The sequence below is a fragment of the Amnibacterium kyonggiense genome, assembly GCF_004364555.1.
GTDB lineage: Bacteria > Actinomycetota > Actinomycetes > Actinomycetales > Microbacteriaceae > Amnibacterium > Amnibacterium kyonggiense.
The window spans coordinates 504,622-730,729 of the sequence record NZ_SOAM01000002.1; the positions used below are offsets into that span (position 1 = coordinate 504,622).

A 226,108-nucleotide genomic window follows, 5' to 3' on the forward strand; every position below is an offset into this window, starting at 1 on the left:
CCGCCGACAAGGCGTGCCTGACCGTCCTCGACTTCATCGGCGGCCAGTCCGCGCAGTTCCGGTTCGACGAGCGCTTCCGCGCGCTCACCGGGACATCGCGCAAGGAGCTCACCGGACAGGTCGAGGCGGACTTCCCCACCCTGCCCGCGGGCTGCCACATCCAGCTCGACCGCGTCGCGAAACGAGTCGTCCTGGACAACATCAAGTCGGCGCTGCGGCTCCCCACGAACAGGCTCGCGCAGGAACTGCGGCGGATCGGAGACGTCTCCTTGGCCGAGTTCCTCGACGCCGCGCAGGTCGAATTGGAGGACGTCTACCGCTCGACCAACGGCGGCTGGACGAAGCTTCGGAGAGAAGCAGGGTTCGACGACACTCCTGCCACCGACCAGGACCAGGCGCTCGGCCGGCGCATCGGGCGGATGCTGCACGTGGACGACCCTCGACGACTGGCCACACTCAAGCGTCTGGTGGGCACCGCCTCGACCCTGCAGCCCGAGTCGACGCTCGAGCGGCGCCTGCGCTCCATCGTCGCCACCGATCTCTTCGGACCGGATGCGATTCCGGAGAGCGATCTGGAGATCCGTGCTCGGCTCGCGGTACTGCCGTCCCGACGCAGTGAACTCGAGAGCGTGATCCCGCTCCTGAAAGCGCGTCAGTCACGAGTCACGACGCCTGTCGCCAGCACGCGCGTGCCGTTGCGGGTGCACGCGCGGTACAGCCGAGACGAAGCACTCGCTGCGTTCGGCATGGGGAAGCCGAACAGCGTCCGCGAGGGCGTGAAGTGGTTGGAGGACGAGCGGGCGGACGTCTTTTTCGTCACGCTCACGAAGGTGGAGGGCCACTACTCCCCCACCACGATGTACGCCGACCGCGCCATCTCACCCGTCCGTTTCCAGTGGGAGTCGCAGAACCGGACGAGCGTCTCCTCCGAGACCGGGCAGCGGTACATCAACCATCGACAGCTCGGGTCGAGCGTGCACCTCTTCCTCCGCGAGACGAAGAGCCCCGACGGCGATCTCGGCACGCCGCCGTACTTCTACGCGGGGACGATGCAGTACGAGAGTCACAGCGGCGACCGTCCGATCCGGATCATGTGGCGTCTCGATGAACCGCTGTCGATCGACGTGTTCCAGTCGGCGAGGCTTGCGAGTTGATGGCGGATCATCAGCTCTTCGCCTGCAGGGAGGAGCACTTGCAAGGGGGCATCACGCCTCGATGACTGAACCTGACTAGGAGCGGACCCGTCGGTCAGCCGATAAACCGATTGCCCTTGCCTAAGTTGCACGGCGCGCAAAGAGTTTGAAGATTGTCAGCGACAGTTCGCCCGTCCCTACTCACGGGAATGATGTGGTCGATGTGGAGTTCCGCACCATCTGATCCTGCTGCGCCACACATCTTGCAGCGGTAGCCGTCTCGCCGAAGGATGTCCGCGCGCAGGGACATCGTCATGAAGCTGCGTTCGCGAGCGCGCAGGGCGGCGGTGGTCGACTGGCGCGCCCGAGCAGCTTGACCCGCACGGAGTCCCTCATGGAGAGCCTCGAAATCCCACGTCAAGTCGCGTGAGTACGAGTTCTGACCTTTCGGACTCGTATATGTCACCCGTGCAGCCACCCTCACAGCGGGCACGGGGCGAGGAAGAATCGTCCGATTGAACACCTTCCGTTCGATGGCGACGAACTGCTCCCGCTTGACCTTGGGATGACTGCTGGTCGCGAGCATGCTCTCGCACTCCCGCTGAATCGTGGTCCGGTACGCCGAATAAAGCTCGAGGGCCCGGACTCGAACAGACACCTCGCGCTCGAACCACGACTCGTTCTCTAGGACGGAGACGCCGAGAAAGCGCCCGAGGTCGAATCGGTCGTACTTTCCTTTCGACTCTGCGCGGTAGCGGTAGATCATGTTGATGGATGAATGACTTACGATGTGCGGCCCGCTCCGCGCGTTCAAATCGATGAGGCGCTTCATTGCGACGCTCGCCTCGACGACCAACGTCCGGCGATGAGCGGCCCGAATCGCAAGTGCGAGTACGGCGACACAGCCGATAACGACGAGACAGAGAACGAAGAAGCCGGAGCCAGAAGCAGAAGAATCTGCCGGCGCGCTCGAGAAGTGCTCAGCAGCGTCATACACAACGTAGAGCGCGGGAGTCAAGCTCGTCAAAATCTGTACGCCCCCATCGAAATCCTTTCAGGCTCGACGCAGGGTAGTTGCAAACATTCCAGGATCGACATCCCCAGATTAGGCGCCCCGGGAATCGGGCAGAGCACCGGGCTCGAGGACGTCGATGGCGTCAGCGAGTCGTTCCTCCACGCCCCCCTCGATCCACGGCACTGGCTGCGCCTTGAGCACCTCTCGGAACCGCTCGTACATCCCGTGGCGGATGTGCTCGCCGTTCCGCAACCCGTCATGCACGAACGGGATCTCATCCCGGGTCGACCTGCACCCACAGCGCTCCGAGGCGCCGTACGAGCTCGGCGCTGCACTCGTTGCTCGTGAACGCCGCATCGATCGGCTTCGGCAGCAGGCGCTCGATCGCGCGCATGTGCTCGTCCCAGGCGGTCGGCGAGTCGAAGTCGACCTCCGAGTCGTCGACACCCGCGACGATGTTCGCGTTCGGGTGCTCCTGCTGCAGCCAAGTGAGCCGCGTCTTGAGCGGGTTCGTCTCGGCCGAGTTCACGAGCAGCTGCACAGTGACCTCGTCGCACTGCCGGAGGGCCTTGCGGATCAAGTTCGAGTAACCGGCGTGCAGCGGGTAGAACTTGCCGAGTGCGAGGCCGTGGCGGAAGGGCTTGCTCATCAGCGCAAGTTGGTCGGGGTGGTCTTGAGGCTCGCTTTGCTCGCGCGACGACCAGCGGGGACTGTGGCGCCCGTCGCAGGGCGTAACGGCGCCCGTCGCGGTAGCCGCCGATGCAGAGCGCGACGAAGAACAGGTAGAGCGATCCCGTGATCCAGAGCCCCTTCACGGCGTCGACCCCGACCTAGACGAGACGAACTAGTTCTCGATCCACGGGCGGTCCAGCATGTACTGCCCGACCAGGCTCATGGAGATGGTCGAGGCGTCGGCGAGCTGCGTCGTCGGGTCGGTGAAGCTCGTGAGTACCCACGTCAGCACGACGGTGCCGAGCACCGCGGCGGCGACGAGCAGCACGATCGCGCGAACCGACGTGCGGGAGGCGAATCCCTCCACGATCTCCGGCCCCGGCGAGACCACGCGACCCAGCTCAGGACCCCGAGCACGTGGCAGACGACCCGCGGGCCGGCGTCTGCGTAACGCGCGGCGCCGATGAACAGCACGATGAGGATGAGCTCGTTCGCGACGCCGATCCGGAGTTCCAACTGATCCGCCGAGCGGCGAGGAACACGCCGAGGGCGAAGCCCCGCGACTTGGTCCAGTCAGCAGCGACACAGGTGAACACCGCGTGTCAGCTTGGTCGGTGTTGCCCCGGCGGCAGCGGGAACGAGTCGGCGAGGCGCCCTGATCCTCCCGCCCCCGTGAGCGCCACCCGTCCCTCCAACTCGGGGTGCGACCAGTCGTCGTCGAGGGAGGGCAGGCGATCCGGCCCGCAGTGCTCGAGGAGCGCCGCGAACCAGAACCGGTACGCGGGGTCCGGGTGCTGAGCCGCGTCGAGACCCTCCAGCCGCTCGAGACGGTCCGCGAGCGCCGAGGAGGGCACGGGTTCGCCACGGCCGTCCGACAGCACGTCCCACCCGGCGGCGTTCGAATACCGGAGTAGATCGCGCTGCGCGCCACCGGCATCGACCGACAGCACGCAGCGCCAGTAGCCCGCGCCGCCGAACACGAAACGTGCGCGCAGCGCCTCGTAGCCGCGGTCGTGCAGGATCCGGACGGCTTCGAGCAGGCCCCGCTCCGGCGTCGGCGCGACGCGCCCGAGCGAAGCGGCCGCAGCAGCCACGGCCAGGGCCGTGAGGTCGTCGGACCGGAGACCCGGCCAGCCGTGCACCTCCAGCGTCCACCGGGCCGGGAACGCGGACGCGCCGTGGACGGCGCCGATCAGTCCCCCGGCGATCGCGGCGACCGTGTCCGTGTCTCCGCCGCCGCGCACGGCCCGCTCGAGCACGTCGACCGGCCTGGAGCCGTTCGTGATCGCCGACCACGCCGCCTGCAGCGCGCCGACGACCCAGCCCGACTGCTGGATGTCGCGCGGCTGCATGCGCTTCGCAGCCGCGATCCAGTCGGACCAGATGGAGCGACGCGGCTCGCGCACGTGCCGCAGCCCGCGCCGGAGGTCGAGCTCCCCGGTCAGCACCGCGTGCCGGATGGCGCAGCACCACAGGACGCAGGCGTCACCGGCGTCCGGGTCCGCGTGCGTCAGCTCGCTGACCCGGCGCGCGGCGACGACGAGCTCGCCCTCGTCGTGGAGGAACGCCAGCGCCAGCGGCGCAGTCCGCATGAGCGAGCCGTTACCGCCCGACCGCCCGGTCCTGCGGGCCTGCTCCCGTGCCGCGGAGCGCAGCGCCTCCGCGGTGCCGACCTGCCGAGCGGCGTCGAGGGCCGCCCGGGTCTGGTTGCCGACGTCTTTCGCGTCGACGCTCCACTCGAGCCATCGCCCCGCGACGACGTCGAGGTCCTGGTCGTTGAACACGCCCCCGCGGGCGGCGACCTCGAGCAGCGGGATCGCCATCGACGTGTCGTCGGTCCACTCCCCCGGCTCCCAGTCGAACGGCCCGCCGCCGATCATCGACACCTCGGTGCCGTCGGGCAGGGCGGGACCGAACTCGTAGCCGGCGCCGAGGGCGTCGCCGGCGGCCGTGCCGAGGACCGCGCCGGCGGCTCGGTCGTCGATCGCTGCGCTCATGCGTCGTCCTCCAGTGCGCCGAGGGCGCGTCGCGCGTGGGCGTACTTCTCGGCGAGCCGATCGCGGGTATCGGGATCGAGCAGCGCGGTGCGCTCGGGATCGGTGTTGTCGGCGATGTCCGCGAGCTTCACCTCGCGGGCCAGCGGGTCCGCGGCGATGCGTGCGGAGTAGTCCACGTCGTCGCCGGTGCGGCTCAGGAGGTCGACGACGCGGATGACGTCCTCGTCGACGCCGGCGATGCGAAGGTCCTCCGATGTCACATTGGTGTCCTCGAGCACGTCGTGCAGCCACGCGACCGCCTGTGCTTGCAGGTCGGTGAGCCGCGCCGCCACCCGCTGCGGGTGGGCGATGTAGGGACGCCCGGCCTTGTCGGTCTGGCCGGCGTGCGCTCGGGTCGCGATCTGCCTGGCGAGCTCGACCTGCTCGAGGAGGTGACGGAGCGCCGGCACGGTGGTCGGGTCGACCGCGTCGAACTGCTCCGGTCCGCGTTCGGTCACGACCGCGAAGTCTCGCGCCTTCAGCTGGTCAGCGTCGCCCTCGACCCGGAACAAGTCCGCGTCACCGAGCGAGCGGAGCAGCTCGAGCTGGCATCCGCGGCGGACCTCGGCGTACGCGCCGACGTACTCGGGTCGCTCGTCGCGGCTCGAGGCCATGAACAGCCGGACCACCGCGTGTCCCCAGTGCTCGCTCATCCTCGACTCCTTTCGCGCGTCTGCGCTCTAATCGACAAGTTAGCGCGATCGCGCTCGAACTGCAATACAGTCGGTGCATGGTCTTCACCGACTCGTCCGGCCGAGCGCTGACGGACTACCCGCGCCCGTCCGTCGCGGTCGACACGGCCGTCCTCACCGTCGCGGACCGCCGGCTGCAGGTGGTGCTGGTCGAGTCGGACGGCGAGTTGCGACTCCCGGGCACCTTCCTCCACGAGGGCGAGGTCCTGGCGGACGCGGTGACGCGATCGCTCGACGAGAAGGCGGGCATCACCGGCATCGACCCGGTCCAGCTGCACGTCTTCGACGCGCTCGGCCGCGACGACCGGGGCTGGGTCCTCTCCGTCGCCCACGTCGCCGTCGTCCCGATGACCGCGCTCGACCCGCTCCCCCACCTGACCCCCGTCGACCAGGCGGTCGGCCTCCGGTACGACCACGACCGGATCGTCCGGCTGGCCGTCGACTGGCTTCGCGACCGCTACCGGGCCACTCCGGACCCGGACGGGCTCCTGCGCGAGGAGTTCACCCTCCGCGATCTGCAGGTGCTGCACGAGGCGGTCCTCGGCGAACCCGTGATGAAGGACGCGTTCCGACGCGGCATGGTCGACGGCCTCGTCGAGACCGGACGGATGTCGACCGGGACCGTCGGGAAGCCCGCGCGCCTGTGGCGCCACCGTGATTCGCCCCGGTGACGCCTCGCACCTGGACCGGCCTCACCTTCGGGGCGTTCACTGCCCTCATGGACGCGAGCGGTCAGTAGGAGGTCGAGGTGCCGACGCCCGTCGGGCGGCTGCGCTTCGAGGTGCGCATCGGTGACGACGGCAGTGTCGAGGCGAGCTACCACGGCCGTCGCATCCCCGTGCCCGAGATGCGCACGACTCCGGAGGGCGACGGCCTGCGCGTGGGCTGGACGCAGCAGCTCACCTTCCCCTTCCCTGTCGGCATCACGGTGGACGCGCTCGTCGTCGGCGACCGTCTCACCGGGACCGCGACCGCCGGCGGCTTCCCGCCCGTGCAGCTGGAGGGCCACCGGGTCGGCTGAGTTCCGATCCGGTCCTTGCACCTGCTCGCGGCAGGCTGGTGCGGTGCACGACCCCGCCGGCCACCTCCTCGTCCACTTCATCGAGGCCTCAGAGGGGCACGGCGAGCAGGTCTTCTTCTCGCTGAGCGACGGACCCGACCCGACCCGATGGACGCGGGCGAACGGCAGTCGGCCGGTGCTCGAGTCGCGGATGGGCACGACCGGCGCCCGCGACCCGTTCGTCGTGCGTGGCGAGGACGGATTCGTGATCCTCGCCACCGACCTGCGCGTGTGGGGCGGCGGGCCGCACCGCTGGGAGGAGTGGACGCGGACCGGCAGCCGCTCGCTCCTCGTCTGGCGCTCCCCCGACCTCGTGACCTGGACCGGGCCCGAACTCGTGGAGGTCGCGCCGCCGACCGCCGGCATGGCATGGGCGCCGGAGGCGCGCTGGTCGCCGGAGGACGGCGAGTACCGGGTGTCGTGGTCCTCCGCGCTCTACGCCGAGGACGATCCCGAGCACCGCGGGCCCGGCTACAGCCGCATTCTCGAGGCACGGACCCGCGACTTCCGCACCTTCACCGATCCGGTCGTCGCGCTCGACCACGGCCGACCCGTGATCGACGCGCGCGTCTACGACATCGGCGGCCGTCGGGTGCGGTTCGCGAAGGAGGAGCCCGGACCCGGCTCGATCTGCGTGTTCCAGGAGGTCGAGACCGCGGACGGTTGGACGCTCGTCGCCTCCCGCATCGGCACGGACCGGTACGAGCACGTGGAGGGCGCGATGCTCGTCCAGGACCCGCTCCGCCACCGCTGGCTGCTCTGGCTCGACCAGTACGACCGGATGCCGCAGGGCTTCGTCGCCCACGCCTCCGAGGACCCGCTCTCCGGCGTCTGGCTCCCGCTCGACGACACCGAGTTCCAGGTGCCGCCGAACACCAAGCACGGCTCGGTGCTGCCGCTGAGCGGAGCCGAGTGGGAGCGGGTGCGGCGCGCATTTCCGTGAACGTTTGACCGCTGACCTGACCTGCGACGGGCTCGCGGAGACCGTGCGGGGTCGATCGGCACCGACGAGATTCCTCTTATTCGAACCTGTCTCTCGTCGGGCCGACGCGAGCGACCACGACGGGGCGCGCGACGGAATGAACACAGACGTCGTCACCATCGGCGAGCCGAACTCGAACCGAAGCAAAGCCGTCGATGTCGACCAGATTCGTGGGCACGGGATGCTCAGCTCCGCGGCCATCTCTTGTCGGGCAGACCAATCATCGCCTATGGTCTGCCCGATCTCCTTCGCCGACAGGGCATCAGCATCGCGGCCAGGTGAGGTCCAATACCTGAAAGAGATCAATGCCCAAGCATCTTGCGGGCGCCATCGCGGCCGCCTCGTTGACCATCGCGCTCGTCACCGGCACTGCCCTGTCCGCCGAAGCGGCCGTACCCCGCTCCTAGCGGAACGCGCTCGCTCAGGCGAAGTCCTACGTCCGCGTCCTGAACATCAGCAAGGCGGACCTTTACGACCAGTTGCACAGTCGATACGGCGGCCGCTTCTCCGCGAAAGCCGCCCACTACGGCGCGGATCACGTGAAGGCGAATTGGAGCCGCGAGGCGCTCGGTGCCGCTCGGTCCTACGTCCGGGCCCTGAACATCAGCAAGGCCGGCCTGTCCCGCCAGCTCACCAGCAAGTACGGATCGCAGTTCACGAAGAAGCAGGCGGCCTACGCACTGCGCCATGTGAAGGTGGATTACAACAAGGAGGCCCTGGCGGCGGCGAAGGCGTACGAGAAGGAGTTCCACATGTCCGACGCGGAGCTTTTCGACCAGCTGACGAGCGAGTACGGATCCGAATTCACCGCTTCACAGGCCGAGTACGCCATCAAGCACCTCTGACGATCGATCCGGAGGAGTCGGGCCCGGACATCATCTGCACCGCCGTCGGTGCGGTAGCCGTTCGACCGGAGCCCGGTCCCCCGTACGGTCATCAGGTGACCATCCCCTCGGAAGACGCGTTCGCCCGCATCGAGCACGAGCGGGACCGCAGCTCCTCCCGTCCCCTCGGCGACCTCAGGCGAGCCGAGGGCGAGCGCCGTCTCGAAGGCTTCGAGGTCTGGCTGACGGCAGGCGAGACGCTCGCCGAGAAGGCGATCGCGGCGATCGACACCGGTGACGAGGAGCGGGCTGAGCGACTGGCGCGCCGGATCATCGCGCTGCCGGTCATCGACGAGAGCACGCCGTCCGGCTTGATGGCCGTCAGCGTCCTGCTCATGAACGAAATCGTCGACCCGTCGTTCGAGGGCGGCGAGGGACGCGGGTTCCTCGACCTTCCGCTCCGACTGCTGCCGACGCTCGACGAGCCGGCCGCCGACGCACTCCGTTACGCACTCGCCGCGATCACCGCCTACGAGCTGCCGGCGGCGGTGCGGGACCGGATCCGGGCCGTCACCTTGCCCGAGCGCCGGTTCGACCCGCCGTTCGCCGGCGTATCGGATGAGCAGCTGCCGGCAGCGGTGATCGCCGCCCTTCGGCTCGTCCTGCGCCTGCGCGCGGAGGACTGAGACCAGCCCGCCGGGCGGACCGCCGCTGGGTCGTCTGCGCCCTCAGCCGTACCGGACGTCGAGCCCGGAGTCCGGGATAGAACCGGCTCCCTGCACGACGAGCCCACTCCACTCGCCCGCGATCGGCGTCGACGCGCTGCCATCGCCGTTCAGGTCCCCGCCGACCGAGTCGTCGGCGACCGTCGTCATGATCGCCGGCTCGGAGTCGGTCCCGGTCGTCGCGACGGCACCTCGGACGAAGACGTGCTCGATGTCGTCCGAGTGCACGCTCCGCTCCACCTTGAGCACGGATCCGGCCGGCAGGGACAAGGTGTGCCCGGCAGTCACTGTGAGCGCCGTGTCCGGATCGGTGCTGGGGCCCGGATCAGCCACGTCAGAGAACGGCCAGAACGCGGACGACAGGACGTAGTGCCAGGAGTCCGAGGGCAGCGTCCAGTCCTCCTGCAGCGACCCGCCGATGGCGAACGCCCGCTGCCCCGCGCCGGACATCGAGTTGCCGGTGAGGAAGGAGGGGCGCAGAGCCGCATCCCAGATCTGGATCGCGTAGGTCGGCTCGACCCCGGCGGTATGCGGCACGAGATCACCGACCTCGTTGTCCTCCACCACGATCGGGGTGCTCGCGGGGTCCGCATTCTCGGAGAGGACGACGAGCGGACCGCCGGTGATCACGTCGTGCCGCACGACCAGTCGAGCTGTCGGATCGTCCTGCGCCGACGAACGATGCACCGAGAGACCGCCCTCGAGCGTGGACCGCTCGATGTCCGCGGACCCGCGCCGGACGGAGTCCGAGTACTCGGAATGCAGCAGCTGCGAGTCGGTGACGTCGGCTGTGCCCTCGAACGCGCTCAGGTCGAGCTGCGCGTAGTCGATCCGGGCCCAGGAGAGCTCGACCACCCCGCCGAAGCGTGCCGTCACCCCGACCCAGCTCCCCGTGGACGGAACGTCCCCGACACTCGTCGGGAGTCCTGCCGAATCGTCGTCCGCCGACGTGAGGACCGCCGGCGCAGAGGGCGTCCCCGTGACCGCGAGGTCTCCGGACACCCACAATGCGGCGCGATCCGCCATCTTCAGCGTCGCCCCCGCCGGAACGCGAAGACGCACTCCAGGAGCGACCTCGAGCATCCCGCCGCCGCAGCATTCGCCATCGATCACGAACTGCGGACCGGTCGTGGGGACCGTCCAGTCCTCGACGAGCGTCCCGCTCAGGGCGATCGCGTTCACGCTGTCGCCGACGATCTCGTTCCCGGTGAGGTTCGACGGTCGCAGAGCCTGATCCACGATGAGCATCGGGTAGACCGTGCCGGACTCCGTCGAATGCTGCAGGGGTCCCGGGCTGTCCACGTCGCTGATCCGGTTGCCCTCGACGACGACGGGTGGCGCCGTCGAGGAAGTGTTCCGCGACGACACGAAGAGGGGCCCGCCGGTCAGCACGTCGTTCGTGATGATGAGCGGGTCTCCATCAGTGCTCGGTGCGTCGGGTCGCCATGCCTCCACGCCGCCGTCGACTGCCGACCGCTCGAGTGTGAAGCCCCCCTGGCGGATGCGCAGACCGTCGGCAGAGCGGCGCATGGTCGAGTCCCTGATCGAGATCGAGTCCGCCGCTCCAGCGGTGCTGACGGCTCGCGTCGTGTCCGACACCTCGGTGTGCTGCAGCGAGATGGTCGCGCCGGCCAGCGCCACGAGACCGGCCCAGTCTCCGGCGGCCGGGACCGGTGCGGACGACTCGATGGTCACCGGGGCGCTCGCGGTGCCGAGTGCCTGCAAGCTGCCCGCGACCTGGATCGTGGAGCCGGGGTCGACCAGGATCCGGGTGCCTGGCGCGAGCGACAACGTGCCGACCGTCACGACACCCGAGAGGCGGTACTCGTCGGCGTCGGCGGGCGACCAGGCGCCGCTGACCGTTCCGCCGTCGAAGGTCTGCACCGCCGACGCCGCTCCGACGACGGGGGTCGGTGCGGCCGTCCGGGTCGTCGTCACTCGACCGGCCCGCGACGCGCGCACCGAGGCGGTGATGCGACTGCCGAGCTGAGCGGCTCCCACCACAAGCGTGTCGTCGGCGGCTCCCGCGATCTGCCGCCCGTCCGCGAACCAGCGGTACTCGAGCCTCGCCGCCGGGGACCACGCTGTCGCATTCGTCAGCGACAGCGTGCCGCCGACCGCTGCCCGACCTCGGAGCGCAGGCGCGGAGACCGAGTCGAACGGCTGCAGGATCGAAGCCGTGCGGACGCTCGTCCGCGTGACGGCAGCGAACCCGGCACGGTGGCCGGACACCGCGACGGTGAGCCGCTTTCCGGCATCGCGACGCGCGAGCCGGTACCGGCTCCCGGTCGCCCCTGCGATCACGGTGCCGTTCCTCCGCCACTGGAACGTCCATGAGCTCGGAGTGGGCGCCCACCGCGCCGGTCGCGCGGTCAGCACCGCTCCGACGGTGGTCGTCCCGGTGATCACGGGCCGATCCGCGTGCCCGAAGGTGCGGCTGTGCCCGGCCGCGAACGCGCTGGTCGGGCCGAGCAGCAGCACAACGGCCACGGCCGCGGCGAGGGCCGAGAGGATCACGCCGCGATCGCGACCACGCCTCGTGGTGCGCTCCATCCCAGCTCCTCCGCATCAGCGCGACGCCTGGCCGCCCATCGGATCGTGTCACTCGGGCCGCCATCCACCGCCGAGGTCTCGGGTCGTGTTCATGCACGGCGGATGACCGCGTCGGGGTCGCAGGCGGGCCCCCGCACCGCTGGCTTCGTCCGTGCGGGCGGGCGACGGGCGGGTCGCTCCATGCGGCCGGACCGCTCGAACCGGCGCGCGCTTGCCGCGATCCTGGACGCCACCGACGCGTACGAGGTTCGTATTCGTGTTCGAACCTCTGTCGGTGGCAGGTGGTGGGATGCTCGCATGTCGGAACCCACTGACGACGGCGGAAACCCACCGCCCGAGAACCCCTACGCGGCGCTCGACGATCGCGAACAGCTCTTCACGGCGTCGCTGCAGCACGCGAACCGGCTCGTGAACACGGCAGCCGCGGTGCGACTGCAGGTCATGCTCGCCGGGCTCGAGGCGATGCTGCTCGAGGAGCAGGAGCAGACCCGGAGGATGCCGTCACCGGACGACCCGGTCGTGACGTGCTTCCTGATGCATCAGGCGAACGAGCTGCGCGTGACCCGCTTCGGCGTGCAGCGGCGGCTGGAAGCCGCACGGATCCTCCGCGACCACATGCCCAGGACCTGGGCGGTGTTCCTGGACGGCCTCGCCTCCGAGGACGCCGTCGTGGTCGCGGGAACCCAGGCGATCGGGCTGCCAGCGCAGCACTTCGACGCCTTCGACGAACGCGCCGCCGAACTGGTGCAGACCGAACGCGCGACCGCGGTCGAGCGCCTCCTCAGCGATCTGCGGGACGAGCTCGATCCGGAGCTGACGACCGAGCAGCACAAGGAGGCGACCAACCGGCGGACCGTGCGGGCACGCGCGACCAAGGACGGCCAGGGGGTGCTGGAGATCCACTCCACCGCCGCAGACATCGCCGCCGCGTACGACCGGATCCGCAAGCACGCCGTGGCCGCGCACGGGCGGGAGGGCGAATGCCGCACCCTCGGCGCGCTGATGGCCGACTGCGCCGTCGACGCCGTCCTCACCGGGAGCATGCGGGGCCCTGCCGACGGCGGCCCGTCCTATCCCTTCGAGCGGCTCGGTGAGACGGAGGAGTCCGGGGACGTGACCCGGAAGCTGATCGACGCGACGATCACCGTGGTCATCCCCGCCGACACGGCCACCGGCGCCGGCGACGCACCGGCCCGGATCTCCGGGATGGGCACGATCGACGCGGAGACCGCGCGCACGCTCGTCGCGCACACCGCGACCTGGACCCGCGCGGTGGTCGATCCCGTCGACGACGTGATCCTGCGGTTCGACTCGCACGAGCGGTACATCCCCGCCGGGTTGAAGCGGTTGCTGCACCTGCGGCAACCGACCTGCGGGTGCGGATGCGGACTCCCCGCCCATCGGGCGGACATCGACCACATCCAGCCGTTCGAGCACGACGGCCGCACCCGCCAGGAGAACCTCCACGTCCTCTGCCGCAGGAGTCATCTGGCGAGGCATTCCGGGTTCGCCGACGTCACCATCGACGAGGACGGCACCCCGCTCTGGCGCAACAAGTGGGGTGGCGTGCAGCGGATGAAGACCGGCCTGCGCATCCGCAGCGTCGACGAGACGGAGGTCACCCCGTTCTGACTCGAAGACGACTCGGGAGATCAGGTCTCAGCGCCTCAGGCGCCGCCCCGTGACGCGCGAAGCTGCGCCATGAAGGCGTCCATGTTCTGCAGTGCCCGCTGCAGCTCGGGCGAGTCCTTCGCCTTCTGCTCGAGCCGCCGGCGCTCGGACTCCGCCTTGCTGCGACGGACGGCGGTCCTCGACCTCCACACGGCCTGGCGCACCGCCTCGTAGGAGGCGGTTTCGCGCACACCGAGACGCCGATCGATCCACTGCGCCAGCTGCCATGCGAGATCAGCACGGACGACGCGGTCCCGCAGATCGCTCCCGTGCCACCGGGGCTCATCGAGGAAGAACGGAAGGAAGTCGAGGACGGCCCGCGGTGCGACCGATGCGGCCGCCGCATCCTGCCGATGCGGGCGGTCCGACGTCTGGGCTCGCGCCGCGGCTCCCGGATCGACCTCGGCCAGGTGGTCGGCGATGCAGGCCAGCAGATCCGCATGCGCACGCTCGACGCGATCAAGTCGCTTGCCGGTCAGCGTTGGCCCGGTGTTGAGAAAGAAGTGGATGAGCATGCCGTCCGCCATCGGACGGAGCGGGATCACGGGGGCCACGCGGTCACTGTTCCGCCGACCTCTGACAGCCCGAGACGGCGGCAGCTCGCGCTCGGTGCCGCCGATGAGCACTCGGCGCGAGCCGGGGCTCGACGCCGACGCGCCGACGAGGTCACCACTTCGGGGGGTTGTCCGCCATCCTGGCGGGGTGCAGCCTTCGCGGGACCGGACCACCCGATCCGGTCTCCGCCTCCCCCAAGGCCTCTTCATGACCCCCTCCCCAGTCCTGACGCTCGTCGACCCCGCTTCGCAGCGCCGAGCGCACCTCCGCCAGCGCGCCCTCTCGATCGCCGTCGGCGCGGTGATCGCCGGTGTGAGCGCCGTGCCGCTCGCCCTCGCACTCGGCCACTGACCCCCGGCGTAGCGTGGCTCGCATGAGCACGACGGACGTGGCGCCCTGGACCGAGGTCGACACCCTGGACGCGCTCGTCGCGCTGATCGGTGAGCCCGGCGAGCGCGCGAAGAGCAAGAGCCGCCCCGCACTGGTCGACGTCGACCGGGCGTGGCTCGCGGCGTCGCCGTTCTGCATGATGGCGACCGCCGACGCCGAGGGGCGGTGCGACGCCTCCCCCAAGGGCGACCCGGCCGGGCAGCTCGCGCACGTCATCGACGACCGGACCATCGCCATCGCGGAGCGGCCCGGCAACAAGCGGGCCGACGGGTACCGGAACATCCTCGCGAACCCGCACGTCGGGCTGACCTTCTTCATCCCCGGCCGCGGCGACACGCTCCGGATCAACGGCCGCGCGCGGCTCGTGTCGGACGCCCCGTTCTTCGACGAGCTGATCGTGAAGGGGCACCGGCCGCTGCTCGCGGTCGTCGTCGACATCGAGGACGTGTTCTTCCACTGCGCGAAGGCGTTCATGCGGTCGGGCCTCTGGAACCCGGAGACCTGGGACCCCAACGGCCTCGTCCCGCGCCGCGCGGTGCTCGCGAAGCAGGTCGAACCCGACGAGCGCACGGTCGAGCAGCTCGACGAGTACTACCGGCCCGAGAACTACGGCGCCGGTCTGTACGCCTGAGCGCCTGGCCGTCCCCGAGCCTGGTCCGGCGCCACCGGGCTACTCGGCGAGCACCGCGTCCGGCTCGTCGGCCGGCCGCGAGGACAGCAGCGCGTTCGCCCTCCGGGTCGGCGCTCCCAGGGCCCAGAACAGCACGCCCACGCCGATGAACACGAGGACGGGGATCAGCTCCGTGGCGAGGTACAGGCCGGCCTCGCTCGCCTTCCAGCCGTCGGGCCGGTAGTCGGCGCCGAACCAGGCGAACGGCGCGCCCGGCGCGATGAGCTGCAGGACCGTGAAGGCGAGCAGGACCATCAGGAGGACGGTCAGCGGCCGGTGGAACGGCATCCGGTACGGGCGCTGCGCATCCGGCATCGTCCGGCGCAGCTTCCACAGCGCGGGATAGATGAGCAGATAGCTGATCAGGGTCGTCGAGATCGTGACGCCGAGCACCGCGCCGAAGAACTTCGCCGCGCTGCCCTGCGTGATCACCTGGGCGAGCACGAGGACGAGCGTCGAGACGATGCCGCTGAACACGTTCACCCGCACCGGGGTGCCGAGGCGCGCATTCAGCACGCCGAGGAAGCGGGGCGCGGCGCCGTCGTAGCCGGAGACCGCGAGCGCCCGGTCGGAGCCCATGATCCAGGTGACGCCGGAGGTGAGCACGCAGAGCACGAACAGCACCGCGCCGAGGTCGCCGAGCAGCTGCCCGAGGCCGGTGAGCGTGGCGGTGCCGTCGGCGGTGACGGAGCCGCCGTAGACCGTGAACACGCTCTTCATCGCGTCCACGAGGCCACCGAAGTTCGTCACCTTGTCCGCCGGCAGCACGAGGAGGATCCCGAGGATCGGCACCGCGTAGAGGAGGAACGAGGCGATCGCGGAGCGGAGGATCGCGAACGGCACATCGCGCTTCGGGTCCCGCATCTCCTCCCCCGCCGCGGACGGCAGCTCGAAGCCGACGTAGTTGAACAGCAGCACGCCGACGAGGGCGACGAACCCGCCCATCGTGGGCGCGAAGGACGACGCGCCGAGGCCGTGGAAGCCGTGCTCGGCGGCGTAGAGGACGACGGAGACCGTGAACAGGCCGAGCAGGAGGAACCGGGCGAACGCGCCGACGGTGGTGATCCACTTGCCGATCCGGAACGACAGGACCGCGGCGAGCACCGCGATCCAGATGAACACGATCGAGATCACGAGCACGGCGGGCGTGCTGAACGCGTCGCCGCCGTTGAAGAACACCTGCAGGGCCGCAACCGCGCTGATCGCGAGCGTCCCGCCGAGCCACACCGGGTTCGTCACCCAGTAGAGGAAGTTGTTGATCGCGCCCGCGAGGTGGCCGAAGGCCATGCGCGTCCACAGGTAGGGGCCGCCCTCCTGGGGGAAGGCGCTCCCGAGCTCCGCGAAGAGCAGGGCCTGCGGCACGAAGAAGACGACGGCCAGCACGACCATCCAGGTGAACGCCTCGCCGCCGGCTCCGGCGACGGAGGCGATCGTGTCGACGCCGACGATCGTGCAGATGAGGAAGAACAGGATGTCGAAGCGGCCGAAGTGCCGCTGCAGCTTCGCGGACTCCTCAGCGGCGGGCGCGACGCCCGGCTCGATCGCAGCGGTCACCGTGGTCGTCTCCTTCCGGCGCGACGCGCCTGGCGGGATGGTCCTCCCACCGCGTTTCGGCGGTGTTACCGAACCGCGTGTCGGGCCGCGAGCGCTGCGGACCAGGCCTCCCGATTGGCCTCGGTGGCGGTCCGGGGGTCGTCGACGGGCGGCCGGCCGACGTCGAGCGCGTCGAGCCACCGTCGGTCGCGGTGCAGGCGGTCGAGGGCGTCCGCACCGGGTGCGCCGTGTCCCGGCACCACGAGCGCGGCCCGCGCCGCCAACGGCTCGATCGCGTCGAGTCCCCTGCGGTAGGCGGCGCCGAGCGGGTCGTCGTCCGCGAGCAGCGGGACCTCGACGTCGCTGAGCAGGTCGCCGGCCACGAGCACCCGGCCGCGCGGGATCCACAGCGACGCGTGCCCCGAGGCATGCGCATCGGTGACGACCACGTGCACCGCGGGACCGGTCCACGGAATGCGGCTCCGGACTGGGGTGATCGGCGGCGCCGTACGGAACGTGACCGGGGCGAATCCCGGGCCGAGCTCGTCGAGCATCGCGACCCGATCCGCGGAGGCGGTGGGCGCGGACGCCCATCGCCGCGCGGCGCCGAACGAGGGGTGCCAGAGCAGGTGGTCGTAGTGGGCGTGGGTCGCGACGACGCCCTCCACGGTCAGCCCGAGGGCAGCGAGGTCGGCGGCGAGCGCATCGAGCTCGTCCGGCGTCCACCCGGGGTCGACGAGCAGCGCACGGCGTCCCAGGCCGATCAGGACGACGCTGCTCTGCCGGTCGCGTCGACTCGTCGCGACGAGCACGTCCGGCGCCGCGGGCCGCAGGCGGCGGAGGATCCCGGAGGCGCGCATCGCCCGATGCTGGCACGCGCTCGAGCACTCCCGGCAGCGGTGTCGCCGCGCGCCAATACACTCGCGGGCGTGGCCGACCACACCACCCCGGCGGACCTCGAGCGCGAGCTCGGCATCGACCAGAAGCGCATCCGCCACTACCTGCGCCAGCGCTACGGCAACCTGCCCGCCTACACCGACAACTGGCACCTGAACCAGCGGGCCGCGGAGGACGTGCGGCTGCACTTCCACGCGGAGTCGGAGGCGCTCCGCGCGTCCGGCGCCGTCCTGCCCGCGATGACGGAGCCCGACCCGGGGCCGACGCTCTTCCGCGACGCGACCGGGAGCACGACCTACGACGCTGCCGGCAACCTCGTCTACCTCCCGAGCGCCGAGGAGCTCCGGCATCGCCCTGCCGGCGACTGATCTCGGCCTCCGGAGCTCGGGTGCCGCCGATCCGGCGCTGCGGGTCGCCTGGCACGACGCGGACACGGTCGTGCTGCGGCAGGGCGCGTCGACGCACTTCGAGGCGCCGTTCCTGTTCCTCCTGCTCGGGCGGGAACGGGCGCTGCTGCTCGACACCGGTGCGACCGCGGATCCGGAGGTCCTCCCGCTTCGGGCGACGATCGACCACCTGCTCGCGACGTGGGTCGAACGGAACGGTGTCGAGGGGTCGTACCCGCTCGTCGTCGCGCATTCCCACGCGCACGACGACCACGTCGCGGGCGACGGGCAGTTCGCGGATCGGTCGGACACGACGGTGCTCGGGCACGACGCGGCGGCGGTGGCGGGGTTCTTCGGGTTCGACGACGGACGGGCCGCGTTCGAGCTCGGCGGGCGGACGCTCGAGGTGCTCGCGACGCCCGGGCACGAGGCCGCCGCCATCACGGTCTTCGATCCGATGACGGGGTGGCTGCTGACCGGCGACATCGTGTACCCGGGACGGCTGTACATCGAGGACGACGTCGCGTTCGCGCGGTCGCTCGACGTGCTCGTCGAGTTCGCGCGCACCCGTCCGGTGACGGCGGTGCTCGGCTGCCATGTCGAGATGTCGACGGCGACCGGCGTCGACTTCCCGGCCGGCACGATCGAGCAGCCGGACGAGCTGCCGCTCGCGCTCGCACCGGAGCGACTCGAGGCGATCCGCGGAGCGGCGCACCAGGCGATCGGTCGCCCGGGCCGGCACGTGCTCGACGACGTCGTGCTCGTCAACCGCGTCTAGCCCGGCAGCCGCTGCTCCGCGACGCCGTTCCCGCCGTCGACGACGATCGTCTGGCCCGTGACGTAGGAGGCGCCCGGCGAGCAGAGCCAGGCGATGACGGAGGCGACCTCCTCCGCGGTCCCGCTGCGGCCGGCGGGCACGAGGCGGCCCTCGGCGGCCTCCGACTCCAGCTGCGAGCCCGTTGCGATCCAGCCGGGCGCGACCGCGTTCGCGGTGATGCCGCGCGGCGCCTCGTCCACCGCGAGCGCGCGGACCAGGCCCGCCATGCCGGCCTTCGCGGCGGCGTAGGTCACATCGGCGCGCGACGCCATGACGGGGCCGGTGACGCTGCTCACCATGACCACCCGACCCCACCCGGCCCGGCGCATGCCCGGGACGGCGGCGCGGGTCAGGAGGAAGGCGCTCGTCAGGTTCTGCCGGAGGCCCGCCTCCCACAGCGCCGGGTCGACGGTGACGTCGCCGCTCGGCATGTCCTCGCCCGTCGCCACCATCCCGGCGTTGTTGACGAGGATCGCGGGTGCCGTCGACCAGGAGTCCGCGAACGCCGCGACGGCGTCCGCGTCGTCGAGCCGGACCACGGCGCCCTCCGCCTCGACGCGTGCCGCGCGGAGCTCGGCGACCCGGTCGTGGATCCGGTCCGTCGTCGCGGTGACGAGCACACGGGCACCGAGCCGCCCGAGCGCGAGCGCGGACGCGAAGCCGATGCCGGTCGGGCTGCCCGCACCGGACACGACCGCGGTACGGCCGGAGAGGTCGAGCGCACTGGGAAGCGGGAGGACGGCAGCCACGACGGGCACGCTAGCCGCGCTCCGCCGGGTCCCATCCTGAGCAAGCGCCGCCAGCCGGTCGGCGCGCCTGGCGCGGCGTCGGCGGCCACCCCTAGGTTCGGGCGCGTTGGCAACGGAGCCGACCCACCCCACGTCCGTCGGCTCCTTCACCTCGATGAGGAGGATCCGATGAACACGCCCGCTCCCCCGCCGAAGCCCTTTTGGCGACGCCGGCGCGCGCGAGCCGCGGTGGCCGCGGCAGCCGTGCTCGCCGCCGGGGCGCTCACGACGTCGCTCGTGCTGCCCGCGACGGCCTCGCCCGACCGCCCGAGGAGCAGCGCGACGCCCGTGCTCGCGAACCTCTTCGAGTGGAACTGGCCGTCCGTCGCGAAGGAGTGCACGACCCAGCTCGGGCCCGCCGGCTACAAGGGCGTGCAGGTCGCGCCGCCCCAGGACTCGACGAAGCGCACGGCGACCGGCAACGGCGCCGACGTGCTCCACCCGTGGTGGGAGGTCTACCAGCCCGCCGACTACGCGCTCACGAGCCGGATGGGCACCGAGTCCCAGTTCAAGGCGATGGTGAAGACGTGCCGCGCCGCCGGCGTGAAGGTCTACGTCGACGCGGTCATCAACCACATGACCGGGCAGGGCACCACCTCATACGGCGGCGCGACCTTCACGAAGTACTCCTACCCGGGCATCTACGGGCCGAGCGACTTCCACAGCTACCCGGGGAACTGCCCGGTGCCGCCCGCGGCCGGGTCGAGCGACCGCGAGGGCAGCATCCGCGACTTCAACGACTACCGGCAGGTGTTCGACTGCGAGCTGGTGGGCCTCTCCGACCTGAACACGGGGTCGTCGAAGGTGCGGAACACGCTCGCGGCGTACCTGAACAAGCTGCTCTCCTACGGCGTCTCCGGGTTCCGGGTCGACGCCGCGAAGCACATCGGGCAGACGGACCTGACCGCGATCGAGTCGAGGCTGCACCGGACGGTGGACGGCACCCGCCCGTACGTCGCCCTCGAGGTCGGCGCGGGCAGCCCGGGCCGTCTGAGTGCCGCGGCGTTCACCGGGCAAGGGCAGGTGCTCGGCTTCGACTACGCCTCCGCGCTGCAGAGCGCGTTCCAGTCGTACGACGACGGCACCAGGCCGCGCAACGACGGCGACGTCGGGTCACTGAAGGTGTTCGGCGAGGCGTCCGGCCTGCTGCCGAGCGCCGACGAGCTCGTGTTCGTGCAGAACCACGACACCGAGCGCAACGGCTCGACGCTCAACTACAAGGCCCCGAACAACCTGATCGCGACGCAGTTCATGCTCGCGTACCCGTACGGGACGCCGCAGGTCTACGCCGGCTTCACGTTCGGCTCGGACACGAACCAGTCGCCGCCCTCGAACGCCGACGGGTTCATCACGGACACGGACTGCAGCAGCACCGCCTGGAACTGCACGGACCGGCAGCTCGGGGTGAAGGGCATGGTCGGCTTCCACAACCGGGTCGGGCAGGCGCCGGTACGGAACTGGACGGACGACGGGGTGAACTTCGCGGCGTTCAGCCGCGGGAACCTCGGCTTCTTCGCGATGAACAACGAGACGACCTCGGTCACGAGGACGGTGCGGACCGGACTGCCGGCCGGCCGGTACTGCGACGTGATCCACGGCGTCACGCACCGCGGAACCTGCTCGGGCCCGACGGTGCGGGTCAACGGGCGGGGGCTCGCGACGATCACGGTCGGCTCGTACGACGCGGTCGCCTTCACGCGGAGCGATCGCCTCTGACCCTCCTGCAGTGATCCCCGACCAGCGCGCCCGGATCCGGGCCGCACTGGTCGGGGATCGCCGCATGAAGCCCGGCTACGGTGCCGGGATGCCGACCGAGGACGCCCACTGGTTCGTGGTGGACGGCCGACGCTGGCGGAGGACCGACCCGGCGCTGCCGGAGGACGTCGCCGCCGCCCTGCGGTCGCACCTCGGCTCCGCGCGGGCGACCGTCGGTGCCGCGTCGCGCCGCGGGGACGACGACGCGGTCGCTGCCGCGCGTCGCCGGGTCGGCATCGCGAAGCACGGCCTCGGCGAGCGCGGGCCGAAGTGGTGGGAGGAGCCGGTCGAGGCGCGCGTGCAGCGGGCGCGGGAGGCGCTGACGGAGTTGGAGGACTGACCTCAGCCCTTCGGCGTGCTCCCGGCCGTCGGTGCCGTCGAGGTCGTCGGCGGTACCGCGATGACCGTGGTGGACGGCGAAGGCGACGGCGCCGTTGCGGGCGGCACCGGCGGTACGGGCGGGGTCGACTGCCGCACGCGGGCGAGCTCCTGCGTCCCGCGATTGGCGAGCCCGGCGGCCAGCGCACCGGACAGCCCGGCGACGACGAGCGCGGACTTCGCGAACCCGATCCGGTTGCCGAGCCCGCGCCAGACGGCGATGCCGACGAACAGGCCGGCCGTGTTCCCGGCGGCGGCCGCGGCGCCGAGCAGGCCGACGCCCCGGCCGGCCGTGCGCGCCGAGGCCACGGCCTCGCGGCGGGCGTTCCCGAGCTCCTCCCGCAGCAACGCCGACACGTTCTGCCCGACGCCCCCGACCGCGCCGCCGATCGCCGCGGCAGCCGCCCGCTGGGCGAGGTGCGCGGGGTTGCCGTCGCCCGCGCTGCGCGCCGCCCCGATCTCCTGCCGTACACGATCGCCCACCTCGTGGCCGACGCCTTGCACCAGCCCGCGGAGCAGGGAGGGGCGCTTCTCGGCGTCGGATCCGGTGTCGCTGTCGGCCATCCGCCAACGATGGAGCATCCGCCGGGGAGCGGCGTGAGAGCGCCGGGGTCAGCGGCGGAGGTTCGCGAAGGGCAGGACGCCGTAGCGGTCGACGAAGTCGCCGAGCATGCGCGACTCCACGACGCCCGGGTCCTCATCGGTGACGTTCCAAGCGACCAGGAGGTCGTCGCGGTCGGCCAGCTGCCAGACGTAGCGGCCGCCCCAGTGCTTCGCGGCACCCCCGGCGCCGTGCACGACGTACTCGTCGAGCCGCTTCTGCAGGCCGCGCTTGCCGCCAGAGCGCTGCGTCGCCTTGCCGATGTAGACGACCTCCGGGCCCGGCACCCACTTCTTCGCGAGGACCTCCGCGGACACGGCGGCCGCGGTGCCGTTCCGCGGGCCGGCCGCGCTCTCGGCGAGGAACTCGGGCTCGCCGTGGGCCGTCCGCAGGACCACGTAGACGCCCGGTGCGGCGGGGACGTCGGCGGTCCGGAGGGCGGCGAACGGCACGAAGCCGCGGAACCCGCCCTCCTCGAGGGCCTGTCGGGACCAGGGCTGCGCGTCGGACATGGGTGCTCCTCGGGGCTCAGGGCCGGAGGACGGCGGCGGCCGCATCCGGCCGCGATGACGTTCGGCGACCGACAGGCCGCCTGCAGCACAGTCTCCGGTGCGGCCCCCGTCCGAGGGGTACGACACGCAGCGCTCGCGCGAGGTGCCGCGCACCCGCGCCGACGCGCCACCTCCTAGGCTCCCGCCGTGGCGCTGTTCAAGTCCCAGGAGGAACGCGAGGAGGACGCCCGCCGCCGGGCCGAGGAGGAGCGGCAGGAGGCGGCGCGCCTCGAGGAGCGCCGCCGCGCGGCGGCCGAGGCGGCGTTCGCGCACACGCCGATCGGCCGGGCGCGGACCGCGTTCCGTCGCGGCGACCGCTACTTCCAGGCGGAGCTCGAGGTCAGCTCGCTCACCGGCGAGGCCTCCATGTTCGGGTCGTCCGAGAACGAGATCACCCGGCGCGACGAGGAGCCCGACCTGCTCGGCCGCATCGAGGACGAGGGCTGGCGCCTCGAGCACGCCGGCTACGTGTTCGTCGAGACCGGCTCCACGTCGACCGACCGCGTGTTCCTCAGCGGCCAGGGCACGGTGACTCGCGGCGTCGTGACGGGCGTGTACCTGTTCCGCCGCGCGGAGCCGGCCGGAGGCGCCGAGGTCAGTCCGTCGCCGGGTCGGTGAGGAACGCCGCGAGGTCCTCCGTGATCGCCGTGCGCACGGCGGCATCACCGATCGTGGGCGTGCCGTCGCCCGGCTGCTTCCCGTAGTCGCCGAACTGCGCGTGCACGGCGCCGTCGATGGTGTCGAGGCGCGCGTCCGCGGGCAGGAGGTGCCGCGCCGCGGCGATCTTGGTCGGCGTGCTCAGCCCGTCGCGGCTCCCCGCGATGCTGAGGACGGGGATCCGCCGCTGCGACAGGTCCGCGGCACAGTAGGAGCCGAGCAGCACGAGGCCGTCCGCCTGCCCGTCGGCGGCGTACTGGCACGCGCGCACCCCGCCGAGCGAGTGCCCGCCCACGAGCCACCGCTGGACGGCGGGGTCGTACCGCTCGAAGTCGCGGAGCGGCCGTTCCTCCAGGATCGCGAAGTTGAGCCGGGGTCGGACGATCACGATCCCGACGCCGCGGTCCGCGATGCCGGAGAGCTTCCAGGCGTACGCCGCGGCGTCGACGCGCGCGCCGGCGAGGAACACGAGGCCGATCCCCGTCGGGCGCTCCGGCGTCAGGACGACGGCGTCGCCGCGGTCGCGGTAGTGGACGGCCGGATCCGCCTCGACGGCCGCGAGCGGTCCGGGCTCGGCCTCCATCGGGTGCTCCGCCCACACGACGGCGCCGATCGTGGCGATCACACCGGCGGCCAGCGCGAGAACGCCGACCCGGCGGACGACGCGGCGCGTGCGCATCAGTACCGGTGACCGTGCAGGAGGCGCTTCCCGGCGGCGAGCTCGGCCGCCGTGCAGTACCCGCCGTAGCCGAGGTACCCGCCCGGGTTCACGGCCTGCGCGCCGCAGTCCGCCGCGTGCTCGACGGGCGTGATCCGCGCGTCCGGGCTCTCGAGCGGATACGGCGTCGCGGTATCGGCCGGCGCCGTCCAGTCGGCGAAGCGGGTCGCCGCGGCGGCCTCCATGCGCTGCCAGCCCGCGGAGGTGCCGCCGTAGTTCAGCCACTGCCGCTCGTGGGAGCACTCGTGCAGGGCGACGGCGCGGACGTCGATCGGCCGGTAGCCGCGGACGGCGCCGTCGATGCGGAGCAGGAGCGCGCCGGTGCTGAAGTCGCCGGCCTTCGACGCGAGCGAGCCGACGTGCACGGCGGTCGCCGGGCAGTACGGCCGCACGGTCGTCCAGATCGACTTCGCCAAGCCGGTGTAGCGGCGCTGGTTCTCGACGACGACGTGCACGACGCGGCTGACGGAGGAGCCGCTGACCGTGCCGGCGGCGGTCGAGTACGGCGCGGAGCGGAGCCGGTAGGCGACCGTGCGCTTCGTCGCCTTCGTGGAGAAGGCCGGGGTGCGGACGACGAGCCCGTGGTCGGTCACGGACACCGTCGCGGTCGTGGTCGTCCAGCGGCCCGAGCCGATGCGGCGCTGCAGGGTGAGCCGCGGCTTCGCGCGCTCGCCCGTCCAGCGGACGGAGAACGAGCCGGTCAGCACGAGGCGGCCGCCGTTGCCGACGGTCGACGTCGTGCGGTTCCCGCCGCCGTCGAACGCGAGCGCGCCGAGCCGGTACTGCGTCACGCCGGCGGCGGGCGCCGCGGTCGCGGAGCGGAGCGCCGGGGCGGCCTCCGCGCCCGTCGCGACGCCGACCGCACCGACCAGCGCGCAGACGAGCGTCACGATCGCGGCGAACCGCGCGCGGCGTCGGGCGTGCGGGCGGCGGAGCTCGGGCATCGGTCGATCCCACCCGACGGGGGCACCCGGACGACAGCCCGCGTTCGAGTGCCGTGGACGCCGGAGGACCGGCCGGTGCCGACCGCGATCAGTGCCGGCGCATCGCCTCGCGCTCCTGGCGGAGCATCCACACCGCGTGCTCGACGGTGGCCTCGACGGTCCAGACCGCGGCGCCGGCCTCCGGCCCGCGCAGCTCCGGCAGCCGCGCGATGCCGTACGCGAGCGGTTCGGCGAGGCGGATGCGCAGCACCCGGTCCTCGTACTCGAGGCCCTGCCACTGCGACTCCTCGAGGAACAGCGGGAGGAGCAGCAGCACCGCGTCCGCCTGCGCGACGCGCGCGGCGGCGTGCTCCGCGTCGAACTGCCGCTCGAGCGCGAGGAGGGCGAGCTCCTGCTCGGTCAGGACGAGGGAGGCGTGCTCGTCGAGGCAGGCGAGCAGGTCCCGCTCGGCGTGCTCGAGCCGTTCCAGGCGGCGACCGGTGACGCCGCGGCGCTCGCCCGCGAAGAAGCGCCGGATCACCTCGTCCGACCTCGGCACGCCCCGCACACCCGGCATGGGTCGAGTCTCGCTCACCCCTCCGACGACGTCACCCAGGGTGCACGGACAGCCGCGTGCTCAGGCCGGCGCGCCTGCCGGCAGGCCGAGCGCGGGCAGCACGACGCCGTCGATGAGGCTGATCAGGTACTCCCGGTCGACCGGCTTGCGCTGCACGAGCGTGCGGTAGGCGACCATCGACGGGCTGATGTGCGCGACCGTGTCGACGTCGACGCGCGGCGAGACCTCGCCGCGTGCGATGGCACGCTCGATGAGCGCCCGGTTCAGCCGCGCACGGGGCTCGGTGATCGCCTCGTTCACCGCGTCCGCGAGGCCGGGGTCGCGCGACAGCATCGAGACGACGGCGCCCATGACGCGCATCTTCCGCTCCGCCTCCTCCATCGAGTGCGGGCGGATGAGTGCGACGAGGTCGCCGCGGAGGGTGCCGGTGTCGGGCAGGTCCTCGATGCGCGACTGCGCCTGCTTCATGCAGGTCACGGCGTCGATGACGAGGTCGGCCTTCGACGGCCAACGGCGGTACAGCGTCGCCTTCCCGGCCTTGGCGCGGGCGGCGACCAGGTCCATCGACATCGCGTCGTAGCCGGTCTCCGCGAGCACGTCGAGCGCCGCGTCGAGGATCTCGGGGTCGCGCGTGTGGTCGCGCTTGCGGCCGAGGCGGTGGCCTCCGTCGTCCTCGGTCTGCTCGGAGAGCGGGACGGTGTCGAGCTGCGTCATCGCGGCTGGTCCTCCTGTTCGCCTCGGAGTGTACGCCCGATCCGACACGGGCGAGTTCTGGAACTCACCATATCCGGAACTGATGGGTTCCGTATATGCTCCTCATCCATGACCTCCCTCCCCCAGGCCGCGACAGCGGAACCGCCCTCCTCGAAGCGCTGGTGGACGCTCGCCGTCGTCGCGCTCGCGCAGCTGATGGTCGTGCTCGACGCGACCGTCGTGAACATCGCGCTGCCGTCGGCCCAGGCCGACCTCGGCTTCTCGAACGCGGACCGCCAGTGGGTGGTGACCGCGTACTCGCTCGCGTTCGGCAGCCTCCTGCTGCTCGGCGGCCGCCTCGGCGACCTCGTCGGCCGCAAGCGGATGTTCGTCATCGGGCTCGTCGGCTTCGCGCTCGCGTCCGCGCTCGGCGGCGCCGCGCCGACGTTCGGCGTGCTCATCGCCGCCCGCGCCCTGCAGGGCGTCTTCGGCGCGATGCTCGCCCCGACCGCCCTCGCCGTCCTCACGACCACGTTCACGATCCCGAAGGAGCGCGCCCGCGCGTTCGGCGTCTTCGGCGCCCTCGCGGGTGCCGGCGGCGCGATCGGGCTGCTGCTCGGCGGCCTCCTGACGCAGAGCCTCGACTGGCGCTGGAACCTCTACATCAACGACGTGATCGCGGTCGTCGCCGTGATCGGCGCCGTGTTCCTCGTCCCGAACCTGCAGCGCCAGGGGCCGCGGCCGAAGCTCGACGTGCCCGGCACGCTGCTCGTCTCCGCCGGCCTGTTCAGCCTGGTCTTCGGGTTCTCCAACGCGGAGTCCGACGGGTGGGACTCCCCCGCCAGCTGGGCCTTCCTCGCCGCGGCCGGCGTGCTGCTGATCGTGTTCGTGGTCTGGCAGACGCGGGCCTCGCACCCGCTGCTGCCCCTCGCGATCCTCCGGGACCGCAACCGCGCCGCCGCGTACTCGTCGGTCATGATCGCCGGAGCCGGCATGTTCGGCGTCTTCCTGTTCGTCACCTACTACGTCCAGGCGACGCTGCACTACTCGCCGATCCAGACCGGGGTCGCGTTCCTGCCGATGATCGGCATGCTCGTGCTCGCCGCGCAGCTCGGCACGAACCTGTTCGTCCCGCGCTTCGGCCCGAAGGTCATGGTCCCGATCGGGATGCTGCTCGCGATGACGGCGATGCTGTTCTTCACACGGCTCGACGTGCACACGGCGTACGCACCCGGGCTGCTCGTGCCGCTCATGCTGATGGGCGCCGGGATGGGCTCGATCATGCCCGCCTCGATGCAGACCGCGACGCTCGGCGTCGATCGGCAGTACGCCGGCGTGGCGGGCGCGCTCGTGAACACGAGCCAGCAGGTCGGCGGCTCGATCAGCACCGCCCTGCTGAACACGCTCGCGGCGACCGCGGTGACCGACTGGGTCACGTCCCACGCGCCCGCCACCGCGGCGACCGCCGCGGAGGCCGCCGTGCACGGCTACGCCACCGCGTACTGGTGGTGCGCGGCGTTCTTCGCGGGCGGAGCGGTCCTCGCCGCGGTCGTGTTCCGCCGCCGCAACCAGGGCCTCGCGCTCCACACGGCGCACCAGCACGCCGCGCCGGCCGCCGACGCGCGACCGGTCCCGGAGGCCGTCGGCGCCTGAGCGCACCTCCCGGAGGGCCTCCTCCGCCCGGTCAGCGGACCGAGCGGAGGAGGCCCTCGGCCGTGGAGGCGACGCTCGGCGACCAGCCGAGCTCCTCCTTCGCCCGCGCGGTCGCCATCGGGATGCTCGAGCGCCGGAGCGCGTCGACGTACGGCAGCGCCCGGAACACCGTGTCCGGCACGCGGAGCGGCGCGGGAGCGCCGACGGCCCGCGCCGCGGCGTCGAAGAAGTCGTTCCAGCCCGTCGCGCGGTCGTCGCCCACGTTGTAGGACCTGCCCGGCCTGCCGCGCTCGAGGGCGGCGACGGTCGCGGCCGCCGCGTCGGGCACGAAGACGTAGGAGTGCACGCCTCCCCCGCTCCGCGGCACCGGCAGCGCCCGGCGGTGCAGCAGCCGCGCGAGCGGTCCGATCGAGTCCGGGCCGTAGAACAGCCCGTACCGGAGCGCGACGCCCTCGATGCCGGGCGTCGATCGGGTCAGGCGCTCCGCCGCCTTCAGCGCCTCGATGATCGGCCGGAGCCGCGGCTCGGTGCGGCCCGGCACCGCGAAGGGCGCGCCCTCCGCGATCGGCTCCGGCCCGCGCGGGACGAAGCCGTAGCCGCCGAGGAACGACTGCGTCACCATCCGCGTCGCGCCGACGGCCTCCGCGAGGCGCAGGAGGTGCGACGTGCCGACCGTCCGCAGCCGGTTCGTCGCGTCGAGGTCGCGGTACCGCAGCGGGATCCCGCGGATGGCGGTCAGCTCGTGGATCACCGCATCCGCGCGGACGCCCTTCGCGGCGGCGAGGAGCGCGTCGTGGTCGAGGACGTCCGCGACGACCGCGCCGGACCAGCCGAGGCCCTCCACGGGTCGGCGGCTGATGCCGATCACCTCGTGCCCGCGCGCGAGCAGCTGCTCGACGAGCGGCCGGCCCACGGTGCCGGTCGCGCCGGCGACGATGACCCGCATCGCTCGACTCTGCCACCGCCGAACCGCTCGTTGCACGGATCAGGACGGATCGGCCGACACGCCGTTCGCTGAGGTCCCCGCTACGGCGTGTCGGCCCGTTCGTCCTGATCCGTGAAATCTCAGCGGGAGGGGAGGGCGGCGACGACCTCGTCCCGGGCCACGGTCAGCGCCTCGGGCGGGGCGCCCGCCGCCTCGAGGGCGAGCAGGGCGGCCCCGACGACGGGCGGCTCGACGACCCAGGTCGGACGGGCGAGCGGCGCACGCTCGGCGAGCCCCGCGACGACGCCGGCGACCAGCCGCGGCGACCGGCCCGCGAGCACGCTGCCGCCGAGCACGACCGGCAGCGGGGTGGACTGGAGGTCCAGGCGGCGCAGGAGGACGTCGGCCATCACGACGACCTCCTCGGCCTGCCGGTCCACGACCGACGCGGCGACCGCGTCCCCGGCCTCCGCGGCCGCGAACAGGGCGGGCGTCAGGTCGTTGAGCGCCTCCCGCGGGATGCGGCCGAAGTGGAGCCCCTCGACCACCGCGCGGACGGTCGCCGTGCCGAACGCGCCCGTCACCACCTCGCGGAGGGCGGTCGCCGGGCCGCGGCCGTCCTCCGCGCGGATCGCGTGCCACAGCGCGGCGGGGCCGAGGCCGGAGCCGCCACCCCAGTCGCCGGAGATCTCGCCGAGCGCCGGGAAGCGCGCGGAGGCGCCGTCGGCGCGGACGCCGATCGCGTTGATGCCGGTCCCGCAGACGACGGCGACCGCGTCCTTCGCCGCGGTGCCCGCGCGCAGCAGGGCGAAGAGGTCGTTCTCCGCGGTCAGCGGGGCGAGCGCCGTCCAGTGCTGGAGCCGCCGCCGGGCCTCGGCGAGCTCCTCCTGCAGGTCGAGGCCGGCCAGGTAGACGTGCTGGAGGAGCACGGTCCGGTCGGACGCCGCCGCGAGCACCGCGGCCCGCAGCCGGTCGAGCTCCTCGCGCACCGGCGGCCAGCCGGCCACCTGCGGGTTCCCGCCGCGGCCGCGCTCGTGGGCGAGCACGCGGCCGTCGAGGCCGATCGCGAGCACGTCCGTCTTCGACCCGCCCCCGTCGGCGGCGAGCACGACGGGCGCGGCGGCGCTCACGCCCACGCGAGGTGCCGCGCGTTCGCCGCGAGCAGCAGGTCGGTCAGGCGCTCGGCCCGGTCGAAGTCCCGGACGAGCGGGTGCGCCCACATCGCGTGCAGCACGCGGTCCCGCCCACCGTGCTTCGCGGCGTCGAGCGCGAGCCGCTCGTACCCGGCGACGTCCGCGATCAGCGATCGGACGTCGTCGGCGAGCGGCGCCACCGGCAGCGGCACCGCACCGTCCGCGGTGACCCGGCTCGGCACCTCGATCACGTGGTCGTCCGGCAGGAACGGGAGGATCCCGTCGTTCCGCACGTCGAGCACCTGCACGTCGCCGCGGTCGGTCGTGAGCGAGACGAGCAGGTCGATCGCCGCCTCCGAGTAGAAGGCGCCGCCGCGGCGCTCGAGCTCCTCCGGCTTCGTGTCGATCGCCGGGTCCCCGTACTTGGCGAGCAGCGCGCGCTCCACCTCCTGCACCACCTGCGCCCGGGTCGGCTCGCGGAGCTGCTCGCGGAGCACCTCCTCGTGCGCGTAGTAGTAGCGGAGGTAGTAGGAGGGCACCGCCTGCTGGAGGGTGAGCAGCGGCGCGGGCAGCTCGACCTCCTCGGCGAGGTCGGTCAGGTCCTCGGCGAGCAGCTCCGGCAGCACGTCGCCGCGGCCGTCGACGTGGACGCCGAGCTCCCACGTGAGGTGGTTGAGGCCGACGTGGTCGAGCCGCACGGCCGACGGTGCGACGTCGAACCGCGCGGCGAAGCGGCGCTGGAAGCCGATCGCGACGTTGCAGAGCCCGACGGCGCGGTGGCCCTCCGACAGCAGGGCCCGGGTCACGATGCCGACCGGGTTCGTGAAGTCGACGATCCACGCGCCGGGCTTCGCGTAGCGCCGCACGGCCTCCGCCGCCTCGAGCACCACCGGCACGGTCCGCAGCGCCTTCGCGAACCCGCCCGGGCCCGTGGTCTCCTGCCCGATGACGCCCGCCTCGTGGGGCCAGGTCTCGTCCCCGTGCCGCGCGTCCTGCCCGCCGACCCGCAGCTGGAACAGCACCGCGTCGGCGCCCGCGACGCCGGCGACGAGGTCGTCGGTCGCGTGGACCGTGCCCGGATGGCCGCCGCGGGCGAACATCCGCTGCGCCATGCCGCCGACGAGGCGGCGGCGCTCCTCCGACGGGTCGACGAGCCACAGCTCGTCCAACGGCAGCACGTCGCGGTGGCGGAGGAAGCCGTCGATCAGCTCCGGTGTGTACGTCGACCCGCCGCCGACGATCGCGAGCTTCATGCCAGTGGTCATCCCTTCACCCCGGTGAGCGCGATGCCTTCGACGAAGGCCTTCTGCGCGAAGAAGAAGATGACGACGACCGGGATCGTGATGATCACCGTCATCGCCATCGTGATGCTCCAGTCCGTGCCGTGCACGCCGCGGAACGTGGCGAGCCCGTAGGCGATCGGCCAGGAGGCGCTGTTCTCGCTCGTGTACAGCAGCGGGCCGTAGTAGTCGTTCCACGAGTTGAAGAACAGGAAGATCGCGGCCGCCGCGATGCCCGGCCGCGCCATGGGCAGCACGACGCGCCACAGCACGCCCCACTCCCCGCACCCGTCGACCCGGGCGGCGTCCGCGAACTCCGCCGGCAGGGTCAGGAAGAACTGGCGCATCAGGAAGATCGAGAACGCGTCGCCGAGCAGGTTCGGCAGGATGAGCGGCCACAGCGTGCCCGTGAGGTGGAGCTGCGACCAGAAGACGTACACCGGCACCGCGGTCACCTGCGGCGGCAGCAGCATCGCGACGACGATCGCCGTGAACAGGAGGCCCGCGCCGCGGAACCGCACCGTGGCGAGCGCGTACGCGGCCGGCACGGACGACACGAGCATGAACACCGTCGAGAGCACGGCGTAGAGCGCGGAGTTCCCGAACCACTGCGCCAGCGGCACGGTCCGGAACACGCGGACGTAGTTCCCCCAGTCCCACACCTTCGGGATGATCGACGCGGTCAGCGCCTGCTGGCTCGTCATCAGCGACGTCAGCACGACGAACACGACCGGCGCGAGCGCGAGGACCGCGAGCGCGACGAGCGCCGCGTGCTCCGCGATCCAGACGAGCGCGCGCCTCCCCCGCCCCGACGCCGGCTGCACGCGCGGCCGGGCGGTCACGACGGCGGTCACGACGCCATCCGGAACACACTGATGCGACGCATCGTGAGCCCGAGCAGCACGGCTGAGATCACGAACAGCACGACGGCCATCGCGGACGCGTAGCCGAGCTGGTACTCAGCGAAGCCGTGCGCGTAGAGGTACTCGGTGTAGGTCAGGAGCGACTGGTTCGGGTAGCCGAGCCCGGTCGCCGTGCCCTGGCCGACCGTCGCCTTGCCGCTCGCGACGCCGGAGGCGACGGCCGCCTCCGTGAAGTACTGCAGCGCGGCGATCACCCCGGTCACGACGGCGAAGCCGATGACCGGCGCGATCGTCGGGAGGGTGATGAACCGCACCTTCTGCACGCCGCTCGCGCCGTCGAGGCCCGCGGCCTCGTAGAGGTCGCGCGGCACGTCGAGCATCGCGGCGAGGAAGACGATCATCAGGTCGCCGGTCACCCAGACGCCCAGGATCACGAGCGACGGCTTGGCGAGCGCCGGGTCGTTGAACCAGAGCGGGCTCTGGATGCCGAACGCCTGCAGCACGGTCGCGACCGGGCCGGTGCCGGGGTTGAACAGGAAGACGAACGCGACGACGGAGGCGACCGGCGGCACGAGCGCGGGCAGGTAGAGCAGCGTGCGCCAGACGCCGGAGCCGCGCCGGACGCGGGCGAGCAGCCCGGCGACGAGCATCGCGCACACCGTCCGCACCGGGACCAGGATCACGACGAACCAGAGCGTGTTCAGCGCCGCCGTGCCGACGTCCGGGTCCTGCGTGAAGAGGTACGTGTAGTTCAGCAGTCCGACGAACTGCGGCGCGGAGAGCAGGTCGAAGCGGGTGAAGGACAGCAGCACGCTGACGACCAGCGGAAGGCCGAAGAAGAGCACCAGGCCCGCGATCGCCGGAGCGAGCATCACGAGCGCGGTCCGCCGACGGCGCCCCTCGAGGGAGCGCCGCCGCGGCCGCCGGACGGCGGCGACGGTCACGGTCACGGCCCGCTCAGCGCGTTCGCGTCGTCGATGGTCGAGTCGAGCTTCTTCAGGATCGCGTCCAGGTCGCCGCCGTGGGTCTGGTAGTCGTCCCACGACTCCTCGAAGTCGTTCAGGTACGCGGCGCCGTTCTTGCTCGCGGGCGACGTGATCGTCCTCGGGTTCTTCGCCGCGTCGACGAAGGTCTTGTACTGGTCGCCCACCTGCAGGTCGGACGAGTTCAGGGCGGAGGTCAGGGTCGGCACGTTCTTCAGCCCGTTGCCGAGCAGCACCTGCGTCCTGGTGTCGAGCGCGAGGTACTTCAGCAGCGCCCACGCGGCCTCGGGGTTCGTGGCGCCCTTGCCGATGCCCGCGATGTTGCCGGTGATGTAGGTCGCCCCGTACATGTCGGTGTGGTTCGACGCGGTCGGGAACGGCGCGGTCGCGTACTGCACGTCCGCCTTGTCGGAGGCGATGAAGGCGGTGCGCCACTCGCCGTCGAGCACCATGGCGATCCGCCCCTTCTCGAACGGGGTGTCGGCGGCGAACTCCTGGCCGAGGCCGGCGGTGAAGCGCTGCAGCTTGGCGTAGCCGATCCTGTCGACGAAGCCCTTCTGCCACTGCATCAGGGCCTTCCAGTCGGCCGACTTCCCGATGACCGAGTCCTCCTTCGCGTCGAGGAACTTCCCGTCGATGATCGCCGAGAAGTGCTGCGGGGTGTTCTCCTGGAAGCCCATGAGCGGGTTGAAGCCGAGGGTCTTGATCGAGCCGTCCGGGTTGTAGGTCGTCAGCTTCAGCGCGTCCGCCTCGAGCTCGTCGAGCGTCTTCGGCGGCGTGCTGATGCCCGCCTTCTGCAGCAGGTCCGTGTTCATGTAGAGCGCGGTCGCGTCGGAGAGCACCGGCAGCACGCACCGCTTGCCCTTGTACTGCGTGTAGGAGCGGACCGCTGCGGGCAGCGAGCCGAGGTCCACGCGGTCGCGCGCGATGTACGGCTTCAGATCGCGGAACGCCCCGGTCGAGCAGAACGTGCCGACGATGTCCGTCGAGTACGACAGCCCGAGGTCGATCGGCTGGCCGGCGCTGATCGCCTTCTGCAGCTTCTCGTCGTCCTGCCCGTCGTGGATGACGACGTGGACCTTCGGGTTCGCCTTCTCGAACGCCGTGACCGCCGTCTTCAGCACGCCCGCCTCGCGGCCGGTGAAGAAGTGCCAGAAGGAGACGGTGCCCTGCACGGTCGTCGGCGCCTTCGAGGCGATGGCGTCGCCGCCTCCCGTGCTGCAGCCGGCGAGGAGGAGGACGGCGGCGGCCGCGACCGCGGCGGCTGCTCGGATGCGGGTCACTGCTGGGCCTCGATTCGGGAGGGGGCGGGGGTGTCCAGGCGGCCGACGGCCGCCTGCATCGTGCTGAGGACGTGGGCGCGGAGCCGGTGGCGGACGCCCTCGAGGACGGGCGCGACGACGACCTGCGGCGGCACGACCGCGGCGACCCAGCGCGTCCGGTCCCTGAGCCAGCGCGCGGTCGCGGCCGCGAGCGGGGCGCCGCCCGCGATGCCCGTCGGCCCGTGGAGGACCACGAGGGCCGGATCCGCGACGGCGAGCGCCGGGAGCAGCGCGGTGCCGACGCGCGCCGCGAGCGCGCGGTGGAAGGGGTGGTCCGCGTCGACGGTCGCGGGGTCGGCGACGTCGTGCTCGCGCTGCAGGTCCTCGACCGCGCCGCGGGAGACGAGGTCGCCGATCTCCGCGCCGTCGGCCTGCAGGTAGCCGATCTCGCCGGCGGCTCCGGAGGCGCCGGTGTGCACGACGCCGCCGAAGTCGAGCGCGAGGCCGACGCCGTCGGCGAGCTGGAGGAGGGCGAAGCTGCCGGCCTCCCGGCCCGCGCCGGTCGCCCGCTCCGCGACGGCAGCGAGGTTCGCGTCGTTCTCGAGCAGCACGGGCACCCCGAGCCGCTCGCCGAGGGTCGCGGCGACCGCGTGCCGCGGCCAGCCCGGCATGTCCTCGATGAAGGTGAGCGAGTCGCTCGCATGGTCGACCGCGGCCTGCAGGCCGACGCCGATCGCCACGATCGCGTCCTCGTCCACCCCGGCGGCCGAGCAGGCGCGGGCGACGGCGGCCTGCAGCATCTCGTCGGCGGGCGCGAGCACCTCCGCCTCCGTCATGATGTGCAGCGCGACGGGGAAGGCCGGACCCGCGACGTCGACGACGACCGAGCGGACCGTGCGGCCCTCGATGTCGACGGCGACCGAGCGGAAGCGGTCGGTGGTGAGCTCGTGGACGGTCGCGTTCGGGCCGCGGTTACCGGTCCGCTCCCCCGCCTCCCGCAGCAGCCCGGCGGCCTCGAGGCGGCGGAGCATCTCGGCCGCGGTCGGCTTGCTGAGGCCGGACGCGCGCGCGAGCTCGTTGCGGCTCATCGGCCCGTGCTCGAGCAGCAGCGCGACGGCCGCCTGGTCGTTGAGGACGCGGAGGGAGCCGGGCGTCCCGGGCATCGGGGCGCTCAACGGACCACCGGGTCCGTCAGGATCGCCCAGGGGTCGCCGTACGTGTGCCAGCGCAGCGGCGGGCGCAGGCCCCAGTCGTGCGCGGCGAGGAACACCGCCTGCTCGTCGTCGACGCGGCTCGTGTCGGAGTGCGCCTCCTCGGTCCGCATGATCGTCTTCCGGTGCTCGAGGAACACGTGGAGGAAGTGCTGCTCGCTGCCGCCGGCGAGCGGCGTCCTCGCGTGCCGCTGCACCCAGGCGCGCATGCCGCCGAACGACAGCGGGTCGTCGCCCGGGCCGTGCATGACCATCGCGTCGTAGTAGACGAACTGCCCGAGCGTGGAGAGGCCGTCCCGCTTCGCCGCGCGCACGGCCGGGTCGAAGTAGACGCGGTCGCGTTCGTCGTCCTGCGCCCGCTGGAACCGCGGGTCGGCCGCCGCGCGGTGCCATGCCGCGACGAAGGCGTCGCCGAGCCCCGCATGCGAGTCGGTGCCGTTCACCCGCTCGAGCGCGGGGATGAAGCGGGCCAGCGGGTTGGCGGGCTCGGCCGCCGTGTACGCGCGGACGACCTCGAGCATGTCGCCGGTCCCGCTGCAGAAGCCGATGATGCCGCCGGTGTAGCCGCGGCCGTCCCCGATGTCCTCGATGTAGGTGAACTGCGCCCGCCAGTCCAGCGAGGAGTTCTCCGCGCTGGAGACGAGCTCCATCGCGATCTCCTTCTCGACCGGCGCGGTCAGGCCGGGGCCGCGGGCGCCGGCGTGGAGGTGGACCGGTGTGCAGGCGAGCGCCATGGAGGGCACGGCGACGAGGACGGCGACGGTCGTCAGCACTGCGGCGACGATGCGGCGATGCGGCATGGCGGCGACCGTAACAGCCAACCGTCCTTCCGGTAAGACTGTTTACAGAAGCGAAACATCCGCCCGCGCAACAGCGCGAACTTGCCACTTGTCGACCCCGGCAGCGGCGTGTCGGGGCCGAGAAGTGGCAAGTCCGCGCTGGGGCGGCCGCTGCGGTCAGGCCGCGGGGGTCGCCTCCGGCCGCCGCGCCTCGCTCGGCGCCCCGCCGCCGCGGCGACCGACCTGCTTCGGCAGGGTGAAGACGAGGAGGAACGCGACCACGGCGAACGCGGCGCTGACCAGCAGCGCGGAGGCCGCGCTCGTGCCGAAGGCGTTCGCGACGTCCGTCGAGGTCGGGCGGCGGCCGGCCGGGAAGGAGAGCGTCCCGAAGAACACGCTGCCGATCACCGCGATGCCGATCGCGGAGCCGATCCGCTGCATCGTCGAGATGACGCCGCTCGCGGCGCCCGCCTCCGATGGGTCGACGGTCGCGACGATGAACTGCACGTTCGGCGCGATGAAGAAGCCGCTGCCGACGCCGGCCACGAGCAGCGGACCGAGCAGGTCCCAGTTCGTGAGGTCCGGCGCGGGGACGAGCAGCAGCACGAGCCACACGCCGAGGAGGCCGAGCGCGACCATCCCGGCCCCGAGCACGAGCACCCGGCGGCCGATCGCCGCCGCGAGGCGCGTGCTCTGCGAGGCGCCGATGATGCTGCCGATCGCGAACGGGATCGAGACCAGGCCGGACTCGAGGGCGGTGTGGCCCAGCCCCGACTGCCAGAGCAGCGAGATCGAGAAGAAGATGCTGACGAAGGCGGCGAAGTAGACGAGCGCGAGCAGCGTGCCGCCGGTGAACGCGGGGTGCGAGAAGAGGTGGGGCGGCACGAGCGCGGTGCGACCGCGTGCGACGACGCGCCGCTCCCAGAGGGCGAACAGGACGAGCAGCACCAGGCCGCCCGCGATCGAGAGGTACGTCCAGAGCGGCCACTTCAGGTCCTGGCCCTCGATGAGCGGCACGAGGATCGCGGACAGCGCCGCGGTGACGAGCAGCAGCCCGACGAGGTCGACGCCCGCCGACGCGGAGGCCTGCTTCGGGCTGTTCGGAACCAGCGCCGCGGTCGCGATCAGCGCGACGATGCCGATCGGGAGGTTCACGAAGAAGACGTAGCGCCAGCCCTCGTCCCGACCGAAGGCCTCGATGAGCAGGCCGCCCAGCACCGGACCGATCGCCGACGAGACGCCGAGCACGGCGCCGAACACCGCGAACGCCTTGCCGCGGACGCGACCCGAGAACAGCAGCTGGATGTACGCGGAGACCGCGGGCAGGTAGAGGCCGCCGGCGAGGCCCTGCACGACGCGGGAGACGACGAGCTGCGCGTCGGTCTGCGAGAGCCCGCAGGCGACGCTCGCCGCGACGAACAGCACGAGACCGCTGAAGAAGACCCACTTGTGGCCGAAGCGGTCGCCGAGCCGTCCGGCCGGGATCAGCGCGAGGCCGAACGCGAGCGAGTAGCCGGAGATGATCCACGACAGCGTCGCCTCGGAGGCGTCGATGCTCGTGCGGATCGAGGGCAGGGCGACGTTCACGATGGTGGCGTCGATGAGGGACATCACGGCGCCGAGGAGGATCACGGCGAACGCGATCCAGGCGCGGCGGGGCGCGACCTGGATCGTGCCCATGGCGGGGGCGGAAGCGGACATGTCAGTCGGGCTCTCTGGTGTGTTCGGCCCGCACGATGGCGGGGAGGTCGGCGAGCAGGGAGTCGAGCCAGTCGAGCTCGGCCTGCAGTCGGTAGGTCTGGTGCGCCATCACGTGGCGCTCGGTGAGGTTGAGGTACTGGTCGACGTGCTCGAGGCGCGCCGCGTGCTGCTCGGCGGCGGCCGCGACGGTCGCCCGTCGGGAGCGCAGCAGGTCCGGCAGCTCGCCCGCGAGGTCCTTGCCGACCCGCGCGAGGACCAGGTCGAACGGGTCCGGCCGCAGCGAGAACTCCGACAGCATCTCGAGGCGGAGGTGGTCGAGCGCGATGCGCCCCGCCTCCGTGATCCCGACGACCTGCCGCTCCGGCCGGGCGCCCTCGCGCTCGGTGCGGACGGGCTCGACGAGCTCCTCCGCGAGCATGCGGTTCAGCGCGCCGTAGATGCCGCCGACCCGGAAGTCGGTCCACATGTGCACGTGCTCCTTCTCGGCGAGGAGCCGGAGCTGGTGCCCGTGCATCGGTCCCCGCTCGGCGAGCGCGCCGAGGATGAAGACGCGGATGGAGGACATGCGATCAGTCTCGCATGACTAATCCTGTGAGATCGAGGCGAACGTCCCCGTCAGCGGGTCGGGCGGCGGCGCCTCCGCAGCGCGAGCACGATGAGCACGATCCCGACGATGGCGACGACGAGGCCGATCGCGAGCCAGGTGCGGTCCCCCGTCATGAAGCTGCCGGGGATCAGGTTCAGCCCCTGACCGGTCCAGACCGCGCCGGTCACCAGCGCGATCAGCCCGAGGACGAGGAACGCGATGCGGGCGGGGCGGCTCATGGGCGTCACGGTAGCGGCGGGCGCTGCGCGGCGCCCTGTCAGGCGCGCCGCCGCCCGACCCCCGCATCGAGGGGCGGCAGCATCGCCGCGGTCACCGGCGCTCGCGACGGCCGGCGTGCTCGTGGCCGGCGGCCGCCGCTGACCCCGGTCAGAGGCGGACGAGCATCTTCCCGACGTTGCCGCCCCGCATGAGGTCGAGGAACGCGTCGACGGCGTGGTCGAGCCCGTCGCGGACCGTCTCGTCCGACACGATGCGTCCGTCCCGCACCCAGGGCCCGACCTCGGCGACGAAGTCGGGCCAGCGGTGGAGGTGGTTCGGGGTCGTCCAGCCGCGCAGCGTCAGCCCGCGGGTGATGATGGTGAACAGGTTGTCCGGACCGGGGGCGCGGTGCTCGTCGTTGTACGTGGCGATCGACCCGCACAGCGCCGCGCGACCGCCGTCGTTGAAGACCTCCAGCGCCGCCTCGAGGTGGTCGCCGCCCACGTTGTCGAAGTAGACGTCGATGCCCTCGCCCTGCTCGGTGCCGGTCGCGGCCACGAGCTGCTGCCGGATCGGGGCGGCCCGGTAGTCGAGCGCCGTGTCGAAGCCGTACCGCTCGGTCAGGAGGCGCGCCTTCTCCGGCCCGCCCGCGGACCCGATCGTGCGCGAGGCGCCCTTGAGCTTCGCGATCTGCCCGGCGGCGGAGCCGACCGCGCCGGCGGCGCCCGACACGAACACCACGTCGCCCTCGTGCACCGAAGCGATGTCGGTGAGCCCGAGCCAGGCGGCGAAGCCCGTCCCGCCGAGCACGCCCAAGTACGCGGAGGCGGGGACGCCCTCCTGCTCCGTCACGCGCCGGAAGCTCCGCGCCGGCGCCTGCGCGACGTCCCGCCAGCCGAGGTCGTGCTGCACGAGGTCGCCCTCCGCGAACCCGTCCGCGCGGGACGCGACGACCCGGCCCAGCGCCGCGCCGGTCAGCGCCTCCCCGAGCTCGAACGGCGGCACGTAGCTGCGGCCCGCGTTCATCCGCCCGCGCATGTACGGGTCGACCGACATCAGCTCGTTCGCGACGCGCACCTCGCCGTCCTGCAGCTCGGGCAGCGGGACCACGACGGTGCGGAAGTCGTCGTGGCCGGGCCACCCGGTCGGACGGCGGGCGAGGTGGATCTGCGTGCTGTCGGTCACGCCGCGACGCTACGCCGCCCCTACCTCGCGAGACGCCAGAGCCCGTCCGCGGACGGCGCGAGCCGGCCCTCCTCCCGCAGATGCGCGGCGATCCGGCGGAGGTCGTGCTGCCACGTCACCTCGAGGTCGCCCGCGCGGCGGAGCTCGTCGCCGTGCAGCCGCTGGACGTCCCGGGCGACCTGGACCGGCGACGCCGAACCGGCGTGCACGCGGAGCGACTCGAGCAGCCACGCGGTGAGCGCGGGCCGGCCCGCGGTGCGGTCGCGCGAACGCGCGGGCGCGGTCGCGGACGCCCGGCGACCGGTCCGCTCCGGCGCGACGAGGTGGTCGACGAGTGCCGCCCAGTCCGCGACGGCGGGGTCGCCGAGGCGCACCCGTTCGCCCGGGAAGCCGTCCGCGTCCTGCGCTCCGCGGCCGTCCTGGCCGCCGTCGACGAGGAGGGCGTCCCGCGGCAGCACCGCCCGATCGGCGAGCACGAGGCGCCGGTGGGCGGGGTTCGGCCTGCCGGCGTCGTCGGCCTCGAGGGCGCCGAAGTGGAGGGCGACCCAGTCGAGCCGCTGCTGCCACGCCGACGACCCGGGCCACGGCGGGGGTGCGAGGAGGCGCGCGTCGTAGACCTCCGCGAGCCGGGCGAACCCCGCGATCGCGCCGGGGAGCGGGTCGGCGAGGCCGATGATCCCCGGCGTCTCGTCGGGCCGGCCGACCTGCGCGGAGGCGGGCAGCCGCCGGACGCCGGACGCGAGGTCGATCACGGCGGTGTCGAGGTCGACGAGCAGCAGCCGCTTCGGGGGCTCGGCGGCGAAGGCCTCGCCGATGCGCAGCACCGCCTCCTCGAGGAACGGCGCCGGGGCGGCGTCGGGCAGCGCGGCAGCGACGTCCTCCAGCGCCCGGGAGGGCGCGACGCCGCGGTGGACCGCGGCGTACAGGGCGCCGACGGCCGGCGTGCGGCTGCGGCCCTCCGCGCCGTGCACGAGCACCCGCCGGCCCTCCGCGCGCAGCGCCGCGATCGTGTCCACGGCGTCCTGAAGCACCAGGTCGAGGTTCGGGTTCCGGCCCGGCTGGTCGACGAGCCAGAACGCGACCCGCTCGCGATCGGTCTGCCGCCGGCCGATCCGGCACAGCGCGACGACCGCGTCGACGTCGGGCGGGAGGTCGTCGAGCGCCGCGAGCGAGCCGAGCAGCACGCCGTCGTCGTGCGGGTGCGGCACGAGCACGCCTGGCCCGACGGGGCGGACGCGGTCCACGGCGGGCCAGCCCGTGCCGTCGCCGAGGCCGCCGTTCGCCGCGAGCACCGCGGCGCGGGTCAGGTCCTCGGCGCTCAGGCCGGGCCACCCGTGCAGCGCGCGGCGCCAGGCGGCCGGGACGGCGGACGCGCCCCAGCGGGCGCCGAGGAGGGACCCCGCGAGCGCGGCGACGGACGGCCCGAGCGGCGCGGCGGCCTCGAGCGCCGCCCGGAGGTGCGCCCCGGGCCGCTCGTCCGGCACCGGCGTCGACCGCACGACCGACCACGCCGCCTGCAGCAGCCCGACCGCGCCGTGCTCGGGCTCGTCGCCCGCCTCCGCCGCGTCGACGCGCGCCGACCAGATCGCGCGGCGGTCCTCCGGCAGCACACCGAGGCCGCCGCGGAGGTCGAGCTCCCCCGCGCGGACGGCCAGGTGGATCGCGGCCGACCACAGGGCGCACGCCTCGCCGACCTCCGGATCCGGCTGCGTCAGCGCGGCGATGCGCGCCGCGCTGCGGGCGAGGCCGCTCGCGGTCGGCGACGGGAGGAAGCCGAGCGCGACCGGCGCGGTCCGCAGCAGCGCGCCGCCGTCGTCCGCGCCCGTGACGATGCGGGCGGCGCCCCGGGCCGCGGCCGCGGTCGGCTCCCGGAGGGATCGGAGGACGGCGGTCGTCGGTGCGCCGAGGTCCTCCCCGTCCTCGACGAGGTCCGCCCAGGCGGCGACGACCCGGTCCTGGGTCGACTCGTCCGTCAGGGACTCGCCCGCAGCGACGGCGGTCAGGACGGGGACCGCCGCAGCCGTCGCCGCGCCCCAGCCGCTCCCACCGCGGCCGAGCGCATCGCCGACCGCCAGGCCCAGCACCGCGCCCGCGGCGCGGTCGTCCGTCGTGCTGCTCATCGGCGCTCCGCCACACCCCGACTCTGGCGTGTCGCGCGCACCCGCGGGGCAGCGGGCCCGGCGCGCCGCCCAGGCGACGCACGGCAGGATGTCGGCATGCGCGCAGTCGTGTACGAGCAGTACGGCGGGCCCGAGGTCCTCGAGATCACGGAGGTCGACGAGCCGCACGCGCGACCCGGCACGGTCCGCATCGCGGTGCACGCCGGCGGCGTCAACGCGGCGGACTGGAAGATCCGGTCCGGCGCATTCAGCGGCGGCAAGCCTCTCGCCGCCCCGGCGATCGTCGGGCTCGACGCGGCCGGTGTCGTCGACGAGGTCGGCGAGGGCGTCACCGGCGTCGAGGTCGGCGACCGGGTGTTCGGCTCCGGACGCGGCACCTTCGCCGAGCACGCCGTCCTGACCGACTGGGCTCCGCTGCCCCGCCACGTGTCGTTCGCGGAGGGCGCCGCGACGCCGGTCCCGATGGACACCGCGGTCCGCGTGCTCGAGGCCGTCCACGCGAGCGCCGGCGACACGCTCGTGATCTCGGGCGCGGCCGGCGGCGTCGGCACCGTGCTCATCCAGCTCGCCCGCGCGGACGGGCTCATCGTCATCGGCACCGCGAGCGCCGCGAACCTCGAGTACGTCGAGGCGCTCGGCGCCCTCGCCACGACCTACGACGAGGGCTGGGTCGAGCGCGTGCGCGAGCTCGCGGTGGCCGAGGTCAACGTCGCAGCCGACCTCGCCGGCGCCGGCGTCCTCCCGCAGCTCATCGAGCTCACCGGCGACCCGAGCCGCGTGGTGACCATCGCCGACGGCCGGGCGGCCGAGCTCGGCGTGCGGTTCACCTCCGGCGGCGGCGACAAGAGCGCCGCGCTGCAGCAGGCGTCCCGGCTGCTCGACTCCGGGGACCTCCGCGTGATCGTCGAGCAGACCTTCCCGCTCGCCCAGACGCCGGAGGCGCAGCGCCTCAGCGAGCTCGGCCACGTCCGCGGCCGCGCGGTGGTCGAGATCGACCGATGACCTGGACCGAGCAGGAGCTCGCCGACGTCGGCGCCGCGGACGAGCTGCGGATCGCGGCCCGGCGGGAGGACGGCACGCTGCGTCCCGCGGTGACGATCTGGGCGGTCCGCGCGGGCGACGCGCTCTACGTCCGGTCCGCGTACGGCCGCGGCAACGGCTGGTTCCGGCGCGCGCTCGCCACGCACGAGGGCCGCGTCGACGCGGGCGGCGTGAGGAAGGACGTGCGCTTCGAGGAGGTGCCGGCCGACGAGCACGAGGCGGTGGACGCCGCGTACCACGCGAAGTACGACCACTACCCGAAGCAGTACGTCGACCCGGTCGTCTCCCCCGAGTCGTGGGCGGCCACGCTGCGGCTGCTCGCCTGACGCTTGCCCGTGTCGGCGCCGGTTCCTACTGTGGGCGGGTGCCGACGACGGAGAGGGGCTGAGCCGTGCTCGGACGGGTGCTCGTGCGCTTCCTCCGGCCGTACTGGACGCTGATCGCCGGCGTCGTCGTCTTCCAGGCCGGCCAGTCGATCGCCTCGCTCGCGCTGCCGAGCCTCAACGCGACGATCATCGACGAGGGCGTCGCGAAGGGCGACACCGGCACGATCCTCCGGGTCGGCCTCGTCATGCTCGTGGTCACCGTCGCGCAGATCGCGTGCTCCGTCGTCGCGGTGTGGTTCGGCTCGCGCGCCGCGATGGCGTTCGGGCGGGACGTGCGGCTCGCGGTGTTCGACCGGGTCGGTGCGTTCTCGGAGCGGGAGGTCGCCCGGTTCGGCGCCCCGTCGCTCATCACCCGCACCACGAACGACGTGCAGCAGGTGCAGATGCTCGTGCTGATGACGTGCACCATGCTCGTCGCGACGCCGATCCTCGCCGTCGGCGGCATCGTCTTCGCACTGCGGGAGGACGTCGGGCTCTCCTGGATCGTCGTCGTCGCGGTGCCGGTCCTGCTGCTCGGGGTGGGGCTCGTCATCTCCCGGATGTCGCCGCAGTTCGAGCTGATGCAGGTGCGGATCGACGGCGTGAACCGCGTCCTCCGCGAGCAGCTCACCGGCATCCGCGTCATCCGCGCCTTCGTGCGCGAGCCCGTCGAGACGGCGCGGTTCGAGGAGGCGAACCGCGCGGTCACCGAGACCGCGGTCCGCGCCGGCCGCTGGTTCGCGGTGATGTTCCCGTTCGTGATGCTCGTGCTCAACGTCTCGAGCGTCGCCGTCATCTGGTTCGGCGCCTTCCGCATCGACGACGGCAGCCTCCAGGTCGGCCAGCTGACGGCGTTCCTCAGCTACCTCGTCCAGATCCTCATGGCGGTGATGCTCGCCACGTTCCTCGCGGTGATCCTGCCCCGGGCGAACGTGTCCGCGAAGCGGATCGGGGAGGTGCTGGAGACCGTCTCGAGCGTGCTCGCGCCCGAGGCGCCGCAGCCGATCGCCGCGGCTGACGGCACGGTCGAGCTGCTCGCGGCGGCCTTCGCCTACCCCGGCGCCGAGCAGCCGGTCCTGCACGAGGTCTCGCTGCACGCCCGTCCCGGCGAGACCGTCGCCATCATCGGCAGCACCGGCGCGGGCAAGACGACGCTCGTGAACCTGCTCCCCCGCCTCTTCGACGCCACCGGCGGCACGGTGGTCGTCGACGGCACCGACGTCCGGCAGCTCGACCCCGAGCTGCTGTGGTCCCGCATCGGGCTCGTCCCGCAGCGCGCGTTCCTGTTCAGCGGCACGGTCGCGTCGAACCTCCGCTACGGCGACCCGGACGCGACCGACGAGCAGCTCTGGGCGGCGCTGGCCACGGCGCAGGCGGAGGACTTCGTGCGCGCCATGCCGGAGGGGCTCGAGGCGCCGATCGCCCAGGGCGGCACGAACGTGTCCGGCGGCCAGCGGCAGCGGCTCGCGATCGCGCGGGCGCTCGTGAAGCGGCCGCCGATCCTCGTCTTCGACGACGCGTTCTCCGCGCTCGACACCGGGACGGACGCGCGCCTCCGCGCCGCCCTCGACCGGGACTTCGCCGACGCGACGCGGATCGTCGTCGCGCAGCGCATCTCCACGATCACGGGCGCCGACCGCATCGTGGTCCTCGAGGCGGGCCGGGTCGTCGCGACCGGCACGCACGAGGAGCTGCTGCGCACCTCCCCCGAGTACGCGGAGATCGTCACGAGCCAGCTCGCCGCGCAGGAGGCGTCCGCATGAGCGGCACGCGCCCGCAGCCCGCCGTCGCGGCCCGCAGCGCGGCACCGCCCGGTGCCCGGCGCGGCGGGCCCGGCGGCATGGGGATGGGCATGCCCGCCGAGAAGGCCATGCGGTTCGGTCCGTCCGCCCGGCGGCTGCTCGGCCGCCTCGCGCCCGAACGGGTCGGCGTCGCCGTCGTCCTCGTGCTCGGCGTGATCAGCGTGGTGCTGACGGTGCTCGGGCCGCGCCTGCTCGGCGAGGCGACGAACCTCGTGTTCGCCGGCGTGCTCTCGAAGGACCTGCCGCCGGGCACGACGAAGGCGGAGGTCCTCGCGCAGCTCGAGCGGCAGGGCGAGGGCGCGCGCGCCGACCTCCTCCGGCCGCTCCCCATCGACCCGGGGCACGGCATCGACTTCCGCGCCCTCGGCATGCTGCTCATGCTCGTCCTCGGGCTCTACCTCGTCGCCTCGCTGTTCTCGTTCCTCCAGGGCTTCCTGCTGAACGCGATCACGCAGCGGACCGTGTTCGGCCTGCGGGCGGACGCGGAGGCGAAGCTGCACCGGCTGCCGCTCGCCTACTTCGACCGCGTGCCGCGCGGCGAGCTGCTGAGCCGCGTCACGAACGACCTCGACAACGTGCAGCAGTCGCTGCAGCAGACGCTGAGCCAGGCCGTGAACTCGGTACTCACCGTGATCGGCGTGCTGGTCATGATGTTCGTGATCTCGCCGGTGCTCGCGGTCGTCGCGCTGATCACCGTGCCGCTGACGGTGTTCGTCACGACGCGGATCGCGAAGCGGTCGCAGCCGCTGTTCGTGCAGCAGTGGACGAGCACCGGCGCGCTGAACGCGCAGATCGAGGAGGCGTACAGCGGCCACGCGCTCGTGAAGGTCTTCGGCCGGCAGCGCGAGGTCGCGGAGCACTTCCAGGCGAAGAACGAGGAGCTGTACCGCGCCTCCTTCGGCGCCCAGTTCGTCAGCGGCCTGATCATGCCGGCGACGATGTTCATCGGGAACCTCGTCTACGTCGTCGTCGCGGTCGTCGGCGGGGTGCTCGTCGCGGGCGGGTCGCTGTCCCTCGGCGGCGTGCAGGCGTTCATCCAGTACTCGCGGCAGTTCACGCAGCCGCTCAGCCAGCTCGGGTCGATGGCGAACCTGCTGCAGTCCGGCGTCGCATCCGCGGAGCGGGTGTTCGACCTGCTCGACGCGGACGAGCAGTCGCCGGACCCGTCGCCCGCGATCGTGCCGGAGCACCCGGCCGGCCGGCTCGCGTTCGAGCACGTCGCGTTCTCCTACGACCCGGAGAAGCCGCTCATCCGGGACCTGTCGCTCGTCGCCGAACCGGGCAGCACGATCGCGATCGTCGGCCCGACGGGCGCGGGCAAGACGACGCTCGTCGGGCTGATGGAGCGGTTCTACGAGGTCGACGGCGGCCGGATCACCCTCGACGGCGTCGACGTCGCGGACATGGCGCGCTCGGCCCTCCGGTCGCGGATGGGCATGGTGCTGCAGGACACGTGGCTGTTCGCGGGCACGATCCGCGACAACATCGCGTACGGGCGCCCCGGCGCGACGGGGGACGAGATCCAGGCGGCCGCCCGCGCGGCGTACGTCGACCGCTTCGTGCACGCGCTGCCCGACGGGTACGACACCCTGCTCGACGACGAGGGCGGGAACGTGTCGGCGGGCGAGAAGCAGCTGATCACGATCGCCCGCGCCTTCCTCGCGCGGCCGTCGGTGCTGATCCTCGACGAGGCGACGAGCTCGGTCGACACGAGGACCGAGCTGCTCGTGCAGCAGGCGATGAGCGCCCTCCGACGCGACCGGACGAGCTTCGTCATCGCGCACCGGCTCTCCACGATCCGCGACGCGGACCTGATCCTCGTCATGGAGCACGGCGACATCGTCGAGCAGGGCACGCACGAGGAACTGCTCGCCGCGACCGGCGCCTACGCACGCCTCTACGAGGCCCAGTTCGCAGCCGCGATCGAGGACTGACGCCCTCGGCTCGACCGCCAGACCCACGGTGGTCGAGGTGCGAGCGAAGCCGGCCTCCAGACCACCGGCGGCGGGGATCAGGGCTCCCAGCGGCGGCCGTACTCCTGGAGCGGCTGGAGGGACGCGAGGAGGTCGCGGCCGCGCGCGGAGAGGCGGTACCGCACGGTCACGGGCGTGGTCGGCTCGACGAGCCGGTCGATGAGGCCGCCGTGCTCGAGCTCCTTGAGGCGCACCGCGAGCATCCGGTCCGACAGCCCGTCGACGGTCGCGACGATCTCGCTGAAGCGGGTGGCGCCGCGGGACAGCGCGAGCATGATCCCGCTGCTCCACCGCCGCCCGACGAGCTCCACGATCGACGTCGCCCGGCGGCACTGCTCGTCGTCGACGGTCTCCCAGCCGGTCAGGGTCCGATCCGCTCCAGTCACTTCTCCATCGTAAGCGACTTACGCCGTCGTTGACGCATCGCGAACCCCTGCCGATGCTGGCGGGCATGGTCGACTACGGGCACCCCCTCCGGTTCGGTTCCTTCATCACGCCGTCGGCGACGGCGCCGCAGCGGGTCGTCGACCTCGCGGTGCGGAGCGAGGAGGTCGGGCTCGACCTCGTGACGTTCCAGGACCACCCGTACCAGCCGGCCTTCCTCGACACGTGGACGCTGCTGTCCTGGGTCGCCGCGCGCACGGAGCGCATCCACCTCTCGGGCAACGTGCTCAACCTGCCGCTGCGCATCCCGTCCGTGCTCGCGAGCTCGGCCGCGAGCCTCGACCTGCTCTCGGGCGGTCGGGTCGAGCTCGGCCTCGGCGCGGGCGGCTTCTGGGACGCGATCGCGGCGATGGGCGTGCCGAAGCTGACGCCCGGCGAGAGCGTCAGCGCGCTGTCGGAGGCGATCGACGTGATCCGCGGCCGCTGGGACGCCGCCGACCGGTCGGTGCTGCGCGCGGGCGGCGACCTCCACCGGGTCGACGGCGCGAAGCGCGGGCCCGCGCCCGCCCACGCGATCCCGATCTGGGTCGGTGCGCGCGGCCCCCGGATGCTGCGCCTCATCGGGACGAAGGGCGACGGCTGGCTCCCCTCGCTCCCCTGGCTGCAGCCCGGCGACCTCGCCCGCGGCCAGGCGATCATCGACGGGGCCGCGCAGGCCGCAGGCCGCGATCCGCGCGAGGTCGTCCGGCTCCTCAACATCGACGCGGACACGGGCGCCGACGAGCTCGTCGCCCTCGCGCTCGAGGACGGCATCAGCACGTTCATCCTCCCGACGGATGACACGGCGGCCCTCGAGCGCTTCGCGACGGAGGTCGTGCCCGCGGTCCGCGAGCAGGTCGGCGCCGTACGCGCCGAGCGCGGCACGACGGCGGGCCGCGCCCGCGGCGCGGTCGCGCTCGCGAAGCGGCGGCCGGGCATCGAGTACGACGGCCTGCCCGCCGCGCTCGCCGAGACGGCGGTGGAGCCCGGCGACCAGGGGTACGCGCGGTACACGTCGAGCTACCTGCGCGGCGGTGCACCCGGCCTGATCCTCCGGCCCCGCACGGTGGAGGAGGTGCAGGAGGCGGTGCGCTTCGCGGGCCGCCACCGACACCTCCCGCTCGGAATCTTCAGCGCGGGCCACGGGCTGTCCGGCCGGTCCTTGAATCGGGACGGCCTGGTCGTCGACGTCGGCACGCTCCGCTCGATCGAGGTGCTCGACGCGGCAGCCGGGCTCGTGCGCATCGAGCCCGGCGCCCTCTGGGTGGAGGTCGCGGAGGCGCTCGAGCCGCTCGGGCTGGCGATCACGAGCGGCGACTACGGCGGGGTGGGCGTCGGCGGGCTCGCGACCGCCGGCGGGGTCGGCTGGTTCGCCCGCGAGCACGGGTTGACGATCGACCGCATCCGCGCCGTCGAGGTGGTGCTCGCCGACGGCTCGTTCGTCCGCGCGACCGCGACGGAGCATCCCGATCTCTTCTGGGCGATGCGCGGGGCGGGCGCGAACTTCGGCGTGGCCGTCGCGTTCGAGTTCGAGGCGGCGCGGGTCGGCACGATCGCCTTCGCGCAGCTCGCCTTCGACGTGGCGGACACCGCCGCGTTCCTCGAGGGCTGGGGCGCAGCGATGGAGGCCGCGGACCGCAGCGTGACCGGCGAGATCATCATCGGCCGCGGCGGCCGCAGCGCCCAGGCGATGCTCGTGGTCGACCACGACGACCCGGACACCGTCCTCGAGGGGCTGCAGCCATTCGCGGCGATCGCGCCGCTCGTCGACTCGTCCGTCGCGCTCACCTCCTACGCCGGGCTGATGCGGGCGATGGTGAGCGACGCCCCGCAGCAGGGGCGGGGCGAGCCCCGGTCGCACTCCGGCAACGTCCCGCACCTCACCCCGGCCGTCAGTCGCGCGCTCGCGGCGCTCATCGACTCGGGCTCGTCGTACTTCTTCTCGCTGCGCGCCCTCGGCGGCGCGGTGGCCGACGTCCCCGCGGCGGCGACGGCCTTCGCGGGCCGCGACGCGAACTTCACCGTCGCCGCGTTCGGCAGCCCGGACACCGAGTTCGACGCGCGCTGGCGCGAGCTGCTGCCCGTCCTGGACGGCATGTACCTGAGCTTCGAGTCCGACACCGGTCCGGAGGTCGTCGCCCGCGCCTTCCCGCCGGCGCACCTCGCGCGCCTCCGGGCGCTCAAGGCGACGTACGACCCGGCCGCGCTGTTCCGCGACAACTTCTTCATCGCGCCCGAGGAGCGGGAGGAGTCCGCGGTCGCCTGATCCGCTGGCGGCGACGGTGCCCGCCGCTAGCCTCGCGGAGTGACGGATCGGCCGCTGGTTCGGGTGCTCGGCTCCGTGCGCGCGACCGACCGGTCGGGCGGCGACAGCGCGCCCGCCGGCGCGATGCCCCGCCGGCTCCTCCTCGCGCTGGCGCTCGCCGGCGCGGAAGGGCGGAGCGTCGGCGCGCTGACGGACGACCTGTGGCCGGACGACCCGCCGCGCAACCCGCGGGCCGCGATCCAGATGCTCGTCTCACGCGTCCGCGCGACCGCGGCGGACGGACTTCTCGAGTCCACCGTCACCGGTTACCGCGTCATCGCCTCGGACCTCGCGCTCGCGGAGCGGGCCGGCGCCGCTGGAGCCGAGGAGGCCCTGGCCCTCTGGAGGGGTGAGCCGGGCGCCGACCTCGATCAGGACGCGCTGGCCGACGAGCTCCTCGAGCGGGCGACTCGGGCGCGGGTGCGCCTGCTCCGCCTCGCCGGGCAGCGGCTGCTCGACGAGGGCCGACCCGCCGCCGCGGTGCCGCTGCTCGAGCGCCTCGTCGAAGCGCTGCCGCTCGACGGCCCGGCGACCGCGCTGCTCATGCGCGCCGCCGCGGACGACGGCCGCGTCGACGCGGCGCTCGGCGCCTTCGCCGCCCACCGCGAGCGCGTCGCCGACGCCCTCGGGGCCGACCCCGACCCGGACCTCGTCCGCCTGAACACCGCGCTGCTCCGGACGCAGGCATCGCCCACGTCCGCCGAGCTCGTGGGCGTCCGCGCGGCGACGACGCCGCTCCTCGGCCGCGAGCCGGACCTGGTGCTCCTCGGGACGACCGTGCCCGCGCACCGGCTCACGTCGATCGTCGGTACCGGCGGCCTCGGCAAGACGCGGCTCGCGCACGAGACCGCACTCCGCCTCGCGGACCGGTACGAGCGCATCGTCTTCGCCGAGCTCGCGGGCGCGCAGGAGGATGCCGACGTCGAGCTCGTGGTCGGCGCCGCCGTCGGCGCCCGGCCGGTCCAGCGCGCCCGGCGCCTGGCGGAGGTGCTGCCGCCCGACCTGCCGACCCGCACCCGGGAGGCGCTCGCGGCGCGTCGGACGCTGCTCGTGCTCGACAACTGCGAGCACGTCGTCGACGCGGCGGCGTCCCTCACCGCCGACCTGCTCGGCGCCGTGCCGGGGCTCACCGTGCTCACCACGAGCCGGGTGCCCCTCCTGCTCCCGGGTGAGGCGGTCGTCGCTCCGCGGCCGCTCGACGCGGATACGGACGCGGCAGCGCTCTTCATCGCCCGGGCGACAGCGGCGCGGCCGGGCGTCTCGCTCGACCTCGCCCTCGTCGAGCGGGTCTGCTCCCGCCTCGACGGGCTGCCGCTCGCCATCGAACTCGCGGCGGCGCGCCTCCGGTCGATGGCGCTGCCCGAGCTGGACGCGCGGCTGGCCGACCGCTTCGCGGTGCTCGTGGGCGGGGACCGCACCGCGCCCGACCGCCACCGCACCCTCCTCGCGGTCATCGAGTGGAGCCGTCGGCTCCTCTCCCCCGCCGCCGCCGACGCCCTGACCGCGCTCGCGGTCTTCCCGGACGGCTTCACCGCCTCGGCGGCCGATGCGCTGCTCGGCACCGACGCCGCCGAGCTCCTCACCGAGCTCGTGGACCAGTCGCTGCTCACCGTCGGCGAGGCACGGCCGGGTCGGAGCCGGTACCGCATGCTCGAGACCGTCCGCGAGTACGGGCTGCGGGAGCTGCGGGACACGGGTCGACTCACCGACGCCCTCGCCCGGTTCGACGCCTGGGCCGTCCGCTTCGCGCGGGCGACCTCGCCCGGCCTGCTCGCCGGCCTCGACCCGAGGGCCGCGGGCGCGGTCGCCGAGGAGGAGGAGACGCTGCTCGCGATCGTCCGGCGGGACGCGCGCACCGAGGCGGCCGTCGCTGCGCTCGCCCTGCTCACCGAGTCGTGGCTGTACCGCGGCGAGTTCGAGCCGATCGCCGGGGTGCTCCCCGCCCTGCTCGAGGCCGGCCGGGTCCCGCCGGCGTCGCCCGACGCGGTGGCCGAGACGGTTCGAGCCCTCGCCATCGGCACCTCGGTCGCGCTCATCGCCTCGAGCCCCGAGGCGCTCCGCGCGCTCGCGCTCCTCCGCCGCGTGGTGCGCCGCGCGGACGTGTCGCCCGGGTTCTGGACGGTCTTCGCGCGCGAGCTCCTGCTCAGCCCGGACTTCACCGCGGGCGTCGGCGCGCTCGACGCCCTCTCCGCCGACCCGGACCCGCTCGTCGCCGCGTTCGCGCTCATGATGCGCTCGCAGCTCGCCGAGAACGCGGGCCGGCTCGACGCGGCGCTGGACGACCTGACCGCTGCCGACGCGATCACGACGCGGCACGGCTACACGTGGCTCCGTCACCTCGGCCGGATCAACATCGCCTCGCTCCGCAGCCAGCGCGGGGAGGCCGCCGCCGCGCTCGCGGTCGCCCTCCGGACGCAGCGGGAGATCGAGGAGCTCGGCGTGGAGACCGACGTGCGGCAGCTCGAGTGGCTGGTCGCCGCCTGCCGCCTGTCGATCGGCGAGGTGGACGAGGCCGAGCGCGGCTTCGAGCGCCTCGCCGAGTCCCGCGGCCGGGGCGGCGCGGAGGACGAGGCGGACAACCGCGTGCTGGCGGCCGCGGGGCTCGCGGAGGTCGCGACGGTGCGGCGGGACGTGCCCCTCGCGCTCGCCCGTTGGGACGAGGTGCTGGCGATCCAGGCGCGATCCGGCTCCCCCTGGCGGCTGCTCGCCGCTGGCGGGGCGCTCGCGGCCCGGGTGGAGCTCGGCGTCCCGGTCGCCGACCTCGCCGTGCCGTACCGCCGGCTGCGCACGCGGCTCATCGCGGTCGCCCGGCTGCAGAGCGCCCGCATCGACGCGCCCGTCACGGGCTCAGGGCTCGTCGGCCTCGCGGCCGCCCTCCGTCCCGTCGACCCGGAGGCGGCGCGGGGGCTGCTCCGGCTCGGCGTCGCACTCGCCGCGCGGCGGGACCTGCCCTCAGTCGCGCGCGCCCTGGCCGGGGTCGCGCCCGCCGAGCCGCCCGGGCCGGGCGCCGCAGCGCGGGTGATCGCGCTGCTGCGATCACCCGCGGTGCGACGCGGACCGGGCGGCTGAGGGGCCGGGCTCAGGCCTTGCGCATGTAGGCCCGCACGGTGAGCGGCGCGAAGACCGCGACGACCACTGCGGCGCCGAGCAGCGACAGCCACACGTCGCCCGTCACCTGCTGCTCGTTCACCATCGTCCGCACGGCGGTGATGAGGTGCGAGACGGGGTTGATCTCCGCGAAGACCTTGAGCGGCTCGGGCAGCGTCCCCGTCGGCACGAAGGCGTTCGAGAGGAACGTGAGCGGGAACAGCACGAGGAACGAGATGCCCTGCACGGAGCCCGCGGTGCGGGCGAGCATGCCGAAGAGCGCGAAGATCCAGCTGAGCGACCAGGCGACGACGATCACGAGCAGGCCCGCCGCGACGGTCCACCCGAGGTGGTCGAACACCTGGTGATAGCCCATGGTCCCGCCGACCACGAAGGTGATCGTCGTCGCGATGGCGTAGCGGACGGTGTCGGCGAGCAGGGCGCCGGCGAGCGGGGCGATCCGGGCGATCGGGAGGGACCGGAACCGGTCGAACACGCCCTTGTCCATGTCCTCCCGCAGCTGCACCCCGGTGACGACGGAGCCGGTGATGACCGTCTGCACGAGGATGCCCGGGATCAGCGTGGGCAGGTACTTCGTGACATCGCCGGAGATCGCGCCGCCGAAGATGTAGGCGAACATCACCGTGAAGATGATCGGCTGGAGCGTCACGTCGAAGAGCTGCTCAGGGGTGCGCCGCACCTTGAGCAGGCCGCGGTAGGCCATCGTCAGCGACTGGCCGACGATGCGGGTGATGCCGTTCCGCGGCTGCGCCGCGGCGATGGATGCGACGGCGGTCATGCCATCACCTCGTCCTTCTCGGCCGTCTCGGCCGCGTCGTCCTGGTCGGCCCCGTGGCCGGTGATGGCGAGGAAGACCTCGTCGAGCGTGGGCTTCTGCACGCCGAACTCGGCGAGCCGGATGCCCGCGTCCCGCAGGTCCACGAGCAGATCGGTGACCCGGTCCGGGTCCTGGAGCGGCACGGTGAGCCAGGCGCGCTCGGCGCTCGCCACGGGCTGCACGCCGACGCGAGCACGGATGCGCGCCTCGGCGACCGCGAGGTCGGCCGGCTCCACGAGCCGGAGCTGCAGGGAGGCGGTGCCGACGGACGCCTTGAGGTCGTCGGAGGTGCCCTCCGCGACGACCCGACCGCGGTCGATGACGGCGATCCGGTCGGCGAGCTGGTCGGCCTCGTCGAGGTACTGCGTGGTGAGCAGGACCGTCGAGCCGGTCTGCACGAGCTCCCGGATCGTGTCCCACATCTGCGCCCGTGTGCGGGGGTCGAGCCCCGTGGTCGGCTCGTCGAGGAAGATCAGGGGCGGCTGGGCGATGAGACTCGCCGCGAGGTCGAGCCGGCGCCGCATGCCGCCGGAGAACTTCTTCAGCGGGCGCTTCGCCGCCTCGGTGAGGGAGAACCGGTCGAGCAGGTCGACGGCCTTCGCCCTGGCCTGCTTGCCGGAGAGGCCGAGCAGCCGCCCGAACACGACGAGGTTCTCGGTGGCGGACAGCGTCTCGTCGACCGAGGCGTACTGCCCCGTCACGCCGATCAGGCCGCGCACGGTGGCGGCCTCCTTGACGACGTCGTGGCCGAGCACGCGGGCCGACCCGCCGTCCGGCTTCAGCAGGGTGGCGAGCATGGAGATGGTGGTGGTCTTCCCGGCGCCGTTCGGGCCGAGGACGCCGTAGACGCTGCCCGGCTGCACGACGAGGTCGACGCCGTCGACGGCGCGGTTGTCGCCGAAGACCTTGACGAGGCCGACCGCCTCGATGGCGGGTGCGGTGGTTGAGGTGGACATGGGAGGAACTGTGCCGACAGTCGCTCACACGGCGCTCACACCCCGCTCACACGCCCCGTGGGCGCGCTCGACCGGCGTCCAGTCCCGCCGACGCTCCTCCCCAGGTCCTGATCCGACCGCTGTCGGTGGCCGCGCCTACGGTGCTCGGATGTTCCTCTCCGGCGGCGTCGCGGTGCTGTCGGCCACCGATCTCACGAACGCGACCGTCTGCGAGTGGTCCGTGCTCCGTCGCCTCGACGCGCGGCTCGGCCGCGTCGAGGCCGTGCCGGATCCGGTCGACGCCCTCCGAGACCGGGCCGCGCGGCTCGGCGACGCGCACGAGGAGCGCCAGCTCGCTGCCTACCGCGCGCAGCACGGCGACGCGGTCGTCGAGATCGAGCGCCCGGCGGACTCCCGCGACGTCGATGCCCTGCGGGCGGCGCAGGACCGCACGCTCGAGGCGATCCGCGGCGGCGCGGCGGTCGTGTTCCAGGCGACGCTGTTCGACGCGTCGAGCACCGCAGGACATCGCGGCGCCTTCCTCGGGTACGCCGACTTCCTCGTCCGCGAGGGCGACCGCTGGGAGGTCTACGACACCAAGCTCGCGCGGCGGGCGAAGGTGACCGCGCTCATGCAGCTCGCCGCCTACGCGGACCGGTTGCAGGCGCTCGGCGTCCCGGTCGGCGACCGCGTGCACCTGCTGCTCGGCGACGGCACCACCTCGACCCATCGCCTCGACGACGTCGCCCCGGTGTACGAGGAGCGGATGGCCCGCCTGCGGATGCTCGTCGACGAGCGGATCGCGGCGGCCGAGCCGATCGCCTGGGGCGCGGAGGGCGTCACGGCGTGCGGACGCTGCGCCGAGTGCGCCGCGCAGGTCGACGCGACGCGGGACGTCCTGCTCGTCGGTCGGCTCACCGTCCGCCAGCGCGACCGGCTGCGGACGGTCGGGATCGTGACCATCGACGGGCTCGCGGCGAGCGACGGGCCGGTGGAGGGCATCGGCGCGGGGCCGCTCCAGCGCCTCCGGCTCCAGGCCCGCCTGCAGCTCGGCGCCGAGCGGGGCGGCCCGATGCGCGCCGAGGTCATCGACGCCGAGGGGCTCGCGGCGCTGCCCGCGCCCGACCCGGGTGACGTGTTCTTCGACTTCGAGGGCGACCCGCTGTGGTCGGACGACGGGCGCACGTGGGGGCTCGAGTACCTGTTCGGCGTCGTCGAGCTCGACGGCGACCGCGAGGTGTTCCGGCCGTTCTGGGCGCACGACCGGGAGCAGGAGAAGCGGGCGCTCGTCGACTTCCTCCGGTACGTCCGAGAGCGACGACGGGCGCATCCCGGCATGCACGTCTACCACTACGCCGACTACGAGCGGAGCCACCTCCAGCAGCTCTGCGCCCGCCACGGGGTCGGCGAGGCGGAGCTCGACGAGCTGCTCCGCGAGCACGTGCTCGTCGACCTCTACCCGGTCGTGCTCCGCTCCGTCCGGATCTCGGAGCGCTCGTACTCGCTGAAGAAGCTGGAGCCGCTCTACATGGGCGCCCGGCTCCGCGAGAGCGACGTGACGACGGGCGCCGACTCCGTCGACGCGTACGTGACGTACACGCGGCTCGTCGAGACGGGCCGCACCGAGGAGGCGACCGCGCAGCTCGCCGAGATCGCGGACTACAACGAGTACGACTGCGCCTCCACCCGCGGGCTGCGGGACTGGCTGCTCGGCCTCGCGGACGAGCGGGGCGTGAGCCGCCGCCCGGTGCCGCCCGACGACCCGGAGACCGACGCCGCGATCGCCCGGCGGGAGGACGAGGTGCGCGACGCACTGCTCGCCCGCATCGCCGACGTCCCGCGGAGGGAGCGCACGCCGGCGCAGACCGCGATCGCGCTCGCGGCCGCCGCGATCGAGTACCACCGCCGCGAGGACAAGTCCTTCTGGTGGGAGCACTTCGACCGCGAGATCGCACCCGTCGACGACTGGGCGGACCAGAAGGACGTCCTCGTCGCGGACGAGGTCGCGGTCGTCGAGGGATGGCACCGCGAGCCGCGGCAGCGCGCGGACCGACGGGTGCTGCGCCTGACCGGGCAGCTCGCGGCCGGAAGCGGGCTGCGCCGAGGGCTCCGCACGTACCTCATGTACGACGGTCCGGGCCCGGCGGGCTGCGACCCGGTCCCGCTCGGGCAGCGCGGCGAGAACGAGCTCGGCGAGGTCGTCGAGGTGGAGGCCCTCCCCGACGGGCGCACGGCCGTGACGGTCGAGGAGCGGACGGGGTCCCGCGACGGCACGGCGTGCGAGCCCTGGCCCGACCTGCCGATGGCCCTCACGCCGGGCAAGCCGCTCGCGACACCGACGCAGCGGTCCGCGATCCTCGAGTGGGGCGAGCGCCTCGCGCTCGAGCCGACGCGCCGCGACGCCGTCCTCGACCTGCTCCGCCGCGAGCCGCCGGTGCTCCGGCCCGGCGCGGTCCTCGCGGCGCCCGAGCGCCCCACGGCCGCGACCGTCGTCGACGACCTGCTGCGGCTCGACGGCTCCTACCTCGCCGTGCAGGGCCCGCCCGGCACGGGGAAGACGCGGCTCGGGGCGGAGGTGATCGCGACGCTGCTCCGCGACCACCACTGGCGGGTCGGCGTGGTCGCCCAGTCCCACGCGGTCGTCGAGAACCTGCTCGACCGGGTCGTGGCCGCGGGCGCCGACCCGGAGCTCGTGAAGAAGCGGCTGAGCTCGGCCGGGACGGTCGGCGACTGGACCCGCTTCCAGCCGGAGACGACGGCGGGCGTGCTCCTGTTCGTCATGCAGCGCCGCACGAGCGGCGCCGTCGTCGGCGGGACGGCGTGGACGTTCAGCAACGCCCGGCAGGTGCCGCGCCGCGAGCTGGACCTGCTCGTCATCGACGAGGCGGGGCAGTTCTCCATCGCGAACACGGTCGCGGTCGGCGTCGCGGCGCGGAACCTGCTGCTGCTCGGCGACCCGCAGCAGCTGCCGCAGGTGAGCCAGGGCCTCCATCCGGAGCCGGTGGACGCGTCCGCGCTCGGCTGGCTGTCCGCCGGGCACGACGTGCTGCCGCCCGAGTTCGGCGTGTTCCTGCCGGAGACCTGGCGGATGCACCCGGATCTCACCGCCGCGGTGTCGGACCTGTCGTACGAGGGCCGGCTGCGCGCCCGGCTGCCGGAGACGACGGACCGGTCGCTGACCGGCACCGCCCCCGGGCTGCACCCCGTGCCGATCGACCACCCGGGCGACACCGTCGAGTCGCCGGCGGAGGCCGAAGCGGTGCTCCGCCTCGTCCGCGAGCACCTCGGCCGCGCGTGGACGGACCCGTCGCGCGGTCGGGTCGCCGACCCGCTCGGTCAGGACGACGTGATCGTCGTCGCGCCGTTCAACGCGCAGGTGGCGCTGCTGCGCGCGGCGCTCGACGCGGCATCGCTGCCGCGGGTCCGCGTCGGCACCGTCGACCGCTTCCAGGGGCAGGAGGCCGTCGTCGCGATCGTCTCCCTGACCGCGTCGTCACCCGCCGACGTGCCGCGCGGGATCGGGTTCGTGCTCTCCCGCAACCGGCTCGACGTCGCGATCTCGCGCGCGCAGTGGGCCGCCTACCTCGTGCACTCCCCCGCTCTCGCCGAGGCGGTGCCGCACGATGCGCAGGGCGTCGCGGAGCTGAGCGGGTTCCTCCGGCTGACGCGCTGAGGTCAGTGGTCGCAGGCGTCCGTGCAGACGAGGAGGAAGCGGGCGGGACCGGCGTCCGATGCGCGCGCCGCGTGCGGCACGCCGGTGTCGATCACCTTGGAGCCGCCCGCCCGGACGAGCTCGTCCGGGCGACCGAGCGCGGACGCGACGACCTCGCCCTCGACGACGACGAGCAGCTCCTCGCCGCGGTGCGAGCCGAAGCCGCCGTCGCCCTCGCCGGCACGGAGGTCGAACAGGTAGGTCTGGGTCGGGTTGCCCGGTCCCCCGCCGATGACCTGAGCGGTCGTCGAGTCCGGACCGTCGAGGACGGGCAGGTGCACGTCGACGCGGGGACGGTCCAGCGGCGACGGGAGGAGCTCCCCCGGCGCGACGTCGAGCCCCGCGGCCACGCGGTAGAGGAGCCCGATGGTCGGGAGGCGGAGGCCGCCCTCGATGGCGTGCACGACGGCCGGAGCCACGCCCACGCGGAGCGCGAGGTCGGTCACGGTGCTCCCGTGCGCCTCGCGGAGCTCGCCGACGCGCGCACCGATGCGCGCAGCGGTGATGTCGCCCTCGGTCACGGGGCGCGTAGCCGCAAGTCGTCTCGTCATGACGAAATGGAATCGTATTCGAGCGAATACATGCAGTCCCCACTAGGTGGTCTGCAAGAAGTGCACGACGAGGACGGATTCGTGCAGCGATCGGCCTTCGCACTGCCGCCCCGGTTTTCCCGGGCAGACAGGGGCACAGCATCCCGCAGCCGTGCGGATCGCGATTCGAAATCGCATTCTGCGCACGGATCATCCCATCGTCGTTCGGTCGCGGTGCCGCATGCGGATCTGCCCCTGAATCCCGGGACAGGTGGGGTGGGATTCCCGGCGGCCGATCGACCAGTGCGCGCACGGCGGACTCCGGCAGCTGGCGTGCCGACCGACGGGGCGGCCACCGGTTCGGCATGATCTCCGGGTGCGGCGGCGACTCCGGATCCAGGTGATCCTCCTGGGCGCGATCGCCGTGCTCGCGGGCGTCGTCGGGGTGCAGCTCGCGATCGCAGCCCCGGAAGCCGCTCGGCCGCGCCCGACGCCGACGGCGATCGACTGGGACGCCGTCCGTCCGGGCGCCGACGCGTCGTGGCCCTCCTGCACCCCGCCGCACGGCGCCACCCGCACCATGCCGCTCGCCGACCGGCCCGCCTTCGTCGTGGTCGGCGTCAACGACGGCCTCCCCGGGACGACGAGCGCCTGCATCGAGCGGGAGCTCGCCTGGGCCGACGCGACCACGGGCGGCTCCTCGCAGCCGCGCCTCGCCTACTACGTCATGGCAGCCGACCCGTGGACGGCGCCGGAGCGGAAGTGGGTCCCGCACCCGTTCTGGCCCGCCTCGAACGCCGTCGGCGGCGTCGCGGTCGCGGTCCCCGCCGCGTTCGCGTCCGACGCCCACGGCACCACCTGCGTCGGCGGCCACGCTGAGCGGGCCTGCGCGTACGTGTACGGCTGGGCGATGGCGCAGCACGCGGCGTCGATCCCCGGCCTCCGCTCCCCCGCCCGGCACCGGTTCTGGGTCGACGTCGAGGCCGAGCGCACGTGGAGCGACGACCAGCGGTTCAACCAGGCGGTCGTGGAGGGCATGGTGGCCGCGTTCACGACGCCCGTCGACCGTGGCGGTGTCGGCACGACCACCGGCGTCTACTCCGACCACGGGGAGTGGTCGAGGATCATCGGCCGACTGCGGAACGGCAGTCCGCTCGACGGACTCGACGAGTGGATCGCGATCGGCCGCACGACGAAGGCGAAGGCCGTGGACGCGCTGCTGCACGACTGGCCCCTCACCGCGAACGGGCGGATCCGGATGGTGCAGTGGCTGGACGGCCGGATCGACCGCGACATCGCGCTCCCGGCGGGAGCCGAGGCCGCGACGCCGTAGCCGCCGCGGCGCCCGCGGATCAGTCCGCGACGACCAGCCGCTCCCGCAGGAACGCGACGACGCGCTCCCGGGCGGCGAGCGCCGGGTGGCCCTCCCGCTCCCGGACCTCGCCGGTCAGCACGGAGTGCGCGGTCCGCGAGAACCCGCCCGGGTTGCCGGGCGACGAGTCGAGCTCGACGACCTCGAAGGCGGCGCCGAGCCGGCGTCGCAGCCCGTCGAACCGCTGCCGGGGTACCGACCGGTCCTCGCTGAACCGGAGCCCCATCGCGCAGACCTCGCCGCGCGCCGCCCGGCCGGTGACGGCGTCGAGCTCGGCCGTCGACAGCGGCACCGCCGCTGCTCGCCGGCGGCCGACCGGGAACGGGGTCGCCGGCTGGCTCAGCACGGCGGCGAGCACCGAGCCGTCGACGGCCGCGGCGAGGGCGAACCCGCCCGTGAAGCACATGCCGATCACCCCGACGCCCGGACCGGGCGTGCGGTCCGCGAGGTCCGCGGCCAGCGCGCGGAGCCAGTCGCTGAAGGGGCGCCGCGCATCGGTCGCGAACGCCCGGAACTCGCTCGCGACGCAGAGCCGCGGCAGCACCCGGAGGATCGCGCCGACCGTCGCGGGGGCGCCCGGCTCGCCGAACGGCGAGGGGACGGCGACCTCGAACCCGGCGTCGACGAGGTGCTCGGCGAGGCCCAGCACCTCCGGCGTCATCCCCGGCACCTCGGGGATCAGCACCACGCCGGGTCCGCTCCCCCGCCGGTGCACGTCGTGGGTGATGCCGTCGGCGGTGAACGGCGCGGCCGTCCATCCCGCGAGCGTGCCGACCGGTGCGCGATCCGTCATGCCCGCAGTCTGCCCGGCCGTACGGTGGTCCCGTGCCCGCCGAGTTCCTCGTCCGCGCCCTGCTGTTCGACATGGACGGGACGCTCATCGACTCGACGCCGGCGGTCGACCGCTCCTGGGCGACCTGGGAGCAGCGCTGGAACGTCCGGCTCGGCGTGCGCGCCTCGGCGCTCGGGATGCCCGCGCGCGACATCGTCGCGGCGCGCGTCGCACCGGAGGACGCGGAGGCCGCGTTCCTCGACATCGAGCGGCTCGAGGTCGCGGACACCGACGGCATCGTCGTGCTGCCGGGCGTCCGGGAGCTGCTCGCGGCGATCCCCGAGGGGCGCTGGGCGGTCGCGACCTCCTGCAGCGCACCGCTCGCCGCGGCCCGGCTCGCCGCCGCGGGCATCGAGCCGCCGGTGCTCGTCACCGCCTCCGACACGGCGCTCGGCAAGCCGAACCCCGACCCCTACCTCGCCGCCGCCGAGCGGCTCGGCGTGCCGCCGGAGCAGTGCCTCGTGATCGAGGACGCGGTGGCCGGCGTCGCGGCGGGCAGGTCGGCGGGCGCCCGGACGCTCGGCGTGCTGGGCTCGGTCCCCGCGGATCTGCTCGGCGCCGACGCGGTCGCGGCCGACCTCGCCGGCGTGCGGGTCGAGGCGGACGGGAACCTGATCCGCGTCGTCGTCGATCAGGTCGTCGAGGATCCCGACCGGAAGATGTCGCGCACCTGACTCAGGAGCTCGACGAGGCGGGCCTCCTCGCCGGGCGGGATGGTGTCGAGCAGCGCGTCGAGGTCGGCACGCACACCGCCGACGATGTCCTCCAGCCGCTGCGACGCGCTGTCCGTGAGCGCCAGCCGCCGCACGCGGGCGTCGGAGGGGTGCGGGACCCGGTGCACGAGCCCGGCGCCGGTGAGGCGGTGCACGATCTCCGTCGCGCTGCCCGAGCTGACGCCGAACCGCGCGGCGATGTCGCCGACGCGGGCGCTGCCACCGCGGCGCTGCACCCGGTCGAGGTACTGCAGCACGGCGAAGTCGGTGTTGTTCACCCCGAGCGTGAGCCGGACGTGCTGGTCGAGGGCCTTCTCGGCGTCCTCGACCGCGTCGACCGCCGAGACGAGCGCGTGCGCCGATCCGCTCGCGATCTCGTGCGGCGTCCGCTCGTCGTGCATGCGCGCTCCCTGGCGCCCCCGGTCCGTCGCAGCCGAGGCGGCCTGACGGAACGATGGACCGATCACGCAGACCGTACTCCTTGCGCGCTGCGGATGCACCGCGCGCACCCCGGATCACCGTGCACGCAGGGCCGCGTCGCGCGTGCACGCACCGGCGATCACTCGAAGCGGGGGTCGCCGCCGCAGCCGCTCGTCCGAGAAGCTGAGAACGACATGAGAGCGACGAGCAGGGAGCCGCGCCGGTGACCGCGACCGGGACGACGGGGCGGCCGAAGGTCTGGGACCTCGCCGACGCGTCCGTCGAGCGCTCCGTCCGGCGTCGCGGCACGGACCCGGGCGGGCCCGTCGCGGCGGCGCTCGGCGTCGTCGCGTTCGCGGCCGCCGCGGCACCCGGCGTCGCCGATCCCACGCGGTGGAGCGTCGTCGCCGCGGCCGGCTCGATCGCCGTCCTCGTCGGCTTCTCGGCGATGCGCCGGCGACAGGCGGTGCTGTCGCTCCTGCTCGCGCTCGCCGGGCTCGTGCTCCCCGTGGTCGCCGGCGTGGTGACGATCGCCGACGCGGTCCGCGCACCGGCGGCGGTGCACAGCACGGTCGCCGCTCACGAGCTGCGGGACCCGCCCGGCGGCCTGCAGCCCTCCGCGGCCTTCGCGTCGCTGTCCGGCCGGCAGCAGTCCGACGCGTCCGCCTTCGCGACGACCCTGGTGGAGCGGATCCGGACCCTGCACGGCTCGTTCGGCCCCTACCCGACGTCACTCTCGCTCTCGCACGGGTCCGTCGTCGAGGGGTCGGGCCGTCTCGGCGGGATGTCGCTCGGCGTCGTCCCGGCGGAGGCGCGACTCCTCTACACGGTGTCCCGGTCCGGGGACGCCTTCCGTGTGACCGTCGTCTCCCGCAGCGACGAGGACGCGACGGTCACGGCGACTAGCTCGCTCGTCACCGCCCTGCCCTGACCCGACCGCAGCGGAGGCGGTTCAGCCGTACGGCTGCCAGGACCGCCACGCGGCCCTGACCTCGGGCCGCGGGTCCTCCTCCAGCCGGTCCTCGCGGTCGAACACGAGCGTCCTCCGCCGCTCGCCGTCGAACGGCGGCCACCACGCCGGCGGCGCACCGGCCCGGGCGAACGCGAGCCAGGCGCCCGACATCCGCCCGGTGAGCGCGCGGGCCTCGCGGTCCCAGCCGAGCAGCGTCGCGAGGCGCCGCGTCGGTCCGCCGGGCCGGGCCATCACGTGGTCGAGCTCCGAGCCGTGGGCCGCGCCGAGCCCGATCGCCCGCATCGCGGGCGGTGCGAAGTCGAAGCGGTACATCCACACCGGTGCGACCGTCGCGTGGCCGGCGGCGACCTCGACGGCCGGCGCCCAGAACATCAGGTCCGTGACGAAGCGCTCGAGGTCCTTGCCGCGCCGCGCGCGGCCGTACTCGGCCAGCACGAGCGCCTTCGCATCCGGAGCGGTCGCGTCGAAGAGCCGGTCCATGCGGACCGGGGTCGCCCGCAGGCCGCGCATCCGCTGGAACAGCGTGCCCTCGTCGGCGTTCGTGCCGATCACGAGCGGCAGCGGCAGGCCCTCCCCGCGGCGGAGTACCTCGTGGGGGTAGCCGGGGACGAGGTCGCCGTCGACCACGGGCCCGAGCACGCGGGCGGCCGGCTGCCGGTCCGAGACCGCGAGGTCGAGCCGGGTGGTCGCCGCGACGAGCTCCTGCGCGTCGGCGGTCCGCAGCGCCGCGGCGCCGCCGGGCAGGTCCTCGACGAGCTCCGCGGCCCACCCCTGCGACCGGGCGCTGCCGTGGACGGCGGCGATGGTCGGGCTCTCCGCGATCGCCCGCGCGAACAGCCCCGTTGCGGCGGGGATCGACAGGAGGGTGAGCACGCTCGTCGCCCCGGCGGACTCCCCGAAGAGCGTCACGTCGTCGGGGTCGCCTCCGAACGCGGCGATGTTGTCGCGGACCCAGGCGAGCGCGGCGAGCTGGTCGCGCAGGCCGACGTTCGTCTCGACCGGTTCCTCGGGCGTCCCGTAGGCGGACAGGTCGAGCCAGCCGAGCGCGCTCACGCGGTAGTTGAAGCCGACGAACACCACGTCGCCCGCCGCGGCGAGCGTCTCACCGCGGTACTGCCCGGCGATCGCACCACCGATGCCGAACGCGCCGCCGTAGATGAAGACCATGACGGGCTTCCGCTCCGCGCCGCCGGTGCGGCGGGCCACGGTCAGGGTCAGGCAGTCCTCGGACATCGGCGTCCGCAGCCCGGCGCCGGTGAGGGTCGACGTGCGGGGCTGGGGCGGCAGCGGACCGTCCGTCGTCGCGTCGCGCACGCCCTCCCACGGCTCGGGCGGCTGCGGCGCGCGGAAGCGGAGCGGCCCGACGGGCGGCGCCGCGTACGGCACGCCCCGCCAGACGGTGAGGCCCGCCTCGCGCCGGCCGCGGACCCGCCCGGCAGTGGTGCGCACGACGGTGCTGACGGCTCCCCCACCCATGCCAGCAGGTCTAGACCCCCCGGACTGGGGAGATGCCGGAGGGGGACAGACCGGGCAGTCTGTCCTCACCCCCAGAACCACCGTTCCCCACCCCGGGAACGTCTCCCACCCAAGGAGATCGTCCGCATGGACACCACCACGCTTCCCGCCGGCTGGTACACCGACGCCGCCGACCCCGCCTTCCTGCGCTACTGGACCGGCACCGCCTGGTCCTCGCACCGCAAGTCGCGCCCGGGCCTGCCGACCTCGTATCAGCAGGAGCAGTCCCGCCGCCGCTTCGCGCGCTCCCGCCGCATCGGCTGACGCAGCACCTCGGCCGGCGGGCCGGGCCCCCGACCCTCCCGCCGACCGAGCCCTCCGCGCCCGCTCATCCGCGACATGCCGCGGCCGGTCCGCCGCACCCCCCGGACGGGGGACGAACCTGCTGCCGTGCGACTCGCGAAGCCCCTCCTCGTCGCCGCGCTCGTGGCCGCGGCCCTGCCACTGACCGGGTGTGCGCCCGCCGCGGCGCCGCCCGGCCGGGTCGTCATCCGCGTCGAGCCGTCCGCGAGACCCGAGGCCTACGAGGTGCACCTCGCCCAGGCCGACGCGGGCTTCCGCTCGACCTTCCGCCTCCGCTCCGGGCAGACGCGAAGCGTCACCGTGCCGAAGGGCTGGATCACCGTCCGCGTGGCCGGCCTGTGCGTCCTCCCGGCGCCCACGACCGGCACCACCACGGTCGAGGTGCGGCCGAACGACTGCCGGGTGGTCTGAGCCCGCTCAGCCGAGACCGGCGAGCAGCGCCGCGTCGGACTCGGCGGGCGCGGTCGGCACGACCACGACCGGGCGGTACTGCCGGTGCGCGAGGCGGAGGGCCACGGAGCCCGTGAACGCGTGGCGCAGCGCCCCACGGAACCCGCCCGGCCGCGCGCCCACGACGATCATCAGGGCGTCCTCCTGCTCGGCCACCTCCATCAGCGCGTCCGCGGCGAGGCCGACCAGCTCGCGCATCGACCACGGCACGCCGCTCGGGGCGAGGACGGTCCGGATCTCCTCGAGCCGGTCCTCGCTGAACATGGGGCCCACGGAGGCCAGGTCGGGATCGATCGGCGCGGTGAGCAAGGAGCCGTCGGGCAGCTCCTGGTACGCGTACCGGGTCGCGTCCGCGGCGACGCAGACCAGCTCCGCGTCGAACGCCCGCGCGTAGTCCGCCGCCACCTGCACCACCCACAGGGGCTGGTCCGGAAGGATCCCGACCACGATCGTGCGGCGGGATGCGGTGCTGTCGTCGCTCAACAGAGACCTCCTCGTCCTCCTCGGATCCTGGACCTCCCGCCCTGCCGGAACCTGGGACCGCGGCGCGCCTTGCCAGGGTCGCCGCAGCACCCCATGCCAATCTGACCCTGAGGATCGGCGCCGCCCCGGCCGTGATCGCGCGGAGCGCGCGCTGACCGAACCCCCTGTGCACCCCGCCCGTCAGGTCCGCGTGAAGGAGACGCCGCCCCGTGTCCGTCGAGTTGGTCGTGCTGCTGGCCCTCGCGGTCGCGGCCGTCACCGGGATCGTCGCCGGGGTGGTCGCCCTCTTGCGCCGGGCCGCCGAGCGCGCGTCCCGGCTCGAGGCGGACCCGACGACGCCTCGGGTGGCGGCGGAGGTCCACGCCGGCGAGGAGCAGGTGCTGATCCACCTCGCGCGGGCGCTCGAGCTCCCCTCCGACCGCGACGACGTCGCCTACGGCCAGATCTACATCGTGGGCTCGGCGGGGATGACGCTGAAGCTCGCGTCCCGATCGGAGATCGGTCGGGGCCTCGACGCGGAGGTTCGGGTGCAGCGCACGCGCCGCGCCTCCCTCGCCGAGTACTACGTGCTCCGGCTCCCGGGCGACGAATCGCTGCACGACGACATCGTGGACCTCGACGGCCGCATCGCCGCTGCGCTCCACACGCTCGACCCCGAGGCCCACGTGCGGCGGGCGGGCCGCGCCGCGGTCGGCTGACCCGTCAGGACTCGCGGGAGAAGAGCGCGCGCCGCACCGCGCGGCGCAGGTCCACCTCGTGCCCGACGAGCTGCGCGAGGTCGGCGAGCGTCGCCGTCTCCTCGATGCCGAACTCGCGGGGCAGCGCGTCGCAGACGGCGAGCACGCCGATGCGCGCGCCGGTCGCGTCGAGGATCGGCTGCACGGCCATCGACCGCACCGGGGCGAGCTGCACCGCGCCCGCAGTCCGCGCGTCGTCGCGGACGTCCGCGACCGACCACCCGTCGCTGCGGTCCACGACGAGCGCCTTCGTCGCGAGCGCGACGAGTTCCCCGCGGTGCGCCTCCGGCACGAACGCGGACGCCTCCTCCCGCGGATCGCCGAGCACGACGAACGCGGCCGGCGTCCGCAGCAGCCGCGCGGCGATGCCCGTGATCCGCGCGAACTCGCGGTCGGGCGGCACGTCCGCGATGACGGGCGCGGGTGCCGCCGCCGGCGCCGCGGGGGCGGGCTGCTCCGTCGCCACGTCGCTCGAGATCTGCTCGGCGAGCGAGCGCTCGAACTGCGAGCGCGCCTCCTCGAGCTGCAGCCGCTCCGACGGCGACCGCCGGGTCATGCCGACGAGCACGGCGGCGAGGCGGGGCGGGATCGAGTCGGGGATCTCCGGATCCCGGCTCAGCCGCGCGAACGCGGACTCGATCACGGTGCCGGGGAAGGAGACGCGACCCGTCGCCGCCTGGAGGAGCACGAGGCCGAGCGAGTAGACGTCGGAGGCGCTCGCGAGTACGCCGCCCTCCACCTGCTCCGGGCTCAGGTACGCCGCGGTGCCGACCGTGAACTCGCCGTCGTCCGCCGGGCTGCCGAGCACGGTGGCGATGCCGAAGTCGGAGAGCTTGCCCCGCAGCCGGCGATCGCTCCACCGGCCGGAGAGCAGGACGTTCGCCGGCTTGATGTCGCGGTGCAGCCAGCCGCGCTCGTGCACGTAGAGGAGGGCGTCGCAGAGGTCGAGCCCGAGGTAGGCGACCTGCATCGGGGTGAGCGCCCCGCTCCGGAGCGCCTGCCCGAGGTCCGGGCCGTCGACCCGCTCCATCACGAGGTAGATGTGCGGCTGGTCCGGGTCCGTGTCGTCCACCCCGGCGTCGAACAGCGTGACGAGCGCGTGGTGGCTGAGCCCGGCGAGCATCTGCGCCTCGTGCTGCTGCTCCCGCAGCACCCGCGCGGAGTCGGTCGGGGCGGTGAAGACCTTGATCGCGACGGGGCGGTTCAGCAGCGTGTCGTGGGCGGCGTAGACGACGGCGGTGCCGCCCCTGCCGATGACGTGCTCGACGCGATAGCGCTCCGGGAGGACGACGCGCGCACCTCCGCGCTCGGGGATCGGCGAGCTCATCGGGCGGGCGGCTCCGACGGTCGCGTCACGGGGTCGAGCGTACCGGTCGGCTCGCTCCCTCCGAATGCCGCAGCTGGTCGATCCAGATGCTCTCGGGATGCACGTCGTCCGCCGCGAGCACGTCCGCCGCGGTGCGGATCCGGGCCACGCGGAGCAGCAGCAGCCCGAAGAGCACCTTCGCGACGATGTCCGCGCCCGACATGAGCAGGTGCTCGGTGACGGTCAGCGCGCCCGAGCTCGCGACGCCCTGCAGTCCGTAGGCGATCGGGTAGACGAACCACACGACGAGGAGCACGACCATCGCCGAGACCATCGGCCCGCGTGCCGCCGCCGGCAGCACGGGCAGGGACTTCAGCACCACGCCGATGACGACCGCGTAGACGATCACGAAGCAGACCGACGAGGCGATCCCGAGGCCGAGCAGCGCGCCGAAGTCGGCCCCGTTCCCGACGACGACCGCGCCGAGGAAGCCGAGCGTCACCATCGCCACCGCCGCGGCCCCGCCGAGCACCTTGGCGCGCATCGCCGCCCGGCCCACGACCGCGGACACGGCGACCACCTCGACGACGAGCAGGGGGACGCTCACCGTCCAGTCCATGTACCGCGCGGTCCACGTGCCCATCGCCGTGCCCGTCGGCACCCACAGATCGCCGGATCGGCGGTAGCCGCTGTGCATCTCGAACGCGAGGAGGAGGTAGGACAGGAAGGCGACCGTGCAGACCGCGACGCTCGCGTGGACGGCGGGGCGGTAGCGGTCCCCGACCTCACGGCGCGCGGACCACATCCGGGTGAGCATCGCGGCGAGGCAGAACGCTGCGACGGCGATGCCGTACTCGATGAGGGCGTGCTCGCCGTCGGTCAGGGACACCGTCCAGGGCGGGACGACATCCGTGTTACGCACGTTACAAGCGTCCCACGGAATCCGAGCGGAATTCCCGAGAGTCGGGTGCGGCAGGATCGGGACGTGGGATCCCCGTGGCGCATGCCGGCCGAGACCGAGCCGCACGAGCGGCTCTGGATGGCCTTCCCCCGGCCGAACGAGACGTTCGGGCCGGGTCAGCCGGAGGAGGAGTCGGCGGCGTGGGCCGCCGTCGCGAACGCCGCCGTCGCGTTCGAGCCCCTCACGATGCTCGTCGACCCCGTCGCGCTGCCGACGGCCCGCCGACTGCTCGACCCGGCCGTCGAGCTGGTCGAGCAGGAGCTCGACGACGCGTGGCTCCGCGACTCCGGACCGACGTTCGTCACCGACGGCGAGGGGCGGCTCGGCGCGGTCGACTGGTCCTTCAACGGGTGGGGCGACCACCCGTGGTCCGCGTGGGCGAAGGACCGCCTCGTCGGCGCCGCCGTGGGCGCGGCCGCCGGGGCGGCCGTGCTGCCCTCCCTGCTCGTGAACGAGGGCGGCGGCATCCACGTCGACGGCGAGGGCACGGTGCTCCTGACCGAGACGGTGCAGCTCGACCCGCGTCGCAACCCCTACGCGGACCGCGCCCGCGTGGAGGCGGAGCTCGCCCGGACCATCGGCGCCACGACCGCCGTGTGGCTGCCGCGCGGCCTCACCCGCGACTACGAGCGCTACGGGACGAGCGGCCACGTCGACATCTGCGCGACCATCCCGTCGCCGGGCCGCGTGCTGCTCCACGACCAGCGCGACCCCGGGCATCCGGACCATGCCGTCACGGCGCTCCTGCGGCGGACGCTCGAGGAGGCGGTCGACGCGGCCGGGCGCTCCTTCGAGATCGTTCATCTTCCGGCGCCCGAGACCCTCCGCGACGCCGAGGGCTTCGTCGACTGGTCCTACGTCAACCACGTCGTCGTGAACGGCGGGGTGATCGCCTGCGGCTTCGGCGAGCCCCGCGCCGATGCGGCGGCCCGGGAGGCGCTGGCCGAGGCGTACCCCGGCCGACGCGTCGTCACGATCGACGCCCGGGCGATCTTCGCGTGCGGCGGCGGCATCCACTGCATCACCCAGCAGCAGCCCGCCACGCCGACGAGCAGCGGAATCGTTGCCTCCCGGGGCTGACGTCCACGTTCGGGTCGGGGAGAATGGTGCGGTGCCCGCCCAGCCCCGCTCCCGCCGTCGTGGCTGAGCGCGAGCCCGGTCCGGGCGACGTCCTCGCCGGGCGCTACGAGCTCCTCGCGGAGCTCGGTCGCGGCGGCATGGCGACGGTCTTCAGCGGGATGGACCTCCGGCTGCAGCGCCGCGTCGCGATCAAGGTGTTCCGCGGCGGCTTCGCGGAGGCGGTCGACCCGCAGCGCACGACGCAGGAGATGCGGCTGCTCGCCGCGGTGAACCACCCCTCGGTCGTCGCGGTGCTGGACGCCTCGAACGGCGACGGGGTGTTCGGCGCCTTCCTCGTGATGGAGCTCGTCGTCGGCGACGACCTCGGCGCGCTCCTCCACCGGGCCCGCGGTCCCCTCGCCGCGGACTTCGCCCGACGCATCGTCGCCGACGTCGCGAGCGCCCTCGCCGCGCTCCACGAGCGGGGCGTCGTGCACCGCGACGTGAAGCCGGCCAACATCCTCGTCCCCCGCGCGGCCTCCTCCGGCGCCAGCGGTGTGGCCGCGAAGCTCACCGACTTCGGCATCGCCCAGCTCGTCGACGGCGCGCGGCTCACCGCGCCCGACTCGATCCTCGGCACGGCCGCCTACCTCAGCCCGGAGCAGGTGAAGGGCGCCCCGCCGCGCCCCGCGAGCGACGTGTACTCGCTCGGCCTCGTGCTGCTCGAGGCGCTGACCGGGAAGCGCGCGTTCCCCGGTCCCGCGGCGGAGGCCGCGATGGCGCGCCTGCAGCGCCCGCCCGCTCTGCCGGAGGACGCCTCCCCCGCCCTCGCCGACCTGCTCTCGCGGATGACGGCGCTCGACCCCGCGCACCGTCCGCCGGCCGCCGACGTCGCGGCCGCGCTGCGCGAGCTGCTCGTCGGCCGCGTCACGGCCCCCGACGCGACGCAGACCGCACCCACGCCCGTCGCGGGCATGGCGGCGTTCGCCGCGCCGCGCGCGTCGGATGCGACGCAGCTGCACGAGCCGCTGTTCACGCCGAGCCGCGGGATGCCGATCAGCGGCCCGGTCGCGGTCGCGCGCCCGGCGCGGCGGCGCTTCCCCGCGGTGCTCGCGGTCGCGGCCGCCGCCCTCGCCGCCGCGGTCACCGGTGTCGCGATCTCGGCGGCGTCGAACGTCAGCACCACGAACACCGCCGAGCAGCAGCGGTCGACGGCCTCCAGCGCGCCGAAGGACGCCGGTGCGCGGGCGCAGCAGCAGGTCGCCGCGGGCGCGGACGAGGACGCCGGCGTCGTCAAGGCCGTCCCGAAGCCGGTCTCCAAGCCGACGACCCCGAAGCCGAGCCCGAGCGCGACCACCCCGACGCCGACGCCGACGGGCGGCGCGACGTCCACGACGCCGGTCGAGCCGAGCGGGACACCGACCTCGTCGACGCCGTCCTCGCCGCCGCCGACGGAGGTCGCGCCGGTGCCGAGCGACACCCCGACGACCGGCGAGGGCGCGAGCAGCGACCCGACGCCGCCGGACGGCCAGCCGATCGTGCAGCTGCCGCTCGCCGACGGCGCCGAGAACTAGAGCCGACCGACTCCCCCGCAGCCCTGCCGCCTGGCCCCGTCGGCCGAGGGTCAGCCGGTGCCGTCGCTCGTCTGGATCGCGACCGACGAGCCCGCCGGGAGCTGGCTCCCGGCCGCCGGGTCGGTGCCCGCGACCGTGCCGGCCGGCTGCGAGGACGCGGTCGTACCGTTCAAGGTCCACTTGTAGCCGGCGGCGACGAGCGCCGCCTCGGCCGCCTCCGGGGACTGGCCCGCGACGTCCGGGACGGTGCCGGTCTGCGTGGCCTGGTCGGGCTGCTGCTGGACCGCACCGCCGGAGAGGTACTGCGGCTCCGGCGCCGTCCACGAGGTCGCGCCGCCGTAGTCCTTGTTCACCGCGGTCTGGATGTCCTTCCAGACGCAGTGCCGGGCGTCCGACGCGAGGCCCTGGCCGCTCGAGTAGCAGGGCGTCGTCCCCGGGAACACCACCTTCCGGAGGTTCTGCCTGGCGCCGTTCACCGAGCCGTTGTTGCCGATCCAGACCGAGGTGGCCGCCTTGGAGGTCGTGCCCGTCATCCAGGTGTCGTACGCGCTGTCCGTCGTGCCGGTCTTGCCGAACTCGTAGAGCCCGTCCGGCGTGTTGTCGCCGCCGGCGGTGCCGCCCTGGAAGACGCCGCGCAGGGCGTACACCGCGGCGTTCGCGACGGCCGGGTCGACGACCTGCTTGCAGGTGCTCCCCGGGACGGCCAGCTCCGATCCGTCGGTCTTCACGACCTTCTCGATCGCGATCGGGGAGCAGTACTTCCCCTCGTTCGCGATGCCGGCGTACGCGGCCGCGATCGATACCGGGGAGACCGTGTACGCGCCGCCGATGACGAACGACGCGTACTGCGTCGGGTCGCTGTTGCCAACGATCGGCGTGACGCCGAAGTCGTCCGCGATGCCCTTGATGTCGCAGAGATCGAGCTGCTGCGCCATGTGGACGAACGTGCCGTTGATCGACTTCGCCGTGCCGGTCAGGACCGACTGGTACCCGCCCTCGTCGGACGTGTCGTTGCCGTAGGTGTACGGGATGCCCGCGTAGGGCTTCCCGCAGGCGGTGAAGTCGCTGACGGTCCCGGGGTTCGAGTCGACCACGGTGTTCAGCGTGTGCCCGGTCTTCAGCCAGTCGAGCAGCGTGAACACCTTGAAGGTGGAGCCGGGCTGCCACCCGCCGCTCTGGCCGAGCGCGTAGTTCGCGGTGTAGTTCACCGCCGAGCTCGTGCCGCCCTTCGTGTAGCTGAAGTCCTTGTTCGTGACCATCGTGAGGATCCGGCCGGTGCCGACCTCGACGGTGACCGCGGCGCCGCCGATGTTGTACGACGTCGTCTTCTTCGGCACGTAGGCCGTCATCGCCTTCTTCGCGGCGCGCTCGGCCTTCAGGTCGAGGGTCGTGTAGATCTTCCAGCCCGAGCGCTGCAGGTTCGCCTCGCGCTCGTTCTTCGTCTTGCCGAACGCCGAGTCGTTGAGGACGGTCCGGTACACGTAGTCGCAGAAGAACCCGGCGACGCCGGCGGCCTCGCAGCCGGTCTGCGTCGTGGTGATCTTCGTCGCGATCGGCGTCGCGACGGCCTCGTCGTACTGCGCCTTCGTGATCATCCTGTTCTTCAGCTCGACGCCGAGGATGTAGTCGCGGCGCTCCTTGTTCCGCGCCCAGTTGTCCTTCACGTCGAGCCGCAGGTACTGCGGGTTGTTCACGATCGCGATGAGGCTCGCGGCCTGCGCCACGGTCAGCTTCTCGGCGGTGGAGTCGAAGTAGTACTCGGCCGCCGACTCGATGCCGTAGACGCGGCCGCCGAAGCCGGCGATGTTGAGGTACCCGAGCAGGATCTGATCCTTCGAGTACTTCTTCTCGAGCGCGATCGCGTACCGCGCCTCCTTCAGCTTGCGTCCGACGGAGGCGTCGGTGCACACGTCGTAGGCCGCCGTGACCTGCTTCTGCGTCGGCTGGTTCTCGGCCTCCTGCACGCAGACGTTCTTCACGTACTGCTGCGTGATCGTCGAGGCGCCCTGCAGGTCCGAGCCGGCGAGGTTGCCGACGGCCGCGCGGACGATGCCGAGCGGGTCGATGCCGCCGTGATCGTAGTAGCGGACGTCCTCCCCCGCGACGGCCGCGTTCTTCGCGACCTGGGAGATCTCGTCCCACTTCACGACCTGGCGGTTCTGTGCGAAGAAGGACGCGATGAGGACGTCCTTGTCGCCGTCCTTCGCGTAGATCTCCGTCTTCTGGTCGAGCGCGGAGATCTTCAGGTCGCTCGGCAGCTCCTCGAACGCGCTGATGCCGCTCTTCGCCGTCGTGCCCGTGAGGGCGATCGCGGGCGTCACCGCGACCGCGACCATGACCCCCGCGACGACGGCGATGGCGAGCATGCCGAAGAAGGCGGAGACGGCCGATCCGGTGCGGGGGCGGGAGGGCATCCGAGGATCGTACGGAGGCACGGCGCTCCCGGTGGTCGTGACAGGCGGTCTGGGTCGATCCGATGGGGACTTCACAGGCGGGGGCGGTGCCCCGCCGGATCAGACCTCGGCGAGGAGCTGCTCCACCTCGGGCAGGCGCTCCTTCGGCAGGAGCACCTGGCGCGGCAGCGAGCCGGTGGCGGGGCCGACGAAGTGCTGCTGCTCGAGATCGGAGAGCAGCCGGCGCGCCCGCGAGTACGGGAGGTCGAGGTCGCGCTGCAGGCGCGCCGCGGAGGCGTACTGCGTCGAGACGACGAGCCGGGCGGCGCGCGCGAAGTCGCGGTAGTCGTCGCCGAGGTCCGCCTTCAGCTGCTCGAGGTCCGCACGGACGGCACCGGCCAGCGGCTCGGCCACGACCGGCTCCTCCTCGGCGACGGCGTCGGCGCCGGGTTCGGCGCTCGGCTCGGCGACACGGGCGGCGGGCGCCGCCTCGACCGGGGCGGGCTGCTGCTCGGGGACCACGATGATGTCGTTCGCGGCGGTCACGACCTCGCGGACCTCCACCGAGTCCGGGTCGTCGTCCGAGGTGAAGTAGAGGACGTCGGGCTGCACGTCGAGCGCGCGCACGGCGGGCACGGCGATCCGGGCGGCCTTCGCCGGAGCCGGAGCCGGCTCGTCGACCGACGGGGCCGCGTCGACGGGCTCCGCCGCCGTGGCGGGCTCAGCCGGGGCGATGCCGAGCGTCGCCGCGAGCTCGACGTCCACCGGGTGCCGGCGCTCCGAGACCTGCATGCGCGAACCGATCGCCAGCACGGCCCCCGCGCCGAGCGCCACGCCGACCGCGACGCCCGCCGGCCAGTACGCGTAGAGGACCGCGGCGGTCACGCCGACGGCCGCGAGCAGCAGCAGGGCGACGACGACGGGACGGGCGACGGACAGGGGTGAGGGCATGGGTGTTCCTCGATTCGGGCGCGCTCGACGTCGGGGTCCGGGCACGGGGCGCATCCCACGCGTCGAGAGGGCGACGTCTTCGGCGTGGGCGGACGACGGGGCGTCGTCACAACGATGTCATTCTCCACGATGGAGCCTGCTCGGAACCGGGGTTCAGGGCTCTCTTGGGAAGCGGACGGCGCGTCGTTACCGGACCGATACGAAGGTGCCCCCGAAGATCGGGGGCACCTCTGGGGACCCTGTCAGAGCCGCATCAGACGGTCCAGCTCGGGCGCCCGATCGCGCGCGAGCCGCACCACGCGGGGACGCGTGCCGCGGGACGGCCCGACGAAGCCCTCGCGCTCCAGCTGGCCCATCAGGTGCTGCGCCGTCGCGGTGCTGACCCGCAGCTCGCGCTGGAGACCGGCGACGGAGGCCCACTGCGCGTGCGTCACCTGCAGGGCGGCGCGTCGGAACACCGGCCAGTCGTCGCCCAGGCGCACGCGGAGCCGGCGGAACTCCGCACGGAGCTCCTCCTCCCCCGCCAGCTCGTGCAGGCCGTCGGCCGGCTCGGCGAACGCGGAGGCCGTCATCGCGCGGCCGACGTGCAGCACCGCGAGCGTGCCGACCACGAGCCCGAGGACGACGCCGGCGGGCCACCACGCCCAGAACGCGATGAGCACCATCCCGAAGCCGACCGCGCCGCCGACCGCGGCGTAGCGGGCGTTCCGCTCGTCGAGCTCGTCCAGCACCGGCGGCAGCGCACGCCGCTCGTCCGTGATCGTCACCACTTCGGTCCCCCGTCCGTCCTGCTCGATCAGGATGGTCGGGCGAGGCCGTCGCGACGCGGAGGGGCGTGCCCCCAGACCGGGTGCGGTGGGGATCAGCCGCGGCGGACGCGGCGGATGCGGATCGGGCCCTTCGCGGTCGACGGGTCGACGACGGAGCCGTGCTGGAGGATCTCGACCTCCCCCGCCGCGACGAGCCGGCGGGCCGCCCGGCGCACCGGTTCCATGAGCGGGCGCCAGTCCTCCGCAGCGGCGCGGGCGACGTCGGAGGGGCAGATCGTGGCCGTCGCCGCTCTGGTCTCGAGCAGGGCGAGGATGTCGCGCTCGAGCGCCCAGTCGGACTCGTGGAGGCCGGCGCGGCGGCACGCGTCGCTGCAGTAGCGGACGTGCTCCCAGTCCCGGGCCCACTTCGCGCGCCACTCGATCCGCCGGCCGCAGACCGCGCAGGTCTTCTCGGCGGGCGGCTCGGGAGCGGCGCGATCGCGGCCCATGATGCGCTCCGCGGTCAGGCGGAGACCGGCTCCGTCGCGGCCGACAGCTGCTCGAGGTCCTGGGGCGTCAGCCGCACCTGTGCCGCGGCGAGGAGGTCGGCCACCTGCTCGGGTGTGCGGGCGCTCGCGATCGGTGCCGCGACCGTGCGCTGGGCGGCGAGCCACGCCAGCGCCACCGCGGTGACGGAGGTGCCGCGGTCCGCTGCGACGTCGTCGAGCACCGCGAGCAGGTCGATGTTGCGCGGGTCCTCGAGGTAGCGACCGGCGTTGCCCGCGCGCGCGGACTCGGTGGTCGTGCCCGGACGGTACTTGCCGGTCAGGAAGCCGCTCGCGAGCGACGAGTAGGGGATCTCGACGACGCCGAGCTGCTCGAGCGCCGGGACGAGCTCGACCTCGATGCCGCGCTCGACGAGACTCCACTTGTCCTGCGCGACCGTGAACGGCGTCAGCCCCTCGGCCTCCGCGATCGCCGCAGCCGACCCCAGGCGCTCCGCGCTGAAGTTCGACGCGCCGATCTCCCGCACCTTGCCGGCCCGGATCAGGCGGTCGAAGGCCGCGAGCGTCTCCTCCTGCGGAGCGTCTGGGTCGTCCCGGTGCGCGAAGTAGAGGTCGATGCGATCGGTCTGCAGCCGCCGCAGGGAGTCCTCGACCGCCGCCTCGATGTTCGCGGCGGACAACCCCTTGCGCGTCTCGAGCGCCCCCACCTTCGTCACGATGACGAGGTCGTCCCGGTCGCTGCGCCGCGCGAGCCACTCACCGATGATCGTCTCCGACTCACCGCCGGCGTTCCCGGGCAGCCACGCGACGTAGACGTCGGCCGTGTCGATGGCCCGGCCGCCCCCGTCCACGAACGCGTCGAGGACCCGGAAGCCCTCCGCGCGGTCCGCTGTCCAGCCGAAGACGTTGCCGCCCAGCACGATGGGTCCGAAGTCGAGTGCGGTCACGGCTCCGATCATGCTCCGCGGGCAGGATGGGGCCTGTGAGTGTGTCGAGAGCGATCGAGGTCGAGCGCAAGTACGCCGTGCCGGACGGCGTCGCGCTGCCGTCGTTCGAGCGGGTCCCGGGCGTCGTGTCCGTCGAGCGCCGCGCGGGCGTGCACCTCGACGCCGTGTACGTCGACACCGAGGACCGCGCGCTGCTCGGCGCCGGCATCGTGGTGCGCCGCCGCACCGGCGGCCACGACGAGGGCTGGCACATGAAGCTGCGCGGCACGACGGGCCGCGTCGAGCTCCACGCCCCGATCGATCCGGCGGCCACCGACCGCCTGCCGGACGCCTTCGCCGCCGCGCTGCGGAGCCGCGTCCGCGGGCGCCCGCTCGCGCCGATCGCGCTGATCCGGACCGAGCGGCGCGCCGTCGTGCTCGTCGACCGGGACGGCGACGGCGTGGAGGTCGTCGACGACCTCGTCTCCGCGACCGACGTGGCCGCGGGCGTGCTGCGGACCTGGCGGGAGTGGGAGGCCGAGCAGGCCGAGGACACGCCGGTCTGCGAGGCCCTCCTCGACCGCGTCGACGGAACCCTGCGCACCGCGGGCGCGACCGACTCCGCCAGCCCGGCCAAGATCGCCCAGGCCCTCGGCCTCGTGGGCAGCCGCCGGTCCGAGGCGCCGCCCCGCACGGCGGGCGCCGTCGTGGTCGCGCTCGTCGCCGGGCATGTGGAGGAGCTGCACCGCGGCCTCCAGTCGCTCGTCCTCGACGACGACCCGGACGGCACGACGGTCCACGGGCTGCGCAAGACGGTGCGCCGGGCGCGGTCCGTGCTCGCGATCGAGGGCGTCACGGGGCCGGCCGGGCGGGCGCTCCGCCAGCGGCTGGGCGACCTGGGCCGTCTGCTCGGCGAGCTCCGGGACCCGCTGATCGCGGCCCGCACGGCCGCCGGGCTGCTGGACGAGCTGCCCGCCGGAACCCCGGGGCTCGACGCCGCCCGCGCGCTCCTCGTCGACGAGCCGGCGGCCGGGCTCGACGACCGCACGGCCGCGCTCGTCGACCGGCTGGCCGGCGAGGACGTCCTCGACCTGCTCGCGGACCTCGAGCGCTTCGACCCCGACGGGCCGCTCGTGGACGAGCGGCCCAAGGCGCTGCGGCCCTTCGCGGAGGCGGCGGTGCGCCGTGCGCGGAAGCGCTCCCGGCGCGGCGTCCGAGGGGACCTCGACGCCCTCCACCGCGCGCGGAAGGCGGCGAAGCGGGCCCGCTTCACGGTCGAGGAGCTCGTCGCCGCCGGCGTCGTGCCGGGGAAGTCGACGCTCGTGCGGTCGGCGAAGCGCGACGAGCGGGCGCAGGACGTCCTCGGCGAGCACCGCGACCTCGCCCTGCTCCTCGACGCGCTGCCGGCGGCGTCGGAGCGGCTCACCGCGGCCGGGGACAACGCCTTCGCGCTGGGCCTGATCGCCGCCGCGGGGCAGCGACGGCTCGCACGCCTGCACCGCGCGGCCGAACGGGCCGTCCGCCGGCTGGACCGGCCCTAGGGCTGATCGGCGTCCGCGGCGACGCCGCCGCGGATGCCGGCGAAGGCGACCGCCCCACCGAGCACCATGAGCACGGCCGAGACCACGGCGACCCGGCCGAGGCCCGGCGTGCTCACGGCGCCGCCGAGGATCAGCCCGACCGCGGAGGTCGTGACGAGCCCCGCGACCCGCGCGACGGCGTTGTTCACCGCGGAACCGATGCCGCTCTCCGCCTCCGGAACCGCGCCGAGGACGGCGGAGGTGAGCGGCGCGACCGTGATCGCCATGCCGAGCCCGACGACCACCGTGCCCGCGGCGACGAACCAGACCTGGCCGACGCCGAGCCCGGTGAGGAGCCAGAGCAGCATCCCCGCGGCCGCGACGAGCGGTCCGGCGGTCATGAAGCGTCGCGGCCCGAGGCGGCCGGCGAGCGCGCCGAACCGCCCCGAGAGCACGATGAGCAGGATCGTGGCCGGCAGCCCGACGAGGGCGGCCAGCGTCGCCGGCAGCCGCAGCACCTGCTGGAGGTAGAGCGCCGGCACGAGGAACGCGATGCCGCCGGCGCCGTAGACGAACAGGGTCGTGGCGTTGCCGGCGCTGAAGTTGCGCGCCGCGAACAGCGCGGGCGGCACGAGCGGATTCGGTGCGCGGCGGTCCCGGAGGAGGAAGCCGACCAGCACCGCGATCCCGACGACGACCAGCGCGCCCGCCACGCCGGCCGGCAGCACGGCGTGCGAGCCGCCGCCGACCTCGATGAGGCCGACCGTGAGGAGACCGAGGCCGACCGCGGCGAGCACGGCGGAGACCACGTCGATGCGGGGCCGCGGGCCCCGCCTCGGCGCGTCCCGCACCCGTCCGAGCAGGACCATCGCGCCCGCAGCCGGCACCAGGCCGATGACGAACACGCTGCGCCAGCCGAGCGCGTCCACGAGGACGCCGCCGAGCACCGGGCCGAACAGCTGGGACACGCTCGTCCACGCCGTCCAGCGCCCGATCGCCTTCGCCTGCGCCTTCCCGGAGAACGTCGCGATGATCAGGCCGAGCGAGCCGGGCACGAGCAGCGCGCCCGCGACGCCCTGGAGGAGCCGAGCGGCGATCAGGACCTCCGCCGTCGGTGCCGCGGCGCAGAGCAGGGAGGTCGCCGCGAACGCGATCAGCGCGATGCGCAGCACCCGCAGCCGCCCGAACGCGTCGGACACCGCGCCCGACAGCAGGATGAAGGCCGAAAGGGTGAGCAGGTAGCCGTCGACGACCCACTGCTGCGTGACCACGCCGCCGCCGAGGTCGCGCTGGATCGCCGGCAGGGCGATGTTCGTGATCGACCCGTCGAGGAACGAGACGAAGGAGGCGAGCACCGCCGCCGCGAGCAGGCGACCCGCGACCCGGGGTGAGGCGTCGATCGTCACGCTCGCAGTATCCCGTCCCGCAGCGGGACGCGGTCGCCCGGATCGGGGGCACCGTCGGCGCGTCGCGCCGTCGTACACTTGCGCGTCCCCGGAACCGCGGGCCCTGAAGAAGGACGGATGACCGAGCAGGCTTCGACCGCCGCACCCGACCCCTCGGACGCGGCGACCGGTGACACCGGCGCGATCGACCTCAAGTCCTGGGCAGCCGGCGCGGACGGGCTCCCGGACCAGCGGGAGGTCCCGGACGCGTGCGCGCCGCAGCGCCGCACCCGACAGGGCGGCCTCCGCCGATGGGCGATGCAGGGCGCGGACACCGCCGGCTCCCGGCAGGGCTACCACGGCGCCTCCGCCGAGAAGACGCACCACTGGCTCCGCGTCATGTGCCTCACGGGCGTCGACTACTTCTCCAGCCTCGGCTACCAGCCGGCGATCGCGGCCATCGCGGCGGGCTTCATCTCGCCGATCGCGACGCTCGTGCTCGTCGCGCTGACCCTCTTCGGCGCGCTGCCGGTCTACCGCCGCGTGGCGAGCGAGAGCTTCCGCGGCGAGGGCTCGATCGCGATGCTCGAGCGCCTGCTCCCCTGGTGGGCGGGCAAGCTCTTCGTGCTCGTGCTCCTCGGCTTCGCGGGCACCGCCTTCATCATCACGATCACGCTGTCCGCGGCGGACGCGGCGGCGCACGCGGTCGAGAACCCGCTGATGCCCGCGGCCCTCCACGGCGCGAACCTGCCGATCACCCTGCTGCTCATCGTGCTGCTCGGCGCGGTCTTCCTCCGCGGGTTCCAGGAGGCGATCGGCATCGCCGTCGTGCTCGTGGCGGTCTTCCTCTCGTTGAACGCGGTCGTGATCGTCAACTCGTTCATCCTCGTCGCGGGCGACCCGTCGCTGCTGTCGAACTGGGGCTCCGCGATGCTCCGGCAGGGCGGCGGCAGCCCGATCGGCGTGATCGCGCTGGCGCTCGTCGTGTTCCCGCAGCTCGCGCTCGGCCTCTCGGGGTTCGAGACGGGCGTCACGGTCATCCCGCAGATCCACGGCGGCGGCGAGACGCCGGGCGGCAAGCCGCTCCGCCGCATCGCCGGCGCGAAGAAGCTGCTGACGACCGCCGCGATCACGATGAGCGTCTTCCTGCTCACCTCGAGCTTCGTGACGACCCTGCTGATCCCGCAGAAGGAGTTCCAGCCGGGCGGCGGGGCGAACGGCCGCGCCCTCGCCTACCTCGCGCACGAGCACCTCGGGCCGGTCTTCGGCACCGCCTACGACGTCTCGACGATCGCGATCCTCTGGTTCGCCGGTGCGTCCGCGATGGCGGGCCTCCTGAACATCGTGCCGCGCTACCTGCCGCGCTACGGCATGGCGCCGGCGTGGGCCCGGGCGATCCGGCCGCTCGTGATCGTGTTCACGCTCATCGCGATCCTGGTGACGTTCGTGTTCGGCGCCTCGGTCGACGAGCAGAACGGCGCGTACGCGACCGGCGTACTCGCGCTCATCAGCTCGGCCGCCGTCGCCGTGACGCTGTCCGCGCGGCGGAAGCGGCAGTGGAAGCGGACCGCCTTCTTCGGCGTCGTCGCGCTGATCCTCCTGTACACGCTGGTCGTGAACGTCGTCGAGCGCCCCGACGGCATCCGGATCGCGCTGCTGTTCGTGCTCGGGATCCTCGTCGTGTCGCTCGCCTCGCGCGTGCGCCGGTCGTTCGAGATCCGCGCGACGAGCGTGACCTTCGACGAGACCGCCCTCGAGTTCCTGCGCGAGGCGGAGGACTTCGGCGAGATCCACCTCGTGGCGAACGAGCCGGGCGCCCGCGACGCGCTCGAGTACAGGATCAAGGCGAAGGAGGAGCGGCGGGACTCGAACATCCCGGGCCGCGCCTCGATCATCTTCCTCGAGGTCGAGAAGACCGACTCGTCGGACTTCGAGGAGGACCTCGTGGTCCGCGGCATCGTCCGCCACGGCTTCCGCGTGCTCGAGGTGGCGTCCGGCAACGTGCCGAACACGATCGCGATCGTCCTCCTGCAGATCCGGAACCTCACCGGCGTCGTGCCGCACGTCTACTTCGAGTGGACGGAGGGGAACCCGGTGTCGAACATGTTCCGGTTCCTCGTGTCCGGCGAGGGCGAGGTCGCCCCGGTGACGCGGGAGGTCCTCCGCGAGACGGAGCCGGACGTGCGCCGCCGCCCGATGGTCCACGTCTCCTGATCCGCCCCGTCGGGCCGCGCCGCCTGCTCCCCGGGCGATTCACGACGAGACGGGCGCCCCTGTACGCCCGAGTCGTCGCGGAGCGCCCGCTCAGCGCCGAGGCACGCCCGCCGCGACGAGCTGACGCGCCAGCGCTCCCCCGGTCAGCAGGGTCCGCCAGATCCAGCGGCTGACAGCCGGTTCGGTCGCCGTCGCCCGGAGGCGGTCCTCCCGCACCTTCTCCTCCGCGACGACGTCGCCCGGCGACCGCCCGGCGAGCAGCTGCGCCTCCTTGTACTTCTTCAGGCCGTCGAACTCCCCGATCCGGTTCGCGCCCGGCCACCAAAAGTCCACGAGTCCGATCAGGCCGTCGGGGTCGAGGAAGGGCTCCTGCAGCATCGGCGCGACGAGGCCCGCTTCGTCGATCTGCACCCTCGACCACGACTCCCCCGCCGACCCGGAGCGGGCGTCGGCGAAGGCGAGGACGGCCTCGATCCGGCGTCGGCCCCGCACGGGATTCCACTCCTCGAGCACCTCGTGCAGCCGAGACTCCGTCACGTGCTTCAGCACGTGGTCGAGCGCGACGACGGCCTCGGCGAAGGACTCGGTGGCGGCGAGGTCCAGGGCCGTGCGCTCGATCGTCGTGCAGGTGATGCCGTCGACGACCGCGAGGTGCTGGTCGATGTCCCGCACCGCGTGCTTCCGCACGCCGTGCTCGGTCCGGGACCCGGCGGCCGCGGTCACCCGGGCGTCCACGACGCCGTCGTGCCGGTGCAGGGACGGGATCCTCCAGAGCGCACCCGCCGTCCGATGGGAGGCGCGGTACGAGGCGTGCTGCTCGGTCATCGCCGCGGCTTCGAGCCGTCGGCGGTCCTCCGCGCGGAGGGTCGCCCAGACGGCCCTGGCGACGTAGGCGCCGCTCCGGAGCCGCGTCAGCTCGCCCGATGCCGCACGTCGCTGCAGCGCACGAGGGTCCGACGCGGTTCGGTTCCGATGACGCAGGACGAGGAGCGAGTCGGCTCCGACGACGGGAGGCATCCGCGCAGCATGGCGCTTCGAGGCGGCCTACCACGGGCTCGCCCGGCTGAGCGCCGGGATCACACGCTGTGGAGGACTCGATTCCGCCCCGCCGCGAGGACCGCAGCCCGACGCGGGCGCTTCGCGACAGGACGGGCGTTCGGGCACGCCCGTCCTGTCGCGGAGCGCCCCGTCTCGGATCAGCGGGTCGCGTCGGACGCGGCGGGCGGCGCGGGCTCCGGGGAACTCGGGCACGTGGTGGGCGGACCAGTGCGCGCGCCGCTCGGCAGTGACGGGCCACTCCGTCCACGGACGCCTCTGCTGCTGCGTGAACGGGAGCCCGGGCAGCAGGCGGGGCCGCCGCCGCACCGCTGCGCCCGCCACAGCCGGAGCCCGGGCGCGGAGGGTCTTCGGGCGTGTCACGAGCCGAGCGGTGCGAGGCTCGCCCCGTGGCGGAGAAGGATCTGGGACCGGAGGACCTCGGCATCGACGTGGCGCGCAGCCCGGAGCAGCGGTACCGGTGGTTCCTCGCCTCCCTCCTGCTCGGCCGCAACATCCGGCAGGCCCAGGCGGCGCACACCTACCGCGCGCTGATCGAGCACGGCATGACGAGTCCGGAGCGCTTCGCGGGGCTGGAGCACGAGCAGCTGCGCGCGATCCTCGACGAGGGCGGCTACGACCGCTTCGACCACCTCATGGCCCGCGAGCTGCAGGAGGTCATGGCGGGCGTCGCGCGCGACTGGGGTTCGGTGAACCACCTGCTCACGTCCTCCGCCGACCGGCAGGAGGCACACGACCGCGTCGTCGCCTATCGCGGCATCGGCGAGACCACCGCTCGGATCCTCCTCGACGCCGTGCCGCCCGCCCTCTACGGCACCGCCTGAGCGCGCCCCCGTCCGCTGGACGACGGGTCGACCCCAGGGTCCGCCCTGGTTGGATCGGCGGCGATGAGCATCACTGAGACCACCATCGAGCAGACCGGCGACCAGGGGGTCTCCGCGGAGCGGGCTGCGGAGATCGCCGCGGCGGCGAAGGCCGTCTTCGGCTGGGACCCGCTGCGGCCGGGCATCGAGCGGGCGGTCTCGTCCGTGCTCGACGGCCGGGACGTCCTGGCCGTGATGCCGACCGGCTACGGCAAGTCCGCCGTCTACCAGCTCGCCGGCGCGCTCCGCCCCGGGCTCGTGGTCGTCGTGTCCCCGCTGATCGCGCTGCAGGCCGACCAGGTCGCCTCCCTCCGGGACAGACCCGACGCCGGGCCGGCGGCGCTCGTGAACTCGAGCGTCGGCGAGAAGGCGATCCGGGAGGCGTGGGAGGCCGTCGACGACGGGTCGCTGCGCTACCTGTTCGTCGCGCCCGAGCGCTTCGCCGACGAGGAGGTCGTGGAGCGCCTCACCGCGGCCCGGCCGGCGCTGTTCGTGGTCGACGAGGCGCACTGCGTCTCCAGCTGGGGGCACGACTTCCGGCCCGACTACCTCCGGCTCGGCGAGGTCGTCGAGCGGCTGGGCCGCCCACCCGTGCTCGCGCTGACGGCGACGGGGTCGCGGCCGGTGCGGGAGGAGATCCTCGACCGGCTGGGGATGGGCGACGCCCGGGTGCTCACCCACGGGTTCGACCGGCCGAACATCCACCTCGCCGTCCGGCGCCACGAGTCGGAGGACGCGAAGGCCGCCGCCGTCATCGACGACGTCGCGGAGCTCAGCAAGCCGGGCCTGCTCTACGTCGCGACCAGGAAGGCGACCGAGGTGTTCGCCGAGCAGCTCCGCGCCAGGGGCGTCAGGGCCGAGCCGTACCACGGCGGGCTGCCCGCGAAGCGGCGCCGCGGGCTGTCCGCCGACTTCCACGAGGGCCGCATCGACGTCGTCGTGGCCACGAGCGCGTTCGGCATGGGCATCGACAAGGCCGACGTCCGCTTCGTCGTGCACGCCGCGATCACGGAGTCGCTCGACGAGTACTACCAGGAGGTCGGCCGCGCCGGCCGGGACGGCGAGCCGGCCGCCGCGAAGCTGCACTACCGCGAGGAGGACCTGGGGCTGCGGAAGTTCTTCGGCGCCACCGCGCCGAAGAAGGGCGAGCTGCGCCGCTTCGCCGCCGCGCTGGTGGCGGAGCAGGACCTGAAGGCCGTCGCGGGATCGCTCGGGATCAGCGGCCGTCGGGCCACCTCGCTCGCGCACCTGCTCGCGGACGCCGGTGCCGTGGAGCTGGAGGGCGACGGCGTGCGGCTCCTCGAGCGCGACCCCGAGCGGGCGGCCGCCGCGGCGCTCGAGGCCGCGGAGGGCCGCCAGCGCATCGACGAGTCCCGGCTCGCGATGATGCGCGAGTACGCCGAGACGCGCGCGTGCCGGCGGCAGGCCGTCCTCGGCTACTTCGGCGATGCGACGGCGGGCCCGTGCGGGAACTGCGACACCTGCGACAGCGGCTCGGCGTACCGCATCGCGGAGACGCGGGACGTGGTGGACGACGCGGCCGTGCCGTTCCCGGTCGACGCGACGGTGCGGCACAGCGAGTGGGGCGACGGCCGCGTGATGAAGGTCGAGGAGGACCGGATCACGGTCTTCTTCGAGAGCGAGGGGTACCGCACGCTCTCGCTCGCGGTGGTGGAGGAGCACTCCCTGCTCACTCGCACCGACCGCCCAGACGGCGGCGCATAGCGTCGACGGCATGAGCGACTCGAGGGACGAGGCCGACGGCGTCGGCGCGGCGGATCCGATCACGGGCGTCGCGGCCGGCGGGGACGACCTCGCGTCGGACACGCGGTTGCCGGACGAGGCGGACGCGCGGGAGTGGGACGAGGTCCAGGCGGAGGCGAACATCGTCGCGACCAACGACGCCGTCGCCGGTGAGACCGTGCTGCCGGGGTCGGGCGATGGGAACGACGGCCCGACGGGCGGCGCGCCGACCGAGATCACGCCCGAGGAGCCGGCGAACGACCTGCAGCGCGACGGCATCGACCTCGACGACCAGGACGAGCGCGCCTACTAGCCCTCGCGCTTGTGCGGCAGGCCGAGCCGGAGCGCCGGCCTGATGGGCTTCGGCATGTCCCGCCGGTAGGAGCGCTTGAGCGCCGTCTCGATCGAGTCGAAGTCGCCGAGCACCGCGTCGATGACGCTGTCCTCGTAGCGGCCCTCGCGCTGCGCGTCGAGCACGGCCTTCCGCTCGCTGTCGAGCATCAGCAGCCGCAGCCGCGAGTAGGCGTCGGGCTGGGCGAGCATGCCCTGCTCGTCCGTCGTCCCGATGAGGACGCGGTACTCCGCGTAGCGGCGGAGGCTGGACACGAGCTCGGCCGGGTCGTCCTCCGTCGCCTCCTGCTCGAGCCGCGCGATGGCCGCGGTCTGCGCCTCGGCGACGAGGGACCGGACCTGCACGCGGTCCTGCTCCGGGTTCGGCAGGGGCAGCTTCAGCGCCCGGACGAGCGGGCCCGTACCGAGCCCCTGCAGCAGGCTGAGGACCACGATGACGAAGGCGGCGAGCTGCAGGAAGCCGAGCGCCGGGGTGTCCTCCGGCAGCAGGAACACCGCGGCGAGCGTGACGACGCCTCGGACGCCGGCGAAGGAGATCGCGAACGCGGTCCGCCAGTCCCACCGCCGCTCCCGCAGCAGCTCCGGGCCGTACCGGTAGAGCACGGTCGCGGCGAAGACGTAGACGAAGCGGGCGAGCACCATCGCGAGGTAGATGCCGGCGATGATCAGGACGCCGGCGCCGAAGCCGATCCTCGAGCTCGCGGCGGTCTCGACGATGCTCTTCAGCTGGAGGCCGATCAGCAGGAAGACGCCGTTCTCCAGCACGAAGGAGACCGTGCGCCAGTTGATGCGCTCCGCGACGCGCGACTCCGCGGACTGGAACGAGGGCGCCCGGTAGCCGAGCCAGATGCCCGTCAGGACGACCGCGAGGAAGCCGGACCCGCCGATGGCCGCCGCGGGCAGGTAGGCGACGTACGGCGCGGACAGGGAGATGGAGGTGTCGAGCACCGGGGCCCGCAGCTTCCGGCGCACGCGCACGATGATCCACGCGACCACCACGCCGACCGCGATGCCGCCGACGACCGCGCGCACGAAGTCGACGGCCGCGTTGCCGAGCCCGGTGCTCGGCGCCGCGATCGCCGTGATCGCCGTGTTCAGCGACACCAGCGCGGTCGCGTCGTTGAGCAGCCCCTCCCCCTCGAGCAGGGAGGCGAGCCGCCGCGGGACCTTCCCCGTGCCGGCGAGCGCGTTGACGCTCACCGCGTCGGTCGGCGCGAGGATCGCCCCGAACGCGAGCCCGACGGCGACGGTGACCCCGGACACGACCGCGCCGAGGAGCCAGTACGTGACGAACCCGATCACGACGACGGAGAAGAGGACGAGACCCACGGAGAGCGTGAGGATCGAGTCGCCACGGGCGCGCACCTCGAGGAACGAGGTCTGCAGCGCCGCGGCGAACAGCAGCGCCGGCAGCACGACGATCAGCACCACGTCCGGCGACAGCCGCACGTCCGGGGTGAACGGCAGGTAGGACGCCGCGACGCCGACCGCGACGAGCACCAGCGGAGCCGACCAGCCGACCCGGCGCGAGAGACCGGTGACCGCCACGACGAGCAGCAGCCCGCCGACGACCCAGCCGACCGCTGCATAGAACGCGAACAGCGACTCGTCCACGAGGAAAGCCTAGGGCGCCCCCCGTTGTGGTCCGGACGCGCCGATCCGTGCACGGCGCGGAATGGTCTTCGTGCAGGCGTCTTCCTCGCCGCGGCGGGACTTTCCTACTGTCGGCCTCGCGCTTCGGGGGGAGCGCCACGACGGACTTCTGGGGGGAAGCACGTGATCATCAGGAACTGGAAGCGCGCCGGGATCGGCGCCTGCACGGCGGCCGCGCTGGTCGTCGGCGCGGGCCTCGCCTTCGGCCCCGCAGCGACCGCGGCGCCCGGGACGAACCCGCTCGGCTCGACCACGGGCCTCGTGAACGGCGCGCTGGGCAGCACGACGACCGCGGTGAACGGCGTCCTCGGCGGCACGACGACCGCGGTGAACGGCGTCCTCGGCGGCACGACCTCGGGCAGCACGACCGCCCCGATCATCACGACGACCGGCAGCGGCATCGACGTGAACCTCGGCGGCACCACCGTCGGCGTCACGACCGGCAACGGCCTCGGCGCCGGTGTGACCACCGGAGGCGCGCCGGTCGTCGGCGTCCAGCTGGGCGGCACGACGAACGGCGCCACCGGCACCGTGGAGGTCGGTGACGGCGGCACCGGCGGGAACGGCGGCACCGGCGGCACCGGCGGGAACGGCGGCACCGGCGGGAACGGCACGAACGGCATGAACGGCACGCCCGCTCCTGGCGGCGGGGCGTCCGGCTCGACGCCGTCGGCACCGGTCGTGCTGACGGCGCTGTCGGTCGTGTCGCAGTACTCGACGGTGTACCCGGCCAAGGACGGCTACCGCGACACCACCTCGTTCACCCTGAACGGCACGACGACCGACGGTCAGCAGCACGCCGCGAGCGGCACGCTGTCGCTGAAGTTCGGCTCCTCGGTCGTCGCGACCTGGCCGATCACGGCGACGAACCAGGTCATCGTCTGGAACGGGCTGAAGGGCGGCAGGATCGTGCCCGGCGCCTACTCGGTCACCGCGACGATCGGGGACGCCGACGGCCACCAGGTCTCCGGCACAGACCGACTCGTCGTGTCGACGAAGCGGCTCGCCGCCACCTCGCAGCTGCTGACGAGCAAGTCGGTCTCCGGCACGCACAGGATGGCCCCGAGGCCGCTGGCCGGCCTGCAGCACGGCAAGGTGACCTTCAAGGTCCTCTCGGTCGCGTCGAAGGTCAAGGGCAAGCAGTACCTCGTCTTCAAGCACGGCTCCAAGCGCATCAAGGTCCGGATCCTCAACGGGAAGCACACCTCGAAGGCCGTGACCCTCCCGAAGTCCTTCACCTCCTACACGATCTCGCACACGTGGAAGAAGGGGACGGTCAAGATCAAGTCCCTGAAGTACAAGTACGCGTTCAAGGCGCTCAAGTAGCCGCCTGAACGACGCCAGGGCCCGGACGCGACGCGTCCGGGCCCTCCGCCGTTCCTGCGGTGGTCAGGCGCTCTCGGCGCCGTCCCCCGCGAGCGGCGCGGGCGGTCGCCCCTCGCCGGCCCGCTCCGCGTACTCGGCGATGGTCATGCCGTAGCGCGCCTTGAACGCGCGGGTGAGTTGGTCGCGGGCCGCGAAGCCGCTCCGCTCGGCGAGCGCGCCGATGCGCGGGAACCGCCGGTCCGACTGGAGGGTCGCCGCGACCATGTCGAGGCGGCGCTCGCGGATGTGCCGGGCCACGGAGGCGCCGTCCACGTTGAAGACGTGGTGCACCCAGCGCAGGCTGATCCCGAACGCGGCGGCGATCGACTGCGGGCCGAGGTCGGGATCGGCGAGGTGACGCTCGATGTGGTCGAGGATCTGGCTGCGGAGGTCGTGCTCGGCCGCCTCGGGCACCGAGTCCTCCAGCGCGGCGACCGCGAGCGCCCGGACGGCGCGGGCGGCGGGCGAGCTCGCCCCGCCGAACATTGGGTCGAGCACCTGCTCCACCAGCGAGGTGAGGCCGGAGGTGACGCGGGTGACCGGCACCTGGCCGACGCTCCCCGAGGTCGCCGCGCGCACCTCCTGCGGCAGGAACGCGGCCGGGACGGTCACCCGGATCATCCGCGACGGCTCCGGCACCGCGAAGCGGATCTGGTCCGCCGCGGACAGGAGGTGGAGCGTCCCGGTGCGGGCGTCGACGGCGCGGCCGTCGGACCAGTACCGCATCGAGCCCTCGGCGACGTGGACGAGCATGACGGCGGCCGCGTCCCGCCGCGGCCGCTGCGCCCCCGAGATCGGGGAGGTGGACCACTCGCCGATCTGCACGCCGTCGACCACGAGGCCGCGCCAGGTGGAGCGGAAGCGCCTCGCGTCCGGCACCGCGAACCGGCCCGCGAGTCCGAAGCGCTCGAAGCCCGCCGGGCCCTCCCACTCCGTCGTGGGCACGCTGTTGTCGGTGCTCGCTCGCATCGGCTCCGGTCTCCTCCTCGGTCCGTCCCCACCAGCGTGACCGATGGTGCGACGCGTGGCCTGATGAAACGACCCCGGACCCGGAAAGTGCAGCACAAATCGGTCCCCGTGTGCACTCGGAGGCGCTGAGCCCGTCGAGGAGTCGGATGCAGAAATGGTTTGCGTCGTTCCTTTCCGGGCGCGTCTCCCGCGGCGACCGGCGAGGCGGACTTGTCCCGAATCGAAGACGTGTTCGATACTGGGCGCGTGCCCGCTGCAGCCCGATCGGAGACGGTCGCCTCCCTGCAGGCGCGCATCGCCGCGATGCAGTCGCGCTCGCTCGGCACCCGGTCCCTTCCGACCGCGGCGGCGGTCGCTCCCCTCCTGCCCGGCAGGGCACTGCGCTCCGGCGTCGCGTACGCGGCGCCGGGATCGTTGGCGCTCGCCATGCTGCTGCTCGCCGGCCCCTCGGCGGCGGGTGCGTGGTGCGGCGTCGTCGGGATCCCCGAGTTCGGCGCGGAGGCCGCCGCCGAGCTCGGCGTGGTGCTCGACCGGCTCGTGCTCGTGCCCGATCCGGGCGAGCACTGGCTGGCCGTGACCGCCCAGCTGACCGAGGTCCTGCCGATCGTGCTCGTGCGACCGCCGGCGAAGGGCGCCTCCCCCGCGGAGACGGCCCGGCTCGCCTCCCGGCTCCGCCAGCGCGACGCGACGCTGCTCGTCGCCGGCCCGTGGTCCGGGGCGGAGGCGACGCTCGAGACCACCGGCGGCACCTGGACGGGGATCGGCGCCGGCTGGGGGTACCTCGCGGGCCGGGAGCTCGACGTCGCCGTGACCGCGCGGGAGATCCGCTCGCGGCACCGGCTGCGCATCGAGACCGGGTTCCGGCTCCCCGCCGCGCCGGCGGCCGCTGCAGGACCTCGGCTGGTCGCCGGATGACCGAGCGCTGCCTGGTCCTCTGGTGCCCGGACTGGCCGGTCCGCGCCGCGGCGGAGGAGGCGGGGATCGACGAGGACCTGCCGATCGCGCTCGTGGAGCACGGTGCGGTGCACGCGTGCTCACCTGCGGCCCGCGCGGCCGGCGTGCAGCGCGGCCTGAAGGTGCGGGAGGCGCAGTCGCGCTGCGCGGCCCTCGTCGTGCTGCCGCTCGAGCCCGCGGTGGACGCGCGGCGGTTCGAGCCGGTGCTCGCGGCGCTGGAGGAGGGCATCCCGTCCGTGCAGGTCGTCCGGCCGGGGCTCGTCGTCATCCGCGCCGCGGGACCCGCGCGGTTCTTCGGCGGCGAGGAGTCGGCGGCGGGCGAGGCCCTCCACCTGCTCGCGCAGGCGGGAGCGCCGGGCGCCAGGGCCGGGATCGCGGACGGCCCGTTCACCGCCGAGCAGGCGGCGCGGGCGGCCGACCCGATCCTCGTCGTGCCGCCCGGGCGCAGCGCCGACTTCCTCGCCCCGCTGCCGGTGACGGTGCTGGGGCTGCCGACGCTGGCGGGGCTGCTCGCGCGGCTCGGGGTGCGGACCCTCGGCGGCCTCGCCGCGCTGCCCGAGGGCTCCGTCCGCGACCGGTTCGGCCCCGAGGGCGAGATCGCGCACCGCGTCGCGGCCGGCCTGGACCCGCGCCGCGTCCTGCCGCGCTCGGTGCCGGACGACCGGGACCGGCGGCAGGCGTTCGAGCCGCCGCTGGAGCGCATCGACGAGATCGCCTTCACGCTGAAGCGGACGGCGGAGGCGTTCATCGCCGACCTCGCCGGGGACCTCCTCGTCTGCACGGCGCTCACGGTCGAGCTGACCGCGGACGACCCGTCGAGCGCCTCGGGACAGCGCGGCCGGCGGCACCGCCGGACCTGGCTGCACCCCCGCTCCTTCACCCCGCTCGACGTGATCGACCGGGTGCGCTGGCAGCTCGCCGCGGCGGAGCTGCGCGCCCCGGTCGTCGAGGTCCTGCTGCACCCGGAGGCGGTCGACGAGGCCGCGAACCACGAGCAGGGGCTGTGGGGCGGCGGACCGGGCGAGCGGATCCACCACGCGCTCTCCCGCGTGCAGAGCCTCCTCGGGCACGAGGCGGTCGTGACGCCGATCCTCAGCGGCGGACGCCTCGTCGCCGACCGGACGGCGTTCGCGCCCTGGGGCGAGCAGCGGCGGCCGCAGCGCGCGCCCGGGGCGCCCTGGCCGGGGCGCCTCCCCGGCTTCTCCCCCACCGCGGTGCTCGGCGAGCGCCCGCGGGTGGTCGTGCAGGATCCGGCGGGACGCGACGTCGCGGTCGACGAACGCGGCGCGATCAGCGGGCCGCCCGCGATCCTCGTCACCCCCGGCCGCGCGGCGACCCGGGTGGAGGCGTGGGCGGGACCGTGGCCGATCGAGGAGCGGTGGTGGGACGCCGCCGCCGCGGTGCGGCTGCAGCGGATGCAGGTCGCCTGCAGCGACGGCACGGCCTGGCTCCTCGCCCACGACGACTCGGGCTGGTGGGCCGAGGCGAAGTACGACTGAGGGTCAGCCCGCGGCGGCCGCGGCCGTCCGGAGGTCGGCGACGAGGGCGGCGTAGGCGTCGTCGTAGCCGGGCTCGCCCTGCATCCGGAGGACCGCGGAGGGGTGCGCGGTCAGCAGCGCCTTCGCGGGCGAGTCCGGGATCGCGCCCTCGAGCACCGTCCCGCGCTCCGCGCCGATCCGGACCGGTCGCCCGAACACGGACCGGCCCGCGGTCGCACCGAGCGCCACGACGATGCCGGGCGACAGCTGCCCGAACTCCGCGTGCAGCCACGGGTGGCACGCCGTGATGTGGTGCACCTCCGGCGTCTTGTGGATCCGCCGCGTGCCTCGCTGCTCGAACCGGAAGTGCTTCACCGCGTTGGTCCGGTAGACGGCGGCCGGGTCGATGCCGGCGTCGCGGATCGCCCGGACGAGCAGCTGACCGGCCGGCCCGACGAACGGCAGCCCGCGCCGGTCCTCCTGGTCCCCCGGCTGCTCGCCGACGAGCACGATGGAGGCCGACGGCGGTCCCGCGGAGAACACGACCTGGGACGCCGGCTCCCAGAGCTCGCAGCCGCGGCAGCCCGCGGCGGCGGCCCGGAGCGCGTCGATCGGCGCGCCCTCCGGGACGAACGGGGCGGCACCGGCGTCGTCGCTCACCCGCCGGACGCTACCGCCCCTCCCTCCGACCCGACTCTTCGTTCTGGAGGACGACACGTCCTCCAGAACGAGGAGTCGCGGTTGCGGGAGTCGAACAGGTGTTCGATGATGAGGGAGTGGGATACAGCAACCCGCCGATCCCGTGGTCGGAGTTCGAGCGCCGGCTCAGCGACGCGCGACGCCCGGGCGGCCCCGAGGCGGACGGCGACGGCGGCGACTCCCCCGCCTGGTCCCACAAGCGGCACCCCTACCGGCCCCCGGTCCCGGCGCCGCCGAAGGAGCCGGATCCGGACGCGGTGCCGTACGCGGAGCTGCACGCGCACTCGAACTTCAGCTTCCTCGACGGCGCCTCCGGCCCCGAGGAGCTGCTCGAGGAGGCGGCCTCCCTCGGCCTCCACGCCCTCGCGATCACCGACCACGACGGCTTCTACGGCTCGGTGCGCATGGCGGAGGCCGCCGACCAGCACCCCGTCCACACCGTCTTCGGCGCCGAGCTCTCGCTCGGGCTCGGCGCTCCGCAGCAGGGCGTGCCGGACCCGGAGGGCTCCCACCTCCTGCTCCTCGCCCGCGGCTCGGACGGCTACCACGCGATATCGGGCCTGATCACCGAGGCGCAGCTCGCTGCGCAGGCGGAGAAGGGGCGACCGGAGTACGACGAGGCGCAGATCGCGGAGCGGCTCGCCGGGCGCGTGATCGCACTCACGGGGTGCCGCAAGGGTCGCGTCCGGCAGGCGCTGCTCACGCCGACCGGGCTCGACGAGGCCGCGGCGGCCCGGGAGCTCGACCGGCTCGTCGACGTCTTCGGGCGCGACGGCACGGTGGTGGAGCTGTTCGACACCGGTGACCCGCTCGACGGCCCCGCGAACGACGCGCTGCACGCCCTCGCGCAGCACCGGCGCCTCCGCGTCGTCGCGACGTCGAACGCGCACGCCGCCTCCCCCGACCGCCGCCGCCTGGCGACCGCGCTCGCGGCCGTGCGGGCCAGGCGGAGCCTCGACGAGATGGACGGCTGGCTCCCCGCGTCCGTCAGCCACCTGCGGAGCGGCGCCGAGCAGCGCGACCGCTTCGCCCGCTGGCCGGGTGCCGTCGAGACGACCGTCGAGATCGCGGACGAGACGCGGTTCGTCCTCCGCAGCCTGAAGCCCGGCCTGCCGAAGCTGCAGGTGCCGGAGGGGCACACCCCGATGACGTGGCTGCGGCGGCTCGTCCACGACGCGATCCCGGTGAAGTACCCGAAGGCGACCGCCGCACACCTCGCGCGCATCGAGCGGGAGCTCGCGGTGATCGAGGAGAAGGACTTCCCCGGCTACTTCCTCATCGTGCACGGGATCGTCTCGTACGCGAAGTCGCAGGGCATCCTCTGCCAGGGCCGCGGCTCGGCCGCGAACTCCGCCGTCTGCTACCTGCTCGGCATCACCGCGATCGACTCGATCTTCTTCGACCTGCCGTTCGAGCGCTTCCTCTCCGCCCTCCGCGACGAGGAGCCGGACATCGACGTCGACTTCGACTCCGACCGGCGGGAGGAGGTGATCCAGCACGTCTACCGGCTGTACGGGCGGCGGAACGCGGCGCAGGTCGCGAACGTGATCACCTACCGGCCGAAGAACGCGGTGCGCGACATGGCGAAGGCGCTCGGCGCCTCCACCGGGCAGCAGGACGCGTGGAGCCGGCAGGTCGAGCGCTGGGGCGCGGTCACCGAGAGCACCGACCACGACATCCCCGGCCCGGTCGTCGACCTCGCGGAGCAGCTGCTGAAGGCGCCGCGGCACCTCGGCATCCACTCGGGCGGGATGGTGCTGACCGACCGGCCCGTCGGCGAGGTCGTGCCGATCGAGCACGCGCGGATGGAGGACCGCACGGTCCTCCAGTGGGACAAGGACGACTGCGCCTACATGGGGCTCGTGAAGTTCGACCTGCTCGGGCTCGGCATGCTCGCCGCGCTGCAGTACGCGTTCGACCTCGCCGCGGAGCACACCGGCGAGCGGTGGACGCTCGAGACGATCCCGAAGGAGGAGCAGGGCGTCTACGACCAGCTCTGCCGCGCCGACGCGATCGGGGTGTTCCAGGTCGAGTCGCGGGCGCAGCTCGGGCTGCTGCCCCGGTTCCTGCCGCGGCGGTTCTACGATCTCGCGATCGAGGTCGCGCTGATCCGCCCCGGGCCGATCCAGGGCGGCGCGGTGCACCCGATCGTCCGGCGGCGCCGCGGGGACGAGCCGGTCTCCTACCTCCACCCGCTGCTCGAGCCGGTGCTCTCCCGCACGCTCGGGGTGCCGATCTTCCAGGAGCAGCTGATGCAGATCGCGATGGCGGTCGGCGGCTGCTCCGGCGAGGACGCGGACCTGCTGCGCCGGGCGATGGGATCGAAGCGCGGGATCGAGAAGATCGAGTCGCTGAAGGGGAAGCTCTACGCCGGGATGACCGGCAACGGGATCACCGGCGCGGTCGCGGACGAGATCTACACGAAGATCCAGGCGTTCGCGAGCTTCGGCTTCGCGGAGAGCCACTCGCTGTCGTTCGCGCTGCTCGTCTACGCGTCCTCGTGGATGCGGCTGCACTACCCGGGCGTGTTCCTCGCGTCGCTGCTGCGGGCGCAGCCGATGGGGTTCTACTCCCCCGCCTCCCTCACCGCCGACGCCAGGCGGCACGGCGTGGTCGTGCGGCGGCCGGACATCAACCGCTCCGGTGTCGACGCCGGGATGGAGCCGATCCGCGGCACGACCCCCGGCGGCATGCGGAGCTGCCTCGACCCGGAGCAGCCGCCGGTCGAGCCGGACTTCGACCACGTCGCGCCCGCGCGGGACGCCGAGCACCGGCGCGACGGCGCGCTCGCCGTGCGGCTCGGGCTCGCCGGCATCACCGGGATCGGGGCGAAGCTGGCGCAGCGGATCGTCGCCGAGCGGACCGCGCACGGCGAGTACCGGGACCAGCGCGACCTGGCGAGGCGGGTCGGGCTGTCGGCGCAGCAGCTCGAGGCGCTCGCGACCGCCGGCGTCTTCGAGGGGTTCGGGATGACGGTGCGGGAGGCGCTCTGGGCGGCGGGCGCCGCCGCGGAGGAGCGGCCGGACACCCTCCCGCACACCTCGATCGTCGTGCAGCCGCCGCTGCTGCCGGAGACGAGCGGGATGGACCGGGTCGCCGCGGACCTGTGGGCGACGGGGATCTCGGTCGACGACCATCCCGTCGCGCACGTCCGCGCCGAGCTCGCGGAGCGGGGCGTGCTGAGCTCCGCGGCGCTGCACCGCGCGGAGTCGGGCAGACGCGTCGAGATCGGCGGGGTCGTCACCCACCGCCAGCGGCCCGCGACCGCATCCGGGATCACGTTCCTCAACCTCGAGGACGAGACCGGGATGGTGAACGTGATCGCCTCCGTCGGCGTCTGGCAGCGGTACCGGCGCGTGGCGCGGGAGGCGCCGGCGATGATCGTGCGCGGCATCCTCGAGCGGTCGGCGGAGGGCGTGGTCAACGTCGTCGCGGACCGCTTCGAGCGCCTCCCGATCGGCGCGAAGCACGTCAGCCGCGACTTCCGGTAGGCATGGCGGATGGAGATCCGGGAGGCGACGCCCGCCGACGCCGAGGCGATCGGTCGCATGCACTGGGCGTCCTGGCGCGAGGCCTACGCGCCGCTGCTGCCGGAGGGGTTCTTCACCCCGGAGGGGGAGGCGAGGCGCGTCGAGCAGTGGCGGCGCATCCTCGCGGGGCCCGCCTCCCCCGACGTCGTGCTGCGGATCGCCGAGCGGGACGGCTCGGTGGTGGGGCACGCCTCCGCGGGCCCGGCCCGGCCGAACGACACCGCGGGCGCTCCCGTCCGCGAGCGCGAGCTGTGGTCGATCTACGTGCTTGCCTCCGAGTACGGCACCGGTCTCGCCGACCGCCTGCTCACCGCGGTCCTCCCGGACGACGTGCCGGCCGAGCTCTGGGTGTTCGAGGCGAACCCGCGCGCGATCGCCTTCTACGCGAAGCACGGCTTCCGACCGGACGGCGCCCGGCACGTCTTCGGCCCGGAACTGAACGGCCAGCCCGAGATCCGCCTCGTCCGCTGACGCACTCGTCGTCTTGCAGGAGTCCGACTCCTACGAAACGAAGCGTGCGTCAGCCGGCGATCGCGTCGAGCCGCGCGACCTCCTCCGCGGGGAGCTCGAGACCCGCGCCCGCCACGTTCTCACGGAGGTGCGCGACCGAGGACGTGCCCGGGATGAGCAGCAGGTTCGGCGAGCGCTGCAGCAGCCACGCCTGCGCGACCTGCATCGGGGTGGCGCCCAGCCGGGCGGCGACCGCGTCGAGCGTCCCGGACTGCAGGGGGCTGAAGCCGCCGAGCGGGAAGTACGGCACGTAGGCGATGCCGTCGTCGGTGAGCCGGCGGATCAGGTCGTCGTCGCCGCGGTTGGCGAGGTTGTAGAAGTTCTGCACCTCCACGATCTCGGTGATCGACCGCGCCTCCGCGACCTGCTGCGCGTCGACGGTGCTCACGCCCACGTGGCGCACGAGGCCCTGCTGCTGCAGCTCGGCGACCGCCTCCACCTCCGGCGCGATGGTGCCCGGCACCGCGCTGTGCGCGTCCTCGCCGCCGCCGACCCGCACGTTCACGACGTCGAGCACGTCGACCCCGAGGGTCCGGAGATCGTCGTGCACCTGGGCCTGCAGGTCCTCCGGCTCGCGCCGCGGGATCCAGGCGCCGCGGTCGTCGCGCCGCGACCCGACCTTCGTCACGATCACGAGGTCGTCCGGGTACGGCGCGAGCGCCTCCCGGATCAGCTCGTTGGCGACGTACGGGCCGTAGAAGCCGGCCGTGTCGATGTGGCGGATCCCGAGCTCGACCGCGGTGCGCAGGACGGCGATCGCCTCGTCGTGATCCCGCGGCGGCCCGAAGACGCCGCGGCCGGGCAGCTGCATGGCCCCGAATCCCACGCGCGGCACCTCGCGGTCGCCGAGCCGGTAGGTGCCGCCGGGAAGAGTGTTCGTCATCGTCATGCCCCCACCCTGCGCCTCGCACGCCGGGGGCGGCAGCACCCCCGCGTCCCTGGGACCGCGGGGACCAGGATGCGGCGGCGGGTCCGGCCCTACCGTGGCGGCATGAGCGATCCGCGCCTCCTCGGCGACTACCTCCGCGCCCGCCGCGCGCAGGTGCGGCCGGAGGACGCTGGCGTCGTCGTGACCGGCGTCCGCCGCACTCCGGGTCTTCGACGGGAGGAGGTCGCGACGCTGGCGGGGATCAGCGCCGACTACTACCTCCGCCTCGAGCAGGGCCGCGATCGCAACCCGAGCGCGCAGGTGCTCGACGCGCTCGCCCGCGTGCTGCGACTGGACGCGACCGCGCGGGCGCACCTCCACGAGCTCGCGGCAGGCCCGGCGCCCGCCCGTGCGCGGCTGCGGCGCGAGACCGTGCCGACCGGCGTCGCGATGCTGCTCACCTCGATCGGGCTGCCGGCCTTCGTCGAGAACCGGCGCTTCGACGTGCTGGTGGCGAACCCGCTCGCCGAAGCGCTGTCGACGGGGATGCGCCCGGGCGCGAACCGGCTGCGCTCCTTCGTGCTCGACGAGCGGGAGCACGCGCTCTGGACGGACTGGGAGGCGGCCCTCGAGGGCCTGGTTGCCGGGTTCCGCACGTCGATCGGAGCGGGCGAGGGCGACCCGGCGGTGGCCCGGCTGGTCGGCGAGCTCTCGCTCGCCAGCGAGCCCTTCAGGCGCGCGTGGGCCCGGCACGACGTGCGGCCGCTCGCCGGCGCCGCGAGCCGCCTGCGCCATCCGCAGGTCGGCGACCTCGAGCTGCGGCGCGAGAAGCTCCCGCTCGCCGACACGGACGGCCAGATCCTCGTCGTGTACCACGCGGAGCCCGGGTCGACGAGCGCCGAGCGGCTGGGCCTGCTCGGCTCGCTCGTCGCCGCGGATCAGATCCCGGAGGCGTTGAACAGGAGTCCGAGGAGGTAGGTCACCGCGGCGGCGCCCCAGCCGATCGCGAGCTGCCGGAGGGCGCGCAGCAGCATCGGCGCGCCGGAGAGCAGCCCCACGACGGCGCCGGAGGCGAGGAGGGCGAGGCCGACCAGCCCGGCGGCGAGCACGACGGCGAGCAGCCCGGTCGCGCCGAAGAGGTAGGGCAGGATCGGCACGACGGCGCCCGCCGCGAAGAACCCGAAGCTCGAGAGCGCGACGCCGAACGGCGTGCCGACCGTCTCGACGTCCACGTCGTTCGCGGGCAGCCGCGGCGCCTCCCGCTCCCGGAGCAGCGCGTGCGCCGCGCGGGCCGCCTCCGCCTCGTCCATGCCGCGCGCCCGGAAGACGAGCGCGACCTCGTTCTCGTCGAAGTCGATGCGCGTGAGCGCGGCCGCGGACTCCTTCGACGGCGTCGACGCGGCGAGCAGCTCGCGCTGCGACGACACCGAGACGTACTCCCCGGCGCCCATCGACAGGGCGCCGGCGAGCAGGCCGGCGATGCCCGTCGCGAGCACGAGCGCGGGCTGCGCGCCCGCCGCACCGACGCCGAGCACGAGCGCGAGGTTCGAGACGAGGCCGTCGTTCGCGCCGAACACCGCCGCGCGGAAGGTGCCGGAGATGCGCGCGCGCCCGCGCATCGCGAGCGACCGGACGACCTCCTCGTGGATCCGCTCGTCCGCCGCCATCTGCGGCGTCGCGTCGGCCTCGGCCTCGTACGGCGAGCGCCCCTCCGCCCGCTGCAGCAGCGCGAGCACGAACACCGAGCCGAACCGCCGTGCGAGCAGGCCGAGGAACCGGGTGCGGAGGCTGACCGGCGTCGGCCGCTCCCCCGCCTCGCCCAGGAGCTCGAGCCAGTGCTGCTCGTGGCGCCCCTCGGCCTCCGCGAGCTCGAGCAGGATCTCCCGGTCGGGTCCCTTCCGGCGCGACGCGAGGTCGCGGTACACGGCGGCCTCGGCGCGCTCGTCGGCGAGGTAGCCGCGCCAGCGGCGCACCTGCTCGCGGGATCGGGTGGGGGCGGTCGTCATGCGTCCTCCGCATCGCCGAGCAGGGTCTCGAGCGGCGTCACGAGCCGCACGTGGAAGAAGCGGCGCGGGTTCTGCAGCACCGCGGGCACCGGCAGCGACCCGCGCTCGAGGTTCCCCTCGAAGCGCACGCCGACCGCGGTGTACTCCACGTCGTGGACGGTCGCGGGCGCGGCGCCGCCCGTGACCACCGCGAGGTGGAGGAGGTCGGGCTCCTCCGCGGAGAGCACCCCGACGACGACGCCGGTCACGAGCTCGTCCTCGAACGCCCTCAGCTGCTGCCGCCAGGCGGGCGTCACGCGGCCGCGGGCGTCGACGGCCGGGAGGCCGAGCAGTTCGTAGGTGCGCCACGGCTCGAGCGCCTCGACCCGGAGCACCCAGACGCCGTGCTCGAGGGTCGGCTCGGCCGGGGCCTCGCCGCCGGGCCAGACGTAGTCCAGGCCCTCCGGCGTCCCCGGGAACAGCGTCCGGTAGACGTCCGGGTCCTTCGCGATGAGCTTCGACCGGTGGCTCTCGTGCAGCAGCGGGTCGCCGACCCACGACGGCAGGAGGCCCTGCTGGGCGAGCCACCGCTCGGAGCGGCCCTCGACCTCGGGCGCGAACTCGAGCAGCTGGGGCGCGACCGCGTCCGCAAAGCCGCGCGCGGTCCACTCGCGGACCATCGCGAGCCCGTAGGCCGTCAGGGCGGGCACGTGGCCCCGCCACATGGCGACCGCGGGATGCCGCTGCCAGCCGTAGGTCGGGACGACCAGGGCCCGGAGGATCTGCAGGGTCTCGACGCGCTGCTTGCCGAGCCGCGGACCGTCGAGCACGTGCGCGCTGGCCTCGAACGACGGATACGGCAGGAACGTCTGCATCGCCCTCGAGCCTACGGGTTCGGGCTACTGCCCCTCGGCGCGTCCGGCCCGCCAGTAGCCCATGAAGGCGACGGAGCGGCGGTCGACGCCGAGCTCGCCGACGAGCATCCGCCGCAGCCCCTTGATCACCCCGGCCTCGCCCGCGAGCCACGCGTAGAACGGTCCCTCCGCCGCGGGGATCGCGCCGTCGCCGGGGACCTCCCAGAGCAGGCCGCCGTCGACGTCGACGTCCTCCGGGTCCTGGCCCGCGCGGACCGTGAGCAGCGCCTCGGCCGCCCGCCGGACGGCCGCGGTGAGCCGTTCGCCGTGCGGGCCGTCGCCGCGCTCGACCACCTCGACGGCGACGCCCGGGTGGGCGGGCAGCTGCGCGGCGTCCTCGCGGCGCGGCACCTCGACGACCGCCGCGCCGCGCACGGCGTCCGGGAGGTCCTGCAGGATCCGCACGATCGCCGGGAGGGCGGTCTCGTCGCCCGCGATCAGGACGCGGTCGCTCGTCGCGGGTCGACGGAAGTCGATGCCGCCGCCGGCGGAGGCCGCGTCGCGGTTCGGTCCGAGCAGCACCACCTCGTCGCCCTCGCGGCAGTCCACGGCGAAGCGGCCGGCCGGTCCGCAGGGCTCGTGGACGACGAGGTCGACGTCGACCTCCCGCGCCGCCTGCCGCACCGCGCGCGTCGTGTACGTGCGGATCACGGGGCGGCGGTCGTTCGGCAGCGCGCGCCAGGCGCCGTACCAGTCCGCCGAGAACAGGGCGTCGTCGACCGACCCGTCCGGCGCGGGCAGGATCAGCTTGATCCGCTGGTCGAGGCCGGGGTCGGCGAAGCGGTCGAGGGTCGGCCCGGTGAAGGTGATGCGGACGAAGCAGTCCGACAGCCGCTGCCGCCCCGCGACGCGGACGCGGTGCAGCAGGAACGGCGCGTCGACGGGCTGCTGGTCGGGCGCGGCGGTCCGGGTCGGCACGAAGGGCAGCCTAACCTCGGGTCCCGGGCCGCTTCGGGGCGGCGGTCAGCGTCCGATGCGCTTGCGGAGCAGCTCGATGCGCGCCTGCAGCTGCTCCGACGTCGCCTGCGCGACCGCCGGGCCGCCGCAGCTGCGCCGCAGCTCCGAGTGGATCGCGCCGTGCGGCGTGTTCGTCCGGTGCGACCAGAGCCCGACGAGGTCCTGCAGCTGCTGCCGCTGCTCCTTGAGGCGCTTGTGCATCGGGATGTCCGCGAGCCGCTGCTCCGCGGGCGTCGGCGCCGAGGGCGGCGCGGCCTTCTTCCCCCGCCGCTGCTGCTTCGCCTGGCGGTGGAGCAGCAGGTTGCGCACCTCCTCCGGTTCGAGCAGGCCGGGCAGCCCGAGGAAGTCGAGCTCCTCCTCGCTGCCGACCTCCGCCTCGAAGCCGAACTCGCCCCCGTCGTACAGCACGCGATCGAATGCCGCGTCGCTCGCGAGCGCCTGGAACGAGCCGTCGAGCGTCAGGTCCTTCGACGCCTTCTCGAGCCGGTTCGCCTCGTCCAGTGCGGCGTCGTCGAGGCCGCCCATGGGGTCGTCGCCCTCGCGCTCGTCCCGGTCGAGGGCGTGGTCGCGCTCCAGCTCGAGCTGCTCCGCGAGCTTCAGCAGGATCGGCACGTTCGGGAGGAACACGGAGGCGCTCTCGCCGCGCTTCCGCGCCCGCACGAAGCGGCCGATCGCCTGCGCGAAGAACAGCGGTGTGGAGGCGTTCGTCGCGTAGACGCCGACCGAGAGCCGAGGGACGTCGACGCCCTCCGAGACCATGCGGACGGCGACGAGCCAGCGGTCCGTGCCGGCGGAGAACTCGGAGATCCGGTCGCTCGACTCCTTCTCGTCCGACAGCACGACCGTCACCTTCTCGCCGGTGAGGGCCTTCAGCTGCTGGGCGTAGGCGCGGGCAGCGGTCTTGTTCGTGGCGATGACGAGGCCGCCGGCGTCCGGCACGCCCCGCCGCACCTCGGTGAGGCGCTGGTCGGCGGCGCGGAGGACGGCCGGGATCCACTCGCCCTCGGGCGCGAGCGCGGTCCGCCACGCCTGCGCCGTGATGTCCTTCGTGGTCGCCTCGCCGAGGCGGGCGCTCATCTCCTCCCCCGCGCTGGTGCGCCAGTGCATCGCGCCGGAGTAGACCATGAACAGCACCGGCCGGACGACGCCGTCCTCGAGCGCGCGGCGGTAGCCGTAGGAGAAGTCGGTGATCGAGGTGCGGATGCCGTGCTGATCCGGCGCGTACTCGACGAACGGGATCGGCGCGGTGTCGCTGCGGAACGGGGTGCCCGACAGGGAGAGCCGCCGGGTCGCGCCCGCGAACGCCTCCCGCATGCCGTCGCCCCAGGAGAGCGCGTCGCCGCCGTGGTGCACCTCGTCGAGGATGACGAGCGTGCGCGCGGACTCGGTCATCTTCTTGTGGACGGCGGGGTCCATGCCGATCTGCGCGTAGGAGAGCGCGGCGCCGTGCCAGTGCCGGCCGAGCCAGCCGTCGGCGTTCTTGAACAGCGGGTTCAGGTGGATGGCGACCCGCTCGGCCGCCTCCGCCCATTGGCGCTTCAGGTGGTCGGTCGGCGCGACGACCGTGACCTTGTCGACGGTGCCGCGGGCGAGCAGCTCCTTCGCGAGGCGCAGGGCGAACGTCGTCTTGCCGGCGCCCGGGGTCGCGGCGACGAGGAAGTCGCGGGGCTCGCGCTCGAAGTACGCGGCGAGCGCCTCCTCCTGCCAGCGCCGCAGGCGCGGACCGGTGCCCCACGGCGTCCGGTCGGGGAAGGCCGGGGGCAGCTGGGCGGCCTGGTGCGCACCGGGCGCGGCGTCGAAGAGGTGACCCGCATCCGGCGTCTGTGCGGGAGTGCTCATCGGGTGGACCACGCTAATCCGCCATCGGGCGACGCGCCGACGGCGCCCCGGCTCCGGGCGTTTCGCGACGGGCATGCGGCGCCGTGGGCCGGGAGCAGGATGGAGTGATGACGTTCCAGCGCTTCGTCGCGATCGGCGACTCGTTCACGGAGGGCTTCGGCGACCCGGATCCGCGCAGCCCCGGCGGGCTGCGGGGCTGGGCGGACCGGACCGCGGAGGTGCTCGCGACCCGGACCGACGACTTCGCCTACGCGAACCTCGCGATCCGCGGCCGGCTGCTCGGCAGGATCGTCGACGAGCAGATCGACCCGGCGGTCGCGCTGCAGCCGGACCTGATCACGATCTCCGCGGGCGGGAACGACGTGATCCGGCCCGGGACCGAGCCGGACGCGATCGCGGCCCGGCTCGACCCGGCGCTCGGCCGACTCGCCGCGACCGGGGCGACCGTCGTCCTCTTCACGGGCGTCGACGTCGCCTTCTCGCCGGTGTTCCGGCGGATCCGGGGCAAGGTCGCGATCTACAACGAGCTGCTGCGCGGCCTCGCTGCGAAGCACGGCGCGCTCGTCGCCGACCAGTGGTCGCTGAAGGCGATCCAGCGCGCCGACTTCTGGAGCGAGGACCGCCTGCATCTCAACGCCTTCGGTCACCACGAGGTCGCGCGGATGGTGCTCGACGTGCTGGGCGTCCCGAACGACCTGGCGCCGAGCAGTCCCGAGCCGCTCCCGCCGCGGTCCTGGCGCGAGGCGCGGGTGGAGGACCTCCACTGGACCCGCGAGCACCTGATCCCGTGGATCGGCCGCCGCATCCGGGGCGTCTCCTCGGGCGACACGATCGCGGCGAAGCGCCCCGGCTTCGATCGCGGTTAGCGGAGGGGGTGGGTCAGCCGCCACCACACGGGCGCGGCGAGCACGTCCCGGTCGAGCACGAGCGGGATCTCCACCCGCTGGCCGTCGACCGTGTAGACGACCTTCCCCACCTGCTCGCCCTTCTGGCCGCCGGTGATGTCCCGGACGCTCGCGGTCCGCACGACCTGCGCGCGGCTCCAGACCACGCGGCTGACCTCCTTGGCGGCGACGGCCCTCCCCACGCCGCCCCACCGGGTCTCATAGGTCGCGAACACCTGGCCCGGCTTCGCGAGCTCGAGGTCGTGGAACCCCGCGACGACGCTGTCGATCACCGCCGGCACGCGAGCGTCGAGGGTCGGGTGATCGACCGCCCCCAGGACGACGCCGACGATCCGCACGCTCCGGTCGCCGATGGTCCGCGTGGCGCTGAACAGCAGATTCGCGCCGGTGTCGTACGTGCCGGTCTTCAGGCCGTCGATGCCGTCGGTGCCGAGCAGCTCGTTCGTGTTCTGCAGCTCGCCGACGTTCGGTTCGTCCGCCGTCGCCATCCGCACCGTTGCGGCGAGCACGGGATTCGCGAGGGCGAGCCGGCCCAGGTCGACGAGGTCGGTCGGCGTGCTGCGGTCCTGCGAGGACAGCCCGTTGGTGTCGACGATCGTGGTGTCGTCGAGGTGGTGCTCCTCGAGGAAGGCGCGCGCCGCGGTGAGGAAGGCGGGGACGGAGCCGTATGCCCACACCGCGAGGGACTCCGCGTAGTTGTTCGCGGACGGGATCATCGTCGTCTCGATGGCGGCCCGCTGACTCAGCTTCCAGCCCGGCTGCACCGGCTGCCACGACCCGTTGTCCGCGATCACCTGGTTCAGGTAGCCGACGTCGCGCTGCCCGAGCGTGATCGTCGGGCCGTCCTCGCCGACCGCGAGCGGCTTCTTCTCGAGCACGACGAGCATCGTGATGACCTTCGTGATGCTCGCCATCTGCCGAGGCGCCTGCGGGCCCCGCTTCGCGAGCACGCCGGACATGCCGACGACCCCGACCGCGGAGGAGCCGAACGAGGGCAGCCGGATGGCGGCCGCACCGGTGTCCTGCTGGATCTGCTGAGCGACCTCCGCCCGCGCCTGCGGCACCGGAGCGACGATCGAGACCGGCACGCCGACCCCGATGAGGAGGATCAACGTCGCCGAGACGGCCGCGACGAACCGGCGGAGGCCGTAGCTGGGGCTCTCCTGTCGCGGCACCCCGCGAGTGTAGGAGTCGGCCGGCGCGCCCCTCGGACAGGGGGTGCGGGTGTCGGCGGATCGGTCCGCGTCAGCGCGGGCGGACCGCCCACACGGCGAGCGCGGCCGCTGCGGCCACGTTCAGGGAGTCGACGCCATGGGCCATCGGGATGCGCACGTGGCGGTCCGCCGAGGCGAGCGCCGCCCGGCTGAGCCCGTCGCCCTCCGTCCCGAGCACGAGCGCGAGCCGCTCCGGCGGATCGGCGGCGAGCACGTCGAGGTCCTCCGCGCGGTCCGAGAGCGCCAGCGCCGCGATCGTGAACCCCGCGTCGTGGAGCAGCGGCGCCGCCGCCCGCCACTCCGGGAGCCGCGTCCACGGCACCTGCAGGACCGTGCCCATGCTGACCCGCACGCTGCGGCGGTAGAGCGGGTCCGCGCACCGCGGGGTGACGAGCACGGCGTCCACCCCGAGGCCGGCCGCGCTGCGGAAGATCGCGCCGACGTTCGTGTGGTCGACGACGTCTTCGACGATGACCACCCGCCTCGCGTCCCGCAGCAGGTCGGCGGGGTCCGGCAGGTCCGGCCGGTGCATCGAGGCGAGGGCTCCGCGGTGCAGGTGGAACCCGGTCAGCTCCTCGAGCACCGCGTCGTCCCCGACGTGCACCGGCACGTCTGGGAACGGCTCGAGCAGCGGCTCCAGCTGCGGCAGCCACTCGGCCCGCGTCAGCACGGCCCGCGGCCGGTGCCCGGCGCGGATCGCCCGCTCGATGACCTTCGTGGACTCGGCGAGGTAGAGGCCGCCCTCCGGCTCGAGCAGCCGCCGCAGCGCGACGTCCGTGAGGCGCGTGAAGTCGCGCAGCGTCGGGTCCGCGAGGCCGTCCGCGGACAGCGGAAGGATCCGCATCGCCGTCCTCCCGTCCCCGATTACGCTTCCAGGCTATGGGTGGGGCGGCGGTCGGGGTCGCGGACGAGCCCGTCGCCGACCTGGTCGACCGGGCCGCGGAGCTGCTCACCGGCACCGTCGCGGTGCTCACCGGCGCCGGGATCAGCACGGACTCGGGCATCCCGGACTACCGCGGGGACGGGGCGCCGAAGCGCACGCCGATGACGATCCAGCAGTTCCTCGCCGGCGAGTCCTTCCGGCAGCGGTACTGGGCGGGCAGCTACCTCGGGTGGACGCGCTTCGTCGCGGCGCAGCCGAACGACGGCCATGCCGCGCTCGCCGACCTCGAGGCCGCCGGGCGCGTGCCCGGGGTCGTGACGCAGAACGTCGACGGCCTGCACGGCAAGGCCGGCTCCCGCCACGTGGTCGAGGTGCACGGCTCGGTGGACCGCGTCGTCTGCCTCGTCTGCGGCCAGCTGTTCGCCCGCTCCGCGATCGCGGAGCGCATCGAGGCGGACAACGCCTGGTTCGTCGGCGGCGACACCGCAGCGCTGAACCCGGACGGCGACGCGGACGTGGGCGACGTGTCGGCATTCGTCGTGCCCGACTGCACGGTCTGCGGCGGGACGCTGAAGCCGGAGGTCGTGTTCTTCGGCGAGTTCGTGCCGCGCGAGCGGTTCCAGGAGGCCGCCGCGCTGGTCCGCCGCGCGGACGCGCTCCTCGTCGTCGGTTCGTCCCTCGCGGTGAACAGCGGCATCCGCCTGCTCGAGCAGGCGCGCCGCCGCCACGTCCCGATCGTGATCCTGAACCGCGGCGCCACGAAGGGCGACCGCGTCGCGACGCTGAAGATCGACGCGGGCACGAGCGAGACCCTCACCGCACTCCGGGACCGCCTCCTCGCCTGAGGGCGGGCCCTTGCTCCCGCCCACCTCTCCCCCGCGCAGTGGTTTCGGCGTGGGCGCAGAGCGCCCGGCTCAACCACTGATTTCGGTGGTTGAGGTGCGAGCGTAGGGAGCCTCGAAACCACCCCGCACCCTCGGTACCGACCCGCACCGCCGCGCCTTCCGCAGAACGGAAAACACCTGACCCGAAACCGGTTGCAATGTCAGTGCCCCGTGCTCGAATACCCCCATGACCCGGACGGCGGAGGCACTCCTCGAGCAGGCGGACGCCTACGCCCGCCTCGCCGACGACGCCCTCCGGTTCGTCTCCGATCAGGCGCTGCTGGACCGGCTGTCCGCGGTCGCGACGCTCCGCCGGCTGGTCCAGGCGGAGGAGACCACGCTGGCCGGGGAGGTCGCCCGCCGTAGTGAGAACCGGGAGGAGTCCCTCGCCCGGAAGCAGGGTGCCTCCACCGCCGCCAACCTCGTGTCCCAGGTCACCGGGATGCCGCGCTCGACCGCGGCCACCGTGGTCGCATCGGGTGAAGCGTTCCGTGCGCGGGAGGCCATGACCGGCGAGACACTGCCGGCGACCTGCCCGCAGATCGCCGACGCCTTCGCCGCCGGTCTGCTCGACCCCGAGATCGCAGCGGCGATGCGGCGCACCCTCGCCGAATGCGCACCCGGCCTGGCCCCGTGGGAACTCGACGACCTCGAGCGCAAGCTCCTCGACACCGCCGCCGAAGGCTGGGCACCCAACGACCTGCTCCGCTGGCTCAAGCGCGTCCCCGAGCACGCCAACCCCGACGGCGGACGCCCCGACCGGGGCGAACCGACCCCGATTCCGACGGTGAAGCGGCGGGACCTGCGCAACGGGCTGGTCCGGTGGACCCTCGACCTCGACACCCTCACCGACGGATTCCTCAAGACCGCGGTCGAGGCCAACAGCCCCACCCGGCGCCCGATCCTCGTCACCCCGGACCAGGATCAGGCCGACCTGGCCACCGCGGACCGGCGGCCGGTGGAACAGCAGTGGGTCGACGGGATCCGCCTCCTCGCGAAGAAAGCGATCCAGGTCGACGACGGCCAGATCGCCGGCACCGCCGTCACCCTCCTCGTCACCATGACCGAAGAAGCCCTCCGCACCGGACTCGGCACCGCCGAACTGCCCGACTGCGGCACCCAGATCTCTGCCTCGGTCGCACGGATGCTCGCCGCGGACGCGGAGATCATCCCGGTCGTCCTCGGCGGGAAATCGCAGCCCCTGGACCTCGGGACCGGGCGCAGGTTCTTCACCGAAGCCCAACGGCGGGCGATGGCGGTCCGGGACGGCGGCTGCGCGGGTCCGGGCTGCGACGCCCCACCGTCCTGGTGCAACGGCGCGCACATCCGACCCGCCGGATACGGATCGACCTCGATCGACAACGGGGTACTGCTGTGTTGGCGGTGCCATGTGCTGCACGACGTACACGGGTGGCAGATCGACCGGGACGGTGACGACGGCAGGTGGTGGTGGACACCACCACCATGGGTCGACCCCACCGGACGACGGCGACCCGGCGGACGGATACCGCCGGTCGCGACATGACGTCTTCTAGGCTCGGTCTCGAGGCTCGCTCCGCTCGCACCTCGACCGGCGGAAGGCGGGGCAGTCGCCGGACGTTGCTACATTCCTCGGCACGATGGACGTGATCGAGGACGGGAGCGGGAGCTCATGAGCGACGAGATCGTCGTCGATCCCGCCTCCCCCGTCCCGCCGTTCGAGCAGGTGCGGGCGCAGCTCGCCGCGTCGATCCGCAGCGGCGACCTCGCGGCCGGCGAGCGCCTCCCGACCGTCCGCCGCCTCGCCGACGACCTCGGCCTCGCGGTCAACACCGTCGCGCGCGCCATCAAGGAGCTGGAGGCGGAGGGACTCGTCGAGACCCGCGGCCGCAACGGCACGGTCGTCAGCTGGTCCCCCGACGTCGACACCGCGGCGCTCGAGCAGGCCGCGGCGGCCTTCGCGGCCCGAGCCCGGAGCCTCGGCGTCGCGCCGCTCGACGCGCGTCGCCTCATCGATCGCGCGCTGGGCCTGCAGGCCTGAACCGGCCTCGACAGCGGCCCCAATAGGCTCGAGGATCATGACCGACCTCGTCCTCGTGCGCCACGGCGAGACCGAATGGAACCGCCTCGGCAAGGTGCAGGGCCGGACCGACATCCCGCTGAACGACACCGGCCGGGAGCAGGCGCGGGCGACAGCCGAGCGGCTGCAGGGGCAGGAGTTCGACGCCGTCGCCGCGAGCCCGCTCTCCCGCGCCGCGGAGACCGCGCAGATCATCGCCGACGGGCTCGGCATCGGGCCGGTCGAGCTCGTGGACGCCCTCGTCGAGCGGAACTACGGCGAGGCGGAGGGGATGACGGGGGCGGACATCGACGCGCGCTTCGGCGGCCGCCTCGAAGCCCAGGAGACGCGCGAGGAGACGGTCGAGCGGGCCAAGCCCGCCCTCATCGCCCTCGCCGACCGGCACCCGGGCCAGCGCGTGCTCGTCGTCTCCCACGGCGGCGTCATCGGCTCCCTCATCCGCGACGCGACCCGGTGGGTCTGGCCGGAGCGCGGCGAGCAGATCACGAACGGCTCGGACCACCGGTTCCGGGTCGTCGACGGCGAGCTCGAGCTGGTCGAGTTCGCCGGGCGTCCCTGGTCGGCGGACCTCCTGCCGCCGGAGGACGCGACCGTCCCGCGCGACTAGCGGTGCTCCGCCGCCACGCGCTCCAGCACCGGCAGGAGCCGCGCGGCGGACGCGTCCCAGCTGTACGTCGCGGCCTGCCGGAGCGAGGCGGCCGAGCGGGCGGCCCACTCCCCCGGCTCCTCGAGTCGGCGGACGGCGGCGGCGAACGCTGCGGCGTCGCCGGCCGGGGCGTAGAGCGCTGCGGCGCCGCCGACCTCGCGGAAGATCGGCACATCCGTCAGGACCACCGGCACCCCGCGCTGCATCGCCTCGACGACGGGCAGCCCGAAGCCCTCGTCCCGCGATGCGGTCACGAGCGCGGTCGCGCGGTCGAGCAACCGCGCGTACTCCGCATCGTCCACGCCGTCGTGGAAGACGAGCGTCGCGCCCGCGGCGACGCGTTCGAGCCGCTGCCGCTCCTCGGGCCGGATCCGGCTCGCGAGGTGCAGCGTCCAGCCGGGCAGCAGCGCCGCCGCGCGGACCAGCGTCGCCACGTCCTTGTAGCCGATGAACGCGCCCATGTAGACGATCGACCGCTCGCGCGGGCCGGGTGCCGCGGCGGCGAGGGGTTCGCCGTCGGCCGCGTTCGGCACGACCGTGACGCGACGCCGGGTGAGCCGGTGCTCCGCGATCTCGCCGGCGACGGTCTCCGAGACCGTGACGACCTCGTCCGCCCGGTTCAGCAGCAGCCGCTGCGGCAGGTAGCTCGCGTAGAGCAGCCGCCAGCCGAACCGCACCCACCAGGCGAACTCCGCGGGCGGCGTGCGGTGCCGGTAGTAGATGAGGTCGTGCAGCGTCAGCACGAGCCCGTAGCGGCGCCCGAGGGATCCGGAGGTCTGCAGCGGGCAGAACACGACGTCCGGCCGCAGGCGGTTCACCACGCGCGGGATGAGCGGCTCGAGCAGCGAGGTGGGCGGCCGAGTCCGCGCCCACGGCAGGTCGGGCAGCAGCTCGAGCTGGCGCTCGTCGTCGATCAGCATCGTGAGCGGGACGAGGCGCCCGAGACCGCCGGTGATGCCGGCGGTGTACCGGCTGATCCCGTCGTGCCGGCCGTCGCGCCGCACGTACCGGCAGTCGACGACGAGCCGCATGCCCTGGGGCGCCGGCGGGGTCACGCGACCCGGACGCCGGTGACGGAGGCGATCTGCTCCGCCGCCTCCCTCGGCTTCTCGTAGTGCACGAGGTGACCGACCTCGCGGAGCACCGCGAGCGTCGCGTCCGGCAGCAGGTCGGCGAGCTTCCGCACGTCGGCGAGCGTCGTGATGTCGTCGTGCTCGGCGGCGACGAGGTGCACCGGCAGGGTCAGCCGGTCCGCCCACTCGGTGATGTCGTGGTCGACGGAGGCGTGGAACGCCTCGACGACGACCCGGCGGTTCGCGTAGCCGGAGAAGTAGCGGTCGTGCTGGTTGTGGATCCACCGCCGCAGCGCCGGGTCCTTCGTCTTCGCGAGGAACGCGCCCGCCCCGCGGGTGATGACGCGGCTCTGCAGCAGGGCGTTCCCGACCCGCTCCGGCAGCGCGGCTCCGAGCCCGAAGTACAGGGAGGACAGCCGGGTGCCGAGCGCGTTCGGCCCCTCGAGCGCCGGCGACGCGATGGGGTTCAGGAGGACCGCGCGCGCGGCCGGGAAGCCGTCTGCGAGCGCCTTCGACGCGACGATCGTGCCGAACGAGTGCCCGACGACCACGACGTCGGACGGCAGTCCGACGGCCTCCGCGAACCGGCGGAGCCAGGCCGCGTACCCGTCGATCGAGTGCGGGCCGGGCAGCGGCGCGGAGGCCCCGAAGCCGGGCAGGTCGGGTGCGACGACGTGGACGCCGGGGAGGAAGGAGATCACCGGCTCGAGGCCGTGGTGGTCGCCGCGGAAGCCGTGGACGAGCAGCAGGGTGGGCCCGGATCCGGCCTCGCCGTACTCCCACCACGCGGCGGGCAGGCCGTCGACCTCCGTGTCGTGGCGGACGACCGGGGTCCGCGCGAGACCGGCGGCGTACGGGGAGGGCACGATTTGCATCGGGATGGAGTCTAGGAAGGTCGCCCAGGCCCGGCTCAATAGGATCGCGGCACCGCTCCCGCGCGCCGACCGAGAGGACCCCTCTTCGTGAGCTTCACCGCACCGATCCAGCTGCCCGGCCTGACCCGGGACCCCACCTGGTACAAGCGGGCGGTCTTCTACGAGGTGATGGTCCGGAGCTTCGTCGACAGCAACGGGGACGGCACGGGCGACATCGCGGGGCTCGCTTCGCGGCTCGACTACCTGCAGTGGCTCGGCATCGACTCGCTGTGGCTGCCGCCGTTCTACCAGTCGCCCCTCCGCGACGGCGGGTACGACATCTCCGACTTCAAGGCCGTGCTGCCGGAGTTCGGCACGATCGACGAGTTCCGCGACCTCGTGCGCCGGGCGCACGAGCGGAACATGCGGATCGTCATGGACTTCCCGCTCAACCACACGAGCGACGCGCACGAGTGGTTCCAGCAGTCCCGCAGCGATCCCGAGGGGCCGTACGGCGACTTCTACGTCTGGAGCGACACCGACGAGAAGTACAAGAACATCCGCGTGATCTTCGTGGACACGGAGGAGTCGAACTGGACGTTCGACCCGGTCCGGCGGCAGTTCTTCTTCCACCGCTTCTTCAGCCACCAGCCGGACCTGAACTTCGAGAACCCGAAGGTGCAGGAGGCGATCTTCGACATCGTCAAGTTCTGGCTCGACCTCGGCGTGGACGGACTCCGGCTCGACGCGATCCCCTACCTCTTCGAGAGCGAGGAGGGCAACGGCGAGGGCGAGCCGAAGACGCACGAGTTCATCAAGCGGCTCCGCGAGTACGTGGACCGCGAGTACCCCGGCCGCATCCTGCTCGCGGAGGCGAACCAGTGGCCGCGCGAGGTCGCCGCGTTCTTCGGCACGGAGGACGAGCCGGAGTGCCACATGGCCTTCGACTTCCCGGTCATGCCGCGGATCTACTACTCGCTGCGCGCGCAGACGGCGACGGAGCTCGTGAAGATCCTCTCCGAGCAGACGCACATCCCCGAGACCGCCGCCTGGGGCGTCTTCCTCCGCAACCACGACGAGCTCACGCTCGAGATGGTCGACGAGGAGTACCGGCAGGCGATGTACGGCTGGTACGCCTACGACCCGCGGATGCGCTCGAACATCGGCATCCGGCGGCGCCTCGCGCCCCTCGTCGACAACTCGCGGGCGGAGCTCGAGCTCGCCCACGCCCTCCTCTTCTCCCTGCCGGGCAGCCCGTTCCTCTACTACGGCGACGAGATCGGGATGGGCGACAACATCTGGCTGAACGACCGGGACGCGTCCCGCACGCCGATGCAGTGGACGCCCGACCGCAACGCCGGCTTCTCGACCGCTGACCCCGGCAAGCTCTACCTGCCGGTGGTCCAGTCGCTCGTGTACCACTACTCGCTCGTCAACGTGGAGTCGCAGCTCGCGCAGTCGCGCTCGATGCTCCACTGGGTCAGGAACGTGGTGCACACCCGCAAGGCGCACCCGGTGTTCGGCATGGGCGACCTGACGGTGCTCGAGACCGACCACGAGTCGGCGCTCGCCTTCCTCCGCAACTACGCGGGATCGGAGGGCTCCATCGGCGACCAGGCGGAGGCCGTGCTCTGCGTGTTCTCGTTCCTCCACAACCCGGTCTCGTTCACGATCACCGCGCCGGAGCTCGCGAACCACAGCCTCACCGACCTGTTCGGCGGCAGCCGGTTCCCCTCCTTCGACGACGAGGGCAGGGTGACGATCACCCTCGGCACCCAGAGCTTCTACTGGCTGCGCGTCGCGCAGCCGGTGCCGGACGAGGTGCCCGTCACGACGACCGCGATCCCGATCGTCTCGCCGGATCCGCGGGTCTGAGCGACCCGTGCCCGGGCTGCGCGACGTCGTCGTGCCCGTCGTGATCGGCGGCGGACTGGGCCTCGCGCTGCGCGCCGCGAGGGCGGTGTCGGAGCGGCGCCGTACCGTCGAGCGCGTGCAGGACACGCCGACGCTGCTCTTCGACCTCGAGGCGCCCGCCGAGCCCGCGGAGCCCGCGGAGCCCGCCGTCGTGTCGACGTGGCGCCCGCCGGCACCCGAGCCGGCCGCGGTTCCCGTGCCGCTCCTGCTGCTCGAGGACGCGACGCCCGACCCCGCGCCTCAGCCCGAGCCGCAGGCAGGGGCGGAGGCCTCCGCGCCGCCGGTGCCGGAGCGCCCGCTGCCGGCGTGGGCCTCGGCGCTCGGCGTCTTCGACCTCGAGACGACCGGCATCGACACGTCGACCGCCCGCATCGTGACCGCCCACGTCGGCGTGATCGACGAGACGGGGGCCGTCGTCGAGCGCAAGGACTGGATCGTGAACCCCGGGGTCCCGATCCCGGAGGGCGCCGCCGCCGTCCACGGGATCACCGACGACCGAGCGCAGCGCTTCGGCCGGCCACCCGGCGAGGTGGTCGCGGAGATCCTCGCGGCGATCCGGAGCGTGTTCCTCCGCGGTTTCCCGCTCGTCGTCTACAACGCGCCCTACGACCTGACGCTGCTCGCCGCGGAGGCCGAGCGGCATCGCCTGTGGCCGCTCGAGGTCACCGCCCCGATCGTGGACCCCTTCGTGCTGGACAAGGAGGTCGACCGCTTCCGCAAGGGCAAGCGCACGCTGACGGCCGCGGCGGCGGAGTACGGCGTCGACCTCACCGACGCGCACGACGCCGGCGCGGACGCGATCGCTGCGGGCCGGCTCGCGCAGGCCATCGCCCGGCGCCACCCCGACGCACTGGCGATGGAGGCGCAGGAGCTCCACGACGCGCAGGTGGCGTGGTGCGCCGACCAGGCGGAGCGCTTCCAGGCCTACATGCGGGAGAAGCGGGATCCGGGGTTCACGGCGAGCGGCGGCTGGCCGCGGCGCTGAGCCGCAGGGGTCATCCGACCCAGGCCGCCCGCTCCCAGATGCGAGTAATCGGCGTGAGCCGCCCCGTGCAGACGCGGACGGGCGCGCCCGTCTCCTGCGACACCACCCGGTCCGCGTCGGGCAGCCGGGTGACCGTCTCGCACTGCGCGAAGTCCTGCCGCAGCCAGCCCATGGAGTAGCCGACGGCGACCACGACGTCCGTGGTCGCGGGCGGCGGTGCCGCGTCGTGCATGGCGTTGTGGCCGCTGAAGGTGCGGCCGGCGAGGGACGGGGCGTAGCGCTCGATCGCACCGGCCTCCCCGTAGTTCCGGGTGAGCACCACGGCGTCCGTGCCGTGCGCGGCGTCGACCGCGTCCACCCGATGCGCGAGCGCCGGCCAGCCGAGCTGGTCGCGGGCGGCCTGGTTCCAGGCGGGCACGACCGTGCCGGCGAGCGCCGACGCCGGGACCACGGGCAGCGCGAGCAGCGCCGCGGCCGCCGCGTTCACGGCGACCGCCGCGACGAGCATGGCCCGGCGGCCTCGCGTCCGGGCCCACTCGACCGCGGGCACGCATCCGACCGCGAACACCGCGGTGAGCACGCCGAGGTCGTAGTAGAGCTGCGCGCCCATCAGCACGACGAGCGCAACGATCGCGACGAGCGCGACGGGCAGCCACCGCAGATCGCGCCACCGGCCCCGCCGGAACGGCGCGAGGAAGCCCGCCACGCAGACGGGCACCAGCGTCGGCCCGAGCAGCGCGACCAGGAAGGGCACGACGAACGGGCGGACGGCAGCGGCGTTCTGCGCGGAGAGGGCGGCGCCGATCCGCAGCTGGGGCAGCCCGTGCGTCGCCTGCCACACGAGGTTCGGCGCGCCGACGACGAGCACGATCAGGGCGCCCGCCGCGGCCCACCCCCACACCGCGGCCCGGCGGGGACCCGCCGCGGCGAGACCGATCGCGATCGCGAGCAGCAGCGCCAGCACGAGCAGCTTGTTGTAGAGGCTCGCGCCCGCGACGAGGCCGGCGAGCAGGAACCAGGCGCCCTGCCGCCGCAGGACCGCGCGGATCACGAGCAGGAGGACGAGGGGCCAGACGACGAGGTCGAAGGTGGCCGTGAACAGCACGTGCCCGAGGAGCAGCGGGTAGTAGCCGAAGCCGGCGCCCCATGCGGCGAGCGCCTGCGCGCCGCGGCCGCCGCCGACCTCCGCCGTGATCGCGGCGACGACGAGGACGGCGACCGCGGCGACGAGCGCCGCCACGAGGCGGAGCGCCCAGGCCTCGTCGACGACCCCGGCGACGACGCGCGCGACGAGCGGCGTGAACGGCGGCTGGTCGATGTACCCCCACGCGGGCGGCAGCATCCGGAAGTACAGCTCGTCGCGGTGGTACCCGTACCCGCCGGCCGTCGCGGTGAGGACGACGAGGAGCGCGAGCGCGGGCGGCAGGACCGCGCGGAGGTCGAGTCGCGCCCGCAGCGCTGCGGGTTCCCGACGGAGGTGCGCGGCCGCCGGCTCGAGGAGGACGGCGGTCGATGGCACCGGGCGACGCTACCGGGGTGGAACGGAAGAGGCCGCCCCCCTTGCGGAGAGCGGCCTCTGGCGGCTGGCCCGGGTGGGCTACTTGCCGAAGTTCTTGAAGCGCTGGTTGAACTTCTCGACGCGGCCGGCGGAGTCGAGGATGCGCTGCTTGCCCGTGTAGAAGGGGTGCGAAGCGGAGGAGATCTCGACGTCGATGACCGGGTAGGTCTCGCCGTCCAGCTCGATCGTCTTGTCGCTGGTCGTCGTGGACCGCGTGAGGAACGTCTCGCCGGAGGCCAGGTCGCGGAAGACGATCGGGCGGTACTCGGGGTGGATGCCGGACTTCATGACGGATGGACCTCTTCGGATCGAGATGCGGAACGACAGCGTGTCGAGGGCCGGCCCCGGGGGGCGGCGGGGCTGCGCGGAGCAGCCGACCGACGATGGTACCAGAGCGGCGGTGCGCCGGGGTCAGGCGCCGGCGGTCGCGCGGGCGGCGAACCGGCCGTCGCGCTCGGTGATCTCGACCTCCAGGCCGAACGTCGCACCGATGGCGTCGGAGGTGATCGTCTCGGCGATCGGACCGGCTGCGACCACCGCGCCCTGCTTCAGCAGCAGCGCGTGGGTGAAGCCGACAGGGATCTCCTCCACGTGGTGGGTCACCATTACCATGCCGGGCGCACTCGGGGCGCTCGCGTATCCGCCGAGCAGCTGCAGCAGCTCCTCGCGCGCGCCGAGGTCGAGGCTCGCGGCCGGCTCGTCGAGCAGCAGGAGCTCCGGGTCGGTCATCACCGAGCGGGCGATCTGCACGCGCTTCTGCTCGCCGTCGGAGAGGTCGCCGAAGCGGCGGTCGGCGAGGTGGTCGAGGCGCCATTCGGCGAGCACGCGGTTCGCGCGGCGCACGTCGATGTCCTCGTACTGCTCGTTCCAGCGCCCCGTCACGGAGTAGGCCGCGGTGAGGACGACGTCGAGCACGGCCTCCGTCGGCGGGATCCGCTTCGCCATCGCGCTCGAGGCGAAGCCGATGCGCGGCCGCACCTCGAAGAGGTCCGCCTTGCCGAGCTGCGCGTCGAGCACCGTGACGGCGCCGCGCGTCGGGTGCAGCATCGCGGCAGCGAGCTGGAGGAGCGTCGTCTTGCCGGCGCCGTTCGGTCCGAGGACCACCCACCGCTCGGCGCTGTCGACCTCCCACGACACGTGATCGAGGATCGTGGTGGTGCCCCGGGTCAGCACGACGTCCGAGAACTGCAGCACCACAGGCATGGGTCCAACCCTACGGGCAGCCCGGCCCGGAAGTCCTCATACGAGCGACGCGTAGACCTCGATCGTCTGCGCGGCGATCGCGTCCCAGTCGAAGACGGCCCGCGCCCGCTCGCGGCCGGCGGCCCCGAAGCGCTCGGCGACCTGCCGGTCCGAGACCGCGGCGCCGAGGACGCGCCCGAGGTCCGCGACGAACCGGTCCGGGTCGATCGGGGTGCCGGTGCCGTCCTGCACCTGCTCGATCGGCACGAGCCAGCCGGTCTCGCCGTCGACGACGACCTCCGGGATGCCGCCCGTGGCCGTGCCGACGACCGCGGTGCCGCACGCCATGGCCTCGAGGTTGACGATGCCGAGGGGCTCGTAGACGGAGGGGCAGACGAACACGTCGGCCGCGGTGAGCAGCGCGGTCAGCTCCGGGCGCGGCAGGATCCGCTCGATCCACACGACGCCGCTGCGCTGCTGCTGCAGCTCCCGGACGAGGCCCTCGACCTCGGCCATGATCTCCTTCGTGTCCGGCGCACCGGCGCAGAGCACGAGCTGCACCTCCGGCGGCAGCGATGCCGCAGCGCGGAGCAGGTACGGCAGCCCCTTCTGCCGGGTGATGCGGCCGACGAAGATCACCGTCGGCCGGTCGGGGTCGACGCCCAGCGAACGCACGAGGTCCGCGTCGCGGTTCGGCTTCCAGGCGTCGAGGTCGATGCCGTTGTAGACGACGTGCAGGCGGGCCGGATCGACGCCCGGGTACGAGCGGAGGATGTCGTCGCCCATCCCGCGGCTGACGGCGATCACGGCGTCGGCCGCCTCGTAGGCGGTGCGCTCGATCTCGGAGGAGATGCGGTACCCGCCGCCGAGCTGCTCGGCCTTCCACGGCCGCAGCGGCTCGAGGCTGTGCGCGGTGACGACGTGCGGCACCCCGTGCAGGAGCTTCGCGAGGTGCCCGCCCGCGTTGGCGTACCAGGTGTGCGAGTGCACGAGGTCCGTCCCCGCGGCGCCCTGCGCCATCTGCAGGTCGACGCCGAGGGTCGAGAGCGACCCGTTCGCGCCCTCGAGCTCGGCGGGCGGCCGGTACGCGGTCACGTCCGCTTCGTCGCGCGGCGCGCCGAAGCAGCGGACCCGCACCTCGATGCGCGATCGCAGCGCGCGGGTCAGCTCGGCGACGTGCACCCCCGCTCCCCCGTAGATCTCCGGCGGGTACTCCTTCGTCAGCAGATCGACGCGCACGGGCGCCACCATAGACCCCCGGCCGCCGAGTCGGCGGATACCCCCAATACGCCCGCTGATCGGGAATTTTCAGGGTGGCCGAATGTCGCTTGGGAGTACGGTGAGCGCCATGCCATCGAAGAAGATATTCGGCATCGTGCTCGCCGGCGGCGAGGGCAAACGGCTCATGCCGCTGACCGAGGACCGCGCCAAGCCGGCCGTGCCGTTCGGTGGCGTGTACCGCTTGATCGACTTCGCCCTGTCGAACCTGCTGAACTCCGGTCTGACCCAGATCGTCGTGCTGACGCAGTACAAGTCGCACAGCCTCGACCGCCACGTCGCGGAGACGTGGCGGCTGTCGGGGCTGCTCAACTCCTACGTCGCCTCGGTGCCGGCGCAGCAGCGGCTCGGCAAGCGCTGGTACCTCGGCAGCGCCGACGCGATCTACCAGAGCCTGAACCTGATCGGCGACGAGCAGCCCGACATCGTGGTCGTGGTCGGCGCCGACCACGTGTACCGCATGGACTTCGCGCAGATGATCGAGGCGCACATCGCCTCGGGCAAGAAGGCGACCGTCGCCGCGATCCGCCAGCCGATCGAGCTCGCGAGCGCGTTCGGCGTGATCGACGTCGACCAGAAGGACCCGACGGCGATCAACGAGTTCCTCGAGAAGCCGAGCGACCCGCGCGGCCTGCCGGACTCCCCCGGCGAGGTGCTCGCCTCGATGGGCAACTACGTCTTCGACACGGACGCGCTGATCGCGGCCCTCGAGGAGGACGCGGAGCGGCCCGGCTCGAAGCACGACATGGGCGGCGACATCATCCCCGCGTTCGTCGCGGCGGGCGAGGCGGGCGTCTACGACCTGAACCGCAACGAGGTGCCCGGCTCGACGGATCGCGACCGCTTCTACTGGCGGGACGTGGGCTCGATCGAATCGTTCTACGAGGCGCACATGGACCTCGTGTCCCCGGTGCCGGTGTTCAACCTGTACAACCGGCGGTGGCCGATCTACACCCAGACGCTGAACTCGCCGCCCGCGAAGTTCAACCGGGACGGGTACGGCAACAACACGGTCGTCCACGACTCGATCGTCTCGCCGGGCTCGCTCTTCTCCGGCTCGCGCATCCAGAACAGCGTCCTGGGCCCGTGGGCGACCGTGGAGTCGGGCGCGTCCGTCACCGACTCGGTGCTGTTCGACCGGGTCCGCATCGGTGCCGGGGCGGTCGTGCAGCGCGCGATCCTCGACAAGAACGCGGTGATCGCCGAGGGCGCGCGCGTCGGTGTGGAGCACGAGCGCGACCGCGAGCGCGGGCTGACCGTCACGGACAGCGGCATCGTCGTCGTCGGCAAGGGCGTCCACGTCGACCCCTGATCCTCCCGGTCTGCCAGGCTGAGCGGGTGCCGCGCCTCCTCGTCGTCCTCGACGTCGACTCGACGCTGATCGGCGAGGAGGTCGTCGACCTCCTCGCCGATGCGGCGGGCGCGGGCGCGGAGGTCGCCGCGATCACCGAGTCGGCGATGCGCGGCGAGCTCGACTTCGCCGCCAGCCTCACGCGGCGCGTGGCGCTGCTCGCGGGGCTGCCGGAGTCGGCGCTGGTCGCCGTGCGCGACCGCATCACGGTCACCGACGGCGTGCCCGAGCTGATCGCGGCCGTGCACGCGCGGGGCGGCGCGGTCGGTGCGGTCTCCGGCGGCTTCGCGCAGGTGCTCGACCCGCTCGCGGACGCGCTCGGGCTCGACCGCCGGCACGCGAACGAGCTGGAGGTCCGGGACGGGCGTCTCACGGGCCGCGTGTCCGGGCGGATCGTCGACGCGACGGTGAAGCGCGAGCGGCTGCTCGCCTGGGCGGCGGAGCTCGACGCCGACCGGACGATCGCGATCGGCGACGGCGCGAACGACCTGCTGATGATGGGGGCCGCCGACCTGTCGATCGCGTTCGACGCCAAGCCCGCGGTGCGGGCGGCGGCCGACCTCAGCCTCCCCGGCCGCTCGCTGCGACCCGTCGTCGGCCTGCTCCGAGCCTGAGCGCGTGCTGATCCGAGCCTGAACCGACCGCGCCCGGCGGGCGCCTCCGCGCGCTCGGCGACGGGCGGGGTGCCACAGTCGGGCCGTGCTCGACGACCTCCTCCTGATCGCCGCCGGCGCCGCGGGGCTCGCGGCCGTGCTCCTCGCGATCCGCGCCGGCCGGCGATCCGGGCGCGACCGCATGCTCGCCGGGGTCGGCGCGACGGTCGTGCTCGGCGTCGCGCTGGGCGGCGCCGGGCTCGTCGCGCTCCGGCCGGGCCCGACCGCGACGGCGGCGGCGTCGACCCCCGAGGCGTCGGCGACGGTGGAGCCGATGCCCGTCGCGACCTGGCGGCCGGTCGTCCTCCGCAAGGGCCCGGGCTACGCGCGCATCACCCGCTGGCGCCTCGCCGACTTCCCCGCGGCGCTCCGCACCGATCCGCGCCGCCCGGCGCAGGCGATGCCGAAGCACGGGGAGGTGGCCTCCGTCGTGATCCCCGCGACGCGGTCGCACTTCGCGGCGCGGCCAGCGATCGTCTACCTGCCGCCGGCCGCGCTGGTCGCGCAGCCCCGGCTGCTGCCGGTGATCATCGCGTTCTCCGGGCAGAGCCGGGGCGCCGGTCCCCGGGACCTCGTCTGGAGCGCGGACCTGCGCGGGTTGATGGACCGGATCGCCGCACGCCACCACGGCGTCGCGCCGATCGTCGTGGTGCCGGACCAGCTCGGTCCGGCCTCGGGGAACCCCATGTGCGTCGACTCGCGGCTCGGGAACTCCGCGACGTACGTCATGACGGACGTCCGCGGCTGGATCCTCGCCCACCTGCCGGTGCAGACGGCCCGGCGTGAGTGGACCGTCGCCGGGTTCTCGCAGGGGGGCACCTGCTCGATCCAGTTCGCCGCGGGGTTCCCGTCCGCGTTCGGCGCGGTCGTAGACGTCTCCGGCGAGGAGACCCCGTTCGTCCGATCCGAGGCGGCCACGATCGACCTCGGGTTCCACGGCAGCCGCACGGCGTGGATCCACGCGTCGCCGCGCTGGCTCCTCGCGCACCACCGCTACCGCGACCTGCAGGCGTGGTTCTCCGCCGGCGCCCGCGACCGGACCTACGGTCCGATCACGCCGCGCGTGGCCGGCTGGGCTCGGGCAGCGGGCATGACGACCCACGTCACGCGGTGGCCGGGCCTCGGCCACAGCTGGGTGACCGGGGCGTCCGGGCTCTCGTGGGGCTTCGATCATCTGGCGGGCTGGTGGGGCCTCGACCGGATCGCCGAGGGCGTCGCCTGAGGACGACCGGCCGTCAGTGCCCCATGCCGAGGCCGCCGTCGACCGGGATGACCGCGCCCGAGATGTAGGCGGCGTCGTCGGAGGCGAGCCACACGACCGCCTTCGCGACGTCGTCGCCCGAGCCGAAGCGCCCGACGGGGATGCGGCCCAGGTACTCCTGCTGCTGCTCGTCCGGCAGCGCGGCGGTCATGTCGGACTCGATGAACCCGGGCGCGACGACGTTCGCCGTGATGCCGCGACCGCCGAGCTCGCGGGTGAGGGAACGGGCGAAGCCGATCAGCGCCGACTTGGACGACGCGTAGTTCACCTGGCCGGCCGAGCCGAGCATGCCGACGACGCTCGAGATGAGGATCACCCGTCCGAACCGGGCCCGCAGCATCCCCTTCGACGCGCGCTTGACCACGCGGAACGCGCCGCCGAGATTGGTCGCGACGACGGAGTCGAAGTCCTCCTCGGACATCCGGAGCAGGAGCGTGTCCTTCGTGATGCCGGCGTTCGCCACGACGACCTCCACCGGTCCGAGATCCGCCTCGACGGCCCGGAACGCGGCGTCGAGCGAGGCCGCGTCGGTGACGTCCGCCTGGACGGCGAGCACGCCCTCCGGACCGGACCCGGTGCGGGAGGTGACCGCGACGCGGTGGCCCTCCGCCGCGAAGGCGAGAGCGATGGCGCGGCCGATGCCGCGGTTGCCGCCGGTCACGAGGACGGTGCGCTGGGTCAAAGGGGGCGTCTCCTTCCGCGAGGACTCCGAGAGCCTAGTGAGCGGAGCCGGAAGTCCCGGAGCCCGGCGTAGGTTGAACCCACTGTGACTCATGACGTCGTGCAGTCCGCCACTGCCCTCCCCGCCGCTCCGGTCGACGACCGCAAGCGGCGGATGCGCGCCTACTCCACGGCCATGTCGATCCGCATGGTCTGCCTCGTCCTCGTGTTCGTCGTGCCGGGCTGGTGGAAGCTCGTGTTCGGCATCGGCGCCGTCGCCCTGCCCTACGTCGCGGTCGTGCTCGCGAACGCGGGCTCGCGCATCGGCACCGTCGCGGTGACCCCCGGGCCCGCGCCGGTGCGCGCGATCGAGCCGCAGCGCCCCGAGTGACGACCGCGCCCGAGCGGCACACGTGCTCGCGGGCCGGCTGCCGGTCGGAGGCCACCACGGCGATCGAGTGGCGGAACCCGCGCATCCACACCGGCGACCGCGTGAAGACCTGGCTGGCGTGCGACGAGCACGTCGAGGTGCTGCGCGACTTCCTCGCCGCGCGCGCCTTCCCGTTGCGGCTGCGGCCACTGGGGGCTCCGGCCGACCCGGTACCCTGAAGCCCTCGTGGGACAGTTCAGCCGCATCCTCAAGGCGCTCGTCGCCGACGGCCGCTGGCACCGCTACCTGGCGCTGGCGATCGCCTTCGCGATCGGGTGCGCCCTCCTGTCCTGGTGGCAGTTCTCCCGGCGGGCGGACACGGCCGAGGCGAACGCGCTGATCACGGCGAACGCCTCCGCGGGGCCGGTGCCGCTCGACGACCTGCTCCCCTCCCGCACCGCGTACCGGGCGAGCCTGCAGTGGCGCACCGTCGAGGTGCGCGGGCAGTACCTCACCGACGACCAGCTGCTCGTCCGCAACCGGGTCGATCCGAACGGGAACCCGGGCTTCGAGGTCCTGACGCCGTTCCGGCTCGAGGACGGCGACGTGTTCGTGCTCGACCGCGGCTGGGTGTCCATCGGGACGAAGCAGGACCGCCCGGATCTCGTGCCGGCGCCGCCGACCGGCACCGTCACCGTGCTGGCGCGACTGCAGGCCGACGAGGGACCGCTCCCCGGTCGGACCGCGCCCACCGGGGAGATCCCGTCGATCGACCTGAAGCAGGTCGCCCACGACGTCGGGGCGCCGACCTACACGGGCGCCTACGGCCAGGTGCGGTCGGAGTCGCCCGCGGTCGCGACCACGCCCGAGCGCATCGAGCCGCAGCCGGCCGACACGGGCGTCGACGAGGGCACGCACCTCTCCTACGCGATCCAGTGGATCATCTTCGCCCTGCTCGGCTTCGTCGCCCTCGGCTGGTCGATCCGCCGCGACCTGCTCGACGCCGGCGACGAGGTCGTGACGGCGGCGGAGGAGCGCGCCGTCGCACGCCGCGCCCGCCGGGCACCCTCCGACGAGGCCGTGGAGGACGAGCTCACCGACGCCCGCTGAGCTCGCGGATCCGCAGAACCGTCGCGGATCCGCAGAAACTGCTCGACACGCCGCGGCGCACGGGCGCAGGCACGGCGTGTCGAGCCAGAACTGCGGATCCGCGAAGAGGTCTGGTCAGCTCACGCTGATGAGTTCGGCGTACTCCGGGGTCCAGAGGTCCTCGGTGCCGTCCGGCATGATCAGGACCCGCTCGGGGTTCAGCGCCTCCACCGCGCCCTCGTCGTGGCTGACGAGCACGACGGCGCCCGTGTAGTTCGCGAGCGCGCCGAGGATCTCCTCGCGGCTCGCCGGGTCGAGGTTGTTCGTCGGCTCGTCGAGCAGCAGCACGTTCGCCGCGGAGACGACGAGCATCGCGAGCGCGAGCCGCGTCTTCTCCCCGCCGGACAGCACGCCCGCCGGCTTGTCGCCGTCGTCGCCCGTGAACAGGAACGAACCGAGCACGCGGCGGGCTTCCGTCGCCGTGAGGTTCGGCGCGGCGGACACCATGTTCTCGAGCACGGAGCGCTTGACGTCGATCGTCTCGTGCTCCTGCGCGTAGTACCCGATGCGCAGGCCGTACCCCGGCTCGAGCTGGCCGGTGTCCGGCTGGTCGACGCCCGCGAGGATGCGCAGCAGGGTCGTCTTTCCGGCGCCGTTCAGGCCGAGGATGACGACCTTCGAGCCGCGGTCGATCGCGAGGTCGACGGCGGAGAAGATCTCGAGCGAGCCGTAGGACTTCGACAGGTCGGACGCCATGAGCGGCGTCTTGCCGGAGGGCGCCGGGTCCGGGAACCGCAGCTTCGCGACGCGCTCGACCTGACGGACCTCCTCGAGCCCCGACAGCAGCCGCTCGGCGCGGCGGACCATGTTCTGCGCCGCGACCGCCTTGGTCGCCTTCGCGCCCATCTTCGCGGCCTGCAGCTGCAGGGCGGACGCCTTCTTCTCGGCGTTCTGCCGCTCGCGCTTGCGGCGCTGCTCGTCGGTCTCCCGCTGCTTGAGGTACTGCCGCCAGCCCATGTTGTAGACGTCGAGCACCTGGCGGTTCGCGTCGAGGTAGAACACGCGGTTCACGACCTCGCCGACGAGGTCGACGTCGTGGCTGATGATGATCGCGCCGCCCTTGTAGGTCTTCAGGAACTCGCGCAGCCAGATGATCGAGTCCGCATCGAGGTGGTTCGTCGGCTCGTCGAGGATCAGCGTGTCCGCGTCGCTGAAGAGGATGCGGGCGAGCTCGATGCGGCGGCGCTGACCGCCGGAGAGCGTCTTCAGCGGCTGGTCGAGGATGCGGTCCGGCAGCGCGAGGTTCGACGAGATGGAGGCCGCCTCGGCCTCGGCCGCGTACCCGCCCTTCGCGGTGAACTCCTCCTCGAGCCGCGCGTAGCGGTTGATCGCCTTCTCGGCGACCTTCGGGTCGGCCGACCCCATGCGCTCCGTCGCCTCCGCCATCTGCAGCTGCAGCGTGCCGAGGCCGCGGGCGTCGAGGATGCGGGTACGGGCGAGCTGCTCGGGGTCGCCGGCACGCGGGTCCTGCGGCAGGTAGCCGATCTCGCCGGAACGCTCGACGCGGCCGTCGGCGGCCTGCGCCTCCCCCGCGAGCACCTTCGTCAGGGTCGTCTTGCCGGCACCGTTGCGCCCCACCAGACCGACCTTGTCCCCGTCGGAGACGCGGAACTCGACGTCCGCCATGAGCCGGCGGGCGCCCACGGTGATCTCGAGGCCGTGCACAGCGAGCATGCGGAACCTCCTTGACGAGATCGACGGCGAACGGGCCCTGCGGTTGTGCGTTCCGCACAGAAGCGCGCTTCGGGCAGCGTCCTAGTGTAGTTCGGGCCGGCAGGTCGCCGGTCGCCCCCAAGGAGCCGCCCGGTGTCGCTGTCCCTCGCCCCGTCCCGCCCCGTCCTCGCGGACCGCGTCCTGCCCGCCGCCCTGAGGCTCTCGAAGGGGCGCTCGCTCGCAACGGACGCCGCCCTGGTCGTCGGCGGCGCGGCGCTCACGGCCGCGCTCGCCCAGCTCTACATCCCGATGTGGCCGATCCCCATGACGGGCCAGACCTTCGCGGTGCTGCTCGTCGGCACGGTCCTCGGCTCGCTGCGGGGCTCGCTGTCGATGGCCCTGTACCTGGTGGCAGGCGTCCTCGGCGCGCCGGTCTTCGCCGAGCACACCTCGGGCAGCCTGTTCGCCCTGACCTCCGGCGGGTTCATCATCGGCTTCATCGCGGCGGCGGCGCTCGTCGGCTGGCTGGCGCAGCGCGAGTGGGACCGCCGGGTCGTGGGCACGGTCGTGTCCTTCGCCGCCGGGACCGTCGTCATGTACGCCTTCGGCCTGCCCTGGCTCGCGGTCTCGCTCGGCGACCTCGGCCCCGCCGTCTGGCACGACTTCCTCCACTTCGACTCGCTCGGCGCAGCGGTCTGGGGTGCCGGCGTCGCCCCGTTCCTCGTCGGCGACGTCGTGAAGGCCGTCGTCGCGGGCCTCCTGCTCCCCGCGGCCTGGAAGGGCGTCTCGCACCTCCGGAGCCGCTGAGCCCGGTCCAGCTGCCCCGAAGGGCCGCCTCCCGCTGCGGGGGCGGCCCTTCGACGTCACAGGACGGGGGCGAACGCCTCCTGCACCGGGTGGTGCGCCCCCATCCCGCGCCACGCCTCCGCGAGCAGCCCCACCGCCGCGGCGGTCGGCCCCGGGGCGCCGCCGATCGGGATCCGGAGGTTGCGCTCGAACGCGCCGTCGACGCCGAAGCGCGGCCCCGCGACGATCCGGACCCCGACGGCCGCGGCGGCCGGGACGAGCAGCGAGCTGCGCGGCTCCGGCAGCCCGGCCCAGATCGACAGCCCGCCTGCGGGCACGGGTGCGCGCCAGTCCGGCAGGTCCACCCCGAGGCGCTCGAGCACGGCGGCGCGGGTCGCTCGCAGCTGGACGGCCCGGTCGGCGAGCACCCGCCGCACGTCGGGCAGCAGCGCCGCGACGACGAGCTGGTCGAGCACGGGGGTGCCGAGGTCGCGCGCAGGCCGGGCGGCGGCGATCGCGGCCACCGTTCTCGGGTCGGCCCGGATCCACCCGATGCGGAGGCCGTGCCAGACGGTCTTGCCGACCGACCCGACCGTCACGACGTGCGCGCCCGTGCCGACCGCGAGCGCGGCGAACGGCGGGTGCGGCTCCCCCGGGTCGATCGCGAGCTCCGCGGTCGTCTCGTCGACGATGAGGACGGTGCCGGCGGCGGCCGCCGCGCGGAGGATCCGGCGCCGTTCCTCCTCGTCGAGCGTGGACCCCGTCGGATTGTGGAAGTCGGGCATGAGGTAGGCGAACTCGGGCCGGGTCCGCGCGAGGACCCGCTCCCACTCGTCCACGTCCGGCCGCGCGTCCGGCATCGCGAGCGGCACGATCCGGGCGCCCGCGGCCCGGCACGCGTCGAGCGCGTGCGGGTAGCTCGGGACGTCGACCACGAGCCGGTCGGCGCGCCGCAGCAGGGCGTGGAGGACGAGCCCGATGCCGTGCTGGGCGCCGCTCGTCACGAGGATCCGGTCGGGCCCGGTGGGCAGGCCGCGGTCCGTGTATCGCGCAGCCAGGCCCTCGCGCAGCTCGAGCAGGCCCTGGTAGTCGAGCCGCGCCGCGTCGAGCACCTCCGGCAGCCGGGCCGCGGCGGCGGCGACGTAGCCGGGCAGGGCCGGCCACGCCGGCGGGATGGCGTTCGAGAGGTCCGCCACCGCCGGGGCGCTGCCGCTCGAACCCCGAGGCGCGTCCGGCAGCGCCAGGGCACTCCCGGAGCCCTGCACGCTCACGAGCCGCCCCCGCTCGCGGAGCAGGCCGTAGGCGGCGGTGACCGTCGTGCGGCTCACGCCGAGCTCGGCGGCGAGCACGCGCTCGGCGGGCAGCCGTCGTCCGGCGGCGAGCCGGCCGTCCTCGAGGAGCACGCCGATGCGCTCCGCGAGCGCACGGGCGGAGGTGCCCTCGCCGCGCCAGCCGGTGAGCAGCCGGGCGAGCTGCGGTGCGGAGGGACCGGGCGCGGTGGGCATGAGAGCCACTTTCCTCCGATTGGCCCGCGTGCACGAGGGCCGATTCCGCTGAAGTGGCCCTCATGGTCCTCGATCCCACGCTCGCCGTGACCGCCGCCGTCGGCGCGGTCGTCCTCCTCGCCGGGGCGGTCCGTCGCGAGGCCGTCCGGGACGGTTTCGGGCTCCGCCCGGGTCCGCGCTCCCACGATGCGGCGGTGCCCGCGGCCCGGCCCCTCGCCCTCCCGCAGCCAGCGGCGCTCCTCCGCGGCGGCCAGCTGGTCGTCGGCCTGCTCCTCTACGGCGCCTCGCTCGCCCTGATGCTGCGCGCGCAGCTCGGCGTCGGCCCCTGGGACGTGCTCGCGCAGGGCGTCGCCCGGGTCACGGGCGTCCCCTTCGGCCTGGTGACGAACGGGATCGGGGCGCTCCTGCTGCTGCTCTGGGTCCCGCTGCGCCAGCGACCCGGGATCGGCACGCTGCTCAACGTGCTGCTCGTCGGCACGGCCGCGCAGGTGGTGCTGGACCTGATCGCGGTGCCGGAGGGGCTCCTCCCCCGCATCGCCCTGCTGGTCGGCGGGATGCTGCTGCTCGCGGTCGCGACAGCGGTCTACGTCGGAGCGGGCCTCGGTGCCGGTCCTCGCGACGGCCTCATGCTCGGCCTGCATCGGCGCTTCGGCTGGCCGGTCTGGCTCGCTCGTGCGGTGGTGGAGGGCTCGGCGCTCCTGCTCGGCTGGCTGCTCGGCGGGAACGTCGGCATCGGGACGATCGCGTTCGCCCTCGGGATCGGCCCGCTCTGCGGCGTCGCGATCCGCCTCCTCGCTCCGTCCCAGCTCCGCCGCCACTGAGCGCTCGGGATGATCTCGAGGACGACGAAGGACCGCCCCGCGAGGAGCGGAGCGGCCCTTCGAGAGGGATCCCGGGCGCAAAGCGCCCCGGCGCCTCATGGCGCCGAAGGCGTGCCGGAGCGAAGCGGAGGCACAGCGAGCGCGGCGGGGCCGGCGAAGCCGGTCGCGACGCGCTCGCTCCGAATCAAATCTGGAAGCCGATCGCGCGCATCATGTCCTTGCCGTCGTCGGTCATGCGCTCCGGGCCCCAGGGCGGCATCCACACCCAGTTGATCCGGAAGCGCTCGACGTGGCCGTCGAGGGCCTGCGCGGTCTCGTCCTCGATCACGTCGGTGAGCGGGCAGCCGGCCGAGGTGAGCGTCATGTTGATGACGAGGGCGTCGTTCTCGTCGTCCCAGTTCAGGTCGTAGATCAGGCCGAGGTCGACCACATTGACGCCGAGCTCGGGGTCGACGACGTCCTTCAGCGCCTCGGAGATCTCGTCGAAGCGCTCCGGCGCGAGCTCGACCGTCATCAGGCGGAGGCCGCCGCGGCGGCGACGTAGCGGTCGTAGCCCTCGTCCTCGAGACGGTCGGCCAGCTCGGGACCGCCCTCCTCGGCGACGCGGCCCGCGACGAAGACGTGCACGAAGTCCGGCTTGATGTAGCGGAGGATCCGCGTGTAGTGCGTGATGAGCAGGACGCCGAGGTCGGAGGAGCCCTTCGCCCGGTTCACGCCCTCCGAGACGATCTTCAGCGCGTCGACGTCGAGGCCGGAGTCGGTCTCGTCGAGCACCGCGAACTTCGGCTTCAGCAGCTCGAGCTGGAGGATCTCGTGGCGCTTCTTCTCGCCGCCGGAGAAGCCCTCGTTCACGTTGCGCTCGGCGAACGCGCTGTCCATGCGGAGGTTCTCCATGGACTGGCGGACGTCCTTCACCCAGCCGCGGATGGCGGGCGACTTGCCGTCGATCGCCGTCTTCGCGGTGCGGAGGAAGTTCGACACGGTGACGCCGGGGATCTCGACCGGGTACTGCATGGCGAGGAAGAGACCGGCGCGGGCGCGCTCGTCGACGCTCATCGCGAGGACGTCCTCGCCGTCGAGCGTGATCGAGCCCGAGTCGACGGTGTAGCGCGGGTGCCCGGCGATCGTGTAGGCGAGCGTCGACTTGCCGGAGCCGTTGGGGCCCATCACGGCGTGGGTCTCGCCGCTCGAGATGTCGAGGTCGACGCCGCGCAGGATCGGCTTCGTGCCCTGGTCGGTCTCGATGGAGACGTGGAGGTCGCGGATCGCGAGGGTGGACATGCGGATTCCTTCGTTACGCGGGCAGTTCGGATGCGGGGACCGGGGTCGGGTCGACGAGCACGTCGTCGCCCTCCACGGTCACCCGGAAGACGGGCACCGGCTGGTAGGCCGGCAGGGTGAGCGGCTTGCCGCTCGTGAGGGAGAACTTCGAGCCGTGCGCCCAGCACTCCAGCGTCGGTGTTCCACTTCCTGGCGTCTCGACGAACCCCTCCGCCAGGGAGATGTCGCCGTGGGTGCAGGTGTCGCCGATGGCGAAGACGTCGCCGTTCGCGTCCTTCACGACGGCCACGGGCGTGCCGCCGACGACGACCCGGAGCGCGGAGTCCTGCTCGAGCTCGGCGAAGGAGCAGACGCGCTCGGGGGCGCTCATCGGGCCTCTCCAGCGAGCTCGGCCTCGATCGCCTGCTGCAGGCGCTCCTCCAGCTCGGGGACGCCGATCTTCTGCACGATCGACGACAGGAAGCCGCGGACGACGAGGCGGCGGGCGACCTCCTCCGGGATGCCGCGAGCCTGGAGGTAGAACAGCTGCTCGTCGTCGAAGCGGCCGGTCGCGGAGGCGTGGCCGGCCCCGGCGATGTCGCCGGTCTCGATCTCGAGGTTCGGCACGGAGTCGGCGCGCGTGCCGTCCGTGAGCACGAGGTTGCGGTTCTGCTCGTACGAGTCGGTGCCGGTCGCGTCCGGGCCGATCAGCACGTCGCCGATCCAGACCGTGTGCGCGCCCTCGCCCTGCAGGGCCCCGCGGTACTCGACGCGGCCCTTCGTGTGGTCCGCCTTGTGGAAGAGGAAGACCTGGCTCTCGAGGTGCTGCGCCGCGTCGGCGAAGTAGACGCCGAGCAGGTCGCCGTCCGCGCCGGAGCCGGCGAGCGTGACGGAGGGGTTCACCCGCACGACGGCGCCGCCGAACGAGACGACGACGTGCTTCAGGTGCGCGTCGCGGCCGACCTGCGCGAAGTGGTTGGCGACGTGCTTCGCGTCGTCGTCCCAGTCCTGGACCGAGACGACGGTGATGTCCGCGCCGTCGCCGACGAGGATCTCGACGTTCTCGGCGAGGTGGGCGGTGCCGCGGTTGTCCAGCACCACGACCGCCTTCGCGAACGGCGCGGCGTCGACGATCGTATGGGCGGCGCGGGCGGCGCTCCCGAGCTCGGTGCGCACCACCGTCGCGGTGGAGGCCTCCTCGCCCGTCACGCGGACGACGAGCGCCTCCTGGAAGGACGACCACGCGTTCGCAGCGGCCCGGTCCTCCGGGATGCCGGCCGTACCGATGCGCTCGTCCTCGCGACCGACCCAGACGACCTGCGCGCCACCGGTCGCGGTCGTGTCGACAGGGTATCGGGAGCCGTCGAGCCCACCCTCGATCAGGGCCTTCAGCTCCCCGATCGGCGTGAGCTTCCACGTGGCCTCGCGACCCGTGACGGGCGGGAACGCCGCGACGTCGGTCGACGCGAAGCGCTCGTTCCGGGTCTGCACGGGGACGTCGCCGTGGCCGGTGGTGGCGTCGCCGATGATCGCCGGCCGCGTGCCGGTGCCGGTCACGACCGGGGTCGTGGTCCCCTGCGCCGGGTGCTCCGGATCCGTGGAGAGTGTCTGGACCTCCTCAGCCACCTAGCCGACGCTCCCTTCCATGCCCATCTCGATCAGCTTGTTCAGCTCGAGGGCGTACTCCATCGGCAGCTCGCGCGCGATGGGCTCGATGAAGCCGCGCACGATCATCGCCATCGCGTCGTCCTCCGGCATGCCGCGGCTCATCAGGTAGAAGAGCTGCTCCTCGGACACCTTCGAGACGGTCGCCTCGTGGCCGAGCTGCACGTCGTCGACGCGGATGTCGATCGCCGGGTAGGTGTCGGAGCGGCTGATCGTGTCCACGAGCAGCGCGTCGCAGCGGACGGTGTTGGCGGAGTGGTGCGCGTTCGGGTCGACGCGGACCTCGCCGCGGTAGCCGGCCCGGCCGCCGCCGCGCGCGATCGACTTCGAGACGATCGACGACTGCGTGTACGGCGCCATGTGGATCATCTTCGCGCCGGCGTCCTGGTGCTGCCCGGGCCCGGCGAACGCCACCGACAGGGTCTCGCCCTTGGCGTGCTCGCCGACCAGGTAGATCGACGGGTACTTCATCGTCACCTTGGAGCCGATGTTGCCGTCGATCCACTCCATCGTCGCGCCCTCGTGGGCGATGGCCCGCTTGGTGACGAGGTTGTAGACGTTGTTCGACCAGTTCTGGATGGTCGTGTACCGAACGCGGGCGTTCTTCTTCACGACGATCTCGACGACCGCGGAGTGCAGCGAGTCGCTCTTGTAGATCGGCGCCGTGCAGCCCTCGATGTAGTGCACGTACGAGCCCTCGTCGGCGATGATCAGCGTCCGCTCGAACTGGCCCATGTTCTCGGTGTTGATCCGGAAGTACGCCTGCAGCGGGATGTCGACGTGCACGCCCTTCGGGACGTAGACGAAAGAGCCGCCCGACCAGACGGCCGTGTTCAGCGCCGCGAACTTGTTGTCGCCCGCGGGGATGACGGTGCCGAAGTACTCCTCGAAGAACTCGGGGTGCTCCTTCAGGGCGGTGTCCGTGTCCATGAAGATCACCCCCTTCTCCTCCAGCTCCTCCTGGATCTGGTGGTAGACGACCTCCGACTCGTACTGCGCGGCGACGCCGCCGACGAGGCGCTGGCGCTCCGCCTCCGGGATCCCGAGCTTCTCGTAGGTGGTGCGGATGTCCTCGGGGAGGTCCTCCCACGTCTGCGCCTGGCGCTCGGTGGACTTCACGAAGTACTTGATGTTGTCGAAGTCGATGCCGGTCAGGTCGGCGCCCCACGTCGGCATCGGCTTGCGGCCGAACATGGAGAGGCCCTTGAGCCGGTTCTTCAGCATCCACTCCGGCTCGCTCTTGCGAGCGGAGATGTCCTCGACGACAGCTGCGGAGAGCCCTCGTTTCGCGGACGCTCCGGCCGTGTCGGAGTCGGCCCAGCCGAACTCGTACACGCCGAGCCCTTCGAGCTCCGGGCGGTCGATCAGCACGTCTGACATGACGGGTGCTCCTCTCCTTGCCGGTACCGAACCTGTCGGCGGTGTGCCGCATTCCGTCGCGCGCGGCGACCTCGTGGAGGTGGTGTGCGCGACACGGTCCGAGGCCGCTGCTCGCGGACCCCGGGCCGCGGTGCCGATGATCTGCCGGGTCCCGATGGGGCTCCGACCGGACGTCGATCCTACTGCCGTGCGGTCCTCGGACGGTGTGCCGGACGGAAGGGTGCGGGCGGGCTCAGCGACCGGGGGCGGCGACCGGCTCGCGCACCTCGGTTTCGTGCACCGGGACGACGCGGCCGAACAGCGCCGGGTGGGTGTCGAGGAGCACTCGGAGCACGCCGACCCAGACCAGTGCGGCCCCGAGGAGGTGCAGGACGACGAAGGCGCCCGGCAGCCCGGTGAGCGCCTGGACGATCCCGATGACGGCCTGCGCGGCGAGGACGGCGAGCAGCACGGCGACACGACGGGCGGCGAGCACCGCGCCCTCGCGCCGCAGCTGGACGAGCAGCACCGCCGCGAGCGCGATGACGACGAGCGCCGATGCGCCGTGCACGACGGTGACGGCCGTCCAGCTCACGCCGATCCGGTGGACCTCCGCGGAGTCCCCGGAGTGCGGGCCCGCGCCGGTCACGATCGTCCCGAGCACGACGAGCAGCGCCGCGACCCCCGTGAGCGCCCACGACGTCCGGCCGGCGGTGGCGCTGACCGGCTTCGCGGCGGCGGACTGCCGCGATCGGTGCCAGGCGAGGGTGGTGGTGGTCAGGAGGGCGATCGCGAGCACGAAGTGGAGCGCGACGACGTAGGGGTTCAGCTTGACCAGGACCGTGATGCCGCCCGCGACCGCGTTGATCACGACGAGCCAGAACTCGGACCAGGTGAGCCGCGCGAGGGTGCGCTGCCAGCGGCGCTGCAGCGCCGCGGCGATGATCGCCCAGCCGACCGCGACGATCAGCACGGACGTGAGCGCGCGGTTGCCGAACTCGATCACCCCGTGGACGCCGAGCGCCGGCGTCGTCGTGAGCGACCCCGCCTCGCACTGCGGCCAGGTCGGGCAGCCGAGGCCCGAGCCGGTGATCCGCACGACCCCGCCGGTGACGATGATGAGGATGCTGACGACGAGCGCGGCGGTGGTCCCCCACCGCAGGGCGCGGGGCCCGAGCGCGACGCGGTCCGCCAGCCACGCGAACGGGGTCCGCGGGCGGGGCCGGTCCGTGCCGGGGGCGCTCATCGGAACAGGAGAGCGTCGACGGCGATGCCGAGGAAGACGAGCGAGAGCGAGCCGATGGAGGCGTGGAAGACGCGCATCGGCGCGATCTCCTCGCCGGCGAGGGCCCGGGCGTAGAGGCGGTGCGTCTCGAGCACGAACCAGCCGCCCGCGCCGAGGGCGACGAGCGCGTAGACGGGCCCCATGCCGGCGACCGGGATCAGGAGGAGCGAGCACGCGAGCGTCGCCCACGCGTAGAGGACGGTCTGCAGCCCGACGCTCGCCGGACCGCGGACGGCGCCGAGCATCGGCACGCCGACGGACGAGTAGTCGTCCCGGTACCGCATGGACAGGGGCCAGTAGTGCGGCGGGGTCCACAGGAAGATCAGCGCGAACAGCACCCAGGCCGCCGGCGCGAGCGTGCCGGTGACCGCGGCCCAGCCGATCAGCACCGGGAAGCACCCGGCGATCCCGCCCCAGATGATGTTCTGGCTCGTCCGCCGCTTGAGCCACATCGTGTAGATGAAGACGTAGAAGCCGATCGCCGCGAGCGACAGCGCCGCGGCGAGCCACGTCGTCAGCAGCCCGAGGACGAGCGTCGACACGACGGTCAGCAGCAGCGCGAAGACCAGGGCCTGGCGGGGCGTCAGATCGCCCGTCACGAGCGGGCGGTGCCGCGTGCGGTGCATGACGCGGTCGATGTCGCGGTCGATCACCATGTTGAACGCGTTGGCGGCCCCGGCGGACAGCGTCCCGCCGACGAGCGTGGCCGCGACGACGAGCAGATCGGGCACGCCGCGGACGGCGAGGATCATCACCGGGATCGTCGTCACGAGCAGCAGCTCGACGACCCGCAGCTTCATCAGCGCGACGTAGCCGCGCACCTGCCTGCCGAATGGGACGCGGTCCCGACGGGAGGGCTGGGCCCGCCCGCTCTCCGCCCTGACCGTGGTGCTCACTGCTGAGGATTCTAGGTGAATCGGACGCCGCTCGAAGCGGGCGCCCATCGGGACGCGGGAGCATCGACCGGGCGTACGACGGGTGTTCTGCCTTCCGTAGACTGCCCTGCGGCCGTCGTACAGCCATCGCTTATGAACTCCACCGACGGAAGGATCGTCGTGACCGACCTCAAGACCCGCACCGGAACCGAGCTCGAGTGGACGGAGCTCGACCAGAAGGCGGTCGACACGACCCGCGCGCTCGCCGCCGACGCCGTGCAGAAGGCGGGGAACGGACACCCCGGCACCGCCATCAGCCTGGCCCCGCTCGCCTACCTGCTCTTCCAGAAGGTGATGCGGCGCGACCCGTCCGACTCCACCTGGCTCGGCCGGGACCGCTTCATCCTCTCGAACGGCCACTCGTCGCTCACGCAGTACCTCCAGTTCTTCCTCGGCGGCTACGGCCTCGAGATCGAGGACCTCGAGCAGCTGCGGCAGTACGGCTCGAAGACTCCGGGCCACCCGGAGTACGGCCACACCGACGGCATCGAGATCACGACCGGCCCGCTCGGGTCCGGCCTCGCCGCCTCGGTCGGCTTCGCCTACGCCTCCCGTTTCGAGCGCGGCCTCTTCGACCCGGACGCCGCGGCCGGCGACAGCCCCTTCGACCACTACATCTACTGCGTCGCCGGCGACGGCGACATCGAGGAGGGCGTGACCAACGAGGCGTCCTCCCTCGCCGGCACGCAGCAGCTCGGCAACCTGATCGTCTTCTACGACGACAACCAGATCTCCATCGAGGACGACACGAACATCGCCCTCTCGGAGGACGTCGCGAAGCGCTACGAGGCGCTCGGCTGGCATGTCCAGACGGTCGACTGGAAGAGCGGCGCGGACTACCACGAGGACGTCCCGGCGCTCTACGCCGCGATCCTCGAGGCGCAGCGCGTCACCGACAAGCCGTCGTTCATCGTTCTGAAGACGATCATCGGCTGGCCCTCCCCCACCCTCCGCAACACCGGCAAGATCCACGGCTCCGCCATGGGCGAGGCCGAGATCAAGGGCCTGAAGGAGGCGCTCGAGCTCGACCCCGAGAAGACTTTCTTCGTCGAGCCCGAGGTGCTCGCCCACACCCGTCGGGCCGTGGGCCGCGGCCAGGCGCAGCACGCCGAGTGGAACCAGGGCTTCGACGCCTGGGCCGAGGCGAACCCGGAGCGCAAGGCGCTCCTCGACCGCGTGCTCGCCGGCGACCTGCCCGAGGACGCCTTCGCGGACGTGCCGGAGTTCCCGGCCGGCAAGGCCGTGTCGACCCGCGTCGCGTCCGGCAAGGTCATCAACGGGCTCGCCAAGCGCTTCCCGGAGTTCTGGGGCGGCTCGGCCGACCTCGCCGAGTCGAACAACACGACCATCGAGGGCGTCGGCAGCTTCCTCCCGCCGGAGCGCGCGACCGCGATGTGGAAGGCGAACCCCTACGGGCGCGTGCTCCACTTCGGCATCCGCGAGCACGCGATGGGCAACATCCTGAACGGCATCGTGCTGCACGGGAACACCCGCGTGTTCGGTGCGACGTTCCTGATCTTCAGCGACTACATGCGCCCCGCCGTGCGGCTCGCCGCGCTGATGAAGGCGCCGACGATCTACGTCTGGACGCACGACTCGGTCGCCCTCGGCGGCGACGGCCCGACCCACCAGCCGGTGGAGACCCTGTGGGCGCTGCGCCTCATCCCGCAGCTCGACATCATCCGGCCCGCCGACGCGAACGAGACCGCCGCGGCGTGGAAGCAGATCATGTCGCGCCGCATGGGCCCCGCGGGTCTCGCGCTCAGCCGGCAGAACCTGCCGGTGTTCGAGCGCGGCGAGGGCGAGGCGTCCGGCGACGTCTTCGCGTCGACGGACGGCGTCGCGAAGGGCGCCTACGTGCTCGCCGCCGCGAAGAAGGACGTGCCGGACGTGATCCTCATCGCGACGGGCTCGGAGGTGCAGGTCGCCGTCGCCGCGCGCGAGGCGCTCGCCTCGGAGGGCATCGACGCGTCCGTCGTCTCCGCGCCGTGCCTCGAGTGGTTCGACGAGCAGAGCGCCGAGTACAAGGAGTCGGTGCTCCCCGCCGCCGTCAAGGCGCGGGTGTCCGTCGAGGCCGGCGCCACGCTCGGCTGGGCGAAGTACATCGGCGACCAGGGCCGGGCGGTCGGCATCGACCACTTCGGCGCGAGCGCCGACGGCGACTTCCTGCTGCAGGAGTTCGGCATCACCCACGAGCACGTGGTCGCCGCCGCCAAGGAATCACTGGGCCGCTGAGGCGGTTCACCCCTACGCAACCGAGGAGCAGACATGAGCATCACCACCGAGCCCACCACCGGGTCGAACACCGAAGCGCTCTCGAAGGCGGGCGTCAGCATCTGGCTCGACGACCTCTCGCGCGAGCGGATCGTGACGAAGAACCTGCAGCAGCTGATCGATGAGAAGAACGTCGTGGGCGTCACGACGAACCCGACGATCTTCGCGTCGGCGCTGGCCAAGGGCGAGACCTACGACGAGCAGGTCCGCGAGCTGAAGGCGAAGGGCGCCGACACGGCGCAGGCGATCTTCGAGATCACGACGAAGGACGTCTCCGACGCCGCCGACGTGTTCCGCGGCGTGTACGACGCCACGCACGGCTACGACGGCCGCGTCTCGATCGAGGTGTCCCCCGAGCTCGCTCACGACACCGAGGCGACCATCGCCGAGGCGAAGCGGCTCTGGAGCACCATCGAGAAGCCGAACGTCATGATCAAGATCCCGGCGACCGTCGAGGGCCTGCCCGCGATCACCGCCGCGATCGCCGCCGGCATCAGCGTCAACGTCACGCTGATCTTCTCGCTCGAGCGCTACAAGGCGGTCATCGCCGCCTACCTCGAGGGGCTGAAGCAGGCGAAGGACGCCGGCATCGACCTGTCCACGATCCACTCGGTCGCCTCGTTCTTCGTGTCCCGCGTGGACACCGAGATCGACAAGCGGCTCGACGCGATCGGCACGGACGATGCGAAGGCGCTCAAGGGCAGGTCGGCCGTCGCGAACGCGCGCCTCGCGTACGAGGTCTTCGTCGACGCGTTCGGCGCCGAGGACGCGATCGAGCTGCAGGAGGCCGGCGCGAACCGCCAGCGCCCGCTGTGGGCCTCGACCGGCGTGAAGGACCCGTCGCTCCCGGACACGTTCTACGTCGTCGACCTCGTCACCCACGGCGTCGTCAACACCATGCCGGAGAAGACGCTCGACGCCGTCGCCGACCACGGCGACGTGCAGGGCGACACCATCGTCGGCAAGTACGACGAGGCCCGCGAGGACCTCGAGAAGCTGAAGGCCGTCGGCGTCGACCTCGACGAGGTCACCGACCTGCTCGAGCGGGAGGGCGTCGACAAGTTCATCGTCTCCTGGCACGAGCTGACGGACACCGTCGCGAAGGCGCTCGAGTCCGCCTGACGACCACTGCAGACCGGCCGGCGCCTTCGGGCGCCGGCCGTCTCCATGAGAAGGAGGAGCCGGTGAACTCGCCGCTCGTGAGCCCCGGCTCGAACCCGTTGCGCGTCCCGACGGACCGGCGGCTGAACCGCATCGCCGGCCCGTCGGCGCTCGTGATCTTCGGCATCACCGGGGACCTGGCGCGCAAGAAGCTGATGCCCGCCGTCTACGACCTCGCGAACCGCGGGCTGCTCCCGCCGGGGTTCGCGCTCGTCGGCTTCGCCCGCCGCGACTGGACGGACGAGCAGTTCGTCGAGGTCGTCCGCGAGTCGGTGCGCGCGTCCGCGCGCACCCCGTTCCGCGAGGACGTGTGGGCGCAGCTCGCGCGCGGCATCCGGTTCGTGCAGGGCACGTTCGACGACGCCGCCGGGTACGACCGGCTGCGGGAGACCCTCGACCGGCTCGAGGCCGAGCGGGGCACTCTCGGCAACGCCGCGTTCTACCTGTCGATCCCGCCGAAGGACTTCCCGCAGGTCACCGAGCACCTGTCCGCCGCCGGGCTGTCCTCCACCGACGCCGCGAAGCAGCGTGACGGCCAGTGGCGCCGGGTCGTCATCGAGAAGCCGTTCGGCTCCGACCTGCAGACCGCCCGCGAGCTGAACGCGGTCGTCGAGCGCGTCTTCCCGGCCGACGCGGTGTTCCGCATCGACCACTACCTCGGCAAGGAGACCGTCCAGAACATCCTGGCGCTCCGGTTCGCGAACATGCTCTTCGAGCCGATCTGGAACGCGAACTTCGTCGACCACGTGCAGATCACGATGGCCGAGGACATCGGCGTGAGCGGCCGCGCCGGCTACTACGACGGCATCGGCGCCGCGCGCGACGTCATCCAGAACCACCTCCTGCAGCTCCTCGCGCTGACCGCGATGGAGGAGCCCGTGTCCTTCGACGCGAAGGACCTCCGCGCGGAGAAGGAGAAGGTGCTGTCCGCCGTCCGGCTGCCGGACCTCGCCCTCGCGACGGCTCGCGGCCAGTACTCCTCCGGCTGGCAGGGCGGCGAGCGCGTCGTCGGCTTCCTCGAGGAGGACGGGATGAACCCCGCCTCCACGACCGAGACCTACGCCGCGCTGAAGCTCGACATCGGCACGCGGCGCTGGGCGGGAGCGCCGTTCTACCTGCGCGCCGGCAAGCGGCTCGGGCGCCGCGTCACCGAGATCGCGGTGGTGTTCAAGCGGGCCCCGCACCAGCTCTTCGCGGAGAGCCAGACGTCGCTGCTCGGTCAGAACGCGCTCGTCATCCGGGTGCAGCCCGACGAGGGCGTCACCATCCGCTTCGGCTCCAAGGTGCCGGGCGCCGGCATGCAGGTGCGCGACGTCACCATGGACTTCGGGTACGGGCACGCCTTCACCGAGGCGAGCCCGGAGGCCTACGAGCGCCTCATCCTCGACGTGCTCCTCGGCGACCCGCCGCTGTTCCCACGCCACGAGGAGGTCGAGCTGTCCTGGATGATCCTCGACCCCGTCGAGCGGTTCTGGGAGGGCGCCGGCCAGCCGGAGCAGTACCGTCCCGGGACCTGGGGTCCCTCGTCCGCCGATGCGCTGCTGGCCCGTGACGGCCGGATCTGGAGGCGTCCGTGATCGTCGATCTGCCGGAGACCACCGTCGCGAAGGTGAGCCGCGCGCTCGTCACGCTGCGGGAGGAGGGCGGCGCCGTCGCCCTCGGACGGGTGCTCACCCTCGTGATCAGCACCGTGAGCGGCGCGGCCGAGGAGGCGGTCCAGGCCGCGAACGACGCCTCGCGCGAGCACCCGATGCGGGTGATCGTCGTCGTCCACGAGCCCGGCGGGCTCGAGGCCGAGCCTCGGCTCGACGCGCAGATCCGCGTCGGCGGGGACGCCGGTGCGAGCGAGGTCGTGCTGCTCCACGTGTGGGGTCCCGCCGGTGCGGACGAGGAGGGCCTCGTGACCGGCCTCCTGCTGCCCGACGCGCCCGTCGTCGCATGGTGGCCGGGGCGCGAGGTGCCCGACGTCGTCGCCGAGTCGCCGCTCGGCCGGATCGCGCAGCGGCGCATCACCGACGCGTCGGCGCAGGCCGACCCGCAGCGGGCGATCGACCACCTCGCCGCCACGTACCGGCCCGGCGACAGCGACTTCGCGTGGACGCGCCTGACCCTCTGGCGCGCCGTGCTCGCCGCCGCGCTCGACCAGCCCCCCTACGAGGCCGTCGAGGCCGTCGAGGTGTCCGGCGCGGCCGACTCCCCCTCCACCGAGCTGCTGGCCGCGTGGCTGCGCTCCGCCCTCGACGTGCCCGTCACCGTGGTGCTCTCCGACCGGTCCACCGGCTCGAGCGGCATCCACGGCGTCCGGCTGCTGCGGCCGTCCGGCGCGATCGAGCTCGAGCGGAACGTGCCGGACGTCGCGACCCTGTCGCAGCCCGACCAGCCGACGCAGGACGTCTCCCTGCCCAGGCGCAGTCTGCGAGACTGCCTCGCGGAGGAGCTGCGGCGCCTCGACCCGGACGACCTCTTCGGGCAGGTGCTCACGGAGGGACTCGCCGGGCTGGACCGCGGTCTCGCCGCGACCGCGACTGGAGGACTGTGACCAACGAACGCCGAGTGCTCGTCCACCCCGATGTGGAGGGCCTCATCGCCGCCGTCGCGGCCCGCTTCCTCACGAAGCTGACCGATCTCATGGACGAGTACCGCGACGTGAACGTGGTGCTCACCGGCGGCACGGCGGGCGGCCAGGGCGTCCAGCACGCGATCGCCACCTCGCCCATGCGCGGCGCGATCGACTGGAGCCGCGTCCACTTCTGGTGGGGCGACGAGCGCTTCCTCCCCGCCGGTCACGAGGACCGGAACGAGACCCAGGCGCACGAGGCGCTCCTCGACCACATCCCGGTGCCGCCGCAGAACGTCCACCCGTTCCCCGACTCCGACGCCGTGCCGGACATCGAGGAGGCGGCGCGGGTGTACGCCGCCGAGCTCGCGGCGCACGCGGACCCGGCGCTGCGCCTGACGGTGCCGCGCTTCGACATCACGTTCCTCGGCGTCGGCCCCGACGGGCACATCGCGTCGCTCTTCCCGGAGCACGACGTCCGCGTCGACGACGACCGGCTCGTCATCGCCGACCGGAACTCGCCGAAGCCGCCGCCCGAGCGCCTCAGCCTGACACTGCCGGTGATCAACAGCTCGCAGCGCATCTGGATGGTGCTCTCCGGCGCGGAGAAGGCGTCGGCGCTCGGTCTCGCGCTAGCCGGCGCCTCCCCCATCGAGGTCCCGGCCGCCGGCGCGCAGGGCCGCCGCCGCACGGTGTTCTTCGTCGACCAGGAGGCTGCGCAGGACGTGCCGCAGAACCTGATCGCCTCCAGCTACTGACCCGAGCACGACGAAGGCCCGGACCGTTCGGTCCGGGCCTTCGTCGTCAGGTCTGCTGATCAGCTGTCGGCGCTGATCTTCCCGCGACGGATGCGGAGCTGCTTCAGCGCGTCCTCGAGCAGGACGGCCGCCTCCTCGTCGGTGCGGCGCTCTTTCACGTACGCGAGGTGCGTCTTGTAGGGCTCGTTCTTCTGCACCGACGGCGGGTTCGCCTTGTCGCGACCGGCCGGGAGACCGCTCGACGGGGAGTCGATCGTGGCCGGGATCTCGTCCGCCGGCAGGTTCGCCGCGAAGTACCGGACCGTCTCGTTGCCGAGCGCGTCCCAGTAGGAGATCGCCACGCGCTCTGCGTGGTGCCCGTGGTCCTGCTCGCCCATCGGTCCCGCGCCGACGCGGGAGCCGCGGATCGCACTGCCGCCAGAAGCCATGTGTTCTCAGTTCCTTGTCGTCAAGCGCCGTTGAAGCGGGTGATGAGGCCGAGGACGACGATGCACGCGAACCACACCAGGCCGAGCACGACCGTGATGCGGTTGAGGTTCCGCTCCGCCACTCCCGATGCACCGAGGCTCGAGGTGACGCCGCCGCCGAACATGTCCGACAGCCCGCCTCCGCGACCCTTGTGCAGCAGGATCAGCAGCGTGAGCAGGATGCTCGTGATCGCCAGGACCACGAGCAGGACGGCCTGCAGGATCTGCATCCGGATCTCCTCCTGTCGTCGCAGCCGACTTTCAGCCGCGATGAGTATAACCGCCGGTTCCGCGATGGGCCGGGCGGCGGGGTGTCCCGCCTGTCGCGTCAGGTGCCGACGTGGTCCGGGAAGCGCGCGATGGCCGCGAACTCCGTCGGGTCGAGGCTCGCGCCGCCGACGAGCGCGCCGTCGACGTCCGGCTGCCGCAGGAAGCCCGCGATGTTGCCGCTCTTCACGGAGCCGCCGTAGAGGATCCGCGTCGCGGCCGCGTCGTCGGCCGACAGCGCCTCGGCGACGGCGGCGCGGATGGCCGCGCCGACCTCCTGCGCCGTCTCCGGCGTCGCGACCTTGCCGGTGCCGATCGCCCAGACCGGCTCGTACGCCACGACGACGGGTGTGCCGACCGGGACGCCAGCCAGTGCGGCCTTCGTCTGCGCGACCGGGACGGCGCTGGTGCCGTGCTCCTCGAGCTCCGCCTCCGTCTCGCCGACGCAGATCACGGGCACGAGCCCGTGCTTCACCGCGGCGAGCACCTTCGCGTTGACGACCTCGTCCGTCTCGCCGTGCAGCTGACGCCGCTCGGAGTGGCCGACGATCACGTAGGTGCAGCTGAGCGCCTTGAGGAACGCGCCGGAGATGTCGCCCGTGTAGGCGCCGGAGTCGTGCGGGGACAGGTCCTGCGCCCCGAACGCGAGCGTGAACCGCTCCGCGTCGATGAGCGTCTGCACGCTGCGCAGGTCGGTGAACGGCGGGAAGACCGCGACCTCGACGGACGTGCCGTCGAACTTCGCGTCCTTCAGCGTCCACGCCAGCTTCTGCACGAGGGCGATGCTCTGGAGATGATCCATGTTCATCTTCCAGTTGCCCGCGATCAGTGGTCGTCGCGCGTCGATCCTGGTCATGCGTCCGCCTCCCAGCCGAGCACCTCGAGGCCCGGCAGCCGCTTGCCCTCGAGGAACTCGAGGCTGGCCCCGCCGCCGGTCGAGATGTGCCCGAACCGGTCGTCCGCGAACCCGAGTGTCCGGACCGCCGCGGCCGAGTCACCGCCGCCCACGACGGACAGCCCCTCGACCTCGGTCAGCGCCTGCGCCACGCGCTTCGTGCCGTCCGCGAAGGCCGGGAACTCGAACACGCCCATCGGGCCGTTCCAGAACACGGTCCGCGACGCCGCGATCGCCGTCGCGAACGCCGCCGCCGTGTCCGGACCGATGTCGAGCCCGATGCCGTCGGCGCCGAAGGAGGACGACTCGATCGCGTCCGCCGGCACGGTCTCGTGGTCCGCGTCCGGCGCGAACGCCGCCGCGACGACCACGTCGGTCGGGACGAGCAGGGTCACCCCGAGCTCGTCCGCGCGCCGCAGGTACTCCTGCACGGTCGGGATCTGGTCCTGCTCGAGCAGGCTCTTCCCGACCGCGTGGCCCTGCGCGGCGAGGAACGTGAAGAGCATGCCGCCGCCGATGAGGAGCGAGTCCACGCGGGGCAGCAGGTGGTCGATGACGCCGAGCTTGTCGCTGACCTTCGAGCCGCCGAGGACGACCGCATAGGGCTTCTCCGGGCGCTCCGTCAGGCGCTCGAGCACGGAGAGCTCGTTCGCGATGAGGAGGCCGGCCGCGCTCGGCAGCACCTGCGCGAGCTCGAAGACGCTCGCCTGCTTGCGATGCACGACGCCGAAGCCGTCGGACACGAACGCCGAGCCGTGCTGCGCGAGCGCCTCCGCGAAGGCGCGCCGCTCCCCCGCGTCCTTGCTCGTCTCACGCGGGTCGAATCGGAGGTTCTCCAGCACGGTCACCGCGCCGGTGCCGGGCGCCGCGTCCGCGGGGCTGCCGGGGACGAAGGTCGCCTCGCGATCGAGCAGCTCGCCGAGGCGCTGCGCCACCGGCGCGAGGCTGTACTTCGGGTTCGGCTCGCCGTCCGGGCGGCCGAGGTGGGAGATCACCGTCACCGAGGCGCTCGCGTCGAGCAGGCGGGTGAGGGTCGGGAGGCTCGCGCGCACGCGGCCGTCGTCCGTGATCGCGCCGTCCTTCAGGGGGACGTTGAGATCGCAGCGGACGACGACCCGCGTGCCGGCGAGGTCCCCGAAGGAATCGAGGGTGCGCAGCGACATGGGGCCCAGAGGAATCCGGTTACAGCCGGGCGGCCACGTAGTCGGTCAGGTCGACGAGGCGGCTGGAGTAGCCCCACTCGTTGTCGTACCAGCTCGAGAGCTTGACCTGGTTGCCGATCACCCGGGTGAGCTCCGCGTCGAAGAGCGACGAGTGCGGGTCGCCGACGACGTCCGCGGACACGATCGGGTCCTCGACGTACTTGAGGACGCCCTTGAGCGGGCCCTCGGCGGCCTCCTTGTAGACGGCCTTGATCTCGTCGACGGTCGCGGACTTCGTCGCGGTGACGGTGAGGTCCGTGATCGAACCGACGGGCACCGGCACGCGGAGGGCGAAGCCGTCGAGCTTGCCCTTCAGCTCCGGCAGCACGAGGCCGATGGCCTTCGCGGCGCCGGTCGAGGTGGGGATGATCGAGAGCGCGGCGGCGCGGGCGCGACGGAGGTCGCTGTGCGGGCCGTCCTGCAGGTTCTGGTCGGCGGTGTACGCGTGCACCGTCGTCATCAGGCCGTTCTCGATGCCGAAGGCGTCGTTGAAGACCTTGGCGAGCGGCGCGAGGCAATTCGTGGTGCACGACGCGTTCGACAGGATGTGCATCGTGTCGGGGTCGTAGGTGCCCTCGTTGACGCCCATGACGAAGGTGCCGTCCTCACCCGACGCGGGGGCGGAGATGATGACCTTCTTGGCGCCGGCCTGGATGTGCTTGCGGGCGTCGTCCGCCTTCGTGAAGCGGCCGGTCGACTCGATGACGATGTCGACGCCGAGGTCGCCCCAGCCGAGCTGGGCCGGGTCGCGCTGCTCGAGGACCTGGACCGGCTTGCCGTCGACGACGATGCGGTCGCCGTCGAGCTCGACGGACTCCTTGAGGATGCCCGCGGTCGAGTCGTACTTGAGCAGGTGCGCGAGGGCCTTGTTGTCGGTCAGGTCGTTGACCGCGACGATCTCGATGTCGCTGCCCTTGGCCAGCGCGGCCCTGAAGTAGTTGCGACCGATCCGGCCGAAGCCGTTGATGCCGACGCGAGTCGTCACTGTTCCTCCGTGATCAGGCACGCCCGAAGGGCGCGCGAGGGGGTGCGGGGGCCCGCCGCCAGGTCGGCGGCGGGCGCCGCGCTCACGGTACCAGGAGGCCCGAGGTCTGCTTCTGGGCCGTGGTGAAGCGCTGCTCCACGTTCGCCCAGTTCACGATGTTCCAGAACGCCTTCACGTAGTCGGCGCGCACGTTCGCGTAGTCGAGGTAGTAGGCGTGCTCCCACACGTCGAGCAGGAGCAGGGGCACCGTGCCCACCGGGAAGTCCTGCTGCTGGTCGTGGAACTGCACGATGATCGGCCGCTGCCCGATCGAGTCGTAGACGAGCGCCGCCCAGCCGGAGCCCTGCACGCCCATCGCAGCGGCGGTGAAGTGCGCCTGGAACTTCTCGAACCCGCCGAACAGGTCGTCGATCGCGGACGCGATCTCGCCGGTCGGCCGGTCGCCGCCGTCCGGCGACATGTTCGTCCAGAAGACGGAGTGGTTGACGTGGCCCGCGAGGTTGAACGCGAGGTCCTTCGTCAGCTTGTTGACGTTCGCGAGGTTCCCGCTCTCGCGCGCCTCGGCCAGCTGGTCCAGCGCCGTGTTCGCGCCGGTCACGTACGCCTGGTGGTGCTTGCCGTGGTGCAGCTCCATGATCCGGGCGCTGATGCTCGGTTCGAGGGCCGCGTAGTCGTACGGCAGCTCGGGCAGGGTGTAGACGGGCATGATGCCTCCTCCTTGACGTTCGCTCAGGAGCCTATGACCGGCGGTCGCAGGCCCGCTGGGACTTCCACGAGGAGGAACCGGAGGCGGCCCGGAGCATTCCCGGACGCTCGGGAGGACGTCAGTCCGCGATCTCCGCGGGGACGGCTGCCTCGGTGTTCGGGATGCCCTCCTCGGCGGCGCGCTTGTCGGCGAGCGCGAGCAGGCGGCGGATGCGGCCGGCGACGGCGTCCTTCGTCATGGGCGGGTCGGCGTGGTGCCCGAGCTCGTCGAGGCTCGCGTCGCGGTGGTCGAGCCGCAGCTGACCGGCGTAGCGGAGGTGCTCCGGGATGGTCGGGCCGAGGATCTCGAGCGCGCGCTCCACCCGGGCGCAGGCGGCGACCGCGGCCTGCGCGCTGCGGCGGAGGTTCGCGTCATCGAAGTTGACGAGGCGGTTGGTGTTCGCCCGCACCTCGCGGCGCTGGCGGAGCTCCTCCCAGTTCCGCACGCTGCGACGGGCGCCCATGTGGCCGAGCATCTCGCTGATCGCCTCGCCGTCGCGGATCACGACGCGGTGCACGCCGCGGACCTCCCGCGCCTTGGCCTGCACCTGCAGGCGGCCGGCGGCCCCGACGAGCGCCATCGCGGTCTCGTTGCCCGGGCAGGTCACCTCGAGCGCGGCGGAGCGACCCGGATCGGTGAGCGAGCCGTGCGCGAGGAAGGCCCCGCGCCACACGGCCTCGATCTCGTCCGGCGAGCCGGTCGTGAGCCGGTTCGGCAGACCCCGGATCGGCCGACGCCGCGCGTCGAGCAGGCCCGTCTGCCGGGCGAGCGTCTCACCGCCGTCCACGACCCGCACGAGGTAGTGGTTGTTGCGCCGCACCCCGGACGCCGAGAGGACGGTCATCTCGCTGCGGACGCCGTAGAGCTCGCTCAGGTCGCGCCGAACCCGGCGTGCGAGCTGCGGGGTGTCGAGCTCCGACTCCACCGCGATCCGCCCCGAGATGAGGTGGAGTCCGCCGGAGAACCGGAGGATCGTCGCCAGTTCCGCTGCCCGGACGGACGTCTTCCCGACGTCGACCTGGGTCAGCTCGTCCTTCACCTCAGCGGTCAGTGCCAATGCTCGCGACTCCCCGTCTCTCCCCCGGCGTCACCCCAGCTGCGCTGCTGCTTCCCTGCCCGGCGCCGGATGGGTGACGGCGTTCGGACCAGTGTCGCACCCGTTGCGCCTCGGCGCCTATTCAGCGGACGCTCAGCGGAATCTGCTGCTGGAAGGGCCTCACTCGCGACCGAGGTCGCGGTGCTTCACGTTCACGACGACGCCCGGCTGAGCGCCGATCAGCCCCGCGATGCGCTCGACGACGGCCACGGAGCGGTGCTTCCCGCCGGTGCAGCCGATCGCGATCGTGGCGTGGCTCTTGTTCTCCCGCTGGTAGCCGGCCAGGACCGGACGGAGCGCCTCCGCGTACCGCTCGACGAACTCGAGCGCGCCCGGCTGCCGCAGGACGTAGTCCCGCACGTCCGCGTCCTTGCCCGTATGCGCACGCAGCTCCGGCACCCAGAACGGGTTCGGGAGGAAGCGGGCGTCGGCGACCATGTCGGCGTCCGTCGGGACGCCGTACTTGAACCCGAAGCTCGTGATGGTCACCCGCACGCCCGGGGCGTCGTCGTCCGCGAACAGCTCGTTGATCGCGTTCGCGAGCTGATGGATGTTCAGCTCGGAGGTGTCGATGATGATGTCGCTCTGCTCGCGCACGGCGGCGGTCATCGCGCGCTCCGCGGTGATGCCGTCGAGGATCGTGCCGCTGCCCTGCAGCGGGTGCGGACGGCGGACCGCCTCGAACCGGCGCACGAGCGCGGCGTCGTTCGCCTCGAGGAACAGCAGGCGGACCTGCGGCCCGTCGACCGCGCCGGCGTCCTTCAGCTCCGAGAGGAGCTGGCCGCCGCGCACGTCGACGACGACCGCGATGCGGGCCAGCCGGTCGTCCGAGTGCCCGGCGAGGTCGAGCAGCGGTCGCAGCATCTGCGGCGGGAGGTTGTCGACGACGTACCAGCCGAGGTCCTCGAGGGCGTTGCTCACCGTCGATCGACCGGCACCGGCCATGCCGGTGACGACGAGCACGGAGCGGGCCGTGGGTTCGGCGGCCGGCGCGGGTGCCTCGGACGTGGCGTCCGTCATGACGAGGGGTTCCTCCGTGCGTTCGAGCGGCGTTCGAGCACCAGCCTATCCGGCGGCCCGGCCGGGGAGCGCCGCGGTCACCGACTCCGCCGGGGCGTCCTCCGCCTCCTGCGTACCAGGATCCTGCTCCCCCTCGTGCAGCCGCTCGACGACCGCGGCCGCGAGCACCGGCCCGAATCCCGGCACGTCCGCCACGTCCTCCGCGGTCGCCGCGCGCAGGCGGGCGACCGAGCCGAAGTGACGGAGCAGCTGCTTCACCCGCGCCTCCCCCAGTCCCGGAACGGTTGCCAGCTGGGAGCCGATGTCCCGCTTGCGCCGCGTGCGCTGGTGGGTGATGGCGAACCGGTGGGCCTCGTCGCGCAGGCGCTGCACGAGGAAGAGCGCGTCGCTGTTGCGCGGGAGGATCACCGGGAAGTCGCTGTCGGGCTGCCAGAGCTCCTCGAGCCGCTTCGCGATGCCGGCGAGCGCCACGCCGGTGACCCCGGCGTCGTCGAGCGCGCGCTTGGCCGCCGCGACCTGCGGCTGCCCGCCGTCGACGAGCAGCAGGTTCGGCCGGTACGCGAACCGTGTCGCGCCCTGCTCCGACGGCGCGGGCTCCTCGTCGTCGAGGTGCGCGACCCGGCGACTCAGCACCTGGTAGATCGAGTCCGTGTCGTCCGTCGTCGACGCGACGTTGAACCGCCGGTACTGGTCCTTGCGCGGCAGACCGTCCTCGAAGACCACCATCGACGCGACGACGTTCGTGCCGGACAGGTGCGAGACGTCGAAGCACTCGATGCGCAGCGGCGCCTCGTCGAGTCCGAGCGCCTCCTGCAGGTCCGAGATCGCCTGCGACCGCGCGGTGAAGTCCGCGCTGCGCCGCGTCTTGTAGAGCATCAGCGCCTGGGCGGCGTTCCGCGCGGCGGTCTCGGCGAGCTGTGCCTTCTCGCCGCGCTCGGCGACGTGGATGCGCGTGCGGCCGCTCCCCCGCAGGCCCTCGTTCTCCCGGCCGACCGCGCGGCGCTGGGACAGCCAGGTGGCGAGCTCGTCCGCGTCGTCGGGTAGCTCGGGCACGAGCACCTCGCGCGGCGGGTACACGTCCTCGTCGTAGGCGTTCCGGAGCACGGTCTCGACCAGCTCGCCGAGCGGGAGGTCGAGCTCCTTGTCGACGACCCAGCTGCGGGTGCCCCGGATGCGGCCGCCCCGCACGATGAACTGCTGCACCGCCGCGGCGAGCTCGTCGTCGGCGATGCCGAAGACGTCCGTGTCGACGTCGTCGCGCAGCACCACCGCCGTCTTCGACAGCGCCGCGTCCATCGCGCCGATGGCGTCGCGGAGCCGGGCCGCCTCCTCGAAGTTCAGCGCGGCCGAGGCCTCCTGCATGCGCCGGGTCAGGTCGCCGCGGAAGCGCTGGTCCCCGCCGCCCATGAAGGACGCGAGGTCGCCGGCGAGGTCGCGGTGCGCCTCCTTCGGGATGCGCCCGACGCACGGCGCCGCGCACTTGCCGATGTCGCCGAGCAGGCACGGCCGGCCGGTCTGCTCGGCGCGCTTGTACGTCGTCTCGGAGCAGCTGCGCACCGGGAAGACCTTGAGCATCAGGTCGAGCGTCTCCCGGATCGCCCACACCTTCGTGTACGGCCCGAAGTACCTCGCACCCTTCAGCTTCCGGTTCCGCGTGATGAGCACGCGGGGCACCTCGTCGCCCATCGTGATCGCGAGGTACGGGTAGGACTTGTCGTCGCGGAACTGGACGTTGAACGGCGGCGAGAACTCCTTGATCCAGCTGTACTCGAGCTGCAGCGCCTCGAACTCCGTGCCGACGACGGTCCACTCGACGCTCGCCGCCGTGAGGACCATCCGCCGCGTGCGGTCGTGCAGGGCGCGGAGCGGCTGGAAGTAGTTCGAGAGCCGGGCGCGGAGGTTCTTCGCCTTGCCGACGTAGAGCACGCGGCCGCGCGGGTCGCGGAAGCGGTACACGCCCGGCGAGACGGGGATCTCCCCCGTCCTCGGCCGCCAGGAGACGGTCTCGGCCATCAGGCCCGCGTCCCGGTCAAGCGCTGACGGCCAGCGCCGGCTGCGGCAGCAGCTCGGCGAGGAAGCGACCGGTGTGACTGGCCGGGGTCTCCGCGACGCGCTCGGGGGTCCCTTCGACGATCACGGTGCCTCCGCCGGCGCCGCCCTCCGGGCCCATGTCGACGATCCAGTCCGCCGACTTGATCACGTCGAGGTTGTGCTCGATCACGACCACGGTGTTCCCCTTGTCGACGAGGCCGTTCAGCACCTGCAGCAGCTTGTGCACGTCCTCGAAGTGGAGACCGGTCGTCGGCTCGTCGAGCACGTAGACGCTGCGCCCGTTGGTGCGGCGCTGCAGCTCGGTCGCGAGCTTCACGCGCTGCGCCTCTCCGCCGGAGAGCGTCGTCGCGCTCTGCCCGAGCCGGACGTAGCCGAGGCCCACGTCGACCAGCGTCTTCAGGAACCGGTGGATCGCGGTGATCGGCTCGAAGAACTCGGCCGCCTCGGCGATCGGCATGTCGAGCACCTCGGCGATGTTCTTGCCCTTGTAGTGCACCTGGAGGGTGTCCCGGTTGTAGCGGGCGCCGTGGCAGACCTCGCACTGCACGTACACGTCGGGCAGGAAGTTCATCTCGATCTTGATCGTGCCGTCGCCCTGGCAGTGCTCGCAGCGGCCGCCCTTGACGTTGAAGCTGAACCGGCCGGGCAGGTAGCCGCGCGCCTTCGCCTCCACCGTCTCGCTGAACAGCGTGCGGATGCGGTCGAAGACGCCGGTGTAGGTCGCCGGGTTGGACCGGGGCGTGCGGCCGATCGGCGCCTGGTCCACGTGCACGACCTTGTCGAGGTCCTCGGTGCCGGTCACCCGCTTGTGCCTGCCCGGCACCTTGCGCGCCCCGTTCAACCGGTTGGCGAGCACGCGGTACAGGATGTCGTTGACGAGCGAGCTCTTGCCCGAGCCGCTGACGCCGGTGACGGCCGTCATGACGCCGAGCGGGAAGTCGACCGTGACGTCCTTGAGGTTGTTCGCGGACGCGCCGACGACCTGGATGCGCCGCCGCCGGTCGACGGGCCGGCGCTCCTGCGGGACCTCGATCGACCGCCGCCCCGCGAGGTAGTCGCCGGTGATGGACGCCCGCTCCTCGAGCAGCGCCTCGTAGCCGCCGGAGTGCACGACCGATCCGCCGTTGACACCGGCGCCCGGCCCGATGTCGACGATCCAGTCCGCGGTGCGGATCGTGTCCTCGTCGTGCTCGACGACGATCAGGGTGTTGCCCAGGTCGCGCAGCTTCACGAGCGTGTCGATGAGCCGCCGGTTGTCCCGCTGGTGCAGGCCGATCGAGGGCTCGTCGAGCACGTAGAGCACGCCGGTGAGCCCAGAGCCGATCTGCGTCGCCAGTCGGATGCGCTGGGCCTCGCCGCCGGAGAGGGTGCCCGCGCCACGGGACAGGCTGAGGTAGGTGAGGCCGACCTCGAGCAAGAACTCGAGCCGCGCCTTGATCTCGCGCAGCACCTGGGCGGCGATGCGGGCCTCGCGGTCCGACAGCACGACCGTGTCCATGAACACCGCGGCGTCGGCGATGGACAGCTCGGCGACGTCGGCGATGCTGCGCCCGTCGACGAGGACCGCGAGCACCTCCGGCTTCAGCCGCTTGCCGTGGCAGACCGCGCACGGGACCTCGCGGAGGTACTCGGCCCACCGCGACCGCTGCACGTCGGTCTCCGCCTGCAGCCAGTTGCGCTCGAGGTACGGGATCACGCCCTCGAAGCCCTGCGTGTAGGACATCTCGCGCCCGTAGCGGTTCTTCCACTTGACGCGGACCTCGAAGTTGTTGCCGTTCAGGACGGCGTCGCGCACGTCGTCCGGCAGCGCCTCCCACGGGCTGTCCAGCGAGAAGCCGAGGTCGCGCGCCAGGCCGCCGAGCATCCGCTCGTAGTAGTTGTAGAGCTGCTTGCCCTGGTTGCTCCACGGCACGATCACGCCCTCGCGGATCGACAGCGCGGGGTCGCCGAGCAGCAGGTCCGCGTCGACGGCCATCCGCGTGCCGAGGCCGGAGCACTCCGGGCACGCGCCGAACGGGGCGTTGAACGAGAACGTCCGCGGCTCGATCTCGGTGAGCTGGATCGGGTGGTTGTTCGGGCAGGACAGCTTCTCGGAGAACGTCTGCCACGCCGCGTCGCCCTCGAGGTCGACGTAGTTCACCTGCACGAGGCCGTCGGTGAGGCCGAGCGCGGTCTCGAGCGAGTCCGTGAGCCGGGTCAGGCCGTCGGGGCTCGCGACGAGGCGGTCGACGACGACCGCGATGTCGTGCTTGTACGACTTCTTCAGCGGCCTCGCGTCGGCGAGCTGCACGGTCTCGCCGTCGACGACGGCGCGGCTGTACCCCTTCGCCTGCAGCTCCTTGAAGAGGTCGACGAACTCGCCCTTCTTCTGCTGCACGACGGGGCTGACGACCTGGAACCGCGTGCCCTCCTCGAGCTCCATCAGGCGGTCGGCGATCTGCTGCACCGTCTGGCTCTCGATCCGCTCGTGGCAGATCGGGCAGTGGGGCACGCCGATGCGCGCCCAGAGCAGGCGCATGTAGTCCCAGACCTCGGTGATCGTGCCGACGGTCGAGCGCGGGTTGCGGTTCGTCGACTTCTGGTCGATCGACACCGCCGGCGAGAGGCCCTCGATGAAGTCGACGTCGGGGCGGTCGACCTGCCCGAGGAACTGGCGCGCGTAGGCGGACAGCGATTCGACGTAGCGGCGCTGCCCCTCCGCGAAGATCGTGTCGAACGCCAGCGAGGATTTCCCGCTGCCGGACAGGCCCGTGAACACCACGAGCGAGTCCCTCGGGATCTCCACGTCGACGTCGCGGAGGTTGTGGACGCGGGCCCCCTTGACACTGAGCTTGGCGTTGCCAGCGACTCTCGAGATCGGCACCGCAGAAGCTTACGAACCCCCTCGGACATCCCCGTGCGCGTTCGCCGAGCGCGCGCTCAGGTGCCGGTCGCCCCCGCGGCGACGAGCGCCGCGCGCAGCCGGTCGCGCTCGGCGACGAGCTCGCCGCAGACCGCGACGAACCGCTCCGCCGACCGGTCGGGCCAGTACGGCGAGAGGTAGTAGGCGACGAGCTCCTCGAGCACCGCGCGGCCGCCCTCGTCCGCGAGCTCGGCGGCGAGGACCGCCGGCGCGTCCGCGGCCTCGTCGGGCACGAGCCGGCGCACGCGGGCGAGCATGCCGGAGTCGGCGCTCACCGAGGCGCCGCCGGCCGGCGCGGTCACGACGAGCGGACGCAGCGACGGCATCCACGCGGTGGCGACCGCGGAGACGTCGCAGACCAGCACGTCGGCGCGGGCGAAGCTCGCCTCGAGGGGCTCGTCGGTCGCCGCGAGGACCCGGTGGTCCTGGCCGGCCTGCTCCACGGCGGTGCGGATCGCCGCGTTCGCGCCCGCGTAGTCGCCGGAGGTGACGCCGGTGAGCGGGTGCGGCCGGTACAGCACGCGGTAGCGGCCGTCCGCGAGCAGCGCCTCCACGAGCCGCGGGCCGTGCGTGAGGACGGAGCTGTAGGCGACGGAGGGCTGCGCGCCCTCCCACGTCGGCGCGTAGAGGACCGTCGTCCGGCCGCCCGGGGACGGTGCCGCCTGCGGCGGGGCGGAGAGCGTGGTCGGCTGCCCGACGACGATGCAGCGGCGCTCGGCGTCGAAGCGCATCAGGCGGGCGACGATCCGGTCGACGGCGGCCTGCCCCGGCGCGAGCACGGCGTCGTAGGCCTTCAGCTGGTTCGACGCCGAGACGCCCTTGTCGCTGTCCCCGTGCCCGATGTAGGCGTGGAGCAGCGAGGCGAACCGCAGGCACTCGAAGTTCGCCGAGGCGTGGCCGACGTAGAGCGCGAGCGCGACGTCGCTGCGGCCGATGACGCCGTCGAGCGCGCCGTAGCGCGCGAAGGTCACCACCTGCACCGTCGTGCGCTCGCGGATCGCCTCCGCGACCCGGGAGTCCTGGCAGACGACGGCCACGCCGAGGGCGGCGTCGACCGCCTCGAGCGTCGGCAGCCACGGCAGCAGCTGGTACAGCTGGTCGGGCGGACCGGGGAAGAAGACGATGACGCGGGCGTCGAGCCGCCGGTCGGCGTAGGCGGCGTCGTCGCCGAGGCGGTCGATCATCGACTGCGGGAAGAACCGCGATCGGCGCACCGCCAGGATCGCCCGGCTCTGGGCGCGGCGCCGCAGGCCGTGGAGGGTCGGTCGCATCGGGCCGAGTGTATCGACGGGCGGGCGTTGCCCGCCGTCCCGCTGCCTAAGCTTGCGGGGATGGCTGGAGCACCCGACCGCGACGAGGTGGACGGCGACGCCTGGACCGTCGTGCAGGACGTGATCGGGCCGCTGGACGGCGGCGTCGACGGCGATGCGCTCTATGCGACCGGTGCCCGCTTCGGCGCGCCCGTCCCCACGGGGTCCGGCGTGCGCGCCCGCCTGCTCGTCCCCGCCGGCGGCACCGCGTCCTTCGGCGCGTACTTCAACGCCTTCCCGGCCGCGGTGTGGCGGAGCGCCACCGCCGCCACCGCCGTGCGCCTCCGGCTCCGGCTGAGCGGGCCGGCCGCGGTGACGCTCCTGCGCTCGGACGCGCGGGGCGCGACGGCGCTCCGCGAGGAGCACGCGGTCGGCGACGACGGGCTGCTCGCGGTGACGACGCCGCTCGGCGGCGCGACGGGCGGGTTCGTGTGGTTCGAGATCGCGGCCGCCGAGGAGGTCGAGGTCCTCGAGGGCTCGTGGGCCGTCGATGCCGTGCCGCTGCGCGGCGGCCGCGCGGTGCTCGGCATGCCGACGATGGACCGCGGCCCCTTCGTCGCCGCGAACCTCCGGCGGCTCGCCTCCGCCCCCGAGCTCCTCCGCCGCGTCCGGCGGATCGTGGTCGTCGACCAGGGCGGCTCCCCCGTCGCCGACGACCCGGCGGTCGCCGCGGCCGCAGACGACCTCGGTGACGTCGTTCGCCTCCTCCGGCAGGCGAACCTCGGGGGCTCCGGCGGGTACTCGCGGATCCTGCAGGAGGCGCTCGCCGAGCAGGGCGCCGACGTCGCGGTGTTCCTCGACGACGACATCCAGATCGAGCCCGCGTCGCTGCTGCGGTCCATCGCTTTCGGGCGGCTCACGGGCCGGCCGACGATCGTCGGCGGGCAGATGCTCGACCTCGGCGAGCCCGGCACGGTCCAGGCCGCGGCGGAGCGGGTGGTGCGGAGCACCTTCTGGTGGGCCGCCGCCGACGAGCGCACCTCGACCCACGACCACGTCGCGACCCCGCTGCCGTCCGCACCGTGGGTGCACGAGCGCCGCGACGCCGACTACAACGGCTGGTGGATGTGCCAGTTCCCGCTCGAGACCGTGCGGCGGATCGGCCTCGTGCTGCCGCTGTTCCTGAAGTGGGACGACGCCGAGTACAGCCTCCGCGCCGCGGGGATCGGCGTGCCGACCGTGAGCCTCCCCGGCGCGGCGGTGTGGCACGTGGCGTTCCGGACGAAGGACGACTCGATCGAGTGGCAGGCGTTCTTCCACGCCCGCAACCGCGTCGTCGTGGCGATGCTGCACGGCGGCCGGGCGGCGGCGGTCGCCGGGTACAGCCTCGCGCTCGACGTGAAGCAGCTGCTGGCGAAGCAGTACCCGGCCGCGCGGCTGCGGCACGCGGGCATCCGCGCCGCGCTCGACGGACCGGACGCGCTGGAGCGGCGGGACGACCTGGCCCGCGCCCGGGCGATCGCGGCGGCCGAGCCGGCTCTGCCGCGCCTCCCCCGCGAGGCGTGCGACGGCGTCCGCGCGGTGCGCCCTCGGCTCCGGGCGCCGAGTGGCGCCGACCTGGGGACGTGGGCCGCTCGGACCGCACTGCAGCAGCTGCTCCGCGGAGCGTCGGGCCCGATCGTGCGCGTGCCCCGCGCGGACTGGTGGGTGCTCGCCCGCTTCGGGCGTGTGCTCGCGCCGACCGCGGACGGCGAGGCACTGCTGCGCTTCGACACGGATCGGCGCGCGCTGGCCGCCGGTCTGCTCGAGTCCTTCGCGCTGCACCTCCGGCTGGTGCTGCAGTGGGACCGGACCGCCGCCGCCTACCGGCGCGCGGCGGTCGACCTCGCGTCGCCGGAGGCCTGGCGCCGCCGCTTCACCGCCTGAGCGCCCACGGGCCGGCCGATCGCGGTGGTCACACCAGGTGGCCCGCCTTCGACATCTGGCGGAGCTCGCCCTTCAGCTCGGAGAGCTCGTCGCGGAGGCGGCCGGCGAGCTCGAACTTCAGCTCGCTCGCGGCCTGGAGCATCTGCGTGTTGAGGTCGGCGATGATCGCCTCCAGCTCCGCCGCGCCGTTGGCGGCGAGGCCCTCGCGGCGGAGGTTCGGCACCGGCGTCTTTTTGCCGCCCTTGCTGTTCGACAGCATCTGGGCGGTGTCCGCCGCCTCGCGGGCGAGCTGGTCCGTGATGTCCGCGATCTTCTTCCGGAGCGGCTGCGGGTCGATCCCGTGGTCGAGGTTGTACTGGACCTGCTTCTCGCGGCGGCGGTTCGTCTCGTCGATCGCGCGGGCCATCGAGTCGGTGATCGTGTCCGCGTACATGTGGACCTCGCCCGACACGTTGCGGGCGGCGCGGCCGATCGTCTGGATCAGTGACGTCGACGAGCGGAGGAAGCCCTCCTTGTCGGCGTCGAGGATCGCGACGAGCGACACCTCCGGCAGGTCGAGGCCCTCGCGCAGCAGGTTGATGCCGATCAGCACGTCGTAGACGCCCTGGCGCAGCTCGGTCAGCAGCTCGACGCGGCGGAGGGTGTCGACGTCCGCGTGCAGGTAGCGGACGCGGACGCCGGCCTCGCCGAGGAAGTCCGTGAGGTCCTCCGCGCTCTTCTTCGTCAGCGTGGTGACGAGCACGCGCTCGTTCTTCTCCGCGCGCTTGCGGATCTCCTCGAGCAGGTCGTCGACGCGCCCCTTCGAGGGCTTGATGACGATCTCCGGGTCGACGAGGCCGGTCGGGCGGATGATCTGCTCCACGACGCCGTCGGCCATGCCGAGCTCGTAGCGGCCCGGGGTCGCGGAGAGGTACACGGTCTGGCCGACCCGGTCGGAGAACTCCTCCCACGTCAGCGGCCGGTTGTCGAGCGCGGACGGCAGGCGGAAGCCGTGCTCCACGAGCACGCGCTTGCGGGACGCGTCGCCCTCGTACATCGCGCCGATCTGCGGGACGGTCACGTGCGACTCGTCGATGACGGTCAGGAAGTCGTCCGGGAAGTAGTCGAGCAGGCAGTGCGGCGCCTCGCCGGGCTGGCGGCCGTCGATGTGGCGCGAGTAGTTCTCGATCCCGTTGCAGAACCCGATCTGCTCCATCATCTCGAGGTCGAAGCCGGTGCGCATGCGGAGGCGCTGCTCCTCGAGCAGCTTGCTCTCGCGCTTCAGCACGCCGAGCCGGTCGTCGAGCTCCTCGCGGATCGTCCCCATGGCGCGCTGCATCGTCGCCGGGCTCGCGGCGTAGTGCGTCGCGGGGAAGATCGAGACCGCGTCGAGCTTCGCCAGCACCTCGCCGGTGAGGGGGTGGAGGGAGTACAGCGCCTCGACCTCGTCCCCGAACATCTCGACGCGGACCGCGTGCTCCTCGTACACCGGGATGATCTCGATCGTGTCGCCGCGCACGCGGAACCGACCGCGGGAGAAGTCGAAGTCGTTCCGCTGGTACTGCATGCCGATGAAGCCGCGGATGAGCGCGTCGCGGCTGATCCGCTGGCCCACCTGCAGCGCGACCATCGCCTCCAGGTACTCCTCCGCCGCGCCGAGGCCGTAGATGCAGGACACGGTCGACACGACGACGACGTCACGGCGGCTGAGCAGCGAGTTCGTGGTCGAGTGCCGGAGGCGCTCGACCTCCGCGTTGATCGACGAGTCCTTCTCGATGAAGGTGTCCGTCTGCGGGACGTACGCCTCGGGCTGGTAGTAGTCGTAGTACGAGACGAAGTACTCGACCGCGTTGTTCGGGAGCAGCTCGCGGAACTCGTTCGCGAGCTGCGCGGCGAGGGTCTTGTTGTGCGCGAGGACCAGCGTCGGGCGCTGCACCTGCTCGATGAGCCACGCGGTGGTCGCGGACTTGCCGGTGCCCGTCGCGCCGAGCAGCACGATGTCCGGCTCACCGGCCTTGACCCGGCGCGCGAGGTCGGCGATGGCCGTGGGCTGGTCGCCGCTCGGGGTGTACTCGCTGATCACCTCGAAGGGGCGGACGGCACGCGTGGGTCGCATGCCATAACGCTACGTCCGGGGTCCGACAGCGCGGCGCGCTTACGCTGCAGGCGTGCAGACGGGGAGGACGCCGCCCCGCCCGGGTCGCGAGGGCGCCGGTCCCGTCGCCGCCGTGGCGTTCAGCGCCTCCTCCGTCCAGGCCGGCGCCGCGTTCGGCGCGACCCTCTTCCCGCTGATCGGCCCGTTCGGCGTGACGGGCATGCGCCAGCTCGTGTCCGCGGTCGCGCTGCTGGCGATCGCCCGGCCGCCGCTGCTGCGACTGGGGCTCCGGCGGCTGCTGCCCGCCGTGCTGCTCGGGGTCGTGCTCGTCGGGATGAACTTCACGCTCTACTCGGCCGTGCAGCGCATCGGCCTCGGGCTCGGCGTCACCGTCGAGTTCCTCGGTCCCCTCGGGGTCGCGCTGCTCGGCGCCCGCGGCGGCGGGGCGCGGGCGGCCGCCGCGCGGGCCGGGTGCGGTGCGCTCGCGCTGATCGGCGTCGTGCTCATCACCGATCCGCTGACGGGCGCGCGGGTGGACGTGATCGGACTCGCGTTCGGCGCCGCCGCCGCGATCCTCTGGGCGGCCTACATCCTGCTCAGCGAGCGGGCGGGCGCCCTGCCCGGCGTCACCGGCACGGCCGTCGCCGGGCTCACGGGCACCGTGCTGACCCTGCCGGTGCTCGTGCTCCTCCTGCTCGCGGTGCCGCGGGAGGCCCTGCCGCACGTCCTGCTGATCGGCGCGATCACCGGGGTGCTGTCGAGCGCCCTGCCGTACTCGATCGACCTGATCGTGCTCCGGCGGATGCCGCGATCGCTGTTCGGGATGCTGCAGAGCCTGCACCCCGTCGCCGCAGCCGTGTTCGGCCTGGTCGTCCTGCACCAGCTGCTCGGCCCGGTCCAGGTCGGCGGGATCGCCGCGGTCTGCGCCGCGAACGTGCTGGCGGTGCTCGTCGCCCGCCGCGCGCGCTGAGCGCTCAGGGGCGCAGGCGGGACCAGAGGGCGTCGGTCTGCGCCAGCGTCCGCTCGAGCGAGCCGCTCGTGTCGACGAGGTCCGTGGCGAGGGCGCGGCGGTCCTCGTCGGAGAGCTGCGCGGCGACGCGCGCGCGGGCGTCCTCCTCCGTCATGCCCCGCAGCCCGACCAGCCGCTCGATCCGCACGTCGGCCGGCGCGTCCGCGACCACGATGCGGTCGAACTCGCCCACGCCGCGGGCGTCGATGAGCGGCACGTCGTAGACGACGACCGCGCCCCGGTCCCGCTTGAAGGCGGCGTCGAAGGCGGCGTGCGAGCGGTGCAGGACGGCCGGGTGGACGATGCCGTTCAGGACGTGGCGGCGCTGCGGGTCGCTGAAGACGATCCGGCCGAGCGCCGCCCGGTCGAGGGAGCCGTCCTCGCGGAGGACCGCGTCGCCGAAGGCGTCCTGGATCGCCCGGAGCGCAGGCTCGCCCGGTTCCACGACCTCCCTGGCCAGGGCGTCCGCGTCGACGACGGCGGCGCCGAGCTCGGCGAGGCGGGCGGCGATCGTGGACTTGCCGGACGCGATGCCGCCGGTGAGCGCGATCAGGGGCACGGTTCGAGCGTAGGGGTCCGGCCTCGTCGACGGCGACCGTGGGCGAGGCCGAGCACCCGGACGCCCCATCCTGCGGGACCCGCGCGACAGGCCGGGCCTTCCGCGTGGGATGCTTTCTACGGCTCGTAGTCGCTCGTGACCGCACGCGTGCGAGAGCAGTCCTCGGGAGGTCGCATGGAGTCGCTCGGTGAGCTCGAGCGCACGGCGCTGGAGCAGCTCTGGGACGCCGCCGCGCCGCTGACCCCGGGCGAGCTGCGCGACCGGCTCGCGACCGGCGATCAGCGCGGCCTCGCGCTGACGACGGTGATGACCGTGCTCAGCCGGCTCGAGAAGAAGGGCTTCGTCGCCCGCGACCGCACCGTCCGGCCGGCGACGTACGCCCCGGTCTCCGCCCGCGAGGAGTACGTCGCCGAGCTGATGCACGACGCGCTCGGCGCCGCGGGCGACCGCACCGAGGCGTTGGCCCGCTTCGTCGGCCGCGCCAGCGCCGACGAGACCGCGGCGCTGCGGCGCCTCCTCGGACTCGGTTGACCCGAACCCGCCGATGATCCTCGCGGCGTCGCTGCTCGCCGTCCTGGCGGTGCTGCTCGCCTGGCCGGTGCCGCTCGCGGTCGCGCGGAGCACCTGGCCCGACCGGGCGCCCGGCACCGCCCTGCTGCTCTGGCAGGCGATCGCGCTGGCCGGCGTCCTGTCCCTGCTCGGATCGCTGCTCGTCGCGGGCCTCGCGCCGTACGGGCCGCACCCGATCGCGGCCCTGCGGGTGCTCACGTCCGACGTCGGGCACGGCGAGATCCCACCGGCGACCTCCTACGCCTCCGCGCTGGCGCTGGCCGCCGCGGTGCTGCTCGGCGTGCACCTCGTCCTCAACCTCGTGGCGACGGTGATCCGGACGGAGCGGCAGCGCGCGCGCCACCGCAGCCTGCTGCTCATGCTGAGCGCGCCGATGCCGGAGGCGCCGCGGACGAGGCTGCTCGACGCGACCGCGCCGATCGCCTACTGCCTGCCGGGCACCGCGAGGAGCCTGACCGTGCTCTCGGCGGGGCTGCTCGACCTGCTCACGGAGCAGGAGGTGCTCGGCGTCGTCGAGCACGAGCGGGCGCACCTCCGCCAGCATCACGCGCTCGTGCTCGTGGCGTTCCGGGCCTGGCGCATCGCGCTGCCGTGGTTCCCGGTCGCGCGGCGCGCGCAGCACGCGGTGGGCCTGCTCACCGAGATGCTGGCCGACGACCAGGCGCGCCGGTCGGTGCCCGACCCGGTCCTGGCCCGCGCGATCGTGGTGACGTCCGGCGGCACGGGCGGCGAGCCCGTCGAGGACGGGCCGGCGTCGGATCCGGTCTCCGTGGAGCGCCGCGTCCGGCGGCTCGTCTCCCCCGCGCCGATCCCTGCGGGTGTCCGGATCGCGGTTCCGGTCGCGGCGCTGGCGCTGGTGGTCGTCCCCCCGCTGCTGCTCGCGCTCCCGGCCTTCGCCGGCTGAGCCGCAGCACCTCGGCGCGAACGAGGCGGATCGCGCTGGAACGCCGGAAGGCGGGCCCTCCGTGAGGAGGACCCGCCTTCCGGGTGCGATCGGACGATCAGCGGCTGGCGAGCCGCTCGCGGAGCGCGGCGAGCGCCTCGTCGTCGGCCAGCACGCCGCCGGAGGACGACTCGCTCGAGAAGGTGTTCTCCGCAGCGGCGGTCGCCTCGTCGGCGAGCTGCTTCTGGATCTGCGCCTTGTGCGCCTCCCAGCGGGCCTGCGCCGCGGCGTACTCCTGCTCCCACTTGTCGCGCTGCTCCTCGAAGCCCTCGCGCCACTCGTTGGTCTCCGGGTCGAAGCCCTCGGGGTACTTGTAGTTCCCCTGCTCGTCGTACTCGGTGAGCATGCCGTAGAGCGCCGGGTCGAACTCGGTGCCCTCGGGGTCCACGTCCTCGTTCGCCTGCTTCAGCGAGAGCGAGATGCGGCGACGCTCGAGGTCGATGTCGATGATCTTGACGAAGACCTCCTCGTTGACCGACACGACCTGCTCCGCGAGCTCGACGTGGCGGCTGGACAGCTCGGAGATGTGGACGAGGCCCTCGATGCCGTCCGCGACGCGGACGAACGCGCCGAACGGCACGAGCTTCGTGACCTTGCCCGGCGCGACCTGACCGATCGCGTGGGTGCGGGCGAAGACCTGCCACGGGTCCTCCTGCGTCGCCTTCAGCGACAGGGAGACGCGCTCGCGCTCGAGGTCGACCTCGAGCACCTCGACGGTGACCTCCTGGCCGACCTCGACGACCTCGCTCGCGTGCTCGATGTGCTTCCACGAGAGCTCGGAGACGTGCACGAGCCCGTCCACGCCGCCCAGGTCGACGAACGCGCCGAAGTTGACGATCGAGGAGACCGTGCCCTTGCGGACCTGGCCCTTGTGCAGGTTGTTGAGGAACGTGGTGCGGGACTCGGACTGCGTCTGCTCGAGCAGGGCGCGGCGGGAGAGGACCACGTTGTTGCGGTTCTTGTCGAGCTCGAGGATCTTCGCCTCGAGGCTCTGGCCGAGGTACGGCGTGAGGTCGCGGACGCGGCGCAGCTCGATGAGCGAGGCCGGCAGGAAGCCGCGGAGGCCGATGTCGACGATGAGGCCGCCCTTGACGACCTCGATGACGGTGCCGGTGACGACGCCGTCCTCCTCCTTGATGCGCTCGACGTCGCCCCAGGCGCGCTCGTACTGCGCGCGCTTCTTGGAGAGGATCAGGCGGCCTTCCTTGTCCTCCTTCTGGAGGACGAGGGCCTCGACGTTGTCGCCGACGGCGACGACCTCGTTGGGGTCGACGTCGTGCTTGATCGAGAGCTCGCGCGAGGGGATGACGCCCTCGGTCTTGTAGCCGACGTCGAGGAGGACCTCGTCGCGGTCGATCTTCACGACCGTGCCCTCGATGAGGTCGCCGTCGTTGAAGAACTTCAGGGTCTTCTCGACCGCGGCCAGGAAGTCCTCTGCAGAGCCGATGTCGTTGATCGCGACCTGCTTGGGGGCCGATGCGGTCGGTGTGAGAGTCATGGAGTTGATGAGGTGGTTTCGTGTCGGGCCGCGACGTGCCGGATGGCCGCCGCAGCGGAATGCGGATGGAGTTGTGGCGGGTGGGGCGGACCGCGGTCCGACCGGCACCCGACGGTCGGCCGGCGGTGATCACCGCCGCCGGACCTGACGCCGCACGACGGAAGTCGCGGACGCGATCCGTCAGTCTACCCGCATTCCCCCGAGCGCGGGACGGTCGTCCGCCGCTTGCGCACCCGCCGTCAGCCCAGCACGGCGGTGCGGAGGGTGTCCATCCCCATGCCGCCCATCAGCAGGACCCGGCGGTGCCACGCCCGCACGTCGAAGGCGGCGCCGGCCCGCCCGGCGGACTCCGCCCGGAGCTCCTCCCAGAGCCGCTGGCCCACCTTGTAGGACGGGGCCTGACCCGGCCAGCCGCAGTACCGGTCGACCTCGAACCGGAGGAACGCGTCGTCCATGTGCACGTGGCGCCGCAGCAGGTCGAGCGCGGCGCCCCTGGTCCAGACGTCCCCCGCCGGGTCGCGCTTGCCGAGGTGGAGGCCGATGTCGACGACGACGCGCGCCGCGCGCATCCGCTGCCCGTCGAGCATGCCGAGCCGGTCCGGGTCCGCGTCGAGGTGGCCGAGCTCGGCCATCAGCCGCTCCGCGTAGAGCGCCCAGCCCTCCCAGTACCCGGAGGTGCCGGCGGTGCGGCGCCACGTGTTGAGGGACCGGTTCGTCATCGCGGTCGCGATCTGCAGGTGATGACCGGGGACGCCCTCGTGGTAGACGGTCGAGGTCTCCCGCCAGGTCGTGAACCGCTCGACGCCGGCGGGCACGGACCACCACATGGCGCCGGGCCGCGAGAAGTCGTCGGACGGCGGCGTGTAGTAGATGACGCCGGAGCGGGTCGGCGCGATGCGGCACTCGAGGGTGCGCACGGGACCCTCGATCGCGAAGTGGGTCGCGCCGAGCGACTCGATCGCGGCGTCGGAGAGGCGCTGCATCCACGCCTGCAGCGCTGCGGTGCCGTCGAGCCGCTGGGCCGGGTCGGCGTCGAGCGCGGCGATGGCGTCCTCGACGGAGCCGCCCGGGACGATGCGGGAGGCGACCTCCTCCTGCTCCTCGGCCATCCGGGCCAGCTCGGCGAGGCCCCACTCGTAGGTCTCGTCCAGATCGATCGCGGCGCCGAGGAACCGGCGCGACTGCAGCGCGTACAGCTCGCGGCCGATCGCGTCCTCCGGCGTCGCCGCCGGGGCGATCTCCTGCTCGAGCGCGGTGCCGAGGCCGCCGTACGCCGCCGCGGCGGCGATCGCGGCCGACTCGATCGCGGCCGTCAGCGAGGCCGGGACCGCGTCGTGGGCCCCGGCCCGGGCCGCGAGACCCGCGAAGAACCCGTCCGCCGCGGCGAACTCCGCCGCCTGCGCGGCGGCGAGCCCGACCTGCCGGACGGCGGGCACGACGCCCTCCCGGACGCCTGCACGCAGTCGCTCGAGGTAGCCGTCGAGCGCGGGGGCGACGCCGCGGAGCCGCCGCTCGATCGCGGCCCAGTCCTCCGCCGTCGCGGTCGGCTCGAGGTCGAAGACGTCGCGCACCGCCTGCACGGGCGACTCGATGGTGTTCACGTCGCGGAGCGGGAGGCCCGCGTCGCGGCTCTCGATCGACAGCTCGAGCTCGCGCGTCAGGTCCGCCTTCGTGACCCGGTCCACCTCGTCGGCCGGGGTCGCGGCGGCGAGGCGGCGCAGCACCGACCGCTCGGCCGCGTCGTCGGCGGCGAGGCCGTCGGGCGAGTAGTCGCCGTACCGGCCCTCCTGCCCGGGGCGGCCGAGGACCACCGCGAGCTCCGGGTGCAGCGCCACGGAGGCGTCCACCCAGTCCTCCGCGATGCGGTCGATCTCGGTCGGGACGCGCTCGTCGGTCACGGGCGCGACGGTAGCGCGGGCCGCCGATGCGTGCACATGACCTCCCGTGTCGTGCAGCGGCGCGTGTTCACACGCCTGGAACACGGGCGGGCGTAGCGTGGAGGCATAGCCCGCCGGCGTCAAGGGTGTCGCTGGACGACATACCGACGTGCGCTGGAGGAGACATGTGCCGATTGCTCGGTGCGGCCTCGCCCGCGCCGGCCACGGTCGAGGCCGTGCTCGGCGCCGGGCAGCGACAGGTGTTCGCCGACATGGCGCACCTGCACCGCGACGGCTGGGGAACGGCCTGGCGGGACCCGGAGGGCGTTGTGCGGCGCCACGTCCGCCACACGAGCGGCGTCGGTGACGCCGAGCTCGAGCAGACCCTCGCGTCGGGGCCGGCGTCCGCGCGGATCGTGCACCTGCGGCTCGCCACCATGGGCCTCGCCTGCACCCGGGAGAACACCCACCCGTTCGTCGCCGACGGCATGGCCTTCGCGCACAACGGCTCGCTCGAGCCGACCGGCCCGGTGGAGCGTCTGATCGGTCCCGAGCAGCGCGCCTCGCTGACCGGGACGACGGACAGCGAGCGCTACTTCGCGGCCGTCCGCACCGTCGTGGCGAGCGGCGCCTCCGTGTTCGACGCCCTCGTGGACACCGTCGCCGTGCTGCGCGGCGCCTACCCGGACCGCAGCCTGAACGCGCTGCTCCTCACGCCGACCGAGCTGTTCGCGGTGCATGCGAGCGAGGGCGTGCCGATCCCGCACGGCGTCTTCGCGGCCTCCGGCATCCCGACCGACCTGCTGCCGCGGCACCACGTCGACGCCTACTACCAGATGCGCACGCGCCGGGGCGAGGACGGCTCGATCCTCTTCGCGTCGAGCGGGCTGGACGTCGCCGGCTGGGACGCGGTCCCCGCCGAGACCGTGACCCGCGTCGACCTCGCCACCCTGACGACGGAGACCGTGCCGCTCAGCGCGGCGACGCCGACCCGCCTCGTCGCCTGACCCGCTTCCCCGGCACGACGAAGGGCCCCGCGGACGCCCGCGGGGCCCTTCGTCGTGCCGGTGTCGGCTACTCCTTGTCGAGGTCCGTCGACAGCAGCTCGACGAGCGAGTCGAGCGCCGCGTCGGCGCCGTCGCCCTCGGCCTTGAGGGTGACCTCCTCGCCGTGGCCGATCCCGAGGGACAGGATCCCGAGGATGCTGGCGGCGTTGACGCTCTTCCCCGCCTTGGTGGTCAGCGTGACGGGCACGCCGGCCTTCGCCGCCGCCTGGCTGAACAGGGACGCGGGCCGGGCGTGGAGGCCGACGCTCGACGCGATGGAAACGGTGCGTTCAGGCATGGTGCTCCTTCAGTTCGGTGACCGGGCGCGCGCCCGGGGTCAGTCCTCGTCCTCGTCGGGCGCCAGCAGGGCGTAGACCTGCTCGGCGCTCGTGGCGGTGCGCAGCTGCTCCGCCTTCTCGGGGTCGAGCAGGATCTCGGCCAGCTGGGACAGGAGGGCGATGTGCCCGCCGCCCGCTGCGGCGATGCCGACGCAGACGGAGACGGTGTTGCCCTCCCAGTCGACGCCGTCGGGGAAGCGCAGCACGACGAGCGCGTCGTGCTTGACCGCCTCCTTGCCGGCCAGGGTGCCGTGCGGGATCGCGACGCCCTCTCCGACGAAGGTGGAGACGGTCTCCTCGCGCTGGATCATCGCGTCGACGTAGGACTCGTCGACGGCGCCGGCGGCGACGAGGGCGGCGCCGCACTGGCGGACCGCGTCGAACCGGTCGGTGGCGGTGCGGTCGAGCAGGATCGACCGCTCGGCGAGCAGGGACGTGAGCGCGGAGTCGGCCATGGGTCAGACCTCGACGGTCGAGCCGTCCTGGATCGCCTTGACGATCTTCGCGACCTTCGGGTCGCCCAGGAACAGCTGGAAGGGGACGACGGGCACGTCGGGCACGACGCCGCGGGCGCGGTCCGCGAGCCCGGCCTGCGTGACGACGACGTCGGCGTCCTGCGGGATGTGCGCGACCGGCGAGTGCTCGACGGTGACGCCGTTCTTCTTCAACTGCTTCTTCAGCTGCCCGGCCAGCATCACGCTGCTGCCCATGCCGGCGTCGCACGCGACGATCAGCTTCTTGATGCTCGAACCGTCGATGGTCGTCATCTGGTGGTGTGCTCCTTCGATCCCGGGTCGTCGCCGACCCTACTTCACGCTTGTCTAACGCACTCAGGGCGGGGGCAATGCCCCCGCCCTGAGTGTTCGTACCGGTCTGTCAGGCGCCGGCGACGGCGGTCTTGCGACCCTTGTTCGCGGCGTTCTGCGCGTTGGCCTCGTCGAGGTCCATCGCGACCTTCTCGTTGCGGCCGAAGCCGAGCAGGAGGGAGCCGACGATGAACGAGACGCCCGCCGAGATGATCACGCCGATGAGGTTCGGCAGGAGCGTGGCGGGGGCCGACGAGATGATGTAGGCGATGATCGAGCCCGGCGAGGCGACGGCGACGAGGCCGCCGCCGAAGAGCACGAAGCTCAGCACGCCGATGCCGCCGCCGACGATCGTCGCGATGACGAGGATCGGCTTCATGAGCACGTACGGGAAGTAGATCTCGTGGATGCCGCCGAGGAAGTGGACGATCATCGCGGACGGCACCGTCGGGCGGACGGCGCGCGGGCCGAAGAGCCACATCGCGACGAGGATGCCGAGGCCCGGGCCGGGGTTCGACTCGATCATGAACAGGATCGAGGTGTGGCTCGCCGCCGTGGAGGCCTGCTGCGTCGCGAGCGGCACGAGCACGCCGTTGCCGATCGCGTTGTTGAGGAACAGGACCTTCGCCGGCTCGACGATGATCGAGATCAGTGGCAGCAGGCTCGCGCTCGTGAGCACGTCTACCAGCCATCCGAGCAGTGACGCGATGAAGTTCACGATCGGGCCGAGGATGTAGATGCCGAAGATCGCCATCGCGCCGCCGATGATGCCGGCGGAGAAGTTGTCGACGAGCATCTCGAAGCCGGAGGCGAGCTTGCCGTCGACGAGGCGGTCCCAGAGCTTCAGGATCAGCGCCGTCAGCGGGCCGATGATCAGCGCGCCGAGGAAGTTCGGGCTCAGGTCCGCGATCGAGGCCGGGGGCTTGAGGGCGGTCTGGTCGGCCGAGAAGGCGATCGGCGCGTACTGCAGGGCGACCGGGGCGACGACGACGCCGACCGTGGCGATCGCGCCGACGACGGCGCCGCGCTGGCCGTGGACCTGGCGGCCACCGGTGTAGCCGATGAGGATCGGCAGCAGGAACACGATGATCGGCCCGACGACCACGCTCACCGTCGAGGCGAAGGCGACGGAGCTGGTGGCCGTGTTCGGGATGGCTCCGGTCGCGCGAGCGATCAGGTTGATCCACCCGTTGGGGATGGTCAGCGCGGTGATGAGGCCCCAGGCGATGAACGCGCCGAGGTTCGGCATGATCATGCCGGCGAGGAAGGCGCCGAAGCGCTGGACCGCCGCGCGCGGGCCTGTGCCCGTGACGGTCGGCGAGTATGCGGACATTGTCCTTGTTACCCCTTTGTAGCGAGTCCGAGTGTCGGATGCAGCGTGTGCAGCGGTGGCCCTGCCATCAGGACCGACTGCATCCAAGCCTCTAACGTTGATGGTGTCAACCACGGCAGCGTCGGACTCGCTCCGCACCCCCACTCCGGGGCGGGACGGGGGCGTCGATCAGTGCGCGGCGGCGTCCCAGTCGTGCCCGGTGCCGACCTGGACCTCGAGCGGCACGCGGAGCGTCGCGGCGTCGCGCATGCGCCGCTCGACGATCTCCTCGAGCACCTCCTGCTCCCCCTCCGCCACCTCGAGCACGAGCTCGTCGTGGACCTGGAGCAGCAGCCGCGAGCGCAGCTCACGCTCCGCCATGTCCCGGCCGACGCCGATCATCGCGATCTTCATGATGTCGGCCGCGGTCCCCTGGATCGGCGCGTTGAGCGCGGCGCGCTCCGCGTTCCCGCGGAGCACCCGGTTCGGGCTGTTCAGGTCCGGGAACGGGCGGCGGCGGCCGAAGATCGTCTCGGTGTACCCGTCGACGCGGGCCTGCTCGACGACGTTCCGCAGGTAGTCGCGGACGCCGCCGAAGCGCTCGAAGTAGCCCTGCATCAGGTCCTCCGCCTCGCGGCGGTCGATGCGCAGCTGCTGCGAGAGGCCGAAGGCGGAGAGCCCGTAGGCGAGCCCGTACGACATCGCCTTCACCTTCGTCCGCATGAACGGCGTGACCTCCGCGGGCTCGACCCCGAAGACGCGGGAGCCGACGAAGCGGTGCAGGTCCTCGCCCGAGTGGAACGCCTCGATCAGGCCGGCGTCCTCCGAGAGGTGCGCCATGATCCGCATCTCGATCTGCGAGTAGTCGGCGGTGAGCAGCGTCGGGTACCCCTCCCCCGCCACGAAGGCGGCGCGGATGCGCCGGCCCTCCTCCGCCCGGATCGGGATGTTCTGCAGGTTCGGGTCGTTCGAGGAGATCCGGCCCGTGGTCGTGCCCGTCTGCACGTACGTGGTGTGGATGCGGCCGTCCGCCGCGATCCCGCGCTGCAGCGTCTCGATGATCTGCCGCAGCTTCGACGCGTCGCGGTGCTGCAGCAGCACGTCGAGGAACGGGTGCGGGTTCGTCGCCTGCAGGTCGGCGAGCGAGTCGGCATCCGTCGAGTAGCCGGTCTTCGTGCGACGCGTGCCCTTCATTCCGAGCTCGCCGAAGAGGACCTCCTGGAGCTGCTTCGGCGAACCGAGGTTCAGCTCGTGGCCGACGATCGAGTACGCCTCGTCCGCGAGCTCCGCGATCCGCGTGGAGAGCTCGGTGTTCAGCGCGTCGAGCGCGAGCGCGTCGATCGCGACGCCGTTCGCCTCCATCCGCGCGAGGACCTCGAGCACCGGCAGCTCGAGGTCGACGAGCACCTGGAGGGTGCGCTCGTCGAGGCCCTCCCGCAGCACGTGCGCCGAGCGGAGGACGTACCAGGCGTGGGTCGGCGCCGGGCTGCCGCCGGCCACGTCGGGCACGAGCTGGTTGGGGTCCGCCTCGGGCAGGCGCTCCTGCAGGTAGCGGTCGACGACCTGCGCCAGCGTCTTCTCCTGGCCGCTCGGCCGCAGCAGCCAGCCGGCGAGGAGCGTGTCGAAGGCGACGCCGCGGAGCAGCAGGCCGCTGGCGGTCAGCGCCTTGAGCTGCGTCTTCGCGTCGTGCAGCAGCTTGGGCGCCTCCGCGTCCGCGAGCCAGCGCTCGAGGGGGGCGTAGTCCGGGCGGCCGGGCTGCCAGGGCAGGTCGAGCGTCTCCTCCGTGCCGGCCACGCCGATCGACACGACGCGGCCGTCCATCGACTCGACCTGGAGGCCGAGGCCGGCGGGGTTCGCCGCCCGCTGGCGGTCGAGCCAGCCCTGCAGCTCCTCGTCGAGCAGCTGCTGCGGCGCGGGCGCCGGCGGGGCCGCGTCCGCGTCGGCCTCCGCCTCGGGCGCGGAACCGGACACCCCGCCGCCCTCGAGCTTGAGCACGCGGTCGAGCAGGGTGCGGAACTCGAGCCGCTTGAAGACCGCGCGGACCGCCTCCTCGTCGATCGGACGACGGGCGAGGTCGCCCGGTGCGACCGGCAGCTCGACGTCGGTGTGCAGGCGGTTGAGCCGGCGGTTGCGGGCGGCGTTCTCCCACTGCTCGCGGAGCTTGTCGCCGACGACGCCCTTCACCTCGTCGCGGTGCTCGAGCAGGTTCTCGAGCGAGCCGTACTGCTTGATCCACTTGACGGCGGTCTTCTCGCCGACCTTGTCGATGCCCGGCAGGTTGTCGCTCGTCTCGCCGACCAGCGCGGCGATCTCCGGGTACTGGTACGGCTCGATGCCGTAGCGCTCGTTCACCTTCGCGACGTCGTAGCGGGTCAGCTCGCTGACGCCGCGGACCGACGGGTAGAGCAGCGTCACGTCCTCGTTGACGAGCTGGATCGAGTCGCGGTCGCCCGAGACGACGAGCACCTCGTAGCCCTGCTCGCGCCCCTGCACGGAGAGCGTCGCGAGGATGTCGTCCGCCTCGAAGTCCTCCTTCGTGACGGTCGGGACGTTCATGGCCGCGAGGGCCTCCTGCAGCAGCGGCACCTGCCCCTTGAACTCGGGCGGCGTCTCGGAGCGGGTGCCCTTGTACTCCGGGTACTCGCGGGTGCGGAAGGAGAAGCGCGAGATGTCGAACGCGACCGCGAGGTGGCTCGGCCGCTCCTTCTGCAGGAGCAGCAGCAGCATCGACAGGAACCCGTGGATGGCGTTCGTGTGCTGGCCGTCGGAGGTCGTGAAGCTGTCGACGGGGAGCGCGTAGAAGGCGCGGAACGCGAGCGAGTGCCCGTCGACCACGAGCAGCGTCGGTTTCGACGATTCGGGCATGATTCGAGCGTAGTGAGCGCAGCCGACGCTCCCCCGAGCGCCAGGAGGCAGCATGCGGATCCCCGACGGACTCGATCCCGAGCTGGTCGCCCGACTCGTCGAGACGGAGGGCGGCGAGCTCGCGAGGAAGATGGGCATCGAGCTGCTCGAGCTGTCCGCGTCGCACTCCGTGGCGCGGATGCCCGTCGAGGGGAACCGCCAGGTGGTCGGGCTGCTCCACGGCGGTGCCCACGTCGTGCTCGGCGAGAGCCTCGGCAGCCTCTCCTCCGCGATCCACGCCGGGCCGGGACGCTATGCGGTCGGGATCGAGATCAACGCGACGCACAGCCGCTCCGCGACGGAGGGCTTCGTCACCGCGACGTGCGAGGCCCTCGTACTGGGCCGCACCCTCTGCACGCACGAGATCGTGATGCGCGACGACGCGGGCTCGCGCCTGAGCACCGTCCGCATGACGAACATGCTCCGCGACGCGCGCTGAGGCGTTCGCGTCGCGATCCGTGCCGCATCCGCGCGCTGAATGCGGCACGGATCGCGACGCGGATCGCCTGTGGAGGATCCACGACGCGTCCGCCGCGACCTCGGCACGATGTGTGGGCATGGCTGAGCGCATCCCCATGCCGGACTCCCTCACCGGATCCGGGTTCACGAGAGCCCAGGCGGCGGAGGCCGGCATCACGCAGGGGCGCCTCCGACGGAAGGACGTGACACGGCCCTTCCACGGCGTCCAGGCGACGGCGGTCCCGGAGACGACGCTCGCGCGGTGTCACGCGTACGCCGTGCGGCTGAAGCCGGGGCAGTTCTTCACCCACCAGACGGCGGCGCGACTCCACCGGCACACGCTGCCGTCGGACGACGACGCGTCCGTGCTCCACGTCGGCGCGGTGCGACCGGCCGACGCGCCGCACAGCCGCCGCGTCCGCGGCCACCGACTCCTGACCCGCGGCGAGGCGTGGGAGGTGGAGGGGCTCCCGGTCCCGGATCCGCCCGAGGTGTTCTGCCAGCTGGGCGCCGACCTCGCCCACGAGGACCTCATCGTCATCGCGGACGAGCTGCTGAACCGGACGGCGCTCGACGAGCAGGCGGCGCGCGACCGACTGCTGCAGGTCGTCGCCCGGATCCGGCGGGTGGGTGCCGCCGCGCTCGTCCGGGCCGTCCGCTCCTCCCGCCGCGGCAGCCGCTCCCCCGCCGAGACGAGGATCCGGCTCGTCCTCGACGCGGCCGGGATCCCGCCCGCCGAGCTGAACGCGCCGATCACCGAGTCCGTCACCGCTCGGTACCTGGGCGCGCCCGACTTCGTCTGGCGAGCGCAGCGCGTGGTGCTCGAGTACGAAGGCGATCAGCACCGGACGGACCAGTGGCAGTTCCGGACCGACATCGTCCGCTACGACGACCTGATGGCGGACGGCTGGCGGGTGATCCGCGCGACGGGCGACCACCTCTCCGCCGCGGGTCGCGCCGACCTCGTCCGACGCGTGCGCCGAGCGCTCGAGCAGGCGCGCTGACACGGCTTCGCGTCGCGATCCGTGCCGCGTCCTCGCGGACGAGGCGGCACGAGTCGCGACGCGAACGGGGTGGGGCTACTTCTTGGGGGCGGAGAGCTGCTCAATGACGGCCTGCGCGACGTCGTGCATCGTCAGGCGGCGGTCCATGGAGGCCTTCTGGATCCAGCGGAACGCCTCGGGCTCCGACAGGCCCATCTTCTCGTTGAGGAGGCCCTTCGCGCGGTCGACCAGCTTGCGCGTCTCGAAGCGCTCGACCATGTCGGCGACCTCGGTCTCGAGCGCCACGATCTGGGCGTAGCGGGCGAGCGCGATCTCGATCGCGGGCAGCAGGTCCGCCGGCGTGAACGGCTTGACGACGTACGCCAGCGCGCCGGCCTCGGTCGCCTGCTCGACGAGCTCCTTCTGGCTGAACGCGGTGAGGAGCACGACGGGCGCGATGTGGTCCTTCGTGAGCCGCTCGGCCGCCTTGATGCCGTCGAGCTGCGGCATGCGGACGTCCATCACGACGAGGTCCGGACGGAGCTCCGTCGCGAGCTGGACAGCGGTCTCGCCGTCGCCCGCCTCGCCCACGACGTCGAATCCGTTGTCCCGCAGGATCTCGACGATGTCGAGACGGATCAGGGATTCGTCCTCCGCGACGACGACGCGGCGAGGAGCGTTGGATGCGTTCTCGGCCACGCCGCAACCCTAGGGCACACGGCGCGGCGGAGCGGCGCGCCCGGACGCACGTGCACGCCCGGTGCAGCCCTAGGGTGGACCCGTCACGAGCCGGTGTGGCGGAACGGCAGACGCGGCGCACTCAAAATGCGCTGTCCGAGAGGGCATGTGGGTTCGAGTCCCACCACCGGTACTGGGTCGTGGTCTCGAGTCCCTCGGCCGGGAACACCGGCCGTGGGGCCCATCGCTGCGCTCGCACCTCGACCGGCGGGGTGCAGCGGGAGCGGGCGGGCGCTCAGCGGAGGCGCGTGACCGGGGCGCCCTGCGCGATCGCCCTCGGGATCTCCGCGACCGCCTCCACGCGGTCCAGGAGGACCGCCACGTCGGCGTCCGGCGCGGCCGCGTCGACCTCCGCGGTCCAGGTGACGCCCGTCGACGCCCAGGTCGCCGGGTCGAAGCCGCCCGCGACCGCGACGCGCACGCCGAGCACGTCCAGACCGAGGTCCTCCGCCTCGCGGTAGACGTCGTTCAGCACGCAGCCGCCCACCGCGACGTGCAGCAGGTGCGCGCCGGTGAAGGCGCCGACCACGGACACGCCGCCCTCGGTCCACCGGTGCGGACTCGTGAACAGCGCCCCGTCGTCGCGCAGCGTTCCCGCCGAGACGGTCACGGGGAACGTCTCGGCCACGCGCTCACGCCAGCCGGGCGTAGGCGGGCGCGGCGCCGCCGATCGCATCGCCCATCACGTGGACGCGCATGTCGTTCGTGGAGCCGGTGATGCCGGGAGGGCTCCCGGCGATCACGACGACCTTCTCGCCCCGGGCGATCCGGTCGATGCCGAGCAGCACGTCGTCGACCTGGTGCATGAGCTCGTCCGTCGTCGTCACGCGCGGCACGAGGAACGTCTCGACGCCCCAGGACAGGGCGAGGCGCGAGCGGATGCCGGGCTCCGGCGTGAAGGCGAGCACGGGGATCTTCGAGCGGAGGCGCACCATGCGGCGGACGGAGTCGCCGGACTCCGTGAAGACGCAGAGGAACTTCGCGCCGACGAAGTCCGCGACCTCGGCGGCCGCGAGGGTGATCGCGCCGCCCTGCGTGCGGGGCTTCGTGCCGAGCGGCTTGATGCGCTCCAGGCCGTGGTCCTCGGTCGAGGTGACGATGCGCGCCATCGTGGACACGGTGACGACGGGGTACTCCCCCACGCTCGTCTCGCCCGAGAGCATGACCGCGTCCGCGCCGTCGAGCACCGCGTTCGCGACGTCGGACGTCTCGGCGCGCGTCGGCACCGGGGAGGAGATCATCGACTCGAGCATCTGCGTCGCGACGATCACGGGCTTCGCGAGGCGGCGGGCGATCTCGCACGCCTGCTTCTGCACGATCGGCACCTGCTCGAGCGGCAGCTCCACACCGAGGTCGCCGCGGGCGACCATGACGCCGTCGAAGCTGTCGATGATCGCCTCGAGGTGCTCGACGGCCTGCGGCTTCTCGATCTTCGCGATGACCGGCACGCGGCGGCCGACCTCGTCCATGATCTCGTGGACGCGCGTCAGGTCCTCCGGGCTCCGCACGAACGAGAGCGCGATCAGGTCGGCGCCGAGCTGCAGGCCCCAGCGGAGGTCCGCCTCGTCCTTGTCGGAGAGCGCGGGCACGTTCACCGCGACGCCCGGCAGGTTGATGCCCTTGTTGTTCGAGACGGTGCCGGCGACGACGACGCGGGTGCGCACGCGGACGCCGTCCGTGTCGAGCACCTGGACGCGGACCTTGCCGTCGTCGATCAGGAGGAAGTCGCCCGCCCGCACGTCCTGGGGCAGCCCCTTGAACGTCGTGCCGACGAGCTCCTTCGTGCCGAGGACGTCCTCGGTCGTGATCGTGAAGACGTCGCCCTCGGCGAGCTCGTGCGGTCCGTCGGCGAAGCGGCCGAGGCGGATCTTCGGGCCCTGCAGGTCGACGAGCACCGCGACGGCGCGGCCGGACGCGTCGGAGGCCTCGCGCACGTTGCGGTAGACGCCCTCGTGGACCTCGTAGCTGCCGTGGCTGAGGTTCATGCGGCACACGTCGACGCCCGCGTCGATGACGGCCCGGATGTTCTCGAGGCTCGAGGTGGCGGGGCCGAGCGTGGCGACGATCTTGGCGCGTCTCATGCGGTGGGGATCCAGCTTTCGTGGCGGTGACGGGTGGGCCGGGTCGAGGCTAGCCGCATGACGCGGACGGCGACGAACCGGCAGCGCGTCAGATGGAGATGGCCCGGTCGGTGGGGCGGACGGGCGCCGGGAGCTCCGTCCGGCCCTCGAGGTAGGCGTCCACCTCGGCGGCGACGCTGCGCCCCTCGGCGATCGCCCACACGATGAGCGACTGCCCGCGTCCCGCGTCGCCGGCGACGAACACGCCGGGCTCCGAGGTCTCGAAGCGGCCGTCGCGGGCGACGTTCCCGCGCTCGTCGAAGGGCAGGCCGAGCTGGTCGGCCAGCTCGTCCTGCTCGGGGCCGGAGAAGCCCATCGCGAGGAGCACGAGGTCGGCGGGGATGAGCCGCTCGGTGCCGGCGCGCGGCACCCGCTTGCCGTCGACGTACTCCGTCTCGGCCACGCGCAGCTGCTTCACACGGCCGGCGCCGTCCGAGAGGAACTCGACGGTCGACGCGAGGTACTCGCGGCGGCCGCCCTCCTCGTGGGCGCTCGAGACCTCGAACACGGTCGGCATCATCGGCCACGGCTGCGAATCGCTGCGGGTCGCGGGCGGCTGCTTCCCGATCGCGAGGTTCGTGACGCTCGCGGCGCCCTGCCGGTGCGCGGTGCCGATGCAGTCGGCGCCGGTGTCGCCGCCGCCGATGACGACGACGTGGCGGTCCTCGGCGGTGATCTGCGCGGGGACGTCGTCACCGGCGACCGCCTTGTTCGACTGGGTGAGGTACTCCATCGCGTAGTGGACGCCCTCGAGGTCGCGGCCCGGCACGGGGAGGTCGCGCGGCACGGGCGCGCCGGTCGCGACGACGACCGCGTCGTACCGGCGGCGCAGCTCGTCCCAGGCGATGTCCCGGCCGATCTCGACGCCCGCGCGGAAGCGCGTGCCCTCCGCGATCATCTGGTTCAGCCGCTGGTCGAGGCGGTGCTTCTCCATCTTGAACTCGGGGATGCCGTAGCGGATCAGGCCGCCGATCCGGTCGTCGCGCTCGTAGACGGCGACGGTGTGGCCGGCCCGCGTCAGCTGCTGCGCGGCGGCGAGCCCCGCGGGGCCGGAGCCGACGACCGCGACGGTCTTGCCGGTCAGCCGCTGCGGCGGGTGCGGCTGCACCCAGCCGTTCTCGAAGGCCTGATCGATGATCGAGATCTCGACCTGCTTGATCGTCACCGCGGGCTGGTTGATCCCGAGGACGCACGAGGACTCGCACGGCGCCGGGCACAGCGTGCCGGTGAACTCCGGGAAGTTGTTCGTGGCGTGGAGGCGCTCGATCGCGAGGCGGCCCTCGCCGCGGTGGATGAGGTCGTTCCACTCCGGGATGAGGTTCCCGAGCGGGCAGCCCTGGTGGCAGAACGGGATGCCGCACTGCATGCAGCGGCCGGCCTGACGGCGCAGCTCGCCGGACTCCTGCTGCTCGTAGACCTCCTTCCAGTCCATGAGCCGGAGGGAGACCGGACGCCGCGGCGGGAGCTCGCGCTCCCGCGTCTTGAGGAACCCCTTGGGGTCAGCCATGGGAGATGCCGTTCTTGCTCAGGATGGTCACTGCGAGAGCCTCAGTACAGCGCTCGAGGCTCGCTGCGCTCGCACCTCGACCAGCGGGAAGTGAGTGAGTGGACACCGGGCGCGAAGCGCCCCGGCGGCTCATGCCGCCGAAACGCGGAGGCGCGCCAGCGCCGAAGCAGCGCGCCGCGGCGGGGCCGGCGAAGCCGGTCGCGACGGGGACGCTCCGCGGGCGGAGCCCGCTATCCATTCGTCACCTCCAGGATGCGCTTCCAGACGACGTCGCCGTCCGGGTCGAGGCCCTCCCCCTCGGCCTCCGCGCGGGTCGCGAGGACCGCGGCGTAGTTGCGCGGGAGGACCTTCACGAACTCGCCGACCACGGTGTCGAAGTCGGCGAGCATGCGCGTCGCGAGCGCGGAGTCCGTCGTCTCGACGTGCCGCTGGAGGAGGTCGCGGAGGATCTCCGCGTCCGCGCTGTCCATGGGCACGAGGTCGAGCTCGCCGGCGAGGGCGTCGATGTTCACCTGCTCCGGGGTCAGCGCGTGCACGTACGCGGTCCCCCCGGACATCCCGGCGCCGAGGTTGCGGCCGGTCGCGCCGAGGATCACCGCGAGGCCGCCCGTCATGTACTCGAGCGCGTGGTCGCCCACGCCCTCGACGACGGCGGTGGCGCCGGAGTTGCGGACGAGGAACCGCTCGCCGACGGTGCCGGAGAGGAACATCGTCCCCTGCGTCGCGCCGTAGCCGATGACGTTGCCGGCGATCACGTTCTCCTCCGCGGCGAACACGGCGTCCGGATGCGGCCGCAGCACGATCTCGCCGCCGGAGAGGCCCTTGCCGACGTAGTCGTTGCTGTCGCCGATCAGGCGCAGCGTGATGCCGGCGGGCAGGAACGCGCCGAACGACTGGCCCGCGGACCCGGTGAGCGTCACCTCGATGGAGCCGGAGGGCAGGCCGTGCTCGCCGTGCCGCTTCGTCAGCTCGTGGCCGAGCATCGTGCCGACCGCGCGCTCGGTGTTCCGGATCGGCAGCTCGATGGTCGTCGTGCCGCCGTTCGCCAGCACCTCCGCGGCCCGCTGGATCAGCAGGTTGTCGAAGTGCTCGTCGAGCTCGTGGTCCTGGCCGACCCGCCGCGTGCGCGGCTCGTCGTCGGCGAAGGTCGGGCCGACGAGGATCGGCTCGAGGTCGAGGCCGTCGGCCTTCCAGTGCTCGATCGCGCCGTCGACGTCGAGCAGCTCCTTGCGGCCGATGACCTCCTCGATGCTCCGGTAGCCGAGCTCCGCGAGCAGCTCGCGCACCTCCTGCGCGATGAACTCGAAGAAGTTGACGACGAACTCCGGCTTGCCGGAGAACCGCGCGCGCAGCTCGGGGTTCTGCGTCGCGACGCCGACCGGGCAGGTGTCGAGGTGGCAGACGCGCATCATGACGCAGCCCTCGACGATCAGCGGGGCGGTCGCGAAGCCGAACTCCTCGGCGCCGAGCAGCGCGGCCACGACGACGTCGCGGCCCGTCTTCATCTGCCCGTCCACCTGCACGGTGACGCGGTCGCGCAGCCCGTTCAGCATCAGCGTCTGCTGCGCCTCCGCGAGCCCGAGCTCCCACGGGGTGCCCGCGTGCTTCAGCGAGTTGAGCGGGGACGCGCCCGTGCCGCCGTCGTGGCCGGAGACGAGGACGACGTCCGCCTTCGCCTTCGTGACGCCCGCCGCGACCGCGCCGATGCCCGACTGGCTGACGAGCTTGACGTGCACGCGTGCCGACGGGTTCGCGCGCTTGAGGTCGAAGATCAGCTGCTTCAGGTCCTCGATCGAGTAGATGTCGTGGTGCGGCGGCGGCGAGATGAGGCCGACGCCGGCCGTCGAGTGCCGCGTCCGCGCGATCCAGGGGTACATCTTCGCCGGGGGCAGCTGGCCGCCCTCGCCCGGCTTCGCGCCCTGCGCCATCTTGATCTGGATGTCGTCGGCGTGCGTCAGGTACATGCTCGTGACGCCGAAGCGGCCCGAGGCGACCTGCTTGATCCGGCTGCGGCGCTCGGGGTCGAGCAGCCGCTCGACGTCCTCGCCGCCCTCGCCCGTGTTCGACCGGCCGCCGAGGCGGTTCATCGCGATCGCGAGCGTCTCGTGCGCCTCCCGCGAGATCGACCCGTACGACATCGCGCCGGTGTTGAAGCGCTTGACGATCGACTCGATGGACTCGACCTCGTCGAGCGGCACCGGCGGGCGGTGCACCGACGAGAAGCGGAACAGTCCGCGCAGCGTCATCAGGTCGGCCGACTGGTCGTCGACGAGCTTCGTGTACTCCTTGAACACGTCGTACCGCCGCGCCCGCGTCGCGTGCTGCAGGCGGAAGACCGTCTCCGGGTTGAACAGGTGCGGGGGGCCGCCGCGGCGCCACTGGTACTCGCCGCCGGTGGCGAGGCCGACGTGCGTCAGCGCGGCGTCCTCCTCCGGGAACGCCGCCTGGTGGCGGGCCGCGGACTCCGCCGCGATCTCGGGCATGCCGATGCCGCCGAGCTTCGTCGTCGTGCCGGTGAAGTACTCCGCCACGAACTCGGCGGAGAGGCCGACCGCCTCGAACGCCTGCGCCGCGGCGTAGGAGGACACCGTGGAGATGCCCATCTTCGACATGATCTTCAGCACGCCCTTGCCGAGCGCCTTGATGAGGTTCCGGACCGCCTTCTCCGGCGTGATCCCGATCAGCGTGCCGGAGCGGACGAGCTGCTCGACCGTCTCCATCGCGAGGTACGGGTTCACCGCGGACGCGCCGTAGCCGATCAGCAGCGCGACGTGGTGGACCTCGCGGACGTCGCCGGCCTCGACGATCAGGCCGACCTTCATCCGGTTCTGCTTCCGGATGAGGTGGTGGTGGATCGCCGAGATCATGAGGAGGCTCGGGACGGGCGCGAGCTCGCGGCTCGAATCCCGGTCGGACAGCACGATGAACTCCGCGCCGCGCTCGATCGCGCGGTCGACCTCGTCGCGCATCGCCGCGATGCGGTCCTCGAGGGCGCGCTCGCCGTCCTCGACGCGGTAGAGCCCGCGGACGACGGTCGTCATCGCGGAGCCCGGCGTGCTGTCGATGTGCTGCAGCTTCGCGAGCTCGTCGTTGTCGATCACCGGGAAGTCGAGCACGACCTGGCGGGCGTGCTCCGGCGTCTCCGCCAGCAGGTTCCGCTCCGGTCCGAGGCCGAGCCCCAGGGAGGTGACGACCTCCTCCCGGATCGAGTCGAGCGGCGGGTTCGTCACCTGCGCGAACTGCTGCACGAAGTAGTCGAAGAGCAGCCGCGGCCGCTTCGAGAGGATCGCGATCGGGGTGTCGGAGCCCATCGCGCCGAGCGGCTCGGCGCCCTTCTCCCCCATCGGAGCGAGGAGGATCCGCACCTCCTCGTCCGTGTAGCCGAAGGTGCGCTGCCGGCGCTGCACGGAGGCGGGGGTGTGGACGATGTGCTCGCGCTCGGGGAGGTCCGCGAGGCGGATCCGGCCCTGCTCGATGTACTCGGCCCACGGCTTCGACGCGGCGAGCTCGCCCTTGATCTCGTCGTCGGAGATGACGCGACCGGCGACGGTGTCGACGAGGAACATCTTCCCGGGACGGAGGCGCCCGCGGCGGGCGACGCGACCCGGTGCGACGTCGAGGACGCCGGTCTCGGACGCGAGCACGATGAGGCCGTCGGTGGTCTCGAGCCAGCGGCCCGGGCGGAGGCCGTTGCGGTCGAGCGTCGCGCCGACGAGCGAGCCGTCGCTGAAGACGATCGCCGCGGGGCCGTCCCACGGCTCCATGAGGCCCGAGTGGTACTCGTAGAACGCGCGGCGGGCGGGGTCGAGGTCGGGCTGGTTCTCCCACGCCTCCGGCACCATCATCATCACCGCGTGCGGCAGGCTGCGGCCGCCGAGGCTCAGCAGCTCCACGACCTCGTCGAAGGAGGCGGAGTCGCTGACGCCCGGCGTGCAGATCGGGAGCAGCGGTGCGACGTCGCCGATGAGCTCGCTCGACAGCTGCGACTGGCGCGCGCGCATCCAGTTGCGGTTGCCCTGCACCGTGTTGATCTCGCCGTTGTGCGCGATCATGCGGAACGGCTGGGCGAGCGGCCACGACGGGAACGTGTTCGTCGAGTAGCGCGAGTGCACGAGGGCGAGCGTCGACGCGAAGCGCTCGTCGGAGAGGTCCGGGTAGAACGGCTCCAGCTGGAGCGTCGTGACCATGCCCTTGTAGACGATCGTGCGGCTCGACAGCGACGCGAAGTAGGCCTGCAGCTCGCGCTCCGCGCGCTTCCGGAGGCGCATCGCCAGCCGGTCGAGCTCGATGCCGCTGCGCCGGGAGGAGCCCGCCGCTGCGACGAAGAGCTGCTCGATGACGGGCATCGCGGCGCGCGCGAGGGTGCCGATCGTCTCGGGCCGCGTCGGGACCTGGCGCCAGCCGAGGACCTCGAGGCCCTCCTCGGTCGCGATCTCCGCGACGGCGGCCTTCTGGGCGTTCCGCTCCCGTGCGTCCGTCGGCAGGAACCCGAGGCCGACGGCGTACTCCCCCGCGCCCGGCAGCGCGAACGGCGCGACGGCGGCGAGGAACTCGTGCGGGACCTGCGTGACGATGCCGGCGCCGTCGCCCGTGCCGGCGTCGGAGCCGACCGCCCCGCGGTGCTCGAGGTGCCGGAGCGCGTCGAGGGCGTGGTCGATGATGTCGTGCCCGGGCGTGCCACGCAGCGTCGCGACCATCGCCAGACCGCAGGCGTCCTTCTCGTCGCGCGGGTCGTAGAGACCGGTCGCGGCCGGCACGGCGCTGAACGGCATCGCGGTGCCCGTGCGGGGTGGGGTGTCGACCATGGCGTCCTCCAGGGGGCCCGGGATCGGGATCGGTGTGTTCCGAGCGGGACGCCTTCGGCCCTCGGGATGTCCGGACTGCTGCGGTGAAACCGATCGGCGCCGCGCTCAGCTCACCGCCGGGCCGGGGCTCCGCTTGTGGCGGGCACCTCGGCCTGATCCGCGTCGGGATCGTCCACGAAGTCCGCTGCGGTGTAGCGCGATACTACCGGCGCGTCGGGCACCCACTCGCGCCCCGGCCGGTACACGCCGACCTCGACGCCCGGGTGGCGCCGTCGCGACCAGACGATGACCGCGATGCCGACGAGGATCGCGAGGAACGCGCCCCAGATGTTCACGCGGAGCCCGAAGTAGACGGTGGTCGGGTCGATGCGGATGGCCTCGAACACGCTGCGGCCGATGCCGTACCAGATCAGGTAGAGCCCGAGCGCGCGGCCCCAGCGGAGCGCGACGCGGCGCTCGATCACGAGGATCAGGATCGCGCCGGCGAAGTTCCAGATCAACTCGTAGAGGAACGTCGGGTGGAACAGCGTCCCGGGGGCGAGGCCGGCCGGGAACGAGGCGTTGTCGGACGGGACCTGCAGGCCCCACGGCAGCGTGGTGGGGAGCCCGTAGAGCTCGGTGTTGAACCAGTTGCCGAGCCGACCGAGCCCCTGCGCGAAGAGCATGCCCGGCGCGACCGCGTCCGCGAACGAGAGGAACCGCACGCCGGTCCAGCGGCTGGCGATCCAGGCGCCGACGGCGCCGCCGACGATCGCGCCGAAGATCGCGTTGCCGCCGTTCCAGATCGCGATCGCGTTGCCCCACGTCGTGATGTCGGTCAGCGGGTGGGCGGGCCCGAAGTAGTCGCCGATGTGCGTGAGCACGTGCCACGCCCGCGCGCCGATGAGGGCGAGCGGCACGGCGACGATCGCGAAGTCGACCACGACGCCCGGCTGGCCGCCGCGCTGCGTGAGCCGGCGGGACGTGAGCACGACGGCGACGATGATGCCGGCGAGGATGCACAGCGCGTAGCTGTGGATCGTGAAGATGCCGATCGAGAACGACGCCCAGGACGCCGGCGGGCTCGGGATGGACGCCGTGATCACGGCGCAGACGATACCGGGCGCCGGGGACGCCGCCGATCGCCGCGGCCGGATCGTGACCGGCGGGAGGCGCCCCTATCCGTGGACGACGGGGCGCTTGCCCTCGGCGAGCTCGTCGGCCGCGTCGGCGAGGGCGGACAGGCCCTGCCCGAGCGCCGTGACGAGGCGGCTGCCGACGATCGCGCCGTCCGCGTACGTGAGGACCTCCGCCACCTGCGCGCCCGTCGAGATGCCGATGCCGACCGCGAGGGGCCGCTCCGTCACCGCGCGGAGGCGCTCGACGAGCGTCCGCGCGGCGCTGTCGACGTCCGCGCGGGCCCCGGTGATGCCCATCGTCGACACGACGTAGGTGAAGCCGCGCGAGACCTCGGTGGCGGCCCGCAGGCGCGCCTCAGGCGACGTCGGGGCGGCGAGGAACACGCGGTCGAGGCCGTGCGCGTCGCTGGCGGCGACCCACTCCCCCGCCTCCTCGGGCACGAGGTCGGGCGTGATCAGCCCGGCGCCGCCCGCGGCGGCGAGGTCCGCCGCGAAGCGGTCCACGCCGTACGAGAGCACCGGGTTGTAGTACGTCATGCAGAGCGCGGGCGCCGCGGACGCCCGGGAGATCTCCCGCACGGCCTCGAACGCGTGCCGCAGGCGGAACCCGTTCTCGAGCGCGACCGTCGTCGCCGCCTGGATGGTCGGGCCGTCGATCACCGGATCCGAGTACGGGATGCCGAGCTCGAGCACGTCGACGCCGTGCTGCGTCAGCGTGATCGCGGCCTCGATGCTCGTCGCGAGATCCGGGTAGCCGATCGGGAGGTAGCCGACGAGCGGGCCGGAGCCGGCGTCGGAGGCCGCGGCGAACGCGGCCTCGACCTTCGAGGGGGTCACTCCTGGACCGCGCCGCGGTCGACGAGGTCGAACCAGCGCGCCACCGTGGTGGTGTCCTTGTCGCCGCGGCCGGAGAGGTTCACGAGGATGCTCGCGTCGGGGCCGAGCTCGCGGCCGACCTCGAGCACGCCGGCGAGCGCGTGCGCCGACTCGATCGCGGGGATGATCCCCTCCGTGCGGCTGAGGAGGCGCAGCGCGTCCATCGCGGCCGCATCGGTCACCGCGCGGTAGGTCGCGCGGCCGATGTCCGCGAGGTACGCGTGCTCGGGGCCGACGCCCGGGTAGTCGAGCCCGGCGGAGATCGAGTGGGACTCGACCGTCTGGCCGTCCTCGTCCTGCAGCACGTAGCTCCGCGCGCCGTGCAGCACGCCGGGGCGGCCGACGGAGATCGTCGCGGCGGTGCGCGGGGTGTCCGCGCCGTCGCCGCCCGCCTCGAAGCCCCACAGCGCGACGCCGGGGTCGTCGAGGAACGCGGTGAAGATGCCGATCGCGTTCGACCCGCCGCCCACGCACGCCGCGACCGCATCGGGGAGCGACCCGGTGCGCTCGAGCAGCTGCGCCCGCGCCTCGTCGCCGATGATCCGCTGGAGGTCGCGCACCATCGCCGGGAAGGGGTGCGGGCCGGCCGCGGTGCCGAAGATGTACGTCGTCGTGGCGACGTTCGTCACCCAGTCGCGCATCGCCTCGTTGATCGCGTCCTTCAGGGTGCGCGAGCCGGAGGTGACCGGGATCACCTCGGCGCCGAGGAGGCGCATGCGGGCGACGTTGAGCGCCTGCCGGTCCGTGTCGACCTCGCCCATGTAGATCGTGCAGTCGAGGCCGAACAGGGCCGCGGCGGTCGCGGTCGCGACGCCGTGCTGCCCCGCCCCGGTCTCCGCGATGACCCGCTTCTTGCCGATCTTCCGCGTGAGCAGCGCCTGCCCGAGCACGTTGTTGATCTTGTGCGAGCCCGTGTGGTTCAGGTCCTCGCGCTTCAGGAACACGCGGGCGCCGCCGGCGTGCGCGGCGAACCGCGGCACCTCGGTCAGCGGTGAGGGCCGACCGGTGTAGTCGCGGTGGAGGGCCGCGAGCTCCTCCTGGAACGACGGGTCGACGCGGAGCGCCTCCCAGGCCGTCGAGAGCTCGTCGAGCGCCGCGACGAGCGGCTCCGGCACCCAGCGGCCGCCGTACGCGCCGAAGTAGGGGCCGGGCCCGGACGGGCTCGTCGCGACAGCCGTGTCGGTCATGCGTGGGCCTCCCTGAAGGCTCGGATCAGCTCGGCGGGGTCGCCCGTGACGAGGGCCTCCCCCACCAGCACCACGTCGGCGCCCGCCGCGCGGTACGCGGCCACGTCGTCCGGGGTGCGGACCGCGGACTCGGCGACCTTGACGACGCCCTCGGGGATCCGGTGGGCGACGCGGCCGAACAGGTCGCGGTCGAGCTCGAAGGTGTCGAGGTCGCGCGCGTTCACGCCGACGAGGCGGGCGCCCGCCGCGAGCGCGCGCTCGACCTCCTGCTCGTCGTGCGTCTCGACGAGCGCGGTCATCCGGAGATCGGTGACGAGGGCGTGCAGCGTGCGGAGCTCCTCGTCGGTCAGCGCCGCGACGATCAGCAGCACGAGGTCGGCGCCCGCGGCGCGCGCCTCGAGCACCTGGTAGGCGGAGGAGACGAAGTCCTTCCGCAGGACGGGCACGTCGACGGCGGCGCGGACGGCCTCCAGGTCGGCGAGCGAGCCGTGGAAGCGCCGCTCCTCCGTCAGCACGCTGATCGCGCTCGCGCCGGCGGCCGCGTAGGCGGCCGCGAGCCCGGCCGGGTCGGCGATGGGCGCGATGGCGCCACGGGAGGGGCTGGCGCGCTTCACCTCGGCGATCACCTTGACGGCGTCCGGTTCCGCGGCGAGCGCCGCGAGGGCGTCGATCGGCGGGGCGGCCGCGAGCGCCGCCCGCTCGACGTCGAGGAGCGGGCGCGATGCCTCACGGGTCCTGGCGTCCTCCGCCGATCCCGCCGTCAGCTCCCGGAGGAGCCCCCTGAGGGTCGGCGCGCCGTCGGTGCTGGTCAGTGCGAGCCCCCGGACCGGTGGCCGCCGACGCCGAGGCCCACGGCCTTCAGCACGCCGCCGACGATGAGCCCGATCGGGACGAGCGCGGCGCCCAGCCAGACGAGCGGGATGACGTCCAGGAAGAGGAACGCCGTCGCGATGGCGATGCCGATCAGCATGATGACCACGGCGGTCCAGGCCGCCGGCGAGGATCCGTGGCCGGGCTCGTCGCTGATGTTCGTCATGGTCCCGGATCCTACCGGTCCGGGTCGGCCGGGTCGCCCGCGTCCGTGGGGTCGGCGCCCCGCGAGAGCGCGTCCCACTCGGAGATCGGATCGGTCGAGGCGACCACCGCGGCGTCCGACCGGAACCGGCGGCCGCCGGTGCTCCAGCGGGCGCCGCGGACGAGCACGACGAGCCCGAGGAGGACGGCGAGCGCGCCCGCCACGACCCCGAGCACCGGCCAGGCCGTGCCGGCACGCGCCAGGACGAACGGCGCCACGTCGGTCACGCCGATCGCCGAGACCACCGCGTCCTTCGTGCCCGCCGCGTCGTCCAGCACGTTCGGGAGCGCGGAGGCGACGACGCCGGCCCCGATCAGCACGAGGACCGCCCCGAGGACGACCCGGGCGGCCCGGCCGGCGATCGTCAGCGCGATGCCGAGCGCGAGCGCCACGATGCCGAGCGGCGCGAGCGCGGGCGCGGCGGCGCTGCCCGCCACGACGACCGGCGCGCGGGCGCCGGCCAGGGTGGCGGTCGCGAAGGTCTGCGTGGAGGCGAGGACGGCGAGCGCGCCCGCGAGGAGGATCCCGAGGACGACCACGAGCCGCTCGCGCGCGGCCGTCACGACGAGCCGACCTGCCGCATGGCCGCGGCGACGGCGACGGCCTTGAGCGGCGCGGTCGCCTTGTTCCAGCTCTCCGCCCACTCGAGCTCCGGCACCGAGTCGGCCACGAGGCCGCCGCCCGCCTGGACCCGCGCGACGCCGTCGGCGATCACCGCGGTGCGGATCGCGATCGCGAGGTCGAGGTCGCCGGCGAAGTCGAAGTAGCCGACGACCCCGCCGTACACGCCGCGGCGGGCGGGCTCGAGCGCGTCGATGATCTCGAGCGCGCGCGGCTTCGGCGCGCCCGAGAGCGTCCCGGCCGGGAACGTCGCGCGGAGGACGTCGACGGGGCCGACGCCGGGCCCCGACTCCCCCTCGACGCTGGAGGTGATGTGCATGATGTGGCTGAACCGCTCGATGCGCATGAACTCGGTGACCTCGACGGTGCCGGGCACGCACACCTTCGCGAGGTCGTTCCGCGCGAGGTCGACGAGCATGAGGTGCTCGGCGCGCTCCTTCTCGTCGACGCGGAGCTCCGCCGCGAACGCCTCGTCGGCCTCCGGCGTCGCACCGCGCGGCCGGGAGCCGGCGATCGGGTGGCTGAAGACGCGGCCGTCCTCGACCTTGACGAGCGCCTCCGGCGAGGAGCCGACCACCGCGACGGGCGACCCGTCCGGGCGCTCGTGCGCGATGAGGTACATGTACGGCGAGGGGTTGAGCTGCCGCAGGACCCGGTAGACGTCGAGCGGGCTCGCCGACGTCGGCAGGTCGAAGCGCTGCGCGATCACGACCTGGAAGACGTCCCCGTCGCGGATGTGCTCCTTCGCCGTCACCACCGACGCGAGGTAGTCCTCGCGCGGCGTGCGCGGCGTCGGCTCGGGCGCGAGGTCGAAGTCGACCTCGGCGAGGGAGGCCTCCGTGGGCGCGGCCAGCCGGCGCTCGAGCGCGTCGAGCCGCCGCTGGGCGTCGGCCCACGCCGCGTCGACGGGCTCGGGGGCGGCGTCGTCGTTCAGCACGGTGACGATCAGCGAGACCGTGCCCTTGAGGTGGTCGATCGCGACGACCTCCGAGGCGAACACCATCCCGAGCTCCGGCACGGCGTAGTCGGACGGCGGCGCGTCGGGCAGGTGCTCGAGGATGCGCACCGCGTCCCAGCCGATGTAGCCGACGAGCCCGCCGGTGAGCGGCGGCAGGCCGGGCACCCGCGGCGACGCCCAGTGGGAGTGGAGGTCGTCGAGCGCCTCCAGGTAGTCGCCGGTGATGCCGCCGCTGCCGAAGGCGCGCGAGGCGGGCAGCCCCCAGTCCTGCCAGACCGGGTGGCCCTTCTGCTCCGTGAGGGCGCCGAACGCGGCGACGCCGATGAAGGAGTAGCGGGACCAGATGCCGCCCTGCTCCGCGGACTCGAGGAGGAAGGCACCGGGGCGCATCCGCCCGCCCGCGCGCACCGCGAGCTTGCGGAAGATCCCGAGGGGCGTCTCGCTGTCCGCGAAGAGCACCCGCGCGACCGGCACGACCCGGCGGCCGGGCAGCAGGGACTCGAAGGCCTCGCGGGTGGTGGTGCCGGGCATGCCGCTCATGCGGGCGCTCCCGTCGTGTCGTCGAGGGTGTGGGCGTGGACGGGGTGCGTGTCGAAGCAGGCGTGGGCGCCGGTGTGGCAGGCCGGGCCGACCTGGTCGACGGTGACGAGCAGCGCGTCGGCGTCGCAGTCGAGCGCGGCGCCGCGCACGTACTGGACGTGACCGGAGGTGTCGCCCTTGCGCCAGTACTCCCGACGGGAGCGCGACCAGAACACGACGCGGCCCTCCGTGAGCGTGCGGCGCAGCGCCTCCCGGTCCATCCACCCGACCATGAGGACCTGCCGGGTGGACTCCTCCTGGATCACCGCGGCGAGCAGGCCCGTGTCGTCGAACCGGGCGAGGGCGAGCGCCTCGTCCGTGTCGAGCACCGTCCCATCGGTCATCGACCCGCCTCCTGCCGCACGGTGACGCCCGCGTCGGCGAGCGCCGCCTTCACCTCGCCGATCGTGAGCACGCCGCGGTGGAAGACGCTCGCCGCGAGCACCGCGTCGGCCCCCGCCTCGACGGCCGGGGCGAAGTGCTCGACGCCGCCGGCGCCGCCCGAGGCGATGACGGGCACGCTGCTCACCGCGCGCACCGCCTCGATGAGGCGGAGGTCGTAGCCCGCCTTCGTGCCGTCCGCGTCGATCGAGTTGAGCAGCAGCTCACCCGCGCCGAGCGCGATGGCCCGCTCGGTCCACTCGAGCGCGTCGATGCCGGTGTCGGTGCGGCCGCCGTGGGTCGTGACGACCCAGCCGGACGGCGTGAGCGGATCGTGCTGCACGTCGAGGCTGAGCACGCAGACCTGGGCGCCGAACCGGTCCGCGATCTCCGCGATGAGCTCGGGGCGGGCGATCGCCGCCGAGTTGACGCCGATCTTGTCCGCGCCGGAGCGCAGCAGCGCGTCGACGTCCGCGACGCTCCGCACGCCGCCGCCGACGGTGAGCGGCACGAAGACCTGCTCGGCCGTGCGGCGGACGGTGTCGAGGAGCGTGCCCCGCGCCTCCACGGTCGCGGTGACGTCGAGGAAGGTGATCTCGTCCGCGCCGGCCGCCGCGTACCGGGCGGCGAGCTCGACGGGGTCGCCGGCGTCCTCCAGGCCCTGGAAGCGCACGCCCTTGACGACGCGGCCGGCGGCGACGTCGAGGCACGGGATGACGCGGGTCGCCAGCGCCATCAGAGCCTCGCGGCGTGGATCGGCGTGACGAAGATCGCCCGGGCGCCGAGCGCGTACAGGCGGTCCATGATCAGGTTCATCTCGGTCCGCTTCACGAGCACGCGCACCGCCGCCCACTGCGGGTCGTGCAGCGGCGTGACCGTCGGCGACTCGTAGCCGGGCGCGAGCGCCGCGGCCTCGTCGAGCAGGTCGCGCGGGATGTCGTAGTCGACCATCACCCAGCGGCGGGCGACGAGCACGCCGTTGAGGCGGCGCTCGAGCACGTCCATCCCGTCGGCGCGCGCCGCGCCGGAGATGAGGACGGCCGTCGACTCGAGGATGACGGGGCCGAAGATCTCGAGGCCCTGCGCCTTCAGCGTCGTGCCCGTCTCCACGACGTCGGCGACGGCGTCAGCGACGCCGAGGCGGACCGCGGTCTCCACGGCGCCGTCGAGGTGGACGAGGGTCGTGTCGACGCCCTCCCGCTCGAGGAACGCGCCGACGAGCCCGGTGTAGCTCGTCGCGACGCGCAGACCGCGGAGGTCCTCGAGGCTCGAGAAGCGACCGGCCGGGCCCGCGAACCGGAACGTCGAGGACGCGAAGTCGAGCGCCGCGACCTCGACCGCGGCCGAGCCGGAGTCGAGCAGCAGGTCCCGACCCGTGATCCCGACATCGAGCGCGCCGGACCCGACGTACGTCGCGATGTCGCGGGGCCGGAGGTAGAAGAACTCCGCGTCGTTGCGCGGGTCGGAGACCGTGAGCTCCTTGGGGTCACGGCGGAGGCGGTAGCCGGCCTCGCCGAGCATCTGCGCGGCGGTCTCGGCGAGCGCGCCCTTGTTGGGCACGGCGATTCTCAGCATCTGGATTCCTGTCGAGGGTGTCGGGCGGGGTCTCGTCAGAGATGTCGCCAGACGTCCTCGAGCGTCATGCCCTTCGCGAGCAGGAGGACCTGCACGTGGTACAGCAGCTGCGACGCCTCCTCCGCGAGGCGCTCGTCGCTCTCGAACTCGGCGGCCATCCAGACCTCGGCCGCCTCCTCCACGATCTTCTTGCCGATGCCGTGGACGCCGGAGTCGAGCTCCGCCACCGTCCGCGACCCGGCCGGGCGCTCGACCGCCTTCGCCGACAGCTCGGCGAACAGCCCCTCGAACGTCTTCACGCCAGCCAGGGTATCGGGCGCCCGCTGGTCCCCGGATCCCGATCGTCCGCCCGGGTCCTGGCCGCGCGACGTCGGTTCCGGCACATCCGGTCGGTTCCGGCACATCCGGTCGGTTCCGGCAGCAGGATGTGCCCGGATGCGCTGCCGGAGCCGACCGACGCTGTCGGAACCGACCAGCGCGCGGCGGACCGGCACGGATCCGGAGCGACTTCGCCTGTCGCCCGAGCGGCGGCCAGGTCGCGGGTCAGGCGCGGGAGGCGAGGGCGCGGAGGCGCTGGACGGCCGCGTCCGGGTCGTCCTGGCCGAAGACCGCGCTGCCCGCCACGAACGTGTCCGCACCCGCCGCGGCGGCGGCGGCGATCGTGTCCGCGCCGATGCCGCCGTCGACCTGCAGCCAGACGTCGCGGTCGCCGATCGCGGATCGCACCTCGCGGACCTTCGCCGTCAGCTCGGCCATGAAGGACTGCCCGCCGAACCCGGGCTCGACCGTCATCACGAGGACCTGGTCGAACTCGTCGATCGCCGCGAGGAACGGCGCCGCGTCGGTCGTCGGCTTCAGCGCGATGCCCGCACGGGCACCGGCCGCGCGGATCGCCCGCGCGGTCGCGATGGGCGAGGTCGCCGCCTCCGCGTGGAAGGTCACGGTGTGGGCGCCGGCCTCCGCGTAGCCCGGCGCCCAGCGGTCCGGGTCGTCGATCATCAGGTGCACGTCGAGCGGCAGCGCGCTCACCTGCGCGAGCCGCCGCACCATCGGCAGGCCGAACGTGAGGTTCGGCACGAAGTGCCCGTCCATCACGTCGCAGTGCACGAGGTCCGCGGAGGGGATCCGCGCGATCTCGCTCGCGAAGGACGCGAAGTCGGCGGACAGGATGCTCGGCTCGATGCGGACGGCCACCGGAGGACCCTACGGGACGCTCGGAGCACGCCGCTCGGACGCCTCTACGCTGAACCGACCGGAGGCGCGGATGGCGGGCAGCAGCATCGTGCGGGGCGACCCGCGCGCGTGGGCGGACGCCGTCCGTGCGGTGCAGCAGGGCGCGGACGCCGACGAGACCGCGGACGCGCTGCTCGCCCTCCTGCGCGACCGCGAGCTGCTCGGCCTGCTCGACGGCGACGCGCCCGGGTGGCTGCTGCCGTTCATCCCCGTCCTGCAGCCGCGCCGGCCCTTCACCGCCGGGGCGATCCCGCGGCTCGGCATGCCCGGCCTCCGCTTCACCGACGGCGCGCGCGGCGTCGTGCTCGGTCGCGCCACGGCGTTCCCCGTCGCGATCGCGCGCGCGGCCGCCTGGGACCCCGGGCTCGAGGAGCGCGTCGGCGTCGCGATCGGGCTGGAGGCGCGGGCGAGCGGCGCGAACTACGCCGCCTCGGTGTGCGTGAACCTGCTGCGGCACCCGGCGTGGGGCCGCGCGCAGGAGTGCTACGGCGAGGACCCGGTGCTCACGGGCGTGCTCGGGTCCGCGGCGGTCCGGGGCCTCCGTCGCAACGTGATGGCGTGCGTGAAGCACTTCGCCCTGAACTCGATGGAGGACGCGCGGTTCGAGGTCGACGTCGTCGTCGACGAGCACGCGCTCCACGAGGTGTACCTGCCGCAGTTCCGCGCGACGATCGACGCGGGCGCGGACTCCCTGATGACCTCCTACAACCGCATCCGCGGCCTGCACGCCGACGTGAACGCGCCGCTGCTCACCGGCGTGCTGCGGGAGGAGTGGGGGTTCCGCGGCTTCACCACGAGCGACTGGGTGTTCGGCACCCATGCCGCCGTCGGCAGCCTCGCCGCCGGCCTCGACGTGGAGATGCCGCTGCGGCTCGTCCGGGCCCGGCGCCTGGCGAGCGCGGCGCGGTCGGGCCGGCTGAAGCGCTCACTGGCGGAGGAGGCCGGCCGCCGGATCCTCCGCACCTCGCTGCTGCACGCCGCGCAGCGCGACCCGGCGGAGCCCGCCGGGGCCGTCGTCGCGTCGCCCGCGCACCGCGCGCTCGCGAAGGAGGCGGCGGTCGCCGCGGCCGTGCTGCTGCGCAACGAGCCGGTCGACGGCCGGCCGCTGCTGCCGCTCGACGGAGGTCTCGGATCCGTGGCCGTGATCGGCGCGGCGGCGGCCCGCCCGAACCTCGGGGACCACGGCTCGTCCCGGGTGCGGCCGCCCACGGCGGACACGCCGCTCGACGCCCTCCGCGCCGCGCTCCCGGCCGCGGAGGTGCGGTGGGAAGCCGGCCGCGACCGCGCGGCGGCCGCCGCGCTCGCGCGGGACGCGGACGCAGCGGTGGTCGTCGTCGGCTACGACCAGGACGACGAGGGCGAGTCCGTCGTGACCGGCCGCGTCGACCCCGGCGTGCTCGGGAGCGTGTTCCGGCGCGGGCCGCTCCGCACGGTCGTCACCGGGGTCGCGCACCTGGCCGAGCGCTTCGTGCGCGGCGGGGACCGGGTCCGGCTCACCCTCCGCCCGCACGACGAGGCGCTCGTGCGCGCCGTGGCGGCGGCGAACCCCCGCACCGTCGTCGTGCTGATCGGCGGCAGCGCGATCCTGACCGAGTCGTGGCGGCAGCGCGTGCCCGCGGTCCTCCTCGCCTGGTACGGCGGGATGGCCGGCGGCGCCGCGATCGCGGACGTGCTCACCGGCGCGGCCGAACCGGGCGGGCGCCTGCCGTTCGCGGTCCCGACCGACGCCGCGCACCTCCCGCCGTTCCAGCGGCTCGCACGCCGGGTCGTCTACGACGACCGGTGGGGCCAGCGCCGGCTCGACGCGGACGGCCACCGCGCCGCGTACCCGTTCGGCTGGGGGCTCGGCTACACGGACTTCGCCCTGACGTGCGAGGGGCACCGCTTCGACGACGGGGGCGGCGAGGCGCGGGTCCGCGTGGAGAACACCGGCTCCCGGCCGGGGTCGACGGTCGTGCAGGTCTTCGCGGCGGACGCGTCCCGCGAGCGGCCCGTCGGGCAGCTGCTCGGCTTCGCGAAGGTGCGGCTCGCACCCGGTGCGTCGGCGACCGTGCCCGTCGCCCTCGACGCCCGGCCGACGCTCGAGCGCGACCCGGACACGCGCACCTGGGGCCCGCGGCCCGGCGACTGGCGGGTGCTCGCGGCGCAGCACGCGCCGTCGGACTGGGGCGGGGCGGTCCCGCTCCGCTGATCCGGCTGCGCGGATCCGCAGAGATCGGCCGACACGCCGCGTTCCGCTCCCCCGCCGCGGCGTGTCGCCGAGGACCTGCGGATCCGCGAGACGGGCGCGACGGGTCAGACGCGGAGCGCGCGGTCCTCCGCGGCTAGGCCCTGCACCTCCACGGCGAGCTCCTCGCCCTCGCGCACGACGGCGCGGACGAGCCGGTGCGCCTCCCATCCGGCGCGGAACGGGTTGCGCTCCCGCCGCAGCCGGAGCCCGCCGCCGGAAACGCCGAAGTGCTCCCGGAGGTCGTCGAGCTGCTCCGCCCGGATGAGCGCGATCGTGCTCCCGGTCGCCGCCTCGGTGAGCCGGGCGAGCGACGTCCTGCCCGTCAGGTCCGTCGCGACGACGCGGCGCTCGCTCGCCTGGAGGATCGTGCGCTGCGCCGCCCGCGTGACGACGAGCGGCCGCTCGGGGCCGTCGAGCAGGCCGTCGAGGACGTCCCGCGCCGCCCCCGGCCGACCGGTCGCCGCCGCCGCCGCGCGCATCGCCGCAAGCCGGCCCGGCGTGCGCAGCACCTCGTCGATCTTCCAGCCGATCGTCTGCACCGTGTTGCAGCGGATCGCCGCGCCCTGCTCCATGAGGTAGTCGCCGTTGCGGACCTCCTGGCCGGGGATCGGGTTCACGAGGACCATCGGCAGCCCCGCCGCCATGCACTCGGACGCGGAGAGGCCGCCGGGCTTCCCGACGAACAGGTCCGCCTCGGCGAGCAGTCGCGGCATCGCGTCGGTGAACCCGAGCACCTCGTAGCGGTCGCCCAGCGGGGCGACGAGCTGCTCGATCCGCCGCCGCAGCTCCTCGTTGCGACCGCAGACGACGGTGATCCGGCACGGGGTGCGGATGTGCATCGTCTGGCGGACCACGGCGACGGCGTAGTCGCCGCCCGCCGCGCCGGCCGAGACGAGGATGCGCGGCGGGACCGCCGGGGCGCGGTGCAGCGCGACCTCGGCGCGGCGGATCGGGATGCCGGTCGCGACGACGCGGTCCGCCGGCAGGCCGAGCGCGGTGAGCTGCACGAGGCCCTCCTCCCGCGCCACCGAGAAGGCGTGGAACGCGCTCGTCAGCCAGAGCCCCTGGAAGTCGTAGTCGGTCGTGACGACCGCGGTGCGGGCGTCGATCCGGCCGCCGAGCAGCAGGGCGGCGACGAGCTGCGCCGGGAGGAAGTGGGTGCACACGATCGCCGTCGGCCGGAACCGGGTGATCGCGCGGATCGTCGGCAGCGCGTTCGCGCGCGTCCACGGGTCGATCGGGCCGCGGCGGCGGAACGGGCGGTCCGTGACGTCGTACCCGAACTCCACGAGCCAGGGCGCGCTGTCGACGAGGGTGAAGTACCCCTTGCCGAGCAGGTCCCGGTACAGCGCCGTGCTCGAGTCGAGGAGGTCGAGCAGCTGCACCTCTTCGACGTCGGTGCGCCCGGCCGCCGCCGCGCGGACCGCTTCGCCGGCGCTGTTGTGCCCGGCGCCGACGCCGGCGGAGAGGATCAGGACGCGATGCTCCGCCGGGGCCGCCATGCTCGGAACGCTAGGCCATGGCGGCGACCGGCCGGATGATCAGAGCAGCGACTTGGCGATCGAGTGGAGGGTGACCGCGCCGATCGCCGTGAACGGGTGCAGCGGGTCCGGGTCGGCGGAGCCGGTCGGCCCGCCCAGCTTCGAGTGGCCGGCCGCGGAGAGCAGCGCGTACGCGTCGCCCTTCGTGAAGCCGTGCTCGTCCACGAGGAACGCGAAGAGGTCCTCGTAGCCGCGGCGGATCGACTCCTGCACCGGGTCGCCGAGGCCGACGAAGACCCACTCGTCCGGCGTCTCGATCCGCGGCGCGCGCAGCCGCAGCCCCGGCACGACGTCGACGGAGACGACCGCGACGCCCTCCGCCTCGATCGCGACGAAGGAGGACTCCCCCTCCGCCATCACCGCGTGGATGTCGCCGATCGAGAGCAGCGCGCCCTCCACCGCGACGGGGAGGTACACGGTCGAGCCGGGTCGGGCCTCCGTCACGTCCATGTTCCCGCCGAGCGCGTGCGCGGGCATGACCGTCGAGTTCGTCCCCGCCTCCGGCGCGACGCCGATGCAGCCGATCATCGGCTGCGGCGCCAGCACGTGGCGGTCGGTGACGTGCACGCCGTCGGCGTCGATCGGGACGCGGCGGGTGAAGACCTCGTCGCCCATCGGGCCGGCGAGCGCACCCGTGCCGGGCAGGCTGACCGACCAGCCGCGGTCGAGCAGGCGGATCTCGTGGATCGTCACCGCGAGGGCGTCGCCCGGGTGCGCGCCCTCGACGAACACCGGCCCGGTGACGGGGTTGATCGGGGCCGAGAGGCCCGCGAGGTCCTTCGTCTCGTGCAGCTCGGCGTACACGGCCTCGTCGGTCTCGAAGGCGATCCGGTCGCCCGACCCGGCGACGACGCGGAGCACGGGCGGCACGGCCGCCGAGAAGCCCGGCCGGCCGAGCGCCTTGCCCAGGAAGTGCTCGCTCATCGTGCGCCCTCCCCCTGCACCGGCTCGTCCTCGCGGATCGACAGCTCCGGCTTCCGGCCGCGCAGGACGTTGATCCCGAACACGATCGCACCGATCGCGAGCCAGATCAGGCCGCCGATCTTCGCGTTCAGGTCCGCGTTGACGAGCACGTACCCGATGATCAGGAACCCGAGGACCGGGACGACCGCGTGCAGGAGCCGGTTCTTCGAGCGCTGCTTGACCGTGTAGTGCCAGAAGACGGACACGTGCAGCAGGCAGAAGCCGAACAGCGCACCGAAGTTCACGAGCGACGAGATCAGGCCGATCTGCCCGACGAAGAACAGCACGAGCACGATCGTCAGCGCGGTCACCACGAGCACGGCGACGAGCGGGACCTGGCGCGAGCTGATGCGCGAGAGCGCCTTCGGCAGCTGCCGGTCGCGGCTCATCGAGTAGAGCAGGCGGCTCGTCGCGGCCTGCGCCGCCATCGCGTTCGCGATGCCGACGGCGAGCACGTTGACGACGAAGAACGCGTTCTGCCAGCCGGTGCCCGCCGCGGCCTGCACGAGCGTGAAGAAGGCGTTGCCGGCCTCGCTGTCCGAGAAGGAGGCGCGCCCGCCCGCGAGGAGGCTCGCCAGCCAGGTCTGCGTGATGAAGAGCGCGGCGACGATGAAGAGGGCGATGATCATCGCCCGGCCGGCGGCGTTCTTCCGCCCCGTCGACTCCTCGGCCAGCGTCGAGATGCCGTCGAAGCCGAGGAACGAGAGCACGGCGATCGAGAGCGCGGACGCGAGCAGTGGCCCGTTCACCTCGCCCGGCGTCCAGATCGGGTCCGTGCTCCACTCGGCGCCCGGGATCGTGCCGCCGTTGATCGCGGTCACCGCGATGATGACGAAGATCGCGACGAACACGACCTCGATCGCCAGGAACACCCGGTTCGCGAGCTTCAGCGAGCTGATGCCGAGCAGGTTCACCGCGGTGTTGATCGCGACGAAGACGAGCGCCCACATCCAGCGTGCGGTGCCGGGGAAGATGCCGACCATGCTCTCCGCCGCGAAGACGTACAGCAGCGTCGGGATGAGCAGGTAGTCGAGCAGGATCGCCCAGCCCGCGAAGAAGCCGGCGGCGGGGTGGATGCCGCGGCCGACGTACGAGAACACGGAGCCGGCGAGCGGGAACGACTTCGCCATCTGCGCGTACGCGAGCGCGGTGAAGATCATCGCGACGAGGCCGATGAGGTAGACGAGCGGGACCATGCCCGCGGCGCTGTTGTAGACGGTGCCGAAGATCGCCCACGGTGCGATCGGCACCATGAAGATCAGGCCGTAGATGAGGAGGTCGACGGTCGAGACGGACCGCTTCAGCTCCTGCTTGTAGCCGAAGGACTCGAGGGTGCGCTGGTTCTCCGCGGTGGCGGACACGGATGCTCCTTGCTGGACGGGTGGTGCGCGGCGGCGGACGGGCGGTGCGGGAGGTGCGGGAGGTGCGGGATCAGGAGGGCTCGAACGCCTCGGCGTCCGCGTCGTGCTCGGCGAGGAACGCCGCGACGACGGCGCGGAACGCCTCCGGCTGCTCGAGGTGGGTGCAGTGGCTGGCGCCCGGGAAGACGTGGCTGCGCACGTCCGGGATGCGGTCGACGAAGGGCTCCCAGGTCGACGGGGTCGCCTCGTCGAACTCGCCCGCGACCACGAGGGTCGGCGCGGTGATGCCGGCGACCTCCTCGACGACCGTCCAGTCCTTCAGGGTGCCGGTCACGAAGAACTCGTTGACGCCGTTCATCGTGTGGTAGACGGTCGGCTCGGCGAGCATCTGCGCCTCGGTGTCGAGGAAGTCCTGCGGCGTCGGCTGCACCCGGCAGACGTGCCGGTCGTAGAAGACCTGCGTCGCGGCGACGTACTCGGGGTCGTCGATCGTGCCGTCCGCCTCGTGCGCGTCGAGGGCGGCGCGGACGTCCTCCGGCAGCTCGGCCCGGAGCGCGTTCGCCCCCTCGACCCAGAGCCGCATGGAGGCGGGCGAGTTGCAGATCGCGAGGGACGCGAGGCCCTCGGGGCGGGTGATCGCGATCTCGGCGCCGAGCATGCCGCCCCAGGACTGGCCGAGCACGTGGTAGCGCTCGAGGCCGAGCGCCTCGACCACGTTGCGGAACTCGTCGACGAACAGCGCCGGGGTCCAGAAGTCCTCCGGCGCATCCGGCCGGTGACTGCTGCGGCCGCAGCCGACCTGGTCGTAGTGGACGACCGTGCGGCCGGTCTCGTCGGCGAGGGCGGCGAGGTTCTTCACGTAGTCGTGCGCCATGCCGGGGCCGCCGTGCAGGACGACGAGCGGGAGCGCGCCGGGCACGGGCGCCTCGGGCTCGGTGACCTGCACCCAGGTCTCGAGGTCGCGGAAGGGGATGCGGCGGGTGGTGACGGGCACGGGCTCAGCCTGACGCAGCAAAGGTCCCGTGTGGAGACCTTTCGATGGGATTTAACGTGGTCGAAACGGACGGAGGCGCGATGACCGGATCCCTGGCCGCAGCGGCCGTCGGACCCGCGACCGGGCGCTCGCGCGTCGACGACGTGACCGACCGGCTCATCACCGCGGTCGCGGTCGGCGAGTACCTGCCCGGGTCGCGGCTGCCGCCCGAGCGCGACCTCGCCGCCTCGCTCGGCGCCGGGCGGATGACCGTCCGCGCGGCGATCGCCCGCCTCGTGGAGCGCGGGCTCCTCGAGACGCAGCGCGGGCGCGCGGGGGGCTCGTTCGTCGTCGAGCAGTGGACGCCCGCGTCCGCCGAGGCGGTCCGCCGCACGCTCGACGAGCGGTGGGAGGACCTCCGCGACCGGTGCGAGGCGATCGCCCGGCTGCACGGCGCCCTCTGCCGCGCCGCGGCGGAGCGCCGGTCCGAGCACGACGCGGGGGTGATGGCCGCGCGCCTGGAGGCCTACCGCGCGGCCGCGTCGGGACTCGCGAAGCAGCAGGCGGACAGCCGGCTGCACCTCGCGATCATCGACGCCGCGCACAACCGGACGCTCGCGCGGGTGCTCCGCGACGAGGAGGCCGCGCTGTCGATCGGCGCACCGGCGCACCTGTGGGGTCCGCCGGAGGGCATGCCGGCGATGGAGGCGCGGGCGCTCCGCGAGCACGAGGCGCTCGTCGCCGCGATCGTCGGGCGCAGCGCGGACGACGCGGAGGCGATCGCCCGGGCGCACGTCGGCATCGACCTCGAGCTGCTCGAGGCCGCGCGGCTCCGGGCGGACGGGCTCGGCGCCGGCGCCTGACGCGCCGGATCAGCCGCGCGCGCCCTGCAGCACGCGGTGCGTGAGCGGCACCCCGGGCCGGTAGGCGAGGTGGGCCGCGGAGGGCGCGTCGAGCACGTGGAGGTCCGCCGGGCCGCCCACCCGGATCGCGCCGCGATCGTCGACACCGAGCACCGCCGCACCGCCGCGCGTGGCGGCCCAGAGCGCCTCCGCGACGCTCAGCCGCTGCTGCAGCACGGCCGTCGCGACGCAGAACGCCATCGAGGTGGTGAAGCTCGACCCCGGGTTGCAGTTCGTCGCGATCGCGAGCGGGACGCCCGCGTCGGCGAGCCGGCGGGCGGGCGCGAGCGGCTCCCGGGTGCTGAGGTCGGCGGCGGGCAGGAGGACGGCGGTCACGCGGGCGCCCGCGAGGGCGTCGACGTCCGCCGCCGAGACGTGGTTGACGTGGTCGACGCTCGCGGCCCCGAGCTCCGCGGCGAGCGCGACGCCGCCGGACTCCCCCAGCTGGCCGCCGTGGACGCGGAGGCGGAGGCCCGCGGCGCGGCCGGCGAGGAGGACCTCCCTGGCCTCGTCGACCGTGAACGCGCCGGTCTCGCAGAAGACGTCGATCGCGTCGACGAGTGGGCGGACGGCGTCGAGCATCGGCCCGACCACGAGGTCGAGGTAGGCGCGGCGGTCGACGCCGGGCGGGACGAGGTGGGCGCCGAGGAAGGTGACCGAGTCCGCGACCTCCCGGCCGATGCGGGCGAGGCGGACCTCCGCATGGACGTCGAGCCCGTAGCCGGTCTTCGTCTCGAGCGTGGTCGTGCCGCCCGCGAGCGCCTCCGCCCGCAAGCGCGCCGCCGCCGCGCGGAGCTCCTCGTCGGATGCCGCGCGGGTCGCCTCGACGGTCGTCGCGATGCCACCCGCGGCGTAGGGGCGGCCGTCGAGCCGCGCGGCGAACTCCGCCGCGCGATCGCCCGCGAACACGAGGTGGGTGTGGCAGTCGACCCAGCCGGGCAGCACCGCGCGGCCGCCGAGGTCCGTCCGCACGTCGGCGGCCGGGGCGGTCGATGCGGGCCCGAGCCACGCGACGCGGCCGTCCTCGACGACGACGGCCGCGTCGGTGAGCCGCGTCGACTCGGCCGGGGTCGGGCCGTCGTGCGTCGTCAGCTCGGCGATGCCGGTCAGCAGCTCGCTCATGCGCGGTGCACCTCTCTGCCCGCCACGACCGTGGTGCGGACGTCGGACGCGGTGGCGGTCAGGACGAGCTGGGCCGGCACGGCGCCGCGGGTGCGGGGCGAGTCGGGGTCGAGCTCGACGAGGTCCGCCGGGTCGCCGACCCGGAACCGCGTCGGTGGGAGACCCAGGCTCGTCGCGCCGTGCTCGGTCGCCGCGGCGAGGAGCTCCCGCGGGGTAAAGCGGCCCCGGCGGCCGGACGCGAGCCGCTCCCCCGCCTCGAGCCCGCGCATCTCCAGCAGCGGGTCGATCACGGACTGTCCGTCGGAGCCGAGCGCGATCCGCGCGCCGGCATCCGCGAGCGCGCGGGCGGGGCCGATGCCGTCGCCGAGGTCCGCCTCGGTCGTGGGGCAGAGCGCGACCGTCGCGCCGGCGCCGCCGATCCGGGCGACGTCCTCCGGCGACAGGTGCGTGCCGTGCACGAGCGTCGTCCTCGGGCCGAGCACGCCGAGGCGGTCGAGCGCCGCGACCGGGGTCTCGCCGTGCCGGGCGAGGAAGTCGGCGGTCTCGCGGGGCTGCTCGGCGACGTGGACGTGGAGCGGGACGTCCGGCGGCAGCGCGGCGGCGATGCGCGCGATCGCGGGCAGCGGCACGGCGCGAACGGAGTGGATCGCCGCACCGATCGTCACGAGCGGGTCGTCCCCGATCGCGCTGCGGAGCGCCTGCCGGCGCGCGAGCCAGCCGTCCGCGTCGCCGTCGCCGAACCGCCGCTGCCGGGGCTCGAGCGCGCGGCCGTCGACGTCCGCGGTCAGGTAGCAGGTGTCGAGCAGCACGAGCCGGATGCCGACCTCGCGGGCCGCTGCAGCGAGCGCGAGCTCCATCGCGTGCGGCGGGTCGTAGGGGCGGCCGTCCGGCCGGTGGTGGACGTAGTGGAACTCCCCCACCGCGGTCCAGCCCGCCTCGACCATCTCGCGGAACACGGCGCTGGCGAGGTCGCCGTACGACTCCGGGGTGAGCTCGGCCGCGGCCCGGTACATCGCCTCGCGCCAGCGCCAGAAGTCGCCGCCGTCGTCGTGCGTCCGACCGCGCAGCACGCGGTGGAACGCGTGGGAGTGCGCGTTCACGAACCCGGGCACGACGAGGCGGAGGCGGCGGTCGCCCTCCTGCGGCGCCACGCCCTCCTCGACCGCGGCGATGCGCCCGTCCGCGACGACGAGCCGGACCCGCTCGCGCACCCCCTCGGGCGCGACCAACGTCTCCGCCCAGATTCCGTTTCGAAGGAGGTTCTGCGCCTCCGACGCAGGATCTCCTTCAGAACGGATTCCGTCGGGCTGAGTCATGACGCGAGGTGGCGGAGGACGCGCTCGAGGGCGTCCACGCCCGCGTCGACGTCGGCGTCGTCCGCGTGCTCCTCCGGCGCGTGCGAGACGCCGGTCGGGTTGCGGACGAAGAGCATCGCCGTCGGCACGTGCGCCGCGAGGACGGCCGCGTCGTGCCCGGCGCCCGTCGGCAGCGCCGGAACGCCGCCGAGCACGCCGTCCAGCTCCGAGCGGAGGGCGTCGTCGAACACGACCTCGTCGCTCCAGCTCGTGCGCTCGATCGCGAAGTCGCACCCGTTCCGCGCCGCTTCCAGGGCGCCGGCCTCCTCGATCGCGGCGACGAGCGCGCGCACCGCGCCGCCGTCGCCGGCGCGGACGTCGAGCGGCAGCTCGACCCGGGAGGCGATGACGTTCGTGCCGCCGGGGACCGCCTCGATCCGGCCGACCGTCGCGCGGGCGCCGTCGACGGCGAGCGCGGCCGACTCCACGGCGAGCACCACGCGGGCGGCCGCGACGACGGGGTCCGAGCGGTCCTGCATCCGCGTCGAGCCCGCGTGGTCGCCGCGGCCGGTGATCGTCATCCGCCAGCGGCCGTGGGCGAGCACCCCCGTCGCGAGGCCGATCGGCGCGTCGAGGTCCGCGAGCCCGCGCCCCTGCTCGACGTGCAGCTCGACGAAGCGCCCGATCCGGGCGAGCGCCGCGTCGTCGCCACCGGCGTGCGGGAGGCCCGCCTCGGCCGGCAGCGCGGTCGGGTCCATCGCCCCGGTGAGGAGGCGCGAGCCGAGGCAGGCGACGCCGAACCGCGACCCCTCCTCCTCCGCGAACACGACGACCGCGATCGGCCGCGTCGGCCGGAACCCGGCCTCGCGGAGGCGCCGGACCGCGACGAGCGCGGACACGACGCCGAGCGGCCCGTCGAACCGGCCGCCGCCGGGCACGGAGTCGAGGTGGCTGCCCGTCACCACCGCGTCCGGACCCGGCTCGCCCCACCACGCCCAGACGTTGCCGTTCGCGTCCGGGTGGACGGCGAGGCCGGCGGCCTCGGCCTGTGCGGCGAACCAGGCCCTCAGCTCGTCGGCGACCGGTCCGAACCCGGGCCGGGACCAGCCGCCGCGCGGATCGCGGCCGACGTCGTCGATCTCGGCGAGGAGCGCCAGCGCGTCGCTCATTCGGCGCGCCGGTCCAGCGCCGGCACCGACGGCACCCAGAGGCCGCGCTCGGCGGCGACCTCGTGCGCGCGGTCGTAGCCGGCGTCGACGTGCCGCATGACCCCGGTGCCGGGGTCGTTCGTGAGCACGCGGGCGATCTTCTCCGCGGCGAGCTCGGTGCCGTCCGCGACGACGACCTGGCCGGCGTGGATCGAGCGCCCGATGCCGACGCCGCCGCCGTGGTGGATCGACACCCAGGTCGCGCCGGAGGCCGTGTTCAGCAGCGCGTTGAGCAGCGGCCAGTCGGCGATCGCGTCCGAGCCGTCCGCCATCGCCTCGGTCTCCCGATACGGGGAGGCGACGGAGCCCGAGTCGAGGTGGTCGCGGCCGATCACGATCGGCGCGGAGAGCTCGCCCGAGGCGACCATCTCGTTGAACTTCAGGCCCGCGACGTGGCGCTCCCGGTAGCCGAGCCAGCAGATGCGCGCCGGGAGGCCCTCGAACTCGACCTTCTCGCCCGCGGCCTCGATCCAGCGGCGCAGCTTCGCGTCCTCCGGGAACAGCTCGAGGATCGCCCGGTCCGTCGCGGCGATGTCGGCCGGGTCGCCGGAGAGCGCGACCCAGCGGAACGGGCCCTTCCCCTCGGCGAACAGCGGGCGGATGTACGCGGGCACGAAGCCGGGGAAGGCGAACGCGTCCTGGTAGCCGCCGAGCCGCGCCTCCGCGCGGATGGAGTTGCCGTAGTCGAACACCTTCGCGCCGCGGCGCTGGAACCCGACCATCGCCTCGACGTGCGCGGCCATGGACGCGCGGGCCGCCGCCGTGAAGCCGTCCGGGTCCGCGGTCGCGCGGTCCGCCCACGCGGCGAACGGGACGCCGGCCGGCAGGTACTTCAGCGGGTCGTGCGCGCTCGTCTGGTCGGTGACCACGTCGACGGCGACGCCGCGGCGGAGCAGCTCGGGCAGCACCTCGGCCTGGTTCCCCTCGAGGCCGACCGAGAGCGCTCTCCGCTCCGCCTTCGCGGCGAGCACGCGGGCGAGCGCGTCGTCGAGGTCGTCCGCGACCTCGTCGAGGTAGAGCCGGTCGCGGCGCCGCTCGAGCCGGCTCCGGTCGACGTCGACGACGAGCACCGCGCCGCCGTTCAGCGTCACCGCGAGCGGCTGCGCGCCGCCCATGCCCCCGGCGCCCGCGGTGACCGTCAGCGTGCCGGCGAGGGAGCCGTCGCCGCCCTCCGCCCGCAGCTGCTCGCCGACCGCCGCGAACGTCTCGTACGTGCCCTGCAGGATCCCCTGCGTGCCGATGTAGATCCAGGACCCGGCGGTCATCTGGCCGTACATCGTGAGCCCCAGCGACTCGAGGCGCCGGAACTCGGGCCAGGTCGCCCAGTCGGGAACGAGGTTCGAGTTCGCGATGAGCACCCGCGGCGCCCACTCGTGCGTGCGGAAGACGCCGACGGGCTTGCCGGACTGGACGAGCAGCGTCTCGTCCGGCGCGAGCTCGCGCAGGGTGCGGACGATCGCGTCGAACGCGGCCCACGACCTCGCGGCCTTCCCCGTCCCCCCGTAGACGACGAGGTCCTCCGGGTGCTCCGCGACGTCGGGGTCGAGGTTGTTCATCAGCATGCGGAGGGGCGCCTCCGTCTGCCAGGACCGGGCGGTCAGCTCGGTGCCGCGCGCGGCGCGGACCTCGGTCGTCTCCATGTCGGTTCCTCTCAGTGCAGCGGGCCGGTCGCGGACTCGGCGGCGGCGCGGACCGCACCGTCGCGGACGAGGGCCGTCGCGACCTCGATCTCGGGGGCCAGGAAGCGGTCGGGGCCGGGCCCGGCGACCTGCTCGCGGAGGCGCGCGACGACGGCCGCGGTGGCGGGCGCCGGCGCGAGCGGCGCGCGCAGGTCGAGCGCGCGGGCCGCGGACAGGACCTCGACGCCGAGCACGGCGGCGAGCGCGTCGATGCCGCGGCGGAGCTTGCGGGCCGCGTGCCAGCCCATCGACACGTGATCCTCCTGCATCGCCGACGACGGGATCGAGTCGACGGAGGCGGGCACCGCGAGCCGCTTCAGCTCGCTGACGAGACCGGCCGCCGTGTACTGGGCGATCATCAGGCCGGAGTCGACGCCGGCGTCGTCCGCGAGGAACGCGGGGAGGCCGTGGCTGCGCTTCGGGTCGAGGAGGCGGTCGGTGCGGCGCTCCGACATGCTCGCCACGTCGGCGACGGCGATCGCGAGGAAGTCGAGCACGTAGCCGACCGGGGCGCCGTGGAAGTTGCCGTTCGACTCGACGCGGCCGTCCGCGGTCACGACCGGGTTGTCGATCGCCGCGGCGAGCTCGCGCTCGGCGACCTGCGCCGCGTGCGACCACGTGTCGCGCGCCGCGCCGTGCACCTGCGGGGCGCAGCGGAGGGAGTAGGCGTCCTGGACGACGGTGTGCTCGGGGCCGCGATGGCTCTCGCGGATCGTCGACCCCGCCATCGTCGCGACGAGGTTCGCCGCGGCAGCCTGCTGCCCGGCCTGCGGGCGGAGGGCGACGAGGTCCGCCGCCCAGGCCGCGTCGGTGCCGAGCAGCGCCTCGGTGGACATCGCCGCGGCGACGTCCGCCGTCGCGAGCAGCGTCGCGAGGTCGTGCAGGGCGAGCGCGAGCATCCCGAGCATGCCGTCGGTGCCGTTGACGAGGGCGAGGCCCTCCTTCTCCGCCAGCTCGACGGGCGCGATGCCCGCCGCGGCGAGCGCGTCGGCGGCCTCGCGCGGCTCGCCGTCGGCGTCGCGGACGCGCCCCTCCCCCATCAGCACGAGCGCGCAGTGCGCGAGCGGTGCGAGGTCGCCGGAGCAGCCGAGCGATCCGTACTCGTGCACGACCGGCGTGATCCCCGCGTTCAGCACGGCGAGGTAGGCGTCGAGCGTCGACTCGCGGACGCCGGTGCGACCGGTCGCGAGCGTCTGGATCCGGAGCAGCATGAGCGCGCGGACGACCTCCCGCTCGACCTCGGGGCCGGTGCCCGCGGCGTGGCTGCGGATGAGGCTGCGCTGCAGGCGCGTGCGCTCGTCGGGCGCGATGAACGTCGTGGCGAGCGCGCCGAACCCGGTCGAGACGCCGTAGTGCGGCTGCGGGTCGACGGCGAGCGCGTCGATCACGGTCCGGGAGGCGACGACCCGGTCGCGCGCCGCCGCGTCCAGCACCACCCGGGCCCCGCCGCGGGCGACCCGCACCACCTCGTCCACCCCGAGCGGCGCCCGGCCCACCGACACGACCTGCATGGCTCCATCGTTCGCCCGCGCCCGATGCGGCGCGAGCGCCTCCTCGCCATCCGCGTCTCACCCGTGAGACACTCGCGCATGCCCTCCGCCGCGCCCGCCGCCCGCGGCGCGCTGCGGATCCTCGCCCAGCTCGGGGCGTCCCGCGGGCCCGTGGCCGCCGGGCAGCTCGCCGCCGCGACGGGACTGCCGCGCGCCTCGGTGTACCGGCTGCTCGGGGTGCTCGAGGAGGAGGGCTTCGTCCTCCGGTTCCCGGAGGACCACCGCTGGGGCATCGGCATCGCGGCGTTCGAGCTCGCGGGCGGCTACAACCGGCAGGAGCCGCTCACCCGGCTCGGCCGCCCGATCGTCGCGGCCCTTGTCGACCGGGTCGGCGAGAACGCGCACCTCGCCGCGCTCCACGGCCGCGACGTGATCTACCTGATCGAGGAGCGCGCGGCCCGCCGCCCCGCGCTCGTGACGGACGTCGGCGTGCGCCTGCCCGCGCACGTCACCGCGAGCGGCCTCGCGCAGCTCGCCGCGCTGCCGAAGGCGCAGGTGCGCGCGCTGTACCCGGACCGCGCCGCCTTCGCGCAGCGCGGTGACGTCGGGGTGGGGTCGTACGGCGCGCTGCGCCGGGTCCTCGACGCGGCGACCGCCCGCGGGTGGGCCGTCGAGGACGGGGAGGTCACGCCCGGCACCGCCTCGGTCGCCGTGCCCGTGCGCGACCACGCGGGCTGGCCGGTCGCGGCGCTCGCGGTGACGTTCGTGCGGGGCGAGGTCCGCCCCGAGGACCGGGCCGATCTCGCCGCGGTCGTCGCGGAGCAGGCCGCCCTGTTCGCCCGGCGCCTCGCCCGGTGAGCGCCGACGACCGGCTGCGCTCGTGGGGCGCCGAGCCGACCGGCGAGCGGTGGTCGACGCCGTCCTCCGACCTCACCGCGGGCGTGCTGGCCGGCGAGCCCGTGATCCTGAAGATCGCCCGGATCGAGGAGGAGCGCCGCGGCGGTCGACTGATGGCCTGGTGGAGCGCGCACGGCGGCCTGCCCGTCCTCGCCGCGGACGACGACGCGATCCTGATGCGGCGCGCCACGGGCGGTCGCTCGCTCCTCGCGATGTCCGCGGCGGGGCTCGACGACGAGGCGGAGGAGGTCCTGCTCGACACCGTCCTCGCGCTGCACGCCGCGCCGGTGCCGCCCGCCGCCGTCGGCCTCCTCCCGCTCCGCACCTGGTTCCGCGACCTGGTCGACGAGCCGCAGACCGACCCGCTGCTCGACCGCGCGGCCTCGGTGGCCCGCGACCTGCTCGCCGAGGACGGGCCGACGGTCGCGCTGCACGGCGACGTCCACCACGGCAACGTCCTCGACCTCGGCGACCGCTGGGCCGCGATCGACCCGAAGGGCCTCGTCGGGCACCCGGCGTTCGACGTCGCCAACCTCTGCTGCAACCCGACGGAACGGACCGCCGTCGAGCGGCTGGACCGCAGGCTCGACCGCTCCGCCGAGCGGCTGAGGCTCGACCGGGCGGTGCTGGAGGCCTGGGTCGTCGCGTGGTGCGGCCTGTCGCTGGCCTGGTCGGGCGCCGCCGACTCCTGGCACGCGACCACGGCCCGGCGGATCCTCGAGCGGCTCGTCGCCCGGCGCTGACGCTCGCGGATCCGCACTGCTCGGCCGACACGCCGGAGCGCGGCGCACCCCGGCCGGCGTGTCGCTCGATTTCTGCGGATCCGCGGAGGATCTGCGGATCCGCGAGGCTCACCAGCCGGTGGCGAGGACCTCGTCGAGCTGCGCGACGAAGAAGTCCGCCGCGTCCTCGGGGAGGACGAGCGGCGGCTTGATCTTCAGCACGTTCTTGTGATCGCCCGTCGGCTGCACGACCACGCCGCGCGTGAGGAGGCGGTCGCAGATCGCCGCGGCCTCGACCGTCGCCGGCGTGCGCGTCGCGCGGTCCCGCACGAGCTCGACGCCGAGGTAGAGCCCCGCACCGTGGACGGCGCCGATGATCCCGTGCCGCGCGGCGAGCCCCTCGAGCGCCGTCCTGAGCCGGTCCCCGACGACGCGGGCGCGCTCCTGCAGCCCCTCCTCGCGGAGCACCCGGAGGACCGTCGAGGCGGCGACCGACGAGACGGGGCTGCCGCCGGTCGACGAGAAGAACGAGCCCTCGGAGCCGAACCGCCGGGCGACGTCCGCGGTCGTGATCACGGCGCCGACCGGGAAGCCGTTGCCGAGGGACTTCGCGACCGTCACAACGTCCGGGACGACGCCCTGCTGCTCGAAGCCCCAGAACCACCGCCCGAGGCGGCCGAGGCCGACCTGCACCTCGTCGGCGATCGCGAGGCCGCCGCGCTCGCGGACCGCCGAGTAGACCTCGCGCAGGTAGCCGTCCGGCAGCGGGACGCCGCCGGCGTTGCCGAAGAACGGCTCGGCGAGGAACGCCGCGGGCGGGCTGGGCAGCGCGCGGATCGCGGCCGCCGCCTCCGGGCCGTAGCGCCGCGCCTCCGCGTCGCGGTGCCGCCCGCGGTAGGCGTTCGGGGCGTCGACGACGTGCACCCAGTCGGGCCGGGTGCCGATGGCGTTCGGGTTGTCGGCGATGGAGGTGGACACGGCGTCGCTCGCGAGCGTCCACCCGTGGTACGCCTCGCCCACCGCGACGATCCCCGTCCTGCCGGTCGCGGCGTGCGCGACACGGATGGCGAGGTCGACCGCCTCGGAGCCCGAGTTCACGAGGAGGACGCGGTCGAGCGGATCGGGCAGCAGGCCCGCGAGCGTCGTCGCGAGGTCCGTGATCGCCCGGTAGTGGAACCGCGAGTTCGTGTTCAGCAGCCCGAGCTGCCGCGCGACGGCGGCGGTCACGGCGGGGTGGGCGTGGCCGATCGCGGTGACGTTGTTCACCATGTCGAGCAGGACCCGGCCGCGCGACTCGACGAGGTGGACGCCCCATCCGCGCTCGATCCGCGGCGGTGCGCTCCAGTAGTGCTCCTGGACGTCCGCGAGCGCCGCGTCGCGTCGCCGGAGGAGCGCGGCGTCGTCCTCCGGCTCGGTCAGCGGGAGGCCGAGCAGCGGGCCGGGGTCGGCGACGAGGGCCAGCCAGCCCGGTGCGAGCTCGCGGCGGACGAGCAGCGGCACCGCGGGCGCGTCGTCGGCGACGAGCTGCACGTCGACCCGCCCGCCGGGCGGCAGCACCACGAGCTCGTCGCCCTCCTGCCGCGGCCCGTCCTCCGGCGCCGCACCCGCCAGGAGCAGTCGGAGACCCGCGCCGTGCAGCGCGCCGTCGCGGACCGCACCGGTCCACGGCGCGGCGAGCACGAGCGGTTCGGGCCCGGCCCACAGCGTCGCCGCGGTCGGGACGCTCGGCACGCCCGCCGCGTCGAGCGGCCGGGTCGAACCGATGCGCGCGACCCCGGCGGGCGCCGCGACCGGCTCGTGGGCGCTCGCCGCGGCCAGGTCCTCGAAGCGCGCCTCGAGCCAGGCGCCGTCGTCGGCGAGGGGCGACGTGACGCCGAGGTCGATCGGCGCCGCGGTCGCGAGCCGGCCGCGGGGCGTCGGAAGGCGCCGGGGCCGGCCGAGCGCGTCCCGGATCAGTGCGGTCATCACGACGGCGGGGACGCCGACGGCGCCGCTGAACATGCGCCACTCGCGGTCGAGCGCGGACGCCGCGTAGTCGTTCGCGGCGTCGAGCGCGACCTGCTGCGCACCGCTGACGACGAGCACCGCGCCGCGCAGCTGCACGAGGGGCCAGAGGGCGGCGATCTCCGCGTCGGAGAGCGGTGCGACCGCGTCGAACGCCCGGACGGCGGGCAGCGCGGTCCACGGGTCGCCGCCCGGGTGGTGGAGGAGGCACGAGAGCGCCACCGCGAGCTCGCCCACCCGCCAGCCCCGGGCGACGTCCCCGAAGTCGATGATGCCGTCCGGGAGGCGCCCGTCCGCCCCGACCACGAGGTTGTCGTCGGTGAGGTCCCAGTGCCCGGCCTGCACGGGCAGGTCGCCGGCCACGCGCTGGACGGCGCCCCAGGCCTCGTCCGTCGCACGCCGGATCGCGTCGTGCCGGTCGGCGTCCGGGTGCCCGAGGAGGTCCACCACCCGCCGCGACTCGCGGAGGTCCCACTGCAGCACCCGGTCGAGGCCGGGGTGCTCGAAGTCCGCCAGCGCCGCCGACACGCGGCCCGCGATCGACCCCATCCGCGCGACGACGTCCGGACCGAGGTGGCCGCGGCCGACGAGCGTGCCGCCCGGCAGGAAGCGCAGGACGCGGGCGGTCAGCTCGCCGTCGGCACTCGGGAACCGGCCGGACGCGGGCCGGCCGCCGACCTCGAGCACCGTGGCGATCCGGAGGTCCGGCGCGGCGGCCTGCACGGCCGCGGCCGCCACCTCCTGCGCCGCGATCTCCCGCTCCGGGAAGGCCGCGTTCGCGAGCTTGAGGACGCCGAGCGGGCCGTCCGCACCCCGGATCAGGAGGTTCTGGTCCTGCTGGCTGCCGAGCGACTCGAGGTCTCCCGGCACGCCGAGCGCATCGGCGATCGCCGCCGCCTCCGCGAGCGGCAGGTCGGGAGCGGGCAGCTCCCCCGCGGCGAAGAAGTCGAAGGCGGTCGGCACGCCCTCAGCCTCCCGCATCGGGTCAGGGCTCGAGGGCCAGGAGCTGGACGAACATCGCGTCGGTGCCGTGGCGGTGCGGCCAGAGCTGGGCGGCCGTGCCGCGCTCGGCGTCCTGCAGCCGCCGGTCCGCGATCCGGTCGACCACGGGAGCGGTCGGCACGGCGCGGAGCGCGGGGTGCCGCTCGAGCGCCGCGGCGACGACCTCGGTCGTCTCGGCGACCACCGGCGAGCAGGTGACGTAGGCGAGCAGGCCGCCGGGCACGAGCGCTGCGACGGCCGCGTCGAGCAGCTCGCCCTGGAGGGCGGCGAGCGCCGGGACGTCCTCCGGCCGCTTCCGCCAGCGCGCCTCCGGCCGGCGACGCAGCGCGCCGAGGCCCGAGCAGGGCGCGTCGAGCAGGATCCGGTCGAAGCGCCGCTCCCCGTCCGCGAAGCGGCGCCCGTCGCCCGTCTCGACCGGGTGCTCGCCCGGGACGCCGGCGAGGGCGCGCTCGACGAGCCGCGCGCGGGCGGGCGTGATCTCGTTCGCGACGACGGTCGCGCCGCCGAGCCGCGCCTCGGCCGCGAGCAGCGCGGCCTTCCCGCCCGGACCCGCGCAGAGGTCGAGCCAGCGCTCGCCGTCCCGGACGGGCCGTGCGCGGGTCAGGGCGAGGGCCGCCAGCTGCGAGCCGGGATCCTGCACGCGGACGGTGCCGGCGGCGACGGCCGCGATCCGGCCCGGGTCGCCGCCGTCCAGCTCGACCCCGATCGGCGACAGGCGGTGCGGGCGCAGCGGCAGGCCGCCGCCGTCGAGCAGCTCGCCGCGCTCCGCGAGCCCCGGCAGGGCCGCGAGCCCGACGGGCGGCGCCGCGTCGTCGACCTCCAGCAGCGGATCGAGGTCCCCGCCGCCGTCCGCCATCGTGCCGAGCGCGGCGTCGAGCTCCCGGACCACCCACGCCGGGTGCCCCGTCGCGAGGGCCGCGCGCTCGAAGCGGTCGGTCACGTCGGCGGTGAGCAGCGCGGTCCACTCGTCGGCCGTGCGCTCGCCGACGCGGCGGAGGACGGCGTTCGCGAACCCCGCCGCGCCCCGGCCGGCCGCGGCGCGCGCCTGCTCGACCGCCTGGTGCACCGCTGCGTGCCGGGCCGTCCGCAGGGCGAGGAGCTGATGGCTGCCGAGGCGCAGCACGTCGAGCACCGGCGGGTCGATCCGGTCGAGCGGCCTGCCCGCGGCCCGCGCGATGATCGCGTCGTACCGGCCGGCGAGGCGGAGGGTGCCGTACGCGAGCTCGGTGGCGAACGCGGCGTCCTCCCGCGACGGCTTCTGCCGGGCGAGCAGCGTCGGCAGCAGCAGGTTCGCGTACGCGTCCCGCTCCCGCACGCCCGTGAGGACCTCGAGCGCGATCCGGCGCGCGGGGCTGACCCGGTCGCTCACGTGAGCACCACGGCCGCGCCGGCGCCGCGCAGCCAGGTGTCGGCGGGCATCGCGGCGCGGCCCTCGGGCTGCACGCGCAGCAGCTCGAGCGCACCGTCTCCGCAGCCGACGAGCACGCGGCGGCCATCGGCCGCGACCGCGCCGGGCGCGATGGCGCCTGCGTCGCGGGCGGGCGCGGCCTCGAGCACCTTGAGCCGGCGGTCGCCGACCGTCGTCCACGCGCCGGGCTCGGGCGTGACGCCGCGCAGCCGGGCGAAGACGCGCTCCGCCGGGCGGGTCCAGTCGAGGCGGCCGTCGTCCAGGACGAGCTTCGGCGCGAGCGTCGGCTCGCCCTCCTGCGGGACCGCGACGGCCGTGCCGTCCGCGAGCCGATCCACCGCGCCGGCGAGCACGCGCGCACCGATCGGCGCCAGGCGTGCGAGCAGATGACCGGCGGTCTCGAGGGCGCCGATCGCGACGGTCTCGCTCGCGAGGACCGGCCCGGTGTCGAGCCCGGCCTCGAGCCGGAACACCTCGACGCCGGTCTCCCGGTCGCCCGCGATGACCGCGCGCTGCACGGGCGCGGCGCCCCGCCAGCGCGGCAGCAGGGAGAAGTGGAGGTTCACCCAGCCGAGGCGGGGCGCGGACAGCAGCGGCTCGCGCACCAGGCCGCCGTACGCGACGACGACGGCGAGATCGGCGTCGAGCGCGACGAGCTCGGCGGTCTCGTCCTCCCGCAGGCGGCTCGCGCGCAGCACGGGGAGCCCGAGCTCGACGGCGCGCGCCTCGACCGGCGACGGCGTGAGCACGCGCTTCCTGCCGAGCGGGGCGGGCGGACGGGTGACGACGCGGACGACCTCGTGCGCGGAGGCGGCGAGCGCCTCGAGCGACGGGACGGCCGCCTCCGGGGTCCCGGCGAAGATGATGCGCATCGCCCCAAGCCTCCCATGAGGCTCAGAACCCTCGAGCGGGCTCGACCCGTCGCTGCGGGACGCAGCGCCCGTTCAGGGCGCTGCGCAGCCGCATCCCTCGCCCGGGAACACCGGACGTGGGGCCCAGCCGCGCCGCAGCGGCGGCGGCGCGGCGATGAACTCAGAACGGCTCGTGAGGGTCGAAGCGCACCCGCAGCACCGGCGGGGGCGGGGCGGGCGGCTTCGGCCGGCGCGCACTGCCGTGCCGGATCAGCGCCTCCTTCGCGACCTCGGCCACGCGGCGCCCTGCGCCGGTCGAGAAGCGGACCACGACGCGCTCGCCGCGCTCCTCGCTCGTCCGACTGAGCACGTCCGCGCCGACGGCCGCCCACGCGTCCACGAGCTCCTCCACCGCCTTCAGCGGGCCCGTCGCGGCGGCGAGCCGGACGGTCGGCGGGAACCGCAGGACGCGCCGGTCGACGAGCTGCCGCGCTGCGAAGTCGGCGGACCGCCACGTCGCGAGCGCGGTGGCGACGTCACCGGTCACGCCGACGAGGTGGACGGGCGCGTCCGGGGCCGCGAGCGTCGCGGCGCCCGACCACCATCGCAAGCAGTCCTCGGCGACCCACAGCGACTCCCGCAGGAGCATGCGCGCGCCGTCGAGGAGCAGGACCGCGCGGTAGCCGCCCGGCGCGCGCGGCTCGGCGCCCCGGGTCGCCACGACGAGCTTCGGGCCGGGCGGCACCGTGTCGCGGACGTGGTCGCCGTCCGCGACGATCACGGGCACGCCGGCGAACGCGCGGCCGAGCTCGTGCGCGGTCCGGCCCGCGTCGATCGGCACGGGCGCGTCCCCGGCGCGCAGCGCGCGGAGGGCCGCGTCGCCCGGCCGGGCCACCTGGATCAGCACGGGGCCGGCGGTCAGCGCGCGCTGCACGGCCTGGTACGCGGCGGAGGGGATGCGCGCTCCGCGTCCGTCGTCCGGCGTGAGCACGACGTCGGGGCGACCGCGCGGCGCGCCCCACTCCTCCATCCAGTTCAGCTCGACGAGCCGCTGCACGGTCGACGACCGGCTCGAGGACAGCAGGACGAGCCCCGCTCCGGACTGCTCCTGCCGCAGGAGCGCGACGTCGCGGGTGCCGGCGTAGGGCGCGAGGGGCTCCTGGTGGAACGGGTCCGCCTCCTCCCAGACGACGATCGCGCCGAGCTCCGCCGCCGGCGCGTAGACCGCCGAGCGGTTGCCGATGATCACGTGCGGCCCGGGCTCCAGCGCCGCGAGGTGCGCGCGGGCGCGCGCCGCGGGCGGCCTCGAGGCGTCGACGCGGAGCACGAGCGCCGCGGCCGGCCCCGCCTCGAGCGCCGCCTCGAGCTGGTCGAGGTCGCGACGGTCGGGCACCGCGACGATCGTCGAGCGGCCCGCCGCCGCGACCGCGGCTGCCGTGACGGCGATGTCCGCGGCCCAGCCGCCGACCCACTCGCCCCCGACCTCGACGACGTGCGCGGTGGGCAGCGCGGCGATGCGCCGGCCCGCGACGAGCGCCTCCGCGATCGGGTCCGGCTCCGCCTCGATCGGCGCCGCGGGTTCCCGCTCGGCCGCGACCCAGCGCTGCTCCACCCGGGCCTGCCGCTTCGGCACCGCGATGCGGAGGACGTCGCTCGCGACCCCGGCGTTCCGGTCCGCGACGGCGCGCGCGAGGCGCCACACCTCCGGCGCGAGCACGGGCGCGGACGACACGACCCGGTCGATCCGGGACAGCTCGCCGGGCGCGTCGCTCGTGTCCGCCACGGCGACGATCCAGCCGTCCGCCACGCGCCCGGCGACGCGCAGCGGCACCTTCACCCGGACGCCCGGCACCGCCTCGTCGGCGAGCGCGGCCGGGATCCGGTAGTCGAAGAGGTGGTCGAGGCGCGGCAGCGGCGAGTCGAGGACGACCTTCGCGATCCGCTCGCGGGCCGGCGCGTCGGGCGCCGGCGGCGCGGGGTCCACCGGCGCTAGAGCCCGGCCGCCGCCGCGAGGTCGGCGGCGCGGTCCGTGCGCTCCCAGCTGAACGCGGGCAGCTCGCGGCCGAAGTGCCCGAACGCCGCCGTCCGCGCGTAGATCGGACGCCGCAGGTCGAGCGCGTCGATGATCGCGGCCGGGCGGAGGTCGAACACCTCGCGGATCGCCGCGACGATGCGCTCCTCCGGCACGTGCGCGGTGCCGAAGGTCTCGGCGTAGAGCCCGACCGGCTCGGCGGCGCCGATCGCGTAGGCGACCTGCAGCTCGAGCCGGTCCGCGAGCCCCGCGGCGACGGCGTTCTTCGCGACCCAGCGCATCGCGTAGGCGCCGGAGCGATCGACCTTCGACGGGTCCTTGCCGCTGAACGCGCCACCCCCGTGCCGGGAGGCGCCGCCGTACGTGTCGACGATGATCTTCCGGCCGGTCAGGCCCGCGTCGGCCTTCGGGCCGCCGACCTCGAACCGCCCGGACGGGTTGATGTAGATCCGCGGCTGCCGGACCTCGAGACCGGATCCCTGCAGGATCGGGTCGACGACCAGCCGCAGGACGTCCTCACGGATCGTGCCCGAGTCCACCGAGGGCGCGTGCTGCGTCGAGACGACGACCGCCTCGACGCTGACCGGCGTCTGCCCGTCGTAGCCGATGGTCACCTGCGTCTTGCCGTCCGGCCGCAGGTACGGCAGCGAGCCGTCCTGCCGCACCCGCGTCAGCTGCTCGGCGAGCCGGTGCGCGAGCGCGATCGGGATCGGCATCAGCTCCGGCGTCTCCCGGACCGCGTAGCCGAACATGAGCCCCTGGTCGCCGGCGCCCTGCAGGTCGTAGGGGTCGTCGCTGCCGGCCCGCGCCTCGACGGCCACGCCGACGCCGTCCGCGATCTCCCGCGACTGCTCCCCCACGCTCACGGTGACGCCGCACGTCGAGCCGTCGAAGCCCTGCTCCGATGAGTCGTACCCGATGCTGCGGATGCGGTCGCGGACGATGCCGGGGATGTCGACGTACCCGGAGGTGGAGACCTCGCCGGCGACGTGGACGAGCCCGGTCGTCACGAGCGTCTCGACGGCGACGTGCGCATCCCGGTCCTGCGCGATGAGCGCGTCGAGGATGCTGTCCGAGATCTGGTCGCAGATCTTGTCCGGGTGACCGGGGGTCACCGATTCGGACGTGAACAGGCGCAGGGCCATGGGGGCTCCTCGGGCGGTCGGGTCAGGCGGGTCAGGACGGGGCGACGAGGTCGAGGATGGCAGCGGCCACCGACGACTTGGCTCCGCGCGCCTCGCCCACGACGGCACCGGAGCGGTCGATGACGGTCACGGCCGTCGCGCCCGGCCCGAAGCCGCGGTCGAAGCCGACCTCGTTCAGGACGAGGAAGTCCGCGCCCTTCCGCGCGATCTTCTCGCGACCCAGGGCGAGCAGGCGGCCGGCATCGCTCTCGGTCTCCGCCGCGAACCCGACGACGACCTGGCCCGGCCGCGGCCGGTTCGCCGCGATCGAGGCGAGCACGTCGGGGTTGCGGACGAGCTCGACGGTGAGCACGTCGCCGATCTCGTCCTTCTTCAGCTTCGTCTCCGCGGTTGTGGCGGGTCGGTAGTCGGCGACCGCGGCGGCCATGATCACGAGGTCCGCGTCGGCCGCCTCGACGCTCGCGGCGTCAAGCATCGCCTGCGCCGTCGGCGCGGGGACGACCCGGACGCCGATCGGCGCGGGCACCTCGAGGTTCGCGGCGATCAGGACGACCTCCGCGCCCCGGTCGCGCGCCGCCTCGGCGAGCGCGACGCCCTGGCTGCCGGTCGAGGCGTTCCCGAGGAAGCGCACCGGGTCGAGCGGCTCGCGCGTGCCGCCGGCGGAGATCAGCACCTTCCGGCCTGCGAGCTGGTCCGTCACCTCCGGCACGACCGTCCGGTCGAGGTCCGGGTTCGCGGCGAGCGCGGCGTCGAGCGCCGCCTGCACGATGTCCGCGGGCTCGGACATGCGGCCGGCGCCGGAGTCCGACCCGGTCAGCTGCCCGCTCGCGGGGCCGACGACGAGCACGCCGCGCTCCTCGAGGGTGCGGACGTTCGCCTGCGTCGCGGCGTGCGCCCACATCTCGGTGTGCATCGCCGGCGCGACGACGACGGGTGCCCCGGACGCGAGCACGGTCGTGCCGAGCAGGTCGTCGGCGAGGCCGATCGCGAGCTTCGCGAGCGTGTTCGCCGTGGCCGGCGCGATCACGATCAGGTCGGCGGTCTGACCGAGCGCGACGTGCCGGACCTCCGCGACGCCCTCGTAGAGGTCGGATTCGACGGGGTTGCGGCTGATCGCCTCGAGCGTGGGCCGGCCGACGAAGCGGAGCGCGGCCTGCGTGGGCACGACGTGGACGTCGTGCCCGGCCAGGACCAGCGCGCGGACGACGCCGACCGCCTTGTAGGCGGCGATGCCGCCGGTGATGCCGACGACGACCTTCATGGGCGCCCGCGCTCCGGATCCGGGCTTAGAGCGACTCGTCCTCGACGTCCGGCGCCGCGGCGAGCGTGGTGTCGGCGGCGATGCTCAGCTTGTCCTCGTTGATCTCGCGGAGCGCGACCGAGAGGGGCTTGTCGTCGATGGAGGACTCGACGAGCGGGCCGACGTTGTCGAACAGGCTGCCCTCGTGGAGGTCGGCGTAGTAGTCGTTGATCTGCCGCGCACGCTTCGAGGCGAAGATCACGAGGCCGTACTTCGAGTCGACCTTCGTGAGCAGCTCGTCGATCGGCGGGTCGATGATGCCCTTGTTCTCGGCCATGGGGTCTCCTCGGAAGAGTGAAGATCGGGGCTGACGACGCGGATCGCGTCGCTCAGGCGGTCATCAAGTCTACGACCTCGCGGGCCGCCTCGGGCACGTCCGTGTTCACGACGGTCGCGTCGAACTCCTCCTGCGCCGCCAGCTCGACCTTCGCGGTCTCGAGCCGGCGCGCCTGCTCCTCCGGCCCCTCGGTGCCGCGGCCGGTGAGCCGGCGCACCAGCTCGTCCCAGGTGGGCGGCAGGAGGAAGACGAGCTTCGCCTCCGGGAACGCCTCCCGGACCTGCCGGGCGCCCTGGATGTCGATCTCGAGGAGCACGCTGCGCCCCTCGGCGAGCGCCGCCTCGATGGGCGCCCTCGGGGTGCCGTACCGGTACGCGTTGTGGACGGTCGCCCACTCGAGGAACTGGCCGGCCTCGATCATCGCGTCGAACTGCTCGTCGCTGAGGAAGAAGTAGGTGGTGCCGTCGATCTCGCCGGGGCGGGGCGCGCGCGTCGTCGCGCTGACGGACAGGAGCACCTCGGGGTAGTGCTCGCGGATGTAGCCGGCGACGGTGCCCTTGCCGACGGCCGTGGGTCCGGCCAGGACGACGAGGCGGCTGCCGCCGGTCTCGGTCTCGTTCGGGCGCCGCGGCGCCTGGCGCCGCACGAGGAACTCGTGGAGGCGCTGGTACTGGTGGACGCCGAGGCCGCCGAGGCGCTTCGACGGCGAGATCCGCAGCTCCTGCATGATCTTCGCGGTGCGGGTCGGGCCGAGCCACGGGATCGACCCGATCAGCTCGCTGACGCGCAGGGTCGACTCCGGCTGCGCGCCGTCCCGAGCGGCGGAGGAGAGCACCTCGGAGGCGCTCCGCTCCCCGTTCGACACGGCGCGCTTGACCTCGGCTCGCGCCCGGCGCGCCGCGACCGCCGCGCGCGAGCCCGCGAGCCGGTCGACCTCCGGCGGGTTCACCATCTGGACCTCACGCGATCGCCTCCCCGAGCAGGGCGGACTGCCGCGCGATCGCGTCCCCGAGGCCGGCGGGACCGGTCGCGAGGATGCTCCGCGAGGCCGTGACGACGGTCGTGCCGGCGGCGACGCCGAACAACCGCTTCACGTCCGCGAACTGAGCGCCCTGGTAGCCGAAGCCCGGGGCGAGGATCGGTGCGGCGGGCCCCTCCGCCAGCGCGGCGAGGTCGATGCCGTAGTCGAGGAAGTCGACCGTGGCGCCGAGCACGACGCCGATCGAGCCGAGCGGCTGGCCCTCGGAGTGCGTCCGGTTCCAGTTCACGACCCGGCTCGCGAGTGCGCCGGCGAGCGTCTTGCCGCTCTGCGCCTCCCGCTTGATCTCGGCCGTCTGCACGGCGAGCGCCTCCGGGTTCGACGTCGCCGAGAGCACGAACAGGCCCTTGCCGTAGCGCGCGGCGAGGTCGAGCGGGCTGCGGAGGGCGCCGAAGCCCTGGTAGGCGCTGATCGTCATCGCGTCGACCTCGAGCGGTGAGCCCGGCGTCAGCCAGGCCTGCCCGTACGCCTCGAGCGTCGAGCCGAGGTCGCCGCGCTTCACGTCGCCGACGACGACGAGGCCCGCGTCGCGCGCCTCCTTCAGCACGTCCTCGAGCACCTTGTACCCGATGGACCCGAAGCGCTCGTAGAACGCGACCTGCGGCTTCACGATCCCGACCCGGCCGGCGCACGCCTCGACGACGCGCAGACCGAACTCGTGGGCGCCGACGGCCGAGACCGGCAGACCCCACTCGGCGAGCAGGTACTCGTGCGGGTCGATGCCGACGCAGAGGTGCCCGTGGTCCGCGAACGCCTTGCCCAGCCGTTCGCCGAAGGACTCGACCATCAGCGCACCGCCTTCCTGCCGGCAGCGGTGCTGCGGCGTCGCTCGTACTCCTGGAGCGGAGTCACGTCGAATCCTGCCTGAATCGCGTCCACACTCGCCACCGCGGCCGACAGCTGAGCCACCGTCGTGAACAGGGGTTTGTCTGCAGCGACCGCCGCGGCGCGGATCTCGTAGCCGTCCGCACGGGCACTGCGGCCGCTCGGCGTGTTGACGACGACGTCGATCTCGCCGCGCCGGATCAGCTCGACGACGTCCGGTCCCACCTGCTCGGCGTCGCTCACCTTGCGCACGACGCCGGCGGGGATGCCGTTGCGGTGGAGCATCTCGGCGGTGCCCTCGGTCGCCAGCAGCGTGAAGCCGAGCTGGCTGAGCCGGAGCGCGGAGAGCACGACGGAGCGCTTGTCGCGGTCAGCCACGGACACGAACGCGGTTCCGCTGAGCGGCATCCCGCCGTAGGCGGCGTCCTGGCTCTTCGCGAACGCCCGGGGGAAGTCGCGGTCGATCCCCATCACCTCGCCGGTCGAGCGCATCTCCGGGCCGAGGAGGCTGTCGACGACGTGGCCGTCCCGGGTGCGGAACCGCTTGAACGGCAGCACCGCCTCCTTCACGGCGACCGGGGCGTCCGCGGGGACGTCGCCGCCGTCGCGCTCGGGCAGCAGGCCCTCCTCGATCAGCTCCGCGATCGACGCGCCCGCCATCACGCGGGCGGCCGCCTTCGCGACCTGCACGCCGAGCGCCTTCGAGACGAACGGCACGGTCCGGGACGCGCGCGGGTTCGCCTCGAGGACGTAGAGGACGCCGGCCGCGACCGCGAACTGCACGTTCAGCAGGCCGCGCACGCCGACCCCCTGCGCGATGGCGAGCGTCGCGGCCCGCACCTCGTCGATCACGTGGCGGCCGAGCGTCACGGGCGGGAGCGTGCAGGAGGAGTCGCCGGAGTGGATCCCGGCCTCCTCGATGTGCTCCATCACGCCGCCGACCCACAGCCGCTCGCCGTCGTGGATGGCGTCGACGTCGATCTCGATCGCGTCGTCGAGGAAGCGGTCCACGAGCAGCGGATGGTCCGGCCCGACGATCGCCTGCCCGGCGATCCGGTCGAAGTAGCCCTCGAGGCTCTGCTCGTCGTAGACGATCTCCATCCCGCGCCCGCCGAGGACGAAGGAGGGCCGGACCAGCACCGGGAAGCCGATGCCGCGGGCGGCCGCGAGCGCGGTCGCGGCGTCGACGGCGGTGCCGTTCTTCGGCGCCTGCAGGCCCGCGTCCTCGAGGATCGACGCGAACAGGCCGCGCTCCTCCGCGAGGTCGATCGCCGCCGGGGAGGTGCCGAGGATCGGCACGCCCGCCGCCTCGAGTCCCTTCGCGAGCCCGAGCGCCGTCTGGCCGCCGAGCTGCACGATGACGCCCACGATGGTGCCGGAGGCGGACTCGGCGTGGACGACCTCGAGCACGTCCTCGAGCGTGAGCGGCTCGAAGTACAGCCGGTCGGAGGTGTCGTAGTCCGTCGACACCGTCTCCGGGTTGCAGTTGATCATCACGGTCTCGAAGCCCGCGTCCTTCAGCGCGAACGCTGCGTGCACGCAGGAGTAGTCGAACTCGATCCCCTGCCCGATGCGGTTCGGGCCGCTGCCCAGGATGATCACCTTGCGGGCGTCGGAGGGCGCGACCTCGGTCTCGCGGTCGTAGGTCGAGTAGTGGTACGGCGTGAGCGCCGGGAACTCCCCCGCGCACGTGTCCACGGTCTTGTAGACCGGGTGGACGTCCGCCTCGAGCCGCGCGGCGCGGATCGCGGCCTCCGTCGTGCCGCGCAGCTGCGCGAGCTGCGCGTCGGAGAAGCCCTCCTCCTTGGCGCGCCGCAGCAGGTCCTCGTCGAGCTCGTCCGCGTCGCGGATGCGGTCGGCGAGCTCGCCGATCGCCACGATCGCGTCGAGGAACCACGGGTCGATCGCGGTGGCCTCGAACACCTCCTCGAGGGTCGCGCCGGCGCGGAACGCCTGCTGCACGAGCACGATGCGGCCGTCGGTCGGGGTCCGGATCGCCTCGAGCAGCGCCGCCTTGTCGCCGGGCTCGCCCTCCCAGTGGAAGGAGCTGCCGCGCTTCTCGAGCGACCGGAGCGCCTTCTGCAGCGCGGCGCCGAAGGTGCGGCCGATCGCCATCGCCTCGCCGACCGACTTCATGGTGGTCGTCAGCTCCGGGTCCGCCGCCGGGAACTTCTCGAACGCGAATCGCGGCACCTTGACCACGATGTAGTCGAGGGTCGGCTCGAAGCTCGCGGGCGTCACCTTCGTGATGTCGTTCGGGATCTCGTCGAGCCGGTAGCCGATCGCGAGCTTCGCGGCGATCTTCGCGATCGGGAAGCCGGTCGCCTTCGACGCGAGGGCGGAGGACCGCGAGACGCGCGGGTTCATCTCGATCACGATGATGCGCCCGGTGACCGGGTCGACCGCGAACTGGATGTTGCAGCCGCCGGTGTCCACGCCGACGAGCCGGATGATGTCGATGCCGATGTCGCGGAGCCGCTGGTACTCGCGGTCCGTCAGCGTCAGGGCGGGCGCGACGGTGATCGAGTCGCCGGTGTGCACGCCGACCGGGTCGACGTTCTCGATCGAGCAGACGACCACCGTGTTGTCGGCCTGGTCGCGCATCAGCTCGAGCTCGTACTCCTTCCAGCCGAGGATCGACTCCTCGAGGAGCACCTCCCCGACCGTGGAGGCGGCGACGCCCTGGCTGACGAAGCGCGCCAGCTCCTCCGCGTCGTGCGCGAAGCCGGAGCCGAGCCCGCCCATCGTGAAGGACGGGCGCACGACCATCGGGTAGCCGAGGTCCTCCGCGATCACGAGCGCGTCCTCGACGCTGCGCGCGATGGCGCTGCGCGCCACCTCCGCGCCCGCCTCGATCACGAGGTCCTTGAAGATCTGCCGGTCCTCGCCGCGGCGGATCGCGTCGACCTTCGCGCCGATCAGCTCGACGCCGTGCTTCGCGAGGATGCCCGCCTCGTCGAGCGCGATCGCCGCGTTCAGCGCCGTCTGGCCGCCGAGGGTCGGGAGCACCGCGTCCGGGCGCTCCTTCGCGATGATCGCCTCGAGGACCTCCGTCGTGATCGGCTCGATGTACGTCGCGTCGGCGAAGTCCGGGTCGGTCATGATCGTCGCCGGGTTCGAGTTCACGAGGATGACGCGGATGCCCTCCTCGCGGAGCACCCGGCACGCCTGGGTGCCCGAGTAGTCGAACTCGGCGGCCTGGCCGATGACGATCGGGCCGGACCCGATCACGAGGACGCTCCGGATGTCGGTTCTCTTGGGCATCAGGCGCCTTCCTGCTGGTTCGCATCGCGATTCGTGCCGCGTCCACCGTGCGCGCGCGGCACGGATCGCGACGCGGACTGGACGGCGGTCACGCCGCGCCGTCCGTGGGGCTGGTCTCGACCGCGATCGCGGCGGCCTCGCCGCGCTGCTGCTCGGCGAGCACCATGTCGCGGAAGCGGTCGAAGAGGGCGTCGGCGTCGTGCGGGCCGGCGGCGGCCTCCGGGTGGTACTGCACCGAGAAGGCGGGGAGGTCGAGGCAGGCGATGCCCTCGACGACGTCGTCGTTCAGGTCGACGTGGGTGACCTCGGCGCGGCCGTAGCCGTTCGGCGTCTCCACGGGACCGCCGCGGGGCGCGTCGACCGCGAACCCGTGGTTGTGCGCGGTGATGCCGATCCGCCCGGAGCGGAGGTCGACGACCGGCTGGTTGATGCCGCGGTGCCCGAACGGCAGCTTGTAGGTGCCGAACCCGAGCGCGCGGCCGAGCAGCTGGTTGCCGAAGCAGATGCCGAAGAACGGCGTGCGGCGGTCGAGCACCTCGCGGAGCAGCGCGATGTGGTGCTCGCTCGCCTCCGGGTCGCCCGGGCCGTTCGAGTAGAAGACGGCCGACGGCTCGAGCGCGTAGAGCTCGTCGATCGTCACGGACTCCGGCACGACGTGCACGTCGAAGCCGCGCTCGGCGAGGTTCCGGATCGTCGCGGCCTTGATGCCGAGGTCGACGATGACGACGGAGCCGATCCGCTCGCCCTCGGCCGGGACCGTGTACGTCTCGGCGGTGGAGACGTCCGCGGACAGGTTGCGGCCGCTCATCCGCGGGCTCTCGCGGACGAGCGCGAGCTGCTCCTCCGCGTCCAGCGCCGCGTCGTCGCCCGAGAAGATGCCCGAGCGCATCGCGCCCTTGTCCCGCAGGTGACGGGTGACCGCGCGGGTGTCGATGCCGCTGATCGAGACGATGCCGTCGCGCTCGAGGTCGTCGTCGAGCGTCCTGGTCGAGCGCTGGTTCGACGCGACCCGCGACGGGCTGTGCGCGGCGTAGCCGGCGACCCAGATGCGGTTCGACTCCGGGTCCTCGTCGTTCATGCCGGTGTTGCCGATGTGCGGCGCGGTCATGACGACGATCTGCCCGGCGTACGACGGATCGGTGAGCGTCTCCTGGTACCCGGTCATCCCGGTCGTGAAGACGGCCTCACCGAAGGCGCGGCCGCGGGCGCCCCAGGCACGTCCGGGGAAGCGGCGACCGTCCTCCAGGACGAGCACGGCACGGTCATTGGTCGGCACGGGGGGCCTCCTGATCGGCGGGACGGACGGCCGCGAGCAGCGCGGCCTGGGACTCGGGCGGGAGCCGGAACGCGGACTCCACGGGGACGGGGGCGCCGTCGGGGCCGGTGAGGGACCAGCCGAGCACGGTCAGCCCGTCGCGCTCGACGCCCTTGTCGAGCGCCCAGCTGGCGGTGCCGGCGCGGCCGGTCGCGGGCACGAGGAACG

General features: G+C 73.5%; 202 protein-coding genes, 1 tRNA gene and 1 pseudogene (2 of these 204 running past the window's edge). 74 read left to right on the plus strand and 130 right to left on the minus strand.

Annotation, left to right across the window (positions count from 1 at the left end; all coding sequences use genetic code 11):
- Nucleotides 1-1,154: the end of a DUF3427 domain-containing protein gene (locus tag CLV52_RS10795; protein ID WP_425455696.1), read on the plus strand. Its footprint begins 1,159 nt before the window's first position; the window shows 1,154 of its 2,313 coding nt (coding positions 1,160-2,313); the start codon falls outside the window, past its left edge; the stop codon is at nucleotides 1,152-1,154.
- A gap of 94 nt (nucleotides 1,155-1,248) precedes the next feature.
- Here CLV52_RS10795 and CLV52_RS18925 read toward each other — a convergent pair whose 3' ends face one another.
- The 5 genes from CLV52_RS18925 to CLV52_RS10820 all read right to left on the minus strand — a co-directional run bounded on the left by CLV52_RS18925 (nucleotide 1,249) and on the right by CLV52_RS10820 (nucleotide 5,509).
- Nucleotides 1,249-2,130 (minus strand): HNH endonuclease, encoded by an 882-nt coding sequence (locus CLV52_RS18925; RefSeq protein WP_246018077.1) that lies wholly within the window; start codon nucleotides 2,128-2,130, stop codon nucleotides 1,249-1,251.
- 292 nt (nucleotides 2,131-2,422) lie between these two features.
- On the minus strand, nucleotides 2,423-2,797 hold the full coding sequence (locus CLV52_RS10805; RefSeq protein ID WP_133766345.1) for an adenylyltransferase/cytidyltransferase family protein: 375 nt from the start codon (nucleotides 2,795-2,797) through the stop codon (nucleotides 2,423-2,425).
- 195 nt (nucleotides 2,798-2,992) lie between these two features.
- A complete protein-coding gene (locus tag CLV52_RS18435) occupies nucleotides 2,993-3,211 on the minus strand; it encodes a nicotinamide mononucleotide transporter (RefSeq protein WP_162850815.1) in 219 nt (72 codons plus the stop codon).
- Nucleotides 3,212-3,422: 211 nt separating this feature from the next.
- A complete protein-coding gene (locus CLV52_RS10815) occupies nucleotides 3,423-4,817 on the minus strand; it encodes an ADP-ribosylglycohydrolase family protein (RefSeq protein ID WP_133766347.1) in 1,395 nt (464 codons plus the stop codon).
- Nucleotides 4,814-5,509, minus strand: a complete 696-nt coding sequence (locus CLV52_RS10820; protein WP_246018078.1) for an HD domain-containing protein — start codon at nucleotides 5,507-5,509, stop codon at nucleotides 4,814-4,816. The genes CLV52_RS10815 and CLV52_RS10820 overlap by 4 nt, the downstream gene beginning before the upstream one ends.
- A 77-nt stretch (nucleotides 5,510-5,586) precedes the next feature.
- On the opposite strand from CLV52_RS10820, the gene CLV52_RS10825 reads away from it, so the two are divergent.
- The 6 genes and pseudogenes from CLV52_RS10825 (at nucleotide 5,587) to CLV52_RS10845 (ending at nucleotide 9,100) form a co-directional block, all read left to right on the plus strand.
- Complete coding sequence (locus CLV52_RS10825; RefSeq protein WP_133766348.1) at nucleotides 5,587-6,219, plus strand: NUDIX hydrolase; 633 nt, start codon at nucleotides 5,587-5,589, stop codon at nucleotides 6,217-6,219.
- A gap of 77 nt (nucleotides 6,220-6,296) precedes the next feature.
- Nucleotides 6,297-6,569 carry a hypothetical protein gene (locus CLV52_RS10830; protein WP_133766349.1) on the plus strand — a complete coding sequence of 91 codons (273 nt, stop codon included), beginning with the start codon at nucleotides 6,297-6,299 and terminating at the stop codon, nucleotides 6,567-6,569.
- Nucleotides 6,570-6,612: 43 nt separating this feature from the next.
- A complete protein-coding gene (locus CLV52_RS10835) occupies nucleotides 6,613-7,551 on the plus strand; it encodes a glycoside hydrolase family 43 protein (protein ID WP_133766350.1) in 939 nt (312 codons plus the stop codon).
- Nucleotides 7,552-8,012: 461 nt separating this feature from the next.
- Nucleotides 8,013-8,120, plus strand: a pseudogene (locus CLV52_RS19110) (Ltp family lipoprotein); the annotation flags it as partial.
- Nucleotides 8,121-8,129: 9 nt separating this feature from the next.
- A complete protein-coding gene (locus CLV52_RS19115) occupies nucleotides 8,130-8,435 on the plus strand; it encodes an Ltp family lipoprotein (protein ID WP_342773151.1) in 306 nt (101 codons plus the stop codon).
- Between the two features lie 95 nt (nucleotides 8,436-8,530).
- Nucleotides 8,531-9,100 carry a hypothetical protein gene (locus CLV52_RS10845; protein ID WP_133766352.1) on the plus strand — a complete coding sequence of 190 codons (570 nt, stop codon included), beginning with the start codon at nucleotides 8,531-8,533 and terminating at the stop codon, nucleotides 9,098-9,100.
- A 42-nt stretch (nucleotides 9,101-9,142) separates the two neighbouring features.
- Here CLV52_RS10845 and CLV52_RS10850 read toward each other — a convergent pair whose 3' ends face one another.
- A complete protein-coding gene (locus CLV52_RS10850; protein WP_133766353.1) occupies nucleotides 9,143-11,692 on the minus strand; it encodes a hypothetical protein in 2,550 nt (849 codons plus the stop codon).
- A 297-nt stretch (nucleotides 11,693-11,989) separates the two neighbouring features.
- On the opposite strand from CLV52_RS10850, the gene CLV52_RS10855 reads away from it, so the two are divergent.
- Entirely contained in the window at nucleotides 11,990-13,324 is a 1,335-nt protein-coding gene (locus tag CLV52_RS10855) for an HNH endonuclease (RefSeq protein WP_162850816.1), read from the plus strand.
- A gap of 35 nt (nucleotides 13,325-13,359) precedes the next feature.
- Here the strand turns inward: CLV52_RS10855 and CLV52_RS10860 are convergent, their stop codons facing one another.
- Complete coding sequence (locus tag CLV52_RS10860; RefSeq protein ID WP_133766355.1) at nucleotides 13,360-13,917, minus strand: hypothetical protein; 558 nt, start codon at nucleotides 13,915-13,917, stop codon at nucleotides 13,360-13,362.
- A 208-nt stretch (nucleotides 13,918-14,125) separates the two neighbouring features.
- Between CLV52_RS10860 and CLV52_RS18440 the strand changes: the two genes are divergently transcribed.
- A complete protein-coding gene (locus CLV52_RS18440) occupies nucleotides 14,126-14,269 on the plus strand; it encodes a hypothetical protein (RefSeq protein WP_162850817.1) in 144 nt (47 codons plus the stop codon).
- A 22-nt stretch (nucleotides 14,270-14,291) separates the two neighbouring features.
- Nucleotides 14,292-14,939 (plus strand): MSMEG_1061 family FMN-dependent PPOX-type flavoprotein, encoded by a 648-nt coding sequence (locus CLV52_RS10865; protein ID WP_133766356.1) that lies wholly within the window; start codon nucleotides 14,292-14,294, stop codon nucleotides 14,937-14,939.
- Between the two features lie 39 nt (nucleotides 14,940-14,978).
- Here the strand turns inward: CLV52_RS10865 and CLV52_RS10870 are convergent, their stop codons facing one another.
- Together CLV52_RS10870 and CLV52_RS10875 are read right to left on the minus strand one after the other, a co-directional pair.
- Nucleotides 14,979-16,532 carry an APC family permease gene (locus CLV52_RS10870; RefSeq protein ID WP_133766357.1) on the minus strand — a complete coding sequence of 518 codons (1,554 nt, stop codon included), beginning with the start codon at nucleotides 16,530-16,532 and terminating at the stop codon, nucleotides 14,979-14,981.
- A 65-nt stretch (nucleotides 16,533-16,597) separates the two neighbouring features.
- Nucleotides 16,598-17,371, minus strand: coding sequence for an MBL fold metallo-hydrolase (locus tag CLV52_RS10875; RefSeq protein ID WP_162850818.1), 774 nt, complete (start codon nucleotides 17,369-17,371; stop codon nucleotides 16,598-16,600).
- A gap of 69 nt (nucleotides 17,372-17,440) precedes the next feature.
- Here CLV52_RS10875 and CLV52_RS18445 point away from each other — a divergent pair, with 69 nt between their 5' ends.
- Both CLV52_RS18445 and CLV52_RS10880 read left to right on the plus strand, forming a co-directional pair.
- Nucleotides 17,441-17,776, plus strand: a complete 336-nt coding sequence (locus CLV52_RS18445) for a hypothetical protein (protein WP_162850819.1) — start codon at nucleotides 17,441-17,443, stop codon at nucleotides 17,774-17,776.
- Nucleotides 17,777-17,846: 70 nt separating this feature from the next.
- Nucleotides 17,847-18,572: an MBL fold metallo-hydrolase gene (locus CLV52_RS10880; RefSeq protein ID WP_246018079.1), complete on the plus strand. Its 726-nt coding sequence runs from the start codon at nucleotides 17,847-17,849 to the stop codon at nucleotides 18,570-18,572.
- Here the strand turns inward: CLV52_RS10880 and CLV52_RS10885 are convergent.
- Complete coding sequence (locus CLV52_RS10885; protein WP_133766360.1) at nucleotides 18,569-19,360, minus strand: SDR family NAD(P)-dependent oxidoreductase; 792 nt, start codon at nucleotides 19,358-19,360, stop codon at nucleotides 18,569-18,571. The genes CLV52_RS10880 and CLV52_RS10885 overlap by 4 nt on opposite strands.
- 228 nt (nucleotides 19,361-19,588) lie before the next feature.
- Between CLV52_RS10885 and CLV52_RS10890 the strand changes: the two genes are divergently transcribed.
- The gene (locus CLV52_RS10890; RefSeq protein ID WP_162850820.1) at nucleotides 19,589-21,115 is read left to right on the plus strand and encodes an alpha-amylase; all 1,527 of its coding nucleotides are present in this window, start codon (nucleotides 19,589-19,591) and stop codon (nucleotides 21,113-21,115) included.
- An 88-nt stretch (nucleotides 21,116-21,203) separates the two neighbouring features.
- A complete protein-coding gene (locus CLV52_RS10895; RefSeq protein ID WP_133766362.1) occupies nucleotides 21,204-21,494 on the plus strand; it encodes a biopolymer transporter Tol in 291 nt (96 codons plus the stop codon).
- A gap of 2 nt (nucleotides 21,495-21,496) precedes the next feature.
- Here CLV52_RS10895 and CLV52_RS10900 read toward each other — a convergent pair whose 3' ends face one another.
- Nucleotides 21,497-22,096, minus strand: a complete 600-nt coding sequence (locus CLV52_RS10900; RefSeq protein WP_162850821.1) for a phage holin family protein — start codon at nucleotides 22,094-22,096, stop codon at nucleotides 21,497-21,499.
- 48 nt (nucleotides 22,097-22,144) lie between these two features.
- Entirely contained in the window at nucleotides 22,145-22,645 is a 501-nt protein-coding gene (locus CLV52_RS10905; protein ID WP_133766364.1) for a hypothetical protein, read from the minus strand.
- A gap of 186 nt (nucleotides 22,646-22,831) precedes the next feature.
- Between CLV52_RS10905 and CLV52_RS10910 the strand changes: the two genes are divergently transcribed.
- Nucleotides 22,832-23,302, plus strand: coding sequence for a hypothetical protein (locus CLV52_RS10910; protein ID WP_133766365.1), 471 nt, complete (start codon nucleotides 22,832-22,834; stop codon nucleotides 23,300-23,302).
- On the opposite strand, the gene CLV52_RS10915 is transcribed toward CLV52_RS10910, so the two are convergent.
- The 4 genes from CLV52_RS10915 to CLV52_RS10930 all read right to left on the minus strand — a co-directional run bounded on the left by CLV52_RS10915 (nucleotide 23,280) and on the right by CLV52_RS10930 (nucleotide 26,273).
- Nucleotides 23,280-24,020, minus strand: coding sequence for an alpha/beta hydrolase (locus CLV52_RS10915; RefSeq protein ID WP_133766366.1), 741 nt, complete (start codon nucleotides 24,018-24,020; stop codon nucleotides 23,280-23,282). The two genes, CLV52_RS10910 and CLV52_RS10915, sit on opposite strands and share 23 nt — an antisense overlap.
- On the minus strand, nucleotides 24,020-25,003 hold the full coding sequence (locus CLV52_RS10920) for a hypothetical protein (protein WP_133766367.1): 984 nt from the start codon (nucleotides 25,001-25,003) through the stop codon (nucleotides 24,020-24,022). The genes CLV52_RS10915 and CLV52_RS10920 overlap by 1 nt, the downstream gene beginning before the upstream one ends.
- Before the next feature lie 88 nt (nucleotides 25,004-25,091).
- The gene (locus tag CLV52_RS10925) at nucleotides 25,092-25,559 is read right to left on the minus strand and encodes a hypothetical protein (RefSeq protein WP_133766368.1); all 468 of its coding nucleotides are present in this window, start codon (nucleotides 25,557-25,559) and stop codon (nucleotides 25,092-25,094) included.
- Between the two features lie 60 nt (nucleotides 25,560-25,619).
- On the minus strand, nucleotides 25,620-26,273 hold the full coding sequence (locus CLV52_RS10930; RefSeq protein WP_133766369.1) for a TetR/AcrR family transcriptional regulator: 654 nt from the start codon (nucleotides 26,271-26,273) through the stop codon (nucleotides 25,620-25,622).
- A 108-nt stretch (nucleotides 26,274-26,381) separates the two neighbouring features.
- Between CLV52_RS10930 and CLV52_RS10935 the strand changes: the two genes are divergently transcribed.
- On the plus strand, nucleotides 26,382-27,905 hold the full coding sequence (locus tag CLV52_RS10935) for an MFS transporter (protein ID WP_133766370.1): 1,524 nt from the start codon (nucleotides 26,382-26,384) through the stop codon (nucleotides 27,903-27,905).
- A gap of 31 nt (nucleotides 27,906-27,936) precedes the next feature.
- Here the strand turns inward: CLV52_RS10935 and CLV52_RS10940 are convergent, their stop codons facing one another.
- The 13 genes from CLV52_RS10940 to CLV52_RS18735 all read right to left on the minus strand — a co-directional run bounded on the left by CLV52_RS10940 (nucleotide 27,937) and on the right by CLV52_RS18735 (nucleotide 42,152).
- Entirely contained in the window at nucleotides 27,937-28,851 is a 915-nt protein-coding gene (locus tag CLV52_RS10940; protein WP_133766371.1) for an NAD-dependent epimerase/dehydratase family protein, read from the minus strand.
- A gap of 119 nt (nucleotides 28,852-28,970) precedes the next feature.
- Nucleotides 28,971-29,966 (minus strand): N-acetylglucosamine kinase, encoded by a 996-nt coding sequence (locus CLV52_RS10945; RefSeq protein WP_133766372.1) that lies wholly within the window; start codon nucleotides 29,964-29,966, stop codon nucleotides 28,971-28,973.
- Nucleotides 29,957-31,228 (minus strand): 6-phospho-beta-glucosidase, encoded by a 1,272-nt coding sequence (locus CLV52_RS10950; protein WP_246018080.1) that lies wholly within the window; start codon nucleotides 31,226-31,228, stop codon nucleotides 29,957-29,959. Before CLV52_RS10950 ends, CLV52_RS10945 begins: the two co-directional genes overlap by 10 nt.
- On the minus strand, nucleotides 31,225-32,097 hold the full coding sequence (locus CLV52_RS10955; protein ID WP_133766373.1) for a carbohydrate ABC transporter permease: 873 nt from the start codon (nucleotides 32,095-32,097) through the stop codon (nucleotides 31,225-31,227). The genes CLV52_RS10950 and CLV52_RS10955 overlap by 4 nt, the downstream gene beginning before the upstream one ends.
- Nucleotides 32,094-33,056, minus strand: coding sequence for a carbohydrate ABC transporter permease (locus CLV52_RS10960; protein WP_246018081.1), 963 nt, complete (start codon nucleotides 33,054-33,056; stop codon nucleotides 32,094-32,096). The genes CLV52_RS10955 and CLV52_RS10960 overlap by 4 nt, the downstream gene beginning before the upstream one ends.
- Entirely contained in the window at nucleotides 33,053-34,372 is a 1,320-nt protein-coding gene (locus tag CLV52_RS10965) for an extracellular solute-binding protein (protein ID WP_133766374.1), read from the minus strand. The genes CLV52_RS10960 and CLV52_RS10965 overlap by 4 nt, the downstream gene beginning before the upstream one ends.
- Nucleotides 34,369-35,514 (minus strand): ROK family transcriptional regulator, encoded by a 1,146-nt coding sequence (locus CLV52_RS10970; protein ID WP_133766375.1) that lies wholly within the window; start codon nucleotides 35,512-35,514, stop codon nucleotides 34,369-34,371. The genes CLV52_RS10965 and CLV52_RS10970 overlap by 4 nt, the downstream gene beginning before the upstream one ends.
- A gap of 8 nt (nucleotides 35,515-35,522) precedes the next feature.
- Nucleotides 35,523-36,362 (minus strand): chitosanase, encoded by an 840-nt coding sequence (locus tag CLV52_RS10975; protein WP_133766376.1) that lies wholly within the window; start codon nucleotides 36,360-36,362, stop codon nucleotides 35,523-35,525.
- Nucleotides 36,363-36,518: 156 nt separating this feature from the next.
- Nucleotides 36,519-38,042: an MFS transporter gene (locus CLV52_RS10980; RefSeq protein WP_133766377.1), complete on the minus strand. Its 1,524-nt coding sequence runs from the start codon at nucleotides 38,040-38,042 to the stop codon at nucleotides 36,519-36,521.
- A gap of 1 nt (nucleotide 38,043) precedes the next feature.
- Nucleotides 38,044-38,607, minus strand: coding sequence for a PadR family transcriptional regulator (locus tag CLV52_RS10985; protein WP_133766378.1), 564 nt, complete (start codon nucleotides 38,605-38,607; stop codon nucleotides 38,044-38,046).
- Between the two features lie 50 nt (nucleotides 38,608-38,657).
- Nucleotides 38,658-38,867 (minus strand): hypothetical protein, encoded by a 210-nt coding sequence (locus CLV52_RS10990; RefSeq protein ID WP_133766379.1) that lies wholly within the window; start codon nucleotides 38,865-38,867, stop codon nucleotides 38,658-38,660.
- Between the two features lie 148 nt (nucleotides 38,868-39,015).
- The gene (locus CLV52_RS10995; RefSeq protein WP_133766380.1) at nucleotides 39,016-40,032 is read right to left on the minus strand and encodes an NADP-dependent oxidoreductase; all 1,017 of its coding nucleotides are present in this window, start codon (nucleotides 40,030-40,032) and stop codon (nucleotides 39,016-39,018) included.
- Nucleotides 40,033-40,052: 20 nt separating this feature from the next.
- On the minus strand, nucleotides 40,053-42,152 hold the full coding sequence (locus tag CLV52_RS18735) for an ADP-ribosylglycohydrolase family protein (RefSeq protein WP_211342681.1): 2,100 nt from the start codon (nucleotides 42,150-42,152) through the stop codon (nucleotides 40,053-40,055).
- Between the two features lie 96 nt (nucleotides 42,153-42,248).
- Here CLV52_RS18735 and CLV52_RS11005 point away from each other — a divergent pair, with 96 nt between their 5' ends.
- The 4 genes from CLV52_RS11005 to CLV52_RS11020 all read left to right on the plus strand — a co-directional run bounded on the left by CLV52_RS11005 (nucleotide 42,249) and on the right by CLV52_RS11020 (nucleotide 47,294).
- On the plus strand, nucleotides 42,249-43,154 hold the full coding sequence (locus tag CLV52_RS11005; RefSeq protein ID WP_133766381.1) for an NADP-dependent oxidoreductase: 906 nt from the start codon (nucleotides 42,249-42,251) through the stop codon (nucleotides 43,152-43,154).
- Nucleotides 43,151-43,519 (plus strand): DUF2255 family protein, encoded by a 369-nt coding sequence (locus CLV52_RS11010; protein WP_133766382.1) that lies wholly within the window; start codon nucleotides 43,151-43,153, stop codon nucleotides 43,517-43,519. The genes CLV52_RS11005 and CLV52_RS11010 overlap by 4 nt, the downstream gene beginning before the upstream one ends.
- A 65-nt stretch (nucleotides 43,520-43,584) precedes the next feature.
- Nucleotides 43,585-45,321, plus strand: coding sequence for an ABC transporter ATP-binding protein (locus CLV52_RS11015; protein ID WP_133766383.1), 1,737 nt, complete (start codon nucleotides 43,585-43,587; stop codon nucleotides 45,319-45,321).
- On the plus strand, nucleotides 45,318-47,294 hold the full coding sequence (locus tag CLV52_RS11020) for an ABC transporter ATP-binding protein (RefSeq protein WP_133766384.1): 1,977 nt from the start codon (nucleotides 45,318-45,320) through the stop codon (nucleotides 47,292-47,294). The genes CLV52_RS11015 and CLV52_RS11020 overlap by 4 nt, the downstream gene beginning before the upstream one ends.
- Nucleotides 47,295-47,371: 77 nt before the next feature.
- Here CLV52_RS11020 and CLV52_RS11025 read toward each other — a convergent pair whose 3' ends face one another.
- Nucleotides 47,372-47,719: a winged helix-turn-helix transcriptional regulator gene (locus CLV52_RS11025; protein ID WP_246018082.1), complete on the minus strand. Its 348-nt coding sequence runs from the start codon at nucleotides 47,717-47,719 to the stop codon at nucleotides 47,372-47,374.
- 65 nt (nucleotides 47,720-47,784) lie between these two features.
- Between CLV52_RS11025 and CLV52_RS11030 the strand changes: the two genes are divergently transcribed.
- Together CLV52_RS11030 and CLV52_RS11035 are read left to right on the plus strand one after the other, a co-directional pair.
- Nucleotides 47,785-50,022, plus strand: coding sequence for an LLM class flavin-dependent oxidoreductase (locus tag CLV52_RS11030; RefSeq protein ID WP_133766385.1), 2,238 nt, complete (start codon nucleotides 47,785-47,787; stop codon nucleotides 50,020-50,022).
- A gap of 39 nt (nucleotides 50,023-50,061) precedes the next feature.
- Nucleotides 50,062-53,130, plus strand: coding sequence for an ATP-binding protein (locus tag CLV52_RS11035; protein WP_133766386.1), 3,069 nt, complete (start codon nucleotides 50,062-50,064; stop codon nucleotides 53,128-53,130).
- A gap of 10 nt (nucleotides 53,131-53,140) precedes the next feature.
- Here the strand turns inward: CLV52_RS11035 and CLV52_RS11040 are convergent, their stop codons facing one another.
- Together CLV52_RS11040 and CLV52_RS11045 are read right to left on the minus strand one after the other, a co-directional pair.
- On the minus strand, nucleotides 53,141-53,947 hold the full coding sequence (locus tag CLV52_RS11040; protein WP_133766387.1) for an ABC transporter permease: 807 nt from the start codon (nucleotides 53,945-53,947) through the stop codon (nucleotides 53,141-53,143).
- The gene (locus CLV52_RS11045; protein ID WP_133766388.1) at nucleotides 53,944-54,942 is read right to left on the minus strand and encodes an ATP-binding cassette domain-containing protein; all 999 of its coding nucleotides are present in this window, start codon (nucleotides 54,940-54,942) and stop codon (nucleotides 53,944-53,946) included. Before CLV52_RS11045 ends, CLV52_RS11040 begins: the two co-directional genes overlap by 4 nt.
- A gap of 148 nt (nucleotides 54,943-55,090) precedes the next feature.
- Between CLV52_RS11045 and CLV52_RS11050 the strand changes: the two genes are divergently transcribed.
- Nucleotides 55,091-58,594 carry a TM0106 family RecB-like putative nuclease gene (locus CLV52_RS11050; RefSeq protein ID WP_133766389.1) on the plus strand — a complete coding sequence of 1,168 codons (3,504 nt, stop codon included), beginning with the start codon at nucleotides 55,091-55,093 and terminating at the stop codon, nucleotides 58,592-58,594.
- A gap of 2 nt (nucleotides 58,595-58,596) precedes the next feature.
- Here the strand turns inward: CLV52_RS11050 and CLV52_RS11055 are convergent, their stop codons facing one another.
- Nucleotides 58,597-59,184: a helix-turn-helix domain-containing protein gene (locus CLV52_RS11055; RefSeq protein ID WP_133766390.1), complete on the minus strand. Its 588-nt coding sequence runs from the start codon at nucleotides 59,182-59,184 to the stop codon at nucleotides 58,597-58,599.
- 355 nt (nucleotides 59,185-59,539) lie between these two features.
- Between CLV52_RS11055 and CLV52_RS11060 the strand changes: the two genes are divergently transcribed.
- Nucleotides 59,540-60,496, plus strand: coding sequence for a glycoside hydrolase family 25 domain-containing protein (locus CLV52_RS11060; RefSeq protein ID WP_133766391.1), 957 nt, complete (start codon nucleotides 59,540-59,542; stop codon nucleotides 60,494-60,496).
- Between the two features lie 19 nt (nucleotides 60,497-60,515).
- Here the strand turns inward: CLV52_RS11060 and CLV52_RS11065 are convergent, their stop codons facing one another.
- A complete protein-coding gene (locus CLV52_RS11065; RefSeq protein ID WP_133766392.1) occupies nucleotides 60,516-61,328 on the minus strand; it encodes a dienelactone hydrolase family protein in 813 nt (270 codons plus the stop codon).
- Nucleotides 61,329-61,360: 32 nt separating this feature from the next.
- On the opposite strand from CLV52_RS11065, the gene CLV52_RS11070 reads away from it, so the two are divergent.
- Entirely contained in the window at nucleotides 61,361-62,041 is a 681-nt protein-coding gene (locus CLV52_RS11070) for an HAD family hydrolase (RefSeq protein ID WP_246018083.1), read from the plus strand.
- Here CLV52_RS11070 and CLV52_RS11075 read toward each other — a convergent pair.
- Complete coding sequence (locus tag CLV52_RS11075) at nucleotides 61,999-62,481, minus strand: MarR family winged helix-turn-helix transcriptional regulator (RefSeq protein ID WP_133766393.1); 483 nt, start codon at nucleotides 62,479-62,481, stop codon at nucleotides 61,999-62,001. The two genes, CLV52_RS11070 and CLV52_RS11075, sit on opposite strands and share 43 nt — an antisense overlap.
- A gap of 242 nt (nucleotides 62,482-62,723) precedes the next feature.
- On the opposite strand from CLV52_RS11075, the gene CLV52_RS11080 reads away from it, so the two are divergent.
- Complete coding sequence (locus tag CLV52_RS11080) at nucleotides 62,724-63,431, plus strand: hypothetical protein (protein ID WP_133766394.1); 708 nt, start codon at nucleotides 62,724-62,726, stop codon at nucleotides 63,429-63,431.
- Between the two features lie 21 nt (nucleotides 63,432-63,452).
- Here CLV52_RS11080 and CLV52_RS11085 read toward each other — a convergent pair whose 3' ends face one another.
- Nucleotides 63,453-64,949, minus strand: a complete 1,497-nt coding sequence (locus tag CLV52_RS11085; RefSeq protein WP_133766395.1) for a carboxylesterase/lipase family protein — start codon at nucleotides 64,947-64,949, stop codon at nucleotides 63,453-63,455.
- 126 nt (nucleotides 64,950-65,075) lie between these two features.
- Here CLV52_RS11085 and CLV52_RS11090 point away from each other — a divergent pair, with 126 nt between their 5' ends.
- Complete coding sequence (locus CLV52_RS11090) at nucleotides 65,076-65,252, plus strand: DUF2510 domain-containing protein (protein WP_133766396.1); 177 nt, start codon at nucleotides 65,076-65,078, stop codon at nucleotides 65,250-65,252.
- 126 nt (nucleotides 65,253-65,378) lie between these two features.
- Entirely contained in the window at nucleotides 65,379-65,702 is a 324-nt protein-coding gene (locus tag CLV52_RS11095) for a hypothetical protein (protein WP_133766397.1), read from the plus strand.
- 6 nt (nucleotides 65,703-65,708) lie between these two features.
- Here CLV52_RS11095 and CLV52_RS11100 read toward each other — a convergent pair whose 3' ends face one another.
- Nucleotides 65,709-66,224, minus strand: a complete 516-nt coding sequence (locus CLV52_RS11100) for a universal stress protein (RefSeq protein ID WP_162850822.1) — start codon at nucleotides 66,222-66,224, stop codon at nucleotides 65,709-65,711.
- Nucleotides 66,225-66,433: 209 nt separating this feature from the next.
- Between CLV52_RS11100 and CLV52_RS11105 the strand changes: the two genes are divergently transcribed.
- Nucleotides 66,434-66,922 (plus strand): hypothetical protein, encoded by a 489-nt coding sequence (locus CLV52_RS11105; RefSeq protein ID WP_133766399.1) that lies wholly within the window; start codon nucleotides 66,434-66,436, stop codon nucleotides 66,920-66,922.
- Between the two features lie 4 nt (nucleotides 66,923-66,926).
- Here the strand turns inward: CLV52_RS11105 and CLV52_RS11110 are convergent, their stop codons facing one another.
- Entirely contained in the window at nucleotides 66,927-68,288 is a 1,362-nt protein-coding gene (locus tag CLV52_RS11110; RefSeq protein ID WP_133766400.1) for a serine/threonine-protein kinase, read from the minus strand.
- 25 nt (nucleotides 68,289-68,313) lie between these two features.
- Nucleotides 68,314-69,189, minus strand: coding sequence for a bacteriorhodopsin (locus tag CLV52_RS11115; protein ID WP_133766401.1), 876 nt, complete (start codon nucleotides 69,187-69,189; stop codon nucleotides 68,314-68,316).
- Between the two features lie 81 nt (nucleotides 69,190-69,270).
- Here CLV52_RS11115 and CLV52_RS11120 point away from each other — a divergent pair, with 81 nt between their 5' ends.
- Both CLV52_RS11120 and CLV52_RS11125 read left to right on the plus strand, forming a co-directional pair.
- Nucleotides 69,271-70,308, plus strand: a complete 1,038-nt coding sequence (locus tag CLV52_RS11120) for an agmatine deiminase family protein (RefSeq protein ID WP_133766798.1) — start codon at nucleotides 69,271-69,273, stop codon at nucleotides 70,306-70,308.
- A 59-nt stretch (nucleotides 70,309-70,367) separates the two neighbouring features.
- Nucleotides 70,368-71,861, plus strand: coding sequence for a serine/threonine-protein kinase (locus CLV52_RS11125; RefSeq protein ID WP_162850823.1), 1,494 nt, complete (start codon nucleotides 70,368-70,370; stop codon nucleotides 71,859-71,861).
- A 50-nt stretch (nucleotides 71,862-71,911) separates the two neighbouring features.
- On the opposite strand, the gene CLV52_RS11130 is transcribed toward CLV52_RS11125, so the two are convergent.
- From CLV52_RS11130 to CLV52_RS11150, 5 genes are all read right to left on the minus strand, one after another.
- Complete coding sequence (locus tag CLV52_RS11130; protein ID WP_133766403.1) at nucleotides 71,912-74,275, minus strand: penicillin-binding protein; 2,364 nt, start codon at nucleotides 74,273-74,275, stop codon at nucleotides 71,912-71,914.
- A 99-nt stretch (nucleotides 74,276-74,374) separates the two neighbouring features.
- Nucleotides 74,375-75,205 carry a DNA translocase FtsK gene (locus tag CLV52_RS11135; RefSeq protein ID WP_162850824.1) on the minus strand — a complete coding sequence of 277 codons (831 nt, stop codon included), beginning with the start codon at nucleotides 75,203-75,205 and terminating at the stop codon, nucleotides 74,375-74,377.
- A 242-nt stretch (nucleotides 75,206-75,447) separates the two neighbouring features.
- Nucleotides 75,448-75,972 (minus strand): DNA translocase FtsK, encoded by a 525-nt coding sequence (locus CLV52_RS11140; RefSeq protein ID WP_133766405.1) that lies wholly within the window; start codon nucleotides 75,970-75,972, stop codon nucleotides 75,448-75,450.
- A gap of 95 nt (nucleotides 75,973-76,067) precedes the next feature.
- Nucleotides 76,068-76,463 carry a DUF2256 and DUF3253 domain-containing protein gene (locus tag CLV52_RS11145; RefSeq protein WP_133766406.1) on the minus strand — a complete coding sequence of 132 codons (396 nt, stop codon included), beginning with the start codon at nucleotides 76,461-76,463 and terminating at the stop codon, nucleotides 76,068-76,070.
- A gap of 14 nt (nucleotides 76,464-76,477) precedes the next feature.
- Nucleotides 76,478-77,407 carry an aldo/keto reductase gene (locus CLV52_RS11150; RefSeq protein WP_246018084.1) on the minus strand — a complete coding sequence of 310 codons (930 nt, stop codon included), beginning with the start codon at nucleotides 77,405-77,407 and terminating at the stop codon, nucleotides 76,478-76,480.
- A gap of 35 nt (nucleotides 77,408-77,442) precedes the next feature.
- Between CLV52_RS11150 and CLV52_RS11155 the strand changes: the two genes are divergently transcribed.
- On the plus strand, nucleotides 77,443-78,927 hold the full coding sequence (locus CLV52_RS11155) for a CYTH and CHAD domain-containing protein (protein WP_162850825.1): 1,485 nt from the start codon (nucleotides 77,443-77,445) through the stop codon (nucleotides 78,925-78,927).
- On the opposite strand, the gene CLV52_RS11160 is transcribed toward CLV52_RS11155, so the two are convergent.
- Nucleotides 78,924-80,312 carry an MFS transporter gene (locus tag CLV52_RS11160; protein WP_246018085.1) on the minus strand — a complete coding sequence of 463 codons (1,389 nt, stop codon included), beginning with the start codon at nucleotides 80,310-80,312 and terminating at the stop codon, nucleotides 78,924-78,926. The genes CLV52_RS11155 and CLV52_RS11160 overlap by 4 nt on opposite strands.
- 297 nt (nucleotides 80,313-80,609) lie before the next feature.
- Between CLV52_RS11160 and CLV52_RS11165 the strand changes: the two genes are divergently transcribed.
- Nucleotides 80,610-82,505: an APC family permease gene (locus tag CLV52_RS11165; protein ID WP_133766409.1), complete on the plus strand. Its 1,896-nt coding sequence runs from the start codon at nucleotides 80,610-80,612 to the stop codon at nucleotides 82,503-82,505.
- Nucleotides 82,506-82,595: 90 nt separating this feature from the next.
- Here the strand turns inward: CLV52_RS11165 and CLV52_RS11170 are convergent, their stop codons facing one another.
- A complete protein-coding gene (locus tag CLV52_RS11170; protein ID WP_133766410.1) occupies nucleotides 82,596-83,522 on the minus strand; it encodes a hypothetical protein in 927 nt (308 codons plus the stop codon).
- A 428-nt stretch (nucleotides 83,523-83,950) separates the two neighbouring features.
- On the opposite strand from CLV52_RS11170, the gene CLV52_RS11175 reads away from it, so the two are divergent.
- From CLV52_RS11175 to CLV52_RS11185, 3 genes are all read left to right on the plus strand, one after another.
- Complete coding sequence (locus CLV52_RS11175; protein WP_133766411.1) at nucleotides 83,951-84,385, plus strand: hypothetical protein; 435 nt, start codon at nucleotides 83,951-83,953, stop codon at nucleotides 84,383-84,385.
- Nucleotides 84,386-84,448: 63 nt separating this feature from the next.
- The gene (locus CLV52_RS11180) at nucleotides 84,449-86,149 is read left to right on the plus strand and encodes a RecQ family ATP-dependent DNA helicase (RefSeq protein ID WP_133766412.1); all 1,701 of its coding nucleotides are present in this window, start codon (nucleotides 84,449-84,451) and stop codon (nucleotides 86,147-86,149) included.
- A 10-nt stretch (nucleotides 86,150-86,159) separates the two neighbouring features.
- Nucleotides 86,160-86,480: a hypothetical protein gene (locus CLV52_RS11185; RefSeq protein WP_133766413.1), complete on the plus strand. Its 321-nt coding sequence runs from the start codon at nucleotides 86,160-86,162 to the stop codon at nucleotides 86,478-86,480.
- On the opposite strand, the gene CLV52_RS11190 is transcribed toward CLV52_RS11185, so the two are convergent.
- Nucleotides 86,477-88,132: a cation:proton antiporter gene (locus CLV52_RS11190; RefSeq protein WP_246018086.1), complete on the minus strand. Its 1,656-nt coding sequence runs from the start codon at nucleotides 88,130-88,132 to the stop codon at nucleotides 86,477-86,479. The genes CLV52_RS11185 and CLV52_RS11190 overlap by 4 nt on opposite strands.
- A gap of 162 nt (nucleotides 88,133-88,294) precedes the next feature.
- Between CLV52_RS11190 and CLV52_RS18740 the strand changes: the two genes are divergently transcribed.
- Nucleotides 88,295-89,497 (plus strand): hypothetical protein, encoded by a 1,203-nt coding sequence (locus tag CLV52_RS18740; protein ID WP_133766414.1) that lies wholly within the window; start codon nucleotides 88,295-88,297, stop codon nucleotides 89,495-89,497.
- A 63-nt stretch (nucleotides 89,498-89,560) separates the two neighbouring features.
- Here the strand turns inward: CLV52_RS18740 and CLV52_RS11200 are convergent, their stop codons facing one another.
- Nucleotides 89,561-90,505 (minus strand): helix-turn-helix domain-containing protein, encoded by a 945-nt coding sequence (locus CLV52_RS11200; RefSeq protein ID WP_133766415.1) that lies wholly within the window; start codon nucleotides 90,503-90,505, stop codon nucleotides 89,561-89,563.
- Between the two features lie 246 nt (nucleotides 90,506-90,751).
- Between CLV52_RS11200 and CLV52_RS11205 the strand changes: the two genes are divergently transcribed.
- Both CLV52_RS11205 and CLV52_RS11210 read left to right on the plus strand, forming a co-directional pair.
- Nucleotides 90,752-91,420: a hypothetical protein gene (locus tag CLV52_RS11205; protein WP_133766416.1), complete on the plus strand. Its 669-nt coding sequence runs from the start codon at nucleotides 90,752-90,754 to the stop codon at nucleotides 91,418-91,420.
- Entirely contained in the window at nucleotides 91,417-92,958 is a 1,542-nt protein-coding gene (locus CLV52_RS11210; protein WP_133766417.1) for a DNA polymerase Y family protein, read from the plus strand. The genes CLV52_RS11205 and CLV52_RS11210 overlap by 4 nt, the downstream gene beginning before the upstream one ends.
- A gap of 3 nt (nucleotides 92,959-92,961) precedes the next feature.
- Here CLV52_RS11210 and CLV52_RS11215 read toward each other — a convergent pair whose 3' ends face one another.
- Complete coding sequence (locus CLV52_RS11215) at nucleotides 92,962-93,597, minus strand: UdgX family uracil-DNA binding protein (RefSeq protein ID WP_133766418.1); 636 nt, start codon at nucleotides 93,595-93,597, stop codon at nucleotides 92,962-92,964.
- A gap of 116 nt (nucleotides 93,598-93,713) precedes the next feature.
- Here CLV52_RS11215 and CLV52_RS11220 point away from each other — a divergent pair, with 116 nt between their 5' ends.
- The gene (locus CLV52_RS11220; protein ID WP_133766419.1) at nucleotides 93,714-97,127 is read left to right on the plus strand and encodes an error-prone DNA polymerase; all 3,414 of its coding nucleotides are present in this window, start codon (nucleotides 93,714-93,716) and stop codon (nucleotides 97,125-97,127) included.
- A 9-nt stretch (nucleotides 97,128-97,136) separates the two neighbouring features.
- On the plus strand, nucleotides 97,137-97,637 hold the full coding sequence (locus CLV52_RS11225; protein WP_133766420.1) for a GNAT family N-acetyltransferase: 501 nt from the start codon (nucleotides 97,137-97,139) through the stop codon (nucleotides 97,635-97,637).
- A 49-nt stretch (nucleotides 97,638-97,686) separates the two neighbouring features.
- Here CLV52_RS11225 and CLV52_RS11230 read toward each other — a convergent pair whose 3' ends face one another.
- Nucleotides 97,687-98,559, minus strand: coding sequence for an oxidoreductase (locus CLV52_RS11230; RefSeq protein ID WP_133766801.1), 873 nt, complete (start codon nucleotides 98,557-98,559; stop codon nucleotides 97,687-97,689).
- 108 nt (nucleotides 98,560-98,667) lie between these two features.
- Between CLV52_RS11230 and CLV52_RS11235 the strand changes: the two genes are divergently transcribed.
- Nucleotides 98,668-99,522 (plus strand): helix-turn-helix domain-containing protein, encoded by an 855-nt coding sequence (locus CLV52_RS11235; RefSeq protein ID WP_133766421.1) that lies wholly within the window; start codon nucleotides 98,668-98,670, stop codon nucleotides 99,520-99,522.
- Here the strand turns inward: CLV52_RS11235 and CLV52_RS11240 are convergent.
- The 4 genes from CLV52_RS11240 to CLV52_RS11255 are packed head-to-tail and all read right to left on the minus strand — an operon-like array spanning nucleotide 99,483 to nucleotide 104,239.
- Nucleotides 99,483-100,550: a VIT1/CCC1 transporter family protein gene (locus tag CLV52_RS11240; RefSeq protein WP_133766422.1), complete on the minus strand. Its 1,068-nt coding sequence runs from the start codon at nucleotides 100,548-100,550 to the stop codon at nucleotides 99,483-99,485. The genes CLV52_RS11235 and CLV52_RS11240 overlap by 40 nt on opposite strands.
- Complete coding sequence (locus CLV52_RS11245) at nucleotides 100,547-101,404, minus strand: MSMEG_6728 family protein (protein WP_133766423.1); 858 nt, start codon at nucleotides 101,402-101,404, stop codon at nucleotides 100,547-100,549. The genes CLV52_RS11240 and CLV52_RS11245 overlap by 4 nt, the downstream gene beginning before the upstream one ends.
- 24 nt (nucleotides 101,405-101,428) lie before the next feature.
- Nucleotides 101,429-102,361 (minus strand): siderophore-interacting protein, encoded by a 933-nt coding sequence (locus tag CLV52_RS11250; RefSeq protein ID WP_133766424.1) that lies wholly within the window; start codon nucleotides 102,359-102,361, stop codon nucleotides 101,429-101,431.
- Between the two features lie 45 nt (nucleotides 102,362-102,406).
- Nucleotides 102,407-104,239, minus strand: coding sequence for a DEAD/DEAH box helicase (locus tag CLV52_RS11255; RefSeq protein ID WP_133766425.1), 1,833 nt, complete (start codon nucleotides 104,237-104,239; stop codon nucleotides 102,407-102,409).
- Between the two features lie 107 nt (nucleotides 104,240-104,346).
- Between CLV52_RS11255 and CLV52_RS11260 the strand changes: the two genes are divergently transcribed.
- Complete coding sequence (locus CLV52_RS11260) at nucleotides 104,347-105,105, plus strand: SGNH/GDSL hydrolase family protein (protein WP_133766426.1); 759 nt, start codon at nucleotides 104,347-104,349, stop codon at nucleotides 105,103-105,105.
- On the opposite strand, the gene CLV52_RS11265 is transcribed toward CLV52_RS11260, so the two are convergent.
- On the minus strand, nucleotides 105,102-106,319 hold the full coding sequence (locus CLV52_RS11265) for a D-alanyl-D-alanine carboxypeptidase family protein (protein WP_133766427.1): 1,218 nt from the start codon (nucleotides 106,317-106,319) through the stop codon (nucleotides 105,102-105,104). The two genes, CLV52_RS11260 and CLV52_RS11265, sit on opposite strands and share 4 nt — an antisense overlap.
- 70 nt (nucleotides 106,320-106,389) lie before the next feature.
- The gene (locus CLV52_RS11270; protein WP_133766428.1) at nucleotides 106,390-107,202 is read right to left on the minus strand and encodes a TrmH family RNA methyltransferase; all 813 of its coding nucleotides are present in this window, start codon (nucleotides 107,200-107,202) and stop codon (nucleotides 106,390-106,392) included.
- Nucleotides 107,203-107,237: 35 nt separating this feature from the next.
- On the opposite strand from CLV52_RS11270, the gene CLV52_RS11275 reads away from it, so the two are divergent.
- From CLV52_RS11275 to CLV52_RS11290, 4 genes are all read left to right on the plus strand, one after another.
- Nucleotides 107,238-108,086 (plus strand): NAD-dependent protein deacetylase, encoded by an 849-nt coding sequence (locus CLV52_RS11275; protein WP_133766429.1) that lies wholly within the window; start codon nucleotides 107,238-107,240, stop codon nucleotides 108,084-108,086.
- 226 nt (nucleotides 108,087-108,312) lie between these two features.
- Nucleotides 108,313-109,650 carry an HNH endonuclease signature motif containing protein gene (locus CLV52_RS11280; RefSeq protein ID WP_133766430.1) on the plus strand — a complete coding sequence of 446 codons (1,338 nt, stop codon included), beginning with the start codon at nucleotides 108,313-108,315 and terminating at the stop codon, nucleotides 109,648-109,650.
- Between the two features lie 126 nt (nucleotides 109,651-109,776).
- On the plus strand, nucleotides 109,777-110,145 hold the full coding sequence (locus CLV52_RS11285; RefSeq protein WP_133766431.1) for a GntR family transcriptional regulator: 369 nt from the start codon (nucleotides 109,777-109,779) through the stop codon (nucleotides 110,143-110,145).
- A gap of 37 nt (nucleotides 110,146-110,182) precedes the next feature.
- Nucleotides 110,183-110,791 (plus strand): histidine phosphatase family protein, encoded by a 609-nt coding sequence (locus CLV52_RS11290; RefSeq protein WP_133766432.1) that lies wholly within the window; start codon nucleotides 110,183-110,185, stop codon nucleotides 110,789-110,791.
- Here the strand turns inward: CLV52_RS11290 and CLV52_RS11295 are convergent.
- Together CLV52_RS11295 and CLV52_RS11300 are read right to left on the minus strand one after the other, a co-directional pair.
- Complete coding sequence (locus CLV52_RS11295; RefSeq protein ID WP_133766802.1) at nucleotides 110,788-111,861, minus strand: glycosyltransferase family 4 protein; 1,074 nt, start codon at nucleotides 111,859-111,861, stop codon at nucleotides 110,788-110,790. The genes CLV52_RS11290 and CLV52_RS11295 overlap by 4 nt on opposite strands.
- A gap of 20 nt (nucleotides 111,862-111,881) precedes the next feature.
- The gene (locus CLV52_RS11300; RefSeq protein WP_133766433.1) at nucleotides 111,882-112,778 is read right to left on the minus strand and encodes an alpha/beta fold hydrolase; all 897 of its coding nucleotides are present in this window, start codon (nucleotides 112,776-112,778) and stop codon (nucleotides 111,882-111,884) included.
- 87 nt (nucleotides 112,779-112,865) lie between these two features.
- Between CLV52_RS11300 and treS the strand changes: the two genes are divergently transcribed.
- A complete protein-coding gene (gene treS / locus CLV52_RS11305; RefSeq protein ID WP_133766434.1) occupies nucleotides 112,866-114,632 on the plus strand; it encodes a maltose alpha-D-glucosyltransferase in 1,767 nt (588 codons plus the stop codon).
- A gap of 7 nt (nucleotides 114,633-114,639) precedes the next feature.
- Complete coding sequence (locus CLV52_RS11310; protein WP_342773148.1) at nucleotides 114,640-115,656, plus strand: exonuclease domain-containing protein; 1,017 nt, start codon at nucleotides 114,640-114,642, stop codon at nucleotides 115,654-115,656.
- A gap of 10 nt (nucleotides 115,657-115,666) precedes the next feature.
- Here CLV52_RS11310 and CLV52_RS11315 read toward each other — a convergent pair whose 3' ends face one another.
- From CLV52_RS11315 to glgA, 4 genes are all read right to left on the minus strand, one after another.
- A complete protein-coding gene (locus CLV52_RS11315) occupies nucleotides 115,667-117,175 on the minus strand; it encodes a glycosyltransferase family 39 protein (protein WP_133766435.1) in 1,509 nt (502 codons plus the stop codon).
- 78 nt (nucleotides 117,176-117,253) lie between these two features.
- The gene (locus tag CLV52_RS11320) at nucleotides 117,254-117,502 is read right to left on the minus strand and encodes a type B 50S ribosomal protein L31 (protein ID WP_133766436.1); all 249 of its coding nucleotides are present in this window, start codon (nucleotides 117,500-117,502) and stop codon (nucleotides 117,254-117,256) included.
- A gap of 123 nt (nucleotides 117,503-117,625) precedes the next feature.
- Nucleotides 117,626-118,417 (minus strand): ABC transporter ATP-binding protein, encoded by a 792-nt coding sequence (locus CLV52_RS11325; protein ID WP_133766437.1) that lies wholly within the window; start codon nucleotides 118,415-118,417, stop codon nucleotides 117,626-117,628.
- A gap of 36 nt (nucleotides 118,418-118,453) precedes the next feature.
- A complete protein-coding gene (gene glgA, locus CLV52_RS11330) occupies nucleotides 118,454-119,635 on the minus strand; it encodes a glycogen synthase (RefSeq protein WP_133766438.1) in 1,182 nt (393 codons plus the stop codon).
- Between the two features lie 109 nt (nucleotides 119,636-119,744).
- Here glgA and glgC point away from each other — a divergent pair, with 109 nt between their 5' ends.
- The 3 genes from glgC (at nucleotide 119,745) to CLV52_RS11345 (ending at nucleotide 122,900) form a co-directional block, all read left to right on the plus strand.
- On the plus strand, nucleotides 119,745-120,986 hold the full coding sequence (gene glgC / locus CLV52_RS11335; protein ID WP_133766439.1) for a glucose-1-phosphate adenylyltransferase: 1,242 nt from the start codon (nucleotides 119,745-119,747) through the stop codon (nucleotides 120,984-120,986).
- Nucleotides 120,987-121,012: 26 nt separating this feature from the next.
- Nucleotides 121,013-121,639 carry a phosphoserine phosphatase SerB gene (gene serB / locus CLV52_RS11340; protein WP_133766440.1) on the plus strand — a complete coding sequence of 209 codons (627 nt, stop codon included), beginning with the start codon at nucleotides 121,013-121,015 and terminating at the stop codon, nucleotides 121,637-121,639.
- A gap of 85 nt (nucleotides 121,640-121,724) precedes the next feature.
- Nucleotides 121,725-122,900: an alpha/beta hydrolase gene (locus CLV52_RS11345; RefSeq protein ID WP_133766441.1), complete on the plus strand. Its 1,176-nt coding sequence runs from the start codon at nucleotides 121,725-121,727 to the stop codon at nucleotides 122,898-122,900.
- 13 nt (nucleotides 122,901-122,913) lie between these two features.
- Here CLV52_RS11345 and CLV52_RS11350 read toward each other — a convergent pair whose 3' ends face one another.
- Nucleotides 122,914-123,621 carry a beta-ketoacyl-ACP reductase gene (locus CLV52_RS11350; protein WP_246018087.1) on the minus strand — a complete coding sequence of 236 codons (708 nt, stop codon included), beginning with the start codon at nucleotides 123,619-123,621 and terminating at the stop codon, nucleotides 122,914-122,916.
- Nucleotides 123,622-123,720: 99 nt separating this feature from the next.
- Between CLV52_RS11350 and CLV52_RS11355 the strand changes: the two genes are divergently transcribed.
- The 3 genes from CLV52_RS11355 to CLV52_RS11365 are packed head-to-tail and all read left to right on the plus strand — an operon-like array spanning nucleotide 123,721 to nucleotide 125,079.
- Nucleotides 123,721-123,990: a DUF3099 domain-containing protein gene (locus tag CLV52_RS11355; RefSeq protein WP_246018088.1), complete on the plus strand. Its 270-nt coding sequence runs from the start codon at nucleotides 123,721-123,723 to the stop codon at nucleotides 123,988-123,990.
- Nucleotides 123,987-124,208 (plus strand): hypothetical protein, encoded by a 222-nt coding sequence (locus CLV52_RS11360; protein ID WP_133766443.1) that lies wholly within the window; start codon nucleotides 123,987-123,989, stop codon nucleotides 124,206-124,208. The genes CLV52_RS11355 and CLV52_RS11360 overlap by 4 nt, the downstream gene beginning before the upstream one ends.
- 7 nt (nucleotides 124,209-124,215) lie before the next feature.
- Nucleotides 124,216-125,079, plus strand: a complete 864-nt coding sequence (locus CLV52_RS11365; protein ID WP_246018089.1) for an SURF1 family cytochrome oxidase biogenesis protein — start codon at nucleotides 124,216-124,218, stop codon at nucleotides 125,077-125,079.
- Between the two features lie 114 nt (nucleotides 125,080-125,193).
- Here the strand turns inward: CLV52_RS11365 and abc-f are convergent, their stop codons facing one another.
- Nucleotides 125,194-126,792 (minus strand): ribosomal protection-like ABC-F family protein, encoded by a 1,599-nt coding sequence (gene abc-f / locus CLV52_RS11370; protein ID WP_133766444.1) that lies wholly within the window; start codon nucleotides 126,790-126,792, stop codon nucleotides 125,194-125,196.
- Nucleotides 126,793-126,924: 132 nt separating this feature from the next.
- On the opposite strand from abc-f, the gene CLV52_RS11375 reads away from it, so the two are divergent.
- On the plus strand, nucleotides 126,925-127,578 hold the full coding sequence (locus CLV52_RS11375) for a biotin transporter BioY (protein WP_133766445.1): 654 nt from the start codon (nucleotides 126,925-126,927) through the stop codon (nucleotides 127,576-127,578).
- Between the two features lie 56 nt (nucleotides 127,579-127,634).
- On the opposite strand, the gene yczR is transcribed toward CLV52_RS11375, so the two are convergent.
- Complete coding sequence (gene yczR / locus CLV52_RS11380; protein WP_133766446.1) at nucleotides 127,635-129,062, minus strand: MocR-like transcription factor YczR; 1,428 nt, start codon at nucleotides 129,060-129,062, stop codon at nucleotides 127,635-127,637.
- Between the two features lie 62 nt (nucleotides 129,063-129,124).
- On the opposite strand from yczR, the gene yczE reads away from it, so the two are divergent.
- On the plus strand, nucleotides 129,125-129,883 hold the full coding sequence (yczE, locus tag CLV52_RS11385; protein ID WP_246018090.1) for a membrane protein YczE: 759 nt from the start codon (nucleotides 129,125-129,127) through the stop codon (nucleotides 129,881-129,883).
- A 184-nt stretch (nucleotides 129,884-130,067) separates the two neighbouring features.
- On the opposite strand, the gene CLV52_RS11390 is transcribed toward yczE, so the two are convergent.
- The 7 genes from CLV52_RS11390 to CLV52_RS11420 form a co-directional block, all read right to left on the minus strand.
- On the minus strand, nucleotides 130,068-130,397 hold the full coding sequence (locus CLV52_RS11390; protein WP_133766447.1) for a metal-sulfur cluster assembly factor: 330 nt from the start codon (nucleotides 130,395-130,397) through the stop codon (nucleotides 130,068-130,070).
- Complete coding sequence (sufC, locus tag CLV52_RS11395; protein WP_133766448.1) at nucleotides 130,397-131,164, minus strand: Fe-S cluster assembly ATPase SufC; 768 nt, start codon at nucleotides 131,162-131,164, stop codon at nucleotides 130,397-130,399. The genes CLV52_RS11390 and sufC overlap by 1 nt, the downstream gene beginning before the upstream one ends.
- Before the next feature lie 13 nt (nucleotides 131,165-131,177).
- Nucleotides 131,178-131,534 (minus strand): non-heme iron oxygenase ferredoxin subunit, encoded by a 357-nt coding sequence (locus CLV52_RS11400; protein WP_133766449.1) that lies wholly within the window; start codon nucleotides 131,532-131,534, stop codon nucleotides 131,178-131,180.
- Nucleotides 131,531-132,769, minus strand: coding sequence for a Fe-S cluster assembly protein SufD (gene sufD / locus CLV52_RS11405; RefSeq protein ID WP_425455683.1), 1,239 nt, complete (start codon nucleotides 132,767-132,769; stop codon nucleotides 131,531-131,533). Before sufD ends, CLV52_RS11400 begins: the two co-directional genes overlap by 4 nt.
- A complete protein-coding gene (gene sufB, locus CLV52_RS11410; protein WP_133766450.1) occupies nucleotides 132,770-134,188 on the minus strand; it encodes a Fe-S cluster assembly protein SufB in 1,419 nt (472 codons plus the stop codon).
- Between the two features lie 232 nt (nucleotides 134,189-134,420).
- Complete coding sequence (locus CLV52_RS11415; RefSeq protein WP_133766451.1) at nucleotides 134,421-135,413, minus strand: COX15/CtaA family protein; 993 nt, start codon at nucleotides 135,411-135,413, stop codon at nucleotides 134,421-134,423.
- Entirely contained in the window at nucleotides 135,410-136,348 is a 939-nt protein-coding gene (locus tag CLV52_RS11420; protein WP_281276071.1) for a heme o synthase, read from the minus strand. The genes CLV52_RS11415 and CLV52_RS11420 overlap by 4 nt, the downstream gene beginning before the upstream one ends.
- 132 nt (nucleotides 136,349-136,480) lie before the next feature.
- Here CLV52_RS11420 and tkt point away from each other — a divergent pair, with 132 nt between their 5' ends.
- The 5 genes from tkt to pgl all read left to right on the plus strand — a co-directional run bounded on the left by tkt (nucleotide 136,481) and on the right by pgl (nucleotide 143,137).
- Nucleotides 136,481-138,622 carry a transketolase gene (gene tkt / locus CLV52_RS11425; protein WP_133766453.1) on the plus strand — a complete coding sequence of 714 codons (2,142 nt, stop codon included), beginning with the start codon at nucleotides 136,481-136,483 and terminating at the stop codon, nucleotides 138,620-138,622.
- 33 nt (nucleotides 138,623-138,655) lie between these two features.
- Nucleotides 138,656-139,783 (plus strand): transaldolase, encoded by a 1,128-nt coding sequence (tal, locus tag CLV52_RS11430; RefSeq protein WP_133766454.1) that lies wholly within the window; start codon nucleotides 138,656-138,658, stop codon nucleotides 139,781-139,783.
- A 62-nt stretch (nucleotides 139,784-139,845) separates the two neighbouring features.
- Complete coding sequence (gene zwf, locus CLV52_RS11435; protein ID WP_133766455.1) at nucleotides 139,846-141,399, plus strand: glucose-6-phosphate dehydrogenase; 1,554 nt, start codon at nucleotides 139,846-139,848, stop codon at nucleotides 141,397-141,399.
- The gene (locus CLV52_RS11440) at nucleotides 141,396-142,361 is read left to right on the plus strand and encodes a glucose-6-phosphate dehydrogenase assembly protein OpcA (RefSeq protein ID WP_133766456.1); all 966 of its coding nucleotides are present in this window, start codon (nucleotides 141,396-141,398) and stop codon (nucleotides 142,359-142,361) included. The genes zwf and CLV52_RS11440 overlap by 4 nt, the downstream gene beginning before the upstream one ends.
- Nucleotides 142,358-143,137 carry a 6-phosphogluconolactonase gene (gene pgl / locus CLV52_RS11445; RefSeq protein WP_133766457.1) on the plus strand — a complete coding sequence of 260 codons (780 nt, stop codon included), beginning with the start codon at nucleotides 142,358-142,360 and terminating at the stop codon, nucleotides 143,135-143,137. Before CLV52_RS11440 ends, pgl begins: the two co-directional genes overlap by 4 nt.
- A 59-nt stretch (nucleotides 143,138-143,196) precedes the next feature.
- Here pgl and CLV52_RS11450 read toward each other — a convergent pair whose 3' ends face one another.
- From CLV52_RS11450 to CLV52_RS11500, 11 genes are all read right to left on the minus strand, one after another.
- Nucleotides 143,197-143,565, minus strand: coding sequence for an RNA polymerase-binding protein RbpA (locus CLV52_RS11450; protein WP_133766458.1), 369 nt, complete (start codon nucleotides 143,563-143,565; stop codon nucleotides 143,197-143,199).
- A gap of 20 nt (nucleotides 143,566-143,585) precedes the next feature.
- Nucleotides 143,586-143,834, minus strand: a complete 249-nt coding sequence (secG, locus tag CLV52_RS11455; protein ID WP_133766459.1) for a preprotein translocase subunit SecG — start codon at nucleotides 143,832-143,834, stop codon at nucleotides 143,586-143,588.
- Between the two features lie 98 nt (nucleotides 143,835-143,932).
- Entirely contained in the window at nucleotides 143,933-144,727 is a 795-nt protein-coding gene (gene tpiA, locus CLV52_RS11460) for a triose-phosphate isomerase (RefSeq protein WP_133766460.1), read from the minus strand.
- Nucleotides 144,724-145,929 carry a phosphoglycerate kinase gene (locus CLV52_RS11465; RefSeq protein ID WP_133766461.1) on the minus strand — a complete coding sequence of 402 codons (1,206 nt, stop codon included), beginning with the start codon at nucleotides 145,927-145,929 and terminating at the stop codon, nucleotides 144,724-144,726. Before CLV52_RS11465 ends, tpiA begins: the two co-directional genes overlap by 4 nt.
- A gap of 19 nt (nucleotides 145,930-145,948) precedes the next feature.
- On the minus strand, nucleotides 145,949-146,953 hold the full coding sequence (gap, locus tag CLV52_RS11470) for a type I glyceraldehyde-3-phosphate dehydrogenase (protein ID WP_133766462.1): 1,005 nt from the start codon (nucleotides 146,951-146,953) through the stop codon (nucleotides 145,949-145,951).
- A gap of 82 nt (nucleotides 146,954-147,035) precedes the next feature.
- Nucleotides 147,036-147,659, minus strand: a complete 624-nt coding sequence (locus tag CLV52_RS11475; protein WP_133766463.1) for a superoxide dismutase — start codon at nucleotides 147,657-147,659, stop codon at nucleotides 147,036-147,038.
- 118 nt (nucleotides 147,660-147,777) lie between these two features.
- Entirely contained in the window at nucleotides 147,778-148,755 is a 978-nt protein-coding gene (whiA, locus tag CLV52_RS11480; RefSeq protein ID WP_133766464.1) for a DNA-binding protein WhiA, read from the minus strand.
- Between the two features lie 159 nt (nucleotides 148,756-148,914).
- Nucleotides 148,915-149,814 (minus strand): RNase adapter RapZ, encoded by a 900-nt coding sequence (gene rapZ / locus CLV52_RS11485; protein ID WP_133766465.1) that lies wholly within the window; start codon nucleotides 149,812-149,814, stop codon nucleotides 148,915-148,917.
- A 45-nt stretch (nucleotides 149,815-149,859) separates the two neighbouring features.
- Entirely contained in the window at nucleotides 149,860-151,827 is a 1,968-nt protein-coding gene (gene uvrC, locus CLV52_RS11490; protein ID WP_133766466.1) for an excinuclease ABC subunit UvrC, read from the minus strand.
- Nucleotides 151,828-151,843: 16 nt separating this feature from the next.
- Nucleotides 151,844-154,729, minus strand: a complete 2,886-nt coding sequence (uvrA, locus tag CLV52_RS11495) for an excinuclease ABC subunit UvrA (protein ID WP_133766467.1) — start codon at nucleotides 154,727-154,729, stop codon at nucleotides 151,844-151,846.
- A 56-nt stretch (nucleotides 154,730-154,785) separates the two neighbouring features.
- The gene (locus CLV52_RS11500) at nucleotides 154,786-156,039 is read right to left on the minus strand and encodes a CDP-glycerol glycerophosphotransferase family protein (RefSeq protein WP_133766468.1); all 1,254 of its coding nucleotides are present in this window, start codon (nucleotides 156,037-156,039) and stop codon (nucleotides 154,786-154,788) included.
- A 60-nt stretch (nucleotides 156,040-156,099) separates the two neighbouring features.
- Here CLV52_RS11500 and CLV52_RS11505 point away from each other — a divergent pair, with 60 nt between their 5' ends.
- Nucleotides 156,100-157,944, plus strand: a complete 1,845-nt coding sequence (locus tag CLV52_RS11505) for a glycosyltransferase (RefSeq protein WP_133766469.1) — start codon at nucleotides 156,100-156,102, stop codon at nucleotides 157,942-157,944.
- A gap of 28 nt (nucleotides 157,945-157,972) precedes the next feature.
- Here CLV52_RS11505 and uvrB read toward each other — a convergent pair whose 3' ends face one another.
- A complete protein-coding gene (uvrB, locus tag CLV52_RS11510) occupies nucleotides 157,973-160,039 on the minus strand; it encodes an excinuclease ABC subunit UvrB (RefSeq protein WP_133766470.1) in 2,067 nt (688 codons plus the stop codon).
- A gap of 52 nt (nucleotides 160,040-160,091) precedes the next feature.
- Between uvrB and CLV52_RS11515 the strand changes: the two genes are divergently transcribed.
- On the plus strand, nucleotides 160,092-160,988 hold the full coding sequence (locus CLV52_RS11515) for an EamA family transporter (protein WP_133766471.1): 897 nt from the start codon (nucleotides 160,092-160,094) through the stop codon (nucleotides 160,986-160,988).
- A 4-nt stretch (nucleotides 160,989-160,992) separates the two neighbouring features.
- Here CLV52_RS11515 and coaE read toward each other — a convergent pair whose 3' ends face one another.
- A complete protein-coding gene (gene coaE, locus CLV52_RS11520) occupies nucleotides 160,993-161,586 on the minus strand; it encodes a dephospho-CoA kinase (RefSeq protein ID WP_133766472.1) in 594 nt (197 codons plus the stop codon).
- Nucleotides 161,587-161,760: 174 nt separating this feature from the next.
- On the opposite strand from coaE, the gene CLV52_RS11525 reads away from it, so the two are divergent.
- Both CLV52_RS11525 and CLV52_RS11530 read left to right on the plus strand, forming a co-directional pair.
- Nucleotides 161,761-162,117 (plus strand): BlaI/MecI/CopY family transcriptional regulator, encoded by a 357-nt coding sequence (locus CLV52_RS11525; RefSeq protein ID WP_133766473.1) that lies wholly within the window; start codon nucleotides 161,761-161,763, stop codon nucleotides 162,115-162,117.
- 13 nt (nucleotides 162,118-162,130) lie between these two features.
- Nucleotides 162,131-163,060 carry a M56 family metallopeptidase gene (locus CLV52_RS11530; RefSeq protein ID WP_133766474.1) on the plus strand — a complete coding sequence of 310 codons (930 nt, stop codon included), beginning with the start codon at nucleotides 162,131-162,133 and terminating at the stop codon, nucleotides 163,058-163,060.
- A gap of 97 nt (nucleotides 163,061-163,157) precedes the next feature.
- On the opposite strand, the gene rpsA is transcribed toward CLV52_RS11530, so the two are convergent.
- Together rpsA and CLV52_RS11540 are read right to left on the minus strand one after the other, a co-directional pair.
- The gene (gene rpsA / locus CLV52_RS11535; protein ID WP_133766475.1) at nucleotides 163,158-164,597 is read right to left on the minus strand and encodes a 30S ribosomal protein S1; all 1,440 of its coding nucleotides are present in this window, start codon (nucleotides 164,595-164,597) and stop codon (nucleotides 163,158-163,160) included.
- A gap of 239 nt (nucleotides 164,598-164,836) precedes the next feature.
- On the minus strand, nucleotides 164,837-166,495 hold the full coding sequence (locus CLV52_RS11540; RefSeq protein WP_133766476.1) for a DUF885 domain-containing protein: 1,659 nt from the start codon (nucleotides 166,493-166,495) through the stop codon (nucleotides 164,837-164,839).
- A 164-nt stretch (nucleotides 166,496-166,659) separates the two neighbouring features.
- Between CLV52_RS11540 and CLV52_RS11545 the strand changes: the two genes are divergently transcribed.
- Nucleotides 166,660-167,481, plus strand: a complete 822-nt coding sequence (locus CLV52_RS11545; RefSeq protein ID WP_162850826.1) for a class II glutamine amidotransferase — start codon at nucleotides 166,660-166,662, stop codon at nucleotides 167,479-167,481.
- 67 nt (nucleotides 167,482-167,548) lie between these two features.
- Here the strand turns inward: CLV52_RS11545 and CLV52_RS11550 are convergent, their stop codons facing one another.
- From CLV52_RS11550 to polA, 5 genes are all read right to left on the minus strand, one after another.
- Entirely contained in the window at nucleotides 167,549-167,818 is a 270-nt protein-coding gene (locus tag CLV52_RS11550) for an HPr family phosphocarrier protein (RefSeq protein WP_133766478.1), read from the minus strand.
- Between the two features lie 39 nt (nucleotides 167,819-167,857).
- The gene (locus tag CLV52_RS11555) at nucleotides 167,858-168,313 is read right to left on the minus strand and encodes a PTS mannitol transporter subunit IIA (protein ID WP_133766479.1); all 456 of its coding nucleotides are present in this window, start codon (nucleotides 168,311-168,313) and stop codon (nucleotides 167,858-167,860) included.
- A gap of 3 nt (nucleotides 168,314-168,316) precedes the next feature.
- Nucleotides 168,317-168,625: a PTS lactose transporter subunit IIB gene (locus CLV52_RS11560; RefSeq protein WP_133766480.1), complete on the minus strand. Its 309-nt coding sequence runs from the start codon at nucleotides 168,623-168,625 to the stop codon at nucleotides 168,317-168,319.
- Between the two features lie 109 nt (nucleotides 168,626-168,734).
- Nucleotides 168,735-169,997 carry a PTS transporter subunit EIIC gene (locus CLV52_RS11565; protein WP_133766481.1) on the minus strand — a complete coding sequence of 421 codons (1,263 nt, stop codon included), beginning with the start codon at nucleotides 169,995-169,997 and terminating at the stop codon, nucleotides 168,735-168,737.
- Between the two features lie 168 nt (nucleotides 169,998-170,165).
- On the minus strand, nucleotides 170,166-172,841 hold the full coding sequence (gene polA, locus CLV52_RS11570; protein ID WP_133766482.1) for a DNA polymerase I: 2,676 nt from the start codon (nucleotides 172,839-172,841) through the stop codon (nucleotides 170,166-170,168).
- Between the two features lie 52 nt (nucleotides 172,842-172,893).
- Between polA and CLV52_RS11575 the strand changes: the two genes are divergently transcribed.
- Nucleotides 172,894-173,319, plus strand: coding sequence for a PaaI family thioesterase (locus tag CLV52_RS11575; RefSeq protein WP_133766483.1), 426 nt, complete (start codon nucleotides 172,894-172,896; stop codon nucleotides 173,317-173,319).
- A 118-nt stretch (nucleotides 173,320-173,437) separates the two neighbouring features.
- Nucleotides 173,438-174,343, plus strand: coding sequence for a hypothetical protein (locus CLV52_RS11580; RefSeq protein ID WP_133766484.1), 906 nt, complete (start codon nucleotides 173,438-173,440; stop codon nucleotides 174,341-174,343).
- A gap of 75 nt (nucleotides 174,344-174,418) precedes the next feature.
- On the opposite strand, the gene CLV52_RS11585 is transcribed toward CLV52_RS11580, so the two are convergent.
- Nucleotides 174,419-175,021 carry an ANTAR domain-containing response regulator gene (locus CLV52_RS11585; protein WP_133766485.1) on the minus strand — a complete coding sequence of 201 codons (603 nt, stop codon included), beginning with the start codon at nucleotides 175,019-175,021 and terminating at the stop codon, nucleotides 174,419-174,421.
- A gap of 89 nt (nucleotides 175,022-175,110) precedes the next feature.
- Between CLV52_RS11585 and CLV52_RS11590 the strand changes: the two genes are divergently transcribed.
- Nucleotides 175,111-175,193: transfer RNA gene (locus CLV52_RS11590), tRNA-Leu, on the plus strand.
- A gap of 102 nt (nucleotides 175,194-175,295) precedes the next feature.
- Here the strand turns inward: CLV52_RS11590 and CLV52_RS11595 are convergent.
- The 16 genes from CLV52_RS11595 to rpe form a co-directional block, all read right to left on the minus strand.
- Nucleotides 175,296-175,688: an OsmC family protein gene (locus CLV52_RS11595; RefSeq protein ID WP_246018091.1), complete on the minus strand. Its 393-nt coding sequence runs from the start codon at nucleotides 175,686-175,688 to the stop codon at nucleotides 175,296-175,298.
- Nucleotides 175,689-175,692: 4 nt separating this feature from the next.
- A complete protein-coding gene (gene pyk / locus CLV52_RS11600) occupies nucleotides 175,693-177,141 on the minus strand; it encodes a pyruvate kinase (protein ID WP_133766487.1) in 1,449 nt (482 codons plus the stop codon).
- Nucleotides 177,142-177,229: 88 nt separating this feature from the next.
- Nucleotides 177,230-178,687 (minus strand): glutamate synthase subunit beta, encoded by a 1,458-nt coding sequence (locus CLV52_RS11605; RefSeq protein ID WP_133766488.1) that lies wholly within the window; start codon nucleotides 178,685-178,687, stop codon nucleotides 177,230-177,232.
- A gap of 230 nt (nucleotides 178,688-178,917) precedes the next feature.
- Nucleotides 178,918-183,492, minus strand: a complete 4,575-nt coding sequence (gltB, locus tag CLV52_RS11610) for a glutamate synthase large subunit (RefSeq protein ID WP_425455685.1) — start codon at nucleotides 183,490-183,492, stop codon at nucleotides 178,918-178,920.
- Between the two features lie 110 nt (nucleotides 183,493-183,602).
- A complete protein-coding gene (lgt, locus tag CLV52_RS11615) occupies nucleotides 183,603-184,577 on the minus strand; it encodes a prolipoprotein diacylglyceryl transferase (RefSeq protein WP_246018092.1) in 975 nt (324 codons plus the stop codon).
- 72 nt (nucleotides 184,578-184,649) lie between these two features.
- Nucleotides 184,650-185,447, minus strand: a complete 798-nt coding sequence (gene trpA, locus CLV52_RS11620; RefSeq protein ID WP_133766489.1) for a tryptophan synthase subunit alpha — start codon at nucleotides 185,445-185,447, stop codon at nucleotides 184,650-184,652.
- Entirely contained in the window at nucleotides 185,444-186,673 is a 1,230-nt protein-coding gene (gene trpB / locus CLV52_RS11625) for a tryptophan synthase subunit beta (RefSeq protein WP_133766490.1), read from the minus strand. Before trpB ends, trpA begins: the two co-directional genes overlap by 4 nt.
- Nucleotides 186,670-187,485, minus strand: coding sequence for an indole-3-glycerol phosphate synthase TrpC (gene trpC / locus CLV52_RS11630; RefSeq protein ID WP_133766810.1), 816 nt, complete (start codon nucleotides 187,483-187,485; stop codon nucleotides 186,670-186,672). The genes trpB and trpC overlap by 4 nt, the downstream gene beginning before the upstream one ends.
- Entirely contained in the window at nucleotides 187,482-187,709 is a 228-nt protein-coding gene (locus tag CLV52_RS11635) for an HGxxPAAW family protein (RefSeq protein WP_133766491.1), read from the minus strand. The genes trpC and CLV52_RS11635 overlap by 4 nt, the downstream gene beginning before the upstream one ends.
- A gap of 11 nt (nucleotides 187,710-187,720) precedes the next feature.
- Nucleotides 187,721-188,311 carry a Trp biosynthesis-associated membrane protein gene (locus CLV52_RS11640; RefSeq protein WP_162850827.1) on the minus strand — a complete coding sequence of 197 codons (591 nt, stop codon included), beginning with the start codon at nucleotides 188,309-188,311 and terminating at the stop codon, nucleotides 187,721-187,723.
- Entirely contained in the window at nucleotides 188,308-189,858 is a 1,551-nt protein-coding gene (locus tag CLV52_RS11645; protein WP_133766811.1) for an anthranilate synthase component I, read from the minus strand. The genes CLV52_RS11640 and CLV52_RS11645 overlap by 4 nt, the downstream gene beginning before the upstream one ends.
- A 5-nt stretch (nucleotides 189,859-189,863) precedes the next feature.
- Nucleotides 189,864-190,250 carry a phosphoribosyl-AMP cyclohydrolase gene (hisI, locus tag CLV52_RS11650; protein ID WP_133766493.1) on the minus strand — a complete coding sequence of 129 codons (387 nt, stop codon included), beginning with the start codon at nucleotides 190,248-190,250 and terminating at the stop codon, nucleotides 189,864-189,866.
- Nucleotides 190,247-191,023, minus strand: coding sequence for an imidazole glycerol phosphate synthase subunit HisF (hisF, locus tag CLV52_RS11655; RefSeq protein WP_133766494.1), 777 nt, complete (start codon nucleotides 191,021-191,023; stop codon nucleotides 190,247-190,249). Before hisF ends, hisI begins: the two co-directional genes overlap by 4 nt.
- Nucleotides 191,023-191,862 carry an ATP phosphoribosyltransferase gene (gene hisG / locus CLV52_RS11660; protein ID WP_133766495.1) on the minus strand — a complete coding sequence of 280 codons (840 nt, stop codon included), beginning with the start codon at nucleotides 191,860-191,862 and terminating at the stop codon, nucleotides 191,023-191,025. Before hisG ends, hisF begins: the two co-directional genes overlap by 1 nt.
- 35 nt (nucleotides 191,863-191,897) lie before the next feature.
- Nucleotides 191,898-192,161: a phosphoribosyl-ATP diphosphatase gene (locus tag CLV52_RS11665; protein WP_133766496.1), complete on the minus strand. Its 264-nt coding sequence runs from the start codon at nucleotides 192,159-192,161 to the stop codon at nucleotides 191,898-191,900.
- A 244-nt stretch (nucleotides 192,162-192,405) separates the two neighbouring features.
- On the minus strand, nucleotides 192,406-193,056 hold the full coding sequence (gene rpe, locus CLV52_RS11670; RefSeq protein WP_133766497.1) for a ribulose-phosphate 3-epimerase: 651 nt from the start codon (nucleotides 193,054-193,056) through the stop codon (nucleotides 192,406-192,408).
- Between the two features lie 70 nt (nucleotides 193,057-193,126).
- On the opposite strand from rpe, the gene CLV52_RS11675 reads away from it, so the two are divergent.
- Entirely contained in the window at nucleotides 193,127-195,286 is a 2,160-nt protein-coding gene (locus tag CLV52_RS11675) for a beta-glucosidase family protein (RefSeq protein WP_133766498.1), read from the plus strand.
- Nucleotides 195,287-195,390: 104 nt separating this feature from the next.
- On the opposite strand, the gene CLV52_RS11680 is transcribed toward CLV52_RS11675, so the two are convergent.
- From CLV52_RS11680 to CLV52_RS11695, 4 genes are all read right to left on the minus strand, one after another.
- Nucleotides 195,391-196,827, minus strand: coding sequence for an MGDG synthase family glycosyltransferase (locus tag CLV52_RS11680; RefSeq protein WP_133766499.1), 1,437 nt, complete (start codon nucleotides 196,825-196,827; stop codon nucleotides 195,391-195,393).
- A 39-nt stretch (nucleotides 196,828-196,866) separates the two neighbouring features.
- On the minus strand, nucleotides 196,867-197,790 hold the full coding sequence (locus CLV52_RS11685; RefSeq protein WP_133766500.1) for an acetamidase/formamidase family protein: 924 nt from the start codon (nucleotides 197,788-197,790) through the stop codon (nucleotides 196,867-196,869).
- Complete coding sequence (locus tag CLV52_RS11690) at nucleotides 197,787-199,190, minus strand: APC family permease (protein WP_133766501.1); 1,404 nt, start codon at nucleotides 199,188-199,190, stop codon at nucleotides 197,787-197,789. The genes CLV52_RS11685 and CLV52_RS11690 overlap by 4 nt, the downstream gene beginning before the upstream one ends.
- Before the next feature lie 70 nt (nucleotides 199,191-199,260).
- Nucleotides 199,261-200,184: a proline iminopeptidase-family hydrolase gene (locus tag CLV52_RS11695; protein ID WP_133766502.1), complete on the minus strand. Its 924-nt coding sequence runs from the start codon at nucleotides 200,182-200,184 to the stop codon at nucleotides 199,261-199,263.
- A gap of 80 nt (nucleotides 200,185-200,264) precedes the next feature.
- Between CLV52_RS11695 and CLV52_RS11700 the strand changes: the two genes are divergently transcribed.
- Complete coding sequence (locus CLV52_RS11700; protein WP_133766503.1) at nucleotides 200,265-201,026, plus strand: FadR/GntR family transcriptional regulator; 762 nt, start codon at nucleotides 200,265-200,267, stop codon at nucleotides 201,024-201,026.
- Nucleotides 201,027-201,035: 9 nt separating this feature from the next.
- On the opposite strand, the gene hutI is transcribed toward CLV52_RS11700, so the two are convergent.
- The 5 genes from hutI to hutH all read right to left on the minus strand — a co-directional run bounded on the left by hutI (nucleotide 201,036) and on the right by hutH (nucleotide 207,880).
- Nucleotides 201,036-202,187: an imidazolonepropionase gene (gene hutI, locus CLV52_RS11705; RefSeq protein ID WP_133766504.1), complete on the minus strand. Its 1,152-nt coding sequence runs from the start codon at nucleotides 202,185-202,187 to the stop codon at nucleotides 201,036-201,038.
- A complete protein-coding gene (locus tag CLV52_RS11710; protein WP_246018093.1) occupies nucleotides 202,184-203,416 on the minus strand; it encodes a formimidoylglutamate deiminase in 1,233 nt (410 codons plus the stop codon). The genes hutI and CLV52_RS11710 overlap by 4 nt, the downstream gene beginning before the upstream one ends.
- An 83-nt stretch (nucleotides 203,417-203,499) precedes the next feature.
- Complete coding sequence (locus tag CLV52_RS11715) at nucleotides 203,500-204,651, minus strand: allantoate amidohydrolase (RefSeq protein ID WP_133766506.1); 1,152 nt, start codon at nucleotides 204,649-204,651, stop codon at nucleotides 203,500-203,502.
- Nucleotides 204,648-206,330 carry a urocanate hydratase gene (gene hutU / locus CLV52_RS11720; RefSeq protein ID WP_133766507.1) on the minus strand — a complete coding sequence of 561 codons (1,683 nt, stop codon included), beginning with the start codon at nucleotides 206,328-206,330 and terminating at the stop codon, nucleotides 204,648-204,650. The genes CLV52_RS11715 and hutU overlap by 4 nt, the downstream gene beginning before the upstream one ends.
- A gap of 11 nt (nucleotides 206,331-206,341) precedes the next feature.
- Nucleotides 206,342-207,880: a histidine ammonia-lyase gene (gene hutH, locus CLV52_RS11725; RefSeq protein WP_133766508.1), complete on the minus strand. Its 1,539-nt coding sequence runs from the start codon at nucleotides 207,878-207,880 to the stop codon at nucleotides 206,342-206,344.
- Nucleotides 207,881-207,958: 78 nt separating this feature from the next.
- Between hutH and CLV52_RS11730 the strand changes: the two genes are divergently transcribed.
- Nucleotides 207,959-208,717, plus strand: coding sequence for an IclR family transcriptional regulator (locus CLV52_RS11730; protein ID WP_133766509.1), 759 nt, complete (start codon nucleotides 207,959-207,961; stop codon nucleotides 208,715-208,717).
- Nucleotides 208,714-209,499, plus strand: a complete 786-nt coding sequence (locus CLV52_RS11735) for an aminoglycoside phosphotransferase family protein (RefSeq protein WP_162850829.1) — start codon at nucleotides 208,714-208,716, stop codon at nucleotides 209,497-209,499. The genes CLV52_RS11730 and CLV52_RS11735 overlap by 4 nt, the downstream gene beginning before the upstream one ends.
- 108 nt (nucleotides 209,500-209,607) lie before the next feature.
- Here the strand turns inward: CLV52_RS11735 and CLV52_RS11740 are convergent, their stop codons facing one another.
- From CLV52_RS11740 to CLV52_RS11795, 12 genes are all read right to left on the minus strand, one after another.
- Nucleotides 209,608-212,445: an aminotransferase gene (locus CLV52_RS11740; protein WP_246018094.1), complete on the minus strand. Its 2,838-nt coding sequence runs from the start codon at nucleotides 212,443-212,445 to the stop codon at nucleotides 209,608-209,610.
- 22 nt (nucleotides 212,446-212,467) lie between these two features.
- Complete coding sequence (locus tag CLV52_RS11745) at nucleotides 212,468-213,853, minus strand: RsmB/NOP family class I SAM-dependent RNA methyltransferase (protein ID WP_133766512.1); 1,386 nt, start codon at nucleotides 213,851-213,853, stop codon at nucleotides 212,468-212,470.
- Nucleotides 213,850-214,764 carry a methionyl-tRNA formyltransferase gene (gene fmt, locus CLV52_RS11750; RefSeq protein WP_133766513.1) on the minus strand — a complete coding sequence of 305 codons (915 nt, stop codon included), beginning with the start codon at nucleotides 214,762-214,764 and terminating at the stop codon, nucleotides 213,850-213,852. The genes CLV52_RS11745 and fmt overlap by 4 nt, the downstream gene beginning before the upstream one ends.
- A 160-nt stretch (nucleotides 214,765-214,924) precedes the next feature.
- A complete protein-coding gene (locus tag CLV52_RS11755) occupies nucleotides 214,925-216,727 on the minus strand; it encodes a primosomal protein N' family DNA-binding protein (protein ID WP_133766514.1) in 1,803 nt (600 codons plus the stop codon).
- Between the two features lie 5 nt (nucleotides 216,728-216,732).
- Nucleotides 216,733-217,920 (minus strand): methionine adenosyltransferase, encoded by a 1,188-nt coding sequence (gene metK / locus CLV52_RS11760; RefSeq protein WP_133766515.1) that lies wholly within the window; start codon nucleotides 217,918-217,920, stop codon nucleotides 216,733-216,735.
- Between the two features lie 31 nt (nucleotides 217,921-217,951).
- A complete protein-coding gene (gene coaBC / locus CLV52_RS11765) occupies nucleotides 217,952-219,181 on the minus strand; it encodes a bifunctional phosphopantothenoylcysteine decarboxylase/phosphopantothenate--cysteine ligase CoaBC (RefSeq protein ID WP_133766516.1) in 1,230 nt (409 codons plus the stop codon).
- 25 nt (nucleotides 219,182-219,206) lie between these two features.
- Nucleotides 219,207-219,497: a DNA-directed RNA polymerase subunit omega gene (gene rpoZ, locus CLV52_RS11770; protein ID WP_133766517.1), complete on the minus strand. Its 291-nt coding sequence runs from the start codon at nucleotides 219,495-219,497 to the stop codon at nucleotides 219,207-219,209.
- 52 nt (nucleotides 219,498-219,549) lie between these two features.
- Nucleotides 219,550-220,449, minus strand: a complete 900-nt coding sequence (gene gmk / locus CLV52_RS11775; protein ID WP_133766518.1) for a guanylate kinase — start codon at nucleotides 220,447-220,449, stop codon at nucleotides 219,550-219,552.
- Nucleotides 220,450-220,456: 7 nt separating this feature from the next.
- Nucleotides 220,457-221,323, minus strand: coding sequence for an orotidine-5'-phosphate decarboxylase (pyrF, locus tag CLV52_RS11780; protein ID WP_133766519.1), 867 nt, complete (start codon nucleotides 221,321-221,323; stop codon nucleotides 220,457-220,459).
- A complete protein-coding gene (gene carB, locus CLV52_RS11785; protein ID WP_133766520.1) occupies nucleotides 221,323-224,625 on the minus strand; it encodes a carbamoyl-phosphate synthase large subunit in 3,303 nt (1,100 codons plus the stop codon). The genes pyrF and carB overlap by 1 nt, the downstream gene beginning before the upstream one ends.
- A gap of 88 nt (nucleotides 224,626-224,713) precedes the next feature.
- Nucleotides 224,714-225,901: a glutamine-hydrolyzing carbamoyl-phosphate synthase small subunit gene (gene carA, locus CLV52_RS11790; RefSeq protein ID WP_133766521.1), complete on the minus strand. Its 1,188-nt coding sequence runs from the start codon at nucleotides 225,899-225,901 to the stop codon at nucleotides 224,714-224,716.
- Nucleotides 225,888-226,108, minus strand: the 3' end of a protein-coding gene (locus tag CLV52_RS11795; protein ID WP_133766522.1) for a PH-like domain-containing protein. 286 nt of this gene lie beyond the right edge of the window; only the last 221 of its 507 coding nucleotides appear in the window; its start codon lies off the right edge, out of view; its stop codon occupies nucleotides 225,888-225,890. Before CLV52_RS11795 ends, carA begins: the two co-directional genes overlap by 14 nt.

What these genes read in the sequence shown, in the direction of transcription:
- CLV52_RS11055 (WP_133766390.1), bottom strand. Translation starts at nt 59,184, where the DNA reads ATGACGAGACGACTTGCGGCTACGCGCCCCGTGACCGAGGGCGACATC.
- trpB (WP_133766490.1), bottom strand. Translation starts at nt 186,673, where the DNA reads ATGACCGACACGGCTGTCGCGACGAGCCCGTCCGGGCCCGGCCCCTAC.
- CLV52_RS11165 (WP_133766409.1), top strand. Translation starts at nt 80,610, where the DNA reads ATGCAGGGCGCGGACACCGCCGGCTCCCGGCAGGGCTACCACGGCGCC.
- CLV52_RS11280 (WP_133766430.1), top strand. Translation starts at nt 108,313, where the DNA reads ATGACCCGGACGGCGGAGGCACTCCTCGAGCAGGCGGACGCCTACGCC.
- CLV52_RS11530 (WP_133766474.1), top strand. Translation starts at nt 162,131, where the DNA reads ATGATCCTCGCGGCGTCGCTGCTCGCCGTCCTGGCGGTGCTGCTCGCC.
- CLV52_RS10855 (WP_162850816.1), top strand. Translation starts at nt 11,990, where the DNA reads ATGTCGGAACCCACTGACGACGGCGGAAACCCACCGCCCGAGAACCCC.
- CLV52_RS11700 (WP_133766503.1), top strand. Translation starts at nt 200,265, where the DNA reads ATGACCGGATCCCTGGCCGCAGCGGCCGTCGGACCCGCGACCGGGCGC.
- uvrC (WP_133766466.1), bottom strand. Translation starts at nt 151,827, where the DNA reads ATGGCCGAGACCGTCTCCTGGCGGCCGAGGACGGGGGAGATCCCCGTC.
- CLV52_RS11550 (WP_133766478.1), bottom strand. Translation starts at nt 167,818, where the DNA reads ATGCCTGAACGCACCGTTTCCATCGCGTCGAGCGTCGGCCTCCACGCC.
- hisI (WP_133766493.1), bottom strand. Translation starts at nt 190,250, where the DNA reads ATGACCGATGGGACGGTGCTCGACACGGACGAGGCGCTCGCCCTCGCC.
- CLV52_RS11290 (WP_133766432.1), top strand. Translation starts at nt 110,183, where the DNA reads ATGACCGACCTCGTCCTCGTGCGCCACGGCGAGACCGAATGGAACCGC.
- pyrF (WP_133766519.1), bottom strand. Translation starts at nt 221,323, where the DNA reads ATGGTCGAGTCCTTCGGCGAACGGCTGGGCAAGGCGTTCGCGGACCAC.
- CLV52_RS11635 (WP_133766491.1), bottom strand. Translation starts at nt 187,709, where the DNA reads ATGACGAACATCAGCGACGAGCCCGGCCACGGATCCTCGCCGGCGGCC.
- CLV52_RS10920 (WP_133766367.1), bottom strand. Translation starts at nt 25,003, where the DNA reads ATGCCCGAGCTCCGCCGCCCGCACGCCCGACGCCGCGCGCGGTTCGCC.
- CLV52_RS11210 (WP_133766417.1), top strand. Translation starts at nt 91,417, where the DNA reads ATGACCGAGCGCTGCCTGGTCCTCTGGTGCCCGGACTGGCCGGTCCGC.
- tkt (WP_133766453.1), top strand. Translation starts at nt 136,481, where the DNA reads ATGAACTCCACCGACGGAAGGATCGTCGTGACCGACCTCAAGACCCGC.
- gltB (WP_425455685.1), bottom strand. Translation starts at nt 183,492, where the DNA reads ATGGTCGACACCCCACCCCGCACGGGCACCGCGATGCCGTTCAGCGCC.
- pyk (WP_133766487.1), bottom strand. Translation starts at nt 177,141, where the DNA reads ATGAGACGCGCCAAGATCGTCGCCACGCTCGGCCCCGCCACCTCGAGC.
- CLV52_RS11200 (WP_133766415.1), bottom strand. Translation starts at nt 90,505, where the DNA reads ATGCGAGCGAGCACCGACAACAGCGTGCCCACGACGGAGTGGGAGGGC.
- CLV52_RS11245 (WP_133766423.1), bottom strand. Translation starts at nt 101,404, where the DNA reads ATGCAGACGTTCCTGCCGTATCCGTCGTTCGAGGCCAGCGCGCACGTG.
- CLV52_RS11030 (WP_133766385.1), top strand. Translation starts at nt 47,785, where the DNA reads ATGGTCGACTACGGGCACCCCCTCCGGTTCGGTTCCTTCATCACGCCG.
- CLV52_RS11240 (WP_133766422.1), bottom strand. Translation starts at nt 100,550, where the DNA reads ATGACGACCGCCCCCACCCGATCCCGCGAGCAGGTGCGCCGCTGGCGC.
- CLV52_RS11675 (WP_133766498.1), top strand. Translation starts at nt 193,127, where the DNA reads ATGGCGGGCAGCAGCATCGTGCGGGGCGACCCGCGCGCGTGGGCGGAC.
- CLV52_RS11565 (WP_133766481.1), bottom strand. Translation starts at nt 169,997, where the DNA reads ATGTCCGCATACTCGCCGACCGTCACGGGCACAGGCCCGCGCGCGGCG.
- CLV52_RS11185 (WP_133766413.1), top strand. Translation starts at nt 86,160, where the DNA reads ATGAGCGACTCGAGGGACGAGGCCGACGGCGTCGGCGCGGCGGATCCG.
- CLV52_RS10895 (WP_133766362.1), top strand. Translation starts at nt 21,204, where the DNA reads ATGCCGACCGAGGACGCCCACTGGTTCGTGGTGGACGGCCGACGCTGG.
- CLV52_RS10875 (WP_162850818.1), bottom strand. Translation starts at nt 17,371, where the DNA reads ATGCGCGCCTCCGGGATCCTCCGCCGCCTGCGGCCCGCGGCGCCGGAC.
- CLV52_RS18440 (WP_162850817.1), top strand. Translation starts at nt 14,126, where the DNA reads ATGACCCCCTCCCCAGTCCTGACGCTCGTCGACCCCGCTTCGCAGCGC.
- metK (WP_133766515.1), bottom strand. Translation starts at nt 217,920, where the DNA reads ATGGCCCTGCGCCTGTTCACGTCCGAATCGGTGACCCCCGGTCACCCG.
- yczR (WP_133766446.1), bottom strand. Translation starts at nt 129,062, where the DNA reads ATGCCCACCGCGCCCGGTCCCTCCGCACCGCAGCTCGCCCGGCTGCTC.
- CLV52_RS11010 (WP_133766382.1), top strand. Translation starts at nt 43,151, where the DNA reads ATGACCTGGACCGAGCAGGAGCTCGCCGACGTCGGCGCCGCGGACGAG.
- CLV52_RS10865 (WP_133766356.1), top strand. Translation starts at nt 14,292, where the DNA reads ATGAGCACGACGGACGTGGCGCCCTGGACCGAGGTCGACACCCTGGAC.
- CLV52_RS11045 (WP_133766388.1), bottom strand. Translation starts at nt 54,942, where the DNA reads ATGTCCACCTCAACCACCGCACCCGCCATCGAGGCGGTCGGCCTCGTC.
- secG (WP_133766459.1), bottom strand. Translation starts at nt 143,834, where the DNA reads ATGCAGATCCTGCAGGCCGTCCTGCTCGTGGTCCTGGCGATCACGAGC.
- CLV52_RS11645 (WP_133766811.1), bottom strand. Translation starts at nt 189,858, where the DNA reads ATGCCCGGCACCACCACCCGCGAGGCCTTCGAGTCCCTGCTGCCCGGC.
- CLV52_RS11135 (WP_162850824.1), bottom strand. Translation starts at nt 75,205, where the DNA reads ATGCCCTCACCCCTGTCCGTCGCCCGTCCCGTCGTCGTCGCCCTGCTG.
- CLV52_RS11090 (WP_133766396.1), top strand. Translation starts at nt 65,076, where the DNA reads ATGGACACCACCACGCTTCCCGCCGGCTGGTACACCGACGCCGCCGAC.
- CLV52_RS11085 (WP_133766395.1), bottom strand. Translation starts at nt 64,949, where the DNA reads ATGGGTGGGGGAGCCGTCAGCACCGTCGTGCGCACCACTGCCGGGCGG.
- CLV52_RS11500 (WP_133766468.1), bottom strand. Translation starts at nt 156,039, where the DNA reads ATGCGACCGACCCTCCACGGCCTGCGGCGCCGCGCCCAGAGCCGGGCG.
- CLV52_RS11525 (WP_133766473.1), top strand. Translation starts at nt 161,761, where the DNA reads ATGGAGTCGCTCGGTGAGCTCGAGCGCACGGCGCTGGAGCAGCTCTGG.
- CLV52_RS10940 (WP_133766371.1), bottom strand. Translation starts at nt 28,851, where the DNA reads ATGCGGGTCATCGTCGCCGGCGCGACCGGCACCGTGGGCCGGCCGCTC.
- CLV52_RS11715 (WP_133766506.1), bottom strand. Translation starts at nt 204,651, where the DNA reads ATGAGCGACGCGCTGGCGCTCCTCGCCGAGATCGACGACGTCGGCCGC.
- CLV52_RS11730 (WP_133766509.1), top strand. Translation starts at nt 207,959, where the DNA reads ATGCCCTCCGCCGCGCCCGCCGCCCGCGGCGCGCTGCGGATCCTCGCC.
- CLV52_RS11415 (WP_133766451.1), bottom strand. Translation starts at nt 135,413, where the DNA reads ATGAGCGCCCCCGGCACGGACCGGCCCCGCCCGCGGACCCCGTTCGCG.
- CLV52_RS11130 (WP_133766403.1), bottom strand. Translation starts at nt 74,275, where the DNA reads ATGCCCTCCCGCCCCCGCACCGGATCGGCCGTCTCCGCCTTCTTCGGC.
- tpiA (WP_133766460.1), bottom strand. Translation starts at nt 144,727, where the DNA reads ATGACCAGGATCGACGCGCGACGACCACTGATCGCGGGCAACTGGAAG.
- CLV52_RS11680 (WP_133766499.1), bottom strand. Translation starts at nt 196,827, where the DNA reads ATGGCGGCCCCGGCGGAGCATCGCGTCCTGATCCTCTCCGCCGGCGTC.
- hutH (WP_133766508.1), bottom strand. Translation starts at nt 207,880, where the DNA reads ATGCAGGTCGTGTCGGTGGGCCGGGCGCCGCTCGGGGTGGACGAGGTG.
- CLV52_RS10980 (WP_133766377.1), bottom strand. Translation starts at nt 38,042, where the DNA reads ATGTCCGCTTCCGCCCCCGCCATGGGCACGATCCAGGTCGCGCCCCGC.
- CLV52_RS11040 (WP_133766387.1), bottom strand. Translation starts at nt 53,947, where the DNA reads ATGACCGCCGTCGCATCCATCGCCGCGGCGCAGCCGCGGAACGGCATC.
- CLV52_RS11555 (WP_133766479.1), bottom strand. Translation starts at nt 168,313, where the DNA reads ATGGCCGACTCCGCGCTCACGTCCCTGCTCGCCGAGCGGTCGATCCTG.
- polA (WP_133766482.1), bottom strand. Translation starts at nt 172,841, where the DNA reads ATGCCCGAATCGTCGAAACCGACGCTGCTCGTGGTCGACGGGCACTCG.
- CLV52_RS11285 (WP_133766431.1), top strand. Translation starts at nt 109,777, where the DNA reads ATGAGCGACGAGATCGTCGTCGATCCCGCCTCCCCCGTCCCGCCGTTC.
- hisF (WP_133766494.1), bottom strand. Translation starts at nt 191,023, where the DNA reads ATGGCGCTGGCGACCCGCGTCATCCCGTGCCTCGACGTCGCCGCCGGC.
- CLV52_RS11230 (WP_133766801.1), bottom strand. Translation starts at nt 98,559, where the DNA reads ATGACGAACACTCTTCCCGGCGGCACCTACCGGCTCGGCGACCGCGAG.
- CLV52_RS18735 (WP_211342681.1), bottom strand. Translation starts at nt 42,152, where the DNA reads ATGAGCAGCACGACGGACGACCGCGCCGCGGGCGCGGTGCTGGGCCTG.
- CLV52_RS10900 (WP_162850821.1), bottom strand. Translation starts at nt 22,096, where the DNA reads ATGGCCGACAGCGACACCGGATCCGACGCCGAGAAGCGCCCCTCCCTG.
- CLV52_RS11560 (WP_133766480.1), bottom strand. Translation starts at nt 168,625, where the DNA reads ATGACGACCATCGACGGTTCGAGCATCAAGAAGCTGATCGTCGCGTGC.
- hisG (WP_133766495.1), bottom strand. Translation starts at nt 191,862, where the DNA reads ATGCTGAGAATCGCCGTGCCCAACAAGGGCGCGCTCGCCGAGACCGCC.
- CLV52_RS10930 (WP_133766369.1), bottom strand. Translation starts at nt 26,273, where the DNA reads ATGACGCAGCTCGACACCGTCCCGCTCTCCGAGCAGACCGAGGACGAC.
- CLV52_RS11450 (WP_133766458.1), bottom strand. Translation starts at nt 143,565, where the DNA reads ATGGCTTCTGGCGGCAGTGCGATCCGCGGCTCCCGCGTCGGCGCGGGA.
- CLV52_RS11235 (WP_133766421.1), top strand. Translation starts at nt 98,668, where the DNA reads ATGAGCGATCCGCGCCTCCTCGGCGACTACCTCCGCGCCCGCCGCGCG.
- rpsA (WP_133766475.1), bottom strand. Translation starts at nt 164,597, where the DNA reads ATGACTCTCACACCGACCGCATCGGCCCCCAAGCAGGTCGCGATCAAC.
- CLV52_RS10905 (WP_133766364.1), bottom strand. Translation starts at nt 22,645, where the DNA reads ATGTCCGACGCGCAGCCCTGGTCCCGACAGGCCCTCGAGGAGGGCGGG.
- CLV52_RS11325 (WP_133766437.1), bottom strand. Translation starts at nt 118,417, where the DNA reads ATGCCTGTGGTGCTGCAGTTCTCGGACGTCGTGCTGACCCGGGGCACC.
- CLV52_RS11120 (WP_133766798.1), top strand. Translation starts at nt 69,271, where the DNA reads ATGCCGGCCGAGACCGAGCCGCACGAGCGGCTCTGGATGGCCTTCCCC.
- CLV52_RS11180 (WP_133766412.1), top strand. Translation starts at nt 84,449, where the DNA reads ATGAGCATCACTGAGACCACCATCGAGCAGACCGGCGACCAGGGGGTC.
- CLV52_RS11275 (WP_133766429.1), top strand. Translation starts at nt 107,238, where the DNA reads ATGGGTGGGGCGGCGGTCGGGGTCGCGGACGAGCCCGTCGCCGACCTG.
- CLV52_RS10815 (WP_133766347.1), bottom strand. Translation starts at nt 4,817, where the DNA reads ATGAGCGCAGCGATCGACGACCGAGCCGCCGGCGCGGTCCTCGGCACG.
- CLV52_RS11075 (WP_133766393.1), bottom strand. Translation starts at nt 62,481, where the DNA reads ATGCACGACGAGCGGACGCCGCACGAGATCGCGAGCGGATCGGCGCAC.
- CLV52_RS11170 (WP_133766410.1), bottom strand. Translation starts at nt 83,522, where the DNA reads ATGCCTCCCGTCGTCGGAGCCGACTCGCTCCTCGTCCTGCGTCATCGG.
- gmk (WP_133766518.1), bottom strand. Translation starts at nt 220,449, where the DNA reads ATGGTGAACCCGCCGGAGGTCGACCGGCTCGCGGGCTCGCGCGCGGCG.
- CLV52_RS10990 (WP_133766379.1), bottom strand. Translation starts at nt 38,867, where the DNA reads ATGAGCCGCCCCGCCCGCATCGCGTTCCTCGTCCTCGGGCTGATCGCG.
- rpoZ (WP_133766517.1), bottom strand. Translation starts at nt 219,497, where the DNA reads ATGGCCGAGAACAAGGGCATCATCGACCCGCCGATCGACGAGCTGCTC.
- uvrB (WP_133766470.1), bottom strand. Translation starts at nt 160,039, where the DNA reads ATGCGACCCACGCGTGCCGTCCGCCCCTTCGAGGTGATCAGCGAGTAC.
- fmt (WP_133766513.1), bottom strand. Translation starts at nt 214,764, where the DNA reads ATGCGCATCATCTTCGCCGGGACCCCGGAGGCGGCCGTCCCGTCGCTC.
- CLV52_RS11005 (WP_133766381.1), top strand. Translation starts at nt 42,249, where the DNA reads ATGCGCGCAGTCGTGTACGAGCAGTACGGCGGGCCCGAGGTCCTCGAG.
- CLV52_RS11295 (WP_133766802.1), bottom strand. Translation starts at nt 111,861, where the DNA reads ATGCGGCTCGTCGTCGACTGCCGGTACGTGCGGCGCGACGGCCGGCAC.
- CLV52_RS10915 (WP_133766366.1), bottom strand. Translation starts at nt 24,020, where the DNA reads ATGCGCACGCGCCGCGTCGTCCGCCGGGTCGGCGTTCTCGCGCTGGCC.
- CLV52_RS11575 (WP_133766483.1), top strand. Translation starts at nt 172,894, where the DNA reads ATGCGGATCCCCGACGGACTCGATCCCGAGCTGGTCGCCCGACTCGTC.
- CLV52_RS10975 (WP_133766376.1), bottom strand. Translation starts at nt 36,362, where the DNA reads ATGCCGCATCGCCGCATCGTCGCCGCAGTGCTGACGACCGTCGCCGTC.
- abc-f (WP_133766444.1), bottom strand. Translation starts at nt 126,792, where the DNA reads ATGCTCGCTGTGCACGGCCTCGAGATCACCGTGGGCGCCCGCCGGCTC.
- CLV52_RS11260 (WP_133766426.1), top strand. Translation starts at nt 104,347, where the DNA reads ATGACGTTCCAGCGCTTCGTCGCGATCGGCGACTCGTTCACGGAGGGC.
- CLV52_RS11110 (WP_133766400.1), bottom strand. Translation starts at nt 68,288, where the DNA reads ATGAGCTCGCCGATCCCCGAGCGCGGAGGTGCGCGCGTCGTCCTCCCG.
- coaBC (WP_133766516.1), bottom strand. Translation starts at nt 219,181, where the DNA reads ATGAAGGTCGTCGTCGGCATCACCGGCGGCATCGCCGCCTACAAGGCG.
- sufC (WP_133766448.1), bottom strand. Translation starts at nt 131,164, where the DNA reads ATGTCCACCCTCGCGATCCGCGACCTCCACGTCTCCATCGAGACCGAC.
- hutI (WP_133766504.1), bottom strand. Translation starts at nt 202,187, where the DNA reads ATGAGCGAGCTGCTGACCGGCATCGCCGAGCTGACGACGCACGACGGC.
- CLV52_RS11320 (WP_133766436.1), bottom strand. Translation starts at nt 117,502, where the DNA reads ATGAAGTCCGGCATCCACCCCGAGTACCGCCCGATCGTCTTCCGCGAC.
- CLV52_RS11145 (WP_133766406.1), bottom strand. Translation starts at nt 76,463, where the DNA reads ATGGGCCGCGATCGCGCCGCTCCCGAGCCGCCCGCCGAGAAGACCTGC.
- CLV52_RS11545 (WP_162850826.1), top strand. Translation starts at nt 166,660, where the DNA reads ATGTGCCGATTGCTCGGTGCGGCCTCGCCCGCGCCGGCCACGGTCGAG.
- CLV52_RS10985 (WP_133766378.1), bottom strand. Translation starts at nt 38,607, where the DNA reads ATGTCCTCCATCCGCGTCTTCATCCTCGGCGCGCTCGCCGAGCGGGGA.
- CLV52_RS11685 (WP_133766500.1), bottom strand. Translation starts at nt 197,790, where the DNA reads ATGAGCGAGCACTTCCTGGGCAAGGCGCTCGGCCGGCCGGGCTTCTCG.
- CLV52_RS10850 (WP_133766353.1), bottom strand. Translation starts at nt 11,692, where the DNA reads ATGGAGCGCACCACGAGGCGTGGTCGCGATCGCGGCGTGATCCTCTCG.
- yczE (WP_246018090.1), top strand. Translation starts at nt 129,125, where the DNA reads ATGGTCCTCGATCCCACGCTCGCCGTGACCGCCGCCGTCGGCGCGGTC.
- CLV52_RS11270 (WP_133766428.1), bottom strand. Translation starts at nt 107,202, where the DNA reads ATGCGGATCCTTCCGCTGTCCGCGGACGGCCTCGCGGACCCGACGCTG.
- CLV52_RS10805 (WP_133766345.1), bottom strand. Translation starts at nt 2,797, where the DNA reads ATGAGCAAGCCCTTCCGCCACGGCCTCGCACTCGGCAAGTTCTACCCG.
- rapZ (WP_133766465.1), bottom strand. Translation starts at nt 149,814, where the DNA reads ATGACGGACGCCACGTCCGAGGCACCCGCGCCGGCCGCCGAACCCACG.
- hutU (WP_133766507.1), bottom strand. Translation starts at nt 206,330, where the DNA reads ATGGAGACGACCGAGGTCCGCGCCGCGCGCGGCACCGAGCTGACCGCC.
- CLV52_RS11225 (WP_133766420.1), top strand. Translation starts at nt 97,137, where the DNA reads ATGGAGATCCGGGAGGCGACGCCCGCCGACGCCGAGGCGATCGGTCGC.
- carB (WP_133766520.1), bottom strand. Translation starts at nt 224,625, where the DNA reads ATGCCCAAGAGAACCGACATCCGGAGCGTCCTCGTGATCGGGTCCGGC.
- CLV52_RS11065 (WP_133766392.1), bottom strand. Translation starts at nt 61,328, where the DNA reads ATGACGGATCGCGCACCGGTCGGCACGCTCGCGGGATGGACGGCCGCG.
- glgC (WP_133766439.1), top strand. Translation starts at nt 119,745, where the DNA reads ATGCCATCGAAGAAGATATTCGGCATCGTGCTCGCCGGCGGCGAGGGC.
- CLV52_RS11255 (WP_133766425.1), bottom strand. Translation starts at nt 104,239, where the DNA reads ATGAGCACTCCCGCACAGACGCCGGATGCGGGTCACCTCTTCGACGCC.
- CLV52_RS11580 (WP_133766484.1), top strand. Translation starts at nt 173,438, where the DNA reads ATGGCTGAGCGCATCCCCATGCCGGACTCCCTCACCGGATCCGGGTTC.
- CLV52_RS10820 (WP_246018078.1), bottom strand. Translation starts at nt 5,509, where the DNA reads ATGAGCGAGCACTGGGGACACGCGGTGGTCCGGCTGTTCATGGCCTCG.
- CLV52_RS11465 (WP_133766461.1), bottom strand. Translation starts at nt 145,929, where the DNA reads ATGTCGCTGCGCACCCTCGATTCCTTCGGGGACCTCGCCGGCACGCGG.
- CLV52_RS10950 (WP_246018080.1), bottom strand. Translation starts at nt 31,228, where the DNA reads ATGACCACTGGCATGAAGCTCGCGATCGTCGGCGGCGGGTCGACGTAC.
- CLV52_RS10935 (WP_133766370.1), top strand. Translation starts at nt 26,382, where the DNA reads ATGACCTCCCTCCCCCAGGCCGCGACAGCGGAACCGCCCTCCTCGAAG.
- CLV52_RS11475 (WP_133766463.1), bottom strand. Translation starts at nt 147,659, where the DNA reads ATGCCCGTCTACACCCTGCCCGAGCTGCCGTACGACTACGCGGCCCTC.
- CLV52_RS10925 (WP_133766368.1), bottom strand. Translation starts at nt 25,559, where the DNA reads ATGCCGGGTGTGCGGGGCGTGCCGAGGTCGGACGAGGTGATCCGGCGC.
- CLV52_RS10970 (WP_133766375.1), bottom strand. Translation starts at nt 35,514, where the DNA reads ATGCCCGGGACGCCCGGCTCCCTCCGCGTCCTCAACGACCAGGCGGCC.
- sufB (WP_133766450.1), bottom strand. Translation starts at nt 134,188, where the DNA reads ATGTCAGACGTGCTGATCGACCGCCCGGAGCTCGAAGGGCTCGGCGTG.
- CLV52_RS10825 (WP_133766348.1), top strand. Translation starts at nt 5,587, where the DNA reads ATGGTCTTCACCGACTCGTCCGGCCGAGCGCTGACGGACTACCCGCGC.
- tal (WP_133766454.1), top strand. Translation starts at nt 138,656, where the DNA reads ATGAGCATCACCACCGAGCCCACCACCGGGTCGAACACCGAAGCGCTC.
- CLV52_RS11050 (WP_133766389.1), top strand. Translation starts at nt 55,091, where the DNA reads ATGTTCCTCTCCGGCGGCGTCGCGGTGCTGTCGGCCACCGATCTCACG.
- CLV52_RS11400 (WP_133766449.1), bottom strand. Translation starts at nt 131,534, where the DNA reads ATGAGCGCCCCCGAGCGCGTCTGCTCCTTCGCCGAGCTCGAGCAGGAC.
- CLV52_RS11300 (WP_133766433.1), bottom strand. Translation starts at nt 112,778, where the DNA reads ATGCAAATCGTGCCCTCCCCGTACGCCGCCGGTCTCGCGCGGACCCCG.
- CLV52_RS11605 (WP_133766488.1), bottom strand. Translation starts at nt 178,687, where the DNA reads ATGGCTGACCCCAAGGGGTTCCTCAAGACGCGGGAGCGCGAGCTCCCG.
- CLV52_RS11505 (WP_133766469.1), top strand. Translation starts at nt 156,100, where the DNA reads ATGGCTGGAGCACCCGACCGCGACGAGGTGGACGGCGACGCCTGGACC.
- CLV52_RS11390 (WP_133766447.1), bottom strand. Translation starts at nt 130,397, where the DNA reads ATGACGGTCGAGCTCGCGCCGGAGCGCTTCGACGAGATCTCCGAGGCG.
- CLV52_RS11020 (WP_133766384.1), top strand. Translation starts at nt 45,318, where the DNA reads ATGAGCGGCACGCGCCCGCAGCCCGCCGTCGCGGCCCGCAGCGCGGCA.